Annotated in this window: 170 protein-coding genes, 4 tRNA genes and 6 pseudogenes (1 of these 180 only partly in view); 74 read left to right on the top strand and 106 right to left on the bottom strand. The window is 67.6% G+C overall.

Features of this window, described 5'->3' with window-relative positions:
* Positions 1-103 precede the first annotated feature (103 nt).
* Together ACFSXZ_RS09685 and ACFSXZ_RS09680 are read right to left on the bottom strand one after the other, a co-directional pair.
* A complete protein-coding gene (locus ACFSXZ_RS09685) occupies positions 104-415 on the bottom strand; it encodes a hypothetical protein (RefSeq protein WP_378263517.1) in 312 nt (103 codons plus the stop codon).
* A 448-nt stretch (positions 416-863) separates the two neighbouring features.
* Entirely contained in the window at positions 864-1,886 is a 1,023-nt protein-coding gene (locus tag ACFSXZ_RS09680) for an aldo/keto reductase (protein WP_378264758.1), read from the bottom strand.
* Between the two features lie 145 nt (positions 1,887-2,031).
* On the opposite strand from ACFSXZ_RS09680, the gene ACFSXZ_RS09675 reads away from it, so the two are divergent.
* Positions 2,032-2,670 (top strand): TetR/AcrR family transcriptional regulator, encoded by a 639-nt coding sequence (locus ACFSXZ_RS09675; protein WP_378263515.1) that lies wholly within the window; start codon positions 2,032-2,034, stop codon positions 2,668-2,670.
* 212 nt (positions 2,671-2,882) lie between these two features.
* Here the strand turns inward: ACFSXZ_RS09675 and ACFSXZ_RS09670 are convergent, their stop codons facing one another.
* On the bottom strand, positions 2,883-3,575 hold the full coding sequence (locus tag ACFSXZ_RS09670) for a TetR/AcrR family transcriptional regulator (RefSeq protein ID WP_378263513.1): 693 nt from the start codon (positions 3,573-3,575) through the stop codon (positions 2,883-2,885).
* Positions 3,576-3,674: 99 nt separating this feature from the next.
* On the opposite strand from ACFSXZ_RS09670, the gene ACFSXZ_RS09665 reads away from it, so the two are divergent.
* The gene (locus ACFSXZ_RS09665) at positions 3,675-5,165 is read left to right on the top strand and encodes a carboxylesterase/lipase family protein (RefSeq protein ID WP_378263511.1); all 1,491 of its coding nucleotides are present in this window, start codon (positions 3,675-3,677) and stop codon (positions 5,163-5,165) included.
* Positions 5,166-5,285: 120 nt separating this feature from the next.
* On the opposite strand, the gene ACFSXZ_RS09660 is transcribed toward ACFSXZ_RS09665, so the two are convergent.
* The gene (locus ACFSXZ_RS09660; protein WP_378263509.1) at positions 5,286-5,480 is read right to left on the bottom strand and encodes a hypothetical protein; all 195 of its coding nucleotides are present in this window, start codon (positions 5,478-5,480) and stop codon (positions 5,286-5,288) included.
* A 130-nt stretch (positions 5,481-5,610) separates the two neighbouring features.
* Here ACFSXZ_RS09660 and ACFSXZ_RS09655 point away from each other — a divergent pair, with 130 nt between their 5' ends.
* From ACFSXZ_RS09655 to ACFSXZ_RS09635, 5 genes are all read left to right on the top strand, one after another.
* Complete coding sequence (locus ACFSXZ_RS09655) at positions 5,611-6,546, top strand: MauE/DoxX family redox-associated membrane protein (RefSeq protein WP_378263507.1); 936 nt, start codon at positions 5,611-5,613, stop codon at positions 6,544-6,546.
* Positions 6,547-6,560: 14 nt separating this feature from the next.
* A complete protein-coding gene (locus ACFSXZ_RS09650) occupies positions 6,561-7,106 on the top strand; it encodes a TlpA family protein disulfide reductase (protein WP_378263505.1) in 546 nt (181 codons plus the stop codon).
* 83 nt (positions 7,107-7,189) lie between these two features.
* A complete protein-coding gene (locus ACFSXZ_RS09645) occupies positions 7,190-8,986 on the top strand; it encodes an ABC transporter ATP-binding protein (protein WP_378263503.1) in 1,797 nt (598 codons plus the stop codon).
* Complete coding sequence (locus tag ACFSXZ_RS09640) at positions 8,983-9,495, top strand: S26 family signal peptidase (protein ID WP_378263501.1); 513 nt, start codon at positions 8,983-8,985, stop codon at positions 9,493-9,495. Before ACFSXZ_RS09645 ends, ACFSXZ_RS09640 begins: the two co-directional genes overlap by 4 nt.
* Positions 9,496-9,806: 311 nt before the next feature.
* Positions 9,807-10,304: a helix-turn-helix domain-containing protein gene (locus ACFSXZ_RS09635; protein WP_378263499.1), complete on the top strand. Its 498-nt coding sequence runs from the start codon at positions 9,807-9,809 to the stop codon at positions 10,302-10,304.
* Here the strand turns inward: ACFSXZ_RS09635 and ACFSXZ_RS09630 are convergent.
* The 4 genes from ACFSXZ_RS09630 to ACFSXZ_RS09615 form a co-directional block, all read right to left on the bottom strand.
* Positions 10,275-10,349 (bottom strand) — tRNA-Val (locus ACFSXZ_RS09630). The genes ACFSXZ_RS09635 and ACFSXZ_RS09630 overlap by 30 nt on opposite strands.
* Position 10,350: 1 nt before the next feature.
* Positions 10,351-10,421, bottom strand: a tRNA-Cys gene (locus tag ACFSXZ_RS09625).
* A gap of 27 nt (positions 10,422-10,448) precedes the next feature.
* Positions 10,449-10,521, bottom strand: a tRNA-Gly gene (locus ACFSXZ_RS09620).
* Between the two features lie 108 nt (positions 10,522-10,629).
* A complete protein-coding gene (locus ACFSXZ_RS09615) occupies positions 10,630-11,055 on the bottom strand; it encodes an SsgA family sporulation/cell division regulator (protein ID WP_378263497.1) in 426 nt (141 codons plus the stop codon).
* A gap of 390 nt (positions 11,056-11,445) precedes the next feature.
* On the opposite strand from ACFSXZ_RS09615, the gene ACFSXZ_RS09610 reads away from it, so the two are divergent.
* Positions 11,446-11,517 (top strand) — tRNA-Val (locus ACFSXZ_RS09610).
* Between the two features lie 105 nt (positions 11,518-11,622).
* Here the strand turns inward: ACFSXZ_RS09610 and ACFSXZ_RS09605 are convergent.
* The 5 genes from ACFSXZ_RS09605 to ACFSXZ_RS09585 form a co-directional block, all read right to left on the bottom strand.
* Entirely contained in the window at positions 11,623-12,687 is a 1,065-nt protein-coding gene (locus ACFSXZ_RS09605) for a tyrosine-type recombinase/integrase (protein ID WP_378263495.1), read from the bottom strand.
* 95 nt (positions 12,688-12,782) lie between these two features.
* Positions 12,783-13,298: a helix-turn-helix transcriptional regulator gene (locus ACFSXZ_RS09600; protein ID WP_378263493.1), complete on the bottom strand. Its 516-nt coding sequence runs from the start codon at positions 13,296-13,298 to the stop codon at positions 12,783-12,785.
* Between the two features lie 75 nt (positions 13,299-13,373).
* Positions 13,374-60,482, bottom strand: a complete 47,109-nt coding sequence (locus ACFSXZ_RS09595) for a WXG100-like domain-containing protein (RefSeq protein WP_378263491.1) — start codon at positions 60,480-60,482, stop codon at positions 13,374-13,376.
* A 409-nt stretch (positions 60,483-60,891) separates the two neighbouring features.
* Entirely contained in the window at positions 60,892-61,287 is a 396-nt protein-coding gene (locus tag ACFSXZ_RS09590) for a YbaB/EbfC family nucleoid-associated protein (protein WP_378263489.1), read from the bottom strand.
* On the bottom strand, positions 61,260-61,898 hold the full coding sequence (locus ACFSXZ_RS09585) for an Ig-like domain repeat protein (RefSeq protein WP_378263487.1): 639 nt from the start codon (positions 61,896-61,898) through the stop codon (positions 61,260-61,262). The genes ACFSXZ_RS09590 and ACFSXZ_RS09585 overlap by 28 nt, the downstream gene beginning before the upstream one ends.
* 14 nt (positions 61,899-61,912) lie before the next feature.
* On the opposite strand from ACFSXZ_RS09585, the pseudogene ACFSXZ_RS09580 reads away from it, so the two are divergent.
* A pseudogene (locus ACFSXZ_RS09580) lies at positions 61,913-62,037 on the top strand (transposase); the annotation flags it as partial.
* Positions 62,038-62,183: 146 nt separating this feature from the next.
* Here ACFSXZ_RS09580 and ACFSXZ_RS09575 read toward each other — a convergent pair.
* Positions 62,184-62,912, bottom strand: a pseudogene (locus tag ACFSXZ_RS09575) (HAD-IC family P-type ATPase); the annotation flags it as partial.
* Between ACFSXZ_RS09575 and ACFSXZ_RS09570 the strand changes: the two are divergent.
* Both ACFSXZ_RS09570 and ACFSXZ_RS09565 read left to right on the top strand, forming a co-directional pair.
* Positions 62,823-63,134, top strand: a pseudogene (locus ACFSXZ_RS09570) (DUF2252 family protein); the annotation flags it as partial. The pseudogenes ACFSXZ_RS09575 and ACFSXZ_RS09570 sit on opposite strands and share 90 nt — an antisense overlap.
* A gap of 150 nt (positions 63,135-63,284) precedes the next feature.
* Positions 63,285-63,440 (top strand): annotated as a pseudogene (locus ACFSXZ_RS09565) (3-methyl-2-oxobutanoate hydroxymethyltransferase); the annotation flags it as partial.
* A gap of 17 nt (positions 63,441-63,457) precedes the next feature.
* On the opposite strand, the gene ACFSXZ_RS09560 reads toward ACFSXZ_RS09565, so the two are convergent.
* The 5 genes from ACFSXZ_RS09560 to ACFSXZ_RS09540 form a co-directional block, all read right to left on the bottom strand.
* The gene (locus tag ACFSXZ_RS09560; RefSeq protein ID WP_378263485.1) at positions 63,458-63,832 is read right to left on the bottom strand and encodes a cytochrome c oxidase assembly protein; all 375 of its coding nucleotides are present in this window, start codon (positions 63,830-63,832) and stop codon (positions 63,458-63,460) included.
* The gene (locus tag ACFSXZ_RS09555) at positions 63,829-64,116 is read right to left on the bottom strand and encodes an undecaprenyl-diphosphate phosphatase (RefSeq protein ID WP_449224271.1); all 288 of its coding nucleotides are present in this window, start codon (positions 64,114-64,116) and stop codon (positions 63,829-63,831) included. The genes ACFSXZ_RS09560 and ACFSXZ_RS09555 overlap by 4 nt, the downstream gene beginning before the upstream one ends.
* Before the next feature lie 19 nt (positions 64,117-64,135).
* Positions 64,136-64,216, bottom strand: coding sequence for a hypothetical protein (locus ACFSXZ_RS09550; RefSeq protein ID WP_378264756.1), 81 nt, complete (start codon positions 64,214-64,216; stop codon positions 64,136-64,138).
* A 439-nt stretch (positions 64,217-64,655) separates the two neighbouring features.
* Positions 64,656-66,944, bottom strand: coding sequence for a CaiB/BaiF CoA transferase family protein (locus tag ACFSXZ_RS09545; protein ID WP_378263483.1), 2,289 nt, complete (start codon positions 66,942-66,944; stop codon positions 64,656-64,658).
* A 1-nt stretch (position 66,945) separates the two neighbouring features.
* Entirely contained in the window at positions 66,946-68,274 is a 1,329-nt protein-coding gene (locus tag ACFSXZ_RS09540; RefSeq protein ID WP_378263481.1) for an MFS transporter, read from the bottom strand.
* A gap of 378 nt (positions 68,275-68,652) precedes the next feature.
* Here ACFSXZ_RS09540 and ACFSXZ_RS09535 point away from each other — a divergent pair, with 378 nt between their 5' ends.
* Positions 68,653-68,943, top strand: a complete 291-nt coding sequence (locus tag ACFSXZ_RS09535; RefSeq protein WP_378263479.1) for a hypothetical protein — start codon at positions 68,653-68,655, stop codon at positions 68,941-68,943.
* 628 nt (positions 68,944-69,571) lie between these two features.
* Here the strand turns inward: ACFSXZ_RS09535 and ACFSXZ_RS41265 are convergent.
* Both ACFSXZ_RS41265 and ACFSXZ_RS09525 read right to left on the bottom strand, forming a co-directional pair.
* A complete protein-coding gene (locus ACFSXZ_RS41265; protein ID WP_449224270.1) occupies positions 69,572-70,087 on the bottom strand; it encodes a hypothetical protein in 516 nt (171 codons plus the stop codon).
* A gap of 107 nt (positions 70,088-70,194) precedes the next feature.
* On the bottom strand, positions 70,195-70,905 hold the full coding sequence (locus tag ACFSXZ_RS09525; RefSeq protein WP_378263475.1) for a GntR family transcriptional regulator: 711 nt from the start codon (positions 70,903-70,905) through the stop codon (positions 70,195-70,197).
* Positions 70,906-71,594: 689 nt separating this feature from the next.
* Between ACFSXZ_RS09525 and ACFSXZ_RS09520 the strand changes: the two genes are divergently transcribed.
* The 8 genes and pseudogenes from ACFSXZ_RS09520 to ACFSXZ_RS09485 form a co-directional block, all read left to right on the top strand.
* On the top strand, positions 71,595-72,572 hold the full coding sequence (locus tag ACFSXZ_RS09520; RefSeq protein ID WP_378263473.1) for an ABC transporter substrate-binding protein: 978 nt from the start codon (positions 71,595-71,597) through the stop codon (positions 72,570-72,572).
* An 89-nt stretch (positions 72,573-72,661) separates the two neighbouring features.
* Entirely contained in the window at positions 72,662-74,323 is a 1,662-nt protein-coding gene (locus tag ACFSXZ_RS09515; protein WP_378263471.1) for an ABC transporter permease, read from the top strand.
* The gene (locus tag ACFSXZ_RS09510) at positions 74,316-75,377 is read left to right on the top strand and encodes an ABC transporter ATP-binding protein (RefSeq protein ID WP_378263469.1); all 1,062 of its coding nucleotides are present in this window, start codon (positions 74,316-74,318) and stop codon (positions 75,375-75,377) included. Before ACFSXZ_RS09515 ends, ACFSXZ_RS09510 begins: the two co-directional genes overlap by 8 nt.
* A gap of 26 nt (positions 75,378-75,403) precedes the next feature.
* Positions 75,404-76,819: an acyclic terpene utilization AtuA family protein gene (locus tag ACFSXZ_RS09505; RefSeq protein ID WP_378263467.1), complete on the top strand. Its 1,416-nt coding sequence runs from the start codon at positions 75,404-75,406 to the stop codon at positions 76,817-76,819.
* Positions 76,812-77,171, top strand: a complete 360-nt coding sequence (locus ACFSXZ_RS09500) for a DUF4387 domain-containing protein (protein WP_378263465.1) — start codon at positions 76,812-76,814, stop codon at positions 77,169-77,171. The genes ACFSXZ_RS09505 and ACFSXZ_RS09500 overlap by 8 nt, the downstream gene beginning before the upstream one ends.
* Positions 77,164-77,997 carry an SDR family oxidoreductase gene (locus tag ACFSXZ_RS09495; protein ID WP_378263463.1) on the top strand — a complete coding sequence of 278 codons (834 nt, stop codon included), beginning with the start codon at positions 77,164-77,166 and terminating at the stop codon, positions 77,995-77,997. The genes ACFSXZ_RS09500 and ACFSXZ_RS09495 overlap by 8 nt, the downstream gene beginning before the upstream one ends.
* A 37-nt stretch (positions 77,998-78,034) precedes the next feature.
* Positions 78,035-78,700 carry an AMP-binding protein gene (locus tag ACFSXZ_RS09490; RefSeq protein ID WP_378263461.1) on the top strand — a complete coding sequence of 222 codons (666 nt, stop codon included), beginning with the start codon at positions 78,035-78,037 and terminating at the stop codon, positions 78,698-78,700.
* Positions 78,699-78,926 (top strand): annotated as a pseudogene (locus ACFSXZ_RS09485) (transposase); the annotation flags it as partial. The gene ACFSXZ_RS09490 and the pseudogene ACFSXZ_RS09485, both read left to right, overlap by 2 nt.
* A gap of 43 nt (positions 78,927-78,969) precedes the next feature.
* Here ACFSXZ_RS09485 and ACFSXZ_RS09480 read toward each other — a convergent pair.
* From ACFSXZ_RS09480 to ACFSXZ_RS09420, 13 genes are all read right to left on the bottom strand, one after another.
* Positions 78,970-80,175: an epoxide hydrolase family protein gene (locus ACFSXZ_RS09480; protein ID WP_378263459.1), complete on the bottom strand. Its 1,206-nt coding sequence runs from the start codon at positions 80,173-80,175 to the stop codon at positions 78,970-78,972.
* 78 nt (positions 80,176-80,253) lie between these two features.
* Complete coding sequence (locus ACFSXZ_RS09475) at positions 80,254-80,916, bottom strand: MBL fold metallo-hydrolase (protein WP_378263457.1); 663 nt, start codon at positions 80,914-80,916, stop codon at positions 80,254-80,256.
* Between the two features lie 16 nt (positions 80,917-80,932).
* The gene (locus ACFSXZ_RS09470) at positions 80,933-81,676 is read right to left on the bottom strand and encodes a class II aldolase/adducin family protein (RefSeq protein ID WP_378263455.1); all 744 of its coding nucleotides are present in this window, start codon (positions 81,674-81,676) and stop codon (positions 80,933-80,935) included.
* Positions 81,677-81,695: 19 nt separating this feature from the next.
* Positions 81,696-82,652, bottom strand: coding sequence for a PDR/VanB family oxidoreductase (locus ACFSXZ_RS09465; protein ID WP_378263453.1), 957 nt, complete (start codon positions 82,650-82,652; stop codon positions 81,696-81,698).
* Between the two features lie 14 nt (positions 82,653-82,666).
* Positions 82,667-83,818: an ABC transporter substrate-binding protein gene (locus ACFSXZ_RS09460; protein ID WP_378263451.1), complete on the bottom strand. Its 1,152-nt coding sequence runs from the start codon at positions 83,816-83,818 to the stop codon at positions 82,667-82,669.
* Positions 83,819-83,865: 47 nt separating this feature from the next.
* A complete protein-coding gene (locus tag ACFSXZ_RS09455) occupies positions 83,866-84,759 on the bottom strand; it encodes a branched-chain amino acid ABC transporter permease (RefSeq protein ID WP_378263450.1) in 894 nt (297 codons plus the stop codon).
* Complete coding sequence (locus ACFSXZ_RS09450; RefSeq protein WP_378263448.1) at positions 84,756-85,463, bottom strand: ABC transporter ATP-binding protein; 708 nt, start codon at positions 85,461-85,463, stop codon at positions 84,756-84,758. The genes ACFSXZ_RS09455 and ACFSXZ_RS09450 overlap by 4 nt, the downstream gene beginning before the upstream one ends.
* Positions 85,450-86,217, bottom strand: a complete 768-nt coding sequence (locus tag ACFSXZ_RS09445) for an ABC transporter ATP-binding protein (RefSeq protein WP_378263446.1) — start codon at positions 86,215-86,217, stop codon at positions 85,450-85,452. The genes ACFSXZ_RS09450 and ACFSXZ_RS09445 overlap by 14 nt, the downstream gene beginning before the upstream one ends.
* The gene (locus tag ACFSXZ_RS09440; protein ID WP_378263444.1) at positions 86,210-87,133 is read right to left on the bottom strand and encodes a branched-chain amino acid ABC transporter permease; all 924 of its coding nucleotides are present in this window, start codon (positions 87,131-87,133) and stop codon (positions 86,210-86,212) included. Before ACFSXZ_RS09440 ends, ACFSXZ_RS09445 begins: the two co-directional genes overlap by 8 nt.
* Before the next feature lie 107 nt (positions 87,134-87,240).
* A complete protein-coding gene (locus ACFSXZ_RS09435; RefSeq protein WP_378263442.1) occupies positions 87,241-88,398 on the bottom strand; it encodes a Rieske 2Fe-2S domain-containing protein in 1,158 nt (385 codons plus the stop codon).
* A 29-nt stretch (positions 88,399-88,427) separates the two neighbouring features.
* Positions 88,428-89,648, bottom strand: coding sequence for a DUF3500 domain-containing protein (locus ACFSXZ_RS09430; RefSeq protein WP_378263440.1), 1,221 nt, complete (start codon positions 89,646-89,648; stop codon positions 88,428-88,430).
* Position 89,649: 1 nt separating this feature from the next.
* Positions 89,650-90,327 carry a hypothetical protein gene (locus ACFSXZ_RS09425; protein ID WP_378263438.1) on the bottom strand — a complete coding sequence of 226 codons (678 nt, stop codon included), beginning with the start codon at positions 90,325-90,327 and terminating at the stop codon, positions 89,650-89,652.
* Positions 90,328-90,549: 222 nt separating this feature from the next.
* Positions 90,550-91,008 carry a nuclear transport factor 2 family protein gene (locus tag ACFSXZ_RS09420; RefSeq protein WP_378263436.1) on the bottom strand — a complete coding sequence of 153 codons (459 nt, stop codon included), beginning with the start codon at positions 91,006-91,008 and terminating at the stop codon, positions 90,550-90,552.
* Positions 91,009-91,217: 209 nt separating this feature from the next.
* Between ACFSXZ_RS09420 and ACFSXZ_RS09415 the strand changes: the two genes are divergently transcribed.
* Together ACFSXZ_RS09415 and ACFSXZ_RS09410 are read left to right on the top strand one after the other, a co-directional pair.
* Positions 91,218-92,009: an IclR family transcriptional regulator gene (locus ACFSXZ_RS09415; RefSeq protein ID WP_378263434.1), complete on the top strand. Its 792-nt coding sequence runs from the start codon at positions 91,218-91,220 to the stop codon at positions 92,007-92,009.
* 308 nt (positions 92,010-92,317) lie between these two features.
* Positions 92,318-92,515, top strand: a pseudogene (locus ACFSXZ_RS09410) (transposase family protein); the annotation flags it as partial.
* Between the two features lie 222 nt (positions 92,516-92,737).
* Here ACFSXZ_RS09410 and ACFSXZ_RS09405 read toward each other — a convergent pair.
* The 10 genes from ACFSXZ_RS09405 to ACFSXZ_RS09360 form a co-directional block, all read right to left on the bottom strand.
* Positions 92,738-93,196: a PaaI family thioesterase gene (locus tag ACFSXZ_RS09405; protein WP_378263432.1), complete on the bottom strand. Its 459-nt coding sequence runs from the start codon at positions 93,194-93,196 to the stop codon at positions 92,738-92,740.
* Complete coding sequence (locus ACFSXZ_RS09400) at positions 93,193-93,660, bottom strand: MaoC/PaaZ C-terminal domain-containing protein (protein WP_378263430.1); 468 nt, start codon at positions 93,658-93,660, stop codon at positions 93,193-93,195. The genes ACFSXZ_RS09405 and ACFSXZ_RS09400 overlap by 4 nt, the downstream gene beginning before the upstream one ends.
* On the bottom strand, positions 93,660-95,360 hold the full coding sequence (locus ACFSXZ_RS09395; protein ID WP_378263428.1) for an AMP-binding protein: 1,701 nt from the start codon (positions 95,358-95,360) through the stop codon (positions 93,660-93,662). The genes ACFSXZ_RS09400 and ACFSXZ_RS09395 overlap by 1 nt, the downstream gene beginning before the upstream one ends.
* Positions 95,361-95,606: 246 nt before the next feature.
* A complete protein-coding gene (locus ACFSXZ_RS09390; RefSeq protein ID WP_378263426.1) occupies positions 95,607-96,449 on the bottom strand; it encodes an amidohydrolase family protein in 843 nt (280 codons plus the stop codon).
* On the bottom strand, positions 96,446-97,450 hold the full coding sequence (locus ACFSXZ_RS09385) for a 3-hydroxyacyl-CoA dehydrogenase NAD-binding domain-containing protein (RefSeq protein ID WP_378263424.1): 1,005 nt from the start codon (positions 97,448-97,450) through the stop codon (positions 96,446-96,448). Before ACFSXZ_RS09385 ends, ACFSXZ_RS09390 begins: the two co-directional genes overlap by 4 nt.
* A 106-nt stretch (positions 97,451-97,556) precedes the next feature.
* Complete coding sequence (locus ACFSXZ_RS09380; protein WP_378263423.1) at positions 97,557-98,723, bottom strand: ABC transporter substrate-binding protein; 1,167 nt, start codon at positions 98,721-98,723, stop codon at positions 97,557-97,559.
* Between the two features lie 54 nt (positions 98,724-98,777).
* On the bottom strand, positions 98,778-99,476 hold the full coding sequence (locus ACFSXZ_RS09375) for an ABC transporter ATP-binding protein (RefSeq protein ID WP_378263421.1): 699 nt from the start codon (positions 99,474-99,476) through the stop codon (positions 98,778-98,780).
* Complete coding sequence (locus ACFSXZ_RS09370; RefSeq protein WP_378263419.1) at positions 99,473-101,278, bottom strand: branched-chain amino acid ABC transporter ATP-binding protein/permease; 1,806 nt, start codon at positions 101,276-101,278, stop codon at positions 99,473-99,475. Before ACFSXZ_RS09370 ends, ACFSXZ_RS09375 begins: the two co-directional genes overlap by 4 nt.
* Positions 101,275-102,177 carry a branched-chain amino acid ABC transporter permease gene (locus ACFSXZ_RS09365; RefSeq protein ID WP_378263417.1) on the bottom strand — a complete coding sequence of 301 codons (903 nt, stop codon included), beginning with the start codon at positions 102,175-102,177 and terminating at the stop codon, positions 101,275-101,277. The genes ACFSXZ_RS09370 and ACFSXZ_RS09365 overlap by 4 nt, the downstream gene beginning before the upstream one ends.
* 60 nt (positions 102,178-102,237) lie before the next feature.
* A complete protein-coding gene (locus ACFSXZ_RS09360) occupies positions 102,238-103,692 on the bottom strand; it encodes an aldehyde dehydrogenase family protein (protein WP_378263415.1) in 1,455 nt (484 codons plus the stop codon).
* 192 nt (positions 103,693-103,884) lie between these two features.
* Between ACFSXZ_RS09360 and ACFSXZ_RS09355 the strand changes: the two genes are divergently transcribed.
* From ACFSXZ_RS09355 to ACFSXZ_RS09335, 5 genes are all read left to right on the top strand, one after another.
* Complete coding sequence (locus ACFSXZ_RS09355; RefSeq protein ID WP_378263413.1) at positions 103,885-105,615, top strand: FAD-dependent monooxygenase; 1,731 nt, start codon at positions 103,885-103,887, stop codon at positions 105,613-105,615.
* Positions 105,612-106,553, top strand: coding sequence for a 3-carboxyethylcatechol 2,3-dioxygenase (locus ACFSXZ_RS09350; protein WP_378263411.1), 942 nt, complete (start codon positions 105,612-105,614; stop codon positions 106,551-106,553). The genes ACFSXZ_RS09355 and ACFSXZ_RS09350 overlap by 4 nt, the downstream gene beginning before the upstream one ends.
* A gap of 65 nt (positions 106,554-106,618) precedes the next feature.
* Positions 106,619-107,485 carry an alpha/beta fold hydrolase gene (locus tag ACFSXZ_RS09345; RefSeq protein WP_378263409.1) on the top strand — a complete coding sequence of 289 codons (867 nt, stop codon included), beginning with the start codon at positions 106,619-106,621 and terminating at the stop codon, positions 107,483-107,485.
* A gap of 91 nt (positions 107,486-107,576) precedes the next feature.
* On the top strand, positions 107,577-108,557 hold the full coding sequence (locus tag ACFSXZ_RS09340; protein ID WP_378263407.1) for a LysR family transcriptional regulator: 981 nt from the start codon (positions 107,577-107,579) through the stop codon (positions 108,555-108,557).
* A 186-nt stretch (positions 108,558-108,743) separates the two neighbouring features.
* Entirely contained in the window at positions 108,744-109,655 is a 912-nt protein-coding gene (locus ACFSXZ_RS09335) for a hypothetical protein (RefSeq protein ID WP_378263405.1), read from the top strand.
* Between the two features lie 18 nt (positions 109,656-109,673).
* Here the strand turns inward: ACFSXZ_RS09335 and ACFSXZ_RS09330 are convergent, their stop codons facing one another.
* Positions 109,674-110,906: a PucR family transcriptional regulator gene (locus ACFSXZ_RS09330; RefSeq protein WP_378263403.1), complete on the bottom strand. Its 1,233-nt coding sequence runs from the start codon at positions 110,904-110,906 to the stop codon at positions 109,674-109,676.
* A 131-nt stretch (positions 110,907-111,037) separates the two neighbouring features.
* Here ACFSXZ_RS09330 and ACFSXZ_RS09325 point away from each other — a divergent pair, with 131 nt between their 5' ends.
* From ACFSXZ_RS09325 to ACFSXZ_RS09310, 4 genes are all read left to right on the top strand, one after another.
* Complete coding sequence (locus ACFSXZ_RS09325) at positions 111,038-112,561, top strand: flavin-containing monooxygenase (RefSeq protein ID WP_378263401.1); 1,524 nt, start codon at positions 111,038-111,040, stop codon at positions 112,559-112,561.
* Entirely contained in the window at positions 112,558-113,463 is a 906-nt protein-coding gene (locus ACFSXZ_RS09320) for an alpha/beta fold hydrolase (RefSeq protein ID WP_378263399.1), read from the top strand. Before ACFSXZ_RS09325 ends, ACFSXZ_RS09320 begins: the two co-directional genes overlap by 4 nt.
* Positions 113,460-115,001 (top strand): long-chain-fatty-acid--CoA ligase, encoded by a 1,542-nt coding sequence (locus tag ACFSXZ_RS09315; RefSeq protein ID WP_378263397.1) that lies wholly within the window; start codon positions 113,460-113,462, stop codon positions 114,999-115,001. Before ACFSXZ_RS09320 ends, ACFSXZ_RS09315 begins: the two co-directional genes overlap by 4 nt.
* Before the next feature lie 66 nt (positions 115,002-115,067).
* Positions 115,068-115,925: a 3-hydroxyacyl-CoA dehydrogenase gene (locus ACFSXZ_RS09310; RefSeq protein WP_378263395.1), complete on the top strand. Its 858-nt coding sequence runs from the start codon at positions 115,068-115,070 to the stop codon at positions 115,923-115,925.
* A 49-nt stretch (positions 115,926-115,974) separates the two neighbouring features.
* Here ACFSXZ_RS09310 and ACFSXZ_RS09305 read toward each other — a convergent pair whose 3' ends face one another.
* From ACFSXZ_RS09305 to ACFSXZ_RS09295, 3 genes are read right to left on the bottom strand one after another with little or no spacing between them, the layout of a single operon-like run.
* Positions 115,975-117,570 carry a thiamine pyrophosphate-binding protein gene (locus ACFSXZ_RS09305; protein WP_378263393.1) on the bottom strand — a complete coding sequence of 532 codons (1,596 nt, stop codon included), beginning with the start codon at positions 117,568-117,570 and terminating at the stop codon, positions 115,975-115,977.
* Positions 117,567-118,499, bottom strand: a complete 933-nt coding sequence (gene speB / locus ACFSXZ_RS09300) for an agmatinase (RefSeq protein ID WP_378263391.1) — start codon at positions 118,497-118,499, stop codon at positions 117,567-117,569. The genes ACFSXZ_RS09305 and speB overlap by 4 nt, the downstream gene beginning before the upstream one ends.
* Entirely contained in the window at positions 118,496-119,926 is a 1,431-nt protein-coding gene (locus tag ACFSXZ_RS09295; RefSeq protein ID WP_378263389.1) for a sodium:solute symporter, read from the bottom strand. Before ACFSXZ_RS09295 ends, speB begins: the two co-directional genes overlap by 4 nt.
* Before the next feature lie 101 nt (positions 119,927-120,027).
* On the opposite strand from ACFSXZ_RS09295, the gene ACFSXZ_RS09290 reads away from it, so the two are divergent.
* Positions 120,028-121,464, top strand: coding sequence for a PucR family transcriptional regulator (locus tag ACFSXZ_RS09290; RefSeq protein ID WP_378263387.1), 1,437 nt, complete (start codon positions 120,028-120,030; stop codon positions 121,462-121,464).
* Between the two features lie 108 nt (positions 121,465-121,572).
* Here ACFSXZ_RS09290 and ACFSXZ_RS09285 read toward each other — a convergent pair whose 3' ends face one another.
* Positions 121,573-122,025 carry an SRPBCC family protein gene (locus tag ACFSXZ_RS09285; protein ID WP_378263385.1) on the bottom strand — a complete coding sequence of 151 codons (453 nt, stop codon included), beginning with the start codon at positions 122,023-122,025 and terminating at the stop codon, positions 121,573-121,575.
* 115 nt (positions 122,026-122,140) lie between these two features.
* Positions 122,141-122,722 carry a TetR/AcrR family transcriptional regulator gene (locus ACFSXZ_RS09280; protein WP_378263383.1) on the bottom strand — a complete coding sequence of 194 codons (582 nt, stop codon included), beginning with the start codon at positions 122,720-122,722 and terminating at the stop codon, positions 122,141-122,143.
* Positions 122,723-122,861: 139 nt separating this feature from the next.
* Here ACFSXZ_RS09280 and ACFSXZ_RS09275 point away from each other — a divergent pair, with 139 nt between their 5' ends.
* From ACFSXZ_RS09275 to ACFSXZ_RS09260, 4 genes are all read left to right on the top strand, one after another.
* Positions 122,862-124,364 (top strand): aldehyde dehydrogenase family protein, encoded by a 1,503-nt coding sequence (locus tag ACFSXZ_RS09275; protein WP_378263381.1) that lies wholly within the window; start codon positions 122,862-122,864, stop codon positions 124,362-124,364.
* Between the two features lie 144 nt (positions 124,365-124,508).
* Complete coding sequence (locus ACFSXZ_RS09270) at positions 124,509-124,679, top strand: hypothetical protein (RefSeq protein WP_378263379.1); 171 nt, start codon at positions 124,509-124,511, stop codon at positions 124,677-124,679.
* Between the two features lie 524 nt (positions 124,680-125,203).
* On the top strand, positions 125,204-126,226 hold the full coding sequence (locus tag ACFSXZ_RS09265) for a fumarylacetoacetate hydrolase family protein (protein WP_378263377.1): 1,023 nt from the start codon (positions 125,204-125,206) through the stop codon (positions 126,224-126,226).
* 134 nt (positions 126,227-126,360) lie between these two features.
* Positions 126,361-129,351, top strand: coding sequence for a hypothetical protein (locus ACFSXZ_RS09260; RefSeq protein ID WP_378263375.1), 2,991 nt, complete (start codon positions 126,361-126,363; stop codon positions 129,349-129,351).
* 76 nt (positions 129,352-129,427) lie between these two features.
* On the opposite strand, the gene ACFSXZ_RS09255 is transcribed toward ACFSXZ_RS09260, so the two are convergent.
* Together ACFSXZ_RS09255 and ACFSXZ_RS09250 are read right to left on the bottom strand one after the other, a co-directional pair.
* Positions 129,428-129,844 carry a VOC family protein gene (locus tag ACFSXZ_RS09255; protein WP_378263373.1) on the bottom strand — a complete coding sequence of 139 codons (417 nt, stop codon included), beginning with the start codon at positions 129,842-129,844 and terminating at the stop codon, positions 129,428-129,430.
* Positions 129,841-130,707 (bottom strand): enoyl-CoA hydratase/isomerase family protein, encoded by an 867-nt coding sequence (locus ACFSXZ_RS09250; RefSeq protein WP_378263371.1) that lies wholly within the window; start codon positions 130,705-130,707, stop codon positions 129,841-129,843. Before ACFSXZ_RS09250 ends, ACFSXZ_RS09255 begins: the two co-directional genes overlap by 4 nt.
* A gap of 193 nt (positions 130,708-130,900) precedes the next feature.
* Between ACFSXZ_RS09250 and ACFSXZ_RS09245 the strand changes: the two genes are divergently transcribed.
* From ACFSXZ_RS09245 to ACFSXZ_RS09225, 5 genes are all read left to right on the top strand, one after another.
* Positions 130,901-132,289 carry an amidohydrolase family protein gene (locus ACFSXZ_RS09245; RefSeq protein ID WP_378263369.1) on the top strand — a complete coding sequence of 463 codons (1,389 nt, stop codon included), beginning with the start codon at positions 130,901-130,903 and terminating at the stop codon, positions 132,287-132,289.
* 82 nt (positions 132,290-132,371) lie between these two features.
* Positions 132,372-133,613: an FAD-dependent oxidoreductase gene (locus ACFSXZ_RS09240; protein ID WP_378263367.1), complete on the top strand. Its 1,242-nt coding sequence runs from the start codon at positions 132,372-132,374 to the stop codon at positions 133,611-133,613.
* A complete protein-coding gene (locus ACFSXZ_RS09235; RefSeq protein WP_378263365.1) occupies positions 133,613-134,797 on the top strand; it encodes a serine hydrolase domain-containing protein in 1,185 nt (394 codons plus the stop codon). The genes ACFSXZ_RS09240 and ACFSXZ_RS09235 overlap by 1 nt, the downstream gene beginning before the upstream one ends.
* Positions 134,798-134,829: 32 nt before the next feature.
* A complete protein-coding gene (locus ACFSXZ_RS09230) occupies positions 134,830-135,327 on the top strand; it encodes a nuclear transport factor 2 family protein (protein ID WP_378263363.1) in 498 nt (165 codons plus the stop codon).
* A gap of 241 nt (positions 135,328-135,568) precedes the next feature.
* Positions 135,569-136,552, top strand: a complete 984-nt coding sequence (locus ACFSXZ_RS09225) for an alpha/beta hydrolase (RefSeq protein ID WP_378263361.1) — start codon at positions 135,569-135,571, stop codon at positions 136,550-136,552.
* Positions 136,553-136,661: 109 nt separating this feature from the next.
* Here the strand turns inward: ACFSXZ_RS09225 and ACFSXZ_RS09220 are convergent, their stop codons facing one another.
* The 3 genes from ACFSXZ_RS09220 to hpaB are packed head-to-tail and all read right to left on the bottom strand — an operon-like array spanning position 136,662 to position 140,692.
* Positions 136,662-137,729 (bottom strand): HoxN/HupN/NixA family nickel/cobalt transporter, encoded by a 1,068-nt coding sequence (locus ACFSXZ_RS09220; RefSeq protein WP_378263359.1) that lies wholly within the window; start codon positions 137,727-137,729, stop codon positions 136,662-136,664.
* A 52-nt stretch (positions 137,730-137,781) separates the two neighbouring features.
* On the bottom strand, positions 137,782-139,179 hold the full coding sequence (locus ACFSXZ_RS09215) for an MBL fold metallo-hydrolase (RefSeq protein ID WP_378263356.1): 1,398 nt from the start codon (positions 139,177-139,179) through the stop codon (positions 137,782-137,784).
* Between the two features lie 37 nt (positions 139,180-139,216).
* Positions 139,217-140,692: a 4-hydroxyphenylacetate 3-monooxygenase, oxygenase component gene (gene hpaB, locus ACFSXZ_RS09210; RefSeq protein WP_378263354.1), complete on the bottom strand. Its 1,476-nt coding sequence runs from the start codon at positions 140,690-140,692 to the stop codon at positions 139,217-139,219.
* Between the two features lie 153 nt (positions 140,693-140,845).
* On the opposite strand from hpaB, the gene ACFSXZ_RS09205 reads away from it, so the two are divergent.
* Complete coding sequence (locus tag ACFSXZ_RS09205; protein WP_378263352.1) at positions 140,846-141,292, top strand: VOC family protein; 447 nt, start codon at positions 140,846-140,848, stop codon at positions 141,290-141,292.
* Positions 141,293-141,403: 111 nt separating this feature from the next.
* Here the strand turns inward: ACFSXZ_RS09205 and ACFSXZ_RS09200 are convergent, their stop codons facing one another.
* The 4 genes from ACFSXZ_RS09200 to ACFSXZ_RS09185 form a co-directional block, all read right to left on the bottom strand.
* A complete protein-coding gene (locus tag ACFSXZ_RS09200; protein ID WP_378263350.1) occupies positions 141,404-142,240 on the bottom strand; it encodes a sulfite exporter TauE/SafE family protein in 837 nt (278 codons plus the stop codon).
* 45 nt (positions 142,241-142,285) lie between these two features.
* Positions 142,286-142,663, bottom strand: a complete 378-nt coding sequence (locus tag ACFSXZ_RS09195) for a rhodanese-like domain-containing protein (RefSeq protein ID WP_378263348.1) — start codon at positions 142,661-142,663, stop codon at positions 142,286-142,288.
* A gap of 2 nt (positions 142,664-142,665) precedes the next feature.
* The gene (locus ACFSXZ_RS09190; RefSeq protein WP_378263346.1) at positions 142,666-143,172 is read right to left on the bottom strand and encodes a hypothetical protein; all 507 of its coding nucleotides are present in this window, start codon (positions 143,170-143,172) and stop codon (positions 142,666-142,668) included.
* A 196-nt stretch (positions 143,173-143,368) separates the two neighbouring features.
* Positions 143,369-144,376 carry an Ldh family oxidoreductase gene (locus ACFSXZ_RS09185; RefSeq protein WP_378263344.1) on the bottom strand — a complete coding sequence of 336 codons (1,008 nt, stop codon included), beginning with the start codon at positions 144,374-144,376 and terminating at the stop codon, positions 143,369-143,371.
* Between the two features lie 136 nt (positions 144,377-144,512).
* On the opposite strand from ACFSXZ_RS09185, the gene ACFSXZ_RS09180 reads away from it, so the two are divergent.
* Positions 144,513-145,295, top strand: a complete 783-nt coding sequence (locus tag ACFSXZ_RS09180) for an SDR family NAD(P)-dependent oxidoreductase (RefSeq protein WP_378263342.1) — start codon at positions 144,513-144,515, stop codon at positions 145,293-145,295.
* A 52-nt stretch (positions 145,296-145,347) separates the two neighbouring features.
* Here the strand turns inward: ACFSXZ_RS09180 and ACFSXZ_RS09175 are convergent, their stop codons facing one another.
* The 3 genes from ACFSXZ_RS09175 to ACFSXZ_RS09165 are packed head-to-tail and all read right to left on the bottom strand — an operon-like array spanning position 145,348 to position 148,083.
* Positions 145,348-146,169: a class II aldolase/adducin family protein gene (locus ACFSXZ_RS09175; RefSeq protein ID WP_378263340.1), complete on the bottom strand. Its 822-nt coding sequence runs from the start codon at positions 146,167-146,169 to the stop codon at positions 145,348-145,350.
* A 39-nt stretch (positions 146,170-146,208) separates the two neighbouring features.
* Complete coding sequence (locus tag ACFSXZ_RS09170; RefSeq protein WP_378263338.1) at positions 146,209-147,096, bottom strand: alpha/beta fold hydrolase; 888 nt, start codon at positions 147,094-147,096, stop codon at positions 146,209-146,211.
* A gap of 12 nt (positions 147,097-147,108) precedes the next feature.
* Positions 147,109-148,083 carry a 3-carboxyethylcatechol 2,3-dioxygenase gene (locus ACFSXZ_RS09165; RefSeq protein WP_378263336.1) on the bottom strand — a complete coding sequence of 325 codons (975 nt, stop codon included), beginning with the start codon at positions 148,081-148,083 and terminating at the stop codon, positions 147,109-147,111.
* A gap of 120 nt (positions 148,084-148,203) precedes the next feature.
* Between ACFSXZ_RS09165 and ACFSXZ_RS09160 the strand changes: the two genes are divergently transcribed.
* Positions 148,204-148,896 (top strand): GntR family transcriptional regulator, encoded by a 693-nt coding sequence (locus ACFSXZ_RS09160; protein ID WP_378263335.1) that lies wholly within the window; start codon positions 148,204-148,206, stop codon positions 148,894-148,896.
* A gap of 7 nt (positions 148,897-148,903) precedes the next feature.
* Here the strand turns inward: ACFSXZ_RS09160 and ACFSXZ_RS09155 are convergent, their stop codons facing one another.
* The 11 genes from ACFSXZ_RS09155 to ACFSXZ_RS09105 form a co-directional block, all read right to left on the bottom strand.
* Positions 148,904-149,593: an ABC transporter ATP-binding protein gene (locus ACFSXZ_RS09155; protein WP_378263333.1), complete on the bottom strand. Its 690-nt coding sequence runs from the start codon at positions 149,591-149,593 to the stop codon at positions 148,904-148,906.
* Entirely contained in the window at positions 149,590-152,331 is a 2,742-nt protein-coding gene (locus ACFSXZ_RS09150) for an ABC transporter permease subunit (RefSeq protein WP_378263331.1), read from the bottom strand. Before ACFSXZ_RS09150 ends, ACFSXZ_RS09155 begins: the two co-directional genes overlap by 4 nt.
* Positions 152,332-152,357: 26 nt before the next feature.
* Positions 152,358-153,647, bottom strand: a complete 1,290-nt coding sequence (locus tag ACFSXZ_RS09145) for an ABC transporter substrate-binding protein (protein ID WP_378263329.1) — start codon at positions 153,645-153,647, stop codon at positions 152,358-152,360.
* A gap of 163 nt (positions 153,648-153,810) precedes the next feature.
* Positions 153,811-154,626: a mycofactocin-coupled SDR family oxidoreductase gene (locus tag ACFSXZ_RS09140; protein WP_378263327.1), complete on the bottom strand. Its 816-nt coding sequence runs from the start codon at positions 154,624-154,626 to the stop codon at positions 153,811-153,813.
* A 33-nt stretch (positions 154,627-154,659) separates the two neighbouring features.
* The gene (locus ACFSXZ_RS09135) at positions 154,660-155,085 is read right to left on the bottom strand and encodes a nitrile hydratase accessory protein (RefSeq protein ID WP_378263325.1); all 426 of its coding nucleotides are present in this window, start codon (positions 155,083-155,085) and stop codon (positions 154,660-154,662) included.
* Positions 155,086-155,097: 12 nt separating this feature from the next.
* Positions 155,098-155,748 carry a nitrile hydratase subunit beta gene (gene nthB, locus ACFSXZ_RS09130; protein ID WP_378263323.1) on the bottom strand — a complete coding sequence of 217 codons (651 nt, stop codon included), beginning with the start codon at positions 155,746-155,748 and terminating at the stop codon, positions 155,098-155,100.
* On the bottom strand, positions 155,745-156,359 hold the full coding sequence (gene nthA, locus ACFSXZ_RS09125) for a nitrile hydratase subunit alpha (RefSeq protein ID WP_378263321.1): 615 nt from the start codon (positions 156,357-156,359) through the stop codon (positions 155,745-155,747). The genes nthB and nthA overlap by 4 nt, the downstream gene beginning before the upstream one ends.
* A gap of 30 nt (positions 156,360-156,389) precedes the next feature.
* The gene (locus ACFSXZ_RS09120) at positions 156,390-157,784 is read right to left on the bottom strand and encodes an amidase (RefSeq protein ID WP_378263319.1); all 1,395 of its coding nucleotides are present in this window, start codon (positions 157,782-157,784) and stop codon (positions 156,390-156,392) included.
* A 40-nt stretch (positions 157,785-157,824) separates the two neighbouring features.
* The gene (locus ACFSXZ_RS09115) at positions 157,825-158,238 is read right to left on the bottom strand and encodes a nuclear transport factor 2 family protein (protein WP_378263317.1); all 414 of its coding nucleotides are present in this window, start codon (positions 158,236-158,238) and stop codon (positions 157,825-157,827) included.
* A gap of 32 nt (positions 158,239-158,270) precedes the next feature.
* Positions 158,271-158,819: a flavin reductase family protein gene (locus ACFSXZ_RS09110; protein ID WP_378263315.1), complete on the bottom strand. Its 549-nt coding sequence runs from the start codon at positions 158,817-158,819 to the stop codon at positions 158,271-158,273.
* A 46-nt stretch (positions 158,820-158,865) separates the two neighbouring features.
* The gene (locus ACFSXZ_RS09105) at positions 158,866-159,240 is read right to left on the bottom strand and encodes a RidA family protein (RefSeq protein WP_378263313.1); all 375 of its coding nucleotides are present in this window, start codon (positions 159,238-159,240) and stop codon (positions 158,866-158,868) included.
* A 115-nt stretch (positions 159,241-159,355) separates the two neighbouring features.
* On the opposite strand from ACFSXZ_RS09105, the gene ACFSXZ_RS09100 reads away from it, so the two are divergent.
* Entirely contained in the window at positions 159,356-160,606 is a 1,251-nt protein-coding gene (locus tag ACFSXZ_RS09100) for a metal-dependent hydrolase family protein (RefSeq protein ID WP_378264754.1), read from the top strand.
* A 17-nt stretch (positions 160,607-160,623) separates the two neighbouring features.
* On the opposite strand, the gene ACFSXZ_RS09095 is transcribed toward ACFSXZ_RS09100, so the two are convergent.
* A complete protein-coding gene (locus ACFSXZ_RS09095; protein ID WP_378263311.1) occupies positions 160,624-161,397 on the bottom strand; it encodes a hypothetical protein in 774 nt (257 codons plus the stop codon).
* Between the two features lie 110 nt (positions 161,398-161,507).
* Between ACFSXZ_RS09095 and ACFSXZ_RS09090 the strand changes: the two genes are divergently transcribed.
* The 5 genes from ACFSXZ_RS09090 to ACFSXZ_RS09070 all read left to right on the top strand — a co-directional run bounded on the left by ACFSXZ_RS09090 (position 161,508) and on the right by ACFSXZ_RS09070 (position 166,955).
* Positions 161,508-162,428 carry a hypothetical protein gene (locus ACFSXZ_RS09090; RefSeq protein ID WP_378263309.1) on the top strand — a complete coding sequence of 307 codons (921 nt, stop codon included), beginning with the start codon at positions 161,508-161,510 and terminating at the stop codon, positions 162,426-162,428.
* 132 nt (positions 162,429-162,560) lie between these two features.
* Positions 162,561-163,487, top strand: a complete 927-nt coding sequence (locus ACFSXZ_RS09085; RefSeq protein WP_378263307.1) for an NAD-dependent epimerase/dehydratase family protein — start codon at positions 162,561-162,563, stop codon at positions 163,485-163,487.
* A 56-nt stretch (positions 163,488-163,543) separates the two neighbouring features.
* Entirely contained in the window at positions 163,544-164,782 is a 1,239-nt protein-coding gene (locus ACFSXZ_RS09080; RefSeq protein ID WP_378263305.1) for a metal-dependent hydrolase family protein, read from the top strand.
* Between the two features lie 90 nt (positions 164,783-164,872).
* Positions 164,873-166,249: an MFS transporter gene (locus ACFSXZ_RS09075; RefSeq protein WP_378263303.1), complete on the top strand. Its 1,377-nt coding sequence runs from the start codon at positions 164,873-164,875 to the stop codon at positions 166,247-166,249.
* Between the two features lie 82 nt (positions 166,250-166,331).
* Complete coding sequence (locus ACFSXZ_RS09070) at positions 166,332-166,955, top strand: helix-turn-helix domain-containing protein (RefSeq protein WP_378263301.1); 624 nt, start codon at positions 166,332-166,334, stop codon at positions 166,953-166,955.
* Here ACFSXZ_RS09070 and ACFSXZ_RS09065 read toward each other — a convergent pair.
* Positions 166,917-167,840, bottom strand: coding sequence for a LysR family transcriptional regulator (locus tag ACFSXZ_RS09065; RefSeq protein WP_378263299.1), 924 nt, complete (start codon positions 167,838-167,840; stop codon positions 166,917-166,919). The two genes, ACFSXZ_RS09070 and ACFSXZ_RS09065, sit on opposite strands and share 39 nt — an antisense overlap.
* Positions 167,841-167,936: 96 nt before the next feature.
* Here ACFSXZ_RS09065 and ACFSXZ_RS09060 point away from each other — a divergent pair, with 96 nt between their 5' ends.
* The 3 genes from ACFSXZ_RS09060 (at position 167,937) to ACFSXZ_RS09050 (ending at position 171,203) form a co-directional block, all read left to right on the top strand.
* The gene (locus tag ACFSXZ_RS09060; protein ID WP_378263297.1) at positions 167,937-169,115 is read left to right on the top strand and encodes an acyl-CoA dehydrogenase family protein; all 1,179 of its coding nucleotides are present in this window, start codon (positions 167,937-167,939) and stop codon (positions 169,113-169,115) included.
* A complete protein-coding gene (locus ACFSXZ_RS09055) occupies positions 169,112-170,290 on the top strand; it encodes a CaiB/BaiF CoA transferase family protein (protein WP_378263296.1) in 1,179 nt (392 codons plus the stop codon). The genes ACFSXZ_RS09060 and ACFSXZ_RS09055 overlap by 4 nt, the downstream gene beginning before the upstream one ends.
* 61 nt (positions 170,291-170,351) lie before the next feature.
* On the top strand, positions 170,352-171,203 hold the full coding sequence (locus ACFSXZ_RS09050) for a 3-hydroxyacyl-CoA dehydrogenase family protein (protein ID WP_378263294.1): 852 nt from the start codon (positions 170,352-170,354) through the stop codon (positions 171,201-171,203).
* Positions 171,204-171,257: 54 nt separating this feature from the next.
* Here the strand turns inward: ACFSXZ_RS09050 and ACFSXZ_RS09045 are convergent, their stop codons facing one another.
* Together ACFSXZ_RS09045 and ACFSXZ_RS09040 are read right to left on the bottom strand one after the other, a co-directional pair.
* Positions 171,258-172,013 (bottom strand): SDR family NAD(P)-dependent oxidoreductase, encoded by a 756-nt coding sequence (locus ACFSXZ_RS09045; RefSeq protein ID WP_378263292.1) that lies wholly within the window; start codon positions 172,011-172,013, stop codon positions 171,258-171,260.
* A gap of 22 nt (positions 172,014-172,035) precedes the next feature.
* Positions 172,036-172,527, bottom strand: a complete 492-nt coding sequence (locus ACFSXZ_RS09040; protein WP_378263290.1) for a DoxX family protein — start codon at positions 172,525-172,527, stop codon at positions 172,036-172,038.
* Positions 172,528-172,537: 10 nt separating this feature from the next.
* Here ACFSXZ_RS09040 and ACFSXZ_RS09035 point away from each other — a divergent pair, with 10 nt between their 5' ends.
* Positions 172,538-173,338: a nuclear transport factor 2 family protein gene (locus ACFSXZ_RS09035; RefSeq protein ID WP_378263288.1), complete on the top strand. Its 801-nt coding sequence runs from the start codon at positions 172,538-172,540 to the stop codon at positions 173,336-173,338.
* Between the two features lie 54 nt (positions 173,339-173,392).
* Positions 173,393-175,087 (top strand): CocE/NonD family hydrolase, encoded by a 1,695-nt coding sequence (locus ACFSXZ_RS09030; protein ID WP_378263287.1) that lies wholly within the window; start codon positions 173,393-173,395, stop codon positions 175,085-175,087.
* A gap of 104 nt (positions 175,088-175,191) precedes the next feature.
* Here ACFSXZ_RS09030 and ACFSXZ_RS09025 read toward each other — a convergent pair whose 3' ends face one another.
* From ACFSXZ_RS09025 to ACFSXZ_RS09015, 3 genes are all read right to left on the bottom strand, one after another.
* Entirely contained in the window at positions 175,192-175,605 is a 414-nt protein-coding gene (locus tag ACFSXZ_RS09025; protein WP_378263285.1) for a hypothetical protein, read from the bottom strand.
* A gap of 79 nt (positions 175,606-175,684) precedes the next feature.
* Entirely contained in the window at positions 175,685-177,001 is a 1,317-nt protein-coding gene (locus ACFSXZ_RS09020) for an MFS transporter (protein WP_378263283.1), read from the bottom strand.
* Positions 177,002-177,145: 144 nt separating this feature from the next.
* Positions 177,146-177,361 (bottom strand): hypothetical protein, encoded by a 216-nt coding sequence (locus ACFSXZ_RS09015; protein ID WP_378263281.1) that lies wholly within the window; start codon positions 177,359-177,361, stop codon positions 177,146-177,148.
* A 245-nt stretch (positions 177,362-177,606) separates the two neighbouring features.
* On the opposite strand from ACFSXZ_RS09015, the gene ACFSXZ_RS09010 reads away from it, so the two are divergent.
* Both ACFSXZ_RS09010 and ACFSXZ_RS09005 read left to right on the top strand, forming a co-directional pair.
* Positions 177,607-178,632: a hypothetical protein gene (locus tag ACFSXZ_RS09010; RefSeq protein WP_378263279.1), complete on the top strand. Its 1,026-nt coding sequence runs from the start codon at positions 177,607-177,609 to the stop codon at positions 178,630-178,632.
* Complete coding sequence (locus ACFSXZ_RS09005; protein WP_378263278.1) at positions 178,629-179,462, top strand: BKACE family enzyme; 834 nt, start codon at positions 178,629-178,631, stop codon at positions 179,460-179,462. Before ACFSXZ_RS09010 ends, ACFSXZ_RS09005 begins: the two co-directional genes overlap by 4 nt.
* An 88-nt stretch (positions 179,463-179,550) precedes the next feature.
* Here ACFSXZ_RS09005 and ACFSXZ_RS09000 read toward each other — a convergent pair whose 3' ends face one another.
* A complete protein-coding gene (locus ACFSXZ_RS09000) occupies positions 179,551-180,570 on the bottom strand; it encodes an amidohydrolase family protein (RefSeq protein ID WP_378263276.1) in 1,020 nt (339 codons plus the stop codon).
* Positions 180,571-180,660: 90 nt separating this feature from the next.
* Entirely contained in the window at positions 180,661-181,071 is a 411-nt protein-coding gene (locus ACFSXZ_RS08995) for a nuclear transport factor 2 family protein (RefSeq protein WP_378263274.1), read from the bottom strand.
* 299 nt (positions 181,072-181,370) lie between these two features.
* Between ACFSXZ_RS08995 and ACFSXZ_RS08990 the strand changes: the two genes are divergently transcribed.
* The 4 genes from ACFSXZ_RS08990 (at position 181,371) to ACFSXZ_RS08975 (ending at position 186,199) form a co-directional block, all read left to right on the top strand.
* Positions 181,371-181,868, top strand: a complete 498-nt coding sequence (locus ACFSXZ_RS08990) for a 2Fe-2S iron-sulfur cluster-binding protein (protein ID WP_378264752.1) — start codon at positions 181,371-181,373, stop codon at positions 181,866-181,868.
* On the top strand, positions 181,865-182,851 hold the full coding sequence (locus tag ACFSXZ_RS08985; RefSeq protein WP_378263272.1) for an FAD binding domain-containing protein: 987 nt from the start codon (positions 181,865-181,867) through the stop codon (positions 182,849-182,851). Before ACFSXZ_RS08990 ends, ACFSXZ_RS08985 begins: the two co-directional genes overlap by 4 nt.
* Positions 182,848-185,136 (top strand): xanthine dehydrogenase family protein molybdopterin-binding subunit, encoded by a 2,289-nt coding sequence (locus ACFSXZ_RS08980; protein ID WP_378263270.1) that lies wholly within the window; start codon positions 182,848-182,850, stop codon positions 185,134-185,136. The genes ACFSXZ_RS08985 and ACFSXZ_RS08980 overlap by 4 nt, the downstream gene beginning before the upstream one ends.
* Positions 185,137-185,254: 118 nt before the next feature.
* Positions 185,255-186,199: a LysR family transcriptional regulator gene (locus tag ACFSXZ_RS08975; protein WP_378263268.1), complete on the top strand. Its 945-nt coding sequence runs from the start codon at positions 185,255-185,257 to the stop codon at positions 186,197-186,199.
* A gap of 75 nt (positions 186,200-186,274) precedes the next feature.
* Here the strand turns inward: ACFSXZ_RS08975 and ACFSXZ_RS08970 are convergent, their stop codons facing one another.
* Genes ACFSXZ_RS08970 through ACFSXZ_RS08960 form a run of 3 tightly spaced genes read right to left on the bottom strand, consistent with a single transcriptional unit; the run spans position 186,275 to position 189,502 of the window.
* Positions 186,275-187,198, bottom strand: coding sequence for a fumarylacetoacetate hydrolase family protein (locus tag ACFSXZ_RS08970; RefSeq protein WP_378263266.1), 924 nt, complete (start codon positions 187,196-187,198; stop codon positions 186,275-186,277).
* 25 nt (positions 187,199-187,223) lie between these two features.
* Entirely contained in the window at positions 187,224-188,432 is a 1,209-nt protein-coding gene (locus ACFSXZ_RS08965; RefSeq protein ID WP_378263264.1) for an FAD-dependent monooxygenase, read from the bottom strand.
* On the bottom strand, positions 188,429-189,502 hold the full coding sequence (locus ACFSXZ_RS08960) for a cupin domain-containing protein (RefSeq protein ID WP_378263262.1): 1,074 nt from the start codon (positions 189,500-189,502) through the stop codon (positions 188,429-188,431). Before ACFSXZ_RS08960 ends, ACFSXZ_RS08965 begins: the two co-directional genes overlap by 4 nt.
* A 394-nt stretch (positions 189,503-189,896) precedes the next feature.
* On the opposite strand from ACFSXZ_RS08960, the gene ACFSXZ_RS08955 reads away from it, so the two are divergent.
* Positions 189,897-190,841, top strand: coding sequence for a MarR family winged helix-turn-helix transcriptional regulator (locus tag ACFSXZ_RS08955; protein ID WP_378263261.1), 945 nt, complete (start codon positions 189,897-189,899; stop codon positions 190,839-190,841).
* A gap of 265 nt (positions 190,842-191,106) precedes the next feature.
* Here the strand turns inward: ACFSXZ_RS08955 and ACFSXZ_RS08950 are convergent, their stop codons facing one another.
* The 5 genes from ACFSXZ_RS08950 to ACFSXZ_RS08930 form a co-directional block, all read right to left on the bottom strand.
* Positions 191,107-191,328 (bottom strand): hypothetical protein, encoded by a 222-nt coding sequence (locus tag ACFSXZ_RS08950; RefSeq protein WP_378263259.1) that lies wholly within the window; start codon positions 191,326-191,328, stop codon positions 191,107-191,109.
* 136 nt (positions 191,329-191,464) lie between these two features.
* Entirely contained in the window at positions 191,465-191,803 is a 339-nt protein-coding gene (locus tag ACFSXZ_RS08945; RefSeq protein WP_378263257.1) for a P-II family nitrogen regulator, read from the bottom strand.
* Positions 191,800-193,116 carry an ammonium transporter gene (locus ACFSXZ_RS08940; protein ID WP_378263255.1) on the bottom strand — a complete coding sequence of 439 codons (1,317 nt, stop codon included), beginning with the start codon at positions 193,114-193,116 and terminating at the stop codon, positions 191,800-191,802. The genes ACFSXZ_RS08945 and ACFSXZ_RS08940 overlap by 4 nt, the downstream gene beginning before the upstream one ends.
* A 137-nt stretch (positions 193,117-193,253) precedes the next feature.
* Positions 193,254-193,886, bottom strand: coding sequence for a hypothetical protein (locus tag ACFSXZ_RS08935; RefSeq protein WP_378263253.1), 633 nt, complete (start codon positions 193,884-193,886; stop codon positions 193,254-193,256).
* Between the two features lie 57 nt (positions 193,887-193,943).
* A complete protein-coding gene (locus ACFSXZ_RS08930) occupies positions 193,944-194,504 on the bottom strand; it encodes a cupin domain-containing protein (protein ID WP_378263251.1) in 561 nt (186 codons plus the stop codon).
* A gap of 106 nt (positions 194,505-194,610) precedes the next feature.
* Here ACFSXZ_RS08930 and ACFSXZ_RS08925 point away from each other — a divergent pair, with 106 nt between their 5' ends.
* A complete protein-coding gene (locus ACFSXZ_RS08925) occupies positions 194,611-195,174 on the top strand; it encodes a TetR/AcrR family transcriptional regulator (protein ID WP_378263249.1) in 564 nt (187 codons plus the stop codon).
* Positions 195,175-195,247: 73 nt separating this feature from the next.
* On the opposite strand, the gene ACFSXZ_RS08920 is transcribed toward ACFSXZ_RS08925, so the two are convergent.
* Positions 195,248-196,420 carry an NADH:flavin oxidoreductase/NADH oxidase gene (locus tag ACFSXZ_RS08920; RefSeq protein ID WP_378263247.1) on the bottom strand — a complete coding sequence of 391 codons (1,173 nt, stop codon included), beginning with the start codon at positions 196,418-196,420 and terminating at the stop codon, positions 195,248-195,250.
* 151 nt (positions 196,421-196,571) lie between these two features.
* On the opposite strand from ACFSXZ_RS08920, the gene ACFSXZ_RS08915 reads away from it, so the two are divergent.
* Positions 196,572-197,372 carry an alpha/beta fold hydrolase gene (locus ACFSXZ_RS08915; protein ID WP_378263245.1) on the top strand — a complete coding sequence of 267 codons (801 nt, stop codon included), beginning with the start codon at positions 196,572-196,574 and terminating at the stop codon, positions 197,370-197,372.
* Positions 197,373-197,414: 42 nt separating this feature from the next.
* On the opposite strand, the gene ACFSXZ_RS08910 is transcribed toward ACFSXZ_RS08915, so the two are convergent.
* On the bottom strand, positions 197,415-198,353 hold the full coding sequence (locus ACFSXZ_RS08910; protein ID WP_378263244.1) for a LysR family transcriptional regulator: 939 nt from the start codon (positions 198,351-198,353) through the stop codon (positions 197,415-197,417).
* Between the two features lie 126 nt (positions 198,354-198,479).
* Here ACFSXZ_RS08910 and ACFSXZ_RS08905 point away from each other — a divergent pair, with 126 nt between their 5' ends.
* The 7 genes from ACFSXZ_RS08905 (at position 198,480) to ACFSXZ_RS08875 (ending at position 204,350) form a co-directional block, all read left to right on the top strand.
* Positions 198,480-199,634 (top strand): acyl-CoA dehydrogenase family protein, encoded by a 1,155-nt coding sequence (locus ACFSXZ_RS08905; protein WP_378263242.1) that lies wholly within the window; start codon positions 198,480-198,482, stop codon positions 199,632-199,634.
* On the top strand, positions 199,634-200,437 hold the full coding sequence (locus ACFSXZ_RS08900) for an HpcH/HpaI aldolase/citrate lyase family protein (protein ID WP_378263240.1): 804 nt from the start codon (positions 199,634-199,636) through the stop codon (positions 200,435-200,437). Before ACFSXZ_RS08905 ends, ACFSXZ_RS08900 begins: the two co-directional genes overlap by 1 nt.
* Before the next feature lie 23 nt (positions 200,438-200,460).
* Positions 200,461-201,609 carry a CaiB/BaiF CoA transferase family protein gene (locus ACFSXZ_RS08895; protein WP_378263238.1) on the top strand — a complete coding sequence of 383 codons (1,149 nt, stop codon included), beginning with the start codon at positions 200,461-200,463 and terminating at the stop codon, positions 201,607-201,609.
* Positions 201,606-202,436, top strand: a complete 831-nt coding sequence (locus ACFSXZ_RS08890; protein ID WP_378263236.1) for an FAS1-like dehydratase domain-containing protein — start codon at positions 201,606-201,608, stop codon at positions 202,434-202,436. The genes ACFSXZ_RS08895 and ACFSXZ_RS08890 overlap by 4 nt, the downstream gene beginning before the upstream one ends.
* A gap of 48 nt (positions 202,437-202,484) precedes the next feature.
* Positions 202,485-203,510, top strand: a complete 1,026-nt coding sequence (locus tag ACFSXZ_RS08885) for an alcohol dehydrogenase catalytic domain-containing protein (protein ID WP_378263234.1) — start codon at positions 202,485-202,487, stop codon at positions 203,508-203,510.
* Positions 203,511-203,643: 133 nt separating this feature from the next.
* The gene (locus ACFSXZ_RS08880; protein WP_378263232.1) at positions 203,644-204,129 is read left to right on the top strand and encodes a DUF2975 domain-containing protein; all 486 of its coding nucleotides are present in this window, start codon (positions 203,644-203,646) and stop codon (positions 204,127-204,129) included.
* Positions 204,129-204,350 carry a helix-turn-helix domain-containing protein gene (locus ACFSXZ_RS08875; protein WP_378263230.1) on the top strand — a complete coding sequence of 74 codons (222 nt, stop codon included), beginning with the start codon at positions 204,129-204,131 and terminating at the stop codon, positions 204,348-204,350. The genes ACFSXZ_RS08880 and ACFSXZ_RS08875 overlap by 1 nt, the downstream gene beginning before the upstream one ends.
* A 53-nt stretch (positions 204,351-204,403) precedes the next feature.
* On the opposite strand, the gene ACFSXZ_RS08870 is transcribed toward ACFSXZ_RS08875, so the two are convergent.
* The 8 genes from ACFSXZ_RS08870 to ACFSXZ_RS08835 form a co-directional block, all read right to left on the bottom strand.
* Positions 204,404-206,725, bottom strand: coding sequence for a LuxR C-terminal-related transcriptional regulator (locus ACFSXZ_RS08870; RefSeq protein WP_378263228.1), 2,322 nt, complete (start codon positions 206,723-206,725; stop codon positions 204,404-204,406).
* Positions 206,726-206,868: 143 nt separating this feature from the next.
* The gene (locus ACFSXZ_RS08865; protein ID WP_378263226.1) at positions 206,869-207,879 is read right to left on the bottom strand and encodes an ABC transporter permease; all 1,011 of its coding nucleotides are present in this window, start codon (positions 207,877-207,879) and stop codon (positions 206,869-206,871) included.
* Positions 207,876-209,345, bottom strand: a complete 1,470-nt coding sequence (locus ACFSXZ_RS08860) for a sugar ABC transporter ATP-binding protein (protein ID WP_378263224.1) — start codon at positions 209,343-209,345, stop codon at positions 207,876-207,878. The genes ACFSXZ_RS08865 and ACFSXZ_RS08860 overlap by 4 nt, the downstream gene beginning before the upstream one ends.
* A gap of 38 nt (positions 209,346-209,383) precedes the next feature.
* Positions 209,384-210,265: a sugar ABC transporter substrate-binding protein gene (locus ACFSXZ_RS08855; RefSeq protein WP_378263222.1), complete on the bottom strand. Its 882-nt coding sequence runs from the start codon at positions 210,263-210,265 to the stop codon at positions 209,384-209,386.
* A 194-nt stretch (positions 210,266-210,459) separates the two neighbouring features.
* Positions 210,460-211,767 carry an MFS transporter gene (locus ACFSXZ_RS08850; RefSeq protein WP_378263220.1) on the bottom strand — a complete coding sequence of 436 codons (1,308 nt, stop codon included), beginning with the start codon at positions 211,765-211,767 and terminating at the stop codon, positions 210,460-210,462.
* A gap of 10 nt (positions 211,768-211,777) precedes the next feature.
* Positions 211,778-212,953 (bottom strand): M20 family metallopeptidase, encoded by a 1,176-nt coding sequence (locus ACFSXZ_RS08845; protein WP_378263218.1) that lies wholly within the window; start codon positions 212,951-212,953, stop codon positions 211,778-211,780.
* Positions 212,950-214,158 (bottom strand): dipeptidase, encoded by a 1,209-nt coding sequence (locus ACFSXZ_RS08840; protein WP_378263216.1) that lies wholly within the window; start codon positions 214,156-214,158, stop codon positions 212,950-212,952. The genes ACFSXZ_RS08845 and ACFSXZ_RS08840 overlap by 4 nt, the downstream gene beginning before the upstream one ends.
* Positions 214,155-215,303 carry a CapA family protein gene (locus ACFSXZ_RS08835; RefSeq protein ID WP_378263214.1) on the bottom strand — a complete coding sequence of 383 codons (1,149 nt, stop codon included), beginning with the start codon at positions 215,301-215,303 and terminating at the stop codon, positions 214,155-214,157. The genes ACFSXZ_RS08840 and ACFSXZ_RS08835 overlap by 4 nt, the downstream gene beginning before the upstream one ends.
* 123 nt (positions 215,304-215,426) lie before the next feature.
* On the opposite strand from ACFSXZ_RS08835, the gene ACFSXZ_RS08830 reads away from it, so the two are divergent.
* The 3 genes from ACFSXZ_RS08830 (at position 215,427) to ACFSXZ_RS08820 (ending at position 218,420) form a co-directional block, all read left to right on the top strand.
* Positions 215,427-216,242 (top strand): IclR family transcriptional regulator, encoded by an 816-nt coding sequence (locus tag ACFSXZ_RS08830; RefSeq protein WP_378263213.1) that lies wholly within the window; start codon positions 215,427-215,429, stop codon positions 216,240-216,242.
* A gap of 667 nt (positions 216,243-216,909) precedes the next feature.
* Positions 216,910-217,140: a hypothetical protein gene (locus ACFSXZ_RS08825; protein ID WP_378263211.1), complete on the top strand. Its 231-nt coding sequence runs from the start codon at positions 216,910-216,912 to the stop codon at positions 217,138-217,140.
* A complete protein-coding gene (locus ACFSXZ_RS08820; RefSeq protein WP_378263209.1) occupies positions 217,137-218,420 on the top strand; it encodes a hypothetical protein in 1,284 nt (427 codons plus the stop codon). The genes ACFSXZ_RS08825 and ACFSXZ_RS08820 overlap by 4 nt, the downstream gene beginning before the upstream one ends.
* 29 nt (positions 218,421-218,449) lie before the next feature.
* Here the strand turns inward: ACFSXZ_RS08820 and ACFSXZ_RS08815 are convergent, their stop codons facing one another.
* The 6 genes from ACFSXZ_RS08815 to ACFSXZ_RS08790 form a co-directional block, all read right to left on the bottom strand.
* Complete coding sequence (locus tag ACFSXZ_RS08815; RefSeq protein ID WP_378263207.1) at positions 218,450-219,187, bottom strand: class I SAM-dependent methyltransferase; 738 nt, start codon at positions 219,185-219,187, stop codon at positions 218,450-218,452.
* Positions 219,188-219,268: 81 nt separating this feature from the next.
* On the bottom strand, positions 219,269-219,514 hold the full coding sequence (locus ACFSXZ_RS08810; RefSeq protein WP_378263205.1) for a hypothetical protein: 246 nt from the start codon (positions 219,512-219,514) through the stop codon (positions 219,269-219,271).
* Between the two features lie 108 nt (positions 219,515-219,622).
* Complete coding sequence (locus tag ACFSXZ_RS08805) at positions 219,623-220,369, bottom strand: ESX secretion-associated protein EspG (protein WP_378263204.1); 747 nt, start codon at positions 220,367-220,369, stop codon at positions 219,623-219,625.
* A 25-nt stretch (positions 220,370-220,394) separates the two neighbouring features.
* Positions 220,395-221,744: a hypothetical protein gene (locus ACFSXZ_RS08800; RefSeq protein WP_378263202.1), complete on the bottom strand. Its 1,350-nt coding sequence runs from the start codon at positions 221,742-221,744 to the stop codon at positions 220,395-220,397.
* Positions 221,741-222,337: a DUF3558 domain-containing protein gene (locus tag ACFSXZ_RS08795; RefSeq protein WP_378263200.1), complete on the bottom strand. Its 597-nt coding sequence runs from the start codon at positions 222,335-222,337 to the stop codon at positions 221,741-221,743. The genes ACFSXZ_RS08800 and ACFSXZ_RS08795 overlap by 4 nt, the downstream gene beginning before the upstream one ends.
* Positions 222,334-222,535, bottom strand: partial view of a hypothetical protein gene (locus ACFSXZ_RS08790; protein ID WP_378263199.1) — the 3' end only. It continues 317 nt past the right edge of the window; 202 of the gene's 519 nt are visible here — the last part of the coding sequence; its start codon lies off the right edge, out of view — the gene reads right to left on this strand; it ends in the stop codon at positions 222,334-222,336. Before ACFSXZ_RS08790 ends, ACFSXZ_RS08795 begins: the two co-directional genes overlap by 4 nt.

Genomic DNA, 222,535 nt, shown 5'->3' with positions numbered 1-222,535 from the left:
CCCTGCCGTCAGGGCCGGGCCGGCCGCCGGTGCGCGGGCGATATGCCGCGCATTCCGCTGATGCCCAGTCCCACAATGAGCGCCCGAGGCGTACCTGGCGTGTTCACGACAACAGCTCCTCGATATCGCGCATTGACCGGTATTCGGAGATCTGGCGTGTCGCCGCGATGAATCGCAGCGTGGCCGCGAACTCGATCGCAAGGTGCAGACTGTGCCCATCGACCAGCTCGTTCGGCGTCGTGGCGGGGAACAGCGCGCAGAGCTTGACGACGAGACCGTCGGACTGCGGTTTGAACTGGTGATAGGCGTAAATAGGGACGTCACTGCCGTCGCTGGTCAGTTTCGTGCTCCCCGCGAGGAGCAACTGGTAGCCGTCCTCGATTTCCACGGGTACCCGGCGGTCAGGTCTTTCCACATACGGTCCGACCTCTTCAACTGCTCGCCGAACAGCTTCCTGAGCCCGTCCGCTCCGTAGGCCAACCGTGTCGCCACGTTCACCTGGTGCGCGTCGGCGGGACTCAGGTAGTCGATTTCGTCCTCGGACAGCGATGTGCTGCCGTGTCGGATCGTCGCGCCGAGCCGGCTCAACTGATGTAGCACGTGAAGATCGCGAGCGTAACGCAGTCGATCGAGTTGCCCGGGTGAATAGGTGTGGCCATCGATCACGCAACGCACGTCGATATCACTCATGATCAAGTCCTTTCGCGAGCAAGGAAAGAAATACCCGGCCACGCGGCCCGCGATCAGCGGCCGCATGCCGTGACGTCGGGAGGTGGCGAAATCCCGGTCTTAATGCGGCGGTCGACGGGGCACAGCCGAAAGCGCCATCACAGCGACGGCTCCGTCCTGGGTGAAACCGCTTGTCAGGCCGCGGCGCGGTCGCCGACCGGCCGGCGCCGCAGGCTCGCGTCGTCGAGAGCGGGCGGACGGTAGTCCTGATCGAGCAGTGTTACGTCGGTGCCGGGCGGCACGATCTCGTCGATCCGGTCGAGGATGTCGTCGGTGAGCGTGACCTCGGCGCCGGCGAGGAGGTCGTCGAGATGCTCCATGGTGCGGGGGCCGAGCAGTGCGCTGGTCACGCCGGGGTGGGCGACGACGAAGGCCATGGCCAGGTGGGTCATCGGCAACCCCGCCTCGGCGGCGAGCGGAATCAACCGCTCCACCACGTCGATACGACGCTCGTCGTTGAGGTGCCGCAGGAGAGGTGCTCGCCGCAGATCGCTCCGCTCGCCCTTGCGGACTCGACCGGTGAGCATGCCCTGGCCGAGTGGTCCCCAGATCAGGGTGCCCATGCCGAAGCGTTGCGCGGCCGGCAGCACCTCTCGTTCGATGCCGCGGTTGAGCAGGGAATAGGCGACCTGCTCGGTGCGGAACCGGGCCAGGCCCCGTCGCTCGGCGATCCATTGGGCCTCGACGATCTCGGAGACCAGGGTCTGGGAGGTGCCGATCGCGCGGACCTTGCCGCTGCTCAGCAGATCGGTCAGCGCGGACAGCGTTTCCTCGATATCGGTGCTGGGATCGGCGCGATGGACCTGGTAGAGGTCGATGTAGTCGGTCCGCAGGCGACGCAACGAATTCTCCACCGCCGCGAAGATGCGCCGCCGCGAGGTGCCCTGGTGGTTGGGGTCCCCTCCGGTCGGCCGGCCGAATTTGGTGGCGAGCACGACATCGTCCCGGCGGCCTTTCAGGGCCTTGCCGACGACCTCTTCGGAGTCCGCGTAAGCGTCGGCGGTGTCGATGAAGTTGATGCCCGCGTCGAGTGCCTTGTGGACGATGCGCGCCGAATCCTCGGGGTCGGGATTGCCGAAGTTCGTGGCGAACATCATCGCGCCCAAGGCGAACGGACTGACCTTGATCCCGGTTCGGCCGAGTGTCCGGTACCGCATGAGTTCTCCCGGTGTCCTGGTGGGCACGCCGTCGATGACGTACCGTGATCGCAAGCGGAAAAGCCTTCCGCTTGCACTACTATACGGAAAGCTTTTCCGGTTATGCAACCCTGGTGAGCCCTCCGGGTGAGACGAGGAGGTCCCAGTGCCCCACGACGCGGCGAAACCCGCGAGTGACACCACCGAGCAGGAAGGCGCCACCCCGCCACGGGCGCAGACCCGGCGGCGGGCCGACGCCCGACGCAACATCGACGCCTTGATCGAGGCCGCGCGGACGGTCTTCGACACCGCCGGGGTCGATGCCCCGGCGAAACAGATCACCGACCTGGCCGGTGTCGGTGTCGGCACCCTGTACCGGCACTTCCCGCAACGCTCGGACCTGGTCAAGGCCGTCGTACAGTCGGGAATCGACGCGGTCGCCGCCGCCGGAACCAGGCTCGGCGAAACTCGCGATTCGATGTCGGCGCTGTCGGAGTGGATCGACCAGTTCGTCGAACTACTGGGAACCAAACGCGGGCTGGCGTCGGCGTTGCACTCAGGCGATCCGGCCTTCGACGACCTACCGGGCTATTTCACGGAGCGCCTCGGCCCGACGTTGACGGCTCTTCTGGACGCCGCGGCCGCCGACGGCGCGATCCGGGATGACTTCCGCGCGGACGAGCTTCTGCTGGCGATCGCTCTGCTGTGCCAGCCGCTTCCCGGACGGGAGCCGGAGTTGGGCCGCCGCCTGACCGCCGCTCTGGTCGACGGTCTGCGTTTCGGCGCAGACCGCACGGGAAAATGATTGGCCAGTACCGCGCGACGCTGTGATCCGGCGCGTGGTGCGGACGACCTGTCTGCAGACGTTCGCCAACCGATCCGTCATACCGGCTACCGGCTGGGCCCGGTGGCCGAGGTGGGCCGCGGCCCACAAGGTCGCCGAACGCCACCTGGACCGGGTTCCCGTTCCTCCCCATCGGGAATGGCGCATCGAGAAGGCAGCGACCTGGTCGATCTTCACTCGCGTCGCGATCGGCGTCGTGGACCAGGCCTGGGAGCTGCCGGACTAGAGCTGATCTGGTCCCCACCTGCCCCCGTGTCCGGGGCAGGTCCCGTACTCCTGAACAGCCGGTCCAGATGCGCGTCGATCGCGGCGAGCGCGTCCTGGGGCTCGATCACGTCGAGTTCGATCAGGGGGGTGAAGCCGGTGAGGGCGAGGAGCAGGTTGGTCTCGGTCGCCGGGTCGCGGCCGGAGTCGATGTGCCCGTCGGCGATCGCCTGGCGGACCAACTGCTCGACGAGGGCCCGCCCTTGGACTAGACCGCGGCGCGCCTGTTCGTGGATGGCCTCGTCGTGCAGCGCCTCCAGGACGTAGGCGGTGCTCATCCGGCTGGTCGCGCGGGCGTCGGCATGCAGGGGGAGTATTTCCGCGAGCGTCAGTCGCAGCACGTCACGGGGGTGCGGACGGTCACCGAGCTTTTCGAGCCCCTGGTGTACGCGCACCGCGGTCTGCTCGGAGGCGAAATCCATGGCGAAGGAGAGCATGGCGGTCCGGGAGGCGAAGTAGTGCTGGAGCTGCCCGAGTGACATGCCCGCCTCCTGCGCCACCACGCGCATCGTCAGCTGTGTGACGCCGCGCTGCTCCACCACCCTCCACAGTGCGCGGGCGATCGCTTCGCGGCGTCCGCTGTGATCCACCTGTTTCGGCATCGCCGCCCCTCCCTCGTGCCCCGGGACCGTTCCAATACAGTTGACATAATACACCTGACCTATAACCCTGGGGTCCACTCCGAGGGAAGGGAAGGATTCATGTCCGAACAGCCAAAGGTACGGACCACGGAAGGCGTGGTGCAGGGGCGCCGGCGGCAGGGGCACGCGGTGTTCCGCGGCATCCCCTACGCCCAGCCCCCGGTCGGAGCGCTCCGCTTCGCCGCGCCCGCGCCGCCGCACCGCTGGGAGGGGACGAGGCAGGCGGTCGAGTTCGGCCCCGTGGTGCCGCTGTCCCTGCCGATCGACGTGCCCCCGCAGGGCACCGACTGGCTGACGCTCAACGTCGGCACTCCGGATCCCGGCGCGGCGGGACTGCCGGTGCTGGTGTGGATCCCCGTGGGCGGCTACCTCTCGGCGGCGTCGAGCGACCCGATGTTCGACCCGGCAGCGCTGGCCGAGGCGGGAGTCGTCGTGGTCACCATCAACTGCCGCGTGGGCGCGGAGGGATTCGCGTTCCTCGACGACGTGCCGCCCAACCGCGGATTCCTCGACCAGATCGCGGCGCTGGAGTGGGTGCAGCGCAACATCGCCGCCTTCGGAGGCGACCCCGGCCGGGTCACCGTGGGCGGGGTGTCCGCCGGGGCGGGCTCGGTCGCCGCCCTGCTGACGATGAAGTCCGCGCGCGGCCTGTTCCGGCGGGCCATCGCCCATTCGGTGCCGGGGCTGCTCAGCACCCCCGCGCTGGCACGGCAGGTCACCGCCGCGTTCGCGGACCGGCTCGGCGCCGCGGCCCCCACCGCCGAGGCCCTGCGCGACATCGACCCGTGGCACCTGGCCGCCGAGCTCACCGCCTTCAACGCCGGCCTCCACGCGCACCGGGAGAGCTGGGGACGCCTCACGGTGGCCGGCACCGCGCTGTGCCCCGTCGTCGACGGCGAGGTCCTCCCGGAAACGCCTTGGCTCGCGCTGACCGGCGCGCGCGCGAGCGGGACCGAACTGCTCGTCGGCCACGCCCGGGACGAATTCCGGTACTTCAGCGTCACGAGCGGACGGTACGGCACCTTCACCGAGGAGGACGCCCACGCAGCCCTGGAACGGCTCGCCCCAGGGCCGGACGGCGCGCGGGCCTACCGTGCCGCGTTCCCGCAGGCAGGCCCGGAGGAGCTGGTGGAGACGGTGTACTCCGACGCCCTCTTCCGCATGCCGTCACAGAAGCTGGCAGAGGCGAACGCCGCAGCCGGCGGCACCTCGTACCTGTTCGAACTGTGCTGGGTCGCCCCGGTCCTCGGCGGCATCCTGGGCGCCTGCCACAGCCTCGACATGCCCCTGGCGTTCGGCACGCTGGACAGCCCCGTCGGCACCCAGCTCATCGGCGAGCAGCCCACTCCCGAGGCCGTCGCCCTTTCCCGCGAACTCCAGGAGGCATGGGTCCGCTTCGTCACCACCGGCGACGCGGGCTGGTCCGCCCACCGGCCCGGCGGGTACCTCACCCGCGTCCTGGACACCGAGTCGAAGACTCTGCCCTACCCGGAACAGGCATCCCGCCGGATCTGGGAAGGCCACTCACCTGTCCCCTTCGATTTCTCGTAATCGCTCTGTCCCCGATGGGCAGGTGAGTGGCGGCGGCTGATCTCCGAAGCGGTGCCGGGGCCCACCCTGGCCGCCCGAGGCACATTTCAGCCACACCGCGGAGTAGACGTCGGCCTTCGGCTACATCCCGCCGCCACCGCCCCACGCGTTGGGGTTCGGGCACTCCCACTTCCCGCCGCCGGCCGCGATCGACAGAGTGGTCGAGGAGTAATGCGCACGCCGAGCCAACTCCCGATACCCGGGATTTCCCGCCCGCTCCCGCAAACACCGCAGGTCAGCCGCCAGTCGCTGCAACGCGCCATCCTCAGGATCCACCGCTCGTTCCGACGCGGCATGAAAGCTCCCTCCCCCGCAGCTGTTTACCGTTGATTGTTCACCGACCCGGCGCCGACACGAAACAACCTCACCGGGCTAGACAAGACACCGCAGCCGGCGGAAACAACACGTGGGGGCTGCCGGGTGCTCTCGCCTGCTTCGTCTCGCTTTCGCCGAGGCCGAACGCAGGCCCTGCCCCCGCTTGAAATTCCCAGAAGTCGATCAAGGGAGGTTACATGTACGAGAAATTGGCAAGGTTAGGCAGCAGGATTCTCCAGCGATTCGTACCGGCTATCGAAGCATCCGCGGCGTCGTGCCCCTCGGGCTACTACGCCAAGGATTACTACTCCTGCTGGCAGTGCAACGGTGGCGGCTGCCGCGCTTGCTGCAAGTCCGGGCAAGGGTGCTACGAGCTCTACTGTTTCTGATCGTGAAACGCCTGGTAGGGCCGGCCGGCCCTACCAGGCGCCCGTCGAGGGTGCACAGGGGAGATAGTGCGGTGCAGTACGTGGTGATCGGTGTTCGATGCCTCGTCGGCGCGGTTTTCCTGGCGTCGTTTTTCGGAAAGGTGACCGGCCGCGGAGCTTTCGCTGCCTTCGTGGCATCGGTTCATGACATGCGGTTACTGCCGTCGCAGCTGGCGCGACCGGCGGCCCTGGCGGTGATCTGCGCTGAACCGGTGGTGTGCGTGCTGCTGTCGGTACCGTGCCCGCCGGCAACGGGGACCGGACTCGTCGCCGCGAGTGTGCTGCTGATGTCCTTCGCGGTGGCGATCACGTTCGCCGTGCGCCGGGGGGTGCGTGAGCCGTGCCGGTGCTTCGGAACATCGACGGTTCCGCTCGGCTGGCCGCATGTCGCGCGAAACGTCGTCCTCGCGGCGTTGGCCTTGTCCGCGCTGGCGGTCGACTCCGTGACCGGGCCGGTCGACGCCTCCGGAGTGGCCGTAGCCGCACTCACCGGCTTGCTGCTCGCCTGCTTCGTCGTGGCGCTCGACGACCTGGTTGCCCTTTTCAAGCCACTCGACAGATCAGTGAAGGCTTCGGGCGTTACTCGCAGCCTTCACTGACCGAGGAGGAAGACATGAACCTCGTTCTGACCACAGCTGTGATTCTCGTCGGGCTGCTCTGCGCGTTCGACCTGCTCCTCACCCTGGGGGTGATCAAGCGTCTGCGGGAACACACGGAACTGCTGTCCGCGGCCGAGAGCGCGCCACCGGCGCCGATCGCGGTGGGCTCGGAAGTCGAAGATTTCCATGTGACCACTGTGGACGGTGAGTCGCTGCGTGCCGACATGTTCGACGGCGAGACACTCGTTGCCTTCTTCTCCCCGAGCTGTGGACCGTGTCAGGAGCGATTGCCGAAGTTCGTCGAGTACGCGGGGGCCCGGCCCGGCGGGCGCGACCGAGCACTCGCCATCGTGATCGGCGACGAGGCACAAACGGCGGCTCCCGTTGCGGCCCTGAGCCCGGTGGCCCGTGTGGTGGTCGAGGACCCCGATGGGGCACTCGCCAACGCCTTCGAGGTCAACGCCTACCCGACAGTGCTGATGATCACGCCGAACGAGGCGGGCCGGATCGTGGTCACCGACAACCAGGTGCGGTTCGACCAACCGCTGGCCGCCGTATGAACACACGGCCGGCCGGGCGTGCCAGGGCTGCTAACGGGACCTGGGGGCGACTGCGGCAGGTGGCTGCGGCCTGCACTCTGCCGGTGCGGGCCGCGCCTGGCGCGCTCGGCTGCTACCTCGTACTCACCCTCGCCGAGGGAGCGCTCCCGGTGGCAACCGCGTGGCTGACCAAGCTCGTCCTTGACAACGTGGTCAGCGGTGCCGCGCTGGGCACGCTGATCCGCCTCGCCGCGGTCCTTTCCGTGGCGGGCGTGGTCGCCGCGGTGGCGCCGCACACCGTGCGATATCTGCGGTCGGAACTGGACCGCGCGGTGGGGTTGGTCGCGCAGGACCGGCTGTTCACCGCGGTGGACCGCTTCGTCGGACTGGGACGTTTCGAGAACCCGGAATTCCTGGACCGTCTACGGCTCGCGCAGCAGGCCGGCGCGGCCACACCCAACCAGGCGGTGGAAGGGGTGCTCGGCATCGTCCGCGCGGCGATCGGCATTGCCGGTTTCCTCGGTTCGATTTACGTCCTCAGCCCCTTGATGTCGGTGTTGGTGTTGGCGTCCGCGGTTCCGACCTTCATGGCGGAGCTCCTGCTGTCGCGGCGGAGAGCGAGCACGCTCTGGACGATCGCACCAGCCGAGCGGCGAGAATTCTTCTACGGACAACTGCTTTCCAGCGTGACAGCGGCCAAGGAGGTGCGGCTCTTCCACATAGGCGGCTTCCTCCGTCACCGGATGTTGGCGGAACGGCGCTCAGCCAATTCCGCGAAGCGGGCCACGGACCGGCAGGAGGTCATCATCCAGGCCGGTCTCGGCCTGCTGGCCGCCGTGGTGGCCGGGGCGGGGCTGCTCTGGGCGGTCGGCGCCGCGCGATCCGGCCGGTTCTCGGTCGGCGACATCACGGTCTTCGTCGCCGCGCTGGCCGGTGTTCAAGGTGCGCTGGCCACACTGGCCGGCGAGGTCGCGCGCACCCACCAGGCTCTGGTGATGTTCGAGCATTACCTCGCGGTGACCGCGGCCGGGCCGGACCTGGCGGTGCCCGCAACGCCCCGCGCGCTGCCCGAACTGCGGCACGCGATCGAACTGCGCGACGTGTGGTTCCGCTATTCACCGGACCATCCATGGGTGTTACGAGGGGTCTCCCTGCGGATCCGGCAAGGCACGGCAGTCGCGCTGGTGGGCCTCAACGGCGCGGGAAAGTCCACGTTGGTGAAGCTGTTGGGCCGGTTCTACGACCCCGACAAGGGCCGGATCCTCTGGAACGGCGTGGACATCCGGGAGGTTGACGTGACCGACCTGAGACGGCGCATGGGCGCGGTCTTCCAGGACTACATGGCCTACGACATGACCGCTGCCGAGAACATCGGTCTCGGTGACCTGGCGGCGATCGGCGACCCCTGCCGTATCGAGGCGGCGGCACTGCGCGCCGGAATCCACGACAAACTGACCGGGCTGCCCCACGGATACGACACGTTGCTGTCGCGGAACTTCGTCTCGGCTTCCGAGACGGGTGATCCGGAGACCGGCGTGATGCTCTCCGGCGGGCAATGGCAGCGACTCGCGCTCGCCCGGGCGTTCCTCCGTGACCGGTCCGAGCTGATGATTCTCGACGAGCCGTCCTCCGGACTCGATGCCGAGGCCGAGGCCGAGATCCACAGGTCGCTCACGCAGCACCGGGAAGCTCGAACCAGCTTGTTGATCTCGCACCGGCTCAGCGCCGTGCGCGAGGCCGACCTCATCGTCGTCCTGTCTGAAGGTCGTGTGGTCGAACAAGGCGACCACACAACCCTGATGGCCGCCGGCGGGGAATACGCCCGGCTGTTCGCGCTGCAGGCCGCCGGGTACCAAGCCACCGGCGACGACGGATCACCACTCCTGAGCAGGCAGACATGACCACCGCGTCCGTCCCGCAAGGGGAAATCTCACGTGGTGGTCTTCCCACCATCGCCACCTGCTGCGTTCGGCTGGCCTCCGCGTTGTTCGGCCGCGTGGTGATCGTGACGGTCCGGGGAACCAGCATGGAACCCGCCTTCCGCGACGGCGACGAGGTGCTGGTCCATCGTCGGCGAGCGCTTACGGCGGGGGCGGTGGTCGTCGTGGAGCGCCCTACGCACCGCTCCGAGTGGCCCGGACGACCGGTGCACGCCCTATCCGGCGGCTCGGCCCTCCGCCGCCGAGAATGGATGATCAAGCGCGTGCTCGCGGCACCCGGCGATCCGGTGCCCAGCGAGCAAGTCCCGGCACTGGCCGGGATCGGCGACCAACGCGTGCCCCCGGGCAAACTCGTCCTGCTCGGCGACAACCGGAAAGCCAGCTTCGACTCCCGTCAACTCGGCTACATCTCCGCCGAGAGAGTCTTGGGAGTAGTTCTCGCTCCTTGCCGTCCGCGCCGGCGTGCGTGAGCCGCAACCGTAGACGACGCCCATCCTTAGCGGTGGACCGGTCGCCGGATCGATGTGCATCGCCGGGACATTTCCGCCGCCGGGCGGTGTGTGGGCATCGAGAAAGGCGAGGGCCGTCATTCGCGCTTCACTGTCCGAGCTTGCGGGCCCAGGTCGCGCGGAAACGGAAACCGTCCTGCTGGACTTCTTCGTAATCGAACTCCGCCGCTCGGCGGCGCGTACCCGGCCCGGTCGAGCGGGCCATCCAGGTACCGCTGTCTTCGGCTTCGCCGCTGTCGGGCGGCGACGGTGGTCGGGATGATCAGGGCGCGGTGGACGGGGTTCGGCCGTCTGTGGACCAGTCGGCGGGTGGTCCGGCGCGGATCCTGTTCACCCCGGCACAAGCGGCGGAGTTGTTGCAGGTACGGGAGTCGTGGCTGCGTCGGTGCGCGGCCCGCCGTTTGGTGCCGTGCACGTTCCTGGGCAAGCACTTGCGTTTCTCCCGCGCCAACCTGAATCAGATCGCCGCTGACGCCGCCCGCCCCACAGGTTCCACCCGGCGACCCGGAGCCAGTATCGGGGCGCGGCCACGATACCTACTCCCACGTCACCCCCACCATGACCGAGGCCATGCTGGCCGCGCTGCAGGCCCGGTGGGAGACGTATGGGACCTAGAGCTGGGCCGAACACTCAGGAAAACGAAATGTGTTCAGGACGCCCTGCTCCCCAAATGCTCCCCGAACACGACGAAGGCCCACCGGCGAAGATCACCGACAGGCCGTCTGAGCTGCGAAAACAGGTGGTGCGCGATACTGGGATTGAACCAGTGACCTCTACCGTGTCAAGGTAGCGCTCTCCCGCTGAGCTAATCGCGCGAGGTGGAGACGGGATTCGAACCCGTGTACACGGCTTTGCAGGCCGTTGCCTCGCCTCTCGGCCACTCCACCGTGTGTAGGCCCGAGTAAGGCCTCCCGAGCGGACGACGGGATTCGAACCCGCGACCCTCACCTTGGCAAGGTGATGCGCTACCAGCTGCGCTACGTCCGCCTACCCCCGACTTCGTGTCTTTCGACTCTCCGTCGCGGTGTGGCAAAACCATATCCGATAGGCCGGGCGCGGTCACAGGGGGGTGCCCTTTGTGATCGCTCGGCGTTGTCAGCCCAGGTCGTTCGGTATCAGATGGGTCAGCGCGTCGTCGACGTCGACCCACAGGTGCTCGTTGCCCGGCAGGACGACGTCGTAGGTGCGGTCGAGGAAGTCGGCGAGTTCCTGGGCCGACGCTTCGAACATGGCGTGGCCCGACGGCGAATTCAGCTCGATGACCACCGATTCGGGGTCCTCCACCGAGGGCCGGATCCGCACGTCGCCGTCACCCGCTTCGGCCAGCAGGCCGTCGGCGAGGAGATCGCGCGCGTACACCCACTCCACCCAGCCTGCCCGGCCGGTCCGGAAAGCGGCCACGACGGCGTAGGGGTCGCGCGTGTCGTAGCGCAGCTCCACCTTGACGGGAACCGCCGGCGTTCTCGGCGCCAGCAGGTCGAACACCGCCGTCGAGCGGAGCGTCACGTGATCGTTACGCATCGTGTTACCCTTCATCTCCCTTCACGGCCCGCTGAGCCGAGTTTGCCTAAGTGACGTTTCGACCCGCCGTTTCGGTCAGCGCACGTGCCCTACATCACTCGGATGGAGTCATCGGGCACGTTAGCCGCACCATCATGACCCGGACGCCTTCCGGCCTCCACGTCCGGTCCCCTGACAGTGCCCTTACATACTGCTCGGTTTGCCCCCCGCGCGACACCGCCAAGTTCCGCCACAGTGCGTGACATCACTCCCCCGATCGAAGGGCGCAGCCCCGGAGAGCACGCGGTTGTTCGCTCCGTACCTGGCCATGTGCGCAGTGTGTGGTCAAAAGACCACCCGTTTGCCAGCCACCGAAAGTCGTCCGCTATAGTTTCGTCCGTACCAAGCAAGGGGCGATTAGCTCAGCGGGAGAGCACTTCGTTCACACCGAAGGGGTCACTGGTTCGATCCCAGTATCGCCCACCCTGTGTTTTGCCTGGTAGACGGCCTGTCGATGATTTTCATCGGCGGGCCGTTGATCGTTTTGGGGAGCAGGGGGTCCTGACCACCTTCGCTCATCCGAAGGGTTCACGCCACTTTCGGGGCTATAGCGTGGGTTTCGTCCCCGGTCCAGCCGCCACCCTGCTCCCAGGTCCAGCCGCCATCCTGCTCCCAGCGTCTTTGCAGCGCTGCCAGCATGTTGGCGACCATGGTGTCGGTGACGTGGGAGTAGTGGTCGTCGATGTCCTTACGCTTATGACCCAGGCGCACCAGCCGCAGGATGCGGGGTACGCCGTCTTCGACCAGCCACGTCTCGTGCGTATGGCGGAGGTCGTGGAAGTGCATTTCCTGGTTCAACGGGGCCCAGCCCCGCTTCTCGTCGCCGGCCAGCGCGGGCAGCCAGACCCGACGGCGGAAGTTGGACCGGCGTTGCACGGTGCGGACGCTGGCGGGGGTCTTGGGCGGTCCCAGTTCGAGTCGTCCGTTGATCTCGTGGAGCGCCCCGAACTCCGGGTCGACCTCGATACGCGGGTTGGTGCCGAGATAGGTCCGGTGCCACTGCAACCCGGCGAGTTCGCCCCAGCGCAGTCCGGTGTAGGCGGCGGTGACGGTCAGCAATCCGGCGTCCGGTGCCATCCTCCCGGCCAGCGCGTCGACTTCGTCGGTCGTGGCATGGGGTCGTTCGGGCCGTTCGGCGAAGCTGATCCGCAGCTTCCGGCAGGGGTTGGCGCCGATCAAGCCTTCGTCCACGGCTTCCCCGAGAATCATCGACAACAGCACGAGGATGTCCTGGACGCTTTTGTCGGCCAGCTTCGTGCGCAGGGTCTTGTTCACCCAGCCCTTCACCGCGATGCGCTGGATGTCGCCCAGCGCGGTGCCCGACCAGCGGGGCAGGATGTGGTAGCGGATATGCGAGTCGTAGGTGGACCAGGTCAGGTCCGCGACATGGTGAGCGTCGGACCACGAGCGGATCCACTCGTCAATCGTCGTCTGCGCGAGTCGCGGGTCGGTGAACCGATGGCGGTGCGGGGCCGGGCGCCGGCGGGCGCAGGTCCTCGTCCGACACGCGGCGAAGATCCTGCGCGCCCCGGACGAGGCGGAGAGCGCGGTCGCCGCCACGCGCGACACCGCCTCGGGCACACTGACGCTCATCGGGTTCCGCACGGCCCTCGAGGCACTCGCGGGCCCGCTGCCGGAGCGGCTCCGCGACTCACATCCCGAGCTGAACCTGCGGGTGCTCACCGGGATCAAGGGACCCGCGCTCGACGCGCTGCGCTAGCCTTACCATCACACTCCAGACCGGCGTTGCGCCGACCGATGCAATCAAAAATCCGTGGTGCTCCTGCTCGGCGTGACGGTTGCCGTGGGGCCAGCAGGCGCTTCAACTCCTGACGTGAGGCAACGCCCAGCTTGGCGTAGACATTACTCAGGTGGTACTCGACGGTTTTCGTGGTGATGTACAGCTCGTTGGCAATCTCGCGGTTGGTGAGGCCGTGGGCTACCAGCCTGCTGACCTGTTCCTCGCGTTCGGCCAGCCCGGGTCCTCCGGTTACCGGCTTGGGCATGGCCCTCCCGCACAACCGTAGGGCCTGCTCGGCGCGCCGGGGGAACGGGCGAGCGCCCAGTACGGTGAAGCGACGGTGGGACTGGGCCAGCCAGACTCGTGCATCCGTGCGGTAGCCGGCGGACAGCAGCAGCCGGCCGTAGTCGTGTTCGAGCACGGCCCTGGGCAGCGGCAGGTGCGGGGTGCTCGGGTCGCGCACGCCCGCCGCGTAGATCTCCAGCCGTCGCCGGGCATGCCACGGCGGACCGCGAGGTCCAGCCGAAATCGTCCGTGATCATCCGCCCTGTTTGTCAGGAACGGGATGGCGCAACGGTTTCCCTGCCCGGACGGGGTCCTCGGTCGCGGAGTAGGTGCCGCCGAGTTCGGCGAAAGCCGCCTGTGCCTCGGGTGGCAGGTCCTCGATCCGCACCGGCAACGGACGGCCCGAGGGCCGGAACCGCCACAACCGTGGATCATCGTCCACACCCGGGCCGAAGGTCAGCGCGATGATGTCCCGCCCACTCACCGCCGCCAGTTCCGCCATCAACGCCGCCGACGCCAGCGCGCCCAGCCAGAACATCGCATGTACGGTCTGCCGCAGCCAGCCCGCCGCTCCCGGCACCCGAACCTCCTGATGCCGAGCCAATTCGTCCATCAGCACGCGGATACGATCCTCCTGCTCACGCAGAGCCTTGTCCTCAGGATCCTCGTCCTCACCCGCCGTGTCGTCAGGCTCATCGGCCTCACCCGCCTTGTCATGAAGATCCTCGTCCTCACCAAGGTAGGTGACCTCGGACGCCGCATCGGGCAGGATGTCGCCGGCCTCGGTGTCCCCCACCTCGGACACGGCGCCGGAGTTCGCGGAAGCCGTCAGCGGACGGACCGGGACCCACCGGCCCGCACCGTCGAACACTATCGCGTACACCTTCCCCAGCCCCGCTCCCGCCGCCTCGACCTCGGCCGGCCGCACCACCATCAGCGTTTCGCCCGTGGGCTCCACAATGGACGCTCCCTCGCCGTCACGAGTCGGCGTTCCGCGCATGAGCTCCACAATGGACACTTCGTCGCCGTCGCGGGTCAGGTTCAGCACTCGCACCTCCCCCGACTCCGAACGAGCGATCACCACCGCGTCGCCGCCGTCTTCGTCCAGCAAACCCGCCACGGTGGCCAGCCCGCGACCATCGGCACCGGCCTCCTCCGGCGCCCGGTTCAACACCTCCCCGGCCGGACCCGGCATATCGTCGGTCACCATCGAGGACAGCAACGGTACCCCACGGAACGTCGAATGCACTGCCAACGCTCCCGCCAGCAGCACTTCCATCCGGTTTGATCCGGCCGCCGTACCCAGCAACCCCACGAACCTCGCCGGAGGGACCCTGGCCACCCCCGGCGGCACCACATCCTCCAACGCCGCCAACTCCGCCGAATGCTCGCCGCCGTCACCGGAGACAGCGTGATACTCCACTGTGGACGTTGACGGTACGGTCCTGGCCGGTGCGGTTCTGGACGGCGCCGTCGTGGACGGCCCCGGCCTCGGGGAGCCTTCGTCATCCGACGACTCTTCGCCATCCGACCCGGACTCGCTTTCACTTTCCCGGCTAAACACTGTTGTGGACCTTGCCCGTTGGAGGATTTCGTCCGGATTCACCGGATCCCCGTCCGAGTCGATCGCCCACACGGCCAGCAGGGAGTCCTCCGCGACCAGCTCCCGGCGCACTCGCACCCGACGGTACCGGCCGCCCGACCGGTACACCGCATAGAGCGCACCGTCGTCGTTGACCAGGTTCCAGGCGCGGAGGCGCCCATCCGGCGATCGCTCCATCACCACCACGGCGGTACCGTGATCGCTACGGTCCAGGAAGGTGAGGGCGCGCCGCAGAGCGGCGGGGCCGGTGCCGAGCGAAACCCCGTGCGAGAGGATCTCCGCGACGCCCACACGGTGGAACCAGTGGCCCCTGCCCGAAGCGGAGCTCCCCAGCCAACGGGGCAGGAACTCGAGGGGTCCGGCAAGGAATTCCATGGCCCCGTAGGACATTCCCGGTTCTTCCTGACCGGGCTCCTGCTCCTCCACCACGGACGGTTCCCGCAGCCCCGCGGAGATCTCGGTCAGCAGATGGTCCAAATCCAGGTCCGCGACGTTTTTCGCGATGATCCGCACGACCCCCGTACCCGCTCCGGCGTCGGTGATCTCCTCGCCATCCGGGTGTGCCTGAAGCACCAAACGGGCAACTTGGACCGTCGACTCGTCGAAGCCGGCGAGACTTCCCGCCCGGTTCGCCGCGGCCTCGACCCGCTGAAGGTCCCGCGCGTCGGCGATCTCGGACACCAGGTTGTCCAGACCCAGCCCGGCGATCCGTTTCGCGATCATCCGCACCACCGCGGTACCAAGCCCCGCGGCCGCCAGCGGCGGGCCCTCCGGATGAGCCTTCAGCACCACGTAAGCAGCGGCGACGACCGGCTCGTCGAAGTCCGCGAGGCTCCCCGCATCGTTCGCCTCGGCCAGCACCGACTCGCGGTTCCACAACCGCCACCACCGCGGCGGAGCAGGCTCGTCCTCCCCCGAGGCGAGGGCGTCATCGGCACGAAGTCGGTCCCTGAACCCGTCACTCCGCCCGGCCGCGGCCTCCAGGGCGCGCAGTTGATCCCGGTACCGCTCACGCAACTGGGCCAGGTGTTCCCGCCCGGCCGGATCCGCGTTCATCGCGCGCCTGCGGGTGTCGGCCCACTGCGCCAACACCCGCCACACCGCTCGATCCGTTCCGGTTTCGGCGCCGTCGTCAGCGGTCTCGCCAGTGGTCTGGTCCTCCTCGCCCCCGAGCCGACGCTCCACTGCCTGCTGAAGCGCCTCGCCGAACTGCTCGCGGTAGTCATCGGCGGCGTCGCCGAGTTCTTCCTCGAACTTCGCGAACGCGTGCTGGTCCGGGAACAAGCCGTCTTCGGCGACTTCTCGCCGGATGACCTCCGGGTCGAAGGGGCCCATCAGATTGTCGTCGTCGTCAAGCCACCCCAACGCGCGATGGTACTGGCCGTAATTGCCGTCATAGACCAATGAGGGCGAAGCGAGCGCCATCGACCGCAGCACGTCACCGAACCTGCGCTGCCCGGTCGAGGTCCACACCGCCGCGATCCCCGCGCTCAGCAGAGGAAGATCCAGTTCGTCGTCCCGGAATTCGGGCCACTCCCGGTTCGCCTCATCGGCCAGCATGGCGGCGTCATACGCGGAACCGGTCGTGCCGTCGGTCAGCAGGTTCGCGGCGCCGTCGACCACGTCGGCACTGGCCGTCAGCGGAGACGGCTCGCTGCGCCCGCCCACGCGGTACCAGGCGAGCCTTTCCTGGCCGTCCGGGCCCCGGACCACGGCGATCGACCGCTCCCCGCCACTCAACGGCGGCTCGACATCGTCCGGCCGCAACGGAATACGCATCGCTTGCATGGCGTCGTCCGCCCGGCGCGATGCCTCTTCCTGTTGCTGGACCATTTCCGGGGTGGGATCATCCACGCCGAGAACCGCTTGGGTAGCGTGGCGCAGGTCGTCGAGCGCCTCGACGTGGGCCAGCCTGGCGACCGTGGGCCGGCGCCTGTCCCGGTCGGCTTGGACGACGGCGGGCAGTTGCGGCCGGTCGGCCCGCCGCTGGAAGTACGTCTGGACGGCAATGAGCAGGAGCGCCGTCTGCTCGCGGATATTGCCTCTCTCCGCGACCGCGTCGGCGCCGGCGTTGGCTCCAGGGACGACCGGGTTCGTTATCGCGAGTGCGGCCCACACCTCCGGGGTGAAACGGTTCTTCAGGGCGGAAAGGAAACGATGGACCTCTGCCGCCACTTCCGCCCGGCGCAACAGGAAACGTGTCGCGTTCGACTCGAACACCAGAGAGGCCCGGGTGAACTCGATCCTCGCCATCGCCAGAGCCCTCGCCACGGCCCCGAGGTGGTCACCGTTCGAAACATCACCGTCGCCGGATTCGCCTTGCGGCTCCTCGTCCTCACCCAATGACTGAGGTAGGGAGCCGAGAACCCGGCCATGGCGATCCAGACCGAACCTGAACAGGTCGCCAGTGTCCTCGAACTCCTCCAGATTCAGCGGCCGATGCGGCCCCCTGTTCGGACCGAGCATGACCTCACGGCCAGCGGGGCCGTCATGGGTGACCAGATGCCACCCCCTGCCCCGCACGGCGGGATCGGCGGGCAGTTCCGCGACCAGCGCCTGAACCTGTCCCTCCCGGAACAACATCTCCATCGCCAGCGCGACGATGCCGGCGGCGCCCTGGCCGACATGGTTCAACTCGGCCGGCAACACCGGCCCACGGTCGGGACCGTCGGTCCACAGATCGTCCAGCGCGGCCTCGGCCCCGTCGACGCGCCGCACGTATTCGTGGAAGAAGATCTTGTCCCGTAGCACGATCGGCGTCGCCGACGCCGCGTCACCGGCCGGCTCACCGGACGACTCTCCGGCCAGCACGGTGCCCTCAGCGTCGACCACCACCGCGCGGATCCTCCTGGCCAGACGGAAATCGTCCGGCTGCGAGGCACGCAATCGCACGCCACCACGAGTGTCGAGAATCCGCACCTGGCCGCGATAATTGACCATATTCCACGCCCGCCGGTCCCCGCCCCAGGTGTCGACCATCAACACCGCGGCCGCACCATGGCTTCCGTCCCGCACCAGTTCCCGGACCTGCTCCACACCCCGCCGGCCGGGGTCGAACTCCTGCGGCGTGTGCTGGACGAGCTCCCGGCGTGCCCGCTCCGCATCGACACCGCCGAACGCGGCCCGGAACGCCGCATGGAAATCGCGCGCCTCGCCGATCCCCTCGACCTCCCGCGGCGGTCCAGGCGAGCGCACACGGCCGACACCGGGGAGAGTCGCGGGTTCGGTACCGGCGTCACTTTCGTTGCCCGCCTGGCTTTCGCCGGAGGCGTCGCTTTCCCCGGTCTGGGAACCATCCGGCTGTGCGACCTCGACGGCCTGCGGTGCGAGCCCTTGGACGAGCGGGGACTGGTGGAGGGCCCGCTCCGTCGCGAGCCCCCGCACAATGCTCCAGGCCAGGGTGAGGCCGGAACGGCCGTTGGCGAGCGCGCGTCCCACCACCCTGGCGGCCGCCTCGTGCAGGTCACTGCCGAGGAACTCCGGCAGCACGGGGTGATCGGGCGGCACCTGGGTCAGCACTCCGGGCCCACTCTCGGGCGGGTTGGCGTGCGCGGCCTCCAACTCGGTGTGCGCCACCGTGACCAGTCCCCTCGCCAGGGAAACCTGCCACGGCGCGATGGCGTCGGCCGCCGCCAGCGTGGCCACTTCGAGCGTGGCGGCGGACCAATCTCCATGCTGGGGACTGGGCGCGCTCTCGTGCTCGTGGCGTGGGGAAATGCCCGTCACGAAGGTCCCATCGGGCAGCAGGCCCAGCGCGAAGATCGCGGAGTCGGCGGCCACCGCGCCCGGTTCCGCCGGAACCAGAACGGGGTTCTCGGCGTCCGGGTCCTCGGTCACCCAGACCCTTCCTTCGCCGTACCTGAGGTTCCGGGCCCGGAATTCCCCGGCCGGTGTCCTTTCGAACACCACGACTTCGGTGCCCTCGCCCGTCTCGTTCACCAGATCGATGAGCAGCCTCAACCCGTCCGGGCCGGTGCCGACCGGCAGCGGTTCCCGTCCCATCAGCCGGATGACGGGATCTCCCGGGTAGACGGTGCTTTCCGTGTTCGCGGCGGCTGCCGCGGTTTCGGAGACACCACGGAACTGTTCGAAGTTGTCGCGGAAAAGACGCAACGCGGGGACAAGGTTGGTGATGTTCCGGGTGGAACGCGACCCGAGGACATCGGAGGCGAGGTCGTCCAGCGTAGCGCCGGCGGCGTCGAGCACCGACCGCAACGTAGTGACGGCGGCGGCCGGGATGTCGGGGAGTTCTTCGTTCCCGGCCAACTGCCGCAAGGCGGCGGGCGCATCGTCGAGTTGCAGACCGGCGGCCTCGACCCCGGCCCGCAGGCGATCGGCGATGATCACGACGGCCGACGATCCGAGCATCCAGCCCGCGAGGCCGGGCCCGCCCGGATGGGCCTGGAACAGGGCATACGCGGCGCGGACATACGGGGTGAAGCCGGGCCGGTCCCGCCGGATTTCGGAGGTCTCCTCTTCCACCCACCGGACGGCACGGGCCTCGTTCCGGCCCGGGTTGGCAAACCACTCCTCCGGTCGCGTGATGATCCACGCCCATTCGATCAACGGCCGGACACCCTCGTTCCACGAGCCGGGCGGCGGCGGGCCGGGAAGTCGTGGAGCATCGGCGAAAGCGCGTTGTTCGGCCTCGGCGAAGGCGAGCCGGTCCGGGAAGACGTTGCCGGCCGCGACGTGGGTTCCCAAGTCTTCTTCACTGATCAGCGGGACGGTGCGGTACCGGCGGTAACCGTTGTCGTACGCCAGTTCCGTCGAGGCCTCGGCGCCCGCGGCCATCCCTTCATGGAAGGTGAACTGCTCGGTGTCCATGCCGACCACGAGCAAGGCCAGTTCGAGTGTGGGAAGATCGAAATCCGCCTCCCCGTGCAGGTTGGCCGACTCGGCGAACGTCACCGCGTTATACATCAACGGCGCGGCGCCGGACCGTAGCAGGGCGCCCGTGCTCTCCGCCTCCCGGAAAGCGTTCGATGTCATCGGCAGTGCGTAGCGAGCGTCGCCGGGCCGCCAAACGAGCACGTCTTCCCCGTCGGGCCCGCGGACCGTCGCGATCGGCCGCTCGCGCTCGCTCAACTCCGGGTCGAGACCGTCCGGCCGGAGCCCGGTCCGCAGCCGCCGATCGACCTCGGCCAGGTCTTCCTCCGTGACCTGCGGATCGGCCAGGACAAGGGAGGCCTGGGTCGGCTGGCGTTCCGCTGACATGGCGTACCGGTCCCGGGTGGACGGCACGTCGGGGAACAGGTCGGAAACGGGTGGAAGGGCATCCAACAGGGCCGATGCGAGCGCGACCCGTTCCCGGATATTGCCCTCCCGCACCACGGCCTCGCGGTCCGCGGTACTACCGGGGAACGCTGCGTCGACGCCCTGTGCGTCGTCAAGGTAGCCGGGGTAGTTCTGCCACAGGTATTCGACGAGCTTCTTGATCTCGCCTTCCACGGCGGCCCGGAGAGACGGGTCGTTCAGGACGTAGCGCGGCAACCTCTCCTCGAACGCCGCCGCGGCCTCCGCATAGGCGATCCGGCCGTCCTCGACCGATTCTTCCGCCACCACATCGCTCTCGGACACCGGATGGGAGCCTGCCACCGAGGCCACGGGTGAGACGTCGGAATCCGGGTTCGATTCGAGGTCCGCCTCCGAGCCGAGCGCGAACACCGGCGCTTGCTGTGGCGCATCGGGGAGAGGGTCCTCGGAACCGGTGGCCGGTACGGCGCCGGAGGCCGCGGCCGAGCCCGGTGTGGCCCGCACGCCGGACGCCTGCTCAGCGCCCGGTGCCGGCGCGGGATCGTCGGGGACGACCGCGTTGTTCCGATCGAGCACCAGCGCGAACAGCGATGCCGTGGAAGAGACAGAGACGTCGAGCTGCGCCGGCCGGCCGGTGCGGTTGTCCATGATGACGAGGCGGTCGCGCGATCGCTGGACCTCCAGGTGCCACGTCCGGACCGGCCGCGACCGATCGGTCGGGTAAGCGGCCACGAGCGCGCGCGTACCTTCGCCACTGAACACCATCCTCGCGGCGAGCATGAGCCGTCCACCGAGAGCCCACCCGGTATGGGACAACGGGGCCGACAAAACAGGATCGGACGGCATGGTGGCGGTCGACCAGAAGGTGTCGATCACTGCCCCGGCATCCGGCACCTGCTGCATCAGCTCCGCGATCCCGACCGGAGACAAGCCCAAGGGCCGCCTGGGCGGGCCCAGTGGCTGGGCGACGGGCGGCAGGTGTCCCGCGAGCACGGCGCTGTCGGGCCCGACGATGACCGCGTGCAGATGGGCCAGGTTGGCCGGAAGCCGCGGGAGGGCGGCGATACCGTTCCGGAGATCCAGAATCAGCGTGGTACCGCGATAGTTGAGCACGGTGAACGAGTCGTGTCCCGCCACTCTTCCGGCCGTGACCGGCACGGCCGTTCCGTAGTCGATCACCTGTGGGTGGTCTTCCCGGCGTGCCGTCGTGAGCACCACGCCCGCCGTGCCATGCCCGCCGGTAGCCACCAGGCGGAGAGGCTCGGCGCCCTCGGCATCGAGTTCCGCCGGCGTGTGGCGGGCCAACCATACAGCGGGGTCATCAGGGCTGGGGTACAGGACGCCGACAAAAGCCTGGAACTGGGCGACGGACCCGATGGCGTCCTCGACCCCGGTGACTTGCGCGAACGGCCAGATGAACCTCGGCGGGTGCGCGGCCCGGCCAGGACGCGGTGCCGGGACAGGGCGTGCCGGGACAGGGCGTGCGGGGACAGGGCGCGGCACCGGCGGGGTCGGAATCGACAGGGCGGCGTAGTAATGGGCTTGGCCGGCGCGCGCTGACCACCCCACCCTGCCACCCTCGATGTCCAGCGCGTGGAGCCGGCCGCGGCCGTCATACAGGAGGCCCCAGGCGCGGGTTTCGGTCACCGCGTCCTGGCCGCTCGACCCGTCCGGCACCGCGATCAGAATCCCGACGGCGCCCGCGGTCGGGATTCGGTTCCTGGCCAAGGCGTTGACGGCGGTGGTCAGGTCGATGCCGTAACCGATCAGGGCCGGCCAGACGGACGCGAGCCACTGACGTGGGTTTCGCCCGTAGGTCACCGGCAGCCGCTGGTGAACGAAGTCGACAAAGGTGTAGACGTCCTCGATATGCGAGATCACATCCGGTTGGGGATCCGCCGGATCGAGACTTCCCGGGGGAAGATGGAACGGGCCTCGGTAGATCGGCCCCGGTGGCCGCGACGACGCCGCGAACGCCTGGAAGTCCTCCGCCAAGGTGTCCGGCGACCCGGGCGAAACTCGCGCGTAGAACCACTGCGGTCCCGTCCACCGCTCGGGGAGTGAATCCGAGGGAGGTTCCTCACGCGGCGGCACGGACAGTCCTCGCGCCTGGATTTCCTGGCCGGTGACCAGATCGTCCAGAATGGACCTCACCAGATCGTGACCGTTGTTGCCGGCACCCAGATCCCGCGCCACCAGCACCACCGTGTGCTCCTCCAGGCTCGGGGGCCGGAACGCACGCAGGTCGACGAACCAGGTGCGCTCGCCGGCCCGCGGGCTGCCCGCCCCAAGGGACACCGGCGCCCGGAATCGGGTCACGTCCTTACCGCTGATGAGCAGGTCGGTGTAGGCCTGGTCCACGATCGCCTTGGCGCGGTCCAGCTCCTCCGGGCCGAAGGAACCGGCGGATCGCGCTTCATGCGCTTCACGACGGACCAAATCCGGGTACCACTGCCGAGCGCGACGCGTGCCGTCCAGCGCGAACTCGTCCACAATAGACTTCGCCTGCTCGACGCCGTCCTGTCCGGCGTGCAGAGCCAGCGCCACGGAATGAGCGGCGCCGGCGATCACGGCCTCCCGGTTGCTCCGCGGCACCGTGAGCAGGGACGGCTCGATCAACGCAGCACCGACCTGCGCCTGCGCCCCGGCAAGCCTCTCCTGACTGATCACGACATCGTCGGACGGCCGTTCCTGCCGCACCCTGTCGGGCGTCCACCAGTTCGACCGGGCTCCATACCGGATATCGCCCACAATAGACCGCGCCAGGGCGAAGCCGTCGTTGTCCCGCGCGATTTCCCGCTTCACCAGCACGGTCATCCCGCGGATCAGCGCTCCCCGGCGAGCCGGAGGGAAACGGCTCAAGGTCGGCGCCGTGAACACATCGCGGACCAGCCGCCGTGCCTCCGCGGTCCTGCTTCTGATGGCGTCATCGTCGGATGGCGCTTCCTGAAGCACCCGCTCGTAGTTCCACAGGGCCGGATGCTCAATGCTCAGGAAACCGTCTCTGATGGCATCGGCCAGGCCGGTTCCGTCGTTGCCGAGCACGAGATCCTCCGCCACCAACCGGACCACGCCGCGCATGACCGCGTCCCGCTGATTCTCCGGTACGTCGACCAGCGATGGCTCGATGAACGCCCGCTCGACGTGCTTACGCGCCTCGTCGTCGAGGTCGGTGCCGTCGTCGCTCTCGGACTCGTCGTCGCTTTCGGCCTCCGCGCGTTCCGCTTCCCGCATCACCCGGTCGACCGTCCACCCGGGCAGACCTCGGACTCCCAGCCGTAGATCCTCCACAATGGACTTGGCGAGTTCCGCACCGTCCTCGCCCTGAGTGAGAGCCAGCGCCACCACCCGGACCGCGGCGTCCAGCACCTCGGCCCGCTCTTCCCGCGGCACCTTGGCCAGCGACCGCATGACGAGCTCCCGCTCGACCAGTTGGCGTGCTCGCCGACGCTGTTCGGGCGTCGGCGTGACAACCTCTCCGGTAGTGCCCTCGAAGCCGTCCTCCGCCTCTGGCGGCGCGAGCACCTGACGCAGGTCGGTGGTGATCTCCGCCAGGAGATCGTCGGCGGCCACGTTCGGCGCGCGGCCCTCGGCAACGGCGACACGCCGCGCTTCGGCGACCAGTCGCACCACCGCCGAACCCATCCCCAGCCGCGACAACGCCGCGCCACCGGGATAGCCCCGCAAGTCCCCAAACGCGTGCCGCAACTCGTCCGGCTCGTAGTCGGCGAGACCTCGCCCGGTGGCGTTTGCCCGGCGCGGCAGATTCTCCAATGTCCAGGGCTCACGCTCCTCCTGCTCCGCCTGACGGACCGTGCGCTCGCCATCCTTCACCCAGCCCAGCAGCGACTCCCAGGCCTCCAGATGCTCCACGGGTGCCTGCTCCATCGCGGACTGCCCTCGGCGGGACGTGTTTTCCCGGGGGCCCAGTGCCGATGTCACCTGCGCCTGGATCTCCTCGACCCGGTCGGCGAGCCGCCGGTTCCGGGTGACCCGGCGCTGCCCGTCCACCACCTGGAACTCCGGTTCCGCCGCGGCCAGCGCCTGCTCGTCCGGGAACCCCTTTTGCGCGACCTTCGCCCGCAACACCTCCTCGAGGATCGGCCCGATACGGCGAAGACCACCACGGTCGCCCGTGTAGCCGAACTCGGGATACACCAGCGTCGCGGTGACCAGGATGTCGTGCAGGGTCGCCTGCCCGGTGTGCACCAGATTGCCGATCAGGCCCAGCAGCACCAGTTCCGGTTTCAGCCCCTCCCCATGCGCGTTCGCCAGCTTGGTCGACGTCAGCACGTCATAGGTGGCCTGGGAGAAACCGTGCCAGGTCCAGGTACCGGTGGCCGTGGCCCGCCGGCGCGTTTCGGAATCGTCCTTGAGCGGGTTACGCCGGTCACCACGCCACCACGTCAGCAAGGACCGGGTCCGGATCCGGTCTCGTTCGAATACCTCGCCTTGTTTCACCGCGATGGATCGCTCTCGCACGCTCAACGCCGGTACCACGTCTCGCGGCCGCATCGCGGTCTCCAAGGCGCGCAAAGCGTCAGCCTCTTGCTGCCGCAGGTTGGCCGCCTCCGTAAGCCTATTCACCGCGACGAGCTGGTTGTACAGCCTTTCTTGCTGGGTGGGCGCCTGTTCCCGACGAAGGGCTTCGAGTTCGGCGGGCGGTGATTTCCACTCGTTTCCGAACAGGCCCGTGCGTTTGTGGAGGCCCGACAGGAAGGCCAGCCGCTCCCGCGCATTGCCCTGCGTCACAACGGCCTCGACGTCCGCCGCGGCGCCCGGGATGGTGTTGTCGGTCTGCGGTGCCTTGTCGAGCTTGTCCGGGGCGACGCGGCGAAACGCGAAATCCGCGAGTTTGCCGAGTGTGTCGTTCACCAGGTCCCGGCCGGGATATTCGGTCAGCAGCCAGTGCGCGAGCCGGTTCGCGTAGTCCCGTGTGGACTGCAGGAACACGGCCGTGGAGTCGTCGAGCGGAGGGTTTCGGCGCGGTTCGCGTTTCTCCTCCGGCTCCGGGGGCTCCGATTGCCTGGCGAGGAAGACCTTGCCGACCTCCCGGAATTCCGTGACGGGGAACGGTTTTCCCTCGCCGTCGAAGACGAGGAACGTGCCGTCCTCCTGACGCTCGATCACCCAAACTCGGCCCAGCGACCCCTCCGCCCGGGGATACCCGGCCAGCAAGGCATAACGGCGACCGCCCGCATCGCCGAGTTCGCCGATGGCGCGGACCAACCCCAAAGCGCCCTGCCCGACGTGTTCGAACTTGCCGGGCAGCGTCGGCACCGGCCCAGGCTCACGCGCCCAGTGGATGTCCAGCGCGCGCTCGAAACCGTCGAAGCCACGGACCTCGGCGAAGCCGATCTCTTCCCGTTGCGGCGTGTCCCCCTGCACAGATCCGTTATCCGACTCCGACCCGTCCCGGGCATCCGATTCGTTGCCGGAATCGGGTCCGCTCTCGTCCGAGGCGGCGACCACGTCGCCATCCCGGTCGCGAAGGACCGCATGGACCTCGGTGGAGTCGGGCAGTTCCGGTGGATTCGCCCTCGCGATACGGTTGCCCGACACGCCGAGAACCATCGTCACCTGGTTCCCGTCGGGCCCCGGCACATTCACCACGTTCCAGGCTCGCCGCCCGTCGTCCGGACTGTGCGTGAACGCCACCCCCATGGTGCCGGGGCGGCCGTCAGACCGCGAACGTACCTGGAGCAACTGGTTGTCAGCGCCGAAGGACTCCAGCGGGTGCTCCGAGATCAGCGGGCCGGGCTCACTCTCGGGCGAGTCAGCGGACCGCAGCGCGGCGTCGAACGCGACCGCGTCGCCGGCCCGGTCGGCGACGGCGAACGGGAAGGGGAACGATGGCCCGTCCTCCGGCGGGTGGCCCAGAACAGCATCGCGGCCGGGGGTGATGAGGACCGCATAACCGTGTGGCCCCAGATCAGGATCGGGAATCTCGGTGATCTCGCTGTCGTCCCGCACAGAGACGAAGCGCGGTGTCCCAGACCCGTCGATCACTATCCCCATTACCCGGGGCACACCCGTGGGCTGCCCGTCGGGCCCGAGAGTCGGCAGGTTGAGGTGGACGCCGATCGAGCCCACCGGAGCTCTGCGGAGCGCGACCTGCAGATCGGCATTGGGTCCGCGCCTCGGCCCGGGCACATGCTGGGGCCGCAGCCGGGTCAGCACGTCACGCGGATCCTCGCTGTAGCTCACCGGGAATCTGCGGTGGAAGAACTGCGCCCACGCCAGGGTTTCACTGATGCCCGGTATCGCTTCCATGTCCGGGGCGGACCGGCTTCCCCCGGCCGGGCTCCACTCGGCCGGCGCGGGGAAGACCGTGCCCCGCGACCATCTCGCCGCGAAACCCTGGAATTCCATCCGCAGGAGGGGTGACCACCAGTCGCGCAGGGTCCAGCCCGCCGGGAACTCCTCCGGATGCGGCGAAGAACGCCCGGGAGTGGACCCTTCACCCGGCGCGAGTTCCTCGATCCCCAGGTCCTCATCCGCGTTACCCCGGGGATCAGCCCCGCCGTGCCCTTTCACGTCGGCGGCGACCAGACCCCGCACGATGGAGCGGACGACCTCGATGCCGCTGACCGGATGGCCCTCGGCCGCGTCCCGCAATGCCTTGGCCACCATCCCGGTCATCGCCTGCCTGGTACGGGGATCCGCCAGCAGGCCGGACCCCAGGCTGGTCGCCGCGGCCAGCCCGACCTTCACCAGGTTTTCCGCGTCCTCGACGTACTCGGCGATGCGTTGCGCCGAGGAGAGCGAGTTCTCCTGGAGCAGCAACTCCTTGGTCCACGGCCGCAGATAAGCCGCCCGGATGCCGGGTGCCGGACGCTCCGTCGCGGAGTCCCCGGCGAAACGGCTCGCCCAACTCCACGGGCCGTCCCGTCGCGTGCCCGCGAGCACACGGCCGTCAAGGCGGATTCCCGCCATCGACACCGGGGTGTCCTCGTCTTCGATCCACCCGGTCACGTATTCGGCGGTCAGTTCGACGGGTCCCTCGCTGCGGGCCGGGTCGATCAGGTAGGCCCGGCCGGATCTGTTGACCACGTGGTAGGTCCGGGGTGGACCGCCCGAGGTGCCGATCTTCAGCACGGCGGAGGCGCCCTCGTGGCCATCGGCGACGCGCTGGGCGGAGGCGAGCACTCCCGTGGCGCCGTTGGCGAAGTCCTCGGGATCGAGCGCGGTCATCCGCGCCCGCGGATCACCGTCGTAGATCCGTAACGAGACGGGCCAGGCGTCCTGGTAAGCCGTGTGGAAGTCGTGGTGACCCTCGAGTGCCCCGCCGGACTCGACATCGGGGAGCCAGTCGCCGAAAGGTCGTTGTCCGGCAAGCACCTTTCGTGTTCGCGGGTTGAAGGCGGCCACCCAGACGCGCGCCCCCGGCCCGTCGATCGTCTCGATCTGCGCGCGGCCGCCGAAGTTGCGCGCGAACGAGGCCGATACGCGTCCCTGGCCCGTATCGGCGAAGACCACCGCGACTGCCCCGTCCTCACCATTGACGAGCAGCTCGGTCAACGCGGCGCGCCAGTCCCCGCCGGGCAACGGTTCCGGCTGGAGACCGGTGAGGGCCCGCACCGTATCCACCGGACGATTCCCTGCCGACGCCCGGACGAAGGCGAGCGTCTCCCGGACGCCGTCGGCATCACCGAACGGCCCGACGAAGGTCATCTCCCCCTCGTGCGGCCGGTGCGCGCCGACGACCAGCTCGCCGTCGAGGTCGTGGACGAGCCCGTGGATCTCGAAACCGGCGAACTGCCGGAAGTCCGGTTTCCCATCCGGCCGGTTCGGCACCGCGACCGTCTCGACGGCGTGGTCGGTGACCGAGCGGATTTCCACCGCACCGTCGGGATTCCTGGCCACCGTCCACACCCGCTGCCCCGCTTCCGGGTCGAGAGGGAGGCCGATCAGGAACCCGGACGAGCCTCGCGGCGCTTGGTCGGCCATCTTGCCGGCAAAGGCCGCCGCGCCTGCCTCGCCGGTGCCGACGACCACCGGGGTGAACGAGGAAATCCGTTCGGCCGGCGTATTCCGGTACCTCTTGCCGAAGGCGTTGTGCAGGTCGACGTGGCGTGCGACGGCGGCATCGAGCGCGGTCCGTGCGTCGTAGGGCCGGCCGAACATCGACGACGCTTCCGCGCCCGGACCGGCGGGACCGGTCCAACGGGGACCGATACGCATGCCGTTGCTGTCGACGGCGACGAGGTGGTAGGTGCCCCCGGCCGGGAGCTGGTGCAAGCCCACCGGATGTCCTTGGACACCGTGACGGACAATCCACTGGCCGTCGAGACCGCTGCCGGGGTGGTTCGCGTTGATCAGCCAGACACTTCCTATCCCGTCCGTCCAGTCCTCCGGATAGTGGATCAACGCCGCCCTCGGCGCGGGCCCACCACGCCGCAACCGGTTCGAGGTCTCGTTCAGTGCGTCGCTCACGCTCGTCGGCCCGGAGGCGACCTCTTCCGGTGCGTAACTCCAATAGGTGCCCTGCTTCCAGTGCGCGACGCTCGCCAGTGCCTTCACACCCAAGACGTCGTTGAGCGCGCCGGTCAGGGTGGTCAGGGGGATCTCCTGGCCGTGGACCGACTGTTGCCGCAACCGGGTGACCCCGTTCGACGAGGCCGGGAACGGGTAGGCACGGTTGACGAACTTGCCGACGGCCGCGACCGGCATGGCGTAGTACGTCGAATACCCCTGCAACGGACTCAAATCGCTTGACTTCTCACCGGATTCGGTCAAACGTAAGATCCGGTCGCCGGTGAAGACCACGGCCCACGCCGCGGGTGGCCGGCCGTTCCCGTAACCGAGAACCGCCATCACGGTGCCGGCCTGGCCTGCCTTCATCCGAAGCCCGAGCTCCGCCCGGCCGCCCAGGCGCACCGGGGTGTAGAACGGCATGCGTACCGGCGCGTCTTCAGGCCGCTCGGTCTTCGCGTACTGCGCTTCCAGCAGGTCGAGTACGGGCCCGATCGGCGCATCGGGCAACGACCGCACAAGCTCCTCACGGCCGATCCGCCGGCCCGCACCGAGACGGGCGATCGTTTCGGCCGCGTGATCCGGGAACGGGAACGTGCGGGTGATGTAGTCCTCGTTCGAGGACCTCGGAATGGCATACACATCAGCGAGATCCGCGAACGTGTCCGGATCGATCGACTGCACGCCGGTATCCGGATCGACCTCTCCGATCGGTTCGCCCGTCCTCGGGTTTCGCACCACCACCCGCAACGCGCCGTCCTCACCAGGGACGACCTCGAAACGCCACGCCACCCCACCACCACGACGCAGATAACCCGCCACATCGGCGACCGCGCCGGCCTCACCGCGCAGCAACCGGGCGACCAGCGAGTCCAATCCCGAAACCCCATAGCCGAACCGCTCCGGCACGAGCGTGCGCCCCATGCCCACGACCAAATCGGCCCAGCCGTTCACATCGGACACGTCGGCCAGCACGTCCGGATCGACCTCGTCCCCCGGCGATCGCCCTTCGGCGATGGCCGCCAAATCGTGCCGCCGCTTGCCCGGGCGCTCGAGGATCACCCCGTCCCGGTTGTGAACCACGATCCCGAGGTCGGTGCCGCGCGGGAAGTCCCAGGGGTAGGCATCCTCGCCGGTGTGGTCATAGACCCGGATGCCGTCCTCGTCGTAGTCCACCCGGAACGTCTCGCCGCCGGCCGCCACGACGGCTTTCGACCCTTCCTTCGCGTGTTCGAGAACCTCGACCACGGCCTGCGGCAACCCGTCACCACCATCCAGCCGGGGAAGGTCGGAATACACCTCCAAGTGCTCCCGCGCCAACCGTTCGGCCAGTTCCGGGGGGAAACCGAAAAGCCCGGCCCGCACGGGGCCAAGTTTCGCTTCGTCCTCCGCGGTCCGCACCGCCACCCAATCGACACCAGGCATCGTCGACGCCAGGTGGTCCGGCTCTGCCGCCGTCTCGTCCGAGGCGCTGTCCTCCTCTTCCGAAGGTGCCGAGAGAATCACGTTCCCTTGCGAGTTCCGCATCGACGCGAAGACCGTTTCGACGTCCATGTCGGGATTCGCCGCGATCAGGGTGCCGCCAGGACTGGTCTGCACCAGCTCGTCCTCGCCGGTCTCGGTGTTCGTCCGGTTGAGGACGGCCCAGACCACGCTCTCCTGCCTGCCGCCAGAGGTCCGATAGCCCACGAACAGGCCTCCCGAGCCCGGACCGGCGGCACGCAGCGACCGATGGGCATCGGCGAGGCTCAATCCTTCCTCGGACAAACCGCGTGGAATACGGACCCGGAGCCGCTCCAGGTCGTCGCCGTGGAACGCGGCGAACTTCCTCAACACGGTCATCACGCTGTCCGTCGGCTCGATCCCCATCAGCCGGGGCAAGACCGCGAGGTTGAGGTCCATCCTTTCCGGCCCCAGATTCCGCAAGGCTTCCGCCCGGGCCCGATGCCGGGCCCCGACCGGCACGTTCGCGCCATCGCGGTCCGTCATCGTCGCGTACAGGTTGCCGAGCCCGGGAATGGTGCCCTCGTGGACCGCCTGGACGCCGTCCCGGTTGCTCATCAACCACACTTCGATCCCCTTGTTGCCGTACTGGGCGCGCATACGCCATGCCCGGCCCCGTCCACCGCCCGCGGGATACCCGATCACCTCGGCGGTCAACGTCATCTGCTCGATGAGCTTTTTGACCCGGGCTTCGGCAGTACCGAGCGCGACGCGGTCGCGTGCGAGTCCCGCTCGACGAGCGTTGAGGTTCTGTTCGACGTTTTGGACGGCCCGGTATGCGGCGGTGCCCCGCAGCTGCACGCGGAGCGCTTCGACACGGGCTTGGGCATCGGTGACAACGGAGGGAGTCGTGCCGGGTGCCGCAACGTGGCTCCTGGCGATCGATTGGGCTTGCTGGACAGCCTGATACTCGGTACTGCCCTGTAAGCGCTTTCGGAGCGAAACGAGTTGGGATTCGGTTTCGGAGAAAAAACGGAGTGCATGCTGGATGGCGCTTCGGAGCCTGGTTACCTCGGATTCGGCGGCGCCGAGTTCGCGGTTTCCGGCCCGCGTCTCACCCAGTTTCTCGCGGAGGGTGCCGGCGAGGGTCACCAGCGCCTTGGGGCCGGATCCGACGAGGTCCGGAACGTGGAACGCGGAATTCTGCGATGAGCTGGCGATCGGCTCCGCCAGGCCGTCGACATCATCGACCGCACCCGCGAAGTGAGGACGCGGCATGGGAAAGCCCGGTCCCCATTGCATCATCGCCAGCCCGGCCAGTTCCATCGGGTACCCGCGGCCCATGCGCCGCACCGACTCGTCGAGGGAAGCGGCGTAGACCTCGTCCGCATTTTCCAGGAACGACGACGCCGTTTCCTGGGATACCGGTTCGGCGCCGTCCTCGATCCGGTACGAAACGGATTCGCCGTCCCGGAGAATGGTCATCGGCGTGCCGACGCCTTTACTGTAGGCGACCACGACGGAGGACGCGATCCGCGAGGACTTGCCGACCTCGTTCATGATTCGCGTCAAGCGCGATTCGCCGGCGGCCTTTTCCACCCGCTCGGGATGGAAAGGCAACGCGACGAGGTCCGCCGCGTTCTCGGAGGCCGAAGCGTGGAATTGGTCGCGACGCGCCAGCGCCTGCGTCAGGTTGGGCACGTCGGTGATCACGTCCGGCACCGCGGACCGTTCCACCAGAGGGATTTCGCCCCAGTGCCGCAGGGCCGCCATCAGCGCCGTATCGGTGGTGTAGTCGAAGATCGCCTTCAGCTTGTCGCGGTGCGTCGCGCCCGTCGCGGTCGACAGCTTGCTGAAGTTCGCCGCATCGTCCGTGCGCGGCAGCACGAACACCTTGTCCTCTTCGCCGATGTGCTCCGCCAGATCGGTCACCTCGGAGCGGGTGGCCTGATTCACCATCATCACCTTGGTGTTCTGGCGGTACACGTTGAACGCCGTGAGCGGACCCCCGTCGGCGGGACGAACGACCACCATCACGTCCGCGGGAACGCGGGCGAGCGCGATGTGCGCCATGACCCGCCGCATCCCGCCGGGACCGAGCCCGATCTCCTGGGGATGGAACCGGTCGATCCGTGCGCTCTCCGGGTCCCGGAGCCGGTGGATCTCCAGCGCCTTGGGCAATCCGACGACGTCGGGCAACCGCTCGACCAGCGTGTCCGCGTTCACCCCTGGCAACCCGGGGACCTGCGGTTGCCCGCCGGTAGCCAACTCCGCAATCAGCGTGTCCAGCGCGCTCTCGCCCGGATAGTGGAGGGAGGTGTGCGACCCGTCGGCGGCAACCGGGATCGCGAACAGATCGCCCTCTTCGCTCAGTGTGGCAACGAGATCGTCGAGGGAGATGCTCTCCAGCACCTCACCGGTGGCCAAGTGGGTCAGTGACAGGACGTCGTTCTGGCGCTTCAAGAACCAACTGAGGCCGTGCCACGGCTGTGCCGGACGGAACCCGATCACCACCACCGAAACGTCTTCGTCGACCTCTTCCAGCCAGGAGCGAATGCGCGTGGCGCCCTTCTCCCCCTGGCCGGCGTGCTGCACGCCGGGGAAATCCGGACCGAGGACGTAGCTCAGCTCGCCATCGTGGAAGGCCGACTGCAGCTCCAGCCCTTGGGGAAGCCCTTCGACCTTGTCCAGAGCATCCACAATGGACACGTTCAGCCCCCGGTGCAGGCCCTGTGCCTGCGCCGCCAGGAGGGCCGCCGCGGCGTTCCGCTCGGGATAGACGGAGGAAATGTAGTCGCCATTGCCATCGACCGCTACCGCGAACAGCTTGCCGGAAATCGGCTTGCCCCAGAGCGCGCCTGCGGGGTCTTCGTAGTCGGGACGGCCGTCCACGAGGGTCATGACGAAAACGCGGCCCTCGTAGTCGTCGTCCGGATGCTCGATCACGAGCGCGGCGGCCTTCCTGCCACCCTTCCTGAGCCGGTCGGCGATGTCCTCGAGCCCCTTGGACCCGGGATCGAACGGTTCCGCGGCGAACCCCCGCAGCTCCGTGTTCCCCTCTTTGAGCCGCGAAGTGAAACCGGTCTTTTGTTCCAGCAGATCGACGGCCTCGGCGTAATGGGACAACGGTCGCCACTGGGCGTCCCCGGTCAGGGCGACGGGTCCGTCACGGGTGGTTCGAATCGTGCTGATCTTCGCCGCGTCGCCGATCCGCGCCACCGCGTAGACCATGTCCTGCCGTCCGATCGAAGTCCGCGGGGAATAGATCTCCCTTCCGGTTGCCTGGTTCGTGACGACCACATCGTCGTCTTCCTGGCGCATGCTCCACACGACACCAGGACCGCCCCCCTCCGGATAGACCAGCAGCGTGGCTTCACCGTCATGATCGCGGTCCCCGTCGTCGGTGTCCGTATCGGTGCCGGTGTCGTTCGAGGCCAGGTAATGCCGGGCCATGCTCACCGCGAGCGGGCCCGCGCCCAGCGGGACGATCTTGAACCGGTCGTGCTCACCGGATTCGCCGTCCCCGGTCCGGACAATGGCGGGAGCACTGTCCAGGCCGACGACATCGACGAGCAGGTCGTTCAACTCGGTCCGGGTGACCGTCGGATCGGTGCGGGTGGCGAACATTTCGTCCGCCCGGTTCCGGAACGGGAGCAGGCTGGTGTGGTTCCCGTCGGCACCGACCGGCATCACGAAGATCCGCTGGCCTTTGCTCGCGCGGGGAAAGGTGCCGAGACCCGCGCCGGTGACACCGTCGTGGATGTTAAACCAGCCGTCCTCGCGCTCGATGAGATAGGGGTGACCCCGCGCCGGGCGCCGTGTGGAATACAGGACCACCACGACCGACTTGTCGTCGTTGTCCGCGCGGAACCACCGCCTGATGTCGCTGATACCCCGTTGACCACGGCGAACCTCTTGAAGGCCGTGGAAGGCCGAATCCGGGCCGACGTCATAACCGGGGTTTTGACCGTGGAACCGAATCTGCGCTTCGATCACTCCGTCCAGATCGACGTCGCGCACGATGTCCACAATGGACTCTGGCTCGACGAGATCGCCGCGGGCTATCCGGCTCCGCAGGGCCAGCGCGTCGTTTTCCGCCGGGTAGCCGGAGCCGAGGTAGTCGCCGTGCGGGTCGATCGGGATCGCGTGCAGCTCACCGACCTTGCCGTCACTTCCGGCCAGGACGCGAGCGGGGTCCTCGGTGACGACCTCGTCGGCGTCGTTGACGGTCATCAGGTAGGACCGCGCCTCGCCGCCGTCCGCCGGGTAGTCGATCACGCGCGCGACCGACCCCGCACCGCCTGCCATGAGCCGTCTCCGGAGGATTCGCCGCGCTTTGCGGCCGCTCCCGAACGATTCCCACCGCGACCGCAGGACGTCGGGGGACCTGCCGTCGCCAGGTTGGCCACCGGACGCCGCCTGACCCGCGCGCTGGTCGAGAATTTCCTGCTGGCGCGCGAGGGTTTCGGCGAGGCCGCGCACGGGCACGGACGCACGAGGTGGTGGTGCCGGTTCGGCCTCAGGCTCTTCTTCCAGCTCCGAGACCGACTCCGAATCGGGGGAATCCCACGACTTCGAGGATTCCGAAGACTCGGAAGACTCCGAAGACTCCGGTTCGTCGTCAGGCCTTCCCGCGTCCGGCATCTCCTCGTCCGCGGATTCGGACGAGGATGCCTCGGAGGATCGTTCGGGCGACGACTCCTGCCGGTCGACGTCCATCGCGTCGTCCGCGTGATCGCCCCGGCCGCCCGCGTCGCTGTCTGGCTCGCTCGAGGATTTCCGGCTGGACGCGCTGTCGGCCAGGCCATCCAGCATGTTGTACGCCACGCCCTCGGCGTGCCTTTCGGCGTCGGCTTCGCTACCCTTCCGCAACTCGCCGGCCAAGGTGTACGTGACGATCCGGTGGACAGCCTGGCCCATGTTCTCGCCCACGACGAGGTCGACGTCCCGGTCGTTCGCGATCCGGTGGGTGGCGCGCTCGATGACGCGATCCGCCGAACGGCTCACTTCCGGGGACGGCTTGAAATCGGGCCCTATCTCGAGCGCGAGGCGCGGGATGAGGGATCGCATCGAATCGCCGGGTGCCCGGACACTTTCCCGGCGCTCGGCCATCCCGGCGACCTCGTCCACCAGCTTGTTGATCGACGACGGTATTTCCGCCAGGTAGACAACCGGGTTACGCGGCGGATCGGCCGGACCCGGTCTGTGCGGCAGACCGGCCGGGCCCGGGTCGCGCGAGGGACCGGCCGCGCCGGATTCCTCGGAGGCGGGGCTGGAACTCTCCGTTGTCGAGTCCTCGGCCGTGTCCGCCAGCCACCGCCGCCCGTTCGCCGACACTGCGATGACATAGAACGTGCCGTCCTCCGGCAGGTCCACGCGACGGGCCGATTCACCGGTTTCCTCGTCCACAATGGACTCTTTGGTGATGGACCAGACACGCCCCGGACGGTCCCCGCCCGGATAGTGGAACAACGCCGCCCGTGGGTGGTCCTCTCCCTCGAACCTGTTGCCGATACTGCGGAAAGCCTCGTCCCGGCTCCCCGGTCCGGTCGCCGCCCGCTCGGGCACGTAGGTCATCCGCTGCCCGGTCGCCGTCGGATAGGAAACCTTGGCGAGCGCGGCCGGCGCGGGATCGATATCAACGATCCACTCTTCGGCGACGGAAACCCGGACCGCTCGTCCGGCAACGTCATCCGGCGCCGCTTCCGCACCAGGGCGCTGGTTACGCATCGCGTGGTGCAGCGTCTCGATACCGTTCTCATGCGGGTACGCGCGATTGATGTACCGGCCGTCATCGGCGACCGCACTCGCGTAGTACCGCTCGTACTGACTGAACTCGGGCGGCAGATCGACCAGGTCACCGTCGTCGTCGATCAGCAACATCGTGTTGTCGACATCCCAGAGCAGCGCCCACGCCCGGCCTTCCCCGCGACGGTAGGTGAGCATGGTGATGACAACGCCCGCTTCGCCGTCCAACCGGGCGTTCAACTCGTTCGCCGCTTCGGACGCCGTGCCGAGGCCGACCGGCACGTAGGTGGGCAACCGCGATGGAGCGCCCTCAGGATGGTTGAGCCTCGAGTACAACGTCGCAAGCCGTTGCTGGACCTCAGGGAAGTTCGGCACATCGGGCAGGAGCGCCGCGAGGTCCACCTCGTCGGGCAGCCGCGTGCCCGGCACGTACCGGCCGAGCACGACCTCGATGTCGGGCTTGGGCGGTAGCCATTGGCCATCCCCGGTCACCGCGACCAGATAGTAGGTGCCGCCCTCGGGCAGGTCCGCGGGTTCGACCTCCTCGCCGGTTTGATCGTCCACAATAGACTCCGGTGTGACGTGCCACGTGCTGCCCGTCCGGTCACCGCCCGGATAGTGGATCAGCGTGATCCGTGCGCCGGATCCGGCCCCCTCGAACCGCTCCCGGATTTCGCGCCCGACCCTCGCACGACTGCCCAGTCCCGAAGCGACCCGCTCCGGCGCGTAGGTGAGCACCTCCCCGGATGGTCCGGGGTGGGAGACCCTGCCGAGCGCCTGCCCCCCATTCTCGATATCGAGAATCCAGTCGGCGGCCTCGGACACCGGCACCGTTCTTCCGGCCACGTCGGTGCCCTGCCGGCGCATTTCGTTCAGCAGGTTTTCGACGCCGTTTTCGTACGGGAATGTGCTGTTGACAAACCGGCCGTCGACGGCGTACGGGATCGCGTAGTAACGGTCGAAGGTGCTGAACTCGGGCGGCAGGTCGGTGAGGGTGCCGTGCTCGTCCACCATCAGCAGGGTGTCGCGGTCCCAGGTCAGCGTCCACGCCTGCCCCGGCTCGCCGCGCCGGTAGGTGAGCATGGTGACGATCGCGGTGGTCTGGTTCTGCAGACGCTCCCGCAGCTCGGCGGAAGCCTCGTGCGCGTTGCCGAGGGCCACCGGAGCATAGTCGGCGAAGGGCGCGGGGGCGTCCCGCGTCACGAAGGCGAACACCTGTGCGGATCGTGCCCGGATCTCCCCCAGGTTCGGCACATCGCGAATCAGCGTCGTGAGGTCGGCGTTCTCCGGCAACCGCGTCCCCGGCCCGTACCGGTCGATCACCGCGTCGGTGTCGTCGACGATCGGGAACCGGCTGTTGATGAACCGACCATCCGGCGTCATCGGAATCCCGTAGACTTCGCCCAGTTCGGCCAGCACCGCCGGGTCGGCCGCCTGCCGGCCGGTCTGCAGGCCGGTGATCCGGACCCGCTTTCCGCCGTCCTGAACGGCGTAGACCTCCAGCTTCATCACCACGCCAGTGCCGTCGCGCAGATACCCCATCATCACGCTGGACGACCCGGCGTCGCCCTTCGCCAGCCGGGTCACCAGCGCGGCCAGGCCGCGGAGCCCGCGGCCGAACGATTCCGGTTGGTACACCTCGGTAAGCGGTGCCAGCACGTCGGCCAAGCCCGGTATGTCGTCCACCGTGGCCAGAAGCCCCGTTTTCGCCAGTGGTGCGCCAGGCAGCCCCGTCAGCAAGGCCGCGACACGATCCGCGCCCCCGCGCCGGCGTCCCACGAAGCCTTCGTTCGCGAGGTAGGTCACCGCATGGACCGCGCCCGCCGGAACGCTATCGACGACGTCCCCATCCGAATCCCGCAGCCGGACCCCGTCCTCGTCGCTGTGTGCCCGGAACACCTCGCCGTCGGCGATCAGCACAGCCCAGGAATCGGGGTGTTCGGTGAGCACCTTGGCAACCGGCTTCGGCAGGCCGTCCTCATCCGACCGGGTCCCGGCGGAGTACACCTCCGGAATTTCGGCTCTCAGCCTGGCCTGGATCGTGGACGGCGCGTCCGCGATCAACTCTTCCAGGTCGCGGACCCCGGTCATCGCCCCCAGTTCGAGGCTCCGCTCGGCGTCCGCGATCGCCACCCAGTCCACATCGGACAGCAGGGAACCCAGTACCGCCACCGCGTCGGAACGCTCCCGGTCCCGGGCGCCGGACCGCGGGCTGCGGCCCGTCGTGACCGGCAGCGGTGAAAGACCGGCAGCGGGCAACGGTGAATGACCGGTGGCGGGCAACGGCGAGGGACGGCCGACCGGCAGCGGAGACGGGCCGCCCACCGGCAACGGCGAAGCGTCCTCCGCCGACGGCACCAAGGGCAGGCCGCTCGGCCCGGCGAACACCCCATAGACAGTGGACAAGCCCTGGTCGATTTCCGGGCGATAATGCAGGCCGGTCTGGTCGACCTCGTAGAAGTCGATGATCTGCGGTGCTTCGGGCCGAGGCCAGGCAAACCAAACGGAGTACACCGGCCCTGTCGCGTCGGGCCGGTGGCCGAACAGGACCGCCGCCGACCCCCGACCGCCGGTACGCAGCATCGAGCGGGTCAGCATGGCAGCGAATGCCGGATCGCCCAGCCTTCTTGGGGGACGAACCATCGTGTTTTCCATCGGATCGACCGCGTTGTCCGGTGACCACAGGTTTTCCCTCATCCATTCGTTGTCCCGCCACGGCTCCATGAACGCGGGCACTTCGTTGACCATCGTACGAAACGCCATCTCGATGGACGCGCGATCGAAGCCGGTGATCCACCTCGTGAGCGATCGCATCGAGACCGGCGGCGAACCTGGCATCACGTCCAGGAGCGCGTCGATCGAGTTCACCGACCCGGACGCGAAAGGTACCTCTTTGCCGGAGATGTCCCGCACCGTCGCGTACACCCGGCCGAGGTCTCTGATCGCGTCGGCACGTGCCCAGGTCGCAGTGTTCTTGCCGTCGAACATTTCGACCCGGCCGCGACCGCGGTTGACCAGCCGGTAGGCACGGCCCCGCGCTCCCCATACCGGGTAGGTGATCACCTCCGCGGTCACGGGCAGCGGTCGCGCGGCCAGGCCGATGGTGTTCCGCAGTTCGTTGGCGGTGTCCTCCGGTAGCAACGGCACCAGGGTGATGACGTGCTGCAACGCCTGCGCGGTCGCGGGAGGTTGCCCGGCCACCAAGTCCAAAACGTGCCGCAGCGCCCCTGCGGTGGCCGACCTCGAAGCCAGCCCGATGATATTGCCCATCGCCGGCGTGAACCCGGGTTGCGCGGCCATGATGGCGACGGCCCCCTGCGCGTCCGTGAAATGCGGCGGCTGCCCGCTCAGCATTTCCATGACCGGTTGCCACGCCTGCGCGGCCCCACCGGGTTGCGCCGCCACCGATTCGATGGCGGTCCCCAACGCTTCCACGAACGCCGGCGGCGCCGCGGCAACCAGGTTCACGACCTGCCGCAGCGTCTCGACGGTCACCAGCGGCAGCGCACCCACCACGCCCGCGACCTGGTGCAGCGCCTGTACGATCTCCAGCTCTTCCGGATCCAGGGTGTCGACGACCTGCTGCAGTGCCTCCGCGATGGCGGCCCCTCGCGCGGCGGCCAGCTCGACGACATACCGCACCGCCGCCGTGATCTCCTGCGGTTGCTCGCCCACCAGGCCGATGGCCCGCTGCACCGCCGATTCGATCGGATCCGCTTGCGCGGCCACCAGCTCGATGACATTTTCCAGCGCCTCCTGGCCGAACCCGGCGAACCGCGGCACGTGGAAGGGTTCGGTATTGTTCCTGCCGCCCAGGGCGATCTCGATACCGCCGACATCGGTGATCTCGTCGAGGTATTCGCCGCGAGCGAATTCGACGCCCGGTGGGTGTGCCATGCTCTGCTTCGCGGCCGCGTCCGCGAACGGGAACCCGTCGTCGATCAGCCTGCCGTCCGTGGCATTCGCCGATATCCACACGGTGCCGGTGACATCGGCGAATTCGCCCGCCCAGTTGTCCTCCGGAACGAGGCGGCCGGTCTCGGTGCCGTCCTCGAAATAGAGTTCGGTCGACCGGGCATCCCGCAGCATCGTCCACACGCGATACTCGCCGTCGCGACGGCCCATGACCACGACGGAAGCCGGAACGCCTCCGGCCTCCAGTCTTCCCTCGAGCGCGCCCGGCACGTCGGTGTGGTGGACGAGTACCTCCGGGAAGAACGGCAATGGCCCGAAGGCGCGAGGGCCGTGGAAATTCTCCACCCGGTCCAGCGCCCTCGGCAGGTGCCGGACATCGGTGATCTCTTCCCGCGCGGTCGCCGTGGTGTGAGCCGACGCGGTCCACGTGCTCCCCTCGAGCATCGCCGTGATGTCGTTGTCGAGACCGAAGATCGCGGTGGTCTGCGCGGCCAGGCTCTGACTCGGGTCGGCTTGCGGCAGCTGGGAAAGCCGCGTCGGGTCACCCGGTGCGGGAAGTGCGAACACCTCGTCGTTTTCGCCGATCCGGAGATGCCAGTCCGGTATCGGTTCGCCGGTGACCGGGTGCTGCACGACCGCTTCACCGTTGACCTGGGCCACGTTGAAGGCACGGCCGAGGCCGGTCTGCCGGGAATAGACCGCCACGACGGCATCCCCGCCGCCCTCGGCGAGCGCGACGTGCCGCAGGACCCGGCCCATCCCAGCGTGACCGGTGCCGACCGGGACCGCGACGAACGCGTTCGTCCGGGCGGCGTGTCCGTTGCGCCGGAGATGCCGGTCGAAGGCACGGTCGAGATGCAGCACATCCGGCAGCCGGTGGAGCAGGGCAGGGTGCGGAACCGGATTTCCCCCCGATTCCGCGCGCAACTGCCGCATCCGGTTCGGGAACGGCTCGCTGAGCACACCGTGCCTATTCACGCCCCGGACCGGAATCGCCAGAATCCTTTGGTACCCGTTGAAATCCGACCACGGGTCGTCGACCGCCTTGAGGACACCGTCGATCTCGATCATGCCGTCCGGGTTACGCGTCATCAGCCACGTACGGCCACGGGCCCGCACATCGCCGGTGTAGCCGATCAACAGCACGGACGCCTTCTCACGCGGGTCGACCGTCGAGATCCAGCGTTCGGCGTCGGCCGGGCCGCCCTCTCCGGGTGCGGTGGCCTGCGGCCCTCGGAAGGCCGAATCCGGGCCCAGCGCGTGAAGATCGGTACGCGCGTCATGCGCGATGCGCGCGGCGGACTCGTCGGACTCGTCCTGAGGCTCGTCTGCCCGGTGGTACCTGGCCTGCTGGGCGAGTTTCGTCTCGAAGTCGTCCGCATCGCGAACCGAGTCCGCAATGGACACTCGTTCGGCCGGAGCGATCCCCAGTGTGGCGTTTTCGACCAACGCCATCGCGTCGTTCTCGTGCGGGAAAGAGCGGCCGATGTACGAACCGGACAGCGTCATCGGGATCGCCCACAAATGCCCCGTGACGGTGAAGTCCTTCTGCGTCATGCCGGGGCTGTGCCCGCCTGGGGTGGGGGCGGCGTTCATGATCCCCGCGGGATCGTCGAAAAACTCGGCGTCGTCTTCGCCGAGGGTCAGCAGCCAGGTACGTCCGACCTGCCCGTTGCTCGAGACGTCGAACACGACCGCGGTCGATCCCGCGCCTCCGCGCTGGAGCCGGGAGAGCAGCCGCGCCACCGCGTTACCCTGGCCGAACCACTCCGGAGGATCGGCGGGGAACTGTCCCCGCTGGGTATCGAGACGTTGCGCCCAATAGTCGGCGATTTTGTTCCGGTACGCCAGGACTTCGTGGATCCCGCGCATGTTCCCGAGCACGGGTGCGAACCCGTGAACCGGAACGTCGTCGTCGGGCGACATCATCCTGCCCAGGAATGCTTCTCCGGCCGGCGATTCCCCGGCCATCGGCGCATCCGCGTCGTCACTCGATCGCTCGTCCCAGTCCGGATTTCCACCCTGGAGGCCGGTCTCTTCCTCCTCTTCCTCATCCCGCGGCGCACGCTCGACCGCGGCCATCTTTGCCGCGAGGCTTTCCGTGAGGGTCCTGTTCCCGCTGTTCGCGGTGGCAGCGGCGATGATCGTGAGATTGTCGACGACAGAGGAAGGCAGGTCGGCGATCGCGGTCTTCGCCTCGACGGCCGCCAAACCGGCGCCGATGAGGCGCCGGTCGCGGATCACACCGGCCGTCGCCGGGTCAGCGCGCAAGGCATCGGCGTAGTCGTCGATGTCCTCCGGTGTCTCCAGGTTCCGGCCTGGGGCGACTCCGGTGCGCAGGCCGCGCGCGAGCGCGTAGGCGACGCTGTCCTCGACCGAGGCGCCACCGGCCCTGCGCACGGCGAGCGTGACGACCTCGGCGACCGCCGCCCCGCTGTAATCACGGCCGGTGAACTTGTCCCGGTCGTGGCGATTGCGCACCGCGGCCCGCGCCCGGTTCACGATTTCTTCGGGTGCTTCACCGGCAGCCAGTGCTTCGTCCACGGCCCGGTCGAAGTTCTCCTCCGTCCACCCCAGTTGCAGCTCCCGGGAGATCTCGGCGACCAGGGTGCGTGCCTCGGCGGTCCTCCTCCCGAGCGGTCCCGGAGCGGCCAGTGCCTCGACGGCCAGTGCGATCAGCCCATCTCGCAAGCCTTCCGTTCGATCCAGTTCTGGCCCGGCGGCGTGGCGCAGGACGATTTGCAGTGCCGGTTCACGGAATTGCTCGAACAGCTCCGGGTCCAGGCTTTCCGACGCCCGGGCGCCGTAGGTGACCACGCGGTCGTCCGTCCACAGTGAAATCCGGGTGAGCGCGTGCACGGTGTCTTCGACGGTGCCCCAGCCCGGCCTCAGCTCGGCCCCCGCCGCGACCCGGACCACGTCCTCCTCGGCGAGGCCCAGCCGGTCCAGCATGGCCCGGTTGGCCGCCACCGCGGTGCGTGCGCGTCCGACGAGGTCGTCGCTGATCTCGGTGAGAAGCGGTGCATACGCCAGAGCGCCACGGAACCGGCCGCGGGTCCACCCCGTTCCGAGTTTCCGCATGAGGATGAACGACATCGCCTCCGCGGCCTCGATCCTCTCCGCGTCAGTGCCCGGAGTGACGAGCGCGGTGAAGGCGACCATATCGGTGACGTACTCGGTCAGATTGTCGTTCACGAGCGTGCCCCGATGATGGAACCGGTCGATCGCCGGTGTCCACGGCGCCACCGTCGCGGCGTTGTCCTCCGCCAGTTCCGGCAGGCCGCCCCGGGCGAACTCGGACTCGACCACCAGACGGTCCCGGGTCAACTCTGCGTTCAACAAGGCCGGAACCAGGAGGTCGGGCCGGTGCTCATTGGCGGTTCGGAGCAGGATGGGTAACCAGGGACTCTTCGTCGTCGTGCCGAGGTTCGACGCCGCGACCTGGGACAGCGTGAACACCGACCAGACCAGGTCCGGGGTTGCCCGGTTCGCATGACGTATCAGGACGTATTCGAGCCTCTGCCTCAGATCCTCCCCGAGTTTTTCCGTATCGTGCGTGACCGCGATCACGGCCTTCACGAAGGTCGACAGCCGCAGGAAGGTCGGGTAGTCGGTCTCCTCCAGTTCGTCCACCCGCTCTTTGGCGACCAAGTACCGTTTCTGGAGGCGCGAACTCCGCCATGCCTTCATGACCGGATCCGCGGACGTGCTCTCGCTCGCGTCCACCACCGATGGCGCGGGCGTCCCCGGCCGGCTCGGCCCCGGTGTGGAGAGCGGGGTGTCCAGGAGGAGATCGTCGAGCTCGTCCATAAGGGACGGTTCGGGCGTGGATCTTGGCGTGGAGGCGGGTGTGGTCGCCGTCGGGGTCGTCGCGGGTGCGGTGACCGCGGGCGTGGCCGTTTCCGGTGCGGCGCCGGGCATGCCGCGGACGGATACGAGGTCGATGTCGCCGAGACTGAGCGGCGTGCGAGACGCCGGTTCGGCACTCAACCCCCGGAAGATCGCACGGGCCGCGGCGTGCGGCAGTAACCGGCCTGCCGGGAACAGGGCGATGACCTTGGCGACCTGCGCGGGCGTGATGTCCTTGTTCCGCAGCTCGGCGAAATCGACGTTGGCGGCCACGGCCTGGTCGATCCGGGCCCGCAGTTCCGGGTCGTGGATGTCCTCCGCCTCGCTCAGGGCCTCGTCGAACAGGGCTTCGTTCCAGCCGCCGTCGAGGAACCGGGAAACCTCCGCCGCCCGATCCCAGACCGGCGTGAGGTTCTGGATGAAATCCCCGTCCGCCAACTCGCCCGCGAGCATGACCGGAAGCGCGAGGTTCAGCTTGTCCTTCTCCAGCTTCAGCGGGCTGAAGTGATACAGCAGGATTTCGGCCGCGACGGCTTCCATCCGTAGCCGGTCGACGCCGGGACGCTTGAGCACCTCTCCGGCGGTCTGAGACCTGAGCACGACCCGGCCCCACGTCCACAAAGGAGCGCGTGCCATCCCCTGGACGACGCGCGCGGCATCGAAAGCGGCGCCGAACCGCAGTGCGAGGTAGGCCGCGACCGGGGCCACCTCATCAGGGGAGAAGTCTCGCTGGCTGAGGTCCGCACGCGAACTCTCGACCACCTTCCGCGCGTCGTCCAGCGGACGCGAGGGCAGTGGCCTCGGATCCGCGCGCATCAGGTCCCGGACATGTTCGAACCCGGCGTGCGACCATCCCATGCCCAGATCGGCGACGATGGCCTCGACATGCTCCCGGATCCGGAGCCGCTGCCGGCGCTGCGAATCGGCCCGCCGCGCGTCCTCGCGCTTCCGCGACTGTTCGGGCGTGTCCTGGGTTTCCCCCTCCGGCGCGGTGGCCTGTGCCTGCCGCCCGGCCTCGATCAGTGCCTCGTCCTGCCCTGTCTGGTGCGCGATGTGCAAGGCGACATCGACCAACGGCTCCAACAGCCCGGCGTCGTGCAGCGCGAGTGGGTTCGCGGCGTAGGAGATCATTTCCATCGCCAACGCCATCATGGGCTCCGCGGGCGCCGCCGCTTGGGTGATCGGCGGCCGGTTCGCCAGTCCCGGCACGACCGCCCGCGCGAACGCCGCGTCCAGAACGAGCCGCTCCGGTGTGAACGTGCTCGACTTCAGCGCGGCGTAAAGGGTTGGCGCGGCGCGTTCCTCGACCTGGACGACGGTCGGCCGCCAGGCGCCCGGCTGCCGGTCGGTGCGCAGAATCAGCGCGAGTTCCGCGGCGGACCGGTAAACCGCGCGCACATCGCCGTCCGATCTCGCGAGGTCTCTCGCGACGAGAACCCGCAGCCCGTCCCGTTGCGCGGGCGTGAGACCCCGGTCCTCCGGCCTGACGACTCGTGCGGGCTTGAGGACGGGTTCCGGGCGCTCGTTCCGTTGCGGCCCTGGGCTTTCGTCCGGCCGGTGAACCGTCGCCACGATCGCGTCCGCAAGCGCGGCGAAGCGCCGCTGGGCTCCGGGAAACGCGTCGTCCAGTTCGGCACGGGCCAGCTTGACCCGGTCGTCGATTTTCAGACCCGCCCAGCTTTCGGCGACCGACCTCGTCAGGGCCGTGCCCTTCGGCGTCTCCATGATGTTGCCGACGACGGCGCGCCCGCCGGTGGAAACCGCGATCGCGTAGAGGTAGCCCAAGTCGTCCCACTCCGACGCGGGCACTTTCCCCAGGGGTCCGCCGGAGTGACCCCGGAGTTCGAACGTGAAATCGTCGCCTTGCCTACCGGGTTCGGACGTGCCATCGTCGCGTCGCCGAACGGGTTCGAGGGTGAACACCCGCCCTCGGGTGTAGGGCGCCTGCGTGCCGTCCGGACGCAGGCCGCCCCCGCGCAGTTCGTACAGCACCGCGGTCGCCCCGGCACGCTCTTCCCGGGTCTGGCCATCGAATGCCCGGAAGACGGCGTCGATCCCGTCCCGGCCGATACCGGTGTAAGCCGGGAAGACCCAGTCGCGATGGGGCAGCGGCTTGATCTCCGGGATTCGCCGGGCGAGCCGGTCACGGACCGCCTTCAGGCGGTCCCACGCGCCGCGGTCGGATACCTCCCCGACTTCCGGCAAGTTGACCTTGGTGGTCTTCGCTTCTTGGACGAGCACGGGCGGCGGCAGGTCCGGTGGCCGCGTGGAGCCCAGAGCGCGGCCCATTTCCTCCGATATCCGTTCGAGAAGCCGGTTACTCGCCACATGCCACGTGTAGGCGACCACCTGGGCGATTTCCCCGACGGATTTGCCCTTGCCGATGATTTCGTCCTTCCGCGCCGTGACCACCGCGCGCGCAAGGGACAGGTCGCCTGGACTGAGGATCGTGCTGCGCGCACGGTGCGAGGTCTGGTCGAAACCGGCCTCCGCCCATCCGGTGTCCAGACCCCGCAGGACAGTGGCGGCCACTTGAGAAATACCGGTCTCGCCTGTGCGCGCGACCGTTCGGACGACGTCGACAACCGTCAGGTCCATCTCGGCCAGCGGACGTTCGTCGTGCCCGTGGGGAACCACCTGGTGCGCCGCGTCCACCCAGGCGTCGTCGACATCGGCGTCCCAGGCGGCCAGCTCGGCCCGCTCGAAGTCGTCGGCCCATCCGGTCCGCAGTCCCTTCGCGATCCGCGCGGAGATCCGGTCGAAGTCGCCGCGACCTCCGGCGTGGTCCCGGACAAGGCCGATCACCTCGGCCACGTCGCCGGGCGAAAAACGCCCGGTGGCAAGCAAATCCGGCGAATGCCGCGGGAGCACCGCCGCGTAGGCGGCGGCGAGGTGCTCGAGGTCGACCGGTGCCAGCCGCGCGCGACGCCGGACCTCGGCGAACTCGTTCGGCGTCCACCCGTTCTCGAGCGCGTCGGCCATCCCCCGGACCACTCCCGAGGCCGGCACCACGTCGCTGACCCTTCCGCTCTTCGTCGGCGCGGCGGACGTCTCCCCGGTCGACGGCCCGGCCGCCTGACCGGTCGTCACCTCGGCCGGGGGCTGGTGGATCCGGCGGCCCCGGACGTAGGCGACGAGCCTGGCCGCGTCTTCGAGCGAAAGACCGGACTCGACGAACACGTCCGGCCGCGCCGCCACCGCCTTGCGGGCGTTCTCCATCGCCCGGTCGGTGATTTTGGCGGCCCGCGCGTGCGCCAGCATGTCCCAGAGGTCCGCTATCCGCCATCCGGTGTCGAACGCCTTGGCGAGGCCGTCGGACACCTGCTCCGCGTCGAGCCAGCTCCACGCGTCGGACAGCGCCGCGACGACGGTGACCATCTGCTCGACCGGGCGCTGCAGGACCCTCGTTATCCGGCCGAGGTTGTGGCGCCGGTACACCGACCGGCGCGCGCTTTCCGTCACCTCGGCGGAGAAGGCCTCGGTTCCCGCCAGGTCGAGCGCGGCCGGGAAGTCGGCGGGTTCCCAGCCGGTGCCGAAAACGCGCGCGAAGTTGTCGGAGATCGCCAGTGCGTTGTCGACCGACTGCTGGTGGCGTCCATCCGGGTGGTACAGCGCGTCGGACAGCAGCCAGAGCGCCGAGGGGCGCAGTGCGTGATTCTGCATCTTCGGATAGCCGTTGCGCGCCAGCAGTACCCAGCTTGCCTGCGCCCCGAGGTGCTCCGCCAACTCGTCCACAGGATCCGATGTGGACGGTGGAGCGACAGCCTCATCGGCCGACGACGCGCGGTCCTGGGGCGCTTCCTCAGCGGGCGCCGCCTGTTTCTGCTGCTCCTTGTGGGCCTTCCGGAGATCTTCCAACCGCTTTTTGTGCCTGATCTCCGCGGCCCTGGCCAAGGCCAGGAACTCGCCCTCGGTCCGGAACGTTCCGCGGGGCCTGACCTCCGGCTCGACACGCGGAGCCGACCAGGCCGGGCTGACCGGCACGACCACCGGAGCCTTGGCGACCGACGGGGCAACCGGCTCCTGCCGTGGCGTTGCGGCGGGCGACTCGGCCCGCCGTGGGGTGGGCGGTAGGGGCCGCTGTGGAGCCTGCTCGACCTGCGGGGTGGGCGGACGCTGTGGGCCCTGCTCGACTTGCGGGGTGGGCGGCAGCGGACGCCGTGGGGCTTCCTCGATCGGGGGAATCGGCGGGGCGACCGGTCGCCTCCGGCGGGGCGTCCGGTTCCTGATCGTCCGCAACAGATCCGACAACTGACTTTGCCGGGGCTTGGAGATGCCGAGGTACTGGCCAAGTCCGTCGGCGATCTGGTCCTCGGTGAGCAGCGATCGGCTCTCCGCCGTGCGGCGGGCGACCCATCCGGCCAGTCCGTCGACCGAATATCGCTTGTCGGTGAGTGCTTTCGGGTCGAGGTTCTTCGTGACGGCGTTGCGTGCCTGGTCGAGCGCTTCCGCCTCGATGTCCGAGACCGGGCCGGACAGATCCTCCCGTGACGGCCCAGTGTCCAGGTCACGCGCCAGCGCCGCGCTGACCCGCACCGCCGCGGTGATCTTCGTGGCCCGATCGCCCGGCGTGGTCACCAAGGTGTAGCCGACGATCGGTACGGGCGTCCCGTCCAGCTCTTGCTCGGCGAGTTCGTCGTCGTTGTGGAAGACGGACACCATGGTCGCCGAGTGCGCCCGCACGGACGCCCGGTCGTCCTTGTCGACGACGAGCGCGGGAAGCCTCACCGACGCCACGCGTGCTTCGTCCTTGGCACGCGATTCGTCCCACCGGAGCCGGCCCAGGCCGGTCGCGAGCGTGATCAGGTGCGCACGCGCGGGCCCGGCGTCGCCCGGAATCAGCTTTTCCGCCGCGAGCAGCGCAAGATTGTGCGCCAGGTCCGCCGGATCGCCCGTTTCCGCGTGGAATTCGTCGTCCACCACGTCCTTGGCCGCCGCCATCCGCCTCGCGTCGGCGCGAACGTCTTCCGGCACCAGCGCCGCGCGTCGCCGGATCGATTCGATCGGGTTCACCGCGACGCCCAGGCCCGTCGTGAGGCCTTCCGCGATGGCTTCTTCGTCGGCACCCGGAGTCCGCTCGGCCACGTGGACCACCACGGTGACCAGGTCGTCGCGGGTGACCCGCACCATCTCGAGCTTGTTCGCGTCGGCGAAGAGGCCGATTGCTTTACTCGCCCGCTTACGCCGCTGGGCTTTCTCCTCGATCGCCTGCTGAGCCCGCTGCTTTTCCAGCTCCTCCTGTTCCTGTCGCGCGGCCGTCTCCTCGGGAGACTCCAGTGGCCTCCGCTGGACCGGCTTTTCCCGCGCCTTGCGTGCCTGCTGGTTCAACGCCTCTTGGGCCGTTTCGAGCGCCCTGGTCAGCTCGGCGCGGAACCCCGCGAGGTTCCACTTGGCGTGCAGATCCTCGGTCATCTCCGCCACCACCCGGCGCTTGTGCCAGGCCCGCGCCTTTTCGTCGTGGTACTCGAGGTCTTCGCGGGCGACTAGACGGCGGGCCGCGCGGTCGACGCCGAGTCCGATCAGTTTGGTGGGATCGGCCGCCCGCATCACGGTTTCCGCCGCGGGAACACCGAGATGCTGCACCGACTCGGTCGTCCCACCCGGCAGACCTTCGACAAACCGGTCCGCCTCCGAGTTCATCGCCTCGACTGTCCACGGTGGAAGCGCCGGGAGTTCGCCGTTCGCCCGCGCGAGAGGCATCGCCACCCGTGCCGCCCGGTGCGGAGCCGGGACGGAACCGGATTCCGTAGCGAGTTCGGCTTGAGCGCTCACCGGTGCCGCTGTTTCGTTCTGTGTCCTGAGGAGACTTTCCAGCCATCGGGAGTACGCGATGGCGGTCTCTTCGCTTTCGTTGTGCTTGGTGGCGACGAGTGTGATGACGTCGTCGGCGAGGACCTCGTCCGGTGGAATTCGCCCGAGGGTGTCGACGATGATCTCGCTCGCGCGCAGTCGCGTGGACGGGTTGCCGTTGTCCGGATTCTCCCGGCGGGCGTCGTCGGCGAGTTGGTGGACGTGGGCGCGGGCGTACCCGGGGTTGACGATTCCGAGATCGCTCGCGACGGCGAAGGTGAGCTCGGTCGCTTCGGCCGATCCCTCGTTGCGAATTTCGTCGACGACGGAGCGGAGTAAAGCGGGCCCGAGACGCAGTTCCCCGACAGTGGCGTTGTCGAAGATTTCCTCGATGTCTTTTCGTGCGGCCGCGACGTTCTCGTCGTCGACCGGCACCTCTTCGACAGTCAAGGCATGACGGGCGATTCTGGGGATGGTCCACCGGGCCTCGTTTTCCTTGTCCGGCCAAGCCATTTCCACTCGCTCCGCGATCACTCCGGCGAACCGGCGAGCCTTGGCGATGTCGACATCGTGGCCCAGCTCGCCGGCGAGGATCGAGATGAAGTGGCCACGGCTCCGGGGCGTCAGTCCTCGCGCGTCGGCCTCGGCCCACATGATGGTCGCCGCCAGGTCGATGCGCCGGTTCCGCTCGGGCTCGGGGAGTCCCTCCAACTCGGCTTCGGTCAGTTCGGCTCGGCCGTCGAGGTTGCTATCGCTGTTCAGTACGGTGTTCCACCGGGCCTCGGCGCTGTCGGCGATGATGATCCGGCCCGCCCCGTCGCGGCCGATGGCATGGACGTCCCCGGCGCCGGGGAGTCCCCATCCTGGAGGCGGCTCTATGTCCTCTCCGTCGTAGTCCTTCAGGCGGATTGTTTGGCCGCGCGGTCGTCCATTGCCTTCGCTGTCGAAGGGTTCGTTGACGACGTGGTAAATGTTGCCCGGTGAGCGGTCGCCGTTGAGCGCGAGTACGGTAGCCCTCGCACCGGCACCGGCTTTGTCGATCTGGTCGCGCACCATGCGCAGGGCCTGCCGACCATAGGCGATTTTCTGCGGTGGCTGGGACCAGGTCGCCTCGCCGGCGATCGGCTGTCCGGTCTCGTATTCCACGGCGGCGAACACTTCGACGGCGTCGATTTCCGTGACGACGTTCTGGAACTCCGGGTGCCACGAGCCGAATCCGAAATGGGCTCTGGCGGTGTCTCTCTGCGCCTCGTTCCACGCGGACTTGGCCCACATCGACGCCTCGTCCCGTGGCCCCGCACCGGGCAACGCCGGACCCCGGAGCGTGCCCCACTGGGCCCCGAACGTCCGGGAAATCTGCACGGCACTCTCCCGCGATCCGCTCGTGTGGAAGCCCACCACGACCTTCAGGAGGGGTTCGTACTTGCCGGTGTCCCGCAGGTCGTCGACCCGATGCGTCTCGGCGATGACGTCCGCCGCGGCGTCCCTGTTGTTCTGGTTTCGCCACAAATGCTCCGGTACCTGCGAGGCCATCTCGTCGACATTGAGTCCCCTCCCTCCTTGCGCCTGTGCCGCCCCTGCCGGTTCCGCCGTAGACGGACCCGCGCTGCCCAGCCGGGTGCGTTTGACGTCCTTTCTCGAACGCCCGGCCGGAGGCGTGGCCCCCGATGCCGGGGACGTGGGCGTGGGGCTCCCCGAGGAGGACGACCGGACCGACATCTTCCGTTTGCCCCAGGTCGATCTCTCCAGATCCAGTAGGGACCCGAGCGCCTGCGCGTAGGCGAGGACGGCGTCCTCGTTGTTCTCATAGGTCCGCCGTGCGGCGACCAGAACGGCCAGAGCATCCGCCTTGTCACGGTCCACACTGGACAACTTGATCGCCTGGGCGAGGATTTCCCAGGCCCGCTTCATCGCTTCGTCTTCTTGGATCAGCGGCAGGACCTGGCGCGTCAACACCGCCCGTTGCTCGACATCCTCCATGGAGCGCAGCCCGGCGAGGATCGGGTCGTCCGGTCGCGGGCCATCCAATGCGGTTCCGAACGCGGTCGCCAGACCATGGGCGATGGCGTTCAGATGGCCCGGCAACTCGGCGTCGACCCGGGCGATCACGGTGGTCATGTGTCTGGGCAGGACGTGCTCGTTCGGGTCACGGCTCAGACGCCCGTTCATGTCGTGCCCGAGAAGTTTGTTCAGATCATGGTTCAGGCCGAGCGCGTCCAGCGCACGGGCCCGGGCCACCGGGCTGAGCTGCGGGCCGAGCCCCCACACCAGCTGCCTGAAGCTCCCCTCGTTCCAGCCGGTTTTCAGGTCCTCCGCGATTTCCATCGACAGCCGCAGGGCGTGTTCACCGTTAGGCGTAGGATCGTGGTACAGGGCATACATGATCACCTGACGGAGGGCGGCGGCCAGTCCAGCGTGATTGCTCAGCGCCGGCCACGCGTGGGTTCGCGCGATGATGTCGTCGGCCCGCCACGCAAGTTCGCTCAGGCGTCGCAAGACGTCCGCGCGTGCCTGGTGGGCTTGCGGATCCTCCGAGTCGGGGTGGACGACCGGCACCCAGGAATCCATGACGCGGCCGACTTCCTCGGCCCGCGCGTACACCGAACCAATCTCCCAGGGCGCTCTCCGCGCCAGCCTCGTCAGCACCGCATCGACATTCAGGGTGTCGTCGTCGCGCTGCATGCCTTCGACCAACCGGACGACATGGTCGATGTCGTATCCCCTGGCTTCAAGGCCCGCCCGGTAGACTCCGACCGTTTGGCGCAACCGCTGGATCGCCCGGCGCGCTCGCTGTGCCATCCGTCCCGTGGCCACCGGAACCCTTTCGGCGGCCGCTTCGAGATCAACGGGGCTCCATTCGGTGAGCGTCAGACGGGCGATCCCGACCGAGGCCCGCCAAACCGCGTCGGCCTTTTCGGCTCTGGTACCCGGCGTCATGACCCAGACGTAAGCCGCGACGTTGTGCGCCTTTTCGCGGATACTGGCGACGCCGCGCGACGGGTTGTGCGCCGACAGGAAAATGCCCTTCATCTCGCGCCGGGCTTCGTCGAGTTCCACGGCCGGCAGTTCCTCGGCCAGGACCGCCACGACGTCGAACTGGGCCTGGCTCCAGGCATCCAGCACCGACGCCGGGTTGTCCACCGCGATACCCGCTTTCTCCGCGACATTGCGAGCGAAATCGAGACCGGCCTCGATACCACCCCTGCTCCACCCGATCTTGTGCGCCACGACCTGCGTCAACTGTTGCCACCGCACGAAGGGGGTGAGCGAGCCTCTCTTGACCGACAGGGCGACCACTGCGCTCGCCTGGTTCATCAGCGTCCGGCTCGGGACGCCGAGCCGATCCAGGTAGGCGACGGCGGCTTTCCGCTGCCCCACGATCTGGAAATCCGCCCAGGCGCCGTCGATGGAGTTCACCGCCACGCCGGACGTCTGCGCCGGCGCGTCAGGAATGGCGCTCGGGGGCGACAGCGACCGTAGCGACGGCAAGGCCACCTCCGCGGACTCCACCGCCCGGCCGGCGTCCGACAACGGAGTGGCCGACCGCCCTCGCGGCGACCCGGAACGCGACCGCCGACGCGACCCCGGCCGCGAACCCTCCGGTGAGGCGGACCGCGACCGCCGCGGCGACGGGGAGCGCGAAGGAAACTCCTCGTCCTCGTCCCTAGTGCGGTGCGCCGGCGAGCCGGCGGGGTCGTGCGCAAAAGCCGGGTCGACATTGCCGACCAGCACCGTGCCGTCGGTGGCGACGCCGACCGCGCTCAGATTGAGCCCGAGTTTGTCTTCCAGGAGCACCAAAAGACCAGAGGCGATCAGGACCAGCCCCTCCTGTTCATCGATAGGGGCGGCGTCCGGCCTGCCGAGGTTCCGCAGCTTGACTTTGAGGTTCCCGAACTTGTCGAGGCGCTCCAAGTTGCCCAGTTCCAACGTCGGGGCGAAGCGTTTCAGCGCCTCATCTTCCTCGTGCGTGAGGCCGAAGCCGTCCAGCAACGTTCGCTCATCAGGGGTGAGCTTGAATCGCTCCAGCGATGCTTCGTCGGCCGGGGTGAGCTCTTCGGCTCTCTGCATTTTTTCTTTGACAGACGTGAGGCCGTGGCTTTCCAGCAACGCATCCTCATCCGGCGTAAGCTCCTCACTGCCCACCGCCTTGCGCAGGACGGCCGCGATCGCCTGCTCGACCAGCACCTTTTCTTTAATGGACGTGAGGCCCTGACTGTCCAGCGCCGCATGCTCATCCGGCGTAAGCCCGACACCGTCGAGCAGCTTTGCCTTGATGGGCCTGAGGTCGCGGCCGTTCAGCAGCTTGACCCTGATGGGCGCGAAGTCGTGGACCTCTGCGTAGTGCGTTTCCAGGAGCGGCAGAAGACCAAAGCCGCGCAGGAGACCCACCTCATGGTTGGTGAGAGGGCCAATGTCCGGCCTGCCGAGGTTCCGCAGCTTGGCCTTGAGGTTCCCCCAATTGTCGAGCATCTTCAAGTTGCCCGGGGCGAACATCGGGGCGAAGCGTTTCAGCGCCGCCTCTTCCTCGTGCGTGAGGCCGAAGCCGTCCAACAGCGTTAGCTCATCAGGGGTGGGCTTGTGCCGGTTCAGCGATGCTTCGTCGGCTGGGGTGAGCTCTTCGGCTCTCTGCATTTTTTCTTTGACAGACGTGAGGCCGTGGCTTTCCAGCAACGCATCCTCATCCGGCGTAAGCTCCTCACTGCCCACCGCCTTGCGCAGGACGGCCGCGATCGCCTGCTCGACCAGCACCTTTTCCTTGATGGACGTGAGGCCCTGGCCGTCCAGCGCCGCATGCTCATCCGGCGTAAGCCCGACACCGTTGAGCAGCTTCTCCTTGATGGGCCTGAGGTCGCGGCCGTTCAGCAGCTTGACCCTGATGGGCGCGAAGTCGTAGACCGCCAGCATGTCTTCCTCGTGACGCGTCAGGCTGGTCCCATCGCCCTTCGTGACCTGCGCCTTCCCGTCGCGCAGGCGCACCTGGAGTGCGAGTTCGTAAGATTCCCTTCCGATGGCCTGGCCCACCACGGTCGCGGTCGGAAAGACGCCGAGGGGGTCGCCGCGGAGCGTGGCCACGACAGAGTCCAGGCCATCGCGGCCTTTCCCGACAGGTTGGAAATCCGGCTCGTAACCTCGCTGAAGCTGCTTGGCCTCTTTCTTCTTGGCCGCGAGCCTCTCGTCGTGCGCCGACTCCACTACGAACGGTGGCAGCGGGCCCACCACGATCTTGGAGTTCTTCGCCGCCGCCCGCCGGCGGCTTCTCCCCTGCCACTCGAGGGCCCCCTTGGCATCGCTGTGCTCGACCTTGGTCCGTCCGCGCTTGGTCGCACCCGAGATGTCCGCCTGAGAACTCGCCGCGGACGCCCCAGCGGATTCCCCGGTGGATTCCCCGGTGGACGCCTCTGCGGGTTTCCACACCTGCCTCGGGGAAGGAGCGTCGCTTTTCAGAGAGTCCAGATAACGCCCGATTCCATCGGCGAGATGCTCGACGCCGAGTACGCCATAAGTTTCCTTCGTGTGGTATTCGACCCATCCGGCGATATCGCTGGTGGTCAGGCTGTGACTGGACAACGCGTCCGCGTCGAGGAAAGCGGTGGCTGCGGCGGAGGACTCGTCCGAAGATGCGTAGTCGTGCATGTCGTCCGGGTCCCACCCGATCTCCAGATCACGGCCGATGTCCACGGCGACCCGGATTCCGGCGGCCACCTTGACGTCCTTGTCGCCGCGAGTGTTCAGCATGGTGTACTGGATGACCGGCTTGATCCATTTGCTCAGCGACACCTCTTCGACCGAGCCGGTTGTCTCGTCCTGGACCTCGATCTCCAGGTCCTCGTCGTAGAACGTGTCCACGATGCTGTCCGTGATCGATTCGAGCAGTTCCCGCTCCGGGCCATCCTCGATATCCTCGACCTCCGACCGGGCCAGGTCTCCCTCATCCTCCAGCCGCGCCTGGTTCCACTTGAGGCGGCCCAGCCGGATCGCGTGCGTGATCACGGCTTCCCATGCCTCGTCCTGCCTCGTGTCGGACTCGTCGTCGGTCACGTGTTCCGCCACCACCAGGCGAAGGTTTTCACGCAGTTCCGCGTCGTCGCGGGACGGCCGGTACCACTCCGTCAGCAGCATTTCGGCCTTGGCCTGCCGGTTCACGTCGCCGCGGACCGCGGCCGGCACCCGCGCGGCCAGTCGCGCGACGTGTTCGGCCGGTGTCACGCCACTGCCCAGCCCGTACGCCATCCCTTCCGCGATGGCCACTTCGTATTCGCCGCCGATCATGCTCGAGACAAACGCGACCGCGGTGATCATGTCGTCGCGGCCGACGGGCGGAGTCCGTGCCGGATCGTCGAAATCGAAGAAAAGGTCGATGGCATCACCCGCCCGTCGCCGGCGGATAGCCGCTGCGGCGGCTCGCGCGCCCGCGGTCGCCGCCCACTGGGCATCGCTCAGGTTGCCCGGCTTTTCCTCCGGCCGCCGGGACAACTCGAGCGTCCCGTTGATCAACCGCGAATTCCACTCGGTTCGCAGATCCTTTTGCATCTGCTCGGAGATCCCCCACGCATGCACCAGTTTCGCCGTGCGGTGGTCCCGCCGGTGGATTTCCCGGCCGATCAGGCCGCGGGTATGACCAGCCACGCCAAATGTGTTCACCCGGCCCGGATTGTGCCGGCGGAGGAACATCCGCCACACCGTTCCCGTGAGTTCTTCGATGCGCGAAAGCGCGTTCCCCAAATCCCTGACGAATTCGTCCGCCTCGGATTTGATGCGGTTGGGGCGCCATCGCCGAGCGGACGGCAATTGCGGCACGTCCGCTTCCGCCCTTTCCGGTGTCGCCCCCTCCGATGCCGGTCCGCCCGGTGCGTGCCTTTCCGGCGCCGGGGTGTCTTCCCGCAAGGACTGGGCGGTCGCCCGCGGCGGCACGGATCTTGGCAGCGAAGCTGCGGCAGGCCGGGGCGACGCCGGGGCTTCCCGCGGCCTAGCCGCGGCAGGCCGGGGCGACGGCGGGGCCTCCTGCGGCCTGGCATCGCGCCCGGCGCCCAGTGCGTTCGCGATGCCCAGGGCTACGGCGCCCGCCATCTGGGAGTCGTTGTTTCCGAGTTTCGCCAGGATGTACGCGAGCACGGCGACCGCGTCGCCGACGGTGTAGCCCTGGCCGGCGAGCTTGTCCGTGTCGAGATTCTCCGTCACGGCGCGTTCGGCCAGTGCGATCCACGGCGCGCCGGGCGAGCCGGCCTCCCGCGCCAGCCGGCGCAGTTCGGCGAACCTCTGCCGTGTCCATCCCGTGCCCAAGTCCACGGCAAGGTCGCGGGCAGTGGCGCGGGCAGCCTGCAGCTTCTTCGCCGCATCGGGCTCGTCGCTCGACAGATTGTCCCGGACCACGGCGACCACGCGGGCGTCGACCCCGGGGCCGGCTTCCCGGAGTGCCAACGGCTCGTGAAACGTCAAGGTCTCGAAGACGGCGTCGCCATGGGCGACCCCGGTACCGTCGGGATCGGACTTCTGCTTCGAAACGAACACTCGATTCGCGGCTTCGGACTTCTCCGCCAGGCCGATCGGCGTCCATAATGGACTGTCAGGCGGGTGCTCCGGGCGACGGCGGGCTCCCAGCAGCGCTCCGAGCCGACGCACATATCCGGTCGTCCGGTCCGGGTCGCCGGGCCGCCATTGGGAGGCGACAAGCTTGACCACCTCCTGGGACACCACGAGGTTCCGCAACCGGCCGACCCAGAGTTCGCGGTCCACGATCGGCGCCACCGCCCGCAGAGCCCGGTCGGTCGCCTGTACCTTTGCCGCCTCATCGCGGACGTACTGCGCGGCCCATCGCGGCTGCGCGGCGTGAAGGTCGATCGCGATCTGTGACGCGAGTGCGCGCATGGCCTTCAGCCGGGCCTGCCAGTCGCTCTCCTTGGCTTGATCCTTCAGCTCGTCGACCAGCAGCCGCCGCACTCCTTCGTCCAGGAAGAGCGAGGCCAGCGCGCGTTCGTCGAAGATCTCTGTCATGCTGTGGCCGACCGCGGCCACATCCAGGTCGTCCGCGCCGTATTCGTCGAGTGGCGGGAGGCGTAACGCGCGGTAGCCGATCCGCCTGCCGTTCCACGGCGCGTTCTCGTCCCGGTCCTCGTCCGGCCACTCCAGTTTGAGCGTCTTCGCGACGTCATCCGCGCGCCGGCCGGCGCGGGCGATGGCTTCGCCGGACGGGCCGGCGCCGGCGGTCTCCCCGGCGACCGGACGCAGGTCGTGCGAGATCATCCGGATGTGAAACTCCCGCGCGCCCGGGGCCAGCGATCGCACGTCGATGGCGGCCCACATGATGGCCGCGGCCGTTCGCGTATACAAGGCCCTCTGCGCCGGAGAAAGCGCGTTCACAAAGTCGGTCGCGGCGGTCACCCGCTCGTCGTATCCCGCCGAGTTCCATCGGGCGGTGAGGGAATCCGCGATGATGGAACGGCCATCCGCGGTGTACCCGAGGGCGTGGATCTCCGCGTCGTCGTCGATGTCATCGACGTCGACGATTTCGTTGCCATCGAAGCTCTTCAGCACGGGCTTGCCCGCATCGTCCGGCACGATGTGCAGCAGCATGCCCGGCCGCCCGTTGTCCAGCACGAACAGGATCGCGGTCGCGTCCATCCCGCCGGTCTTCAGCAGCCGGTTGCCCAGCGCGCGCACCGCGCCGGGCCCGACGCCGATCTCTTCCGGCACATGGCTTCCGAAAAACGCGCGGGGGTTCAGGCCCGCGGGCACCGCGGCCTGGTGTCGTCGAGCAAGAATGCCCAACCCGGTGAAGACGTGCTGGGCGAAGATTCTCGTCGCCAGTTGCCGGAACCGCGGCGACCACGCGGTGCCGCCATACCGGTCGTTCGCCATCGCTGTCTGCTGCTGGGTCCAGTACGTGACATCGTCGCCGGGCGCACCGCCGCGCCCGCCCCCCGACCGGCGAGTGCCCAGCTCATCCGCGAACCGCCGCGACAACACCTCGGCACTGTCCGGGTTGCCTTCCCGCGTGACCGCCACAATGGCGAGGACCTTGTCGTACTTTCCCGTCTCCCGCAGTTCGGGCTTCTCGCGCAGCTTGCGCACATTGTGCGTCTTGGCGAGGATGTCTTCCGCGGCCTTCCGACGGCTCGGATCACGCAACAGCCGCTCGGCCAGTTCGGCCACCTCGCCCGCCATCGCGTCGATATTCAGCCGCGACTCCGTCTTGCCACGTTCGTTCGCCGGCCCGGTGGACTCGGTTTTCGCGGTGGAGGGCCCAGACTCGCCGGATTGATCCGACGCCGCGACCTCTTGCGGTGCGTTCTTCACGCGCCGGGAAGTCTCGGGCATCTCCGGCGGGGTCACCTTCGGCCGCACCGAATCGGCGGCCGACTCCGGTGTCAGTGCTCGTCCGCGCCGCCGTGGCCGGGGCGACGCGGGCCCCGCCCCGGATCCGGTTCGCGAGTTCAGGGCGCCGGGCGACCCGGTACGCGGTAGCGTGCCGCCGCCTGCCAGGTTCGCCGGTTCGTTCCCACCCGGCTCGAACGGGTCCGGAGGCGGGACCCCGTCGTGCCAGACGACCGTCAACCGTGGACGCGGGCCGTGGCCGTCGAGCAGGTTCGCGGCGTCACTCTCGGACCGATCGGTGTCGCCGTGGACGCTTTGCCCATCACCGTTCGACGAACCCGAGTCCCGATCACCCTCCCCGAGCACGCTCGCGGAATCACTCTCAGACCGGTTGCCATCCCCCAGGACACTGTCCCGATCGACCTCCGACCAATTCGAACCCGGATCACCCTCCCCCTGCACACTCCCCTGACCGTCATCCGACCACGGCGACTCCCAGTCAAAACCGCCGTGAGCGGACATCTCCGGGAGCGGAGTACGTGCTCCGGTCTCCGGCACGGCCGTGATGGCCCCGGAATCCCCTGCGGTATCCGGGAGACCGGGCGGCGGCGCATTCCAGTCGCGGGACGGTGGAGCGACGCCACCGATGTAGGGGTCCGGGATGGAAACACTCTTGTACTTCGGGCCGCCGTCCTGGGCGGGGCCGTCCACCCTGGCCCGGTAGGAACTCCCGCCGTTCCGGTCCGGGACGCCAGAACTCGCGGCGTGCCCGTTTCCGTTGCCGTTTCCGTTGGAGGACGGTGGTAGCCCCCGCTCGTCGTAGGGGGCCGGGATGGCGACCTCGCCGTAGTCACCACCGCCGTCGTCGGCCGGACCATTGCCCCCGGAGGGGCCACGGGTGTGTTCGGGGGGCGGCATCGTCGGGTCGCCGAGCACGGTGTGCCCGGGCCCCATTTTCCGCGACTCACGCTGCCCCGCATGCAACACCGCGGCAAGCACGGCGGCCTTCGCCGCTTTGCGCAGGGTGTAGCCCATCATCTTGCCCGAAACCCGCGCCACACCCGACGAAGCACCGGCGGTGAAGTCGGCCCAGGTCGAGAATTCGTGCGCGATGATCAAATTCGCGAACCCCGCCGTGAATCCCTCGTGGACCGATTGCTCCAGGATATGCATCAGTCCATGGGAGAACGCCACATGCCAGTCGTGCCCACGCGCCGCCAGCATGAAAGCCTGGTCCAGCTTCACGGCCAGCGCGTGCCCGGCCCAATGACCGGCCATGGACGAGAACGGCGCTATGAAACCACCCACCGCGCCGGTGATCGCGGCGTTGTCGATGTACTCCTTGTTCCACCCGTGCCGGTTTCCCTGCAGGATCTGAATCTCCTGCGCGACGGCCACCACCCCGATCTGGTTGCCCATACTCATCGTCATCGCGATCAGGAACCCGCGGCCCTTCTGGACCGCCTGCCCCAGCAACCAGAACCGGGTGTTCATCCAGAACATCAAACTGTCGATGACATTCCGCACCATCTCGATCCGCGGCCCCAGCCACGCCATCACCGTCGGGCCCAGGAAGGCCTCCATCGCGGCGGCCCACGCCATTTCGGCCTCCAGCATAGCCAGCTGCAGGACGATGACGTACTTCATGTACTCGACATCGAGCGCCAACTGGCGCAGGATCTCCGCGATCTCACGGAAGAACGCGGCCGCCGAATCGATATAGTTGTCGCTGCCCTCCACGAACGGAGCCATCACCGCGGCAAACGCCGCCTCGGCCTCGCCGGAGAACGTCGACCGGGTCGTCGCCACCGCGCTCCGCAACTGTGGACCCATTTCGTGCTGCAGCCGGTTCGCGGCCGCGTCCCACGCATCCGCCAAAGCGCGCAGGAAATCCTCGTTCGCGTCCGGAAACTCATCACCCGTCAGGAAGCGAAACAAGAAACGAATGTCGTCGTCGACCGTGATGGCCATACGAAATACCGGCTAACTCGAACCCGCCGCCACGCGGGCATCCGCTTCCACGAACGACTCGCCGGCAGGCTTCATGCGAGCCTCCGGCCGTGGAACAGCGTCATCGACCGGACACAGGAAATCCTTCACAATCTTTTCCCTCACCCATCCCACCCCTTTCCGCGACCGGAATCACGCCTTCGAGACCGTGCCGGTCGTTGACACAGGAGTCTCACTATCGACACGGCTACCGTCTCGAGAAAAGTTCGCGCGGGACAACACCGGGGTTTGCCTCGGGTCAAGGTCGTGATCACGTGCCGATGCCCTGGTGGATCACACGCCTCCGACGGCGACCGGCGCCGGTACTGGTGGGCGGGACGCGCCGTCCCTGACGGGTGGCGGGGCGGGGCGAAAATCTCCGCTCGGCGGCTCAGCCGGATCGCTCCTCGCCACGGTCGTCGCCGGGGGACTTGAAGTCGGCCAGGATTTCGTCGAAGTCCGGCCCTTCCTTCATGAACTTCTTGAGGTCGACCCCACCCGGAGTTACCGGGCCCGCCAGTTCGATGACGGCCTTCTCCGCCTTGTCCTGCGCCCGCGTGATCACCTCGAGCACCTTCGTGCCCAGTTCCCTGGGCGCCAGATCACGCCACCGGTTTCCCGAGAACGTCAGCTCGGTGAGCCGACCGCGTGTGTCCACGGTGGCCTTGACCATCCGGTCCTTCGTCGTCGCGTTCGCCGTGACCTCGCGCATCGCCTTGGTCGCCTCGGCAAGACGCTCCCGCTGCTCTTGAAGGTTGCTCAGCATTCCGGCAATGTCGTTGTGCATTGAGGAAAACACCGCGTGCCCCCTTCTCTCGGTCGTCCATGGCTCGCCCGCACGACTCGGCCGTCTCTTCGGTCGCGGTGGCCCCGGATACGGCACGGCGTGGCCTTCGTGGCCTCCATACCTGGTACACGACGGCCGGGTCGCGGAAAGTTCACAGGCGTGGTGACCTGGGAGTTCAGCCTTGCCGGGACGGGCGGTTCCGGCCGACGGACCCCGTCGTTGCCGTGGTAATGCGCGGTAATGGTGTGCTCGCCCGGTTCAAGTGTGGTGGTGGTCAGCTGGGCTGTGCCGTTGACGACCTGGCCCGTGCCCAGCTCGGTCGTGTCCGCAAAGAATGTGACCGTTCCAGTCGGCGTGGTACCTGGGCAGGTGACCGTGGCGGTGAGATGGACGGGTTCGCCGGCTGTCGCTTCCTGCGGCGACGCCGACAACTGCGTCTGGGTCTTCTCGGGTCCCGTGGACACCTGGGCCACCGCCAGGCTGTGGTAGCCGCCCGATCCGATGGACGGGACCGTGGTGCCCTCGGGTATGAGGACTTGCACCGGCACGTTGCTGTTCGTGGTGCTTCCGTTGCCCAGCTGGCCGTAGGCGTTGTAGCCCCAGGCCCACACCTGCCCGGTCGATGTCCCGGGTGGACGACCGGGCCGTGTTCACGGCGATTGTGTTCATGCTGACCAGTGGGTGCGCTTGGCGGCATCTGCCGCCGAGTTTCGGGTCACGGTACCCACCGCGCATCGCCGGTTCTCCGAGCATCGAATCCGGCGACAAACTGCGCGGCCCCGTACGCGATGGCACCCCACGACATCGGCGAAAGTGCACCTTCCGGATAGTGTTTGGCGGAGTAAAAGGTTCGCCGACTGAAGCGAGTTAATGAGGCAGACCTCTGGCGGCGTAGCTCACGCGGTGGGTTGGCTGCGGGCGGCGCGGGTCCACGCGGCGCGGTGGAGCAGGCGCAGTCCGTTGAGGCCGGCGATGACGGTGGAGCCTTCGTGGCCGGCGACGCCGAGCGGTAACGGCAGGGTGCCGATCAGGTCCCAGAGCACGAGGCCGGTGATGAACAGGGCGGCGATGATCAGGTTGGCGGTAACGACGCGGCGGGCGTGCCGCGACAGGGCGATGACGGCGGGCACGGTGGTCAGTTCGGCGCGGACGACGACGGCGTCGGCGGTCTGCAAGGTGAGGTCCGAGCCGGCCCCGCCCATGGCGATCCCGGTGTGGGCGGCGGCGAGGGCGGGCGCGTCGTTGATGCCGTCGCCGACCATCGCGACCCGTTGGCCCGCAGTGTCGAGTTCGCGCACGGCGGTGACCTTGTCGTCCGGCAACAATCCGGCGCGCACGTCGGTGAGGCCGATCTGCTCGGCAAGCCGACGAGCGGTCGCCGCGTTGTCGCCGGTGAGTAGTACCGGGCTGCGGCCGGTCAAGGCGGTCACGGCGGCGATCGCGTCTGGGGTGTCTGCGCGGACCTGGTCGGTCAGGCCCAGCACTTCGACATCAACGACTTCGACGAGACGCACCACGGCCCCTGGGAATGGGATATCAAGCGGCTGGCGGCGAGTCTGGAGATCGCCGGGCGGGGGAACGGCTTTACGGCGAAACAGCCCCGGACGGTCGTGACCTGTGTGATCGCGGAATGCCGGCGCGCGATGCGGGAGTTCGCGGGGCAACCTGTGCTCGACATCTGGTACGCCCACGCCGATGTGGAGACGGTACGGGCCACCTTCGAAGACCAGCTCAGCACATCGCGGCGGCGCAGGCTTGTCGGAACGCTGGACAAGGCCCGCACCAAGAACAATCTCGGCGCGCTGCGCCGGTTCACCAAGTTGATCGACGGCAGGTTGCGCATCGACTCCGCGCTGCCCCTGATCGTCCAGGCCGACGAATTCATCGAGGACGGGCAGGACCCCGCAGCGTTGAAGGCATCGCTACGCGGGCTGTTGCGGGAACACCGGCACGCTGGAACCCGAGCGGCGCGTGCTGCTGGACCAGTACCACTTCGTCGACTCGGTGCGGGTCGGGACTGTGACGCGCAGGTTCTCGTCTGGCAGGACATGGCGGGCCTGCGCCGTGGGAAGATACCGCGGTTCGTCAAGCGCTACGCGGATCTCGCCGGAGTTGTCTCCAGCGCGGCAAGCGCGTTCGCCGGCCGAACACGCCTTCCACTGACAGCGGTTCACGTCCCGCGTTCACGCTTGAACCGTTCGGCAAGGACAGGATCGGACTCCCACCACAGCCCCGGCACGCTCGCCAGCAAGAGGGTCAGCGGCGCGCCGAGCGCGAGCAACAGCGGCGCGATCATCAACAGGACCACGGTCTGCACCGCCCGGGGCCAGAACAACGTGTCGTCATAGACACCCAGGAACGAACACGTGACCAGCAACACCGTGGCGAGCCCGGCCAGGAAGGCAAAGCTGCGTCCTCGCGGCCGGTCCGGAAGGCGGCGGGAGAAAATGACGTAACCGCCACCGAACACCAGTACGAACGCCAGCGCCGCGAAACTGGGCGTCCAGGAAGTGAACACCCGCTCCCAGGAATGCGGAGGGATCATATGCTGAAGTACACCAATCTCGCGGCCCCCGCGACCGCGCAGTAGATCGCGAACGGGGTAAGCGCGCGCGTTTCGAAATACGATACCAGGAAACGGACCGACAAGTACGCCGCAGCGAAGGCGACGAAGCTGCCGACTATCGCGGGCCCGAGCGAGGAACAGGCCTCAGGCTTCAGCAGGGACGGCATCTTGAGCACGCCCGCCGCGAGGATCACCGGTGTGGCGAGGAGAAACGCGAACCGCGCGGCGTCTTCGTGAGACAGCCCCCGGCGTAGCCCGGCCACGAGGCAGCGTCACGGGAAGCTAGGGGTTGAGGGCGGCGGTGAGTTCGTGTCGGCTGTGTGTGCCGGTTTTGTTGAAGATGGATTTTAGGTGGTCGTTCACGGTGTGGACGGATAGGTCGAGCAGCCGGGCGATCTGCTTGGGGGCCAGACCGGTGTCAGGTGCCGGATCACGGCGCGCTCGCGCGGGGTAATGCCGTGCCAGGTAGAGAATTATGTAAGGACCGCCAACGAGTTTGCGCGCCGACGACTTGATCGACGTCTACACGGAACTGGAGGAACGAGCCCAACGAACTGCTCGCGCTGTTCCAGCAGGCCTTGGCCGGTGGCGAGGATCTGTGGCTGCTCGATCCCACCGAGACGGGGAGACCAAGGAATACCCGAGTTCCGGGGAGCTGTTTCACCCGAGTAAGAAACTCATGATCAGGCTCGCCGAATGGGGAAGCCAGTGACCTTAGGTCGGCGTGTCGTGTGGCCCGCCCCCTGGCGTACCGGAAACTGTCCCAGAGCCCTGCACGAGCCCCGCGTCCGCAGCGGATTGGTCATTGGTTCCAGCCGTGTGGCAGGGCCGCGGTCTGTACCGCCCAGCGGCGTTCCAGGTGCTCGATCGACGCTCCCAGACCGATCTGCTCCAGGACTTGGACGGCATCGGCGCCGGGCCGCCGCACCGGGTCACCGGCCTGTGATGGCGTCGCCGACAGGCCGATGGCGACTCCGGGCATCGTCACCTCGCCGACCTCCTCTGAGGTTTGGGCGATGCTCAGCTGCCTGGCGCGGACCAACGGGTCGGTCATCAACGCGTCGAGCCGCATCACCTGATGCGCGCCGATGCCCGCTGCCTGCAAGGCGCCGACCCAGAAGGTGGCAGGCCGCAGGGCAAAACGGTTTTCCAGACCGATCGCGATCTCGTGGTCGGTTGCCTCGTCGCCGAACGCACCGTCGAGGCCGTCGATCGTCCTCAACTGCTGTGCGTCGGTGGCGCCGAGGAAGAACCAGCCATCGTCGGCGCGATAGAAACGCTGGAGTGCGTTTTCTCCGAGGGCAGCGGGACCGGATGGTTCGCCGCCCTCGGCACCGGCGTAGCCGAGCAGATAGGCGGCTTGGTGGTAGGTGCCCGTCTGGGCGAGTGAGGTCCGGAGCCGCAGCCCCTCGCCGGTCACCGTGTGGTGATAGATCCCCAACGATGCCGCGAACGCGGCCATCACACCGGTGCCGTAGTCGAGCAGGTTGTACGGACCGAGCACCGCGGGCTTCCCGCCGGGGCCGCCGGCGCGCGCCATGATGCCCGTGACCGCTTGGCCCTGAGTCTCGTACCCCCGCCCTTGCGCCCACGGCCCGACGCCGCCATAACAACTGACCGACACGTGCACGATGCCTGGTTTGCGTGCGCGGACGCTCTCGTAACCGATGCCGTACCGTTCCGCCGTTCCCGGTGGGAAGTTCTGCACGATGACGTCGGCATCGTCGACCAGGCGCCAGAAAACCTCCTGCCCGGCGGGGTTTTCGACGTCGAGCAGGATGGTGTGCTTGCCGCGGTTGACGATGCCGTGCGCGGCGATCTGCCGCTGCGGCGCGTTGACCTTGACGACATCGGCGCCCAGCTCCGCGAGGATGCGACCACAACTGGGACCGGCGAGGATCTGCGTCAGGTCGAGGACACGCAGCCCCGCCATCGGGCGTTCCCGCTGCCCGCCGCTCGCTTCCGCCGGTGGCGCCACCGGCTCGTCGAGTTCCCCCAGGATGCCGGCGCGGTCCGCGTCCGGCAGATGCCGCGGTTCCAGCGGATGGTCGAGGCCGTTGTCGTCCTGCTCGTCCCCGACGTGCACGGGCACGCCCGCCATCCACGTCGGGCCGAGGCGGGGGTCGTCGAGGCACGTGATCGCGCCGGACGCACGGGCGTGCGGGGTCGCGAGCCATTCGCCGGAAGTCCGGATGCGGGCGAGCGGAACTCCCGCGGAATGCCCGAGGTCCTCCCATTCCTGCGCGGTCCGGGTGGCGAACAACTCGGTGAGCCGCCGGCGCAGCACCGTCTCGTCGCCATCCGTCGTCCACTCCGGGTGCCCCGCGGCCTGCAAGAACCATGTGACGAAACGCGGCGTCGCGCCGATCGGATTGAACTGCACATAGTTGCCGTCGGCGCAGGCGTACGTCCCGCTGCCGAGTTGCGCGAGCGGACGCTGAGGCGGAAGGCCACGCGAGGTCACATAGGTCCCTGCGTCGCCGATGGCCTCGAAGACCGCGTCGAACAGCGGCACCGACACCCGTTGACCACGCCCCGAGCGGCATCGCTCGACCAGCGCACTGACCACGCCGACAGCGCCGAGGAACGCCGCGAAGTCGGAGGCGATCGGTACGCTCGAATAGGTCGGCCGCGTGGTGTCCCAGCCTTCGGGAGCTTCACCTGCCCTGATCCGGCAGTTGCCGGTCGCGGCGTCGATCACGCCCTCCCATGCGGGCACGGCCGCGCGCGGGTCCTCCGGTGCGAATCCGGGAAGCGAGCAGTAGATCAGACGCGGCGCCTGATCTTTCAGGGCGTCCCAGCCGAGCCCGAAACGATCCATGACGCCCGGACGGAAGTTCTCGACGAGCACGTCGGCCCGGGTGACGAGCCTACGAGCGATGTCGCGGTCACGGTCGTCGCGGAGATCCAAGGTGATCCTGCGCTTACCGCGGTTGTAGAAGGCGTCCGGCGGTACGTCGGCCCCCGGCGCTCCTGGGGCGTCCACATGCACGACATCAGCACCTTGATCGGCCAGCATAACGGCGACCAGCGGGCCGGCGATGTGCCGCCCGAAGTCGACGACCCGGACGCCCGTAAGCGGTTTCGACATGTCATGCCTCCTGGGGGTGAGATTCGGCGACGGTGGGTGGCTCACCGTCGCGGAGGTCGTCCAATGTCCGGCCGGTGGTCAGGCGGGTGGTGGAGATCGCCAGTGCGTACACGACGAAGATCATCCCGAACGTGATCCACACCGCGGCGAAATCCCACGCCGCATACACGGCCACGGCCAGAAGAGGCGCGATCGCGCCGCCGATGTGCCCGGCGCCGTTGCTCAACGCCACGCCCGTGCTGCGGATGTGCGTGGGAAAATGCTCGGCGGTGAGGAGATACACCACAGCGCTGGCCAGCCCGGTCTGGAATGACACCAGACCGAATCCGATGAGAATCATCCAGTTCGACGGGTACAGGCCCAGCGCGAGCAGACCAGTCGCGGGCAGCAGGGCGATGATCGCGGCGACCCACTTACGCGGCCACCGGTCGCCTACGCGCAACGCCGCGAGACCGCCGAGCAGCAAACCGGCGCTCTGCCCGAACGTCAACTGGATGCTGTGGGTCAGGCTCAGTCCGTGCTGGGTCAGCAGGGTGATGCCGAGACCTCCGATGCCGTAGGCCGGCATCGTCTGGCAGGCCCACACCAGAAGGAAGGTGAGCGTCCAGCGGAGGTTCGGGCGCCGCACCAGAAGCAGAATCTGGCTGCGCCAGTCGCCCATCGGTGTGTCGGGCTTGGTGGGTACGATTTCGGGCAGCGCACCGACCTCCCGGCTGGCTCGTTTCTCGGCTTTTTCCACCGCGCGGTCGGCCGCGTCGTAGCGGCCAGTGGCGACCAACCAGCGCGGGGATTCAGGCAGGAGACGATATCCGAACAGGAAAATCAGCGTCGCCACCACGGGAATCGCGAGAAGTACCCGCCATCCCCAACTGTAGCTGGGGACCAGCCACACCGCGATGAACGGGGTCACCGCCGAGCCGAACTGCGCGGGCAGCGACGCCATCGCCATCGACCGCCCGCGCCGCGCCGCCGGCGACAGTTCGCTGATGTAGGTGCTGATCACGGCGATCGACGCACCGACACCCATGCCGCCGACGACCCGGAAGATCGTGAACATCAGCATCGACGTGCTGGCCGCCGTGCCGAGTGCGCCGAGCCCGTACAGCACGATCGCCGTCAACAGTCCGGCGCGCCTGCCCAGCCTGTCTGCCACGATGCTGTTGAGTGGCGATCCGATGATGTAGCCCCAAAGCCCGAGACTGACCGCGGTCGCTGCCGCGGTCGTCGTCGAATGGTGCTCGGCGATCACCTTCGGCAGGGAGGGGCCCACGCTGGAAATCTCGAAGAAGGAGAAAAAGAACACCATTCCGACGAGCGCCAACACGCTCACGCCATAGGGCCACACCGGTATTCGGTCCAGCCGGGCGGACACCAAGGTGCCGGGCCCGTCCCCCAGACGCCTGTCCCTTCCGGTTACTGCGCCATCCGCCATGCTCACCACAACCTTCGTCCACGTTGACTGGTTGAAAAGCGTTGTCTGGGGTGCCGACTTCGAAATTCTGCGACAGCTGGGGTAACGAATTATTCGCGCTCCTGCGATCGGGACTGCGGACCCCTGTGAGATTAACCCTGCCGACCCGCGCCGGAAAGCGACGATAACTGCACAAGTTGTTGACATTTGGTCAACGCGTCGACGGCAATGGCGTACCCTGAAATGCGGGATCTGAGGTTCCCCGCGGGGAGTGGACACCGAGTCGGCAGGGTTGTAGTGGAGCGGCGCTTCGACAAGGGCCGGCTGGATGCCATCGGGCTGACCGACTTCACCGACCTCACCTGCGGCGAGGGCGATATGTATCTGTACGCGATCCGGGATAGGCGTTCCCGCCGCGTGCTCGGGCACGTCGTGGCCGAGCACATCGGCGCCGACATGGTTTGCCAGGCCGGTGACACCGGCATGACCTGCCGTGGCGGCGGGGTCTCCGGCACGGTGCCGCACTCCGAGCGTGGCGGCGAGTTCACGGCAGGGTTGACCTTACCAGCCGGACTGAAACACTCGTAAACTGCTGCGACGCCCCGCGGAATCGTTCTGGTCGACATTTGAATACCGATACTACCACCGCCATATCCTGGCCACCAAGGTGGAACTTGTTGCTTCGGTCGAAAATTGGATCAACCAGTACGGCAATAGGCGACGTAACTCCACTATTGGGATGCTCGGTCCTTTTTGCTACGAGGGATCCCTGACAGGTGCAGCGGAAGTTGCTTGAACACCTGTCCACCGCCGGGTAGACGGCGGGAATTTCACCCGCCGTCCCCCATAGATCCGGAGGTGAACCTCTCGGTTCATCCGGCTCGTACCGTTCAGTTGTCAGGTCGTGTACCGCAGCGACCAGTGCGCGAACAGGGTGGGTGACCGTTGCCGGAAGCCTTTCAGTCACGTCCTCCCCTTCGCTCCCCAGCCCACTGCGATACGCAGGCGGACCACAGCTACTACAGGCGAGTCCGCCAGCGTCCCCGCCTCGGTACCCCTGCTCCTCGCGGTTTCCACCGCTTGGAGTCCCTTAGGTTCAACGTGTCAGCGCAACACCCGTCGTGACGAGGGGTTTGTGTTGGGACGTCCAGCCATATCGGTCGAGGTGCAGCGCTCGTTCTGGAAGTGGATCCGCAAAGGTGAATTGCCGGCAGGCCTACGAAGACCATCCCGAGCGCCCATGTGCAGCCGGCGCCCCAGAAGAACTGGAGACCCAGCAGTTGGGCGAGCTCCACTGCGCGCCTGAGCGCGTTACCCGGCGTCCATCGACGGCCGACAGCGGCGCGCCGCTGTCGAAGTGCAACGCCAAGCTTGAACCGAACACCAGGCCAAGCAGTCCTGCGGCGACTCGTGTCCCGTCCAGTGCTGCCGCTATTTGCCAAAACGCTGCGCCGAACAACACCGTGGGCAGCAGGTATACGCCGACCGACCAAGATGGCAGGTCGGTGCCGAGCTGCCACCACGCCAGACCAACAAAGAGATTGCGAACCAGCTCGTTATCTCGCGGCCCACCGCGGAAGCGCACGTCGAACACAACCTCACCAAGCTGGGATTCACCACCCGTACCAGATCGCCGCATCGCCGTCGAAAAGATTGACGAACAGCCGTAACGCCGGTTGGTCACCGTCGGCCGAGTCCAAGCGGACAGATCCAAAATGCCTTTTCGCACCATTTAGGATGGCAAAGCGTGATGAACTCCAGCGTATATATCGCGGCGGACGATCTGGAGCGCCTCACTGTGGCATACCTGGGCTTTCTTGCGGAAGAAGCAGGGCAGTTTCATCCCTTATCGCCCCGTGGATACGCCTTCGATGCCGGCTCATGCCGTGGTTTGATCAGATTGTCGGCTGTGGTGAGCAAATGCCCTCGCACAGCCGCTTCGGCGGCGGCCGGATCCCGGCGGCGGAAAGCATCGAGAATCACGTCGTGATCCTGGATCGCCAGACCCGTTCTAGTGTCGTCAAGGGCCCGGGCTTTGGCGACGCTGCCGAAGATGGAGACGCTGTCAATCATATTCTGCAACGCTTGGTTGTCCGCCACCCGGATGATGACGAGGTCAAACCGGCGACCGATTTCGACGATATTGGCACGATCGGTACCGTCGGCCGCGTTCTTCAACTCGTCGACAATTCCTTCGAGTTCGGCCACATCGTCATCGGTCATGTTCGCCGCGGCGAACCGGGCTTGGGCCGCGCGAAGGACCACTTCGATGTACATCAGCTGCCGGATCGTTTCCGGCGAATGATCGACGACGCTGCTCTTACTGCGGTCGCGCCGTTTCGTCAACCCTTCGAACTCCAGCCGGTGCAGTGCTTCGCGCACCGGCGTCGGACTGACCCCTAGTCGCACGGCAAGCGAGCGTTCGGTAATCGCCTCGCCCGGCGCGAGTTCGCCGGACGCGATGTACTCGCGGATCGCGCGGTAGGCCTGCACCGCGAGAGAGTCGGGTCGCTGCAGTTCGGGAAACTGCTTGCTCGACGGAGATTCCACCTGGTCCTTCAGTCATCGGAAATGAACGGTTCCGAGAAGGCCGAATGCGCCCCCCTCGGTGTTCTCCGGCGCCACACCGCCCGGCAGTGCCGGCGCCAGAAGCAGTAGTGCCGTGTCTAACACAACGGCCCACCATCTGCAATAGCAGATGGTGGAGCCTTCACAGGGAAGGGACGACCGTCACACACTTGGTGACCGACCGGCGGCGACGACCAGCCGAAAAGGTCGAGTAAGACAAGTCGGTCACCCGGACGGACGCTCTTGTGTCACGTGACACCTGAGGTTATGGTACGTCTGCTATAGCAGATGGCAGTTGTCAGGTTCGGGCTCCGCAAGGGATGGCTTCATGGACTCCAGGTAGCTTCAGGGACTCGCACGCCGCTCATCTCCGGCTGAGCCGTCGCGGCGCCGAACGACGGGCATGATCTCCGCCCGCACCGTGCCGCTGCCCTTCGTATGCCCGAAAACCGGCTACCCGGAATCCAGCGCCACGTTTCCAGGATTTACGGCAAGAATCTTCTACGGAGGTTGGGACAATGAAGTTCTATCGGCTCCGAGCGCAACGCTGGCTGGTCACCGGCGCGGCGCTTGCGATCGCGGTTTCGGCCGGGGCGTGCGCGTCCCCGGGAGGCTCGGACACGAACACGGCGCCGGCGGCGCAGGCCGCTCCGCAATCCATCGATTCTCTCGTGGCGGCGGCGAAGTCGGAGAGCGGACTGACGATCTACGGCAACGCTCCGAACTCTTTCTTCAAGCCGGTTATCGACGCCTTCGAGAAGGCATACCCCGGGCTCAAGGCGACCGAGACCAACCTGAGCGACAACCAGGTGTTCGCCAAATACGAAGCCGAGGCGGCACAGGGCGCGCGGACTGCGGACATGCTGATGGCGAGCGCGCCGGCTTCCTGGATGCAGGCGGAGCAGAACGGTGTCACGGCGAACGTGACGCCCCAGGGCTTGGCGGATTTCCCGCCCGAAACCAATCAGGGGCACGGTGTCTATGTCATGTCGCCGGAGCCGATTCTGACGGTGTACAACGCGAAACTGCTCACCGGGTCACAGGTGCCTGCCAGTTACGCGGATCTGGCGGCCCAGGCGCGGGGCAACCCGGGGCTCTACCGGCTGGTGTCGTATCCGATCGACAACGAGTTGGACTACGCGGGGATCTACGGGTTGGTGCACATTCTCGGCGAGAGCAAGGCGTGGAGTTACCTCGATGCGCTCGCGGCCAATACCAAGACCTATGACGAGGGTTTGGACGCGCTGCAGCAGTTGGTTCAGGGCGGCGCTTCGATGGATTACATCGCATCGGGGCTCGTTCAGGGCTGGGCCAAGCAGTACGTGGGCTTGGCCGGCTACGAATTCATGAAGGACGCGACACCTCTTATCCCGCGTGCGGTGGCGGTGACGGCGAAGGCGAGCAGCCCGGCGACGGCCCAGCTGTTCCTGGACTTCCTGTTGAGCAAAGCCGGTCAGGACGCGTTGTGCGCGGGCGGGTTCGAGGCGTCGATGAACAACTACACGCCGGCCAACGGCTGCACGGCTTCGCTGGCCAACCTCAAGCAGCAAGTTCCGGACGGCACCGTCTACACCGTGCCGATCAACCAGGCGACGCTCGACGCACAGCCGGGGATCACCGCCCGCTGGAAGCAGGCGTTCCACCGATGAGCCCTCTCGCCGTCGCTCCGGCGACTGACCGTTCTGACGTCCCGTCGGCGCCCTCTGGGCCCCGACGACGGGCGGCGCCACTCGCGAGCTTGCCGCAGTGGGTGGTGTGGGGCGTTCTGGTGGTGCTCGTGGTGGGACCGCTGCTCCCGCTGCTGCTGGCATCGTTGCGGAGCAAACCCTATTACCTGCCCGGCGGCACCTTCACCTTGCATGCGTATCAACAACTTTTCACCGATCCGGACTTCTGGATCGCGGTGGAGAACACTGTGCTGTTCGCCGTCTTGACCACCGCCTTGGCCGTCACGGCGGGAACGGTGTTCGCGATTTTGTGTGGCCGCACCAATATGCCTGGGCGAAAGGTCTACGGCGTGCTGCTCGTGGCGCCCGTGGTGATTCCGCCGCTCGGCCTGATCGTCGGCTGGGTTTCCGTCTACGGGCAGAGTGGCTATCTGACGGGGCTGGTGGCGAGTCTGCACCTGCCGGTGTGGAACCTGTCGTCGATCCCCGGCATGGCCGTGCTGGGCGCGGCGGTGACCACTCCGATCGCGTTCCTGACGTGCCAGTCGGCACTCGCCGGCTCGGACACCGCGCTGGAGGACGCGGCCCGCAGCGCGGGAGCGGGTGCGTTACAGGCGATCACGCGGATCACCGTGCCCCTGCTCCGTCCGGCGATCCTCAACTGCGGTGTACTGATCTTCACGTTGTCCCTGGAAGTCCTGGGCATTCCGTTGTTCCTTGGCCAGCCATCGCATATCAACCTCTATGCCACCTACCTGTATCGCGCGTGGAACAACAGCGGTGTCCCCGACCCGCCGTTCGTTAGCGCCGGCGCGGTGTTGCTGCTGGTCGTCGTGACCGCGCTCCTGCTCTTGCGCACCCGGCTGGCCGGCGCGGAGCAGAGGTTCATCGCGACTTCACCCCGCGGAGGGATCGGCTACCAGCCGCTCGACCTGCGAGGGTGGCGACGGCCGCTCGCGGTGCTGGTGGGCTTGTTCATCACGGTGACCAGCGCCGTCCCGCTGGTCGGGCTGGTGGTGATGTCGAGCGTCAAAGCCCTGACCACCCTGGTGGCTCCGTGGGACCTGCTCACCGGTGGCAACTGGCGGCAGCTCGTCACGGACAGCACCGTCCGCCGGGCGATCATGGACAGCCTGTTGATCGGCACGCTGGGTGGCGCGGTGACGGTCGCACTGGTCGCGGTGGCGACGCTGATCGCGCACCGGTCGGGCTTCCCCTTGCGTCGCACGATCGCGCCGTTGCTGGCCTATCCGCGGGCGGTACCCGGAATCATCCTCGGTATCGGTTTCTTCTGGTCCTACCTGATGGTCGAGCCTGGCCCCTATGTGCGCAACAACATCTGGGGCGAAATGATCGTGCTGTCGGTCCGGAACATCACCCTTGCCTATGTGGTGATCTATCCCAGCCTGGCCAGGATCAACGAGGAGCTGGACCGGGCCGCCCGGGCCACCGGCGCCGGCTGGTGGACCACGGCAGGCCGGGTGCTGCTGCCGATCCTGCGGCCATCGCTGGTCGCGGCGTTCCTGCTGGTATTCGTTTCCATCCTCAACGACTACGACCCCGTCGTGTTCCTGCAGAAACCCGGCACCGAGGTCATCGGAGTCACGATGTTGCAGTTCTGGCAGAAGGGCGCGCTCGGCCCGGTGGCCGCGCTCGCGGTGGTCCAGATCATTGTCGTCGGTGTCGTGCTCGCGATCGGAGCCCGCGTTATCCGAAAGGGGCGTCATGCCTGAGATCCGTGTTCGGAACCTGACCAAATCCTTTGGCGCTCATCGGGTTCTGGACGATGTCACGTTCACCGTGCGCGACAAGGAATGCGTGACTTTGCTGGGCCCGTCCGGCTGCGGCAAGACCACCACTTTGATGTCCATCGCCGGATTCCAAACCCCGGACGACGGCACGATCGTCTGCGGCGACCACGTGTTCCTGAACGCGGAAAAACGGATCGATGTGCCGGCCGAACGCCGCAACCTTGGTATCGTATTTCAGTCCTACGCGGTCTGGCCACATCTGACCGTGGCCGGGAACGTCGGTTTCCCGTTGCGGATCCGGCGGCAGCCCAAACGCGTGATCGCCGAGCGGGTGGCCGAAGTGCTCGCCCTGGTCGAATTGGACGCCTACGCCGACCGTTACCCCTACCAGCTTTCCGGCGGCCAGCAGCAACGGGTCGCCCTCGCGCGGGCCCTTGCCTACTCTCCCGACGTCCTCCTACTGGACGAGCCGTTTTCCAATCTTGATGCCAAACTACGGGAACGGGCGCGCGAGTGGCTCAAGCAGCTTCAGCACAGCCTGGGGCTCACCACCGTTTTCGTCACGCACGACCAAGACGAGGCGATGGCCCTCAGCGACCGCATCATCGTGATGTCCGGCGGACGGATCCTGCGCGAGGGCACCCCCGAAGAGATCTACCGCGCACCCGCCGACCGCCGGGTCGCCGAGTTCGTCGGACAGTGCAACTTCCTCACCGGAACGGTGCAGGCCGACGGCGACGGCACCCGCCGGCTGCTCGTTCCCGAGTTCACCGACGGTATCGCGGTGTGCGGCAAGCCCGATCCGGGCGCGGGGCCGGAAGCGACCATCGCGGTGCGGCCGGAGGACATCGTGCTCACCACCGACCCCGGCGACGGCCCGGAAGCGCGGGTCCTCGACACGTCCTATCTGGGCGACCACTACGAGTCCCAACTGGCGTTGGGCGCACTGCGGCTGATCGTGCGCACGACCGCCCGGCCCGCCGCCGACGCGCTCCACGTCCGCATCCCGGCAGGGGTCGCCACGTTCGTTCACTGACCGATCCGGCCGAGGAGAAACACCAGATGACCGACCCAGACCACGACACCACCCCGATCGCCCAGCCCACCACGGGACAACCCATCCGAATCATTTTCCCGGTAGGCATGCTCGGCGCCGGTTTTCCCCCGGACACGGTGTCCCGCGGAATCGCGCTGGGCGCCGACGCGATCGCCGTCGACGCCGGATCGACCGACTCCGGCCCGTACTATCTCGGCACCGGAACGGCCAAGACCACGGCCACCGCGGTCAGCCACGACCTGCGCATCCTGCTCACCCAGGCCCGCGCGGCGGGCATACCCCTGATCGTGACCTCGTGCGGCACCTCCGGGACCGACGACGGCGTCGACTGGCTGGCCGAAATGGCCCTGGACATCGCGAAATGCGATGGGCTGACATTCCGGATGGCCAGGATCTACAGCGAGCAGCACGTCGACACCCTCCTGGCCGCGCTGGCCGACGGGCGGATACACCCGCTGCCGCCATCGGAGCCGGCACGGGAGGAGACTCTGCGGTCCTGCTCGCACATAGTCGGCGTAATGGGTCACGAGCCGATCGCGGCTGCTCTGGACGCCGGTGCCGATGTGGTCCTCACCGGCCGAGCGACCGACACCGCCTCGGTCGCCGCCCTGGCACTGCGTCGCGGGCTGCCGCCCGGACCGGCCTGGCACGCGGCGAAGACCGTCGAGTGCGGTGCCCTGTGTACGACGGACCCCAGCACTGGCGCGGTTCTCGTGACCGTCGACATGGACGGCTTCACGGTCGAGCCGCTGGCCGACACCGCTGCGTGCACGCCCACCACGGTCGCCGCCCACATGCTCTACGAAAACGCGGACCCCTTCCGGATGCGGGAGCCCGCAGGCACACTGAACACCGTCCATGCCACCTACACGGCGCTCGACGACCGGCGGGTCCGCGTCGCGGGCTCGCGATTCGAACCGGCCGAGCAGCACACCATCAAGATGGAGGGCAGCGCGCCTGCCGGCCACGAAACCGTTTCACTAGTAGGAATCCGCTCTCCACGGGTCCTTGACGACCTCAAGACGTGGGTGAGCGACCTGGAATCGCACGTTACCGAACGCACGAGGGTGCTGTTGGGGATCGAACCGGAGGACTACCAGCTCAGCCTCCGCTGTTACGGCTCCGACGCCGTGCTCGGGGAGCTCGAACCCGAAGTGTCACCACCTCGCGAGGTCGCTGTGCTGTTCCGGGTCCGCGCGGCCACCCAGGCGCTGGCGACGGCGATCGCCAAAATCGCCAATCCGTCGCTGTTGCACCACCCGTTACCCCAGATGACCGACCAGCCCAGCTTCGCGTTCGCCATGTCTCCGGCGGAAATCGAGCGGGGTGTCGTCTACGAGTTCGTCCTCAACCATGTCGTGGACGTCCGCGCACCGGCAGAACTGTTCCGCGCCGAATACAGCGAGGTAGCGCATGCCTGAACGGGTCCGAACCCTCGGCGAGATAGCCGAACTGGTCCGCTCGAAGAACGCCGGACCATTCTGGATAACCATCGACGCGTTCTTCACCAGCGACGCGGACTACGAATTGGTCACGAAATCGGTAGTGGTGAACCGGACCACCATCGCCGGGCTGTACCAGGCCGATCCGGCCCTGCTCATGATCTACCGGCTACCGAGCATTCGCGTGATCAAGGTGTCATTTCCCCGCCCCGTCGTGCAGGGTTCGTTCACCGACCGCGACATCCACTCCGGCCAGCAGCACATCCCCCTGGCTGGCCTGCGCATCCCGGCCGCCGGCCACCCACTCCGTGCGGAGTCTCGCGATGCCTAACCGACCTGACAGTTTGCGAGGCCGCACGATCGTGATGTCCGGTGGCAGCCGGGGGATCGGACTCGCCATTCTGGTCGCCGTCGCCCAGCGCGGCGCGAACGCGGTGCTGCTGGCCAAAACCGACCGGCCGGACCCTCGCCTGCCCGGCACGGTGCACACCGCCGTGGCAGAGATCGAACGGGCAGGCGGCAGGGCCGTCGCGGTGGTGGGCGACGTGCGATCGGAGACCGACGTCGAACGGGCCGCCGATGTCGCGGCAAGCACTTTCGGCGGCGTCGACATTGTGATCAACAACGCCAGCGCGCTCCACACTCGAGGCACCGCCGAGGTGACATCGAAACGGTTCGACCTCATGCAGTCGGTGAATTCGCGTGGCACGTTCCTGCTCACCCGGGCGTGCCTGCCACATCTGCGGCGCGCCCACGACGGCCAGATCCTCACGCTGTCGCCACCGATCAACCTCGACCCTGGGTGGCTGGGCGCGTTCCCGCCCTACATGCTGTCCAAATATGGCATGTCGCTGTTGACTCTGGGCTGGGCGGCGGAGTTGGCCGACCACGGTATCCGGGCCAACTGCCTGTGGCCACAGACCACGATCGCCACCGCGGCGGTCGTCAACCTGCTCGGCGGGCAGGAAGCCACCTCCCGCGCCCGCAGCCCTCAGATCATGGCCGACGCCGCGATCGCCGTACTGACCGACCCATCCCGGCCCACCGGCAAAACCCTGCTCGACGAAGAAGCCCTGGCCTCCGCGGGCATCAGCGACCTCACGCCCTACGGCGGCGGCGAGAGACCAGAGATCGACCTCTTCGTCGGCACACGGTGACAGCGGTCGCCGAGGCTCCAGTCAATCAGGAAGCGAAATGACGAACCTCGCCTCGTACCTCGTCGCGTCCGCTCGCGACTACCCCGGCCGTCCCGCCATCAAACTCGACGATCACGTGCTCAGCTATGCCGACCTGCACGCCGCCGCGGTGGCCGCGGCCGATGACATGCGACGTCGCGGGGTCGCGCCCGGCGACCGGGTGGCCATTGCCCTGCCGAACGTGCCGGCTTTCCCGATCCTCTTCTACGGGGCGCTCCTGGCCGGTGCCGTGGTCGTCCCCATGAACCCGCTACTCAAAGCCCGCGAAATGGAGTACTCCCTCACCGACTCGGAAACGTCCCTTGTCTACGGCTGGTCCGAAGGCGGCGACGCGGTCGAAACCGCTGCCCTCGCGGCGGGCGTCGACGCCATCACAGTCCCCTCCCACGGACCCACACCCGGGGAAACGTCCAGCGTCGACGCGGTCGACCGACCCGGCGACGACACCGCGGTCATCCTCTACACCTCCGGAACCACGGGCCACCCCAAGGGCGCCGAACTCACCCACCACAACCTCGCCTCGAACGCGCACCTCACCGTGGACACCCTGATCGAAATCGGCGTCCGTGATGTCGTGATGGGCTGTCTGCCGCTGTTCCATGTCTTCGGCCTGACCTGTGGGCTCAATGCTTCGGTCCGCGCCGGAGCGTGCCTCACCCCATGAACGCCTCACCGATTGGATCAACCAAGCCCGCACCGAGGACCTGCCCCACCCGCACGCGTTCACTCGCGGAGTCCAATTCGACCGCCACGCCGTCAATGCCGCCCTCACCCAGCCGTTCCATAATGGACACACCGAAGGTGTGAACACCAAAACCAAAATGATCAAACGGCAGATGTACGGCCGCGCAGGCTTCAGCCTCCTACGCCACCGCATCCTGCTCAGATAAAGACACAGAGCGCCACACCGAATCTGGGCCAGAGCCGAACTTGCTACAGACCCCGTTGGTGTGCGCGGAGTGGGCGAAAGAATTCCCGTATTTCTTTGGCGAGGAGTTCCGGGGTCTCCATGGCACCGAAGTGTCCTCCTCGGGGCATTTGTGTCCATCGTGTCACGTTGAAGACACGTTCCACCCAGGTACGGGGCGGTATCAGGTCTTGCGGGAAGGCGGCCACGCCCAATGGCGGCACGATGCGTTCGCCGGCGCGGAAGTGGTTCGGGCGCAGGCGGTTTTCGCGATAGAATCGCATGGAGGAGCCGATGGTGCCGGTGAACCAGTAGATCGAGATGTTGGTGAGGATCGCGTCCAATGTGAACGCACGTTCCACGGAGCCGCCGCAGTCGCTCCAGCCGCGCATCTTCTCGACGATCCATGCCGCCAGGCCTGCCGGCGAGTCAGTCAGCGCATAGGCAGGTGTCTGCGGCTTCGTCGCCTGGAGGCGGTGGTACCCGCCCTCCGCATCGAACCATGCCGCGGCGGCGTCAAGGAACGCCTGTTCATCGGCTGACAGGGGCGGCTGGTCCTCTCCCAGAGACGGCCGGAAGCTGCCGGGAATGAAGTTCAGGTGCAGCCCGGTCACCAGATCGGGGAACAGCGATGCGAGCCAGGTAGAGACGGCTGCGCCCCAATCGGCGGCCTGTGCCCCGAAGCGCTCGTAGCCGAGGCCCGTCATCAGCCTCGTCCATAGCTGCGCCACATGGTGCGGGCCGAAGCCCGGTCGGGTCGGCCGTTGCGAGAACCCGTAGCCCGGCAGGGAGGGGACGACGACGTCGAAGGCGTCGGCTGGGTCCGCGCCATGGTCGCCGGGGTTGGCGAGTAGCGGGATGATGTGCTGCATATCGAAACCGGTGCCCGGCCAGCCGTGCGTGATCACCAGCGGGAACGGATTGGGTCCGGTTCCGTGCTGGTGGATGAAATGGATCTCGACCCCGTCGAGTTCCGCGGTGAACTGGGGCAAGGCATTCAGTGTCGCCTCTTGCGCTCGCCAGTCGAAGTCGGTCCGCCAGTACTTCGTCAGATGCCGTAGGAAGGGGAGGTCGGTTCCGTCGTCCCAGCCCATGCCTGCGATGGCATCGGGCCAGCGGGTGTGCCGCAGCCGACGGTCGAGGTCTTCGAGCTGGTCGTCACCGATGGCAATGGTGAACGGCTTCACCCGCAGGGGCGACTGGTGCGAATCGAAACGTTCGTCCTGGCTCATGGAATACGTGTGCTTTCTTCTCTCATGGGATCAGATGGGATCAGCCGGTGGGGTTGAGGTGCAGCTGCGGCAGGTACTTCAGATCGCGAGCGACTCGAAGGGGTCCAGCGTGCGCAGCTTGGTTCCTTCGGGGGCGAATTCGGTGAAGAGCGCACGGTGGAGGCCACGGTGTGCGGGGGCCAAGCCGGCGTCGTGGATCGGCACGACCGTCGTCGGCGCGACTGCCCGGACGAAGTCGATGCCCTGGGACAGCTTCATCCAAGGACCCGCCAGCGGGGCGAGCAGGATCTCGACCTGCGGTGTGGGAACCACGAGTGAGTCACCCGGGGTGAAGACACGACCCGCGATCTCGTATCCGAAATTCTCCGGGAGCGGAAAGCCCGGGTACAGGGTTTCGTGGCCACTGCGGCGCGCTACCACGGTTACGCCCGAGACTTCGAAGGAGCCTGGCTCCACTGCCGCGAAAGGAACATCGAGATCGTTCAGTTGGTCCTCGATGTCCGCGGGACCGAACACGGAGAACGCGCCCTTCGCCCGGAGCCGCCGAAGCTGCCCGGAGTCGAGGTGGTCTGGGTGGCCGTGGGTGATGAGGACGGCGTCGACCGGGTCCACATCATCGAGCGATGGTGTCAGGTTGCCTGGGTCGAGGAGGAGCCGCGCCACCCTGTCACCATCCTCCACCTCTACCAGCAGGCACGAGTGTCCGAAATAGGTGATGGCGACGGGAGTGTCGTTCGGCATGTGATGTCTCTTTTCGTCAGGCAGTGGCGGGGTCGTTGGACGAAGTGGTGCTCGCGCGCCGTAGGAGGTAGTCGTAACCCGCCTGGTACTGGTTCATCGACCAGACGAGAGCGCGTTTTTCCGCGATTTCGACGTTGTCGGACCACCGCACCGGGCCACCGGCCGCCAACGCGGTAAGCTGGTTACGGCATGCCCTTTCCAAAAGGAGGGCGCGCATCACGGTGATCGCCAGATTCTCACCGACGACGACGAAGCCGTGGGCGGGCATGAGAGCACCGGCGGAGTCACCCAGGGTCTCGGCCAGGCGTGCCCCCGTGTCGTCGTCCCGAACGAGATTCCCGGTATGGGTGTACCGCGGGATGTCCGGGTCCAGGAACGGAACGGCGTCGTGGGATATCGCCCGCAGTGGAAGGTCGAGCGAGGCGAACACGCACGCGGCGGGGGCGTGGCTGTGTATCACCGCTCCCACGTCCGGGCGTGCCTCCATGATGTTGGTGTGGATCGGATACTCGATGTGTCTACGGCCTTCGCCGGCGAGCACCTCCCCCTCCGGGGAGATGAGAACGAGCCGCTCGCTGGTGACCTCCTCGAATCCCCACCGGGCGGCCTTCATCCACACGCCTCGCCCCTCGGGGTCACGTGCGCTCACGTGGCCCCAGACCATGTCTGTCTGTCCCGCGAATGCCATGGCCCGGTACGCCTGAACGACCTGCTCGGTGATCGGCTCGTCCGTCAACGCGGTCCCCTTCCTGATGTGCACCCTGGATCCTCGCCCCTGCTCAGATGTCCAGCACAAGACGCTCGGACAAGGCCCGGCTGACACAGGGGAACATGGTCCGTCCGCCTTCCCGTTCCTCGGCCGTGAGAATCTCGTCCCGATGGTCGGGAACTCCCTCGATCACCCTGACCTCGCAACTACCGCAGTAGCCCTCCGTGCATGAGTACGGAGCCTCGGGCACTATTTCGCGGATCGCGTCCAAAATGGAGCGTTCGGGTCCGGCCTGCACGGTGACCCCGCTCCTGCGCAGTTCGACCGCGACCGTCGTGTTCTCACCGTTCGCGGCGGGTACCTTCGACCCCGCTGGGGAGGCCGTAAACCGCTCGATGTGCAGCGAGGCACCGCGCGCTAGCCGGGCACACGCCTCCCGCACGGCCTCCAGCAGCGGAGCCGGACCACAGCAGTAGATCGCCGTCGACTCGTCGGCACCACCAACGATGGCGTCCACATCGAGTAGCCCGTCCTCGTCCTGCGGCGACAGCGCAACCCGGGCGCCGCCGATCCGGCACAGTTCATCGGTGAAGGCCATGCTGGAACGCGTTCGCCCGCCGTAGTGCAGCGACCATGGAACTGACGAACCGAGGGACCGCACCATGGCGAGGATGGGAGTGATACCGATCCCGCCGGCGATGAACAAGTAGCGACTGCTCGGCACAAGCTCGAAGTGGTTTCGCGGGCCGTTGACTTTCAGCGTTTTGCCCACCAGGCCGGTGTCGTGGAGTTCACGGGAGCCACCGCGGCCGTTCGCCTCGCGCAGGACCGCGATCCGGTATTCGGTTCGATTCTCGGGTGAGCCGCAGAGCGAGTACTGGCGCAGGAGGCCGCTGGGGAGCGCCAACTCGAGATGCGCGCCCGGCCGCCAGTCGGGCAGGACCCGGCCTGCCGGGTCGGCGAGCACGATCGAGATGACGTCGTCGGCCTCCAACCGGGCAGACGTCACGGCCAGCGCTGTTGTCATCGAGCAAATCCCCTTTATGAGCCAGAAAATGCGAGTTTGAAACCCTGGGTTCCCTGATAAGTCATCATGACCGGCGGGAGGGCCGCTCCCTGGTGGACAGTGGGCGAGAACGTGTAGTCACCGAGCACGCCGGTGAAGTGATTTTCCTGAAGGTACGCGGCAATTTGCGTGCCAGTCGTCGCCTTCGACTTCAGTGCGTCGATGATCTGCGTTGCCGCGTCGTAGGAACCGGCGGCCTCGGCAACGGGTTGCTGCTTGTATTTCGCGGAGTACGCCTGCGCGAAGCTCGTCACTTTGCCAGCGTAGGGGACGCTACCGGGAACCTGGCCTGGGATGTCGGCCCAGTAGGCATTGGCGAACAGTCCCCCGGACGGAAGGTCGTTAGCCAATGGGCTCAACGAGTTGATCGTAGCCGAGCCGGTACCCACCCAGACCGGCTGAGTCATCCCGAGCGAGTTGATCGCACGCACGACCGGCACGACGTTGTCACCAGAGGTCCCGGAGACGATCACGTCGGGCCTGGCGTCCCGGATCTTCGTCATCTGCGTCTCCAAGTTGGTGGCGCCGGAATCGAAGCGCTCGGTGTCCACGATCTGGTAGTTCACCGGGTCGGACTTGGCGATGGCGCTGAAGACCGAAAGGTAGCCGTCTCCGGTGGAGTCGTTCTGGCCGATGACGGCGATGCGGTGATAACCCTTTGCCTTCAGCCAGGGCATGGTCGCCGGGACATAGCCGGAGACCGGCGCGAGTGCCCAGAAGAACAGCGGCGTGAGCGTGAACTGTTGCGGCGACAAGCAGTATTGGAGGACCTTGGCCGCGTCGAGAATGGGCTGCACCGCCCGGCAACCCGAGCCTGCGGCCGTGCCGAACGCGACTTGGACCTTGCTGCTCAGAGTACGAGCTGCTGCCGCTGCTACCGCCGGGTCGGACGTGCCGTCCTGGACGAGAAGATCGATCTTCCGGCCGTTGATGCCGCCCGCGTCGTTGATCTCGTCAATAGCCAGCCGCACCCCGTTCAGCGCCGGGACTCCCAGAGAAGCGAAGACCCCAGTCTTGTCTATGATCACACCGAGCGGAATCGTGTCCTCCGACGTGCTGCCACTCGGTGATCCGCAGGCCGCCGTGAGGGCGATCGTGGCGGCTGCCACAGCCGTGGTGATTCTCATTGTTTGCTTCATTGCAAACCTCATTCTTTTTCGTTGTACCGATGTGCTTAATCCGAGACCCGGAAGAGCGTGCTGAACCGACGACGGGAACCCGCTCGCTTGTCTTCGCGCAGCAGAAGGAGAACGACGACAAAGGCGCCGTAGACGTAAATGTTCTGCCAGGACGTCGAGATATAGCCGCCCGTATAGCTGGCGAACAGGCCGATCGTGAGGGAAACCAGTGCCACCGGCACGTACTCCCAGCGCCCGCCGATGGCGCCGATGGCACCCATGACCGCGAGCGTGAACACCCAGGTCCACCCGAGAGGCATGATTGACGCCAGCAGGATGCCGGCCATCGCACCGAAAAGGCCCGCGACCTGGAAGCTGACGAACCGCATCAGCCGCGTGTTGATGCCCACGAGCCTCGCCCCCTCGACGTCGTCGGCCGCGGCGCGCAGAGCCTTGCCCAGCATCGTCCGCTCGAAGAGCACGAAGCCCACGCCGACAAGGACGGCGGTACCCACCCACATGAGCAGCGAATGCGGAAGCACCGTCGCTCCGAGAATGCGCAGCGGGTCGCTGGAGAGCCATGGTTTGGCGCCTCGGTCGTTGAGACCCCAGAACTGACGAGCCAGCTCCTGGAAGAGCAGGGCGCCACCGAGCATCATGATGACCGGGCCGATGCTCCCCCTGGCCGCGAAACGGTTGAGGGCGAGTACGTACAACACCACGGCGATCGCGGCGCAGGCGAGCAAACTCGCGACCACCGCGACGACGAGAGGCAGACCAAGGCTGTCGTGCATGGTGCCGAACACCAACGAGCCGTAGACCACGAAGACGCCTTGCGCCAGGCTTTCGACGCGAGACACCTGGTAGGTAACCACCATTCCGAGCGCGATCAGCATGTAGAGGGCGCCGACGTTCAGGCCCGCGAAGGTCAGCTGGAGAAACGTACTCATACGACACCGCCCAGGTAGGAATCGACGACCGACGGATTCGAGGCGAGTTCGCGTGCCGTGCCGGTCAAAACGATCCGGCCGGTCTCGACCACCGCGGCTCGGTGGCCGATGGAGAGCGACTTGCGGACGTTTTGCTCGATCAGGAGGACGCCGACTCCCTGCCGGGCGAGCTCAGCCGCCTGGCCAAGTATGGCGTCGACGTAGATGGGGGCGAGTCCGAGAGTCGGCTCGTCGAGGATGAGGTAGCGCGGCTCGGCCATGAGGGCCCGTGCGATCGCCACCATCTGCTGCTCGCCGCCGGAAAGATCGCGAGCCCGTTTCTTCAGCAGGCGCCCTAGATGGGGGAATGTATCCATGACCCGCTCGAAGGACGCCGACCGCGCCGACCGCGACTTGGTCCAGCCACCGAGAATGATGTTGTCGCGGACGCTCGACCGACCGAAGAGGTGCCTCGCCTCGGGGACGAGAGACAGACCCCTGCCGACTCGCTCGTCGGGACCGGCTTCGGTCACGTCGACGTCGTCGATGATCACTTGACCACCGCGTAGGCCGAGAGCGCCGGCCAGGCATTTCGCGATCGTGCTCTTACCCGCGCCATTCGCGCCGAGAAGGCAGAACACCTCACCCCGCTCGACCTCGATGCTGACCTTGAGGAGCACCGGTGCTCCGAGGTAGCCGGCGACGAGTCCCTCACCGCGCAGCATGCTCGGCTCCCAGGTACGCGTCGATGACGGCAGGGTTCGAGCGAATCTCCGTCGGGGTTCCCTCAGCGAGAACGGAGCCGCGGTCGAACACCACGATCCTCGACACCAGCGACATGAGGAAATTCAGGTTATGCTCGACCAACAGCACGGTCATATCGCGCGTCGCGAAGAATCGGGTGAGGTCCTCGGCGAGCAGTTCCCGCTCGGCGTCGGTCAGCCCAGCGGCCGGCTCGTCGAGCAAGAGCAACGACGGCCCACCGGCCAGTGCGCGAGCGACGGCCACAAGCCGCTGCTGCCCGGCGGTGAGGTCTTCGGCGAGACGCTGCGCCAGGTGCAGCGCATGGACCGACTCCATCGCCTCGACCGCGAGGCTTTCAAGGTACGCGTCGTCCTTGCGCCACCGCGGGGAACGCAGCATCGCGCTGAACACCCCCGACCTGCCGGAAAGGTGGCTTCCGATCATGACGTTCTCCAGGGCTGTCAACCCGGGGAACAGCCGCGCGTGCTGGAAGGTACGGGCAACGCCGAGCCGGGCCATCTGGTCGGGTCGCCTGCCGGTGAGCTTGATCCCGCGCCAGCTGACGTTCCCCGAGATGGGCCGCACCAGACCACTGGCCGCACCGATGAAAGTAGACTTGCCGGCGCCGTTGGGGCCGATCAAGCCGAGGACGGATCGCCCGGACACTGTGAAGGTCACATCGGAAAGCGCGGCCACGCCACCGAACTCGACGGACAGGGAGCGGCTCTCAAGCATGACGCCTCCGCACGTCGCGAATTCGGTTCAGGAGAACGCTGCCGATGCCCGCGAGACCCTGCGGGGAGAGCAGGTAGACCACGACCATGACGATCGCCTCGATGAGGTCCGTGGTGAACGTCTGCGTCGCGTAGGCGGAAATCGCGACCAGCACGGTCACCATGACGAGCCCGCCGAAGATGCTTCGCTCCCCACCGATGATGACGGCCGCGAAAAACAACAGTGAGGTCGAGAACGCGAAGTTTCCAGGCGCGATGAAGGCGCTGTAGTGGGCGAAGACGGAGCCTGCGATCGCGGCCGGTACCGAAGCGACCATCCACAGCACCGCTTTGACTCGCGCCGGGTTGATGCCGAGAGTGGCCGCCGAGTCGGCGTCCTTGTGGATGGCCGTGAGCGCGCGCCCGAACCTGGAGCGGGCGATGTTGCGGCCAAGCAGGTAGAGCGCCAGCACCAAGGTCCAGGCGAGGACGAAGTAGGTGGGCTCGTCCTTCAGCTCCAGCCCTCCCACGGACAGGGAAGGGATGCCGAAGATGCCGTTGTTCCCGCCGGTGAAGGATTTCAGGTTGGCGAGGACCTGCTGCAACATGGCGGAAATCGCGATCGTCGCGATAGCGAGGTACCAGCCGCGGAGGCGGAGAATCGGGCTGGTCACCAGCGCCAGTGCCAGGGCCGCCACCACCCCGAGCACGACGCCGGTCAAGGGGGAAAGGCTCCACTTCGTCGTCGCCAACGCGGAGGCGTAGGCCCCCACGGCCATGAAGACCGCGTGGCCCAGGGTGATCTGCCCGCCCAGTCCAGTAAGGACGGACACGCCGACCACCACTATCCCGTAAATGCCGGCGAGCACCAGCAGCGGATAAACATTCGAGTCGCCGAAGAGCGGGGTGCCCAGCAGGATCCAGGCGAGGATGACCATGGGCTGCCACCACCGTGCGACTGCCCGCTTGAGGCGCGGGGACGTTCCACCCGTGGTGGTCTCCTCTCCAACCCCCACAGCAGGCACGGCCAAGCGAGCCATTCCCGTCACCAGCCGCTCTCTGCGGGCGCCCCGGACACGAAGTCCGCCAGCCGGCTCATGAACATGCGCCGCAACTGAACGACAGCCTTGTCCGACTGGGCGAGGTTTTCCCTGCCCCGATCGGTGATGAACTGCATCCCCATCTGAGCGACGTGGTCTTCCATGTTGACCAGGTCGGGGTGGTCGGCGAAGTCGAGAAGGGTCTTCTCACCGCGCAAAACCTGCTCGGCACACAGCTCGGTCGAGGGATACTTCGCGACGAGCTCGCTCTTACGAGCCTGGTACTCCTGGTAGCGAATCTTCCCTTCCTCGTCGGTGTGCATCGCGGCAATCTGGAAGCTCAGATGCGACTCGTCGTCGATCGGCACCCGCCAGGCGACCTGCTCGAGGTAGCCGTCCCTCTGGCCCACGATGAGGTGCATCGCGTTCGGCAGCATGACCGTCGACACTGTCGGCGGCGCCGACTCGATCACCTCGATCGCTCGCACCCCGAAGTCGAACCGCTCCACGGTGATGTCGCGGACGAACGCGACCTCCGGCGAGAAGCCGACCTCGGTGATGGTGGGGTCGGAGGAAATCCGGTGGGTATAGGGGACGTGTGCCAGGTCGAGAGCGTTCTCGACGTTGACGTAGTAGTTGCAGTTGCGTCGGTAGGTGCCGCAGTCCAGTACCAAGGCCGACATCATGTCCTTGCCGTGCTTCTTGGAGAACGCCTCGATATCGGGAAATCTCGGTGGCTCCCCTTCCCCGAAATAGACAAAGATCAGTCCGTAAGCCTCACAAGCCGGATAGGTGCGGATCCTCGTGCGCTCGACGAGCCTCGGGCTCTGACCCGGCGCCTCCTGACACTGGCCGTCGGAGCCGAACTTCCACCCGTGGAACATGCACCGGATCGAGTCGCCCTCGACGTGACCAACCGACAGCAGAGTCTGCCGGTGCGCACAGCCGGACTGGGTCACGACAGGCTTACCACCAGCACCACGGTAAAGGGTGAACTTCTCCCCCATGACGGCGATGGGCTGGGCCTGCCCCTCGCGCAAGTCCTGGGAGAGCTTCACCGGTTGCCAGAAGCTGCGCAAGTACCTCCCGGCCGGAGTGCCTGGCCCGGTCTCGAACGGGCTGAGTGCTTCGGTGGCCGGTGCCGGAGGAACGACTGCTGCCATGGCCGACTTCCTTGTCTGTGAGTGGTGTCTTACGAGTGGTGCAGCGCGTAGTGCTGCGCCAAAAGGTTCTTTCCGTAGTCGTTGCCGTTCGGCTCACGCACGATGGTGTGAACGTGGAAGCGCTCGGGCTCCTCATTGTCGAGGAAGATTCCCGGGTGGTTGTCGTACTCGACCAGCAGTACGGGCGAGTGGATGCGGTAGTAGAAGGCGCTGACGTCGTCGTGCTTGCCACGCCAAACGAACCGGGTCTCGTCGAGATATTCCTTGATCTGGAGCCGCTTCAGTGCCGCGTGGCCGGCGGGAAGCCTGCTCACGTAGACCTCGATGAGGCTGAGCAGCAATCTCCGCTGTTCCTCGGTGAGGTCGTCGCCGCGAATTCCCTCGTAGGGGAGAACCAGGTTGTCCTTTCCCGCACCGGCCAAGTGACGGCCGTTGAAGGGGCCACCCAACTCGGGCGGAAGATCCCGTGCCAGCAGTGATCGGCCTTGGAGGAACGCGGACTCCTGGTCGCTGGTCAGGGCCCGGCGCAAGGCGAGTCCACGATCGGTCTCGAGGTCGAGGGCCCTCGTGCCCGCGTACGGGCCGTTGAGCGCGAAGTTCGGCTCGGCCCCCAGGAAAACCGGGGCGAGCACCAACTGCGTCCCGACGAACACGCAATTGAGGTCGACATGATGACCCATGAGCTGCCAGCCCCATGGGTCGATGCCGTTCGGGTCGCCGAAGATGGTGAAGTTGTAGGCGTACTCGGTGAGGGTGTCCTGGTAGGCACCGACCAAGCCGCCCAGTGCTCCGTTGAGTTTCATGCAGTTTCGAACAGAGTCCCAGCCCTCGGCGCTCAGGCTCTCCTTGACCACGGCCATCGCCAGGTCGCGCTTCTCGCCGGAGATGCGATCGAGCCGAAGTCCCTTGGCCGTCCACATCGGAAAGGCATTGGTCCACAAGCGCCAGTCGTCGGATTCCATGGCGAGCTGACTGACCATGCGCTCGTTCTCCGGAAGCAGCGCCAGGAACGTGCGCGCAGCCTCCACTGCGGCCTTGGCACTGAGGCCGGTGTCGGCCAGGTGATACAACCCCTTCCGCACGGTGCCGTCGGTGGTCACGCCGACGTATGGCTGGCCGACGTTCCGGAGCGGCGCCGACAACTCGTGGGCGGCCACGCTGTCGAGAAGCGGCTCCCCGAAAAGGATTCCGTCGACGATGGGGAGCTCAGGCTTGCGGCCGCCAACGCCGCCAAGAGCGCGAAACGTCATCTCAGGTCCCCTTCGACTCGGGCTCGTAGGCCGATTGGTTGAGCACCCAGCCCTGATCGATGAAATCGGAGCGCGGCGGGGCAAAGACGTCGATCAATTGGTGGAGGCCCTCTCCAACGGCACGCGTGGTATGGACATTTCCCGGCGGGATGAGCGTGACCGACGGACTGCTGACCTGGACGTGCTCATCTCCTCGCCAGTCGCGCAAGCGCTTGGTCCACGGTCGGCGCACGTGATGGACGTAAGCGCCCGCCACCGTGACGGAGGCCTGCTCGAAATCGGCATGGACGTGAGGAGAAAGGTCATCGGTGTCACGAGGACCGTCCTGGGGAGCGAACCAGTTGACCATCAACGAGCCGCTGCGATAGATCCGGCCCAACCGACCCGGTACTTCCGGCACCTTCGCCAATGACAGAACGCGCACCGTTCCAGGCCCTTCGGGCTCGGGCAGGGTAGGCAGCGGAGTGATGCCGTAGTTTTCCGCCGAGTAGGTTTGTTTGTTGACGGCCTTCGCTACGACAGAACTTCGCGCTGTGAAGATCCGGACCATGTACCCGGCACGGCGCACAGTCATTCGCGCGGTTCCGGGAGGGACTACCACCAGCGAAGGCCCGGTCGCCGTGCCCCTCTCGTTCGCCCCAGCGACAACCTCGATCTCGCTACCCTCGAACACCAGCACCAGATGCTCGTCCGGAGCGGGATCTTCCTCCAGTACCTCTCCGACCGCCGCCCAGGTGACAACCGTGACGAAGTTCTGGCCCCGGACATACCACGAATGCTGCCCCTGGTGCCGTGTCGCGTCGATGTACTCACCGTTCAACTCGAAGAAGGACGGCGGCCAAGGAACGGCCGTCTCGGACCGAGTCACTGTCGCGTCCTTTCAGTCAGCGATGCCATCGGTTCACTCCTGGGGGACGGCCAACTCGGTGGCCGGCTCGATGAAGACGTTCCGAATCCAGCGGGACTTGATCAGCCAGCGCCCGTTGACACAGCCGAACACATCGAGCACGTCGCCGACCATGGCCGGTGAGGTCGAGGGCCTGGGAGGCAGACCGTCCTCACCGAAGAGAAGCAGCACCGAGATCGCACGAACGCTCTCATCCGCGACCTCGAGCAGACGCAGGTTCGTCACCACGTGCCGGGACGTGCGCGGGCCTCGCGCGGACCGGTTGCGGTACACCTCTTCGATCTGCTCAGGTCCCCTGAACACCGCATTCGAAAATCGAAGCTCGGCATCCCGGGCGAAATACGTCGCCGCAGCCGTCCCGCCGTTGTGGTCGATCTCGTACCACAGAGACGTCACCAACTCCTCCAACTCACCGCGGAGAGCCAGGACATCCACGTTCGAGCCTGCACTCATACAGCCCTACCTGCCCGGTGCAGCGCGCTGACCAGGCGGCGAACGCCTTCCGGATAACGCCCAGCACGCTCCTGGCTTTCGACTTGCGGCAAGAGGAACCTCGCTCGTATCGTCTCGTATTACGAGATGTTGTTTCGTATCACGAAAAACGTAACACCGCCCACTGGTGATCACAAGTACGATCTGGCCAAGCTCAGGAGGAGGACCTGATGACCGACCAGACAGAAGGGCGCGGCAGCCAGCGGTCCGCCGGCTCGCGCATCGCCGTCATCGACAAGGCGGTGAAGACGCTCGACGTCCTGTTGCCGGCTACGGACGGCCTGACTCCCACCGAAGTCGCGGAGCTGATCGGCACCAACCGGAGTACGGCGTTCCGGCTTCTCACGTCACTCGAACAGACGGGACTACTGGCACGAGATGCCGCCAGCGGCAAGTACCGTCTCGGCATCAAGCTGCTGCAGTACGGAGCCGCGGTCCGCATGGGAATGGCCGTCATCAAAATCGCCGAGCCGATCCTGATGGCTCTACGCGAAGACACCCGCCAGACCGCTCTTCTCGCCATGAGGGAAGGCTGGGGTGCCCGCTGTATTCTCCGGCTCCCTGGCCCCGAAGTGGACGTGCTCTCCTGGTCCTCCGGGGAGTGGCTACCCATGCACGTCGGTGCGGCGCCTCAAGCACTGATGAGTGCCATGAGCGACGCGGAGATCGAGCGCTACCTCACCCACAACAAGGACTGGCACACTTTGCAGGGCGACCGGACAGCCGAGGAGATCCGGGAGAGTCTCGCTGTTGTCCGCGAGCGAGGCTGGGTCTTGAACATGGCGGCCATCACAGCAGGAGTGGCCTCTTTGGGAACTGTCGTCCGCAATCGTGGAGGCGCACCCGTCTACGCCATATCAGTCGCCGGACTCGAACGCCACTACACCGGATCGGAACTCGCCCGCACGGAGGCCAAAGTCATGGCCGCCGCTGACGAGATAGCAAAACGACTCCATGGATGAGGCCGAGCGGCCCGCAGCAGCCCGCTGGCGCGAACTCGCCGGACCGTCGGTGCCGTTCAAATCCTTCCGAGGACAGGAAACCTACTCCTCGATGACCGGTCGGCGGTTCAACTAGCGCGGACAGTTGCGTCTGGTCCATGCCGCCGATGCGAAAGGCGAGCCTATTCGGGACCCCATCCGGTCCACGGCCTATCTGTAGGGTCTGTCCCGTGATCGGCTCTGGTACGGATTCGGTGGTGACGATGTGTGTCGGATTCGGTGTTGTGTCAGGGTGAGCGCGGCGCGCTGGTGATCAACTTCTAGGGTTGGTGTTCTCAGGGCTGTCGTCCCTGGTCCTCGATGGTGTCGACGATGAGGTTGGGACGCTGGTGGTGCGGGCGTCGACGCGGCCGGGGCCGGTGGACTGCCCGGACTGCGGGGTGGCGACGGGGCGGGTGCACGGCTCTGTCGTCCGGCAGGTGGCCGATGTGCCGGTTGACGGGCGGCGGGTGCTGATACGGCTGCGGACTCGACGGTGCGCTGCGGGCATCTCGGGTGCGTGCGCCAGACGTTCCGTGAGCGGCCCGGCGACATCGTGCAGCGATATCAGCGTGGTTCACGCCACTTTCCGCGCTATACCGTGGGTCTCGTCCCGGGTCCAGCCTCCGTCCTGCTCCCCGGTGATTGCCTCGGCGGGTCAGGTGGTCGTGAGCGGGACGGAGTGCCAGGCCGGCTCCCGGCCCCTCATCTCACGCGAGGGCAGGATTCCTGAAGACCGCGGACGCGGACGCCACTGGCCGGCCCCCACTGCTGACCTGACCTTCGACGAAGGACAGGGTCCGGGTCCGCCGCAGCACCTGTGCCGTGCCGAAGAGCAGGTCACGCCGGTCTGCCGCGGCCAGAAAGTGGGTGGTCAGCGAGATAGTCGCCGGATGGCGGCCGGTCCCTTGGCCAAGGGCGGCTTCCGCCGTCGCCCCGAGGGTGTAGTCGAGCAGGCTCAGCAGGACGCCGCCGTGCACGGTGCCGTTGGGGTTGAGGTGGTCCGCGGCGATCAGGAGGCACGTATCGACGCACCCGTCGGCCTGACGCACCCAGATTCCCCCCAGGTACCCGAGGAAACCCTCCTGTGCCAGGGGCCGGTACTCCGAGGGTATCCGTCGTTCGAGGTCGGGAAGGTCTTCCCCGGGGTGCTGGTTCGTCGTCGTCATACGGTCTCCTTCTCTCGCTCCACGACATGGACCAGCCACGTCGCCACCATGACGGGCGTGCCGTTCGCGGTCACGATCCGGCAGCCCAGATGGAGCCGTCCTCCGTCGGGTTTGGGCTCGACACTGTCCAGCCGCAGTTCGAGGCGCACGGGAGTCCTGGGGAGGAGAGGGCTCACGAAGCGAACCCGATCAAGACCGTAGTTGACCCAGCGGCGAGCTGAGGTGATCGTGTAGCACTGGTTGGCGAGCGCGGTGACCAGGGAAAGGGTCAGGAAACCGTGGACGATGACGGAGCCGAACGGTCCCTCCGCCGCGGCACGCGCCGGGTCGACGTGAATCCAGTGGGTGTCGCCGGTGATGCGGCCGAAAACCTGGAGTTCCTCCTCACCGAGCTCGACCCAGTCGCTGACGCCGAGATCGGCCCCGACGTGCCGGGCCGCGTCCTCCACCGACGCGAATTCCATCACCGTGTCGCTCCTTCCGCCAGCAAGGTGAGAAACTCCGCCTTCCGGGCCTCACGGACGTGCCTTGCCCGGAGCTGCCCTTTGGGGCTCACCTCCGGCCCCTGGGGCGAAGTCCGGAACAGGCCCAGTGCCCGCAACCTGTCACTCGGCCGGGGCGTCTCCCGGTTGTACCGCGCCCGGGCCCGTTCGAGCAGGTCGTCGTCGAGTCCGGTACCTTCACGCGGCCACACCAAGGCGACGAGCGCGGAGGCGTCGGGCATGCCCACCACGACGTCGATCGCGTGGCCGTCGAGCGCCGACAACAGCCCCTGCCGGACGCGGGCGTAGTTGACCCACGTGCCGTTCGCCAACTTGAAGTCGTCCCCGACACGGCCGTCGAAGACCAGTCCGAGCTGGGGATTCGCCGGATCGACGAGCTTGCCCGCATCGCCGGTGGCGTAGAAGCCGTCGGAGTCGAACGCGGCCGCGGTCGCCTCGGGGTCGTCCCAGTAACCGGTAAAGACGTTGGGCCCGCGCACGGAAAGGTGGAACTTTTCCGCACACGGAGTCAGCTTGAGCTCCACACCGGGAAGAGGTGGGCCGATCCAGCCGGACTGGGCGTCGGGCGAGCAAACCAGCGTGGTCCCGGGCCCGGTCTCGGTGCTACCCCAGCCTGACAGCAGAACCACCTCCGAACCGGCTTCCCGTGACAGCACGCGGAGGCCATCGAAGGTCTCGGGACTCAACGCCGCACCGGCGGAGAAGATCGCCCGTACGGCGCCGAAGAAGCTGCGCGCCGCCGCGGGGTCGCTTGCCAGCCGGTCGCGCAGAACGTCGAGCGTCGCCGGAACGGCGAAGAACATGTTCGGCCGCAGGAAGTCGATCTGTGCCAGCGTCCGCGCCACGCCCGACGGCGTGGGGCCCCCGTCATCGATGTGCATCGTGCCCCCTGCGGCCAGCACCAGGTACAGGTTGGCCGTACCGCCGAAGGCGTGGTTCCAAGGAAGCCAGTCGAGCAGAACCGGGGGTCGTTCCCTGACGAAGCTCCACACCTGCGTCGTCATGGTCACTGCCGCGGTCATCTGGCCGTGCGTGTAGGGCACCGCCTTCGGCTCGCCCGTGGAGCCCGAGGTGAAGAGGATTTTGGCGACCGCGGCGGCGGCAGGCGGCGGCGGTACCCGCGACGCACGTGCGGTACCCGCCGCCGTCAGGAACAGGGCGTCGACGGTGGTCGACCGATGGCCGGGAGGTAGCCGGGACAATTGCGCCGGATCCGCACACAGCACCAGACACGGCCGCAGGCGGCGCAGCAGGCCGTCGAGCTTCCCCGCGTCGTGCCCGGGCCCGGCGTATTGCGGTGCCATGGGCACGTAAATGGCGCCGCACCGCATGGTGGCCAAGGCCCACAGGAGGTGCTTGACGGAGTTCGGGGCGACGATGACAACACGGTCGCGCGGGGCGACCCCTTCGGCGGTGAGGAAGGCCGCCAGCCGGTCCACCGCGGTCGCCGCCTCACCGTAGGTGAGCGCCGCGCGTTCCCCTCCCGCGCGCGGTTCGGTCAGCAAAGCGCGGTCCGGCCGCTCGCGGGCCCAGCGTTCCAGCCAGGAGAACAGCGTCGGTGGAGGCTCCGTCAGGGGCTCTGCCGAACGGATGAGCACCGATCCGTCCGGTTGTTCACCGAGGACGGCGGCGGACGCCGCGAAGCTGAGCGGCGTGCTCATGCCGGCGCCGCGCCAGGGGCTCGGCCCCGCATGGTCGGCGCACCGCTCCGGCACTCGTGAAAACCGGTGCCCGCGATCGAATTTGCCCTCACATCGCGACGACAGAGTTCTACCGCGATAACGACTGAGTTCAATTTCCGCACCCTTCCCGTTCTATTCCTGCCGTGATTCGGCGGGTATTCGCGAGCCGCGCCACGACGGTTGCTTCGACCGAGCTTTTCGCACTCGATTTCCGGGGAAATATGGTCAGCCCGCGTCGAGGGAGAAAAGGCGGGCGGCGTTGCCGTAGAGGATCGCCTCGCGCTGCGCGTCGTTCAATTCGTCGGAGGTACAGACCTCCAACAGCCCGGCGGGGTAGTTCCACATCTTCGGTCGCGCGTACATGTCACTTCCGAAGACCAGGCGTTCGTGGCCGATCGCGGCGACGACCTGATCGATGGCACGGCCCAGCGGGAACACCCCCGCGGTGTCCAGGACGATGTTCGGGTGGCGCTCCAAGATCGACAGCAGGGCCTTGATCTGGGCGAAGGCGGTGAAGGCGTCGAGCGTGAGGAGCGTGAGGCCGGGATGCGCGCTCGCAAGTCGCTCCAGCGCGTCCGGTGCTTCCATGGCCGAGTCGGCGAACAGGTGGACCGCCACCACGAGACCACGCTCGCCGGCCCGGTCGAGCAGCGGATGCATACGCCGGTCGTCGAGGAACATGCCCTGGTAGCGATGGTGCCACATGACCCCCGCCATGCCGAGTTCGCCGGCCAGCCGATCGATCTCGGCCAGGCAGTTCGCCGTCCCGGAGAGCAGATCGGTCGTGCCGAAGGTGACCGGAAAATCCGCTGGGGCGTCGCGGGCGTAGGAGGCGACCGCGTCGTTGAGCCTGACAGTGTCACGCCACCCCTCAGGGCGCTCGTACTGGAGGCTCGGGGCGAGCGCGGCCTGCGTCATCCCGAAGGAGTGCATGATCTCGCGGCGGCGGTCGGCGTCGCTGGAGACGGCGTCTGCGGGCCCGGAGTCCTCGGCGTTGATGACGACCGTCCCGACATGCTGGTGTACGTCGAACACCCGGTTCGGGACCTGAATGGTAATCGTGCTCATTTGCTTGTGTCCTGACGTGCCAAGTGGTTCGCGGTGCCCGCATCGGCGGCCCGGGGAGCGGCGAGGTCGCCATGCAGCCGCGGCATGGTCTTCACGACGGCCTCGTCCCGGCGTGCGAGCACCTGCCCCAAAGGCCGGCCGGCGAGGACCTGCTCGGCCGCCTCGATCAGGATCGACTTGACCTCCTCGGTCAGGTGGGGATGGCCGAGATCTGCCCACCATTGCTCGATCGCGGGGGCGAAGGAACGCATGGCGGCAGGCATCCCCTCCGGGCCACCGGCCAGCGCCAGGGAGATGATCGGACCTTCCCGCAGATACCGCGGGGTGATGCCGTATACGACCGCGTCCTCTATGCCCTGGGCATCCGCGACCCCCTCGGCCAGGCAGTGCACCGCCTCACGCAGGAGCGCGAAGGTCAGCCGGTTGGTGAGATAGCCAGGAACCTCGCGCCGCAGGACGACGGGTCGCTTCGCCAGCGTCCGGAGATGGTCCACCACCCGGTGCACGACGTGCGCGGAGGTCGCATCGCCACCGAGCACCTCGACGAGCGGCAGGGCGTAGACCGGGCTCAGCGGATGCGCCACGACCAGCCGCTCCGGATGAGCCATCTGCGCCTGCAAAGCCGACGGGGACAGGCCCCCGCTACTGGAGAGCACAGGAACCCCGGGGCCGATCTCGCTCTCGACGGCGTCGTAGATTTCACGCTTGGCCCCGAGGTCCTCGGGCCCGCTCTCGTGCACCAGTGCGACATCGCGCAGGGCCCCCTCGCCTGGCGCGGCGAACTCGATCAACTGCAGCGGCACGTCCGGCGAGACTCCTTGCGCCGACTCCCGGACGGAGGGCCAGCTGGCCTCGAGAAACCCGAGAAGCCGTTCCCGTGCGCCGGGTGCGGGGTCGGCAACGACGACGGGCCGGCCTCGCGCGAGGTAGGTGGCCGCCCAGCCGCCGCCGATCGTGCCCGCTCCCAGCAGCGCAACGGGCCGGGCATCGGTGCGTGTCATGCTCATCGATCCTTTCCTGCTTTCGCACGGACTGCTCGCCGGGCGTTCCCGCGGAGGGTGGCCGTATCCGCCGCCGGACACGGCCACGCTCGCCCCGCATGTCGCTTCAGCATCCGGTCCGGGGAGCGACGTCGTTCTGGGTGTACTCGACGGAGGGGGCCAACTCGTCACCCACGACGGCCACGTAGCTGGTCATGACGGGGTTGTGCCCACCGCCGAAGGCCACGTTGCCGCCAGGGCCGGTGATCGATACCCGCGGGAGGTTCTTCAGGATGTCCGCGCTGCCGCTGCCCTGCTTCGCCGCGGCGACGGCGGCCAGCGTCGCGTTGTAGAGGTTGACGCTGGCCAGAGACGGGAACACCGACTTGTTCGCCGCCGCGAGGGCAGCCTTGAACGACTCGTTGGCCGGGCCGGTCTGGGTCGAGAGGTACTGGGTGACGTACTCGAGGCCCTTGACGGAAGCGCCGATCACGTGCAGTTGCCCCTCGTCGGTGGTGAAGCTCAGCCGGCGCAGCGCCTCCATACGCGGATCGGTGGACGCCTGTTTCTGGTAGGCGATCGTGTCGACCATGCCGTCGATGACCACATCCGGGTGCGCGGCGACGACCTGGTCGAATATCGGCGCCCAGGCGGTGGTCCCGACCGGTGGCATGGAGTTGCCCACCACCTGCATCCCGGCGGCGGTCGCGGCGGACTGCAGGTTCTTGAGAATTTCCTGATCGAAGGCGTAGTTGTTGCCTACGTAGTAGATGGTCTTCGCGTTCTTGGTGGCGAGGTACTTCAGCGTCGGCTCGATCACCTGATTCGGGACCCACCCTGTCTGGAAGTAGGTCGGACCGCAGTTCACCGCGGACTGCTGCCCGGCTACGAACGCGACGTTCGCCTGCTGCGCGATCACGTTGCAAGCGTTCTTGTTCGGCGTCAGCATCACCGCCACGATGACGTCCACGTGGCTCTGCTGCACGAGCTGCTGGCAGACTTGCGTGGCTTGCTGCGGGTTACCCTGGTCGTCCTGCTCGTAGGTCTGGATCGTGAGCCCGCTGCTCTTGGAGTTGGCGATCCCGGCCTCGAAGGCGGCTTTGGCCTGCTCGCCGACATCGCTGAAGCTGCTCTTGCTCAACGTGGTCACGAAGCCGATCTTCAGTGTGCCGCCGGAGGTCGCGCCGCTGCCGGAGGTACTGCCGCAGGCTGCCAGCGCGACCATGAGGAGGGCCGCCGCGGCCACGCTCGCTGGTCTTGCGTACGCCCGCAACGCTGAGGGACGAATCTTCATTTCGGTGCTCCTAGGTAGGAAACAAAACGACAACCATCACCCGCCCTGACGCGGTTATGGGGCGAGGTGCCCCAACAAGGTGGTGCGGACATCCGGGGTGTCCCGGAATGCCTCGGCGATGAAGCGACCCGCCTTCATCACCACGATCCGGCGGGCCAGGGACAAGCACAGGTCAATGTTCTGCTCGACCATGAGCACGGTCAGCCGGCGCTCCGCCCGGATGGCGAGCAGCACGTCGGTGACGGCATTCACCATGGACGGCTGCAGACCGGCGCTGATCTCGTCGAGGACCAGGAGCCGCGGATCACGCAGAAGGCAGCGGGTCAGCAGCAAGACCTTCTGCTCGCCGCCGCTGAGGGTCCCGGCCTTCTGATCCAGCCGCGCGGCCAGGACGGGGAAGGCATCGAACAGGCGCTCTGTGGTCCTGGCGTCGGGCTTGTGGCGCCGCAGCCCGCCGTAGAGGTTGTCGCGGACCGTGAGGCCCGCGAAGACCGCCGCCTCCTGGGGCGCGTACGCCACACCGCGGCGGGTGATCGTGTGGGTACGCAACCCGCACTGCTGTGCCCCGTCCAGTTCGACCGAACCCTGGACGTCGGGCAGGTAGCCGAGAATGGTCTTGACCAGGCTGCTCTTGCCCATGCCGTTGCGGCCGACGACCGCGACGACCTCCTGGTCGGCGACCGTCAGATCGACCCCGTTCACGACGGTGCCCGCCCCGTAGCCCGAGCGCAGGCCGGTGATATCGAGCCTCATTCGCGCGCCCCTATGTACGCCGTGCGGACCGCATCCGACTCACGCACCGTGCGCGGGTGGCCGTCGTGGACAACCCGGCCGTCGTGAAGGACGGCCACGCGGTCAGCGATGGCGTCCACGAAGTCGAGGTCGTGCTCGATCAGCACCACGGCGGTTCCGGCCAGCGCGAGCCGTTTGAGCACCTCGCCGATGGCGGCACGCTCGTCGTGGGTGAGACCGGCTGTGGGTTCGTCCATCAGCAGGACCGCGGGGCGCGAGGCGATCGCCAGGGCGATCTCGAGGCCTTGCTTGAGCCCATGCGGGAGGTCGGCCACAGGCCGGTTGAGCTGGTCGGCGACCCCGGCGATGCGCAGGACACGCATGACCTCGGGCGCGACCCCGATGTCCTTGGTGCGCCGCCATGGCGAGAGGCGACGCCCGCGGTGGACGGCCAGCACCAAGGTCTCCGCCCCGGTCACGGAGTCGAAGAGTTCGGGGATCTGGAACTTGCGCGTCAGACCCGCCCGTGCCAGCCGGAAGGGCGGCCGGCCCCGATGCCCGAGCCGGGTGGCGATGCGCAGCGTCACCTCTCCGCCCACGCGCGCCCGCCCGTCCGCCATCACGCTCAGCAACGTGGACTTGCCGGCGCCGTTGGGACCGATGATCGCGAGCAGTTCCGTCCGCCGTACCGTCAGGTCGACCCCGCGGAGGATCTTCAGGCCGCCGAGGGAGACGGTCAGCCGACTGATGTCGACGGCGACCTCACCGGCCGGTTCGCCTCCGGACCGCGCGCCGGCGGAGGCCAGGCGCAGAGTGCGGATGTCGGTGCCGGACGCGGGGCGTCCCAGCAGGCGGCGGCTCAGGCCCGCGAGCGCGGGCAGCACACCGCGCGGGACGAAGAGCACCACGAGGACGAACATCGTCCCCTGGACGAGCAGCCACTGGGCGGCGTATTCGGTGTTCAGGTACGACGTCAGCAGGGACATACCGAAAGCACCGATCGCCGGGCCCACGATCGTCCCGCGTCCGCCGACCGCGACCCAGATCACGACCTCGGTCGCGAAGGAGAACTGGACGAGCGGCTCGGACGCGACACCACTTACCGTGCCGTAGAGCGCACCGGCGATGGCCGCGACCACGGCGCCGATCACGAACACGATGGTCTTGACCGCGAAGGCGTTGACCCCGAGATAGCCCGCGCGCCCCTCGTTGTCGCGCACGGCCCTCATCGCGATCCCGTAATCGCTGCGGGCGAAGACGAGCGCTCCGGCTACGACGACGAGAAGCACGGCGAGGCTGAGCCAGTATCCCCCGCGGGGCCCCAGCTCGGTGTAGGAGAAACCGAAGAGTCCGTTGTCGCCGCCGGTGAACGAGCCGGTCTTGAGATAGATGATGCCCGCGACCACGCTCGCGGCGAGCGTGACGACGACGACGTAGAGCGACCCGCCGTTGCGGAAGGAGAACACCCAGGCGGCGATCACCACCGCCACGACCGCGGCGGCGACGGCGCCACCGACCGTGCCGAGCAGATAACGGCTCAGCTCGGAATGCACGGTGGTGACGAGGGCGGTCACCGGGTCGACGTGGGTGGTGGCGATCCCCACGCCGAGGCAGCCCAGGGCGAACCAGATCGTGTGGCCGAGGTCGATGACGCCGGTGAGCCCCCAGACCAGGTCCAGGCTGACGGCGAGGATGGCGTAGATGAGCGCGGTGGTGAACAGGCCGGTGGTGTATCCGTTGAGCAGCGCCGGTAAGCCGCCGAGCGCGGCTACGCAGACCAGCGTCACCACGGCCACGACAAGGTGGCGCGAACGGGCGTTCATCGGCTCAGCCCCAGGCCTCGCGGCGCGAAGCGCAGGATCACCACGGCGCTGAGCACCAGCACGACCGTCGAGTAGGTCGGGTCGGCGTACGTCGCGAAAACCGTCTCGATCGTCGCCAGGACGACGGAGCCGATGATCATTCCGGAGACGCTCGGCCCGGCGACCAGTACGGCGAGGAACGCCGGGATGAGGAGAGTGGTCGCGTACTGCGGTGAGACCGACTCGATCGGCCCGATCAGCCCCCCGCCGAGGCCGGCCAGCCCGGCGCCGACGACGAAGGTGGCCTGCCGCACCCGGGTTGTGTCGATGCCGAGCCCGCGCGCCATCACCTCGTTGGACATGACCAGTCTGACGGTCCGGCCGACCTCGGTGAACCGGACCAACAGGCCCATGGCCGCCACCAGGCCCGCCGCGATCGCCACCAGCAGAAGCTGGTAGCCGGCGTAGCGGGTGCCCAGGATGGTCAGTGTGCCGCTGATCGGAACGGTGATCGACTTGTCCTGTGACCCCGCGACGAGGGTGATGATCTGCACTATGACCAGAGCGATTCCCCAGGTCGCGAGAATCGTGTCGATCGGCCTCCGGTAGAGGCGTCGCACCACGAGGAACTCCACGACCAGGCCGAGCACCGCGGTCCCCGCACCGGCGAGGGCGCAGGCGAGGAAGAACCCGGTTCCGTGCCGGAGCAGCGCGTAGGTCAGGTAGACCCCGACGGCCATGAACCCCGCGTGGGCGAGGTTGATGACCTCGAGCACGCCCAGCACCAGGGTGAGGCCCATGATGACGATGAGCAGGACCGCGGAAGCGGTCAGCGAGTCCAGGACGACGGTCATCAGCTGTCGTCCTTGCTCGGCCATCGGCGTGCGGCGGCGGTACGGCAGGTGGACATGGCTCTCCATACATGCGTCGTTGCAGTTGGTGAAGGGATGAGCACGGCGGGCGGGGCGCCGAGGCGGGAGCTAGGCCGGGGCGGCGTCCTCGCGCAGGGCATCCATGTCGACGACGGCGCCGGCCCGGGTGATGAGCGCTTTGCGGCGCAGGAAGCGCAGCAGGCCGTTGGGTCCCATACGGGATCCCCCGAGCCCTGAGGAGCCGAACGAGGTCTTCTCGACGTCGCGCATGATGTTGATGGTCAACGAGGTGTCCTGCAGGCTGATGGCACCCGCGTTGAGGCCGCGGGCGATCGAGCCGGCTTCCTCGGCCGAGCCCGCTATGACCGCGCCGGACAGCCCGTAGACGCTGTCGTTGGCCAACCGCAGCGCCTCGTCGAGGTCGGCGTAGGGCATGACCGGCAGCACCGGCCCGAAGGTCTCCTCCCGCATGATCTTCATGCCGTGATCGACCCCGGTGAGGACCGTGGCCCTCATGTAGCGTCCGCCGCCGAGTGTTTCGCTGCGCCCCCCGCATCGGATGGTGGCTCCGCGGCTGACCGCGTCGTCGAGGTGGTCGTCGACGATGTCGGCCTGACGAGCCATGATGAACGGACCGATGTGGCCGTGTTCGATGTCGGGATAGGTGAGGTCGAGCCGTTCGGCCTGCGTCACGAGTTCGTCGACGAATGCGTCGTGGATGGCGGCATCGACGTAGACCCGCTCGGTCGAGAAGCAGAGCTGGCCGGTGTTGTGCACCCCGCCCTTGAGCACGGCCGCCGCCGCCTGGGACAGGTCGGCCCCTTTCGCGACGATGACGGCATCCTTTCCCCCGAGTTCGAGGAACGCCGGGATGAACCGTTGCGCACAGGCCACCGCCAAGGCCCGCCCTGTCGCCACGCTTCCGGTGAAGCAAAGCGCGTCCACCTCGGCAAGGATCGCCTGCCCGGTCTCCGCGCCGCCCGTGACGTAGTGGAACACCGCGGCCAACTCCGGAACGGCGGCGATGGTGTCCGAGACCGGCGCGACGAAGCGCGGGGTGATCTCGCTGGGCTTGACGATGACGGCGCACCCGGCGAGAAGGGCGGGGATGGCGTCGAGGGTGGACAGCAGGAACGGGTGATTCCACGGGCTGATCACCCCGACCAGGGCGTACGGGTCGAACTGCGTGTCATAACTGACGCTCTCCGAGGTGCTGGAGATTCCTCGCAGGCGCGCCCGCTCCAGGATCGCGGGCGCCTGGTCGCACCATCCCCGGACAGCGGCGGCCACCATGAAGGGCACCTCGTGCGCCACGCGGCTCCTGCCGGTGTCGGTCATCTCGGCGTCGCCGATCGCCTGTGCGTCCTTCTCGATCGCGTCCGCCCAGCGGCGGAGCACCTCGACCCGGTACGCCACGCCGGCCGCCGCCCAGGTGCCCTGCGCCCCGCGGAGATCATCCGCGATCGCGGTGATCTCCGCGGCCGTCGCCGGCACGAACTCGAAGTCGACGGTGCCGGTCCGCGGATTGCCTACCAGCAGGGCGTTCGTTGCCGAAGTCGTCATGGCGTGGAGAATAAAGCTGGCCGAAGAGCATGGTCTAAGTCATAGATCTGTGCCAAACCATAGGCAGTCGGCTATGTTTCGCCGGGTCGTCGCGCCGGCCTGGCTACTCCGCCTGGCATAGGCGGAAGACTATGAATACCTGCCGAATTTCGACTTGGACCTATTTGTTCCGGGTTCTTTACGTTGTCGGCCATGCCCACCTCTGTTCATCAGAAGACCGCACCCGCCGATGCTGCCGCGCCCGTCGTCACCGGCCACGGCGCGCCGGTCAAGGACGCCGCGGTCGTCGTCGCCGGCGGGGGGCCGGTCGGCATGACACTGGCTCTCGACCTGGCCGGGCGCGGCATCGAGGTGGTGGTGCTCGAGCAGTCGGCGACCACCACGGACAACCCTCGGTGCAACACCACCAACGCCCGGTCGATGGAGTACTACCGGCGCCTCGGCATCGCCGACGACATCCGGCGCGCCGGCCTCCCTCTCGACCATCCCACCGACGTGGTCTACACGACCAATCTCCTGGGCTGGGAGCTCGCTCGATTCCCGTTCTCTTCCAGCGGCGAGATCCTGAAGGGCACCGCGCCGGAGTTCGACGAGTGGGCGACTCCCGAGCCGCAGCACCGGGTTTCGCAGATCTACCTCGAGCCGGTCATCGCCCGCGGTGTCGCGCGCCACAAGCACGCCCGCGTCCTGCGTGGCTACCGGGTCCAGGGGGTGGAGCAGCACGACGACCATGTCGCCGTCACCACGCACCGCGTGGCACCTGACGGCGGCGACGGCGACGAGGTCGTCTTCCGGGCCGACTACCTGGCGGGATGCGACGGCGGCGCGAGCGTCGTCCGCAAGGCGATCGGAGCCACCCTCCAGGGAGATCCCCGCGTCGCCGAGCAGCGGGTCTCGGTCTACTTCCGCTCGCCTGAATTGCACCAGCTGCTCAGAGAACGCCGCCCAGGGTGGATGTACTGGTGGTACGGCCCCACCTGGCGCGGTTCGTTCGTGCAACTGGACGGCCGCGAACTCTTCCTGTGTCACTCCCGGGTGCCGGTCGGCATGGATCCCCAGGACGTCGACCCGGACGAGGTGATGGAGGCCGCCATCGGCAAACCCGTGGCGCACGAGAAGATCCAGGTCGTCCGGTGGGATCCGCGGCGCCTTGTCGCCGACCGCTTCCACGACCGCCGGGTCATGCTTGCCGGCGACGCCGCTCACCTGTGGTTGCCGCTCGGCGGGTTCGGGATGAACACCGGCATCGCCGACGCGATGAGCCTGTCCTGGCGCCTCGCGGCGAACCTCCAGGGTTGGGGCGGGCCCAGGCTTTTCGAGGACTACGAGCGCGAGCGGCAGTCGGTGGGCGAGGCAACCTCGCGGGCAGCTCTCAAGATCGACGCCGACATGACGACGATCGGGCGTGACCCCGAGCTGCACGAGGACAGCGAACGCGGACGCGAACTGCGAAGCAGCGCGGGTGAGCTGATCGAACTGACCGACAAGAAACAGTGGTACAGCCAAGGGGTCCAGTTCGGTGCCCGCTACGTCGGCTCCCCCGGAATCGCCGTCGACGAGGCCACGGACGACAGCTCGGCCATCGGCGAGATCGACGTCTACGTACCGTCCGCTTCGCCGGGCTCACGGCTACCGCACTACTGGCGCCCGGACGGATCCTCGGTGTTCGACGCCCTCGGTCCCGGCTGGACGCTCCTGCGTGCGGGATCCAGACCACCCGTCTGCCAAGGCCTCGTCGACGCCGCCGCGGCGCACGGCGTGCCGCTTTTCGTCCTCGACCTGCCCGAAGACGAAGCGGTGGCCACCTATCGGCGAGGCGCGATCCTGACCAGGCCGGACATGTTCGTGGCGTGGAGCGGCGACAGCGAACCCGACGATCCGGCGCGGCTGCTCGAAGGCCTGCTCGGACTGGAGACGGCATGACACTCGCCGCGGTGACCTTGTCCCACTCACCCCTGATGGACTTCTCCGAGCCGGGGCCGGGCGTACGCGACCGCGTGGAGGCCGCTTTCGCCGATGCGCGGGCGTTCATCGAGGCGTTCGCCCCCGATGTCGTCGTGCTGTTCGGCCCCGACCACTACAACGGGTTCCTCTACGACCTCATGCCACCGTTCTGCGTCGGGCGGGCTGCCCAGGCGATCGGTGATTACCGGACAGCCAAGGGAACCGTCCTCGTCGATCACGACGCCGCCGCGGTGATCGCCGAGAAGGTCCTGGACGCGGGCATCGACATCGCCATCTCGGAGTCGATGTACGTCGACCACGGCTTCGTGCAGCCGCTCCAGGTCCTCTTCGGCGGGATCGACCGCATTCCCGTGGTCCCGGTGTTCATCAACTGCGTCGCGGTTCCCCTGGGCCCGGTGCGGCGGGTGCGGCTGCTCGGGGAGGCGATCGGCCGGGCAGCGGGTGCCCTGAACCGCCGCGTCCTGGTCGTCGGGTCGGGCGGCCTGTCACACGACCCGCCACTGCCCATGCTGGCCGGCGCGAGCCCGGAGGTGGCGGCCCGCCTGATCTCGACCGGCCGCCACCTGACCCCCCAGCAGCGCGCCGACCGTGAGCGGCGCGTGATCGAGGCCGGCCGTGCGTACGCCGCCGGGAGGCTGACCGTCGCACCGCTCAATCCCGAATGGGACAGGCGGCTGCTCGACATCCTCGCCGGCGGCGACCTCACCGAGTTGGACGCGTGGACTCCGGATTCCTTCGCCGCCCAGGCCGGTCACTCCTCCCATGAGGCACGCACGTCGATCGCCGCATACGCCGCCCTCTCCACCCAAGGCCCGTACGACACCGTGTCCTCCTTCTACGAGGAGATCCCCGACTGGATCGCCGGGTTCGCGGTCACCACGGCGCAGACCCGCTGACCCGGCCGCTTTCACCCCACCTCCGCCCGGGCGCGCACCGGCGCGGCACACCAGAGAGGACCAGCATGACCCTGACCGACACTCCCGCCTGGGTGGCCCTCGGCAACGTCGAGCACACCGTCCGACACATCCAGGTCGGTCAGTGGCGCACGCGCGTGCTCGAAGCCGGCACCGGCCATCCCGATGTCCTGGTACTGATGTCGGGCGTCGGTGGTCATCTCGAGGCCTACACGCACAACATCGGCGCTTTCGCCGAGCACTACCACGTGGTGGCCTACGACTTCCCCGGCCACGGCTACACGAGCCTGGCGACCGCCGACCTGGAACTTCCCGACTATGTCGGGCACCTGCGCCGGTTGCTGGACGTGCTCGGCATCGAGCGCGCCCATCTGAACGGCGAGTCCCTGGGCGGCTGGGTCGCCGTCAAGTTCGCCGCCGCCCACCCCGAGCGCACCCGCAAGCTGGTGCTGAACACGCCCGGTGGGACGATGGCCACGCCCGAAGTGATGGACCGGATCCGCACGCTCACCCAGGGTGCCGCCGACGACCCCTCACCGGAGCGGATCCGGGCCCGGCTCGAATGGCTCATGGCCGACCCCGGGACCGTCACCGACGAACTCGTGGAGATCAGGCGCACGATCTACGCACGGCCTGGCTTCGCCCGGTCCATGCGCCACATCATGTGCCTGCAGGACCCCGAAACCCGGCGGCGCAACATGATCACCGATGCCGATCTCGCCGCGGTCCCGGGCCCGGCCATGGTGGTGTGGACATCGAACGACCCGTCAGGCCCGGCCGCGGCCGGGATGACCATCGCCGAACGGATCCCCGACGGCCGCTTCCAGTACGTCGAGGGAGCCGGGCACTGGCCCCAGTGGGAACAACGCGCCCAGTTCAATCGGCTCGTCCTCGACTTCCTCGCCGAGAGTTGAACGGGCGGGTCTGGTGACGTCATCGCCGGACGCTCCCGGCGCTCGCCCCTCTGGGCTACCATCGGCGCAGGTCAACCCCGAGGTAGCCACCGTGAAGCTGGACAACCGGATCTCGCTGCAGAAGCTGGAAGTCTTCTGCCTCGTGGTGGAGCTCGGCAGCGTCTCGCGCGCGGCCGAGAAGTTGTTCGTCACCCAGCCGGTCGTCAGTGCACACCTCCATTCACTGGAGCAGCGGATCGGCGTGGCGTTGTTCCGGCGCGTAGGGCGGGGAATCGAACTCACCGAGTCCGGGCAGACCGTGTGCAGTTGGGCCCAGGAACTGCTCAGCCGGCGCGACGACCTCGCCCAGGAGCTGGACGACCTCGTCAAGGGCACCGTGGGAGCCGTCTCCCTCGGCTCCAGCATGAGCGTGGGCAACTACTTGCTTCCGCCGATCCTGATCGACTTCCGCAAGGAGTGGCCAGGAGCCAGCCTCACCCTGACGATCTACACCCCCGAACTCGCGCTCGAGGCGGTGCGGACGGGCCACCAGGACTTCTGCGTCATTGCCGCCAACGCCGCGCTGGAGTCGGACGCGCTCGTCGCGGAGCTCATCGGCAAGTTGCGGTTCGTGCTGGTCGCGTCGCCTACCGACGAATCCGTGGGCGACTGCGTGACGGTCGACGGCCTGCGGAACCTGTCCTGGGTCGCCCCACCGCGCGGTCTCACGGTCCGGCGCAGTCAGGACAACGCGCTGGCCTCCCTGGGCGTCACCAGTCGCGACGTCAGCATCGAAATGGGCAGCGCGGAGGCGATGAAACAGGCCATCCGCGCCAACATCGGTGTCGCGCTCCTGTGGGAGGCGTCCGTCCGCGAGGACCTCGACTCCGGAGTGCTGCGCGAGGTCGCGATCGAAGGACCCGACCTGTTCGACAATCTCTACATCGTCAAACATCGCAGCAAACGCCTGACCCCGCTGCAGAGCAAGCTGTACGCGCGGCTGCGGGGAATGCTCGACACCGAGCCGAACGCATTCTCCACCACCGGCCCGGAAAGCCCGGATCCGCCGGCCGGCGGAAACGATCGGCGCTGACCCGATGTCCCGCACCGCGGCCACCGTGCCGTGCCGGCGATCACGCTTCGGCCGGCATGCCGCATAGCTGAACGGCTATCGTCGGCCCCGTTTTTTCGAAAGAGACATATGGGGATCGCTACCGTAGGGTTTCAGTGTGCCCCAGCGCGATTTCCGCATCTCGCTCATTCCCCAGGGAGAAGCACAATGAGTCAACCGATGCCCGCGTCGTTGCCAAAGCCCTTCAGCTTCCGGGCCATGATGTCAGAGCTGTTCGGCCGCGAACCATCGCCCTCCGTCGACTTCGAACCGCCGGTCATCGCGTCCCTGACCAAACCGCTGACCGAGGCGAAGGTCGGCATGTTCGTTTCCTGCGGGGTATTCCACCGCGCGGATCAGACGCCGCTACAACCGACGAACGACCTCTCGTATCGTCTCGTCTCGCGGGAAACGCCATTGGCGGATCTCGAACTCGCGCACCGCGCGGCAATCCGGGCCTTCGCCGTGCGGGATCTCAACGTCGCATATCCCCGGGACCGCATGCTCGAACTCGAGCAGGAGGGCATCTTCCGCGAACTCGCCGCCAACGCGGTTTCGCTGGTCGGCGCCATCAGCCGGCAAGAGGAATTCCTGCGTGAAGTCGTGCCGCATATTCACGATGAATTCGTCAGCCAGGAAGTGGACCTGGTGTTGCTCCTCCCCTTCTGCCCCGCCTGCCACCTCACGGTACCGCTGGTGGCTCGCGCACTCGAAAAACGCGGTCTGCCGACAGTGATGACGAGCTGCCTGTGGGAACGGGTTCACGAGTACAAGGCGCCACGGACCGCTTTCCTGGATTTTCCGATGGGGTGCCCGGCCGGTAAGCCCGGCGAGCCCGCGCTCCAGCGAGACATCCTGCGAGCCGCGCTCACCATCGGTGCGAGGCCGCAGACCGCCTGGAGCGTGGACGAGTTGCCGTTCTCGTGGTCCGCTGATGGCAGTCGCGCCTGGGAGGACGAGGTTCGTCAGCTCTACATCGACGATGCGAAGGGCTTTGACGAGCGGGCCGGTTCCCTTGCCGAAAACCGCCAATCACCGGCGGGCGAGGAGCGAGACTTCGCGATTCGCTGCGCCTGCTGACTGTTGTCGCCGCACACCTCATGGGACGAATGAGCTGCCGAGCCAGCGATCGGCCTGCAGGGCCAGCCCGATGTTCACCGGGTCCGAATCAATGGCGCGACCGAGCGATTGCTCGATGACACGAATCCGGTACAACACCGTGTTCTTGTGGCAGTTGAGCTCCCGGGAGGTCGTGGTGGCGCTCTGGTGGGAACGAAGGTACGTGCGCAGCGTGTCGCGCAGCACGTCGTCTCGGTGGTTGCCGTCGGCCAGTGGTCCCAGTGTCTCCCTGATCCACAGCTTGGCTCGTTCGGGTTGGGCAACCAGGAACGACAGCGCGGACACGTCCTGGTAGGGAAAGACTGTCTCGACGCTGGAGATGCGGCCGACCTCGTGGGCAGCCGCGGCCTGTCGGTGTGACTGGACGAAGCCGGCGACACCGGCGGCCGGGTTGCCCAGGGCGAGCCGGACTCCGTCATCCGCCTCGGCGAGGGCCTGCCGCAGGTCGGCCACCCGCAACCGCTCCACCGGTTGCGGCACCCACGCCCACACAGTCCTCGAGTCCCACGCGACGGCGAAGAGACGGCCGTGACTACGCGCCAGACTCGCGGCACTCATCGCCGCTCGCTGTGCTCTCACCAACTCATCGCCACGTCGGTCGCCGGCATCAACCCAGGCGATCACGGCGAGGTGGTGCTGGCGGAGACGATAGCCCAACCCGCGCTCGGCGTCCTCGTGGTTCTCGGAGGTCTCACCGGCGAGGACAGCCTTGACCCGTTCCAGGCGGACGGATTCCTCTTGCTGGAGCCACCGTTTCCGTTCGTCCTCGTACTCCTCGGACACGCGTTCGCACATGCGGTCCAGGTAGTCGCTGGTGAGGGCGGACAGGGCAGCCGTCTCGGACACGACAACACCGAGGTCGCTCGTCAGCGTAGCGAGTGTCTCGACGCAGATCCGGTACCAGCGGGCGCTGCTCAGCTGGTAGGACCGGATGATCTCGTGCAGAGAGAGTCCCCGTCTCGCCACCTCTCTCACCGTCGAGATCGCGCCGACGGGAGGCTCGGCGGAGTCGAGGTCCTCGGGGTGCAGGAGCAGGTGCAACAGCACCTCGTTGTGGGCCAGGGTCGACTGGCGAATTCGCTCGAACTCGATGTGCTCGGCACGAACGGTCTCGATCTTGTCCACCGTGAGCCGGGCGATCTCCACGGCGATCTCGACCACGCGCGCCGACAGCGCGTCGACGAGCGCGCGTCGCACCTCAGGTACCACCACAGGCCCAACGTAGCCTTTCTTGTACCAATAGCACAAGAAAGGACGGCGATTTCAGTACATCGCCCGTTGTCTATTGCACGATCGCACGGAAGTCTGGGTCACACAGCCAGCGTCGGACAGAAGGAGAGACCGTGGCCAAGACCGCACCCCGGGGCCGCTCGTTGCCCGCACATGTCGACGTACTCATCGTCGGGGCCGGGCTCTCAGGTCTCGGCGTCGCCAGCCACCTCACGACGAAGCAGCCCGGACGAACGTTCGCCATCGTCGACGGACGCGACGCGATCGGCGGCACGTGGGACCTCTTCCGCTACCCGGGCCTGCGATCGGACTCCGACATGCACACCTTCGGTTACGCGTTCAAGCCATGGCGGAACAAGAACGCGATCGCCGACGGACACGAGATCCTCGCGTACCTGCACGAGACCATCGAGGAGTACCGCCTCGCCTCGAAGATCCACCTTGGACACAAGGTCACGGCGGCCGCCTTCTCGACGGCCACGGGGCTGTGGAGCGTGACCATGGAGCGCGTCGCCGACCGCGCTTCGGTCGAGATCACGTGCAACTGGTTGTTCTCGGCTGCGGGGTACTACGACTACTCAGGTGGGCACACGCCGGAACTTCCGGGCCGAGGCGAGTTCACCGGCGAGATCGTCCATCCTCAGTCCTGGCCCGAGGACCTGGACTACACGGACAAGAAGGTCGTCGTCATCGGAAGCGGTGCCACCGCGGTGACGCTGATCCCGGCCATGGCGCGGCAGGCCGGGCACATCACGATGCTGCAGCGCTCTCCCACCTACGTCATCGCCGTTCCGAAGCAGGACCCGATCGCCAACGCGCTGAGCAGGCTGCTGCCGGCGCGCACGGCCTACCGAGCCACCCGAGCGTTCAACATCAACCGCGTCCGTGCGATCTATGGCGCGAGTCAGCGCTACCCGAACGCGGTGCGCAGACTGATCCGCAGCGCGAACAGGCGAGCCCTACCCGATGGTTTCGACGTCGACACCCACTTCAACCCGACCTACAACCCGTGGGACCAGCGGATGTGCACCGTGCCGGACGGGGATCTCTTCGCCTCCCTCTCCAGCGGCAAGGCGTCGATCGTGACCGACGAGATCGTTCGCCTGACGCCGAACGGCATTCGCCTGGCGTCCGGCGACGAATTGGCGGCGGACATCATCGTCACGGCGACGGGACTGCGGATGCTTCCCTATGGCGGCATCGAACTCAGTGTCGACGACGTTCCGGTCGACCTCCACAACTCCTTGGCCTACAAGGCGATGATGGTCAGCGGAGTCCCGAACTTCGCGTTCGCGCTCGGATACACGAACTCCTCGTGGACGCTCAAGGTCGACCTCGTGGCGGAGCACCTGTGCCGTCTCCTGGCGCACATGGACCGGCTCGGCCAGGCGGTTGCCGTCCCGGTCGCGGACGACGACCCGTCGAAAGAACGGCGTCCGCTATTCGACATGAAGGCGGGCTACCTCCAGCGCAGCTCACACCTCTTTCCGCAACAGGGCTCGGACGGGCCGTGGACGATGCCTCAGGTGTACGCCGTCGACCGGGACAGGTTGCGCGACGGGCCTGTCGAGGATCCCGCGTTGCGTCTGTCCACCCCCACCGCCGCGCCCGTGCGCACCGAGGCGGTGCCGGTATGACCTCGCCAACGATCATCGAGGTCGCCGGCCGGGCGACACGCGTGCGCGTGGACGGCGATCCCACTGCCCCGCCACTGGTACTCCTGCACGGCCTCAACCGCAGCCTCGAGGACTGGTCGGCCGTGGTGGTCGACCTGGCGTCCGACCACCGCGTGATCAGCCTCGACGTGCCCGGTTTCGGCTTCTCCGACCGCCGGCCGGAGCCCGCCTCCCTGACCTCATTCGCGCTCGGAGTCCTGGAGACACTGGACCAGCTCGGCGAGACGCGACCAGTTCACCTGCTGGGAAACTCGCTGGGCGGGGCTGTGGCCTTGCAGATCCAGGCGACCGCCAGTGAGCGGGTCGCAAGCCTGGCACTGGCCGATTCCGCCGGCTTCGGTGCCCAGGCCGCGCTGATGCTGCGCCTTATCAGCGTTCCTGGCCTCGGCCATCTCATGACCGCGCGCACCACTCCCTTCTCCGCCAAGATGTCCGAACGGGCCATCCACGCGGATCCCGCGGTGGCGACACCGGAGCGCATCGAGCACGCGCTCGCGATCGCGAAGCGACCCGGCCCCGGCGCCGTCACGCGCGAGATCATGTCGTCACTCGCGACGATCAGAGGCGTCCGTGCCGAGTGGCGGCGTGAACTCTTCGCGGCCATCGCGCAACACCCTCGTCCCACCCTCGTGATGTGGGGCGCCAAGGACCGCGTCCTGCCCCCGGCGCACCTCGACGCCGTCCCCCGGCTCATTCCGCACGCCCGGACCCACACCTTCCCGGAGGTCGGGCACATGCCCCAGATCGAGCGCCCGACTGCCTTCGTCGAGGTCGTGCGCGGCTTTCTCGCCGACGAGGTCCCCACCTCCACGACACCGAAGCGCACCACGCGGAGGTCGACTTCCGAACGAGCCGGCTCATGAAGACCTACAACCTGTCCTCGTTGCTCGAGGCTACTTCCCAGGAGCACCCGGACCGCATCGCGATCGTTTCGGGTGCGACACGGCTGTCCTTCGGGCAGCTCGACGCGACAGCCAACCAGGTCGCGAACCTGCTCCGGTCGCTCGGGGTCGAACCGGGCGACAAGGTCGCACTGATGTGCCCCAACGTGCCGCAGTTCACGGTGATCTACTACGGGATCCTGAAGGCCGGCGCGACCGTGGTGCCGCTCAACGTCCTGTTGAAGGCCCGGGAGATCGCCTACCACCTGTCGGACTCCGATGCGAAGGCGATCTTCGCCTTCCACGGAACGGCACAGCTTCCCATCGGAGCCGAAGCACGAGGGGGCGTTGCGACAGCCGGCACCAGCACCCACCTGGTCCTCATCGGGAGTGGCACCGCAGACAGCTGCGAGCACATGATCTCCGAACAGTCCACGAGCTTCGAGCCGGTCGCCACGAACGAGGACGACACGGCTGTCGTCCTCTACACCTCGGGCACGACCGGGCAACCGAAGGGCGCCGAACTCCGTCACCGCAACATGCGGGACAACGTGTGGTTCGGCGGCGAGGTGTTCCGCTCGGACCCCGACCGGCCCGACACCTACCTGTGCGCGCTCCCGCTGTTCCATTCCTTCGGCCAGTCGGTCGTCCAGAACTCCGCGATCGCCTACGGCGGGACGCTGGTGATGCTTCCCCGCTTCGAACCGCCTGCCGCACTCGAGTTGATGCTCACGGAGTCCGTCACCCACCTGGCCGGCGTTCCCACCATGTTCTGGGGGCTCCTCGGGGCGTTGGACGAGGACACTGACGTGGACCGGCTCGCCCAGAACCTACGGGTGGCGATCTCAGGCGGCTCTGCCCTGCCCCTCGAGATCCACAAAGAGTTCGAGCAGCGCTTCGGCGTCACGATCCTGGAAGGCTACGGGCTGTCGGAGACCTCTCCCGTCGCCAGCTTCTCGACGTTCGGCGCGCCACCACGTCCCGGCTCGGTCGGCGTCCCCATCCCCGGCGTCGAGATGGCGCTGACGCACCCGACGTCCTGGGATCCCATCGACTGGGCTCCTGACGCGATCGGGGAGATCGCCATCCGAGGTCACAACGTCTTCAAGGGCTATCTGAACCGACCCGGCGCGACCGACGAGGTCCTCAGCCCCGATGGCTGGTTCCGCACCGGCGACCTCGGGCGTCGAGACGCCGACGGGTGGTACTACATCGTCGACCGCGCGAAGGACATGATCATCCGAGGCGGCTTCAACGTGTACCCCCGGGAGATCGAAGAGGTGCTGCTCACTCACCCGGACGTCTCGCTGGCCGCGGTCATCGGCGTGCCGCACCACAGTCACGGCGAAGAGATCAAGGCGATCGTCGTCCTCACACCGGGGTCGACGGCGTCGGCCGACGACATCATCAGGTGGTCGCAGGGGCAAATGGCTTCCTACAAGTACCCGCGGGAGGTCGACATCGTCGAGTCCCTGCCCATGACCGCGACCGGAAAGATTCTCAAGCGTGAGCTGACCTGAAATCCCGCAGCAACACCGAGCGCCTCGCGTAGCCACATCCCGTTCGCCACAGCAGCAGGAGTCGATATGCCCGAAATCCGCCACGTCACCGTTCTCGGCGCCGGAGTCCTCGGCACCCAGATCGCCTACCACACGGCCTATATGGGCCTTGCCGTCACCGTCTACGACATCTCACCGAAGGCGCTCACCGCCTCCGAGTCACGCATGCACACGCTCGAGGAGTTCTACAAGGCGGACGGCGTCGAGGGCGCCGACCGCGGTCTGGCCGAGCAGGCGTTCACCCGACTGACGTTCACCACCGACCTGGCCTCCGCGGCCGCGGAGGCCGATCTCGTCATCGAGGCCGTGCCGGAAGACCTGGACGTGAAGCGCCAGGTCTTCGGCGAGCTCATGCGCGTCGCACCGGAACACACCATCTTCGCCACCAACAGCTCCACTCTGCTCCCCAGCGACATCAAGGATTTCACCGGTCGACCGGACCGCTTCCTGGCCATCCACTACGCCAACCTGATCTGGAAAATGAACGTGGCCGAGATCATGGGCACGCCGGACACCGATCCGGACGTCTTCGCCGCGGCGGTCGCGTTCGCGACCGCGACCGGCATGGTCCCCATCGAACTACACAAGGAACAGGCGGGCTACATTCTGAACTCTCTCCTGGTCCCGCTCCTCTTCGCGGCGGGCAGGCTCTGGGTGAACGGCGTCGCCACCCCCGAGACCATCGACGTCGCCTGGCGCATCGCCTCACGCGGTCCGTTCGGCCCCTTCCAGACCCTCGACGTCATCGGCCTGACGACCGCGTACCACGTCGCCGCCGGTGCGCCGGACCCGGACGTCCAGGCATTCGCCGCCGCACTCAAGGAGCAGTACATCGACAAGGGCAAGCTCGGCACCACGACCGGCGAGGGGTTCTACACCTACTGATATGGCCGGCGCCACCAACGCCGACGACACGACGCGGTGACAGGCGCTATCAATGCTCCAGGTGGGTGGGGGCGAACATGCGGAGGGTGACGGGCAGGACGACGACGGTGGGGCCGGGCGTGGAAAGCGCTTTCGCGAGGTCCTCGCGGATGGTGTCCACTGTGGATGTGACGGCCGGGACGCCGAAGGACTGGGCGAGCATGGCGAAGTCCGGGCGCGCCAGTTCGGTCGCGGTGGTCCCGCCGAACGTGTCCGTCATGTACTCCCGCAGGATGCCGTAGCCGCCGTCGTCGATGATCAGCCAGGTGACGTCGAGCTGATGTTGCACCGCGGTGGCCAGTTCCGCGATGCCGTACATCGCGCCGCCGTCGCCCGAGACCGCGAGCGCCGGGCCGTGCACCGCCGCGCCCAGTGCCGCCGGGAAGGCGAAGCCCAGGCCGCCCGCGCCCTGCGCGCTGTGCAGCCGTCCCGGCCATGCCGACCAGGCCCAGTACCCGAGAATGGTCATATCCCAGAAGGTCGGCACGCTCTCGGGCACCACCGCATGAAGGTCGGCAAGCAACTGCTGCTCGCGTCGAAGGTCTTGGGCGGCAAGGCGTTCTCGCACCCGGCGCAGGAGCCCGGCCACGGCGGCTTCCGCGCGGCCGTCCGGCTCCCGTCGCGGTACCGACAGCGCGGCGAGCGCGAGCTTGACGTCGGCGTGAATGCCGAGCGCCGCGTGGTTGCTCTCCAGCTTGCCCGCGTCGGCCTCGATCTGGATCACCCGCCCGCGCGGGGCGAACCGGTGGTAGTTGCTGGACAGTTCGCCGAGTCCGGAGCCGAGGACGAGCAGCACGTCCGCGGCGGCGAGGAACTCCGTGGCATGCCAATCCTCCAGCCACGACCCGCCGGAAAGCGGATGCTCCCACGGGAAAGCACCCTTCCCTCCGAACGTCGAGAGCACCGGCGCCCGCAGCGCCTCGGCCAGCGCCAGCAGTTCCTTCTGCGCCCCGGCCCGGACTACCCCGCCGCCCGCGAGGATCACCGGGTTCTCTGCCGTGGCAAGGAGATCGCTTGCCGCACGGATGAGATCGGGCAGCGGCGCCAAGGCACGTACGGTGTGCGGCACCGACGTGACGGGCGGCAGAGAGGCCGGGGCGAGCAGCACGTCCTGCGGGATCTCGACCCAGACCGGTCCACAAGAGACACTCGACGCCGAGGCCCACGCGTCGCGGATCGCGCCGGGGATCTGGCTCACCGTGCGGACCAGGTGCACCGACTTGACCACGTCCCGGAAGCTCGCCTGCTGATCTGGCAACTCGTGCAGGTACCCGCGGCGCCCGCCGCCGAGGCCGGCGACCGGGATCTGGCTGGAGATTCCCAGTACCGGCACCGAGGATTCGCGTGCCTCGTGCAGCGAAGCCAGCGTCAGCAACGCGCCGGGCCCGGTCGAGACGATCATCGGGGTCACCTCGCCGGTCACCCTGGCATGCCCGTCCGCCGCGAAGGCGAGGTTGTTCTCCACCCGTGCGCTCATCACCCGAAGGTCCGACCGGCGCAGCGCGTCGAACAGGCCGAGCGCGTGCTGCCCCGGCAGACCGAACACGGTGTGTGCGCCGAGAGCCCGCAGCGTCTCGATCACCAGGTCGCCGCCGATACGGTTCACTTCAGGCACAGCAGGCTGACCAGGTCGTAGGCGACGTGGGACGCGGCGATCGCGGTGATCTCGGCGTGGTCGTAAGCCGGGGCCAACTCGACGACATCCGCGCCCACCAGGTTGCTGCCGCGCAGGCCGCGCAGGATCTCCAGCAGCTCCCGGCTGGTCATGCCGCCGGCTTCCGGGGTGCCGGTGCCGGGCGCGTGCGCGGGGTCGAGCACGTCGATGTCGACCGAAACGTACAGTGGCCGGTTGCCGATGCGCTGGCGCAGCGCGTCGATCGTCTCGTCGACCCCGCGCCGTAACACGTCGGCGGAGGTGACGATGCCGAAGCCGAGCTTCCGGTCGTCGTCAAGATCCGCCTTGCCGTACAAGGGACCGCGGGTACCGACGTGGCACAGCGCGCTCGTGTCGAGGATGCCCTCCTCGACCGCGCGGCGGAACGGGGTGCCGTGCGTGTACGGCTCACCGAAATAGGTGTCCCAGGTGTCGAGGTGCGCGTCGAAGTGCAGCAGCGCCACCGGCCCGTGCCGCTTCGCCGCGGCCCGCAGCAGTGGCAGCGCGATCGTGTGGTCACCGCCGATGGTGACCAGCTTCGTGCCGCTCGCGGAAAGCGCTTCCGCCTCACCCTGCAGGGTCTCGATCGCGGCCCCGATGTCGAACGGGTTCACCGCGACGTCCCCGGCGTCGACGACCTGCGCGGCCTCGAACGGGGACAGGTCAAGACCAGGGTGGTACGGGCGCAGCAGCCGGCTGGCCTCCCGCAGCGCGGCCGGCCCGAAGCGGGCGCCCGGGCGGTAGGAGACGCCCGCGTCGAACGGGACCCCGACCACCGCGACATCCGCGTGCCCGACCTGGTCCAGCCGGGGCAGCCGGGCGAACGCGGCGAACCCGGCGAACCGGGGAATCCGTGAGGAGTCGACGGGACCGAGAGTCATACAGCAACTCCTTCTCTTTCGGCGACGGCCTTTCCGCTCAGCCGCTCTGTCCACTGCGCCAGAACGGCGGCAGGGGTGCGGGGTGTGAGCAGGCTGAGGGCGACGTAGACGACGAGGCTCGCGCCCAGCCCGTAGTAGATCGGCTCGTTGGCTTCGAGCCCGTCGATGATCATGAAGGCGATCACCACGGCGGCGCCGGTGACCATCGAGGCGAGCGCGCCCGCGCGGGTGCCGCGCTTGAAGAACAGCGCGCCGAGGGTCGCCACCAGCAGCCCGCCGACGAGCAGGTTGTAGGCCACGGTCAGCGCGGCCACCACGTCGGTCACGATCATCGCGATGCCGATCGCGACCAGCCCGAGCACGAACGTCACGACGCGGTTCGTGCCCACGCCGGGCGAACGGCGCCGGAAGCGGGCGATCAGGTCGTTGGTCGTCACGGTCGAGCACGCGATCAGCGCGCCACTCGCGGTCGACATCAGCGCCGAGAGCGCGGCGGCCAGCACGAGACCGCGCACCCCGGCGGGCAGCAGGCGCTCGACGATCGTCGCGAACGCGTCCTGCGCGCTCGCCAGATCCGGGTAGAGGGCCTTCGCGGCGGTTCCGATCAACGCGCCCGCCAGGCCGTACAGCAGGCAGTAGACCCCGGAGATGATGCCGCCGGTCGTCGCGATCGCCGGCGTGCGCGCGGTGAACACGCGCTGCCAGATGTCCTGGCCGATCAGCAGCCCGAACCCGTAGATCAGCACGTAGGTGAAGATGGTCGCGCCGCCGATGCTGGTCATCGAGAAGTAGCCGGCATCGAGCCTCGCGGCCAGGCCGCCGAACCCGCCGGCCGAGGAGATCGCGATCGGCAGCAGCAGCGCGAAGATGCCGATCGTCTTGATCACGAACTGGGCGATGTCGGTGAGCGTGATCGACCACATCCCGCCGAGCGCCGAGTACAGCACCACGATCGCGCCACCGATGGCGATCCCGGCGATGTCCGGGATGTCCAGCAGCACCTTGAAGATCGTCGCGAAGGCGAGCGTCGAGGTGACGGTCAGCATCAGCGTGTACGCCCACATCACGGCGCCCGAGATCGCGCTCGTACTGCCGCCGTAACGCAGGTCGAGCATTTCGCCGACGGTGTACACGCGAAGTTTCACCAGCCGCCGCGCGAACACCGCGTGCAGCACGAGGATACCCAGCCCGATCGTCATGACCAGCCAGGCGCCCGAGATCCCGTAGGTGTAGCCGAGCTTGACCCCGCCGATCGTCGACGCGCCGCCCAGCACGACGGCCGACATCGTGCCGGAGTACATGAACCAGCCCAGCCGTCGTCCCGCGACGAGGTAGTCGCTCTTGGTCCTGGCCAGGCGCAGCCCGTACGAACCGATCCCGATCATCGCCGCGATGTAGAGCGCGATCACCGCGTAGTCGCCGCCCATGCCGCGTCCCTTCCGTCGCTGCCGTTCCGGTCACCGTAGGTCCGCGGGCGGGACTCCAGGACGGGATGATCCAGCCCAAACTGAGGTAGTCTCTGGTCGAAATGTCCAATCAGCAGTCCTTCGCGGGTGCCGATGTCACCGTCCCGCTAAGAGCCGTGGTCGACCGTCCGGGTCTGGCGCTCGAGGCGGTGCGCGAGACCCTGCGCCCGGGAGCGCTCGACCTGCCGGTCCGATGGGCGCATGTGAGTGAGCTGCGCGATCCGGCGCCGTACCTGCTGGGCGACGAGTTGCTGCTGACCGCGGGCGTGAACCTCCCGGGCGAGCAGCGTGAGGTCGACCGGTATGTGCGCGGGCTGCGCGCGGCCGGGATCACCGCGCTCGGGTTCGGGGTGACCCCGCCGATACACGAAGAGCTGCCGCGTGCGCTGCGCCGCTCGTGCGCGCGGCACGGGCTCCCGCTGCTGGTGGTCCCGGTCGAGACGCCGTTCCTGGCGATCAGTCGCGCGGTCTCGGTCGCGCTCGGCGAGGCGAGCAGGCGGGACGAGCGCCGGATCGCCGAAGCGCGGGAAGCGCTTACCCGGGCCGCCTCCAGCGGTCTCGGCGAGGTCGTGCGCGGGCTCGCGCAGCGGCTGTCCGGATGGGTCGCCATGGTCGGCGGCGCCGACGGTGTGCCCGTCGCGGAGGTCCGGGCGCCGCTGCCGTTCCCGACCGAGCTGAGCGCGCTGCTCGGCCGGCTGTGGTCGGGCACCGGGATTCGCAGCGCCACCACCGAACTGGCCGATGGCACGTTCGTCGTGGCGCAGCCCGCAGGGCCTGCGCACCTGCTCGTGGCGGGGCGCCGCACCCGGTTCGAGAACGCCGAACGCATGATCGCCGGGGTCGGCGCCGGAGTGCTGGGCCTGGTCGCCCGGTCCGGCGTCGCGACGCTGGGCAGTGCGCTGACTTCCTTGCTGCTGGGCGAAACCCGCCCGGCAGACGTGCTGCGGACGCTGCTGCCGCCGGGTGAGTACCGGGTGGTCGCGGGCGTGTCCGAAGGACGCGAGCCCGACCACGACTGGTTGCGCGACAAGCTCGGCACGCCCCTGGTCGCGGACGGCGAGCGGTTCACCGCGATCGTCTCGGTAATGCCGGACCTCGACGAGCTTCGCGCGCACGGCCGGCTCGCCGTCGCGAGCGCACCTGTCGCGCCGGAGGAGATCGCCGACGCCGCCAGGGAAACCACCGTGCTGCTGGAGCGGGCCCGCGCGGCGGGAAAACCGATCGTCTCCGGGGCCGGGCTCGACGCGGTGGTCCCGACGGACGCGGCGAAAGCCTTCGCGGCACGCACGCTCGCGCCGCTCGCCGGGCGCCCGGAACTGGTGGAGACACTGCGGTGCTGGCTTGCCCACCACGGCGGGTGGGACCGCACGGCCGCGGCGCTCGGCGTGCACCGCAACAGTGTCAGACACCGGATCGCACAGGCCGGGCGCCTCCTCGGCACCGACCTGTCCGATCCGGAACAACGTATGCAGTTGTGGTTCGCCCTGCGCTGGGCCTGAGCCGACGTGTTGGCCCTTGACATGGCCGTGTTCGCCGGCCACGACGCTCACCGTGCGCATGACATTCTGTCATTTCGAACAAATCACCGGGCCGAGTCCACGCAGGACTCAGTGCCGCACAGCGCGGGCCAGGTTGTCCAACGTCTGTGTCATCGTCCGCCGGTTGCGGACCGACCGCGGTATCCCCCCGGTGCCGAGGAACGTGAACATCCGGAAGAACAGGTTGCGCTGATCGAAGGTTCGCTCGGTGACCTCACACCCGTCGGGCGTCGGAGTGATCTCGAACTCCCACGTCGACACTGGCTGATCACGCACGCTGACGGCGAAGGCGAAGCGCTTGCCGGAATCGGCCGCGGTGACGGTGCAGACCGTGCTCCACTTGTACCACGGCCGCCGGTTGTCTCCGCGAAAGGTCGATCCGACGGTGCCCGGCTCACCGGTCAGCCATTCGGCCCCAGCTGACTCAGGACTCCACTCGGCCATCCGGGTTACGTCGGAGATCAGCTCGTACACCTGTTGAGCATCGCCGGACATCATCCGCCGGACTTCAACCATGGCCATGAAAAAATCTCCTTGTTAGCCAAAAGGGAGTTAAAGACTAACATTCAATGGCCGCGGAGTTTTTCGCGGATGCTGCCGCGATCGGTTTCATTACCCCAGGCCCTGGAGGAATCGCTCATGGCTTGGCGGGTCGAGGTGCAGGCGGGCGTAAGCCGTCCAGCATGATGCGGATCAGAGCGCCGGCGAAGTCCGGGTGGTTGTCAACGCCGCCGAGGGCCACCAGGCCGTCGAGGATCTGTCCGAGTGAGACGTCGTCGCGCACTTCGCCGCTGCGCTGCGCGGCGAGGAACAGGGGCTCGCCGGCCGCGATCGTGCGGGATCGGTTTTCCCGGAGAACGACCGGAGTGTCGCTGGCCGATTCGGCAAGGAGCAGCGATGCGAGCGGCTTTTTGCGGGCGCCGGTGGTGTGGAAGAACCTGAGCCAGGCGAAGAACGCGTCTCCGGGTGTTTCCCCCGTGACGTGCTCGGCGGCTTCACAGATGTCGTCGACCGTGTGGCGGTAGAGCTCTTCCACCAGTTCGAGACGGCCCGGGAAATTGCGGTAGAGCGTGGCCATGCCGACACCGGCACGTCTGGCGATTTCGGCCATCGACGGCGCGGCGCCCGGCGCGGCGAAGGCCTCGCGGGCCGCCGCGATGATCTTCGATCGGTTGCGCTCGGCGTCGGCGCGCCGGACGGCAGTAGCCTCACCGCCCACGACGGATCCCTCCCTCCATGGTCGTCCCAGCATACCGGATAGCCTTCTCAGTTCACCGTTGCGAAACGGACTGCCTATCCACTACGCTAACTGGATAGGCAGTCCGCTTGTGGATCTGCTATTCAGGAGAGGAATGACCATGACTGTGTCCGCGAACACCGCGCCCGTCGCCGAGGCCACTCGGCGCGACTTCCCCGCGTTCGTGCGTGCCGGCGACCGGATGATGTGGATCGACGGCCGGCGCACGGCCGCGGTCTCCGGGCGGACCCTGCCGAACACCGATCCGGTCACCGAGCAGGCGCTGGCGAGCGTGCCGCGCGGTGAGGCGGCCGACGTGGACGCCGCGGTCAAGGCCGCCAGCAAGGCCTTCACCGATCCCGCCTGGGCGGACATGAGCCCTGACCGGCGCGGCCGGATCCTCAACCAGATCGCCGACGTCATCGAGGAGCACGCCGACGAGCTGGCCACCATCGACTCCGTCAACATGGGCGCCCCGCGCATGCTGACCGGGCGCATGCTGGCCGAGGCGAGTGAGATCTTCCGCTACTACGCCGGCTGGCCCACCAAGCTGTCCGGCGTGAGCGTTCCCGCAGGCAAGGACCGCATGGCCTACACCCGCAAGGAGCCGCTCGGCGTCGTCGGCATCATCTGGGGCTGGAACGGGCCGATGGGCCAACTGCCCGGCAAGCTCGCTCCGGCACTCGCCGCCGGGAACACGATCGTCCTCAAGCCCGCCGAGACCGCGTCGCTGAGCACGCTGCGCCTGGCGGAACTGCTGGCCGCCACTGATCTGCCGGCCGGCGTCGTCAACGTCGTCACCGGTCTGGGCTCCGAAGCGGGCCAGGCGCTGGTTGCGCACCCCGGTGTCGCGAAGATCGCCTTCACGGGGTCGACCGCGACCGGCAAGGCGGTGCAGCGCCTGGCCACCGACACGCTCAAGCGCGTCACCCTCGAACTCGGCGGCAAGTCGCCGTCGGTCGTCTTCGCCGACGCCGACCTGGGCACCGCGGCCCGCGGTGTGGCGGCAGGCTTCCTGGGCAACGCGGGGCAGGTTTGCGTCGCCGGATCTCGCGTGTTCGTCGAGGAGAGCATCCGCGACGAGTTCGTCGAGAAGCTGCTCAAGACCATGGAGGCGTTCACCCCGGGCGACCCTCTGGCGCAGGGCACGCTGGCGGGTCCACTGTCCACCAAGGCGCAGTTCGACCGCGTCGGCTCCTACCTCGACATCGCCCGGCAGGAGGGCGCGAACGTCGTGACCGGCGGTGAACGCTTGGGCGATCACGGCTACTTCTTCGCCCCGACCCTGCTCGACAACGTCCGTCCCGACATGCGCGTGGTACGCGAGGAGGTCTTCGGCCCGGTGGGCGTGCTGACGACCTTCACCGACATCGACGACGTGATCGCCCAAGCCAATGACACCGACTACGGGCTGGCCGCCTCGGTCTGGACGACGAACCTCACGACCGCACACCGCATGGCCGCGGCCATCGAGGCCGGCACGGTCTGGGTGAACACCTGGGCCGAGATGAGCACCGGCAACCTGCCCTTCGGTGGGTACAAGCAGTCCGGTCTCGGCCGCGAAGGCGGCCTGGAAGGCCTGGACACCTACACCCAGGTCAAGGCCGTCCGCATCGCGCTGTGAAGGCACGACCACGCCGCGATTCCGCGGCGAGCGAAGCTCTGTGCGGGTCCCGCCACGGCAGGGGAAGCCACTCGGCAACGGCACGTCGCGGCTGACCGCTGTTGCCTGGACAGCAAGGGAACCGGGCCGTCAATCTGTTCCACAGTGGACAGATGGACGGCCGACATCACGAACAAGAGAATGACCGCCGGCGAGGACGTACCCGGGGTGCGCGGCGCTCTCGCGGACGTGACGGCGTATCTCGCGGGTCGCCCCTACCGGGGTGTGACCGTGGCCGACGGCGCCCCGGCGCCCGAACTCGGCCCCTGGCTCTGAGCGGCTCAACCAGGTCGCGGTCTTCGAGTCGCCGAAAGCACTCGTCGGCGAAGAAGACTGGGGCACGCCCGACGAACTCGACCGGGCGTTCGGCGGCCTCGACCCGTTCATCACCGAAGGCCTGCCCCACCTGTGGCGTGACAAATGGTGGCGCATGTTCGACCGCGACCCGATCGACAACTGGGTCTACGGCCGCGTTGCTCTCCTCGCTGATGCCGCGCACCCGCCGCTGCAGTACATCGCGCAGGGCGCCATCATGGCCATCGAGGACGGCTGGGTACTCGCCCAGCACGTCTCCCGCCGTCTCGTGCGGACCTCCAACGGCATGAAGCCCGACTGGGACCGAGTGCTCGCGGCCTACAACGCTGTTCGGCCTCCCCACTGCCGCCGCGTGGTCCTCACGTCCCGCTCCTGGGGCGTGCTTGAACGCACGATTTCGCCCGCCTTTGCACGGATGCGCGCACGCTGGCCCCTGAGAGCACCACGGACGTGCCGTGCGTGCGGTCGCGGGACAGGAGCCGGTCGTGAAGTTTGCGCGCGCAGTGGTGGACAGCTTCGGCAGCACCGAGCATCGCGTTCTCGTGTCGGCGGGCGACGGGCCGTGGATGGACCTTCGTAGCTGGGTCCGAGACGATCTCGTCCGCAACGGTGCGGAGAAGGATCGCGCGGCCGAACTGGCCCTCGCCTGGGTGCCCGGAAGCCTTTCGTCGGCGTTGCGGGGCGGCACCGGTTTTCTCGAATTCGCGTCCCGTGCCGTCGTGGATCTGAGCCTGGGTACCGTTTGGGATGGTCCACTCGAACTCGCGAACGCACTGGACCCGACGAGTTACCGCGACTTCATGGTCTTCGAGGAGCACTTCCGGTTCGGCTACGAGTGGCAGGGCAAGCCAGTGCCGGAAATCATGTACGAGTTGCCGGTCTGTTACGCGGGCGATCCCCGGTCGTTCATCGGACCGTTCGACGAGATTCCGTGGCCCTCCTACTCGCGGCGTCTCGACTACGAGATGGAGTTGGGCATCGTGCTCGGCAAGACCACTCAGGACGTCACGTCTGACGCGGCGCTGGACCATGTCCTGGGCCTGACGATCCTGAACGACGTCAGTGCTCGTGACATCCAGGCACGGGAGATGTCGGGAGGCCTGGGCCCGTCGAAAGGCAAGCACTTCGCGTGCGTGTCCGGTCCCGTGGTCGTGTCGCTCGACGAACTGTCCGGCGAGCGTCTCGCCATGAGCGTGCGGGTAAATGGGGACACGTGGTGCGAGACGACGAGCGATCGCATGATCTGGTCGGTGGCCGAGATCGTGTCGTGGGCTTCGCAGGGTGAACGCCTTCCCGCCGGCACGCTGCTCGGCAGCGGAACCTGCAACGGCGGCTCCTCCATCGAGCTGGGACGCGAGTTGTCGCCCGGTGACGAGATCGTCCTGGCCATCGAGGGGCTCGGGGAGACCCGCAACCGGCTCGGCCGGCCACAGTCGAACGCCTCGCCCGCGCGACCGCGCATGCGGACGGCGGACGGGCGCTCGGCCGAGCACCACTTCCTCGCCTGAGCGGTCCGTCCGGCCGACCCCGAAGATTTCGCCCTTATTTGCGCGGACCATGGCTGACTGGTGCAATCGAGCCGAAGTGCGGACCGGGTTCTCGATGAGGACGTCGAGAGGCGACACCATTGATCGATCAGGGCATGAGTCTTGTCGCGGCGCGGCTTCGACCTCCGCACCTGGGTGATGAGGTACGGCCGCGGCGGCGGGTCGTCGACCTGATCCACCATCGGCTCTCGTCGCACACCATCCTGATGGTCACCGCGACGGCGGGATCCGGTAAGACCACGGCCGTGGCCCAAGCTCTCCCGGGTCTTGACTGGCGGAGCTGTTGGTTGCGTCTCGATGTGTCCGAACGCGCCGCCGGGCGGCTGCTGATCTACCTCGAGGCGGTCTTGCGCGCCACCGACGGGTCGATCCCGCCCGTCGTGGAGGCCGCGTTCGGGGAGGAGATCGGGCACGTCGAGACGGCTGCGCTGCTCGCCGAGGCCGTCGGTGCCCGGAGGTTGGTCATCGTCCTCGACGAGGCTGAGAAGGTCGTGGTCTCGGCCGGAGCGCGAGCTGTCCTCAGCTCGTTCATCCGTCATCTCCCGGGCAGCGCACGGGTCGTCGTCATCTCCCGCGTGGAGACGCAGCTTTCGCTGTCGCGCGAAGAACTGGGCGGACTGGTGGGAACGGTGGTGGAGCAGGACTTGGCCTTCACCGTGGACGAAGCTCGTGAGGCCCTCGATGCGGTCTCGCGGCCCGAGGTCGATCCACAGGTGGCGGTGACCGCCACGGGAGGATGGGCAGCGGGCATCCTGTTCGGCTCGTGGACGTCGGACCAGCACGTCCACGGCACAGGCGGTGAGGTCGACCCGCTTCACGGTTACCTGTCCACCGAGATCATGTCCGGTCTGCCGGGTCGCCTGCGGTCGTTCCTGATTTCGACGTCGGTGCTGACCGAGGTGACCCCGGCCCGGGCGGCCGCGCTGGGGTTCGACGACGGCGGAGCCCTGCTGGCGGAGCTCGCCGAGATGCACCTGCCGGTGGAGCTGGATCATCAATCGCTGTCGATGCGAGCTCACCCGCGCTTCCGCGAGTACCTCCTCAACCGGTTCCTCGAACTCGGTCACGTCGACCAGCAGACCATCCGGCAGGCCCACGGAGAGCTGCTGGCGAGCGAGGGCCAGATCGAGGACGCCGTCGACGAACTCCTCGCCGCCGGCGACGTCGCGAAGGCCGAGGACCTGGCGAAGCCGGTGATCCTCGACGTCACCCGCCGGCTCGATCTCGATGTCGCCGCCCGGTGGCTCGCCGCCTTCCGGCGGTGGCGCGTCGAGGAGTCGCCGGAGCTGACCGCGGCACAGATGCTCGTCGCCTTGGAGCGAGAGGAGTACGGCGCGGGTGCCGAGGCGGCCGACCGGATGCTCCGCCTCGCCAAGCCGTTGACCGCCGGTTCCGCGATCGACTCCCGGATGCTCGGTGTGATGGCTTGGTGCTACTTCCTCGTGGGCCGCCTCGGCGACGCCGGCCGGCTGCTCGACTCGGCACCGTCCGACGCCCGCATCGACGTCATCCGCTTCTGCATCGGCGTCGAACTCATCGACGACCCGACCCATTACCGGGATCGTCCCGCGGACTCGGGCACGGAGATCGACGGGCTGCTCGCGCGGGTGGACCTGGCGCACGGTCGATTCGAGCAACTCCTGCACCGCACGCCTTCCGCGATGACCGCGGTCCGCCTGAGCCGGCTCGGTGCGTTGACAGGCCTGGGACGCCTCGAGGAGGCGCTGGCCGTCGCGGGAGAGTCGTCGCACGGGTGGACGGGAACCCGGCTCACCGCGGAGCTCCTCGCCGAGTGCGGCCGTCCGGCCGACGCTTGGGCGGCGCTGATCGACGGCCGTGATCGCCTCGCGCGCACCGACGCGCCGTTGTTCCGCATTTTCGCCCTGCTCACGGAGGCCATGCTCGCCCTCAGATTCCAGAAGGACCCCGCCCAAGCCGCCGCGGCGCTGCGCGCCGTAGAACGTGAGCCGACAGCCCTCGACAGGGTGCGGGTGGTGGAGCAACTGGAACTGTGGCGCGGGTTGATCGCGCTCCTCGAAGAACGTGAGCACGACGCCGTGACCCACCTCAGGGAAGCCGTTGGGCTCATGAGCCGGTGGGATCGCCGGCTGTTCCTCCCGACCGCGGCGGTGTACCTCTCGGAGGCGGAGTGGCGGGTCAACAATGAATCCGGCGCCGATGAGGCCGCCGACATGGCGCTGTCGGTGTCGCAGCAGATCGGTTCGATGCACCTCATCGGCCGTGCCCTGGCGGAATTCCCCGCTGTGCTGTCGCGCCGGCTCGACGCCGAGGTGGATTCGGACGGGCCGTGGCGCGATCTCGGACGCACGCTTCTGTTGCAGGCGGAGACGCGATCGGACGTGCCGGACGCGGCGCTCGTCAGGGTTCGGGAGACCCCACCGCTCGGTCTGGAGATCGGGGGCCGGTTCCACGAACTCAAGCTGTTGAAAGCGGTCGAGCTGTTGTCCTACCTCGCGATGAACGGTGGCACCGCCCTTCGGGCCGAGCTGATCGGCGCGCTGTTCGAGAGCAAGAACGACAAGGCCGCACAGGCCTACCTGCGGATGGCCGTCAGCGCCGTGCGCGAGGTTTTTCCCGGTGGACAGTGCATCGAGGTCGACGCGGAGCGCGTGACGTGGACGTTCGGCGAGCTGACGAGCGACTTCGTGGAAGCCCAAAGCGCCTATCGCCGGCTGCGGGACGTCAACGGCAGGCAGCGGCTGAAGCTCGCGCAGAGACTGCTGGCGGAGGTGGTGGGCGGAGAGTTTCTCGCGTCCGCGAGATCGATGTGGACGATCGGGCAGCGGGCGGTGTGGCAGGACCTCGTGGTCGACATCCGTTTCGCGGCCGCTGAGGCGGCGTTCGCGGCGAACCAGCTGGGAGTGGCTCATGTCCTGGTGAGGGAGGTCCTCGCGGCCGATCGGTACCGAGAGCGTGCGTGGCGCCTGGCGATGCGGATCGCTGCCGCGGTCGGCGACGACGATCGCGTGATCTCCCTGTTCCGGCAGTGTGAGACGGCACTGGCCGAGGTACCGGCCGTGCCGAGCGGCTCGACCCGCCGGCTGCTCGACGACCTGCGCGTCTGACCGTGAACGGCGGCACCCGCCGGAGCGTGAGGAACGGCTTCGGCGGGTGCCGTCGCGCCACGAGAGGAGGGCGCGTTCAGACCAGTTCGTCCGGCAACGCGTCCTTCGGCGGCGGGAATTCGCCGTGCACGATCTCGACTCGATTGGCGTCCGGGTCGCGGTAGAAGGCGACCCGCACCTCCTGCCGTCCGCCCGGGTGATACGCCGGCCCCTCGGGCTCGATGCCTTGCGCCGCAAGCCTTTTGATCGTGGCGTCGAGGTCGTCGACCGCCAGTGCCAGGTGGCCCGTTCCAGGATCGGTCGACCAGCCGGGGTCACCGGTCTCGTTGACCGAGAACTCGAGAACCGCGTCGCCTTCGGGCGCGCCGAGGTAGACGGTGTAGAGCCCCGGCATCCGCATGCAGCCGACCACGTCGAGGCCGAGTGCGCGGTAGAAGTCCAGGCTGGCCCGCGGATCGGAGACCCGGATGTTGGCGTGGTGGATGCGGGTCACGAGTCGGCCTGCTTGACGTTCGAGATGTCGAAACCGGCTTCCTTGGCCATCGGCCAGTAGTCGTGGCAGGCCCACGACTCCAGGCCCTGGCCGAAGCTCAGCTCCTTGGTGAACAACTCGCGCCAGGGCTGAACGAGAAGCGATCGGGTGACGCGACGCTGGATGCGGTTGCGCGCCATGAAGATCGTTTCGGCGATTTCCCAGGCCCGCTCGAGGAGCTTGTCCTTGGGTACGACTTCGCTGACCAGACCGAGGTCGAGGCATTGCCGGGCATCCAGGGTCTCGCCGGTCAGCAGGAAGTACTTGCCGCGGTTGTGGCCCAGTAGCTCACGGAACAGCGTGTGCACACCGTCGCCGGGGACGATGCCCATCCCCGTGTAGTGCGTGTCACGGATCGTGGTGGTGTCCGACGCGATGACGATGTCGTTGAGCAGTGCCAGTTCGGCGTGGATCAGCAGGGGGCCGTTGATCGCGGCGATGACCGGGATCTCCAGGTTCAGCAGGGAGAACGGTTCCTTCGTCTGGTCGAAGTAGAAGACGTCGTAGCCGTGACGGTGCTCGAACGGCTCGCGGAATCCGTTGCGATCCCACGAAGCCTCGTCGAACGTCGAGAGGAATCCGTCCCCGGTGCCGGTGAGGATGATGACCTCGTTCTCGGGATCGTGGTGGATGTCCGCGAAAGCCGGGATGAACGCGCGGTGGAGTTCGAGGTCCCACTTCGCTTCGCCACCACCGGTGTGCATGGCGACCTCGAGGATGCCGTTCGCGCGCTTGAAGGTGAAGTACTCCGACCACGTCTGGGAGTAGTCGTCGAGGTAGGTGCGGTACATCGAGTGGCGGCTGAGCGCGGGCTTGTCGGTCATGAAGTACGTGTCCTCTCGGTGTGGTGGCTCCAGCCTGCGGCGTGGGCAAAAACCGAGGCGAAATCCGGTTTCCGCGATCAGCGGCGGCTCTTCGTTACGCCAGGGGCGGTTTGGCGCGCATTTGCGGCGACGGGACTAGCGTCGTCGCCATCAGCGGGCATAAGGGCCGCGCTTGGACATGACGGAGTGCCCGATGACGAAAACCCTGCTGCGCGGCGGCACGGTCGTGCCGGTCGACCCGGCGCAGGCGGAGTCCCGAGTGTGCGACGTCCTGGTCGACAACGGCGTGATCGCGGCCATGGGGCCGGACATCGTCGTGGATCCTGCCGCCTGCGAGGTCCTCGACATGAACGGTCGCGTGCTGACTCCCGGATTCGTCGACACACACCGGCACCTGTGGCAGTCGTTGTTCCGGTACGCCGGTGCGGACTGGACGATCGAGAACTACGTCCGCGACATGTGGGGGAAACTCGGTCCGGCATACACCGCCGAGGACATGTACGTCGCGCTGCGGATCGGACTGGCCGAGGCGCTCGACGGAGGATGCACCCAGATCTTCGACTGGAACCACAACCACCTCACGCCCGAGCACAGTGACGCGGCTGTCGCCGCGCACCGCGACTCCGGTGCGCGGTCGATTCTCGGGTACGGGCAGTCGATGACCGTGCTCAGCGAGTTCCTCGAGACGGGGCCCGGTGCCGGACGGACGCCTCCGTCGGAGGACCTCCGCCGGTTGCGCGAGCGGTACTACCCCTCCGACGATCAGCTCACCCGGCTCGCCATGGCCGCGCGAGGGGGTGAGGTCGCCACCGAAGAGGTCATCGCCGCCGAGGCCCGTCAAGCCCGGGATCTGGGACTGCGAACGAGTGTTCACGTCGGCAACGCCAACTGGGCGAAGGTCGGACCCGTCGAAAAGCAACGATCCGCGGCCGGCCTGACGTCGGACACCACGTGGGTGCACTGCAACTCGCTGAGTGATCGTGAACTGGCTTTGATAGCCGAGAGCGGGGGCACCGTGTCGGTCGCGCCCGAACTCGAACTCCACATGGCCATCGGTCCCATAGCGATCCGGCGGCTCCTCGCGCTCGGGATCAGTCCGAGCCTGTCGGTGGACACCTGTTTCAACATCAGCGGCGAGATGTTCAGCGTCATGAGGGCGGCGCTGTCGAGCGTTCGCGGCGAGGTCAACGCGGCCGCGATCGCCTCGGGATCGAACCCGCTCAGCTTGCCGCTCAGCACCCGTGACGTGCTGCGGTTCGCGACCATGGAAGGCGCCCGGGCGAATGGCCTGCTCGACCGCACCGGGACGCTGGAGGTGGGCAAGGAGGCGGACATCGTGGCGCTCAATGCGAAGAGCGCGAATCTGGCGCCCGTCAGTTACCCGACCGGGAGCGTCGTCATGGGTGCGAACCCGGGCAACGTCGAGCTGGTCATGGTCCGGGGACGGATCGTGAAGAGGGACTTCGCGCTGGTCGACACCGACCTCGATGCGCTCGCCGACCGCGCCCGGCATTGCCACGACCGACTTCTCAGCCGCATCGGGTCTCGCTTCGCCGAGGGCCTCCTCGTCGCCCGCGACTGATGCGGGCATTTCGCCAGTCTTTTCGTGCGGCTCCTAGCGTCTACGCCGTCGCGACAGAGCCGTCCGCACGAGGAGAGGCCACATGGCAAGAGCTGCAGGTAAGAGGGTCGCCATCATCGGTGCGGGCCCCGGAGGTCTCACCGCGGCACTGGGTTTGTCCCGGGTCGGGCACGACGTAACGGTGTTCGAGCGCTGGCCGGAGGTCAAGTCGGTCGGGGCGGGCATCGCACTGTGGCCGCCGCCGCTGAAAGCACTGGAGATCCTCGGCATCGACATCGAGTCGCTCGGCTCCCCCGCGGTCCCGGTCTTCACCCGTCCCGACGGCCGCGTGATCGGGGCATACCCGACCAAGGTCGACAAGACGATCGACACTCCCTTGTGGTTGGGGGCCATGCGGTCGGCCCTCTACGACGAACTCCACAGGGCGCTGCCTCCCGGGTTGATCCGGTCCGGTAAGCGATGCGTCAGCGTGTCACAGGACGATTCGAGTGCCACGGCCCATTTCGAGGACGGCACCGCCTTCGAGGCGGACCTGATCATCGGCGCGGACGGACTGCGTTCGGTGGTCCGGAAATACCTCGAGGGCGACAGGCCGATCCGTGACAACCACCTGACGGTGTGGCTGGGGCACACCTTCGAGTCCTTCCCGGACCGCGCGATGGCGCGGATGTCGTTGGACCCGCGGGGTTACCAGTGCGGCTACACGCCGATGGAGTATTACGGCCAGAAGGGCTGGCATTGGTGGGTCATGGAGCGCCGTGACTCGACATCGCCCATGCCGGAACCGCAGGCCATCAAGGAGCGGGTCATGACGATCGCCGAGGGCGTCGCCGATCCGGTGCCCGAGATGATCAAAAGTACGCCGTTGGAGCATTTCGTGCCCTGGGTCATCCGCGACCGGGATGCCCTGCCCTCGTGGGTGAACGGCCGTATCGCCGTCATGGGAGACGCCGCCCACGCGACCAACCCGTATGCGGGATACGGCGCCGGAATGGCGATCGTGGACGGCTTCTACCTGGCCTGCACGCTCGCCGGCGTCGACTTGTCAGACCGCGCGGCTCTGTCCCCGGTGCTCGCGAGGTACGAGGCGGACCGGAAACCGGAGACCGACGCCGTGGTCGCGTTCGCCTACATGATGGGCCAGCTGATGCACACGACGAACCCGGTCAAGCGATTTGTCCGGGACCTGCTGCTCGATCACACACCCTTCCTTCGCAAACAGCTCGCCAAGCAGTACGGGGACGCGCTTACGAGTGCGTTCGCGATGGTCGTGGAGCTGGGCAAGCGGATGCCGCCCGCCCAGGGAAAGAAACGGAGCCGGTAGTGGCCGAGAAACCGAACATCGAAGAGCCGGGCGAACTGGGGCTCGACGCGGGCGCGCTGGCCCGCTTGGGCGACGCGGTCCGCCGGGACGTCGCCTCCGGTCGCCACCACGGAGCGGTGCTGCTCGTCGCGCGCGAGGGCCGTGTCGGCTACCTGGAAACGATCGGGCACACCGACCTCGCACGTGGTCGTGAGGCCGCGACCGATGACATCTTCATGCTGATGTCGACGGGAAAGGCCTACACGGCGGCTCTCGTCCTCAGGGCCATCGACCGGGGGCACCTGGAGTTCACGACGAGGATCGCGGATGTCATCCCCGAGTTCGCCGTGCGCGGCAAGCAAGACGTCACGGTGGCGCAGCTTCTGACCCATACCGGAGGGACCTGGGCCGGTTTCGTCCCACCGCCGCCGTACGAGTGGGGTCCTGATTGGGGGAATCTCGAGAAGATGACGGCGGCGGTGTGCGCCCAGCAGCTCGCCAACCGGCCGGGCGAGCGAGTCTTCTACAACCCGTTCGCCAGCTACGGCATCCTCGGTGAAGTAGTGCGCCGGATCGATGCCGGTGGACGGCGATTCCTCGACATAGCCCGGGAAGACCTCTTCGAGCCGCTGGGCATGGCAGACAGCTCGTTCGGACTCGCGCTCGACCACCCACGCCGCGTGCCGCTCCGCATGGCCGAACTGACGCCGGGGGCCGCGGAGGTGAGCGTCATGGAGTCGCTCAACGACATCGTCGACGAGAACTTCGAACTGCCCGCCGGCATGGCCTTCAGCACGGTAGGCGACGTGCTGACGTTCACGGAGGCGCTGCGACGTCGCGGCAGCCTCGATCAGACCAGGCTGCTCTCCCCCGCGATCGTCGACTACGCGTACCGGAACCACACCGGCGACAAGCCGAACGACTTCTGGGACTTCAACAAGGAGGCGCGTCGCATCGCGGAGTTCCCGGCCAACTTCACCTATGGTGGCGGATACGTGCGCGGGGTCGGTGACTACCTGTCGCCATTCGGTTTCACGGCCTCTCCGAGCACCTTCGGCTCCGTCGGCTCGGGGTCGACAATGTGGATGATCGACCCAGAGCGGGACCTGACGTTCATCTTCCTCTCGGCGGGCCTGCTCGAGGGGCTCGCGCATTTCACCCGGCTGCAGCGCCTGTCCGACCTCGCCCTCGCTGCCGTCGACTGACCACCCCCGCGCGAGACACCAGGAGCACCTTCATGGGACTCAGCTCAGAAGAAAAGATCGCCTACCTCTATGACCGCAGCCTCATCTCCGACACGATCCACCGCTACTTCATGGCGTTGGACGTCAAGGATTGGGCGGCCGTGCGCGAGGTCCTCGACGATCGGTTCCTGATCGATGCGGCGACGGTCATGGAGAACGTCGCCGAACCCCAGCCTGTCGACGAGTTCATCGAGGGGCTGATCGCTCGCAACGGTGGCTTTCTGGGCACCACACACCTCAACCCGGGCCACATCATCGAGGTCGACGGCGACGCCGCTCACGTGAAGGCGCACATGTACTGCCCACATTGGGTCGATGAGACCGACGACGGGATGTACCTGGCGTATGGCCGATACGAGATCGATCTCGTCCGGCGAGGAGACGGGTGGCGCATGACGAAGCTGCTCATCCACATCGACGGTGCGCGGGGCGACGCATCGAGCGTCTATGCGGCCGCGGCCGCCAACTTCGAGGCGAAGCCGCACCGCTGAGGCGATTCACGCCTCGCTGAGGTTCTCTCGCCTTGGGCATCGGGTTTCCATCGGCTCATACTCCGATCCTCCACGCCGATGCAGAAACTGACATCCGAGTGATGACAGCGCCTGACATTAGTGCTACGTTGATGTCATGTACTGACATCAGTGCATCCGGACGGCCCGGCGAAACCGGTCCAAACGACCCACCATTCCCCTGCACGACCGGCTGCTGTGTAGCCGCGAGGAGACGAACGACTTGAACACCAAGAACGCATACGAGCGGATCGACCCCGAACTGGCCGAGGCCTTGAAGGCGGTGCCGATGACGGAGGCGGGGGTGTTCGACCTCAGCGATCTGGAGGGCACGCGCGCCGGCGTCCGCGCCTTCGCCGAGGCGATCGCGGCCCAGATACCGGATGAGCCGTCCGTGTTGGTCGAAGGGGTCGACGTGGTCCGCCCGGACGGATCCACCCTCCCCATCCGGCTCCTGCGGCCCACCGATGCGGCCGGGCCGCTTCCGGTGCTGCTCTGGTTCCACGGCGGGGGGCAGGTCCTCGGGTACGCGGCCCAGGACGATCCCACCCTCAAGCACCTGGTCGTGGAGGTCGGCTGCGTCGTCGCCTCCGTCGACTACCGGCTCGCGCCGGAGGCTCCCGCCCCGGCCGCCGCCGAGGACGGACTGCTCGCCTATCGCTGGCTTCGCGGTCAGGCGGCTGCGCTCGGTATCGACGAGGGCCGCGTCGCCCTGGCGGGACAAAGCGGCGGCGGGGGCATCGCCGCGGCCACCGCGCTCATGATCCGCGACCATGGCGAGCCGGCGCCGCTGTTCCAGGCGCTGAGTTACCCGATGCTCGATGACCGCAACACCACGGCTTCGAGTCACGAGATCACCGACATCGGCATCTGGGACCGCGCGACCAACATCTCGGCCTGGAACCTGATCCTCGGGGACCGCGCCGGCGTCGACGAGGTGCCGCCGTACTGCGCACCCGCGCGCGCGACGGACCTCACCGGCCTGCCGCCCACCTTCATCGCGGCGGCCGAACTCGACGTCTTCCGCGACGAAGACCTGAGCTACGCGACGCGGCTCCAGGCCGGCGGCGTGCCCGTCGAACTGCACCTGTACCCCGGCGCCTACCACGCCTGGGACCTCTTCGCCCCCGAAGCCGCGGTGAGTACCGCGTACGTCCACGCCTGGTACGGATACCTGCGCCGCCAGTTCTCTGCCCGTCAGCCCTGAGAGGAAGGCTCGCGGTCCAGCCGCGCGGTGACGAGTCCCATCTCCGACATCGTGGTCCTTCTGCCGAGGCACGGTGCCCCGGCCTCCGGATCACCACCCCGCCCAAAGATCACTGACAGTCCCGGTCGTACTTCTGGGACAGTCCGCAGTAGCGCCATGTGCCGGCCGCGACGAGCCAGGAGACAACGAAGAGGGCGACAACGATATAGCCGACCAGTTCGAAGTGCTCCGCGAGAGAGGCATAAGTGGCCAGGAAGCCGCCGGTTCCGGTGGCGTCGGCGAGGAGCCTGCCCACGTAGACGCTGGCGATGAAGACCGCGACCACGACGGTCATCCCGGTAGTGGCGATGTTGTAGTAGAGCCTGCGCGCCGGGCTGCGGTAGGCCCAGGAGTACAGGCGCGTCATGACGATGCTGTCGGCCGTGTCGAACGCGCTCATTCCCGCGGCGAAGAGCAACGGCAGCGACAGGACGGCCGGCGTGGGCAGCCCTGGGCCATCGGAGGCGGTGCTCGCGGACAGGGCCAGCAGGGTGACCTCGCTGGCCGTCTCCAGGCCGAGTCCGAAAAGGATGCCGACCGGGTACATGTGCCATGACGAGCGCACGAACCGGCGGGCGCGGCGGCCGAGGACACGGTTGAGCAGGCCATGGTTGAGCAGTCGCAGTTCGAGCTCCTGCCGGTCCAGCCTGCCTCCGGCCATCTGCCGCCACAGGCCGATGACACCGGCCAGCACGATCACGTTGAGCACGGCCACGAGCAGCAGGAACAGCATCGCGACGAGCTGGGACACCAGCCCGCCGACCTGGCGGAAAGCGCTCACTCCCCCGCCTGCGGCGCCCGCCGCGAGCGCCACGACGAGGGCGAGCACGAGAACCACGGTGGAGTGCCCCATCGCGAAGAAGAATCCGACGCCGACGGGCCTGCGGCCGCGCTGCACCATGAGCCGCGTCGTGTCGTCGATGGCGGCGATGTGGTCGGCGTCGAAGGCGTGCCGCATGCCGAGCGTGTAGGCGAGGGTGCCGGCGCCGGCGAAGGCTCCGGCACCGGCGGGACCGTTGGCGTAGCCGAGATACAGGCTCCAGCCGATGATGTGCAGTGCGGCGACGACGCCGGCGATTCCGGCGATCCGCACCCGTTCGGTGCGGGTCCAGCGGCCGGCGGTGACGGTGGTGAGCACAGGCGGCATCCTTTGGCAGTGGGCCGCGCCCGTGCGGGCGCGGCCCGGTGGCTCACGGAAGTCGGCCCGCGACCGGAAGCCGGGCCTCCAGCCAGGCGCTGAAGCCGCCGTCGAGATCGGCGACATCGGGGAAACCGTGGGCACGGAGGGTGGACGCGGCGATGGACGAGCGGTAGCCCCCGGCGCAGTACAGCCGGACCGGACGGGTGGCGGAAAGCTCGCCGATCCGGGCGGCCAGTTCAGGGAGCGGGATCGAGATCGCACCTGCCACCATGCCGGTGACCGTGGTCTCGCCGGGACCGCGCAGGTCGACAACCTGGCTCGTCGGCGCTTCGTCGGCGAATTCGGTGGCGGTGAGCCGGCGAGCCCGGTCCAGACCCGTATCGCCGGCCGCGTCGATGCCCCCGGCGAAGTAGCCGAGGACGCGGTCGAAGCCGATGCGCGCGAGCCTGTTCCGGGCTTCGACCTCCCGGGCTGCCGGGGCGACGAGCACGATCGGGGTGCCGGCGTCGATGACCTCACCGGCCCTCTCCGCGAACCGGCCGTCAAGGCCGACGTTGATCGCGCCCCGCACATGCCCGGCGGCGAACTCGGCGGGGTCGCGGACGTCCAGGACGACGGCATCGGGTCCGGCCGTGGTGACCTGCCCGAGGTCCAGCGCCTCGACCGGTGCGTGTTCGTCGAGAACGTCCCGCTTCCGGCGATTGAGGGCGGAGGCGTAGGCGAAATACCGGGGCACGCTCGGTTGCCCTTCGCCCACCATCGCCACGAACTCGCTTTCGCTCATGGGCGCGAGCGCATAGTTCGTCCGGCGCTGTTCACCGATGGTGCTGCTGGTTTCCGAGGACAGGTTCTTTCCGCACGCGGACCCGGCGCCATGTGCGGGAAAGACCCGTGTCCGGTCAGGCAGGTTCAGCAGTTTCTCCCGGGTGGAGCGGAACAAGGCGGCGGCGAGTTCCTCCGAGGACCAGCCGTTCGCGGCGAGGAGGTCCGGTCGGCCGACGTCACCGACGAACAGGGTGTCGCCGGTCAGTACCCCGAACGGCACCTCGTCCGTCCCCGATGCGCGGATCACCACACACATCGACTCCGGGGTATGCCCAGGGGTGTGCAGGATTTCCAGTTCGACCTCGCCCAGCGAAATCCGCTGCCCGTCGGCGAGAAGGTCCACATCGAACTCGACCCGCGCGGACGACGCGTACGCGATCCGGGCGCCGGTCCGCTTCGCCAGTTCGAGGTGACCGGATAGGAAGTCCGCGTGCACATGCGTTTCCAGGACACGTTCGATCACCAGCCCGGCGGCCTCGGCGTCCGCGAGATATTCGCCGATGTCACGGCGGGGATCGACGAGCACCGCACGCCCGGTATCCCGGTCACCGATGAGATATGACGCCTGAGACAAGCAGTCGAGGTAATACTGCTTGAACAGCAAGCGATTAATCTGTTCCATTCCTGCCTCTCTACGAATTTCAACGCACGCCAGGGTGCTACGCGCTCTCCGGCGACGCCTTCACCGGATCCCCGGACAGCGCCAGCGCGCGGTCGACCAGCCGCTGGGCGCCGGACTTGTCGTAGCTGAGGTAGTTCCCGGCGAACAACCGGACCGGGTCGCCCGCGTAATAGCGCTCGTACTGCAGAGCACGTTGGCCGAACGCTTCGCCGCACAGGTCCCAGGCGAGCTTGTACAGCCGGACCCGGTCCACCGCCGGCAGGCCACCGGCGCCCTGGAAATACTTGGCGACATCGTCGGCGATCGGGCTGTCGAAGTCCTCGGCGGAGGGCATCATGAGCAGTCCGCCGGCACCGAGGGTCTGCAGCATTTCCACCACCTTCGGGTACGTGGTCGCCAGGTGCATGCGCAGAGTTTGCAGGGCTTCGAACCGTGGCCTGGCGTTCCCCATGGACGAGCGCTCGAAGTCGGCCTCGGAAGCCACCAGCAGGGCGTCGCAGATCTCGACCGCCGCGATGGCCTCGCCGAGTTTCTGCTGGACGTGCAGGAACCCGTCGATCTTCACGCTTTGTGCCAGAGCCATCGCCACGCCCAGCGCGAACCGCATCTTGACCAGCCCGCGCGAGCCGGTCTGATGCCCGGTGTGCTGCCTGATGCCGGTCTCGGCATACATCGCGTTGGCCAACTTGACGTCACCGTGCAGGAAGACACGGTCCCATGGCACGAGCACGTCATCGAAGACAACGAGGGAGTCCGCTTCCTCGAAGTTCGACGAAAGCGGGTGGTCGAAGGAATTACGGGAGCCGTCGTCGTAGGGTTCACGGCTGATCAGGCGGAGGCCAGGCGTTTCGATCGGGATGGCGAACACCGCCGCGTGTTTCTCGTCGCCCTCTCGCAGACCGGGGAGCGAGTAGATCAGCATTTCATCGGCCATCGGCGCCAGCGTGGCGAGCATCCGCGCGCCGCGGACGACCAAGCCTTCCCCGGTTTCCCGCACGACACCCATGTGCAGGAACTCGTCGCGTTGTTCGGAGGCCGACTTCGACCGGTCGGTCTGCGGGGTGATGAGCGCGTGCGTGAGGAACAGGTCGTTGTCCCGCACGTACTCGAGATACCGCTGCACGTTGTCGGCATACCGCTGGCCCAGACGAGCGAACACGGCGGGCTCGTCGGCGAGGGCCATCAACGTCGTGTTCAGGAAGTCGGGACTACGGCCCATCAGCCCGAAAGTCGCCTCGGCCCACAGGGTGTAGGCCTTACGCCGGTCAAGCAGATCCTCGCCCGTGCGGGGCGGCACGAACGAAATGCCGACCGGGCCATCCGGGCCGGGCCGGGTCAGCACGTGGGCATGCTCGGGATCGTGCTGCATGTCGTACAACCGGGCGATCTGCTCGACCGGTTTGCGAAAGAACGGGTGTTCGGCCACGTTCTCGACTCGCTCGCCGCGAACCCACACCTCGCGGGGGGTCTTCTTCAGCCGCTCGATGTACTCGGCGCCGGTTCGGACAGCCATCGGACTCCTCCTTCGCCCGGCCCGGGACAGGGCCGATCAGGCGTGACGTTGACATTCTAGCAGATTGACATGCTAGCATTTTAGTTACCGGCACACGGCCCCGGTACTCGTCGAACACCGTCACGGTGGGCCGGAAAAGAGGAAGGCGAGAAGATGAGACTGCATCACGTCAACATGGTCAGTTCCGATGTCGAAGGGCTGAATGACTTCTACCAGACCGCGCTCGGCCTTGACGCGATCCCGCAACTGCCGGCCATCCACGTGGAGGGCTATACCGACAACAGCGCGGGCGAGGTGAAAATCCCGGCTCGCTTCCTGTCGGCCGGTGATCCCGAACTCCTCCAGTTGCACCTGTGCGCGCCGGACGAGGGTCTGTCCGAACGCCTCCGGCAACCGGTCAACCCACTGACCCGGGGTCACTTCGCGTTCCGTTGCGATGACATCGAGGTCGCCAAGAAGCGTCTGGAAGACGCCGGGATCGAGTACGCGGACTACGGCGTTTGGGCCGTCAAGAACTGGTACCAGATCTTTTTCGTCGATCCCATCGGGAACGTGGTCGAGATCCACCAGGTCCTGCCGGACGACCCCGGACAGGACTGAAGGGCTCGCGAGCCACGGCCCGTCTCCGCACATCCGATCGCGGGCCTTGGAAAACACAGCCGAATCCGCCCAGCCGCGCGTGCGCGGCTGGGCGGATTCTCGTCTGCGGCGTCACCACGCCACGATGCTTTCGAGGCCGACGAGCACGCCCACCAGCATCAGCAGGGCCGCGAAGGCCCGGCGGGTGACCGTAGCGCTGAGTTTCCCCGCCAGCCTCCGGCCCACGACGGCGCCGACGGCCGCCGCGGCGGCAAGCGGCAGGATCCAGGCCCAGTCCAGATGTCCGGCGCCGGCCCGGGAGACGACCGCGGACACCGAGTTCACCACGATGATCAGCAGCGAGGTGGCGATCGCCCGGTGGACCGGCAGCTTCAGCACGACGGTCAGCACCGGGACGATCAGGAAACCGCCGCCTACGCCGAGGAATCCGGCCAAGAAACCCACCGCGATCCCTCCGCACACGATTTCGGCCGCGCTGTGGAGCGACGAACGCCGGCCGGTGGCCGGTCTGGGCATGACCGAGACGGCGGTGCCTTCAGGCCGTGGCGGTCGCCACGGGCATCGCGCGTCCGTCCCAATGACCGGCTTGGGCCGGATCGCACGGACGTTCCGGAGCATCAGCAGCGCCGTCACGACGGCGAGCACGGCGAACGCGAGGAGCAAGACCGGTGCCGGGACCGCGCGGTTGAGCAGCGTGCCGAGGTAGGCCGCCGGTATTCCGGCCAGCCCGAACGCGATTCCCAGCCGCCAGTCGACACCGCGAACCCGCGTCACCACGGCGGTCAGGGCGGCCGCCCCGACGATGATCGCGCTGGCGCCGGTCGCCTCCTGAGGGCTCTCGCCGAGCAGGTAGACCAGCGCGGGAACGGTGAGGACGCCGCCACCACCGCCGAGCCCGCCGAGCACGACACCTATCGCGAGGCCGATCACGACCGCGGCAATGGTCATCGAGCCTTACCTTTCCGGCCCGCGCGCCAAGCGGGAGACCGCGCATCAGGCGACGGGGCCACCCGCGGCCTTCCACGCCTCGAAGCCACCCTCGATCTGCGCCACCCGCGCCAAACCCATGTCCTGCGCGGTCTTGGTGGCCAGCGCCGAACGGCCTCCACCGGCGCAGAAGAAGATGAACTGCTTGTCCTCACCGAAGACCGGCAGCCCACGAGGACTTTCCTGATCGATCAAAAACTCCAGAGTCCCGCGCGGTACCTCGATCGCGCCGGGAATCCTGCCGTCCTGCTGGAGTTCACCGGCTTCACGCAGGTCGACGAAGACCACACCGTCTCCTCCGTGCCGGGCGATCGCGGTGTCGACCGGCAGGGTGGTCACCTCCGCCTCCGCCTCGGCGCGAAGGTGCGCCGACGTCTTCCGCACGGTCATTCCGTTCCGCCGTTGGCGGCCGCCACGCCTTCCTCCCGCCACTGCCCGGTGTCACATTCGGGCCGTCCACATGCGACACAGGTGACAAGGCCGTAGGTCTCCCGCAGCGCGACGCCGATAGGGTAACGCTGGGCGTGGTCACCCCAGGAGTCGATCTTGGTGATCTTTCCGTCCTCCACGGTGGCCACGAGGGCGCGGGGGATATCGATCTTCGTGCCGTCGGGAAGGGTGCCGGTCGCCCGCGCGGCGAGGATGAACGCGGACTCGGCGACATGCAGGTAGAGCAATTCGTCCTTGTGGTCGGGCATGAGCTCGTCGGTCAGGCTGAGCGTGCGCACCATCGCGGCGGCCATGAACTCGCCGGGGAACGTATCGGCCCGGACATCGTAGTTGTGCCAGTGCGTGAACACCGGCGCGAACAGCTCGGCGAAATCCGGGTCAGGATCGGTTTGCATGTAGGTCCCGGCGAAGCGCTCCGCGACTTCACTCACGCTCATCGTCATGGTGTTTTCTCCCTTTCAGGTGAGGGGGTTCGATCTGGTCGTTCGCAGACGCGCAGGACCTCATGGACGCCGCGTGTGGTTGTCATGGCGTAGCCGGCCGGACACCATGCGGTTGCTCGTCAGCCTAGGATTCGACGCCGCCCGTCCGTAGCTTTTTTGCCACGGTGGCAAAAAAGCCACGGGATGTCCCGGTGTATCAGGCGTTTGTCAGTTCACGCAGCATTTCCAGGACGTCGTAGTCGAGTTCCACGACGCCCTCGTCGTAACAGCGATCGCGCCGGACCCGCGCCACCTCGCCCGGGAGCCGGACGCCTTCCCCGGTCAGCTCGGACAGCAGTCGCTCGGTCGCCACCGCGCCTGCCGCAGGATCGCCGACCAGATCGGGGTGGTAGGCAAGATAGAACCCGCTGAAGTCGGCGGGTTCCTGCACGAAGGGACCGCGCTTGTCCTCACCGGTCCGCCCCGTGACGCCCGCCGAGACCATGAGTTCGAGCATCAACGCGAGGCCGAATCCGCGATGTCCGCCGAAGGGCAGGATGCGGCCCCGCCCCGACACCGGGTCGATCGCCGCGGCCGGATCGCGCGTGGCGTTGCCCGATCCATCGGTCGCGACGCCGGCCGGGAGTTCCTGCCCGAGATCACGCGCGCGCAGAATCTGGTTGAACGCGATCGACGAGGTGGCCATGTCCAGCACCAGCGGCGGCCGCGATCGGCGAGGCACGGCGATGGCCAGCGGATTCGTGCCGAGAGAGGGCACGGAGGTTCCGGGCGCGACCACGGTCACCGGGGAACTGTTGATCGCGATACCGACCAGCCCGGCGCCGGCCATGCGCTCGGCGAGGTAGCTCAGCGCGCCGCTCACTCCCGCACCGGCCGCCGACACGATCGCGATGCCGGACCGCTCAGCCTTGGCGATGGCGATGTCGACGGCGCTCCGGTGCGCGAACCAGGACAGGTGGAAGCCTCCGTCAAACCGGGCGGAAACCGGTGTCTCGTGCACGACCTTCGGCTCGCTCCGGCGTTCGGCGGTGTGCCGGTACTGCGCGACCACGTTGCGGAGGAGGCGAACACCGTGCGAGCCGTGGCCACGCAACTCCGCGTCCAGGCACATCTCGGCGCCCACCTCGGCTTCCTCATCAGGAACCCCGTGGTGCGCCAGGACAGCCCGCACGTCCCGGCGGAGCTGCTCGATATCGACCTTCACGCTGGCCTCCGGCGACAGGTAGGAAGAGAATCTACAGTGGATCCGTCGTGGCCGCCAGGAAAGGCAACGCACTCGAGTCAGTGGCATGCTAGCATGCTTGAAACGCGAACCCCGGAACGGCTCGGAACGGAGTTTCATGGAACTGGCAGGCAAATGCGCCGTGGTCACCGGAGCGTCCCGGGGCATCGGCAAGGCCATCGCACTGCGGCTGGCCGCGGCGGGCATGGACGTTCTGGTCTGTGCCCGCAGCGAGCACCAGAGCGATCCGAATCTGCATGGCACGATCGTCGAAACGGCCGAGCAGATCCGGCGACTGGGCGGGCGCGGGGTCGCGCACCGGGCAGACCTGGCGGACACCGCCGACGTGCGGTCCGTGATCGACCGGGCCAGGCTGGAGTTCGGCCGGGTGGACGTGCTCGTCAACAACGCCGTCCACATAGGATTCGGATCGATTCTGGAAGCCCCGGCGGACGAACTGGACACCGCGCTGGCGGTCAACCTCCGTGCGCCCTATCTCGCGGCCAAGCTGGTACTGCCGTTGATGATCAGCCAAGGCGGCGGCGCGATCATCAACATCACCGCGCCCGGAGCACGCCCGGCTCCGGTCGAACCGGCACCGGAAAACGCGCCCCCGTCCCCGTTCCGGTTTCCGATCCACCCCGGTTACGGAATCTCCAAGATCGCGCTGGAAGCCTTCACCAACCGGCTGGCCCACGAAACCGCACCGCACGCCATCGGTGTCATCGCCGTCGAGCCCCAGTTCGTCGACACCGAGATGGCCAGGTGGCTGCTCAGGCCGGACTTCGACGCCTCGGGCATGCACAGCCCGGACCTGATCGCGCGGGTCGTCGCGGAGATCGCGCGGAACCCGATGGCGCACAGCGGCGAAGTCGTGTCCGCCCAGGACTTCGCCGCCTGAACCGACGCGCCGCCGGCGGGACCGGTTTTCCACCGGCCCCGCCGGCAGGTGGTCAGTCCCGGAAGCCGGGGCTGTCGCGATCGAGCAGCCGGATCATCGCTTCCCACTCCATCACGCCGTAGGGCCGGCGCACTTCCTCGTCGTAAAGATCCAACGACAGCTTCTTGCCCGGATCCTTCGGTTGCAACAGATCCGCGGTGAGCACCCGCGCCTCCTCGGCCGGGATGACCAGTTCGGCGCCCGTCGCCATCGCGTCCAGCTGGGCTTTGCAGGCCATCTCGATCCAATAGACCATGTTGAACGCCTCCGGGATCGAGGGCGCGACGACCAGCAACCCGTGGTTGCGCAGGAACATCACCTGGTTGTCGCCCAGATTCGCGATCAGTTTCGCCCGCTCGGCCAGGTCGGCGGCCGGTCCCCCGTAGTCGTGATACGAGACATTGCCGTAGAAACGCATCGCATGCTGGCTCAGGGGCAGGAAGCCGCATTCCAGCATCGACACCGCCATGCTGGCCCGCGCGTGGGTGTGAATCACGCAGCCGGCGTCCGGCCGGGCCGAATGCACCGCGCTGTGAATGATGTAACCGGCCGGAGTGATGCCGTACCGGGTGTCGGGTTTGGCCAGGACGTTGCCCTCGATATCGATCTTGTACAGATTGGACGCGGTGATCTCGTCGTAGCGGTAGCCGTAGGCGTTGATCAGGTATTCGTTTTCCCGGCCAGGAATACGCGCGGTGATGTGGTTGTACACCATGTCGCTCATGCCGTACCGGTCGATCAGCCGGTAACAGGCGGCCAAATCCACCCGTGTCGCCCATTCCTGGGCGTCCCTCGCCGGAAGTTTCGCCGCCGGTACGGTCGTCGTGCTGGTCACATCGTCTCCTCGCGGTGTCAGAAGGGAATGTTCACGCGCTCAGTGCGTTTTACCGGACTCGGGGGCGAGGGCCTCTTTCGCGAGATATTCGAGGACCAGCCGATTGAACTGCTCGTGCTGCTCCCACTGTGGCCAGTGCCCGGCGTCGGCGATGTACTCGAACCGCCCGTCCGGGATCTTGGCCGCCATTTCCATTCCCGCGGCGGCAGGCCCGGACGGGTCGTCGGAGGTCCAGATCACCATCGCCCCCCGCGGCACGGCCGACAGTTCGGCGTCGGTGACCAGATTGCGCTGACGGATCACCGGATCCTGAAGGCAAAGGATGTGGCGCATCGACTCCGCGAACCCCGGCCTGGCGTAGACGGCCCGGCGCAGACCGACCAGTTCCTCGGTCACGGTCGCCTTGTCGGCCATCAGCCATTCCAAGCGCGCCCGGATCCGGTCCGCACTGGGATCGTCGGCCGCGGCCTGCGACAGACCCCGGATTCGTTCCATCACTTCGGGACGCGCCATCGTCCCTCCCGGAGTGTTCAGCACGAGACGTCCGGACCGGTCCGGATGAGCCGCCGCGAACTTCATGGCGACCCAGCCACCCAACGACTCCCCGTTGAGGTGCGCCCAGGGGATTTCCAGCGCGTCCAGCAGGTCCAGCAGTTGCCGGACGTAGGTTCCGATCTCCAGGTCGGCGACGGCATGCGTGGTGTACCCATGCCCCGCGAAGTCGAACGCGATCACCCGGTAGTGCTCGGCGAACGGACCGATGTTGCGGAGGTAGGCTTCCAGATGGCCACCCGTGCCGTGCATCAGCACCAGTGGCTCCCCCTCCCCCGCTTCCAGCACCCGGGTGGACCACGGACCCGCCTGGACGTAGCGAACGCTGTACGGGACTCCGCCCAACGCTCCCCAAGCCGAGATATCAGAACTCATCTCCGTCTCCTTTCAGCACGTCGGCCGGCCTCGGTCGGCCGAACCCGATGGACGGGCCTGTGTCACGGCGAAGCCGGCGATCCATTCGGGAATCGGCGCGTAGAAGGAGGAGGTGACCTCGTAGGGTCCGGCCGCGGCCAGCGCGGCATAGGCCGCGATCCAGGTCCGCACCTCATGGGAAGAGTGACCGGCCTCGGCGACGAACCATTCCGTGCGCCACGAATCGATCGTGTCGAAGTCACCCGCCGCCAATGTTTCCAGGACCAGTTTGTCCCACGCCGGATTGAGCGGCTGAATCGTCGCCGTGCCCGCCGCCAGATCGCGTCCGGCCTGGATCGCCCGCATCTCGCGCTCGGCGCGCTGCGCCGGGGTGAGCCGCCGTCCTTCCGAGATGATCCGGGCCTTGACCTCCGGTGGCGCGGTCTCGAGCCTCGGGGCCGGCGGGTCGTGGGAAAGCCCGCCGGAGCCAAGGAAAAGTACTCGCCGGTCCAGGGACAGAGCCGCCCGTCCGATCGCCTCTCCCAGCCGGCGGACCCGCCGAACGTGCCCCAAGGGCTCGGCGAGCCCGTTGATGAACACCGGAACCACGGGCACCCGGCCCAGACCACCGAAGAGCAGGTCGAGCGGTTGCGCGAAACCGTGGTCGACATACATTTGCTCGGACATCGCGATGTCCACGTCGGCATCGAGAACGATTTGGAGTAGCCGTCCCGCGGCCTCGCGGTCCACCGACAGCTCCCCCGCCGACGAGTTGTAGTCCCCGATCGAGGTGGCGGCCATCCCCACGCAGAACGAAGGCATCATGTCGTAGAAGAAGCCGTTGTAGTGATCGGGTCCGAAGAGCACGACCAGTTCGGGATCGAACCCCGCGATGAAGGCACGCGCTCCGGCGAAAGCGGCCTCGACGGCTTCTCGCTGCCCTGCCGCCGGTTCGGTGAATTCCATCAGCGGCGAGTGCGAGGCGCACACGAGCGCGACACCGGTCATTGAGCTCTCCTCGGACTGACGGCTCGAAAAGTCACTACGCCTGACATACTAGCATTTCAGTAATCGCGGTCAAGGACACCAGAGGCACCGGGAACCGCCGACTGAAGTAAGCTCATGGCCGTGAGAGCGAACAGTCGTCAGGGCCCATTGGAGGGGCAGCGGCTGAGTGAGCGCGCCTACCAGAGCATCAAGGCACGGCTGCTGGAAGGGGAATGGTCCGCACACGACAGCATCGCCGTCGAGGCGCTGCGGACCGAGCTGGGGGTCAGCAAGCAGCCCGTGATGGACGCGCTCCGCAGGCTGTCCGTCGAGGGCCTGGTCGAGATCATCCCGCAGGTCGGCAGCCGGGTCCCGGCGTACACGCAAGACGAGGCGTCCGATTTCTTCACCATGTTCGCCAGCCTCGAAGCCGAAGCGACCGCGGTGGCCACGCGCCGCTACGCCGAGGATCAGCTCGCCGAGCTGATCCGCATCAATGACGAGTTGGGGCAGGTGGCCGTCATCGACGATCCGGGCGGACGGGTGCACGGTTACCGCACGCTCAACCGCGCGTTCCACGGTCTCCTGCTGGAGATGACCCACTCCTCGGTCATCCTCCGGGTCAGCGAGCAGATGTGGGACATGAGTGATCTCATCATCAACACCTCGGGCCGGCGGCGGCCGCTGGCGCACGAGGTCGGCGAGCGTCATGCCGACCACGAGCGGATCATCGACGCCCTCAAGAGCCGCGACGTTCGCCAGGCGCGCAAGGAGATGCGCCAGCACATCCTTCGCAATATCCCCATGCTCGAACACGCGCGTTCGGAGGACTAGGGGCGGATCAGACGGCCTCGCCGAGGTAGGCGCGTTCGAGCAGCGCCGGATCGGCCGCGAGGTCGCAGGCCCGTCCCGACAGCGAGACGCGGCCGTGGACAAGGACCATCGCCCGGTCCGCGACGCTCAGCGCGAAGCGCACGTGCTGTTCGACGAGCACGACCGCGGCGCCGGTACGGTCCGCGACCTGCCGGACGACGGGAAGCAGTGCCTGCACCACGACCGGGGCCAGGCCCATGCTCATTTCGTCGATCAACAGCACCCGGGGCCGCTGGATGAGAGCGCGCCCGATGGCGAGCATCTGTTGTTCGCCACCGGAGAGCTTGCCCGCCGCGACGTCCAGCCGTTTACCCAGTTCCGGGAAGTAGCCGAGGATGTCGTTCACGCTCGGGCCACCGGACCGCCTGCCGAGCAGCAGGTTCTCGCCGACGGTCAGCGTGGTGAACAGGGCACGGTGATCCGGCACGAGCACCACGCCCCGGGAGCCGCCCCGGCCCGGCCGGCCGGTCACCACGCTCTGGCCGCCGATCCGGGGCAACAGCCCGGCCAGGGTCCGCAGCACGGTGGTCTTGCCGGCTCCGTTCGGCCCCAGCAGCGCGAGCACCTCGCCCTCGCCGAGTTCCAGGGCGAAGTCCCGCACCACCGGGTTCCCGGCGTACCCAGCGGTCAGCGAGGAGCAGCTCAGCACCGTGTTCATCCGACCTCCTGTATCCCGACGGAGCCGAGATAGGCCTCGGTCACCCGTGGATTCGCGCGGATCTCGGCCGGGGTTCCGCTCGCGATCAGGCGGCCGAGGTCGAGCACATACACCAGATCGCAGGCGGACATGACCAGATCCATGTCGTGGTCGACCATCACGATGCTCACCCCGCCGTCCCGGATCCGCTTGAGCTGTTCGCCGAGCCACGCGCTCTCGGTGCTGTCCAGGCCGGCCGCGGGCTCGTCGAGGAGCAGCAGCCCGGGTGCGCCCGCGAGCGCACGAGCCACCGACGTGAGCTGGCGATGGCCTTGCGACAGCTCGCGAACCGGCCGGTCCCGCAGTTCGCCGAGGCCCAGCAAGGACAACACCCGCGCGACCGGCATGCCCACCGCCGGGTCGCCGGGCCGAGCCGGACCGACGCCCACGGTGACGTTCTCGGCGACGCTGAGGTCCTCGTAGAGTCCGATGCCCTGGAAGGTGCGCCCGAGGCCACGCCGGACACGCCGGAAGGCCGGGACCCCGTCGAGCGGCACGCCGTCGAACCGCACTTCTCCGGTGTAGTCGACGAAGCCGCTGATGGCGTCGATCAGCGTGGTCTTGCCGGCGCCGTTCGGCCCGATCAGGCCGACCAGCTTCCCGGACGGTACGGACAGCGACACCTCGTCGACGGCGACCACTCCCCCGTACCGCACCCCGACGTTGGCCAGGAACAGGATCTCACCGCCGCCGGCCGGCGCCGCCGGCGCGGGCGGCTCCGGTTCGGCCGGCGGGCCATCCATCGGCACGGCGGGCCCGGCACGGCGCAACCGCTTGCGCAACCGGTCGCCCAGGGCGTGGTAGTACCCCACCAGGCCCTCCGGGTAGAGCACGACCGTCACGATCAAACCAACCGCGGCGAGCGAGTTGTACCAGCTCGCTTCGCCGAACAGGTTCAAGAACAGCACCGAAATGATGCCGCCCGCGGCCATCGCGCCGGACAACAGGCCACCACTGATGGAGGTGACCCCGGCCAGGTAAACCGTGCCGAACAGAGCCAGACCCGTGAGCGGGGCGTACTGACTGGCCACCGCCAGGGTTTGCTGATAGGCCAGCAGCGCCCCGCCGATGCCGGCCAGGAAGCCGCCGATCGCGAACGCGGCCACCTTCGTCCGGACGACGTCGATGCCCGACGCCGCCGCCGACCGCTCGTCGGCCCGTACCGCCAGCATCCGCCCGCCGAGCCCGCTGCGCCGCAACCACGCCACCGCAAGCGCCATCGCCACCAGGACAACCAGGCACAGCGCTCCGAAGGCGAACCGGTTCTGATCCAGTCCGATGCCCGGGGCGAGGTTCAGTCCGAACAGGACAGGCCCGGGAACGCCGGTCCTGCCGCCGTCGGTGAGCCCCGGGTTGCCGAACCACACGGCGTCCACGGCGACGGCGAGCGCCAGCGTGATCATCGCGACGGACAACCCTCTGACCCGCAGAGCCGGCAGCCCGAACACGACTCCGACCGCGGTCGACACCGCGGCGGCGAGCAGCGGGGCGATGGGGAACGGCAAATGGAGCCGGACCGTCAGGAAATGCAACGAAAACGCGGAAATGCCCGCGAGCGAAAGCTGGGCGAGGGATACCTGCCCCGCGTAGCCGGTGACGACGACCATGGACAGCCCGATGACCGCCATGATCATCGCGGTGGTGATCGCGCCCCGGTACCCGCCGGAGGTCGACAGGAGCACCGCCAGGCCGAGGACCGTGCCCACGACGGCCGGGATCATCACTCCGCGAGGCTGCGGGGCCCTGCCGAGCGTACGGAGCACCAGCGCTCCCCGAACGGGCAGCGGCCTGCCCCGGACGACCAGGTAGCCGAAGATGAGGACCAGCGGCACGAGCGCGGTCACGGCGTTCGCGTTCAGCCAGGTGATTCCGCTGCCGGCCTGAAGGTGCCCGAACTCGGAGTTCAGCGCGCCGATCGCCAGACCCACCAGAACCGCCACCGGGATCGAGCTGAATCCGGCTACCAGGGCCGCGGCCAGGGCCGGGACCACGTAGAGGGTGTACGACGCCGGCGCCAGCGGGGCGATGGGCGCGATCAGGATGCCCGCCGCCCCGGCCACGACCGCGCTCACCGCCCAGCTGGCCATCGCGATCCGTTGCGGGGACAGGCCGGTGACCAGCGCCCCCTCCTCGGACTCGGCCACCGCCCGGGTGGCGAGGCCGAATCGCGTGTAACGCCCGATCGCCCATACCGCGGCCCCGAGCGCGACGACCACCGCGGCCAGACACAGCACTCCGACGGCGATCTGATAATCCCCGATCTCGACCAGCCCATCCGGGAAGATCGGATCGGTCACGATCGAGACGGTGCCCACCTTGAGGATCATCAGTCCCTGCAACAGCAGCATCAGGCCCAGCGAGGCGACGGCCTTGGCGACGGCGGGGGCGGCGCGTAGCGGCCGGAAGATCAGCCACTGCACCACCACGCCCAGCACCCCGGCCATCAGCAACGCGATGGCCATCGCACCCCCGGTCCCCGGCTCGAACGGTAGGTCGATCCCGTCCGGCATTCCGGGCACGGGATTGAACAACCGGCCCTCGCGCAGGTAAGCGAAGTTGTACGCGGTGTAGAGCGCCATAGCGCCCGTGGCGAAGTTGACGACCCCCGAACTGCGATGGGTCATCACGAGGGCGAGCGCGAGGGCGGCGATGACCGCACCACTGCCCAGGCCGAGAATCAGGAACGCAATGTGCGTCATCGCCGGTCCCTCCGGTGGTGGCTGGCCTACGCGCCGAAGGCTGTCTGGACGAACTGGGCGGAGTCGATGCTCTGCACCGGGCCCCGGACGCCCTTGGTGATCTCCGAGACGTAGTACCGCGAATCGCAGATGACCGATTTCACCTGGGGGATCGTGTACACGCTGTGGCCACAGGACATCGTTTCCGTGTCAAGGCCGCCCGGCCGCTGGACCGGCGGCGCGGTGGCAATGGCCTGGCCGACCTTCCGCGCGTCGATCTCCCCGGTCAGGCCCGAGGCGTTGACCAACCGCGCCAGCCCCATGATGCCGATGTAGCCGTTGCTGGCCAGGCCGCCGGTATCCGTCTTGGACGAGTAGTGGCTCATGATCGCGTGGTACAGCTTCGCCTCGGCGGAATCGGAGGTGGCGGCCGCGCCCTGAATATCGGTCAGGTTCATCCGGCTCCGCATGGCGTCGACGACCGAGGTCGCGCCACAGTTCGGGAAACCTATCACCGGCAGCCTGCTGCCCACGGTGTCCAGGGCCCGCAGCACCGTGAGGCAGCTGGTCGGATCCGTCTGGACGAGGATGGCGTCCGGATGGGTCGCCAGCGCCGCCTGGATCTGAGGCGCGACGTCGGGGCTGCCGATGGGAACCGGGGAAAAGCTCAGATCGATCCCGGCCTGGCGGTAGATCGGACGGGCCATGCTGTCGAGCAGCTGCGTCACCACGGGGGTTTCGAACGACACGAGGGTCAGTTTCTTCCACCCTTTACGCTGGGCGTACAGCGCGACCGCGGCATACCCGGGCGCGGGACCGCCCTGGAAAAAGTACAGCCCCGGCGTGCTCGTTTCCGGCACATTCACCGGTCCGGCCGCCCCGATATAAGGAATCCCCGCCTGCGCGAGAATGGTGGTGAACTGATCGAAATTGAAACCGAGCAGGGAGACCACCGCGGTCACGTGCTCGTCGACGAACCGATTGGCGCAGGCGGTCGCGCTCGGGCCGTCCGCGAGGTCGTTGCACACGTCGACCTTGACCGGATGGCCGGCGATCCCGCCCAGGTGCTCGTTGACGTAGCTCGCGGTCGCGGTGGCCTGTTCCCCCAGCGAGGGGATGGAGTACGGACCGCCGGCGACGCCGAGCACCCCGATCGTGACGGGGGTGCCGGTCGCCGCCTTCGCCGGACCGAGCACTGTCTCGCCGGAGTTCGCCGCGGCGCCACCCGAATCGGGCTTGGCCGCGCAGGCGGCGAGCGCCAGGACACAGACCACCAGCGCGACGAGTGGCCACCGGCCCGACCCGCGCGATCTCCTGAATGACCGAATGATCGACATTTTTGACGCCTCCTAGGGTGTGGCGAAAGAGCGAAAACTCCCGGCTTCGCCCCCCAGGAAGCGCCGGAACCGGCAGCACGGGTCGGGTGTTTTGAGAATTCTACAATTCTAGCATTCTAGTAGCAAGCAAAAAATTCGGTTCTCCGGTTGAAAACCGGGAACGTTACTTCTTGTTGATGAAGCCCGCGTCGACGGGCAGGGCCACGCCCGTGACATAACGTGCCTCGTCGGACACCAGCCAGGCGATCGCGTTGGACAGGTCTTCCGGCTCGATCATGGTCACCGGAAGCACGTTCGGCTCCGCCTGGCTCATGGCCGGATCGGCCTCGAAGAACGCGCGCAGCGCGTCGTTGACGACCATCGGGGTGTTGGTTCCGGTGGGCAGGATGCTGTTGACCCGGATCCGGTGCGGCCCGAGGTAGTTGGCGTAGGCCCGCATCAGCCCGACCACCCCGTGCTTCGAGGCGGTGTAGCCAAGGCCCCCGGGCGTGTTGCCTCCGGTGCCGGTGGCTCCGCAGGTGGAACTGGTGAGCACCATCGCTCCCCCGGCTCCGCGCTCGACCATGCCCGGCGCGGCGGCCCGCACGGTGTTGTAGGTGCCCGTGAGATTGACGTCGATGACGTCCTGCCACTCCGTGGCCGACGGCGTCAGGTTCATCGGGGCGATGCCGGCGTTCGCCAGCACGATATCCACGGGTCCGAGCGTCTTGATACCGGCTTCCAACGCCTGCTCGAGAGCGGAGAAGTCCCGGACGTCCGCTTCGGAGGCGACGATCCGCCTGCCCAGCGCCCGCACTTCCTTCACGGTCAGCGCCAGGTCCTCGGCCTTGCCCAGCGGGTAGGGGACGGAGTCGATCTGGCCACAGATGTCCACCGCGATGATGTCCGCGCCCTCCCGCGCGAGCCGGACCGCGTGACTGCGCCCCTGCCCCCGCGCCGCCCCGGTGATGAACGCGACCTTGTTCTCGAGTTTGCCCACGACGCCTCAATCCTTCCTCTGGTGGAACCTCGGTCACCGTTGACCGTCAACGGGTCCCCGCACTCGTGCCGGAATTACGGCAACCGGCTGCCGGTTTCCGTGGTGATCGTGTCGCGGCGCACAAACGCCCTCCGCGTTGTCCAACTCGACGGGTTCGCCGTGCGGAGTGTTGAGGTAGGCGCGGTGCCAGCGCTCGGCGGTCGCGGTGAGGTCGGCTTCCGCGCAGACCTCACCGCGCACCAGAATCGTTTCCAGCGCTCCCAGCCACTGCCGGTAATAGGCCTGTTCCACGGTTTCACCGGCCATCTGCGGATGGTCCGCGATCTGTGCGCCGAAAACCTCCGTCCATTCGTGCCACGTGAACAGGCCACGGTCGCTCAACTGGTGGACGCAGGCGAACGCCTGTGCCTGCCACGGCTCCGCGAATCCCGGCCTCTCGCCCGAACCGGACTCGTTCATCGCCATCCTCCGTCATTCCAGGTAGGAATCCCACATATCGAGGTGCACCGCGTCGCGCGCTTGTTCACCCCACAGTTCGTGGGCGGTGAACCGGACGTTGTACAGGTGCTGTGGCTGCTCCCCCATACCGTGCGCGTTGGTGTCCGGATAGACGAAACAACCGTGCATTCGCGTCACGACGCCGCTTTTCCCACGCGCGTAGCGCGGGAGCCGGGTATGCCCTTGCGGATTCCTGTTGCGGACCAGAACGACGTCGCCGACCGCGAAGCGCGGCGGCAGCGTGGTCTCACGACGCGGTGAGCCGGCGCTTCGGTACGCAGGCCACACCTCGGCGGGTGCCAGCACCGGCCCGTCCCACGGCGGATTGTCCGGCGACCGGTGACCGGCCGCCAGTTCCTCGAATCCGGCCACACCATTCTCCATGAGCATGGTCTCGACCATGTGGAGCCAGCGGCCGAAATACGGCGTGGTCAGGTACGCCTCTGGTGTCATCGCCTCGGCGGCCCGGCGAAACTGGTCGCTGCCGCACACTCCGGCGAACGCCACCAGGTTGAGAATGCCCGCGATCCGCCGTTCCCAGCGCTCTCGGAAGACCTCTTCCCCGTCCGGAGTGACCACGGGTCCGAAGCCGTGCATTCCGCCGAGATCGTGCAGGCCGTTCACGGGATGACCTTCGGCAATCCGGTCCCGATCATCGAATCACGGGTCACCAGGCCGGCCAGTTCCGCTTCGGTGCGGTTCTCGGCGCCCGGCGGACGTTCCGGCAGCACGAAGTAGCGCACCTCGGAGTTGCTGTCCCAGACCCGGATCTCGGTCTCGTCCGGAATCCTCAGCCCGAATTCGGCCAGCACCGTCCTCGGCTCGATGACCACGCGCGACCGGTAGGCGAAGGACTTGTACCAGGCGGGTGGCAGGCCGAGCGTCGGCCAGGGATAGCACGAGCACAGGGTGCACACGACCACGTTGTGCACACCGGGCGTGTTCTCCACCACCACCATTTCCGCGCCCTCACCGCCGGAAAAGCCCAACTCGGCGATGGCCGAGGTGCCATCGGCCAGCAACCGCCGCTTGTAGGCCTCGTCGGACCATGCGCGGGCGACCACCCGCGCGCCGTTGCGCGGGCCGACCTTGTTCTCCAGCACGTCGATGAACGCGTCCACGGAGACCGGGTCGATCAAGCCCTTCTCGGTCAGCACCGTTTCGATCGCGCGCACGCGCAGGGCGTAGCTCGACGGCGGCTCGGTTTGGGAATGGTCGTGCGTCGCTTCGCTCATCGGTCAGGCTCTCCGGTCGGTGGGCAGGGATCACGGCAGCGGACGGCGGCGGTGCCAGTCGGTGACCGACTGGAACGCGTGCCCGGCTCGCAGAACCAGCCGCTCGTCGAAATGCCGGCCGACGAACTGGAACGCGACCGGCGTGTTCGCCTCCGTCAGCCCGCACGGCAGGGTCAGCGCCGGATTGCCGGACATGGTGAACGGGCAGGTGAACTTGTGGACCGCCGTGATCAGGTCATCGTCGAGGTGCGCCATCCGGCTCGACGTGGTGTCGGAGATTCCGAGTACCGGCAACACGATCAGGTCGACCTCGTCGAAGAGCGCCTCGACCCGGCCCCGGAAGTCGAGCCGGCGCAGGATCAGGCGCTGATAGTCCATTCCGGACAGTGCACGGCCCCGGTCGATCAGGTCCGCCAGGTCCGCGCCGTACTCGGCGCGCCGAGCGGGGAAGGTCGCCTCATGCGCGACCGCGGCCTGTACCGCCGTCACCGGGAACCAGTCGGCCACCATGTCCGTCACGTCGGGAAACCGGATATCGACGATCTCGGCCCCGAGCGTGCCGAGCACTTCGATCGCTGCGGTCACCGCGGCAACCGTGACCTCGTCGGTGCCGGCGAAGGCGTAGTCCTGATCGAGGCCGATCCGGATGTCGAGCGGGCCGGGCTCCAGACCGGCGCGGTAGTCCGGAACCGCGACCCGGGCAGCCGTCGCATCCTGGGGATCCGGCCCCGCGATGACGCCGAGCAGCACGGCCGCGTCCTCGGCCGACCTCGCCATGGGCCCGACCGTGTCCAGCGTCGCGGCCAGTTCGAAGACGCCGAACCGGCTGACCCGTCCCCAGGTGGGCTTGAGCCCGGTGACACCGTTGACGGCGGACGGCAGGTGGATCGACCCGCCGGTCTCGGTGCCCAGGCTGCCGGGCACCAGCCCGGCGGCCACCGCCACACCGCTGCCGCTCGACGACGCGCCAGGCCAGTGATCCGCGCGCCAGGGATTCACCGGCGGCTCGACGGGCGGCAGGTGGTTGGCGAACGCGCCCTCGGTCATCTGGGCGCTGCCGATGAGATTGGCGCCGGCTTCCCTGAGCCGTCCGACCACGGTGGCGTCCAGGGGCGGCTGGAAGTCACGATGGATCACCGTGCCGGCGGCGGTGCGCTTTCCCTTGTGCCAGAAGAGATCCTTGAGGGCAAGCGGGATACCGTGCAGCGGCCCCCGGATATGCCCGGCGGCCAGTTCCTGCTCCAGCACCACGGCATGGGCCAGCGCGTCCTCCGGGGAGAACCGGGCGAACGCCTTCAACCGGGGGTCCAGCCGCTCGATCCGGGCGATGTGCGCCTCGATCAGTTCGACCGGCGACAACCGCCGGGCCGCGATGAGCTCGCTCAGCTCGGTGATCCCGAGGTAGTCCAGGCTCGAACCGGCCATTCTTCGTCTCCAATCGCCGGGTGTGGAGGGTGAGAGTGGGCTATCCGGCCGCGCGCATCGCGTTTTCCAGGTCGGCTGCCTGGCTTTCGTCCCGGACGGAGTTGATCGCGACGATCCGGCCGTCCGCGACGTCGAAAACGACAACGCCGGGGATGCGCACGGCGGTTCCGTCGGGCAGCGTCCCCACCGAGGTCTGGACGATGATGAAGGCGTCTTCGGCGATATGCACGGTGAAGTCGATGACGTCGAAATCAGGCATCACCTGGCGAATGGCCTCCCGGCGCGTCAGCATCTGCTCGGCCAGTTCACGCCCCGCATATTCCTGGGACGTCACGTCGAAGTTGTGCTTGGCGCGCACCACATCGGCGAACAGGTCGAGAAAATCCGGGTCGGGGTCGTGGCCGAGATAGGAACCGGTGAATCGCTTCGCGAGGTCCGCGACGCTGATAGTCATGACTGTCCTCATTTCTGGTGGAAGTTGGCTGCTCACCACGGGGCCGACAGCAGCCATTCAGGCGGGGATTCGGCCACCGCCGGCTCGGAAACGAAGCCCGGCGCGGACGGCCCCAGGAAACCGCCGAACGCGCCGCGGGAATAGATCAGCGGCTCACCTTCGGCCAGGTGGACCTCGGTGACCTCGCCCAGCACGATGGAATGGTCACCACCGTCGAGCACGCGCACGGTGTCGCATTCGACGGAGGCGATGCAACCGGTGAACAACGGGATTCCGTGTTCTCCCGGCCGCCACGAATTGCGCTGGAAACGTTCCGGATCGAAACGCGCGAAACTCAGTGCGAGGTCCGCCTGACTCTCGGCCAGCACATTGACCGCGAAACGCGCCGAGCCGGTCAGGTCATCGTGCGAATAGCGGTCACGCCCGACGCAGAACAGCACCAGCGGCGGGGTCAGCGACAGCGAGGAGAACGCGCTGATCGTGCAGCCGATCGGCAAGCCGGCGCCATCGAGCGTGGTGACGACCGTGACCCCTGAGGCGAACCGGCCCATCGCTTCCCGGAACCCGGCGCTGCCGGTCATGTCGCCACCACTTTCCGCACTCCTCGAACCACTGGTCAAGAAATTCCTACAGTGCCGCGACACCTTGTACCTCGAATGAGATCCCGGCGCGGGCGAACCGCGCGATCAGGGTGGTGCGGGCCGGGCCAGGCACCGGCCAGCGCTTCAGGAACTCCTCGTTCCAGGCGTCCATCATGTCCTCGGCGGCGACGAAGGCCTCGATCTTCACCATCCGCGCGAGCGTGGTGCCCGCTTCGGTCAGTGTCGACTCGAGTTCGCGGAGCGCTTCCACGATCTGTTGCTTCGCCGGTACCGGATCCCCGTCCGGGCGTTCGAACGCGCTGGGCGACACCATGCCCGAGGTGAAGACCAGCCCGGCGGCCGTGACCGAACCGGGCAACCACGAAACAGGTCCTGGAGTGCGAACCAATTGCATGCTCATGGGAACTCGCTTTCGCCGGAAGGAACCGCCGACGCTGGGGTTCACAACTGGAGAGATGCTAGCATGCCAGTTGCCGGTAACCCAATGGTCAAAATCGATGGAGAGGTAAGTGCAGATGATCCTGCTGGACAATTGCCTGGTGTTCGACGGCGTCTCCGCCGAGCTCGCCGACGGCCGCGCCATCCTGATCGAGGACGGCATCATCCGCGAGATCGGGAAGGCCGGCCGGCTGCCGGGTAAGGCGACGGTGCTGGACCTCGGCGGCCGCTTCGTCATGCCCGGCCTGATCGACGCCCATTTCCACAGCTACTGGTACGAATGGGACGGACGCCGTATCGACGCCACGTCGCCGCAGTTGCGGATCCTGCACGCGAAGCGACAGCTGGAAGGCACGCTGCGGCGTGGCTTCACCACGGTACGCGATGCCGGTGGTGGCGATGTCCACCTCGCCGAGGCGTTGCGGCTCGGACTGATCGACGGACCGCGATTCTGTTACCCAGGACAGGCTTTGACCCAAAGCGGCGGGCATGCCGACCTCCGGGAACCGGCCGAATTTCCCGCTTCCGGCACGACCCGGCAGAGTCTGCACGCCTGCCCCTACAGCGGCGCGATGTCTCGGGTCGTGGACGGGCCCGAGGAGATGCGGCGGGTGGTACGCGAACATCTGCGCCAAGGCGCCACCCACATCAAACTGCACACCTCCGGCGGTCCGACGGCCTCGGAACACGACCCGGTTTGGTACACCCAGTTCAGCGAGGAAGAGATCCGCGTCGCCGTTTCCGAAACGAGCCGCCGCCGCGCCTATGTCATGGCCCATGCGCACTCGAACGACGCGGCCAAGATGTGCGCCCGTAACGGCGTGCGCTCCATCGAGCACGTTTCGTTGCTGGAGGCCGACGGCGCCCGGGAGCTTGTCGAGAACGGCGCGTTCGCCGTACCCACGCTCGCGATACTCGGCGCGATCGTCCACATTGGTCCCAGCAAGGGACTCGGCCCGGCGTGGACGAACGCGGCCGCCTCGGCGCTGCGGTCCGCCCTCGGCTCGCTGGAACTGCTGCACGCGGCGGGCGCGAAGATCGGGTTCGGCACGGACCTGTGCGGCGTGTACGGCGACCAGCAACTCACCGAGTTCCGACTGCGGAGCGATGTCCTGCCGGCCCTCGACATCCTCCGCTCCGCGACCTCGGTCAACGCCGAGTTGATCCAGCGGGCGGGCGATCTCGGCACCATCGCCGTGGGTGCCCGTGCCGACATTCTGGCGATCGACGGCAACCCGCTCGACGATATCGCGGTACTGGAGAACCCGGCACGGATGGCCATGATCATGCGGGGCGGCGAGTTGATCACCGCCCCGCAGACCGCCTGACCGGAACCCCCGGCGCCTCAGGCAGGCACCGGGATGTGGTTGTACTGACCGATGCCCTGGACGAGCAGGGCACGACTGGGTCCGCCCGCGATGCCCGACACGAAATGCGGCATTCCTTTCGGGACGGTCAACGTCTCACCGGGAAGCAGGACATACGACCGTCTGGGGTCACGCGTCTCCACCCGCATGGGTTGGTCCAGGCAGAAGAAGTTGTCCGCGATGACGTCGTGCCGATGCCACGGGACGCACTGCCACGGGCCCAGCGACTGCACAATGATCCGCAGGCCCGGCGCCTTCGCGACCGTGTCCAGCCGCACCAGTCCGGGCGTGTAGGCGCCCCAGTCCTCGTCCAGCGCCGCGGCCAGCGCGGCCCGGTCGAAACCGGCCGAGTCGGTGATCGTGGCGATCGCGGAACGGTGATCGGCCGGTCCCTCGGTCTCCACGGGGGCATACGGTCCACCGGTCGCGAACGCAAGGTATCGCGCGGGGCCGTCCGTGTCGTTCCCGATGCGATAGGTCAACCCCGGGGGCACGGTGTAGATCTCGCCAGGGCCGAGGTGAAACGTGTAGTCGGGATCCACTGTGTCCACCGCGACCGTCCCCGCCATTCCGACAAGGGTCAGCGACGCCCGGCCGGCAAGCCACGGAGAGGGACCGCCCACCGGAACTTCCTCGATCCGCACCTCGAGTTCGCCCGACGCGGCAATCGTGCCAGGTTTGGACAGGTCTGCCATCATGGTGACTTCTCCCTTTCCTCGCGCGGAACCACCGACACCGCGTCGAATAGTCATTCTAGCATTGCAACTCGCCATTTGCATGCTAGAATTTCAGCCGATCGTCATGGATCGGTGGTGGCCGACGGCCGGCTACGCCGGCCATGTTCTCCCGCAGGAGGCTTGCCATGTCAGCGAAGCACGTACCCCTCCCCGAAACGCTCCCGCCCCCGTTCAGCTTCAGCGGGATGCTCGCCGAGCTTTTCGGCGAGTCCCCTTCGGACGAAGAAGCCGAGGACTTCGCCCCTCCCGCACTCACCCCGCTGCGCCGGCCGGTCGAGGAATCCACCTTGGGGCTGTTCGTCAGTTGCGGCGTTTACCATCGTTCGCAGGAGCCTCTGGGAACGGTCAACGACCTGTCGTACCGGCTCATCGATCGCGATATGCCCTACGACGAGCTCATCCTCGGACACGGAGCGCTGGTCCGTAAGTTCGCGGTGGGAGACCTCAACGTCGCCTATCCCCGGGAGCGCCTCGTCGAACTCGAGCGGGAAGGGGTGTTCCGCGCACTCGCCCCGCAGGCGGTGTCGATGGTCGGCGCCATCGGCAGCTACACCGACCTGATGCGGCGGACGGTGCCGGCGATCGCGGCCGAGTTCGAGCGCCAGGGCGTGGATCTGGTGCTCCTGCTGCCCTTCTGTCCCAAATGCCATACGACCGTTTCCCTGATCGCGCGCGGCCTGGAAACACGCGGCCTGCCGACCGTGATGACCAGCTGCAACTGGGAGGTCAGCCAGGCGATCAAGGCGCCGAGGACGGCGTTCCTGGACTTTCCGATGGGATGCCCGGCCGGAAAACCGGGTGAGCCCGCACTGCAACGCGAGGTCCTGCGCACGACGCTGCGGGCCGCCCCCGATTTCGCCGGACCCTGGCGTCCGCTGGAGCTTCCCTTCTCCTGGTCGCCGGACGGCAGCCGGGCGTGGGAGAAGGAGATCCGCGACCTCTACGCGAACGATGCCGGCTTCGCCGCCCGCCGGGCCGCCGTCGAGTCCACCGTCGAAAAACTGGCCGGCCAGGAAGACGAGTTCGTCATCCGCTGCGACTGCTGACGCGGACCCACCGGCGAGTCCTTGCTGCTTCGGCAAAAAAATTCGCCACCCGCCGGACTTTCGGCGAACCTACGCGTCCGAGGGCATCTCGTGCGGTCAGGGCACTTGCCCCAGGAAGAGAAGGGAATCTCCATGCACGTTTTCGTCACCGGGGCCAGCGGCTACATCGGCTGTGCCGTAGCCCTCCGCCTCCTCGAGGCCGGGCACACGGTCACCGGTCTGGTCCGTGACGAGGCCAAAAAGGACAGCCTCGCGCAGTTGGGTATCCAGCCGGTGGCAGGCACCCTCGACGACTCGGCGGTGCTGACCGAACAGGCCCGCCAGGCCGACGCGGTCGTCAACGCCGCCAACAGCGACCACCGCGAGGCGGTGGAAACGCTCGTGCTCGCGCTGGCCGGCTCCGGCAAACCACTGATCCACACCAGTGGCTCCAGCATCGTGGGCATCGGCAGCGACGGTACCGTCTCGGAGGCCATATTCGGCGAGGACATCCTCGACCCCGGGTCCGGCTGGGAACCCGAGCACCCGGTCCGCGCGGCTCGCGTCGCCATCGATCGGTTCGTCCTGGCCGCCGCCGGTAAGGGAATACGCACCGCGGTCCTGTGCCACAGCCTGATCTACGGAAACGCGCAAGGACCAGCCCGCGACAGCGTGCTCGTCGCCGCGCTGATCCAGCAGGCCCGGGCGCGCGGAGTGGTCGAGCAGGTCGGCCCCGGCGACAACATCTGGTCCACAGTGCACCTTGAAGACGTCGCCGACCTGTACCTGCTCGCCCTGGAGAAAGCACCTGCCGGCACCTTCTGTTTCAGTGAGAACGGTGAGGCTTCCTTCGGCGAGATCGCCGGGGCCATCGCGCGTTCTCTCGGGTTGCCCGGCCCCCGGCCATGGGATCCCGGCTCCGCCGACAACACCTGGCACCCCGACTTCGGCAGGCACGCCCTTGGCACCAACAGCCGGGTACGCGGCGATCACGCTCGCGAGTTGCTCGGCTGGCGTCCTCGGCACCGGTCCATCACCGACTGGATCGCCGGCACCGACCTCACCGCGAACATGCCGTAGCCGCCGGTCTCCCGGCGGACCAAGTCCGGCCAACCATCGGGAAGAGGAGCCTTCAGATGATCGTCCTGGACAACTGCCTCATGTTCGACGGCGACTCCGCCGAGCTCACCGAAGGTTCCCGGATCGTCGTCGAGGAGGGCATGATCCGCGAGATTGCAAAGGCGGGCGGGCCGTCCGGGCGGGGCAAGGTCATCGACATGGGCGGACGTTTCGTCATGCCCGGTCTGATCGACGCGCACTTCCACAGCTACTGGTACGAGTGGGACGCGACGGCCATCGACGCCACGCCACCGCAGTTGCGGATCCTCTACGCCAAGCGCCTGCTCGAGGCCACGCTACGGCGTGGCTTCACCACGGTTCGCGACGCGGGCGGTGGTGACGTCACCATCGCCCGCGCACTGGAACTCGACCTCATCGACGGGCCACGGTTCTTCTACCCCGGCCAGGCTCTCACCCAGTCCGGCGGACACGCCGACCTCCGCGGGCGGAACCACTACGGACCCGATCTCCGGGAAATCACCGGCTGTGCCTACGCCGGCACGATGTCGCGCACCGTCGACGGGCCAGACGAGATGCGCCGGGTCGTGCGCGAGCACCTACGGCAGGGCGCGACGCATATCAAGCTGCACACCTCCGGCTGCCCGTTCCCCATCGAAGAAGATCCGGTCTGGTACACGCAGTTCACCCCCGAGGAGATCCGGGTCGCCGTCGACGAAACCACGCGCAGGCGGCGCTACGTCATGGCACACGCGCACTCGAACGAAGCGGCGATCATGTGCGCCGAGAACGGCGTTCGCTCGATCGAACATGTCTCCTCGATCGAGGCCGATGGCGCGCGGGCAATCGCCGCACACGACGCGTTCGCCGTTCCCACGCTCGCCGCGCTCAGCGCGCTCGTGGAGGCCGGTCCGGGCATGGGGTTGGCCCAGCCCCTTCTCGAAGGCGCGAAAGAAAAGGCACAGCGGGCCCTTACCTCGATTGAACTGCTGCGCGCGGCCGGCGCGCGAATCGGCTTCGGGACCGATCTTTGTGGCGTCTTCGGAGACCGCCAACTGACCGAGTTCCGGCTCCGCAGTGAGGTCTGCACCCCGCTGGAAACCCTCAGATCCGCGACCTCGGTCAACGCCCGGATCATGCGGCGGGAAGGTGAGCTGGGCACGATCGCGGTGGGCGCGCACGCCGATCTGCTGGCGATCGACGGCAATCCACTGGAGAACATCCATGTCCTGACCGAACAGAATCGGATCGCGATGGTGATGCGGGGCGGGAAGATCATTACCGGCCTTCCCGGATAACCGGACCACGGATCACGAGCGGTGCGCCGGGGGGAAAGAAGTCGACCGGACACAGAGGACACCTTCCCATTCGTCCACTTTGGAGGACAGATGGCTCACCCCGGCAAGGATACCCGACGTTCTCGAACCACCCCGGGAGCGGCGGCGCTCGCGGCGTGGATCGGCACCGCGCTCGAATTCTACGATCTCTCGATCTACGCCTTTGCCGCGTCCCTGGTATTCCCCAAAGTGTTCTTCCCCACGGCCAGTACCACGCTGGGCGTCATCGCGGGGTTCGCCACCTACGGTGCGGGTTATCTGGCCCGCCCCTTCGGTTCGGTGATCTGGGGTCATGTCGGCGACCGGCTGGGACGCAAGCCGGTCCTGCTGGCAACGGTGCTGACGATGGGAACCGCGACTTTTCTCGTCGGATGCCTGCCGGGTTACGCCGCCATCGGCGTCGCGGCGCCCGCGATGCTCGTGATACTCCGCCTGGTACAGGGCATCTGCGCGGCCGGTGAGCAGTCCGGCGCGGGCTCGATGGCGCTGGAGCACGCGCCCGCCCATCGCCGGGCCTTCTTCTCCAGTTTCGCGACCAGCGGGAACGCCGCGGGCGCGTTGCTCGCCAACGCGGCCTTCCTCCCACTGACGGCCTATTTGGACACAACGGACCTGCGGACGTGGGGTTGGCGGATACCCTTCTGGGCAAGCGCGATCCTGATCGTGGTCGGACTGGTGCTCCGTCGCAGGCTGGACGAAACGCCGGCTTTCCTCGAAGAAACGGCCTCCGGACAGGTGGCCGGTCAACCACTCGCGGTCCTTTTCAAGCACCACTGGCGAGCCCTGTTGCGAACGGTGCTCCTCCTGGCGTTCTCGGCGGTGCAGCCAATAGTGTCGCTCTGGGCGCTGGCCTATGGGAAGTCCGTTGGCGTGCCGGCGACCGTCATACTGTGGGCAGGCCTGGCATCAACGCTGGCAGGCCAGTTGTTCATTCCGCTCGCCGGCCGGCTCGCCGACCGGATCGGGCGCCGCCCGGTGTTCATCACCGGCCTCGCCGGGATGGTCATTTTCGTTTTCCCCTTGCTGTGGTCGGTCGGCCACGGTCAGGTCGCGCTCATTATCGTTCTCCAAATCCTGGTGATCGGCGTCTTCGGCGCCTTGCCACTCGCTACCATCGCGGCGCTGACCGGTGAAATGTTCCCGACGCGGGTAAGGATCTCCGGTACCGGTATCGGATTCCAGTTCGGCGCCGCGATCGCCGGGGGCACTTCGCCCGTCGCGGCGGCCGCGCTCGCCAGCACGGGCCCGAACGGATGGGTACCGGCGGCCCTGTGGGGCGCGGGTGCCTGCGTCATCGCGGCCGTCGCCGCGGTGACGGCCCGCGAGACCTCCCGTATCGCCATGGAGGACCTGGGAAAGGCGTCGCCTTCCCGGAGCGGCCAGGTGAAACATCGCGAAACCTCGGCCAGGAAGGAAACCGCGAATTAACCCCCTTGCGAGCACCTGCGCACAGTATGCGAACCACACCGCAAGAGCACAAAACTCTTTGCCGCTATGGCAAAATGGACGCATGGACGACGACTTCGGGCCGGTGATGATGGCCATCGGCCCTCGGCTGCGGAGCCTGCGCAGCCACCACAACATCACCTTGACCGAGCTGGCCGCGGTGACCGGTATCTCCATCAGTACGCTCTCGCGCCTCGAGTCCGGACAGCGCCGGCCGACCCTGGAACTGTTGCTGCCCCTCGCGCGAGAACTGCGGGTGTCCATCGACGAACTGATCGATGCGCCGCACACCGGTGATCCGCGGCTGCACCTCAAGCCGATCGTCCGCAACGGCATGACCCTGGTCCCGCTCACACGCCGGGCCGGAACTCTGCACGCCTACAAACTGATCATCTCGCCCAAAATGCGCTCCCGGGAGCCGGAGCAGGCCAGTCACGAGGGCTATGAGTGGCTCTACGTGCTCGATGGGCGACTTCGGCTGGTCCTCGGCGACAACGATCTCACTCTGGGCCCCGGAGAAGCCGCGGAGTTCGACACCCACGTGCCCCACTGGTTCGGCAACGCCGACGACCGGCCGGTGGAGGTGCTCACGCTGTTCGGGCAGCAAGGCGAACGTGCCCACCTGCGGGTCCGTCCGGCCGGGAAACCTTCAAACCGAAGAGAGGGCCGAGCCGATTCGCGGCTCTGAGCCGCCATCGAGCCTGAAGAGCTCTGCCAGGACGTTCAGGAGCGCAGGGCCTGCGTCGCGCCGCCACGCCGCGCGCAAGTCGACGTCCCGGGGAGCATCGGCGAGCGAGAGGAACACCACGTGCGGGTCGGTCACGTTGCGGGCCACCGACGCCACCGTCAGATGACACCCCACCTCGGCGCTGACCAGCGCCAGCGCGGTCTGGGTGTCGGGCGCGATCTGCGCGATGTCGGCCACGAATCCGGCGGCGTGGGCGAGCCGTCGTAACCGATCGGGCAGTACGGCTCCATCGTGTGGCGGCAGCGAAACAATGGGCTCCCCGGCAAGCTGTCCGGCAGCCAGCTCCCCGGCGCCGGCCAGCCGATGGGTGGCGGGGACCGCGACGACCAGCGAGTCGGGCATCACCACGTGTGCGGTGACCTCGGCGGGAATCACATCCCATCGACCGAACGCGAGGTCGGTCTCACCCTGGACGAGCCGGCGCATCGCCGGCTGCGCGAAGTTCTGGCTCGACAACTCCAGTTCGATACCTGGCCGCCGTGAATGCACCGCCCGCGCCAGCCTCGCCACCAGCGGGTGCGTCGACACGCCGGCGAACGCGATCCGGACCAGCCCGGCCTCGCCGCCGTCGGCGGCGCGCACCGCGTCTTCCGCGCGCCCCAGACTGGCCAAGACCTCTCTGGCCGGGCCCAGAAACGCCTGTCCGCCGGCGGTGAGGCTGACCGAACGGGTGTTGCGATCGAACAGCCGGGTGCCCAGCTCCCGCTCCAGTTGCTTGATCGTGCGGCTCAACGGTGGCTGGGCCACGCGCAGTCGTTCGGCCGCACGCCCGAAATGCAGTTCCTCGGCGACGGCCAGAAAACACCGCAGTTGCTGCAGTTCCACCGCCGGCTCCTTCGGCCTTGATTATTGCGGTGAAGGTATCACAGAGGGACCAATTAAGTATTGGACTGATCTGAATTGGTCCTGGACGGTAGTCACGTGTACACCGGCAACGCCGACGTCCCCGACGACGTCTTCGCGGAGGTTCTCAGCCAGATCAACGATTTCGTGCGCACCCGGGTCATGCCGCGCGAACTGGAGATCATGAACACGGACGCCATTCCCGCCGATCTCCGCGCGCAGGCCGCGGAGATGGGATTGTTCGGGTACGCGATCCCCCAGGACTGGGGCGGGCTCGGCCTCGACCTCGTCCAGGACGTCGAGGTCGCCATGGCGCTGGGTTACACGTCGCTGTCGCTGCGCTCGATGTTCGGCACGAACAACGGCATCGCAGGGCAGGTCCTGGTCGGGTTCGGCACACCGGAACAGCAGGACCGGTGGCTGCCCGGTATCGCCTCCGGCGAGATCGTCGCCTCCTTCGCCCTCACCGAGCCCGGCGCCGGCTCCAACCCGGCCGGCTTGCGGACGACCGCGACACCGGACGGCGAAGGCTGGATCATCGACGGCGGCAAGCGATTCATCACCAACGCCACCGAGGCCGGCTTGTTCGTGGTCTTCGCCCGCCTTCAGCCGGCGCAGAAGTCCGGTACCGGTATCGCGGTGTTCCTCGTGCCCGCCGACACGCCCGGTGTCCAGGTGGGCGCCAAGGACGCCAAGATGGGCCAGGAGGGCTCCCGCACCGCGGATGTCGTGTTCACGCAGGTCCGTGTCGGCCCCGAGGCGTTGGTCGGCGGAGACGGGGAGGTCGGATACCGGGCGGCGATGACGTCGCTGGCCCGCGGCCGGATCCACATAGCGGGGCTGGCCGTCGGCGCCGCGCAGCGAGCACTGGACGAGTCGGTCGCCTACGCCGCCACCGCGACCCAGGGCGGCACGCCGATCGGAGATTTCCAGCTCGTCCAGGCGATGATCGCCGACCAGCAGACCGGCGTGCTCGCCGGCCGCGCTCTGGTCCGCGATACCGCACGGCGGTACGTGACCGGTGAGGATCGCCGGATCGCTCCGTCGGCCGCGAAACTGTTCTGCACCGAGATGGCCGGTGCCGCCGCCGACCTGGCGGTCCAGGTCCACGGCGGAAGTGGTTACATCCGTGAGGTCACGGTCGAGCGCATCTACCGCGACGTCCGGCTGTTGCGGCTGTACGAGGGCACCAGTGAGATCCAGCGCCTCATCATCGGTGGCGGGCTCGTGCGGGCCGAGAAGGAGAAGCGGTCATGACCCGCCCACTCGACGGCGTGACCGTCGTGGCCATCGAGCAGGCTGTCGCCGCCCCGCTGGCCACGCGCAACCTCGCCGACCTCGGCGCACGTGTGATCAAGGTCGAGCGCGTCGACGGTGGCGACTTCGCCCGCGACTACGACCACGTCGTGCACGGAACCGGCGCGCACTTCGTCTGGCTCAACCGCGGCAAGGAATCGATCGCCGTCGACCTCAAGACGCCGGAGGGACGCGATGTCGTCCGGCGGCTCGTCGCGAAGGCGGACGTGTTTCTGCAGAACCTCGCCCCGGGTGCCGCGGCGCGCCTCGGTCTCGGCGCCGACGACCTGCGTGCCACGCGGTCCGGGCTGATCGTGGTGAACCTGTCCGGGTTCGGCGCGGGCGGCCCGATGACCCGGCGCAAGACCTACGACATGCTGATCCAGGCCGAGGCCGGGCTCATCGCGATCACCGGCACCCCGGAAACCCCGGTGAAGACCGGCATCCCGACCGCCGACATAGCCACCGGGATGTACTGCGCGCAGGCGATTCTCGCGGCCTTGCTGCGCCGCTGGCGCACCGGCGAAGGCGCGACGGTCGAGATCTCGATGCTCGAGGCCACCGTCGAGTGGATGGGCTACGCCCTCTACACCCGGATGTACGCCGGAACCCAACCGGAGCGGATGGGGCTGGGTCATAGTTCGATCGCGCCCTACGGCGCGTTTCCCACCCGCGACGGCCGGATACTGATCGGCGTCCAGAACGATACCGGCTGGCGCACCCTCGTCACCGACGTCCTCGACGCCTCCGCACTGGCCCGCGACCCTCGCTTCGCCACCAACATCCAACGGGTGCGCAACCGCGCCGAATGCGACGCCGCGGTCGCGGCACGCACGTCCCACTGGTCCACCGCCGACCTCGACGAGAGGCTCGCCGAAGCCGGTATCCCCGCCGCCCACCTCAAAGATGTCGGCCAGGTCGTCAACCACCCTCAGCTGCGTGCCCGCGACCGCTGGCGCGAAATCGGCACCGAGCACGCCCGCGTCGACGCTCTCCTGCCCCCGGTGACCTTCGCCGATTTCGAAGCACACATGGGCGACGTCCCCGCGCTCGGCCAGCACACCCGCACGGTGCTCGAAGAGTCCGGTGTGGACGCCGACGACCTCATCGCCCGCGGCATCGCCGCCCAGGCATGAACACCCTCGTCCAAGCGGTCCCGTTCGAGACCGAGGACGGTTCCGGGAACGGAGAAAAGACATGACCCGACTGCCCACGACGGTCAGTGTGATCGGAGGCGGTCGAATGGGTGCCGGGATCGCCCAGGTCTTCGCCGCCGCGGGCGCCGGCGTGTCGGTGCTGGAAACCGGTGACACCGCGGCGGCCCGTCAGCGCATCGCCGACGGCCTGGCCAAAGCGGCCGACCGGGGCAAGCTCGCCGAAAGCCCGGACGGCGTGCTCGGCCGTGTGACGGTCATCGACGACATCGCGGCGTTGCCACCGGCCACCGAACTGGTCGTCGAAGCCGTGCCGGAACAGCCGGACCTCAAGATCGACGTTCTTACCCAGGCGGAGCAGGTAGTCGGCGACCACGCCGTGCTGGCCAGCAACACCAGCTCGCTGTCCATCACCGAACTCGGCGCCGTCCTCCGGCACCCGGCCCGGTTCCTCGGGATGCACTTCTTCAATCCCGTCCCCGCGTCCAAGCTGGTCGAGGTGGTCACCGCGGCCGGCACGACCGCGGACGTCGTCGACCAGGTCCGCACCTGGGTCCGCACTCTGGGCAAGACCGATGTGGTCGTGCGCGACTCCCCCGGCTTCGCCACGAGCCGTCTCGGCGTGCTGCTGGGCATCGAGGCGATCCGCATGCTGGAGGAAGGCGTCGCCGATGCCGATGCGATCGACAAGGCCATGGAACTCGGCTACGGCCACCCGATGGGGCCGCTTCGCTCGACGGACCTCGTCGGACTCGACGTCCGCCTCGCGATCGCCGAATACCTGTACACGACGCTCGGCGACCGGTTCGCGCCACCGCGCCTCCTGCGCGACAAGGTCGCCAGTGGACACCTGGGGCGCAAGACCGGCCAAGGCTTCCACACCTGGAATCAGTAGGACAGCCGCCGGAGCGGGGGGCCGGTTCGTTCCGGACTTCCGGAGAATGACCGGTCAGCGGACGCCGGCGGTGAGCCCGCCGTCGATCACGAAGTTCTGACCCGTGACCCACACGGACTCGTCGGAGGCCAGGTACAGGGCGAGGTGTGCCACTTCGTCACACGTTCCCGGACGGCGGATCAGGTGGTGGGACAGGTTGTAGGCGCGTTGCTCGGCCGAAACGTACTTGTCGGTGGCGGGCGATTTGATGAAGCCAGGCGACAACGAGTTCGCGCGCACCCCATGTTCAGCGCCCTCGGCGGCCAGGCTCCTCGTCAGCCCGATCACGCCGGCCTTCGCCGCACCGTGCGCGGCCTGCCCACTCGCGCCGATCCCGCGCATGCCCGAGACGGATCCGGTATTGATGAGGGAGCCGCCGCCGTCGAGGAGATGGCGCCACGCCGGCCTGCAGGTGTGGAACACGATGTCCAGCTCGACGCTCATGACATGGCGCCAGAGATCCAGGGTCATCTCGGAGAACGGTGCGAACCCGGCTCCGGAAGCGTTGTTGTACAACACATCGAGGCCACCCAGCTCTCGGACGCTCGATTCGATCCAGTCCTCGGCCGCTTCGGGGTCGGTGAGGTCCACTGTGTACCCGGTCGCGTCATGGCCCTGGTCCCGAAGCACCGCTGCCGATCGTTCGGCGCCACCCTTCTGTACGTCGCACCCGATGACCCGGGCGCCCTCCCTGACGAACAGCTCCTGCGCGGCCGCCCCCTGGCCGCCCGCGGTCCCCGTGATCAGCACACGCTTGCCCTCGAGCCGCATGTCTTGCACCGCCTCACTTGGTTCAATGGGTTTGATTCGACTGGACGGGGTCGGCGGCCCTGTCCGTTCCCCACGGAGACGGCGACATCGCCGAGGGGAAGATCGTGCCGGTGCGTGGTGTGGTCGCGATGGCGGCCAGGCCACCGATGATGGCCGAGTTGAGCATGAATTGCTGCTTGTGCTTCTCGCGCTCCAGCGGGTCGTCAGACTCCCAGAACGCGTGGGCGCCGACCGTTGTCGGGATCAGGTTGGCAGCCAGGATCGCCGATATCACCCGGGGCCGCACCCCGGCAGCGAGCAGAACGCTGCCGACCAGCTTCACCGCCGCATCCGCTCGCGTCGCGAGTTCCGGTGCGGGGATGCCGAGCTTCCTGGCGACGTCCTCGCGGATCTTCGCCGTCCGCTTGTAGGAGAGCCCACCGGCGAAAAACGGGATAGCGAGCAGTGTCCGCGCCACCAGTGCGCCGATGCTCCGGGCAAATCGGATCCGGGCGTCGGGCGTGAAGTAGTGCATCGAGCCCTCCATGTCGTTGCTGGGCCTTGTCGCCGTTCAATGGCCGCTCTGCTGTGATGAAAGCCGCGTATTCCCACCCGGACAAGTACGAATCGGCCGCGAGGCCATCGGCGTTCAGCGATATCCCGGATCGGGCCGCGTCGGCGAGCTCCGCTTCGGCGTCGCCAGTGGCGATCGCGCCCCCGCCATCGCCGAACGCCGATGGCCCGGCATGCGATTCGTATTTCCCGGGGCGGCCGGCGCGGCTTATGTTTCACCAGAGTTGCACCATCGACGGAGATGGAGACACCGAACAATGTCGGACACCGCGGAGATCGCGCTCGGGGACCTTTCGAGGCCGGATTCCTTCTTCGAGACGCTGAAGGCCGAGCGCGAGTGCTGGGACACCTATCTATACTATTTCGACATCATCGACAAGAAGAAGCCCGCCGAGTTGGCCGGCCGGTGCTTCACTAAGGACGCCGACATCGCCTACGACATGAAGGGGATGCCTCTGGTCTTCCATGGTCGCTCCGAATATGCGGCCTTCTTGGAACAGGCGATGGCGGCCCAGGAGATGACGGCCCATGTCGTCGGCCAGCATCGCTTCGTGTGGACCGACGGGAAACCGCGGCTTCTCACCTCGGTGACGTCCTGGCAATGGTTCGTCGTAAACGAGCACCTCGGCGACACCCGGCCTGCCGAATTCGTGACCATCGGCTACTCCGAGGACGATTTCGACTATGTCGACGGCACGTGGTTGATCGGCCGCCGGATCGTCAGGCCGGCCGCCGGCCTGGTGGCAATCGGCGCGCCCCCGCCGGTTGGCTGATGCGTGGTTCGAAATGAAGCCTCAATCCGCTTCCGCATCTGGAGTGGCCCCAGCATGAGTACCCCCCAAACCCCGCGCCTGGCAGACCGGATCCTGCCGGAGATGATCTGGATGGAAGCGCTTGATCCCGCCGAGGGCGGGCATCCGGGCCTTCGAACGGGCGAGTTGGTCGAGGAGGACGGCGTTCTCATCGAGCGGGACGTTCCCGTGTCGCTACGCGACGGCGTGACCGTCTACGTCGACATATTCCGGCCACCCACCGGCACCGATATTCCGGTGATCCTGACGCTGAATCCCTACGGCAAGCACGCACCGAAGGGCTTTCACCTGTTCCCGGGTGCCGACGTGCCCGACGGGGCGATTTCCCGGCACACGGTGTGGGAGGGGCCGGACCCGATGTGGTGGGCGAAGCGCGGATACGCCGTCATCAACGCCGACTCCCGCGGCTCCTGGATGTCCGAGGGAGACCTGGTCGTCCTCAGCGAGCAGGAGGGTGACGACGGTTACGACCTCGTCGAGTGGGCGGCGGCCCTGCCGTGGTGCAACGGCAGGGTCGGGATGACCGGCGTCTCCTACCTCGCGGTCATCCAGTGGCGCGTCGCCGCGACGCGGCCGCCCCATCTCGCGGCCATCAACCCGTGGGAAGGGTGGAGTGACTGCTATCGCGAGTACTTCTTTCACGGCGGTATACCGGAGACCCGGTTCGTCAGGTTCACGCAGTGGTCCTGCCGGTGCGGGACTGGGCGCGTCGAGGATTTGCCCGCGATGCACGACGCGCACCTGATGCTCGACGACTACAACCGGAGCAAGTCGGTCCCGGATCTCTCGGTGATCGACGTGCCCGCTTACTGCGTCACCGATTGGGGGGACCACGGACTGCACACGCGTGGGACGATCGAAGCCTGGCGCGAACTGAGCTCCGCGCACAAATGGCTCGAGGTCCATGGGCGCAAGAAGTGGCAGTATTACTACCGGCCCGAGAGCCTGCGTCGCCAGAAGGCGTTCTTCGACCGGTTTCTGAAGGACGCCGACGATGAGGTGGACAGCTGGCCGCCGGTGCGTGTCGAGGTCCGAGAGCGTTACTACGAGGGCGTCGAGCGCGCGGAGCGCGAGTGGCCGCTCGCCCGCACCGACTATCGTCCCTACGCGCTGGACGCCCGTGACGGTCGCCTGCTGGCCCAGCCGCCTGCCGTCGAGTCGTCGGTCGCCTACGACTCGGGTGCCGAGGACGGGCGCGCTGTTTTCGATCTCCGGTTCGACGCCCGCACTGAGGTCACCGGCTACGCGAAACTGCGGCTGTTTGTCGAGACCGACGACAGTGACGACATGGACCTGTTCGTGGCACTGCAGAAGCTTGATCGCGACGGTGCGCAGGTGCATTTCCCGTACTGGTCGATGATGAACGACGGCCAAGTCGCGCTGGGGTGGCTGCGCGCGAGCCACCGCGAACTCGACGAGGAGCGTTCGACACCGTGGCAGCCCCGGCTGCGCCACGAACGGCAACTGCCGCTTCGCCGGGGCCGGCCCGAGGCAGTCGAGATCGAAATCTGGCCGTCGTCGACGCTGTTCGAGGCGGGCGAGACACTCCGGCTCATCGTCCAGGGGCGGGACATCCACCGCTACGACATCGGACCGGCGCAGGCGCACGAACACTCCGTCAACCGCGGACAGCACCGGATCCACACTGGTGGCCGCTATGACAGCCATCTGCTTCTTCCCATCATCCCCGACGGAGCGCATAAGTCCTGATTTCGACCGGCTACCACGGAAAACAAGTCCCGGGTATGCCGACCACAAGGAATTCCGTCGTGGTCGGCATACCCGGGACGCTGTCGTGGAAACCGGTGCTCCGCTCAGGCGCCGAATGTCTGGGGGCGCGCAGCGACGTCCCGTCGGGCGGGTGCGAAGACCGGGGACATATCGACGTGCGCACGCAGTTCGGGAAAGCGCCCGTCACCGTCTCGGCCGAGCGAGGCCACGCGACCGTCCACTGTGCACACATCATGGGAGCCGGGCACCGCGTCCTGCTCGAACATGACGACGCCCCAGGGGGCCAGCACTGTGTGTGTCTGCCGGGGCTGGTGACCCGCCGTCTCGCCGAACTCCGTGCACATCGCTTCGCTGCCGTTGACAGGGTCCTCATTCGAGACCCACAACTGCCCCTCGGGCTCCCCGTCCTCCTCGGCGCCGTCGGTGTAGTCAGCGGCGCAGAGCAGGTACATGCGCTCGATCCATGCGTCCCGGGCTGAACCCGATCCGACCACCATGGTGTCCTCCTTGTCGTCACAGACCGGAAAATGACGGGCCGGGCCGCGGACAGGATCCGCGGGCCGGGCCCTTCGTCGCTCAGATACGGGCGGCGACCTCGCTGACCTTCGCCGGTTCGCCGAGGTCGGACTTGGAGGTCTCGCGCAGGGCGAAGACGCAGCCCATCGTCAGGACGCACCCAGCGCCGATGATGATCGAGATGGGGAGGGTGCCCCCGCCTCCGGCGATCATCGAGGCGAACACGACCGGTGCGACACCGCCGCCGATACCGGCGATCTGATAGGCGAGGGAGGCGCCGGTGTAGCGGACCCGGGTGGGGAACAGTTCGGGGAAGAGCGCGGCGAGCGGGCCCGACATGCAGGCGCACACGATGCCCAACCCGACGACGACGGCGACGGTGAGCTGGAACGCCGACCGGCTGTCGATCAACGGGAAGAGCACGAACGCCCAGATCGCCATGCCGGCCGCGCCGGCGATGATCAGCGGACGGCGTCCGAATCGGTCCGACAGCGCGGAGAACCCGATGATGCCGGCCACCGCGACGACCGAGGCGGCCGTGAGCGCGTTGAGCACGGTCTGGCGGGGGAATCCGGCATGGATCGCGTACGAGATGACGTAGGTCGTCAGCGTGGTTTGGCCGACGTAGGTGCCCAGTGCGATGCCGATCGCGAGGAGCAAGCGCCGGGGATGGTGGCGCAGCACTTCGAGCAGCGGTGCCGGTGCGGGCTTGGCATCGGCGGCTTCGGCGAACACCGGTGTCTCGGCGACGCGCGATCGGACGATGAGGCCGATCGCGAGCAACAGGACGCTGGCCAGGAACGGGATCCGCCATCCCCAGCTCAGGAATGCCCGCTCCCCGGTGGCGCCGGCCGAGACGGCCATCAGCACGGTGGACACGACAATTCCGCTTGGCGCGCCCGCGTTCGTGAAGCTCGCCCACAGGCCACGTCGCGATCTGGCATGTTCGACGGACATGAGCACCGCACCGCCCCACTCGCCGCCCACGGCCACGCCTTGGATCACCCGCATCAGGACGAGCAGAACCGGTGCCCAGGCCCCGATCCGCGCCGATGTCGGCAGGACACCGATCAGCGTGCTGCTCAGGCCCATCATCGTCATGCTCAGGACCAGCATGCGCTTGCGGCCGAGCCGGTCACCGAAATGTCCGAACAGGATGCCGCCCAGCGGTCGCGCGAAGTACCCGGTGGCGAACGTGCCCAGACTGGCGACGGTGCCGGCCAAGGGATCGAGGCTGGTGAAGAACACCTTGTTGAACACGACCGCCGAGGCGGCGGCGTAGAGCGTGAAGTCGTAGTACTCGATCATGCTGCCGAGATAGCTCGACAGCACGGCGCGGCCCAGTTGGCCGCGCGAAGCCGAGTTGGGGTGCGTCATTGCGAAACCCTATCTCCTGATTAACCCCCCACGGTACGCACCGGACCTGCTGTCACGGTTCGTCATTAATCGCAGCCTACGGGGAGAAATGTCAATACGCAACAAAAAAGGACTTCCCTCCCGGGCCGCCGGTCGAGTGTTCCCTCAAAGCAATCGCTTTTCACCCGTGAGGCCATCGCCGGCGGCGAATAGTTCTCCGGTGGAATCGCGATTCACCACACGAAAACGAAATTCGTGAGTCGGGTCCATCGCGCCGGGATGCGGCCCGGCCAGTCCGGCACGGATGTCGCCGCGGAGCCGGGTATCCGGCCGCGGACGGTGGGTAAGCGGCGACAGCGGTTCGCGGGCATCGCTGGTCACCGATCGCTCGGCGGCCGATTCGTATTTGTCCGGGCCGAGTGGTGCGGCTTATAACTCGTACCAGGACGGACGGTGCTGTTCGGAGCACCGCGGACAGGTATCACGGCCGGGGCGCTCCGCCGTACGCTGGCCACTACGAATGCGGTGCGCGGTCCCGGCACGTGAATGCGCGGGTGCCGGCCACTGACGGCCGGCCGCGAGCACAACGACCGATACAACGAAGTTCGGCAAGAAGTGAGGACAGAATGGACGGCAATACCTACCCGCACAACTGGAGCAGGGAGGGTTTCCTCGGTGACTTCGTCGTCACCCTCCGACCGCACCCCATCAACGAGTACACCGAGGTAACGGGCCCACACGCCCCCCACCGTATCGACCTCACCGCGATCAAGGCGGCCGATGCGACGGATCCCGCCGAGCTTCCCACGGTGTTCGCCCGCTCACGCAACGATCTGACCCTCTCGGTGTCGGCCCGGTCCGAGCCGACACCGTTCGTGTGGCGCAACGCCGAGTACGACGAAGTCCATTTCGTCCAGGAGGGCGAACTCGACTATGTGACCGACTGGGGCACCCTTTCGGTGGTGCCGGGCGACTTCGTGTTCCTGCCGCGTGCGGCGTCCTACCGGGTGGTCCCGACGACGGAGTCCACGCTTCGCGCGATCATCGAGACGCCCGAGATGGTGTCGATGAACCCGCTGGCGCAGCCGGGAATGATCAACGCGGCCCGTTCCGTTCGCCGCCCCGATCCGACGCGCACGTCCCGGGCAAGCGGGGAGACGACGCTGCTCATCAGGACCGCCGACGGCTTCACGCGGTTCACGATGCCGCGCGACCCGCTGGCCATGACGGAGGTCGTCTACGGTCAGCCACCGGTCTGGAAGGTCAACCTGGCCGAGATCCAGCCGGTGGCCTATCTGCCCGCCGGCGGCCCACCGTTGCATTTCGCGGAAACGCCGACCAAGGATCTGCTCCTTTACACCCTGAGTTCCCGGCCGGGCGGCCGTCCGCCGCAACATCACAATGCCGACTACGACGAGATTGTCTTCTACTTCCGCGGACCCGCTCCGTACGGCGGACTGTCCAAGCCCGGCAGCGGGATCTGGATCCCGAAGGCCGTTGCCCACTGGGGTCCCCGTGAGGATCCCGAGGGCGGCTATCTGGCTTGGCTCATCGAGAGTGGCGGCACCCTCAGGCTGACTTCCGAGGGACTCGCGGCCGCGGAGTTGATGGAGACCAGCCTCTTTCACCCTCTCAAGCAGGACGACGCGTGAGCGCGGTCATCACGGTCGCCCCGACGGGACCGCTCGCCACCAAGAGCGACAACCCGAGTTTGCCGACTCAACCACACGAGATCGCGGACGCGGTGGCAAAGGCCTACCAGGCCGGCGCTTCCGTCGCGCATCTTCATCTGCGTGACGAGCATGATCGGCCGACCGCCGATCTGGACATCGCGCGGCGAACGATCGACCTCATCGCCGAGCGATGCCCGATCCTTGTGCAACTCTCCACGGGCGTCGGTCTCGAGGTGCCTTTCCAAGAGAGGGAACGGCTTGTCGAGTTGCGGCCGCGTATGGCGACTCTCAATCCATGCAGCATGAGCTTCGGCGCGGGTGAGTTCAGGAACCCGCCCAAGGACGTGCGTCGCCTCGCGGCGCGCATGCGCGAACTCGGTGTCAAGCCCGAACTCGAGATCTACGACACCGGCCACCTGGACGCGTGCCTGCGGCTGCGTGACGAGGGGCTGCTCGACGAGCCTCTGCAGTTCAGCATCGTGCTGGGAGTGCGTGGTGGTATGGCGGCCACGGCCGACAATCTGTTGACCATGGTGCGCCGGCTCCCGGCCGGGAGCGTTTGGCAGGTCATCGCGATCGGCCGCGCGAACCTCCAGCTGACGGCGATCGGACTCGCACTGGGCGGTAACGCCCGCGCGGGGCTGGAAGACACCCTGCACATCGCCAAGGGTGAGCAGGCAGCCGGGAACCAGCCGCTCGTCCAACGCGCGGTCGACCTGGTACGAAGCGTAGGAAGAACACTGGCCACTGTGGAGCAGGCGGAACACAGCCTGCGGTTGCCCCGGCAGTCCGTAGGCCAGGGAGTCTGAGACCCCGGACATGATTCCGCCGCGCGAGGTTGTCCGATCTCGCGCGGCGGAATCATGCCGGAGCCGGCCCGCGGCTACTTCCTGGTCTTCACCGCACGCCGTCGGAGCCGTGATCGACCGCTTGTCGAGAGGAGTGCACCCGGCCGGTGAGCCTCTCCCAGTTCCCGTAGGCGATCTTGTGCCGCTGCGCCTCGGTCAGCAGGGCCGACTTCTCCAGGAAGGCTCGTGAAGCGCCTCCGCCGATGGTCGGGAGATAGGGATAATCGGTGGAGAACATGATCCGGTCGACACCGACGAGGTCGATCGTCCACGCCAGGTACCGCGGCGAGTACATTCCACTCGGCGTGTAATAAACGTTCTCGCGCAGGTATTCCGTGAGTGATCGGTCGAGCGGGGGACGCATCACCTGGTCGAGCAGTTGTACGCGTTCGGCATAGAAAAGGACGAGTTCGCCCCAGTGCCCCACGATGATCTGCAGGTCCGGGTAGCGATCGAAGACCCGTCCGTAGATCATGCGCAACAGCTGGATGCCGGTTTCGTAGTGCCAGCCGATGGCGCCCGCGGAGAAGAGGAAATCCGCGTCCTCGTTCCCGAGTCCGGAGTAGTAGGCGTCCTTGACGGCGCCAGGGGGCGAGGACGGATGAAGGTAGAGGGGGACGCGCAACTCCGCGGCCGTGGCCCACAGTTCGTCGAAGTCGGGATGGTCCACATTGCGCTCGCCGACCCGGCCGAACATGAAGCCGGCACGGAAATTCAGGTCTTCGACACCGCGACGCAACTCCGCGGCGGCACCGGCCGGGTCCGGAGTGGGCAGGCTGACGAAGCCATCCAGCCGGTCGGGATGGGCCGCGACCGCTTCGGCGATCCGGTCGTTGGCATCGCGTGCGAGCGCCACGGCCTCAGCGGGGGGCAGCGCTTCGAGTCCGGGCGCCGACAAGGAGAGCACCTGCACATCGACGCCCGCATCGTCCATAGCGGCCAGGCGTGTGCCGGACAGATCAGCGAGCTTGCCGGCGATCGGTCCCCCGCCGAACGGCAGGGAGCGCGCCGTCCATGCGTCGGCCAAGGGCGGCGTGGAGACATGCTCTTCGAGGCAGATGATCTTCATGGATGAGTCCCTCTGACAGAAGTACGAATCGGCACCCGGCCCGTGTGCGGCCTGGTCGGGGCGCACACGGGCCGGCGCGCTCCAAGAGCGTCAGGAAACGACGCCTGCCGTCGCGTCGGACGGCGCGAACACCGGTGACATGTCGACGTAGATGCGCTGTTCGAGAAAACGCTCGCCCTCGACCTGACAGACCGCGGCGCCGGGAACGACCACATGGGACCCGTCGTGACGGTCGAACGCCACGTCCATCTCGAACACGACGAGACCGCCCGGTAGTTCCCAGAGGTTGAGCAACGTATGGGTCTCCTTGACCCAGTTGTCCACGATCCCGCCCAATACGGAGTGAATCGCTTCCCGTCCGACGACCGGTTCGAAATTCGCGAACCGCAGCACTCCTTCCGGTGCCCAGAATTCCATGGCGCGATCGATGTCCTTCGCGCCACAGAGCTCGTAGTAGCGCCTGATCCAGGGCGCCGACGCGGTTCCTTTTCCGACACTCATGTTGCCTCCATCTCCGTCGATGCCAGTGCAACTCTGGTGAAAAGTAGGCCGCGCCGGCCGCCCCGGGAAGTATGAATCCCCCGCCGGGTCATCCGCGTTCGGCGATAACCCGGCGCGCGATCGCCAACGCCCGATGACCGACGGCCCCAAAACGTATTGGAGTCCGCTCGGCACTCGAACTACGGTGCCTCGTAGGGGAGGCGAAGGCCACGGTCGCCGCGAACGCTCCTCCGCAGCGCAGGCTCGCGCGGCCTCGCCGTCATCGGCTTCTCGTGGAAAGAGGACGGATCGTGCCGATCATGCTCAATGGCGTCGAGGCACCGGTGCCCGCCGACGCCCGCGTCTCGCTGCTCGACTTCGTGCGCGAGCATCTCGGGCTGTACGGCTCGAAAAAAGGATGCGCGCAAGGGGCGTGCGGCGCTTGCACGATGCTTGTCGACGGCGAGCGCATCCTCGCCTGCCTGGCCTTGGCCGTGCAGTGCGAAGGGCGCGAGGTGACCACGATCGAAGGCCTCGCGAACGACGGTGTGCCGCATCCGCTCCAGCAAGCGTTCATCGACGACGACGGGTTCCAGTGCGGCTACTGCACCCCCGGTCAGATCTGCTCGGCGGTCGGCATGGCGGCGGAGGTGGCCCGCGGGGTCCCCAGCCACGTCACCGAGGATCTCGCGGCGACCGACATCGAGCTCAGCCACGACGAACTGCGTGAGCGGATGAGCGGCAACCTCTGCCGTTGCGGCGCCCACAACGGGATCGTCGACGCCATCGCCGAGGTTTATGCGAGGCGGCTCCGGTGATCGAGTTCGGGTATTCGCGCGCCGTCGATGCCGCCGACGCGATCCGCCGGGCCGAGGGCGGCGCGCGCTACCTCGGTGGCGGGACCAATCTCGTCGACCTGATGCGCCAGGACGTCGAGGGACCCACGGCGCTCGTCGACGTGTCCGGCCTGTCGCGGAGTATCACGGAGACCGCCGACGGTGGCCTGCTGATCGGGGCGGCGACGCGCAACACCGCGGTGGCCGAGCACTCCGCGGTCCGCACTCGCTACCCGATGCTCACCCGCGCGATCGTCGCGGGCGCCTCGGGGCAGATTCGCAACATGGCGACGGTCGGTGGCAACTTGCTGCAGCGCACGCGCTGTCCGTACTTCTACGACACCGACGGCGCGCGATGCAACAAGCGCTCCCCCGGCGAGGGCTGCGATGCGGTCGAGGGCATCAACCGCGACCACGCGATCCTCGGTGCCTCGCCCTCGTGCGTGGCCACCCACCCCTCGGACATGTGCGTCGCACTGGCCGCTTTGGACGCCGTAGTGCACCTGCGCAGTTCAGCCGGCGAGCGCACGGTCGCTCTGTGCGACCTGCACCGGCTGCCTGGTGATCGTCCCGACGTCGAAACGGTTCTCGAGCGCGGCGAGCTGATCACCGCCGTGGAACTGCCCGCGCCCGGGTTCGCCGCGCGTTCGACCTACCGCAAGGTACGCGACCGTGCCAGTTACGCGTTCGCGCTTGTCTCTGTCGCCGCGGCACTCGATCTCGACGGTGATGCGATCACCGGTGTGCGCCTGGCGCTCGGCGGGGTCGCCCCGAAGCCCTGGCGGGCGTGGCGCGCCGAGGAGATGCTGCGAGGCGGCGGGGCAACCGTGGAGAACTTCGCTCGGGCGGCCGACGCCGAACTGGCCGAAGCCCGTCCCCTCGCGGGCAACGCCTTCAAGGTCGGCCTCGCCCGCCGCACGATCGTCGCCGTCCTGCGGCAACTGACCGAGGGAGCCCGCACGTGAGCACCAGCCCCTTCCAACCCGTAGTGCCGGTCGCCCCGGAGGGCTGGACTCCGGGCGTCGGTCCCGACCCGGTGCTCGGCGCCCCGCGCCGGCTCATCGGTTCGCCAGTATCGCGCCTGGACGGACGGGCCAAGGTCCTCGGTGAGGCGCGTTTCGCCGCCGAATACGTGTTCGACGGAATGGTCTATGCCGCGCTGCGGTACGCCACGATCGCTCGCGGGCGCATCACGGCGCTGGACACGCGCACCGCCGAGGCCGCGGCCGGTGTCGTGCTCGTCATGACCTATCGCAACGCTCCGCGGATCAACCCCGCGCCCTCGTTCCTGACCGGACCGAAGTCCTTCGGCTGGAGCAGCCTGCCCATCATGCAGGACGACAGCATCCACTGGAACGGCGAACCGGTCGCCGTCGTCCTCGCCGCGACACAGGAGCAGGCCGACCATGCGGCGTCGCTGATCGAGGTCACCTACGCCTCCTCGGCGCCACGACGATTCGTTGACGCCAAGGCCCATCCCCGCAAACCGGACCACGTCCTGTTCCGGCCGACCAGCGTCACCGTCGGTGACGCCGAAGCGGCGCTCGCCGAGGCGGCCCACTCCGTCGACCTCGTCTACCGCACGCCGCGCCAGAGCCACAACGCGATCGAGCCCCACGCCGTGACGATGGCCTGGATCGACGGCGACCTCGTCGTCCACGACTCCAGCCAGGCCGTCAAACCGCACGCCTGGACGTTGGCCCAGGTCTTCGGGATCGATGAGGACCAGGTGCACGTCAGCTCGCCCTACGTCGGCGGCGGGTTCGGGGGCAAGACGGTGTGGTCCCACCACGTGCTCGCCGCCGCCGCGGCGAAGCTCGCCGGGCGCCCCGTGCGGCTGGCCCTTTCCCGCGAGGGCGTCTACCGGCTGGTCGGCGGTCGTACCAACACCGAACAGCGAGTCGCGATCGGCGCCGACCGCGACGGGCGCTTCACCGCGCTGATCCATACCGGCATCTCCGCGATAACGCCGTACAACGTCCTCGCCGAGCCGTTCACGCTGCCCGCTCGGATCATGTACTCGACCGAGACCTTGAAGGCGGACCAACGAGTGTCCGATGTGGACATGGTCGCCAACTCCTTCATGCGCGCGCCCGGGGAGGCGGTCGGCACCTTCGCGCTCGAATCGGCGATCGACGAGCTCGCCGCGGAACTCGGCATGGACCCGATAGAACTGCGAATCCGCAACGAACCCGAGCGAGATCCCGGCACCGGGCTGCCGTACTCGTCCCGCCAGCTCGTCGCGGCGTGGCGCGCCGGTGCCGAACGTTTCGGCTGGGAGCGGCGGAAACCGCCGGGCGAGCACCCGGACGGTGAATGGCTGATCGGGCTCGGCTGCGCGAGCGCGACGTATCCACACCAACGCTTTCCCGGCGCCGGCGCGCGCATCACGCTGGACGACTCGGGCCATGCGACGGTGCAGGTGGCGGCCAACGACATGGGGATGGGCACCGCGACGACACAGACGATCATCGCCGCGGAGCGCCTCGGTCTGCCGCTGGACCAGGTGACCGTCGCCTACGGTGACTCGTCGTTCCCCGGCACCTTTCAGGCCGGGGCTTCCGCGCAGACGGTGACCATCGCCGCGGCGGTGGTCACCGCCCAGCGCGAACTCGTGGCACAGCTGCTCAAACTCGCCGGTGACGACTCGCCACTGTCCGGGTTGACCGCGGACGAAGTGGGTTGCCGCGACTCGGGACTCTGCGAGCTCGCCGACCCGAGCCGCTGGGAGAGCTACACGCGGATCCTGGAACGCGCCGGATGCGACGAGGTGTCCGCACTCGCCTCCGCCGCCGAACCGGACGAAATGAAAGCCCACTCGATGCATTCCTTCGGTGCGGTCTTCTGTGAGGTCCGGGTCAACGAGGTCACCGGTGAGACCCGCGTCGATCGCGTCGTCGGTTCCTACGACTGCGGCCGGATCCTCAACCCCAAGACCGCCGCAAGCCAGCTCCGCGGCGGGATCATCATGGGGATCGGCCTCGCGCTCATGGAGGAAACCGTGTTCGACGAGCGGACCGCCCGGATCATGAACGCCAGTCTGGCGGACTACCACGTACCGGTCCACCTGGACGTGCCGAGGATCGAGGTCATGTGGACCGACATCCCGGATCCCCTCGCGCCCGCCGGCGCGCGTGGAGTCGGCGAGATCGGGATCACCGGAGTGGGCGCGGCGATCGCCAACGCGGTTTGCCACGCGACCGGCCGCCGGGTCCGCGACCTACCCATCACTGTGGACAAACTGCTCTGAGGGCTCCGGTTCCGCCCACTCGACGAAATGCCGGGTCGGATTGGTCATCATTGGTGAGCCTCTCATCAGTTAGGGTGGCAAAATGAGTGCTGCAACACACGAGCGGACCGGTACCGATGTGGATCCCGTGTCGCCTGCCCGGGTCTCATCTCGCTATGACAACCGCATCACCCTGCAGAAGCTCGAGGTGTTCTGCACTGTCATCGAACTGGGCGGCGTCTCTCGTGCGGCGGATCATCTCTGGGTCGCCCAGTCGGTGGTCTCCGGTCACCTTCGCTCGCTGCAGGAACGACTCGGTGTCCAGCTGCTCTACCGCGATGGCCAGCGGATGAAACTGACCAAGGCGGGGGAACAGGTGCACCAGTGGGCGAGCGAGATGCTGTCGGGGACGCGTGACCTGATGCGCAGGCTCGACGACCTCGACGATGCGAACAGCGGCACTCTCTCGCTTGCGGCGAGCCTCACCGTCGGTAGCTACCTGATGCCGCCGATCCTGGCCGAGTTCCGCCGCGAGCGGCCGCGCGCGATCATCACCATGAGCGTGTCCGATCCCGAGATGGCGTTCGCCGCGGTGGAATCGGGCAAGTGCGATCTCGGGATCGTCATCGCCGGCACGGGCCACGAGCACCCACACGTGCGTTCCGAGGAGATCGGCCGCGAGGAGATCGTGTTGGTCACGGCGCCGGACAAGCTCGGCGGGGTTGACGAGCTGAAGCTGGCCGACCTGTCGGAGCTGTCCCTCGTGGCGCCATTCGCCGGAAGTGTCGCGCGCGACGTAGTCGACCGTCAGCTCGTCGAATGCGGCGCTCCCCCGCAGCGCGCCGTGATGGAGCTCGGGCACCCGGAGGCAATGAAACGCGTGATCCGCAACGGCGTCGACGCATGCCTGCTCTTCCGCAGTTGCGTCGAAGACGAGCTCCACCAAGGAACCTTGCGTGCGATCCCGTTGGCGGATGGGGATCTGTCGATGCCCGTGTTCAGCCTCACGCACGCCGAGCGGCCGCCGCTCCCGATCCACACCGAACTCGTCGAGGAGACGCGCGCGTACCTGGCGGCGCGCTAGGGCGTCGAGCCCGGCAAAGCCTGCCCTCGACGCCGCCAGGTCCATTGTGGATCTTCTCGCGACGGTCGGCCGAAATCACTTCGCGCGTTCGCTGACCGGCGTGAGGCCGGCCGGGGGCTTGGGTCCCTGCCCCGCGCCGCGGGTCGGGCACAAGCCCGCTCCTTGTGAGGACACGGAGACGGTGAGCCGGTCGAGCCCGGTGACTTCGACCTCGATGCGGTCGCCGTGGTGGACGGCGCCGACTCCTTCCGGAGTACCGGTGGTGACGATGTCGCCCGGGTGGAGCGTCATCACGGACGAGACGTAGGAGATCAGTTTTCCCACGTTCCAGATCAGATCCTTCAGATCGGCTCGCTGGCGTAGCGCACCGTTCACCCACAGCCGCAGTTCGAGTTCGTCGATCGGCGGGACATCGTGCCGGTCCACAATGGTCGGTCCGAGGGGGGTGAAGGTGTCGAAAGACTTGCGCACCGAACGGTCTTCGCCGCCACGCATGGTCATGTCCAGCAAGCAGGTGTAACCGAAGACGTAGTCGAGCGCCTTGTCCTCGGGCACATCGCGTGCGGGGCGGCCGATCACCGCGGCGAACTCGCCTTCCTGGTCGAACCGCCGGTCGGTATAGGGCAGCCGCACCACGCCGCCGTCCCCGAGAACCGACGACGGCGCCTTGAGGAACACGCCGAGCGAGTCGATGTGGCTCGCCTCGTTCATCTCGGCTTGGTGGTTGCGGTAGTTCACCGGCGCCGCGACGACCTTGGACGGGTCAGGCACCACCGGGAGCACCGTCACGGACGCGGCGTCCACCAGCGGAGCGCCCACGGCCAGGGCGTCCAGGTCGGTTCCCGATCCGGCGACCGCGATCAGCCGGCGCATCGGGCTACCGTCGCCGGCCGGCAGCAGGTCGGTCAGGTCACGGATCTGCCGGCCGTGAACTCCGGAAGCGCCGGATACGCCGACGCGCGTGCGGCCGGCGGAATCCCGAAAACTCAGATAACGCACAGGGTTTCTCCTTGGTGGGACGGAATCAGGGAACAGTGACCGGAGTTTCGGCCGGCGCGGCGGCATAGAGCCAGTCGAGTTCGCTGTAGTCGTCGGGTTTCCGGAGCGCGAGGAGCCTGTTCCGCAGTCCGACGGTGAGTGGGTCATCGGTGTGCCAGAGTTCGCCCCAGGGCCGGGCCCTGGTCTGGCATTGCGCCGTGCGGGGCAGGCGGATCCGCTCGAACTCGCGGTACGCGGCGTCGATGTCGTTGCCGTGGAGTTCCAGCCGGTAACCGAGTTCAACGGCGTCTTCCAGTGCCTGGCACGCGCCTTGGCCGAGGTACTGAAGCATCGGGTGGGCCGCGTCGCCGGTCAGCAGAAGCCGTCGGTGGATCCAGGTGCCGACCGGGGTGCGGTCGTACATCGGCCAGTATTGATCGCGCCCGATCCGTGCCACGGCCGCGCGCACCGGGTCACAGGCACCGGCGAACGCCGCGTCGAGCTCGTCGGGAGTGCCCCACTGTCCCGGCTCTGTATGTCCACTGTGGAATCTTTCGCTGCGGAACACCGCGACCTGGTTGCACAGCTCACCACCCCGCACCGGGTACTGGATGGTGTGCACGCCGGGCCCCACCCACAACACGACTTCCTCGGGTGCGACCGCGCCGTCCACCTCGGTCATCGGCACTGTGCCACGGTAGGCGGCATAACCGCCGCACACCGCGGCGTCACGCACGACCTTGCCCCGCAAGGTGGAGTGCAGGCCGTCGGCCGCGATCAACGCTTCGGTGTCGTAGGCCGCTCCGTCCGCACAGAAGACGGTGGCTCCGTCGGCGCGTATTTCGGCATCGACCACCGTCCGCTTGGTCTCCAGCGTGACCAGGTCGTGGGCACGGCATGCGGCCAGCAGCGCGTCGAGCAGGTCGCTGCGATGCAGGACCAGGTACGGGTAGCCGTAGCGGCGTTCGAAGCTCGTTCCGAAGTCGAGCGAGGTCAAGAGGTTCCCGTTGACCGCGTCCCTCATGACGGCCCGACGGGGCGCGACCGCGAGCGGGCGGATGTCGTCGAACACGCCGAGAGCGGCCAGCGCCCGGCTCGCGTTCGGTCCGAACTGAAGGCCGGCACCGATTTCGGTGAACTCCCCGGCCCGCTCCAGCACGTGGACCCGCCGACCGTGCCGCGCGACCGACAAGGCGGTGGCCAACCCGCCGATACCGCCACCGACGACGAGGACCGGCACAGTGGTAGTGGTCATGCTTTCGCTCCTGTGACCGTCTCGACGCGAAAGAGGCCCAGCGCCTCGAGCACCGGCGCGTCGCTCGTCGTGAACAGGTCGAGCTCGGTGTCGGCAATGACCGATCGTGGCGCCCAGGAAGGAATCGCCACGATGTCACCCGGCTCGACGGAAAAGACCTGGGCCTGCTCGCCACTCCCCACCGTGATCCGTCCCGTACCGTGCAGTACGCACGTCACCTGCCCGCCGGTCTGGCGGACGGACGCGGTCATCGTGCCCGGACGGAGACGCTCCATCTCACAGCGCATTGTCGGCATGACATCACCACCGCGGACGGGGTCGCTGTAACGCATCCGGGCGTGGCCGTCGGCGCGCACGGCCAGTTGTGCTTCGAGCGCGCGTTCGGTATCCGCCCACCGGTAGGCCAGCAGTGGCGAACGATGGGCCGGCAAGTCCGGCCCGCCGACCGGGACCAGTCCGGGGCCGCCGCCGAACCAGGCCTCCGAAGAGGACTGGCGCATGGTTGCCCGGTCGGCGTCTTCCGAGGGGCCTTCCTCGAAGAAGACGGCGTCGAGCGCGGCCACGACCGGCAGGTCGAGCACGTCCATCCAGATCATCGGGGCGGCCGTGGGGTTGTGGTGTTCGTGGAAGGTCCAGCTGGGAGTCAGGACGAGGTCGCCGGTGCTCATGTGCAGCGGGTCCGAATCGACGAGGGTCCACACGCCTTCCCCTTCGACGATGAATCGCAGCGCGGCCGGGGTATGCCGATGCGCCGGGGCGACCTCGAATCCCCGCAGGTACTGCACTGCCGCCCACAGCGTCGAGACGGCGTACGGAGCGCCGTCCAGCCCGGGGTTGCAGCACGCCAGAACCCGCCGGTCACCGCCACGATCGACGGGCACCAGTTCGCCTGCCCTGGCACCGAGTTCACGCAGCTCTTTCCCAGCCCATCGGTACGGGACACCACGCACGACCGGCTGCGCGGTAAGAAGTCCACTGAGTTCCCACAACGGTTGCAGTGAGGTTTCGGCGAGTTTCTCGTAGAGGACCGCCAAGTCCGGATCCGTGGTCTTGAACTGTCGTGTCGCCATATCGCTCCGATCAGGATCGGCCTTCTGGATGCCGGCAAACAATTTCTCGTCCCGGGCCACGAAATGTTCCCGTCGCCGACGAGTACGTGGTTTCCGGGCAACCCACGATTCCGGCGTCGTCGAGCCGGGGATGGGAACTTGTGCCGAACCGCCGTGCGTCCTGCACACCGAGCCCGACGCCTCGACCAAGTAAGACCGTACACGCACTATCTACGAGTAGGCAAGATGTCTCTCAGTTCTGGCCTTTCCAAGGATCTGTCGGCATCATGTGTCCGTATACGTACTATTGCGGGATCGCGATGGGCAGGCTCCGCACGGAGGCTGCGAGCGCGCCCTCGCCGGCAGGGCCCAAGCCCTGGGTACGCTTGCGCATATTGTTGGAGAGGAGTGCCCAGTGACGGCCCGCGGCCATGATCGACCATCCGTTGCCACGGCGTCGTCCGCGTCGACACCCCTGGTGTCGGTCCCCGGCTATCTCATCCGCCGGAGCCAGGCGGTGCACAACGTGTTGTGGGGAAAATTGGTGCCCGGAGACATCACCCCACCCCAGTACGCCGTACTGTCCGTGCTCGCCACCTTTCCCCGGTCCGATCGGCAGCAGATCGCGAGGCTGGCGTCGCTGGACAAGTCGTCGGCCGCGGACGTCGTGGCCCGGTTGGCACGGAAGGCGTGGATCAGGCGTGAACGCGACCCCGAAGACGCCCGCCGTTATCTGCTGTCGCTGACCGAGGCCGCCTCAATAGCATTGTCGTCCATCACCCCGCAGATCAGCGCTGTGCAAGACGCCCTGCTGGCGGTCCTCCCGGAATCGCGGAGAACGGCGTTCATGAACGAACTGACCGCGGTCGCGCGGCTGATGCCCGGCGAACTGGGCGACCTCCCCCAGGACACCTACCCGGTCCTCGGGCTGACTGTGCCCGGCCACCTGATCCGCCGTGCGCAGCAAGTCCATACCTCCTACTGGGCCGAGATCATGGACGGCCGGCTGACCGGACCGCAGTACGCGGTGCTCCGCGTCATCGGCCGGCAGCCGGAAATCAATCAACGGCGACTCGGCGAATTCGCGGCGCTCGACAATTCGACTACCACTGACATTGTCAACAGGCTCGCGGGGCGAGGCTGGATCACCCGCGAAACGGATCCCACCGACGGCCGGGGAAGGATCCTCACGCTCACCCGCGAAGCGACCACGTGGCTGCAAAGCATCCATCCCAAAGTCGAGGTCGTCCAGCAACGCCTGCTCGAACCACTCCGCCCACGCCAACGTACGGGGTTCCTCCGCGATTTGGCGCGTGTGGCATTCGAGGGCGACCCTCCTGAAGCGGTTTCTTCTGTCTGAAGAATCTCATCCGCGTAGTGTTCGAGTTGCCGGGTCTGAGGCCGCGCGCACTCGAACGCCTAATCCTGGTGGGGGCGGACGACGATCGGCGGGTTCGGGCCTTGGGTTCGCTCCAGGGTCGGCTGCCGCAGGTCGAAGCGACGTACAGGCAAACAGGGCATGCCCGGTTAGCACTCCCCCACGCGACACACCCGCTCAATCGCCGACAAATCGCAAGAAACGATGCGGCCCCGCAAGACACATGTCACACAACGCGAAAAGCGTCTCAGCGAACCAACCGGGTGTCCTCCATCCGGACTCTGGCGATCTCGGCCTTCAGAGGTTTGGCCTGCATTCGGTTCAGAAAGGTGTCACCGTAAGGGTCCAGGTGCCCCAGGATTGGATAGGCGTCACGATCGACAACGAGCTGTACAGGATCGAAATCCGGATCAGCGGAAGTCGATTCGAGTACGTCGCCCCGCGCGGTGCGTACCTCGACACGGATCATTTGCGAAACCTCCGCGACTTACCGTCGATCCTGGCGACATAGGTCCAAGGCTTGGCCCTACCCGCCGTCCACGGGACAATCTTGGTGCTGCGCGCACCGCTAATTCCGAACACGCGGGGCAACGGCCGCGCCCGGCTCAGATCGCGTCGGGGCCGCGCTCGCCGGTGCGCACCCGTACGACGGTGTCGACCGGGGTGACCCACACCTTGCCGTCCCCGATCCGGCCGGTGTGGCAGGCGGCCACCACGGCCTCCAGTGCCCGGTCCACCAACTCGTCGTCGAGCAGGATCTCGACGCGCACCTTCGCCACGAAGTCCACCGAGTACTCCGCACCGCGATAGACCTCGACGTGCCCCTTCTGACGGCCGTACCCGCGCGCCTCGGTCACCGTCATGCCCAGCACGGCGAGCCGGTCCATCGCCTCCCGGAGATCGTCGACCACGAACGGACGCACGACCGCGGTCACCAGTTTCATGCTTGTCCCCCTTCCACGGCACGGGCTACCGCAGTCCGCCGACCGGGTTGCACCGCAAGATCGTAAGCGCCTTCCGCGTGTTCGGCTTCGTCGATCCCGTCGAACTCCGCCTCGCGCCCGGCGCGGAGGCCGATCGTGCGGTGGATCGCCCAGGTGATCCCGAACGTGACCACCAGCGAGTAGCCGAACGCGGCGAAGGCGGCGACCGCCTGGCGCCACAACTGATCGAGCCCGCCGCCGTAGAACAGGCCGTCCGCGCCCGCGCCGTTGACCGCCCTGGTCGCGAACAGTCCGATGAGGATCAGCCCGGCCAGCCCGCCGACGCCGTGCACGGCGAGCACGTCCAGCGAGTCGTCGAGGCGCAGCCGGTACTTCAGCCCGATCGCCACCGAACAGACCACACCGGCGACGAGACCGATCGCCGCGGCGCCCACGGGCTCGACGTAGCCACAACCCGGGGTGATGCCGACCAGGCCCGCCACCGCGCCGGAGGCGGCACCCAAGGTCGTCGGCTTACCGTCGCGGAACTGCTCGACCAGCAGCCAGCCGAGCACCGCGGTCGCCGCCGCGAGCGTGCTGTTGACGAACGAGGTCGCGGCGACACCGGAAGCGCCCAGGGCCGATCCGGCGTTGAACCCGAACCAGCCGAACCACAGCAGCCCGGCCCCGAACATCACGAACGGGAGATTGTGCGGCCGCACGGCCTGGCTCGGCCAGCCGTGGCGCCTGCCGATCACGACGGCCAGCGCCACCGCCGCGGCCCCGGAGTCGACCTCGACGGCGGTGCCACCGGCGAAGTCCAGCGCGTGCAACCGGTTGACCAGCCAGCCGCCGGCCGTGCCCGGCCCGGCGAAGCCGTCGAAGGCGAACGCCCAGTGCGCGAGCGGGATGTACACCAGCGTCACCCAGAGCGCCACGAACAGCAGCCACGGCCAGAAGCGCGCGCGTTCGGCGACGGCGCCGACGAGCAGCGCGACCGTGATCACCGCGAACATCAGCTGGAAGGCGGCGAAGGCGAGCAGCGGCACCTTGTGTCCGTCGGGTCCGACGGTCGCTTCGCTCAGCCCGTGCAGTCCGGCCAACCGGAAGTTCCCGATCAACCCGGCGAAGGCGTCGTTTCCGAAGGCGAGTGAATAGCCGTAGAGGAGCCACACGATGCCCACGACGGCCAGGCAGACGAAGGTCAGCATCATCACGTTCAGCACGCTGCCGGCGCGCACCATGCCGCCGTAGAACAGCGCGAGGCCCGGTGTCATGAGCATGACCAGTGCCGCCGAGCCGAGCAACCAGGCCGTGTCCCCGGTGTTGAGCACCGCCGCCTCCTCGCGTCTCCGGTATGTTGCCTGGAGATTTCGCGGGCCAGACCGGGTTGTGGTCGTTGTCACGCCGATCACGCGGGCGCGAGGCTTCGTCGATTCACAAGGGCTCGCCTTCCCAACGGTTCGACCGATCACCACTTGTGCTTGTGGTTCGCACGGTGTGCCAGCCGCAACAGCGTCCGGCACTGGAACCGAGCCAGCGTCGCTCCGGTAAACGCCTGCCAAGGCAGATCGTCATGGTTTCCGATGACCGACCGTGCCTGGGACACCACCTCGTCGAGCAAGACGTTCGCTCGCTCGTTGTCGCCATTGTGACCCCGGAGCTTGAGGGCCATCGCGAATTCGAACTGAGTCCGCAAGGTTTCCGGGTGGGCGATCCCGAGCGCGCCGAGTTGTCCACGGTGAGCGTGTCCCAGCGCCTCCACCGCCTCATCGAACTTGGCCAGCTGGTAGTAGGCCAAGCCGTGCACGTAGTACTCCCGAAGGACGATCGGATGGTGCTTGCCCAGCCTCTCGTCCAGCACCGGGAGCAGGGCGGTGGTGGACGCCAGCGCCTCCTTGGCCTTGCCTTGCGAGATAAGCGCGAAATCGACACTGACCTTGGTTGCCAATACTTCGACGTTGCGTATGCCGAGTTCTTCCTCCCGCTCCCGCGCGATGCGGCGCAGCGTCGTCTCGGCGGCGGCCCAGTTCGGTTTCAGGGTTCCGCGCAGGCGCCGCCCCCGGATCCGCCGCACCTCCTTGGCCACTGTCGACAAGACCACGTGCCGAGGGGGTAACGCCGTCTGGGGGTACCCCTATGTACTGTCGAGTGGTCCGGATCATTGAGCCGGGTTGTGCGGACCGGTGCGGTCCGCGCCGATGGCGACGCCGACGATCGTGCAGGACTCGGTGCCGTGGTTGCGCCAGGCGTGCCGGGTGCCGTTCTGGATGACCACGTCGCCTGCCCGCAACACCGTCCGCTCGCCGTCGTCGAGCTCCAGGGTGATCTCGCCCGACACGATCAGCACGTAGTCGATGCTGTCGGTGGTGTGCATCCCCGGCGCGCCGGGTTCCATGGCAGCCCATGCGCCCGGCATCAGCCGCTCCAGTTCGGCCAGGGCCGCGGCCTGGTCGAGATCGGGAGCCGGGACCAGCTCACCCGGCGCGATGGTGTTGACCATGAAGCGCGACCCGTCTCGCGGCGGGTAGTACGCCTCGGCGCGGCGCGGCGAGCCGTCATCAGGGAACGTGGGCCGCTCGTCCCGCCCCCACAGCCGGTAGGCCGCACAGCCGGGCATCAACTCGGACGTGATGGGCTCGACCGCACGGTCCTCGACCACGCGGGCCTTGCCGGCGGAGTCGTGCCCGGTGACCACCCGGCGAATCCCCCTGTGCTCCATCCGGTCCCCCTTTGATACTACAGCGTATGGATACGGTGGCGTATGGATACGCCACCGTATCCTGAGCCTGCGAACGTCGTCAATACGCTGGCGTATCCTCTTGCTCGTGGTGAGCGAGTCGACCCGGCTATCCGCCCAGGACTGGACGCGGGCCGCGCTGAAGGCGATCGCGGACGGCGGGCTGGCCGCGGTCGCGGTCGAACCGCTGGCGCGGACGCTCGGCGTCACCAAGGGCAGTTTCTACGCCCACTACCGAAACCGGGACGAGCTGATCGCGGCGGCACTCGCGGAATGGGAACGAAGCCACGGCGACGAGGGGCTCGCCGAATTCGCCGCGATCACCGATCCGGAACAACGGCTGCGCGAACTACTCACCACTGTCGTGCACGCCGTCGCACCACTGACGCCGTCGGTGCACCTGAGCCTGCTCGGCGACCGCAACGACCCCCGGGTCAAAGACGTGGTCCGCCGGGTGAACCGCGCCCGGCTGGACATGCTGACTCGCACCTACCGGGAGCTCGGCTTACCCCCGGACCGGGCGCGGTCCCGCGCACGGGTCGCCTACGCGGCCATCCTGGGACTGGTGCACCTGGCTCAAACCGATCCGGACGCCCCGCACTCCGCCGTACTCGCCGACGAGGCAGTCGCGGTCTTCCTGCCATCGCGATGAGAGCGTTGCGTCTTCGGCCGTCCTCGACGACGCGTTCGGCGATCGGACCGTTCTCCTTGGCCCGAGTGTGATCTCAGGCGCCTCGGCCGGCGTTCACTGCCCCGAATGCGGGAGACGCGCCGGTCGAGTCCGTGGAGGGGCTGAAGCCGGAGAAGCTCTCTTCGCGTTTCCTGAGCCAGTAGGAGATGCGGGTCGGGGCTTGGGCGTAGGGGTCGGACAGGCCCAGTTTGCGCGCGGCATCGATGGGCCAGTTCGGGTTGTAAAGCAGTTCGCGGCCGAGGGCCACGAGATCCGCTTGCCCGCCTTCGATGATGGCTTGGGCTTGCGTGGCGTGGACGATGTATCCAACCGCCATCGTCTTCACGGCGGTGCGCGCCCGCACTTGTTCCGCATAGGGCACCTGATAGCCGTAGCCGGTGCTCGCGGCGCCCGAGAACGGCAAGCCGGTAAGGCCTCCTGAGCTGCAGTCGATGACGTCCACTCCGTGAGTTCGAAGCTCCCGCACCAGCTCGACAGTTTGTTCGATATCCCATCCGTAATCCACGCACGAGAGGCGGACGAACAGTGCCTTGGCGGGCGGCCAAACGGTCCGTATCCGGTCGATGATCTCGACGAGGAACCGGTAACGGTTCTCCGGGGACCCGCCGTAGCGATCGGTGCGCTGGTTCGACAACGGCGACAGGAAGGTATGGATCAGATAACCGTGTGCTGCCTGCAGTTCGAGGACTTCGTAGCCGGCCTCGTCCGCCCGTCGAGCGGCGTCCACGAACGACCGCGTCGCGTCTTCGATGTCGCGCGACGACATTTCGACGGGCACGGTGAATCCTTCGAGCGCGATGGGCACCGCACTCGGGCCCAGAACCTGCCAATCGTCCCCGGCGGGCGGATTCGGATCGTGCGGCGCCCAGGGCGCGTTCCGGCGCCCTTTGCGTCCGGCATGGATCAGTTGTATCCCCGGCACGGCTCCGCTGGACTTCACGAGATCGGCGAGTCGCGCGTGGTGGGGAACCAGGCTGTCGTCCCAGATACCGAGGTCTCCGGCGGTCCCGCGGCCTTTCCGGTCCACCGTCGTGCCTTCCTGCAGGATCAGTCCGGCGCCGCCCTCGGCGAGCCGCCCGTAGTGCACCGTGTGCGCATGGGTCGGCCGTCCGTCGACTCCCGAGTACTGCCACATCGGCGACGCGACGATCCGGTTCTTGAGCCGTACTCCCCGGATTTCGATCGGGCTGAAGAGGTCTGGTGCCATTCGGTTGCTCCTTGGGCCGGCAGGTCGGGTCGGGCGGCGTCGAATCCGGGCAGGTCGCGACGTCGGGTTCCATTGACAGCGGGGTGGTGCCTGGTTAGCGTCATGCTACTCCACGACACAGTGGTCCACATTGCGGCACAGAGGAGTGTTGATGACGGTGGCAAGCAGGACCCTGGAGAGCCGCGAGGTCCGGCGAGCGGACGACACGGCCATTCGCTATACGGTCAGCGGTCCGGCGACAGGGCCGACCGTGGTCCTGGTGCACGGTTGGGCGTGCAACCGCAAGGACTACGACGTAGTGACCACGTTCCTGCCCGGCGAGATCCGCGTGATCGCGGTCGACCTCGCCGAGCACGGCGAGTCGCGCTCGGCACGCGACGTCTGGACGATCGAGGAATTCGCCCGTGATGTGGTGGCGGTCCTCGATGCCGAATCGGTGCGACAGTGCGTCGTCGCCGGGCACTCCCTCGGCGGCGCGGTGGTCGTCGAAGTCGGCCGGCTGCGTCCGGACACGGTCACGCACATCATCGCTTTGGACGCCTTGCACTACCTGTTCCTGTTCGGCGCCCCGGACGAAGAGCAGGCTGAGGGGTTGCTGCGAACGCTCCGTGAAGACTTCGGCGGGCTGGTGCGGAGCATGGTCGAAGCGGGTTCACCGGCGGGGACCGACCCCGCGCTGAAGGACGCGCACTTCACCAAGATGGTGTCGGTGCGCCAGCCGGCGGGCACTCGCGCGTTCGAGGGCCTGGTCGCATGGAACATGGAAGAGGCGCTGAGCGAGGTGACGCAGCCCATCACCGTTTTCGGGGTGCGGGATCTGGTCACCGAGGAGGCCATCGGCAGTCTCGCGGACCGCGTCGAGATCGTGCTCGTCGACCTGGGCACGCACCACTTCCCCGTGGAGTCGCCTGAGGCGACGGCCGAACTCATCGCCGGCATCGTGAACTCCTAGGAACGACCTGCGCCCGCCGTAGCCTGAGCGCGGCGGGCACGGTCAACCCAGCGAGTCGACGAGCCGTGCCGTCGGCCATCCTCCGTCCTCGACCAGCCTGCGCGTTACGCGAACGATTTCACCGGAGACAGCCCCTACGGCTGGAGGCATACGGCTGGTTCGCGGCAACGCGAGGATGATGGTCCGGGAGACCTCGGGATCGGTGAGCGGGCCGCCGCACAGCCGCCCGGCCGCTACGTCCTCGGCCACCCCCGCGGCAGGCAGGACGCTCCACGCGTTCGCGGTGGCCACCAGTTTTTTCTGCACAACCATCGAGTTGGTCTCGCACGTGATCGTGGGCTCGACGCCGGCGGTGTGGAGGGCCTGGTCGATGAGGGTCCGCAAACCGTGCCCGGCGACGGGAAGGACGAGTGGCCGTTTTGCCACGTGGGCCCAGGTAAACGCGTCGGTGCCGGTGAGATCGACGTCCGGCGGCGCGACTGCCCATAACGACTCGCACAGCAGAGGCGTGAGGGAAATCGACGGCGCCGAAGCCAGGTTGTACAGCAGGGCCATGTCCACCGCGCCGTCGTCGAGCCATTGCTGCAGGTGGCCGGAATACGCGCTCAGCAGCCGTAGATCGATACCCGGATGCCGGTGTCCCACCGCTTCGAGCAACGGCGCGGCGAGGAGTTCGACGGTGCTTTCGAGCAGACCGATCGTCACGATCCCCTGAACGTGCCCCGGATCCGGCCGGATTTCGGCCCGCGCTCGTTCCAGTTCGAGCAGCGCACGCCGTGCGCGCTCGGCCAGGATCTCGCCGGCCGGGGTGAGGGTCATGCCCTGGCGGGTGCGCTCGAACAGCGGGACGCCGACCTCGTCCTCCAGCGCGCGGATGTACCGGCTGACCGCGGGCTGCACCACGTGCAGCAGGCGGGCTGCCTTGGTGACGCTCCCGGTGTCGCTGACCGTCACCAGCGCGGTCAGGTGTTTCAGGTCCATCGGACGTCCGGCCTGGCCATGCCCGAACCGTCTAGGGTCATCACGAATCAGCATTTTACACCTCGTCCTATCACGAAATACGATGGATCTCGCGGTCCCCCTTTCCCCGCTTCCGAGAGGCCGAATGTGTACGAACTCAGCGCTGATGAGACGGAAATCGTCGCGGTCGTCCGGGACTGGGTCGACCGGGAGGTCAAGCCCGTGGCGCGTGAACTGGACCATGCCAACACCTATCCCGAGGCGTTGATCGGGCAGATGAAGCGGATGGGCATCTTCGGGCTCGCCATCCCCGAGCCGTGGAACGATGCCGGCGTTTCCGCCCCTTGCTATGCCGCCGTGACCGAGGAACTCGCCCGCGGGTGGATGAGCCTCGCCGGCGCCGTGGGCGGGCACAGCGTCGTCGCGAAACTCCTGGTCGGTTTCGGGACGCGGGAACAGAAAGACCACTACCTGCCGTTGATGGCCACCGGAGAAATCCGGGCGGCCATGGCGCTCACCGAACCCGGCGGCGGGTCCGACCTTCAGGCCATGCGCACGGTGGCCCGCAAGGACGGCGAGGACTACGTGATCAACGGATCCAAGACCTGGATCACCAACGCCCGCCGGTCGCAGTTGGTCGCACTGCTGTGTCTCACCGATCCGCGCGCGGAGCCCCGGCACCGTGGCATCAGCATCGTGCTGGCCGAAAAGGGCCCTGGCTTCGAGGTGTCGCGCGATCTCCCGAAACTCGGTTACAAGGGCGTGGAAAGCTGCGAACTGTCCTTCAGCGACTTCCGGGTGCCGCGGACCGCCTTGCTGGGCACAGTGGAGGGTCAGGGCTTTCCGCAAATGATGCGGGGACTCGAAATCGGGCGCATTCAGGTGGCATCGCGCGCCCTGGGCGTCGGTGCCGCCGCGTTGGAGGACGCGGTGCGCTACAGCCAGGAGCGCGAAAGCTTCGGCCAACCGATCTGGAAGCACCAGTCGGTGGGCAACTACCTCGCCGACATGGCCACCCAGTTGACGGCCGCGCGGCAACTGGTCCAGTACGCCGCACGCCGCTACGACTCCGGCGAGCGGGCCGATATGGAGGCGGGAATGGCCAAGCTGTTCGCGTCGGAGACGGCCATGAAGATCGCTCTCGACGCGGTGCGGATCCATGGTGGATACGGCTATTCGACCGAATTCGACGTCGAGCGCTACTTCCGCGACGCGCCACTGATGATCGTCGGCGAGGGCACCAACGAAATCCAGAAGAACGTCATCACCCGCGAACTCATCAAGCGGAACCCGGTGCGGTGATGGCCGGCATCGATGCGACCACCTGGCTCTTCGTGCCCGGCAACGCCCCGCATCGCTTCGGCAAGGCGGCGGCCGCGGGCGCCGGAGCCGTGATCATCGACCTCGAAGACGCGGTGCGCCACGAAGACAAGGACATGGCTCGCGCCGAGGCGCTGCGCTGGCTGACCAGTGGCGGCAAGGCATGGGTCCGGGTCAACGCGGTCGACACCGCCTGGTTCGCGGCCGACATCGAAGCGATCGCCGCCGCCGAAGGGCTGCTCGGCGTGGTTTTGCCCAAGGCCGAGAATCCGTCTTCGTTGACAGCGCTGGCTTCGCGGCTGCGGCCCGGGGCGGGAATCGTCGCGCTGATCGAGACCGCGGTGGGTCTGCATCGCGTGCACGACATCGCGGCCACGCCCGGGTTGGGACGTCTCGCGTTCGGTTCCCTCGACTTCGCCGCCGACCTGCGAGCCGACGACACCCACGACGCGATGTTGCTCGCGCGCACCACGATCGTCCTCGCGTCCCGCGTGGCCGGACTCCCGGCTCCGATCGACGGTGTCTCGACGGTCATCGACGACGCCGAAGCCGTGGAGAAGTCGGCCCGCCGTTCACGGAGCCTCGGCTTCCGAGGCAAGCTCTGCATCCACCCGGCCCAACTCGCCCCGGCGCGGCGCGGTCTTGCCCACAGCGAGGAAGAAATCGCGTGGGCGCGCGCCGTGCTCGACGCGGCCGAAGGCTCGGCGGGAGCGGTCACCGGCCCGGACGGCCAAATGATCGACAAACCCGTGCTCGACCGCGCTCGCGCGATCCTCGGATTTTGAACGCCCGGCACGAAAGGCCTTCCATGCTCCCGCTCGAAGGAACGACCGTCGTCGCGCTCGAACAGGCGGTCGCCGCACCGTTCGCCACCCGGCAACTGGCCGACCTCGGCGCGCGCGTCATCAAGGTCGAGCGTCCCGGCGAGGGAGATTTCGCCCGCTCCTACGACCGCACCGTGCACGGAGATTCCAGCTACTTCGTGTGGCTGAACCGCGGCAAGGAGTCGATCGAACTCGACATCAAGGACGACGCCGACCGGCAGGTGCTCGACCTTCTCATCGGCGCGGCCGACGTGGTGGTCCACAACCTGGCGCCGGGCGCGGTGGAACGGCTCGGTCTTGACGCCGGGACGCTGCGGACGGCACGCCCCGAACTCGTCCATTGCTCGATCTCGGGTTACGGACCGGGCGGCCCCTACCACGCGAAGAAGGCCTACGACCTGCTCATCCAGTGCGAAACCGGGCTTGTCGAGGCGACCGGCACCCCGGACGTGCCGTGCAAGGCCGGCATGTCGGTCGCGGATATCGCGACGGGGATGTACGCCTATACCGGCATTCTGACCGCCCTTCTCCAGCGAGCCCGGGACGGCGTCGGAGCGACGGTCCAGGTCGCGATGATCGACGCACTCGCGGAGTGGATGACCCAGCCGGCCTATTACGCGGTCTACGGCGGCTCGGAGACTCGCCGGACCGGTGCCAAGCATGCCTCGATCGCGCCCTACGGTCCCTACCGGGCCGGCGACGGGAATCGCGTCTTCCTGGGCGTCCAGAGCGACCGGGAGTGGGCTCGCCTGTGCCGTGAAGTCCTGAAGCGGCCTGACCTGGCCGACGATCCTCGCTTCGCCCGTAACCCCGAACGCGTGGCCAATGACGACTTGATCGGTCCGCTTGTCGAATCGGCCTTCGCGACGCTCGACGCCGACCGTGTCGTCGAGTTGCTCGACGCGGCCGGTATCGCCTGCGCCCGCCTGCGGCGACCGGCCGAGCTGGTGACCCATCCGCAGCTTGCCGCCCGGGACCGCTGGCGGCGGGTTCGCACTCCGGGAGGGGTCGTCGCGACGATGGTGCCGCCCGCCACGATCGCCGGCCAGGAACCGCGGATGGGGGCCGTGCCACGCCTGGGCGAGCACAATTCCCGACTCCGCGCCGAGTTCGGACCGCGAGGCGATTCATGACCCCCGAGGTCATCGACCGCACCGAGATGCTGCGGCCGGAACCGGCCATCGCCCTCGGCCGGCTCCTCGGCGTCGAGGAGCCGGACCTGAAAACCGAGGGCCTACCCCTGCTCTGGCACTGGGTCTACCTGCTGGAACGACCGCATCAGGCGGATCTCGGCGCCGACGGACACCCCGTTCGCGGCGCGCTCCCGGCACCACCCGAGCCCGGGTGTCGGCGCATGGCGGCCGGTGGCAGGGTCACCCGGTTCGGCCCGCTGATGGTCGGCCGGGAAGCGATGCGGCGCACCGAAATCGTGTCGACGACCGACAAGCACGGGCGTACCGGCCGGCTGACTTTCGTCGTCGTCCGCCACACCATCAGCCAGGACGGGAACGTCAAGGTCGTCGAGGAACAGGATGTCGTCTACCGCGACTCGCCAACCGCGCCTGCCGCACGGGCCGAAGCGGTCGAGGTCACGCCGGTGTCACTCGACGAGAGCGACTGGCCGGTGCCCGTGGACCCCACGCTGCTGTTCCGGTTCTCGGCTTTGACCTACAACGCCCACCGCATCCACTACGACCGCGACTATGCCCGTGACGTCGAAGGTTACCCAGGTCTGGTGACCCATGGCCCGTTGCAGGCACTGGCCATGGCGGAATCCGTGCGCAGGACGGGAACGACGGCCACGGCGATCGACTATCGCGTCGTCGCACCGCTGTTCGACCACCAAGGCCTGGTGGCCAGGAGTGCCGGGTCCGGCTCGCTTCGTGAGGCCACCATTCGTGACCTCGGTGGCCGTGTCACGGCCTACGGGCGGATCCACCTTGAGGACACCCGGCAGTAATGCCAAGGGGATCGGCGGCCTGAGGGCCGCGAAGGAGATGGAGTCAAGATGAAAGCTGGCGTAGTGCGCCGTCTCGGTGCCGTCGAGATCGACGACGTGCCGCGACCCACGGTCGGCGACGGCGAAGTCCTGGTTCGCCTGCGGGCCGCCGGGCTGAACCGTGCCGACGTGATCGTTCGTGATGGGCTTTTCCCCGAGCAGCAACCGCTTCCGATCATTCTCGGGGTGGAAGGCGCGGGAGAGGTGGCCGAGGTCGGCAGCGCGGTCACGACCGTCAAGGAGGGGCAGCGCGTCGTGCTGCTCCCGATGGTGGTGTGTGAATCCTGTGCCGCCTGTCTGTCCGGAGTGGACAGTGGATGTCGTGATCTGAGATTCTTCGGTGAGCACACCGACGGCACGTATGCCGAATATCTCGCCGTCCCCGCGCGCAACGCGATTCCCGCCCCGGAAGGCATGAGCTACACCGAACTGGCGGCGAGCATGCTGGCCTACCTGACCGCCTGGCACATGCTCGTGACCCGGGGCGGGTTGCGGCGGGGGGAGACGGTCGTGGTCGTCGGAGCCGGAAGTGGTGTGGGCAGCGCCGCCGTGCAACTGGCCGGCGTGCTGGGCGCACGCGTCATCGCCACCACCGGAACCGAGGACAAGCGAGACAAGCTCCTTCGTATCGGGGCGCGGGATATCGTGAACTACCGGCAGATTCCCGATTTCAGCGAGGCCGTGCGAGCGCTGACCGGCGGGGCCGGTGCCGACCTCGTCCACAACTCGGCGGGTGGCGCGACGATCCAGCAGTCGATCCACGCGCTGCGCCGCGGCGGCCGTCTGATCGGAATGGGGTCACATTCCGGCAGGCTCGCCGAAATCGACCTCTTCAGCCTGTATCGCAATGAGATCGACTTCCGCGGCGCGCACGCCGCTGATTCTCGCGAACTTCCCGGTCTCCTGCCCATGCTCGCCGAGGGAACGCTACACCCCATCATCGACTCGACGTTCACCTTGGACGACGTGGCCGCGGCCCAGGAACGACTGGTCAGCCCGGACCGGTTCGGCAAGGTGGTCCTGACGATCGACTGACCCGCACCCCTTTCCAGGCGGTGGGCAGGCGGCCTGCCACGGTACGAAACCGCCGCCCCACTGTCTGTTTCGGCCTTGCGTTATCTATCGAACGTCGATAGATTTCCATCGTGAATCGATGGAAGGGCGAGGCATGGGAAAGCTGACAGTGAGTGCGCTGCGCGCCGTGCTCGTGGTGGTGCTCGCCGGCACGGTGTCCGTACAGGCCGGGATGGTGTGGGCGCTGGCAACCGATCCGGAGGCCGGGCCGCTGCCGCTGGTCCCGCTGCGCGTGATCACGATCGTGGGGATGGTGTCGGTCCAGGTCGCCCTGGTCTGTGTGTGGCGGCTGGTGGGCATGGTGCGTCGCGGAACCGTGTTCTCCCTCGCGGCCTTCCGGTACGTGGACGGCGTGATCGGTGCGATCGTGGCGGCCGCGCTCCTGTGGTTCGCGGTCACCGCGCTCAATGCGCCGGGCCAGCGGGACGACCCGGGCGTCACCGTGATCATGGGCGGAATTGGCGTGGCCATCCTGGGGGTCGCGCTCATCGTGCTCGTGCTGCGGATGTTGCTCGCCCAGGCCGTCGCGCGCGATGCCGAAGCGGCGCGGATGCGGGCCGAGTTGGACGAGGTGATCTGATGCCGATCGCCGTCGACATCGACGTGATGCTGGCCAAGCGGAAGATGTCCGTGGGTGAGCTGGCGGATCGCGTGGGGATCACGCCCGCCAACCTGGCGGTACTCAAAAACGGCCGCGCCAAGGCGGTGCGCTTCGCGACGCTCGCCGCGCTCTGCGAGGTGCTCGAGTGCCAGCCGGGCGACCTGCTGCGCTGGGAGGCCGCGAGCGGAGGATCCGCCTGAGGCCGAAGCCCGGTACACAGTCGCGCCACGACTCAGCGTTTTCGGGTCGAAGTTCACCTGCCGGTGGATTGCGTCTCGGCCATCCAGCCGGCGATTTGGGTGCGGGACGTGAAGCCCATTTTCGTGAGGATGTTTTCGACGTGACTTTCCGCGGTGCGTTGCGCGACGAAGAGTTTTTTCGCGATTTCCTTGTTCGTCATACCTTGGGCGACCAGCGCGGCGACCTCGCCTTCCCGGCGGGTGAGCGGCGTCGGCTTCGACGTCTGTTCGGCCGGGGACTCTTCGTAACGGGCGTAGCGGACGGCGGCGGATGCGGTCAGGGACATTCCATGGCCGAATGCGGCCTGGAACCCTTCGTTACCCAGCGCGTGGCGGGTACGCGTTTCACAGTCATCGTGGAAGGCCGACAGGAAGGGTGTGATCGCGGCGATGAAGATCACCTCTGATCGGCGCGCGGCTACACCGAACAACGTGGCGGCGCGGCGTGGATCGTCGTCCACGGCGATCCACGCCAGTGTTTCGAGGCACATGGTGATACCGAACTGGTCGTCCAACTCGGATCTGAGCCGCAGGCTCTCCCCTTCCAACCGATTCGCGTCACGGCTGGCTCCTTGGCGCCACCGTGCCATACCGGCGATCCACAGGCCACGGGACCGGGACCATGATTCCTGCGCGGGTTGTGTGATGGCGAAGCCGTCGGCGCAGTACGCCAGCGCCCGCTCGGCGTCGCCGGCGAGGAAGTGGCTGAGCGCGAGCAGATCGAGGGTTTCGGCCTGGAACCTGAGGTCACCGGCCGCCCGGAACGCGGCCAATGCGTTGGCATAGGCGTCGATCGCGCGGGCGAAATCACCGGCGAACATCGCGTCATAGCCGGACATCTGCCTGATCAGCGCGGCGGCCGGCTCTTCGAAGTCTCGCGCGAGGTCGCGGCCTTGATCGAGCAGCACCGCGGCCCGGTCACGATCGCCTTGCATGATGGCCAGCCAGATTCCGGAGTGCAGCGCGCGTAAGCGCGCCCGACTCCGCTTCGGCGACACGGCGAGGAGCCGGTCCAGCCATTGGCGTCCCTCACTGACCAGCCCCCAGATCGACCATTTTTCGTGCACGTCGGCGACGATGCGCAGGCCGATATCGACCTCGCTCGGGCGGCTGAGGCAGAATTCCAGCGCGGCCCGGAGGTTGGCGTATTCATCACGCAGGCGACTGATCCACTCGGCCTGCCTGGAGCCGAACCAGTCGGCTTCGGCGCGGGCGAGGAGGTCAGCGTAGAAGTCACGGTGCCGGCGGCGCACCGCCGTCCAGTCCTCGGTTTGCTGGATCCGCTCCTGACCATGCTGGCGAATCGTCTCCAGCATGCGGTACCGCACCCGCGTGCCGCGCTCGTCGCGGATCAGGATCGATTTGTCCACCAACGACGCTACGATGTCGATCACGGGCGGGTGCGGCGAATCCCGGTCGTGCTCGGGTCCGGCGAGGTAGACGGCGTCGATGGCATCCGGTTCGAAACCTTCACGGAACACGGCGGCCTGAGCCCAGAGTTTCTGTTCCGCACTGGTACACAGGCCGTGGGTCCACTCGATACACGCACGCAAGGTGCGGTGCCGTTCGGGTGAGCCTCGGCGAAGGGTGTTCAGTATGCGATAGCGGTCGGTCAGTTGCTCCAAAATCTGTGTCGGCGACAAAACCCGTACCCACGTGGCAGCCAGTTCGACCGCCAGCGGGATGCCCTCCACTCGCCGGCAGAGTGCGGCGACGGTCGCGCGATTGTCCGTGGTCAGGGCGAAGTCGGGCAGGACCGCCGAAGCCCGGTCGCAGAACAGGCGGACCGCCTCGTTCTGTGACACCCCTGCCGCGGCCACGTCCTCGTCAGGCACCGGCAAAGGCGGCACCGGGAGGACCTTTTCCCCACGGATGCCCAGGGCTTCGCGGCTGGTCGCCAGGATGGACAGGCCGGGACAGGCCCGCAGCAACTCCTCGGCCAGCGCCGCGCACGCGGCGAGGAGATGTTCACAGTTGTCCAGCACCAGCAGCAGATTCCGCGACCTGAGATGGTCGACCAGCGCGTCCATGCCGGTTGTGGTGACCTGTCCTCGCAAGCCCAGCGAAGAGCTGACGATATGAGCGAGCACCTGCGGATCGCCGAGCGCCGCCAGATCGACGAACCACACGCCGTCGGCGAACGTCCGCCGCAGCGCGGCTCCGGATTGCACGGCCAGCCGCGTCTTACCGACCCCGCCCAACCCCGTCAGTGTCACGAGTCTCGAAACCGACAGCAGGCGCCTGACCTCGGAGAGTTCGCGACGACGGCCGATGAAGCTGGTCAGCTCCGCCGGCAATGAACCGACGGCGCCTCGCAGCCTCACCGACCGAGTCATGACCACGCCAGGCTACCTCGCGCTACGTTCCCTCGCCCAGACGAAGTGCCGGGTCGTCGGATCCCGGCGTCGGTGATTCCGGCATTGATTTCCTTTCGATCAGGAACACGGGCGACCTTCCCGTCCCACCTTCCGGCACCTGCCTATCGACCGCTTCGCCGCGCCAACTGGTCGAGGCCGACCGCGGCGATGACGATCGCGCCTTGCGTGATGGACTGCCAATTCGCATCGAAGGCCAGGCTGAAGAACAGATTGTCCAGGCTGGCGATGATCAGCAGGCCTACCGCGGTACGGACGACACTGCCTTCGCCGCCGAGCAGCGACGTGCCACCGATGACGACGATCGCGATCGCCTGCAGGGCCAGGGTCGCGCCGGAGGTCCCTTGCCCCACTCCGAGCTGTGATGCGCTGATCACACCGGCGAACGCGGCGAGCGTCCCGCTGATGACGTAGGCACCGCCGATGACACCGGCGGTCCTGATGCCGGCCAGCCGGCTCGCTTCCCGGTTGCCACCCACCGAAAGCAGCTTGCGGCCGAGAATGCTGCGGTTGAGCACGATCCATCCGGATACGAAGATGAGCACGACGATCACCAAGGGTAACGGAATGCCGGCGAGGCTGGACTGCCCGAGGTAGGCGAACTCGGCCTTGTTCACGGTGAAAGGCTGGTTGCGGGAGGCCATAAGCACCACGCCGGAAAAGATCGTCGATGTCCCCAGCGTGGCGATGAAGGGGTTGACGTTCAGCCTGGCCACCACGAAACCGTTGACCGCGCCCGCGACCACGCCGGCCGCGATGCCCGCGATCGCGCCCACCGCGACCGACCCGTTCGTCGAGACGACGGCGGCGATCGTGCCCGCGGAGGCATACACGGAACCGACCGACAGATCGAAGCCACCGGTGATGATCACGAGCGTCATCCCGACCGCGACGATGCCGAGCGGAGCGTTCTGGGTCAGCAGCAGCTCGATATTGTCCCAGGTGAGAAAGGCGGGATAAGCGATCGTCGCACCGGCCACCACACCGATGAGAACCGCGTAGATGCCGAACTTCCGGAAAAAGCGCCGTGCGAGAGCCGTCTTCGCCTCGCTTGCCTCCGGCGCGGATCCTGGCGCCGGAGGCGCGATCGCAGGGACGTCAGTGGGTGTGTTCACGGGGTTACTCCAAAGGCGACGGCGAGAATTTCGCCAACTGTGGGCCTTTTCTGATGCAGGTCGAAATGCCCGACAGTCCGGCCGGCCGACATGACGATGATGCGGTCGCAGATTTCGAGCAGTTCTTCGATCTCGGCGCTGGTGACGATGACGCCGCGCCCTCGATCGGCGAAGTCCCGGATGGCACGCAACAAGTCCACCTTCGCCCCGACGTCGACGCCACGGGTGGGTTCGTCGATGACCATCACGCGGGGATCGTTGATCATCGCCCGGGCGAACGCGACCTTCTGCTGGCCACCGCCCGACAGGTGGCCGACCGGGTAACGACCGATCGGACGATTGAGGTTGAAGGACTTCATGAGCGTGCCGGCCACGACCCATTGGGCCCGCCGCTTGACCATGCCGTAGGGCGAGAATCGTTTCAGGCCGGGCAGGGTGACATTGTCGGGAATATCCATTCCGAGGATCAGGCCTTGAGTCTTGCGATCCTCGGGCAGCAGCGAGATGCCGGAGGAATGTGCCCGGCGCGGTGTCCTGGGCCAGGCGATGCGTCGTCGTGCGACGGACATCCGTCCGGTCGCGGTGGCCTCGGCACCGGCGATCGCCCGGAGCAGGCTCGACCGGCCTGCTCCCACGAGACCCGCGATACCTACCACCTCGTTGGCGTGTACTTCCAGCGAGACATCGGTGACGGCACCGGGTACCGAACAATCCTCGATCCTCAGCAGAACCTCGCCGTCGGGTCGTTTCTTGTCCTGTTCGACGAAGGACGGCATCTCTCCGACCATCAGCTTGACCAGGTCGGCCTTCGTATGGGCGTCCGCGGTGGCGGTTTCCACGAGGGTGGCGTTGCGCATGACCGTCACCATGTCGCTGACCGCCAGCACCTCGTCGAGGTTGTGCGTGACCAGGACGATCGAGGTACCCGAATCCCGGAGGCGACCGACCAGGGCCAAGAACTGGTCGCGCTCGCGTTGGGAAAGCGCCGCGGTCGGCTCGTCGAGAAGCAGCACCCGGCTTCCACGGTGGATAGCCCGCATGATCTCCACGAGCTGTCCCGCGGCGACACTGAGTTCGCTCGCTCGCGCCTTTGCCGGGATGTCGACCCGTAGCGTCTCGCACAGTTCGGCATACCGTCGCGTCATGGCTCGTTCGCTGAGCATTCCGCGTTTCGCGGGCTCGACACCGAGGAACACGTTGGCGCACGCGTCCAGGTGCGGAACGAGGCTCAGCTCCTGATACACGCAGGCGATGCCGGCCGCGTGAGCGTCACGCGGCCGGCCGCCGGTCAGTTCCGTGCCGAAGACCTCGATACGGCCCGAGGTCGGCCGAATCCGGCCGCTCATCATCCCGAGCAGCGTCGACTTGCCCGCGCCGTTCGCGCCGACCAGGGCATGTACGGTCCCGTGACGGATCGCGAGGTCCAGCGGACGAACCGCCGGCGTTCCGTCGTAGGTCTTCGACACTCCTTCGCACCGAAGTGCGATCTCCGCCGGCGTTCGCATCACGACGGAATCTGCGCCGTGTAGCCGACGGCGTTCTGCTTGGTGATGTAAGGGCCGCCCGGAATCGGTGCGTCGTCGGCCGGGTTGTAGACCTTGTAGGCCTGCTTACCGGTCCAGCGGTTCACCAGGTTCTCGGCCGCCGATTTGCCTTCGGACGCGGGCAGGCCGGGCAGGGTCAGGGTGACGACGCCGGACTTGATCGCCTCGACGATGAACTGGTCGCCCATCATGTCGTAGATCTTGATCTTGCCTGCCAGCCCCGCCTGCTGGACCGCTTGCACGACCCCGCGCGTGGCCAGCGAGTAGCTGGACGCGATGACCTGGACATCGGGATGTGCCTTCAGCAGATCCTGGGTCTTTTTGAAGCCGTCCTGCGCGGTCCAGTCGGTGTTCTGATAGGACAGCAGGCTCGCCCGCGGGTGCGCGCCGAAGGCGTCGTCCATGGCCTTCTTCATGGACTGGACCAAGTCGACGAGGGGCGGGCCCGCCAAAAAGGCCGTCTTCGCATCGGGGTTCTGGCCGAGAATCGTCTTCCACCACGCGGCGTAGGCCTGCGGTGTCTGCACGCCGACGAAGCCGGCCTGACCGACCTCGTCGTCGTTGCACAGATGCCCTACGGATACCATGACCGGAATACCGGCGTTGATCGCGGCCTTCACCTGGTTGCACTCTTCGACGCCGTCATCGAGGGTCACGGTCCAAGCGTTGTACGTCTTGCGGGCCAGCGCCTGCTGCATCTGGTTGACCTGCGTCTGCACATCGAAGTTCGAGTCGAGTTCGGTGATTTTCGCGCCAAGTTCCTTGGCTCGCGACACCGTGGAGGCATTGAGAGCCTCCGCATAGGGGTTCGCACTCCCGGTTGTGAAGAAGCCGATGGTCAAATCGGACACGGGCCGGGGTGCCGAAGCGGTGGCACTCGAATCGCCACCATGGTTCGACGGTGTGCTACACGCGGGGACGACGCCCATCACGGCGATCGCTCCCGCGCTTACCGCTACCGCTCTGAGAATGTGTAACTTCATTGTTACTGCTCCTCATCATTGATCGTGCCACCGTTGGCACAATTCCCTCGACTTCAGTCGAGTCTCTTGCCCTTGGTCTCGGGCATGGTCAGGTAAACGACGACGCCGATGGCGGCGGCGATCGCGCAGTAGAGCCAAACCCGGTTTCCGTGGCCGCTCGTGGTCATCCACGTCGTGAGGTATGGCGCGGTGCCGCCGAAGATGGCGACGGCGAGAGCGTACGGGAGACCGATTCCGGTCGCGCGTACTTCAGGCGGGAACTGCTCGGCCATGACGGCCGCCACGTTGGCCGAGTAGCCCAGAAGCAGGACCAGGCCGACGATCTGGATAACCAGAAGCGTCCAGAAGCCTCCGCCGAGAAACCGGAACGCGGGCCAGGCGAAGATCAGGAACCCGCCGGAGAATGCCATCAGTGTGGGCTTACGCCCGACCTTGTCCGACAGCATTCCGGCGAAAGGCAACAGGACAATGAAGGTGATGAGCCCGATGACGTTGGCGAGCAGGGCCCGGTTCAGCGGAATACCGGTGGAAACCTTCGCGTACGTGGGCATGTAGGTGATCCACACGTTGTAGAGGACCACCCCGCCGATGTTGATGGCGAACACGCGCAACGCGGCCTTCGGATGGTCACGCAACATCCGGACGAACGCGTTGCCCGGACGAGGAGAATCGCTCACGCGGGATTCACCACGATGGAACGAATCGGTTTCGTCCACCGAGCGGCGCAGCCAGAGACCGACCAGTCCGAGCATCGCGGCCACCACGAACGCCAGTCGCCAGCCCCAGTTGTCGACGGCGCTCTTGGGAAGCACCGTGGTGACGATCGTGCCCATCCCGGACGCGATCAGAATGCCGGCGCCGACGGAGACCTGCTGCCACGAACCCGCGAACGCTCGACGTCCAGCCGTGGCCGATTCCACCAGGAAGGCCGACGCCGTTCCGAACTCGCCGCCCGCGGCGAAACCCTGCACGATCCGCGCCACCACCAGGATGATCGGCGCCGCGAGGCCTACCTGGGAATAGGACGGTGACAGACCGATGACGAGCGTTGCTCCCGCCATCAGGCCGATCGTGAGCACGAGGCCCTTTTTGCGACCACGCCGGTCCGCGTAGGCCCCCATGACCGCTGCGCCGATGGGACGAATGGCGAAGCCGACGGCGAAGATCGCCAGCGTGGACAGCAGCGCCGCGGTGTCGTTTCCCGGCGGGAAGAAGTGGTGGGCGAAGACCGAGGAAAAGGTGGTGTAGACCGCCCAGTCGACGAATTCGACGGCGTTGCCCAAGCTGCCGGCAATGATCGCCTTCGCGCGCTTCCGGTCGAGCTTCGTGGCGTCGATGTTGCCGAGTTCCGTTGTGGACATTGGCTGTTCCTCAGCTTTCGTTCGCCGCGAGCCGGGTCCGGATCTCCGGTGATCGCGCGACATCGGCGATCGTGAGGGCCATCGCCAGACCGCCGTCGGCCACGACCCGGTCACCGTTTTCGCCGCCGGCGGCGACCGCGAAGGCCGCGGTGTGGTTGCCCTCCTCGACCGGCAGGTCGAACGAAAGCATGGGATGCAGTGCCGGGACCACCTGGGAGACGTTGCCCATGTCGGTCGACCCGAACAGCTTGTCGGGGTAGTCCGGGAACGTCCGGCCGAGTGACTCGGCGTGGGCCTGAAAGAGCGAAGCCAGGTCCTGGTCGTGGCGGAACTCGCGGTAGAGCGAGGGCAGGGTGGCGATTTCCACGCTGGTTCCGGTGGCGAGGGCTCCAGCGTCGAAACACGGCCGGACCCGTTCCCAGACTTCGTCGACTTCGGCGATGGTGTCGGCGCGGATCATGCACTCCATCACCGCGTGGTCGGCGATGACGTTGACGGCCGCCCCGGCTTCCCGCACGACGTGGTGCACCAAAATGCCGTCGCGGAGTTGCTGGCGGAGCAGCGCGATGGCGGTCTGGGCGAGGACGGTCGCATCCGCGGCATTGAGCGCGCTCCAAGGGCGTGACGCGTGCCCGCCGCGTCCGGTATAGGTGACCTGCCAGGACCGTGAGGCACGAAAGTGCGGGGTGACCACGTCTTTCAACGAGGGATGGATCATCATGGCCGCGTGTGTCCCGTCGAAGACACCCCGCTGGACCATGATTTCCTTGCCGGTTCCCTTTTCCTCGGCCGGAGTGCCGAAGACCCGCACCGTCAGGCCCAGTTCGTCGGCGAAGGGGGCCAGGGCGAGTGCGGCACCCATGGCGGCCGCGGCAATGGTGTTATGGCCGCAGCCGTGGCCGATGCCGGGAAGCGCGTCCATCTCGGCGCAGAGGCCGAACACGAGGTCGCCGGAGCCGACCGATGCGACGAAAGCCGTGGGCAGGCCGGCTGTTTCCTTCTCCACGGTGAACCCGTGCTGTTCGAGGATGCCGATGAGGGCGGACGAGGTCTGGTACTCCTCGAAGGCCAGTTCGGGGTTGGCGTTGATCTCGTGAGAAAGGCCCAGGATCGCCTCGAGGTTCTTTCCGAACTCGCTCGCGATCCGGTCGTTGATGTCGGTCACCGCTGTTTCCCTGGGGTTCATCGCCAAACCTCGTTCAGGATTCGGAGGATGTTGCCGCCGAGCACGGCTTGGATTTCGCTGTCCCGGTATCCGTGTTCGACGAGCCAGCCCGTGATGTTGCGGAAGTTCTCGGTCGGGTTCTCCAGCCCGTCGACGTGCGTGACCCGCTCCCATTCGAGGTCTCCGGCGTCGAAGACCGTGGAGGCGCCGATGACGTCGCTGATGGCCCGCTGGAAGTTCGCGTGATCGCCGTAGAGCGTGTCCGGGCCGAAGGCGACGTGTTCGATGCCCATCAGATCGACCGCGTAGGTGAAGTGGTCCATCACTGAGTCGATCGACTGAGCGCGGTGGTCATAGGACACGGTCGTGTGGGGCGCCGCCTCGATACCCAGGACGCCGCCACGCTCCGCGCATGCCTTCAGGACCTCGTCCGGTTTCATCCGCGGGATCGGCCACACCGCACGAGCGCCGGCGTGCGTGATCGCGACCGGCTTGGCCGACGACTCGATGGCATCCAGGCACGTCCGGTCGCTGGCGTGGGAGACGTCGATGAGGACGCCCAAGGCATTCATGCGTTCCACCGCCCGGCGGCCGAAGGCCGTCAAACCGCCGTCGCGTTGCTCTTTCTGCCCGCTTCCGAGCGTGTTCGCTTCGGCGTAGACCAGGCCCATCTGCCTGATGCCCAGCCCATACAGCACGTCGATGCGGTCCAACTCGTTCTCGATCATCGACGCTGATTCGGTGCCCATGACGAAGGCGAGATGACCGTCGCGCTTGGCGTCGAGGATGTCCTGGACGGTGCGGGCCACCACCACCCCGTCCTGGTGAGCCAGATCCGCCAGGCGCAGGCCGAGTGTCGTGATCAGGTCGTCCCACTTCCAGCCGGACCGGCGCGTGCTCCCGATGACGCCGAACCAGTTGTCGAAGACGGCGGTGAGACCGGACCGCCGCAATTCGGTGAAGGCGGTGAACTCCTGCCGGGTCCGCAGATACGTGGAGATATCCGCCATGTCCGCGGGAAGCAACTGCGGATGATCGTGGAAACTGATGACCACGTTGTCCGTCAGCAGTCGTTCGGCCCGCGCCCGCTGTGTCTCGTCCAGCTTCGCTTCGAACCCACTCCGCCGCTGACTGGGGTCGGACAGCTCGACGGCGGGGAAGTCCACCCCGCGCTCCACGTAGGAGAACGACTCATAGTGCGACGGCTTGGCCGCATGACTCGTCACTGAAGGCGACCTTTCTCGGTAGGTTGTGCCTCGACGCTCCGGCGCACGGTCCCGTCGGCGACGACCACAATGGACGGATCAAGCTCTCGTGATGCCTCCGCGAAACGGGCGAGAATCGACTTCGCCGCTTCAGGCGTCGGCATGATCGGCTGGCTGTCCGAGTCGAGTTGAATGGGATCGAGGCGAAGCTCCGGACCACCGTCTCCCAGTTTCACCCGGAAAACGGCGCTCTCGAACCACGGGCCCCGCATCAAGGCCGGCTGGTAGGGAGCGGACAGATGGCCGGCTTCCCTGGCGACCATCGAATCCGGGCTCCACCCGTCGCACCAGTCGAAGACGAAGTTTCCGGTCGAATACAGGATGAGCCCGTGTTCGTGGAACTCGGCCGGGTGCAGGCAATGCGGATGATGCCCGATGACGAGGTCTGCTCCGGCCTCGACCAGTCGATGCGCCAAGGGGCGCTGGTATTGCGCCAGGGGCCCTTGCACGGACGGCAGATAGCAGAAGGGCACCCCCCAGTGCAGGGCGATGACGACGAAGTCGTGATGCTGCTTGGCTTCGCTGATCAGTTTCTCGGCCAGCCGGACATCCGGTTCATGCGCGACGGAGTGTACGAAGGGCGGTGTCCCCGGCGTCTCATCCAGGAAACCGCTGTCGTATTCGAAACTCTGACGGACCCGGATCGCTCCGATGCCCGCCCGCCCGGTGGTGGCGTTGTAGCCCAAGGGGAGTGCGGAGCAGAAGCTGAAGAAGGCCAGGCTCTTCGCGCCGACCGACACCACCCGGGGACGCGTCGCCTCGTCGAGGTCTTCTCCGAATCCCGCGTGCAGGACTCCCGTGGAATCCAGTGCCCGCACCGTGTCGCGCATACCTTCGGCGCCGTAGTCCAGCGCGTGATTCGTGGCCAGGGACACCAGATCGAAGCCGAGCGCCGACAGTTCCGCGGCACTCGAGACCGGTGCGCGCATCGCGACCAGTTTCTCGGCGGGCTGCCCAGACCCGGTCAGCGGGACTTCGAGATTGCCGATGGTCAGGTCACCGCCCCGCAGCAGCCCGAAGGCCGGGTCGCCCGGTCCGGCGGGCGACGCGCGGGGGCGGCGCGGCCACCCGGCGACAACCACATCTCCCACGACGGTGAGGTCCATGAGGCTCCGTTCCACATTGCGATACGATGTGCCGTACTGTAGTCCGAGGATGTCCGGCCGGTAAAGACCCAGGTGTGCCGGGATGAGGAATGGCAGTGCGCCATGTGGTACGCTCGCTACTCAATGCGCACAGGAAACGGCGAGCCCGAGACCTCCGGGCGCGATGCGCCGAGCAGCAGCGTCCGGTCGATGAACAGCGTGCTGAGCACGCTTCGCGTCTTCGAAGAAGTCGCCATGCGGCAACCCATCGGCGTCTCGGAACTGTCCCGCGCGACGCGCATTCCGAAGAGTTCCGTCCAGCGCTGCCTGGTGACGCTTCAGCAGGCCGGCTGGCTGAGAGTCGTGGATCCCGAGCATGCGCGGTGGGGGGTGACGATGAAAGCGCTCACCCTCGGACTGCGAGGCGCCGGAGAACAAGATCTGCGAGACGTGGCGGCGCCAGTCGTCAAACGCCTCGCGTCCGAGACGGACGAAACCGTTCACCTCGGCCTGCGCGACGGTGAGGATTACGTCATCGTCGCACGGGAGGACAGCACGCAGGTCGTCCGCGTGTTTCTCGATGTCGGCACGCGCCTGCCGCTTCGCGCCACGTCAGCAGGCATCGCGATCATGGCGCTCCTCGATCCCGGCGAGGTCGACGACCTGCTGCGGAAGGAACTCACGGAATTCGCGGAATCACCCGTGCCGACTTCCGGTGAACTCCGAGAGGAAATCGCCCGCACCGCCGAGCGCGGTTATGCCCTCAACATCTCGTCGACGTGGTACCGCCCCCACGTCGCCTCCATCGGAGCGGCCGTCACGGACCCGGCCGGACGGCCCATCGCGGGACTCACTCTGGCCATGCCGGAGATGCGCTACGACAGTTCCCGGGAGAAGGCGCTGGCAAAGCTCGTCGTCACGGCGGCGGACGAGATAAGCCGGCTGATCTCGGCCACCTGACCGCGACGCACGTTCGCCGGTCTTGGTGATCGGCACGTTCGGTCGTTACCACCCACGACGGACTGTCCCGTTCCGCGGCCATCCGCCAAGCCGTTCTCGAAGGCGCCCAACGCAGGGAGCGTGCCGCCGCGATGCGGCGAGCAGTCCTCAGCATGCCCCTCGGAGAACCAGACGGCCTCGACATCGCCGCCGAGATCGCCAAAGACCGCGGCGAAGAGTACTGATGATCTATGTGGACTCGGCAGCCGTCGTCAAACTCGCCCACGCCGAAGCCGAATCCGCATCCTGGCCCAGACCGTACAACCCGTCACCATCCGCAACCTCGACGCGATCCACCTGGGCACCGCACTGAAGATCAGTGCGCGCCTCACCTCGTTCGTCACCTACGACAAACGGCTCGCCGGCGCCGTGTCCACCGCCGGACTCCCCGTCGAGATACCACACTGAGGACTCGACACCCTGCACATCCCGTGAGCGGCTTGACGTGGCCGGGGAGCAGGGGAGCAATTCCGGGCACCGAACGGGCCTGAAATGCATTCAACGACTTCGAACGGATTCGCACGGGTCCGCGCATTTGTGGCCGAGGCGGCGCCACGCTATCGGCTGTCAGGGCTACCCCGATCACGGTTGCGGACGTCATCGATCGTGCTCCAGGGGGTCGTGCATCATGGTGTTTCGCAACGTGCGTGACTTCACCGGCGACCGTGACGTGGATCACCAACGCAACGCGGACCGGGCCGCCGGGAACACACCGGGCATGACGACAAACAAGGTGGCCCTCTCCCTGGCCACGGCAGCCGCGACCGGCACGCTCGCCGCCGGCGGTGGTGCGGTCAGCGCCGGTCAGGTGATCGAGGTCCCGTTCCGCGTCTCCTCGCCGAGAGGTTTCGCGAAATGATCTCCTTCCTGTCGGGGCGTTACGACTCGGTCCAGGAAATCGCGCCCGATCAGCGGCTTCGCCCTACCCGTGGCTTTGGCCGGCAGTGGGATGAGCCGACTCAGCCTCAGCTGCGTGGCCCTCACCCGGAACAAGGAGAGACCGGGAAGCACCTCCCGACGGCACGCCTGACCCGCCTCCGCGTGCTCGCCTTACCGGCCGGGATCGTGCTGACCGTCCGAGCCTTGGGTCTGTTCATCGCCTGGGCCATGTGCGCGGCCAACAACCGGCCCTTCAATTTCCAGTCCTGGGACGGCTACTTTTACTTCGGCCTCGCTGTTCACGGGTACGGCGGGTTCGACCCGGCCGTCACCTACGACAAGGACGGCCACTACTTCCCGTACGCACCGATGTCGTTCTTCCCTGGCTACTCCCTCACGGTGCGCCTGCTCGGTCTGCTGTTCGGTGGGCACTTTCTTGCTGCCGCGGTGATCCTGTCCCTGACGGCCTCGGTCGTCGCCGGGTATGGGGTGGCGCGCCTCGCCCGTCACGCCGGGGCAGGACAGCGCGGCCAACTGGCCGCGGTCGCCCTCACCGCCGGCGCACCCATGTCCGTCGTGTATTCCATGCCCTACCCGGAGGCGATGCTCGTCGCGCTGGCCGCATGGACCCTAGTCGCCGTCCTCGAACGTCGCTGGCTGCTGGCCGGGTTCGGCGCCGCGGCGGCCGGTCTCACCTCACCGATGGCCGGTCCCCTCATCCCGGTGGTCATGGCAGCCGGAATGGTCCACCTGTATCGCGTCCGAACGCACAGGATCGGTGCCGCGGTCGCGGTGCTGGTCGCGCCCCTGGGAATGCTCGGCTACCTGTTGTGGGCGCGCCTGGTCTCCGGTGTGCCCGGTGGGTTTTTCGCCATTACCGACCGAGGATGGGGTAATCACGTCGACTTCGGCGTAGCCACCGCCCGTTGGATATTCGAGTCGCTGACCGAGTCGCGGGACACGTTCGCCGTGCTGACCGCGACCGCGATCATCGCCGCCGTCATCGCCACCGTGCGGACCCCGATGCCATGGCCGGTGTGGGTCTACACCGCCGGCACCGTCGCGCTGGTCGTCTCGCACACCGGGATCATCCACGACCGGGTGCGGCTGCTGCTGTCCGCGTTCCCGCTGCTGATCGTCGCCGCGGTTCGGCTTGCCCGCCTGCGCGGGCGCACGACCGCGCTCGTCGTCGGCGGTGTGGTGCTGGCCGGGCTGTGGTTCAGCGCCTATTCGCTCGCCGTCTGGCCCTCCAGCATCTGACGCGGAAGTATCAGCCGAGGGACTTCACCCTAAATGGCTTCCAGGACGAAGAACAGCGAGCACAGAGGGGTCCCGGAGGCAAATTTCCCAAGCTGGTCGGGAAAGAGTTCACGGGCTTCCGGTGCCGGGGGCGGTTCGCTGATGACGGCCGTGCGGAAGCCGGCCGCGGTGAAGGCGTCGGCCATCGCGTGCAGCGGCCGGTGCCAGTAGGTGAGTACGGCCTTCTGGCCGTTGAAGGTGTATTCCTCGGACCACTTCGTAATGGCGAAGTAGTCGGCTTCGGGATACATGAGTTTGTACACGAAGGGGTGGTTGACGGCCACGATCAGCCGGCCGCCGGGCTTGAGCACCCGCCGCAGCTCTGCCAGCGGCGTGGTCCAGTCCTTCAGGTAATGCAGCACCAGGGCCACGACGACATCGTCAAACGCTCCGTCGGGATACGGCAGCGGGCCGGCTATGTCGCCGACCCGCAGATCCGTATCGGTGCCGAGGCGCTGCCGGGCCAGTTCCACCATCTTCGCGCTGCGGTCGAAACCGGCCACGATGGCACCCCGGTCCCGCAGCGCCACGGAAATCGGTCCCGCGCCACAACCGGCGTCGAGAATTCGCCGGCCGGCCACATTTCCGGCCAGGTTCACGATCGCGGGCAGGGTGTAGTAGGCGTTGATGAGGTTTGTGTCGTTTTCGACCGTGTACGCCTCGGCGAAGGTGTCGTAGTCGTTTTCCACGGCCTCGGGACTTTCGGGATCGACAGTCACGGCGCCCATAGTGCCGGACGATCAGCCAGGATGCCAGGAGATCGTCTCGACGGTCCACGACTTCCGTTCGGCACTCCCCCGGACAAGATTCTATTTGGGTTCGATTCCGGGCAGCGTTGCCGCGAGCGCTTGTCGGGGGAAGGTGATGCCCGTGAGTTTTTCGGAGACCTCCCACAGTCGACGCGCCGTCTCGGCGTCTTGCGCCTTCGCCGAACGGCCGACCAATGTCGGAGCGCCGCGTCCTTCCATGAAGCCGCTCGGACCCACATAGCTGTCGCCGGGAATATCCGCCACGGCCGCGTACAGCGTGGGCAGCGCACCATCGTCGATGCTCATCAACGGCAACATCGTCAAACCGGAACTACTCGACGGACTCGTCGAAACCGCGGCCGAACAGTTCCTGCGAGGAGCCCGCCCGCTCGAACAGCGCTGAACTCCTCGACGCTATGCGGTCGCGAGCAGGCTTGTCAGCGCGCGGCGGGTGCCTGCGGCACAGTGCAGCATGGGTTCGCTGTTCGGTGATTGCGTGACGTAGGTGAGGACGCGGCCGGTCTCGAGGAGGTCGATCACGGTGATCGGTCGTCCGCGCCGTCGCTGCCCGGTCCGGTCGCGGCCGGCCGAGTACAACTGATGCGTCCCCGAGCGTGGCGCGCTCAACAATTCGTGCACCCGGACGGCCGGATCGGGCCGCCGGCTCCGGGTCTCCATTTCGAACTCGTATTCGTCCGCGACCGGTGACCGTCGGCCGGAGTACTGCGCCGCGGGAATGGTGACTTCGCCGACAGCCGCGCCGATCACGTCGGGCAGCACGTCGACAAGCGCGTCCGGTGGGTCACCGATGGGGACATGGTCGACGATCACGACCTTGGCGTCGCGCACCACGCGGACGGTCTCTTCCCCGACCGCGGCGACCATCGCCGCTCCGGTTTCCCCGTGCCGGGAGATCCAGCCGTAGCATTCACGTTCCGCGCGGGCCAGCACCGCGAGCGTGCGCCGGAATTCCGGCATCAGCACCCCATTGGCCGCGACCCCCGCCTTTTCCAGCAGGCCGTCGACTTCGCGCCGCAGCACGGTTTTCACCGTGTCGTCGAGCCACAGATCGTCGGCCCCGATCACGGGATGGGGCTTGCCGTACCCGCCCCATTCCCACGCCTTGACGAAGGCATAACGCGGCAACACGACCGGATTCACTCGTGGTCCCCCCTCAGGCACCTGGCTACAGGCCGATCACCGGTGGCGCTGTCTTCTGATCGGTGCCGAAGGTCTCGTCACCGTCCTCGCTGACGAGGTACTTGGTCTCGTGCTCCTCGTCCTCCTCGCCCTTGCCCTTACCGGCGGCGCCGCCCATGCCGGACATGCCCGACATCCCCGCACGCCCGGCCGCACCCGCCGTCCCAGCCCCACTGACCGCACCGGGCCTCGCCGCGTAGCCACCCTCACCAGCACCGACCCGGTTGCCTCCCGCCAACGGACCACGCGCGCCACTCCCGGCGCCGGGGCCGCGTCCTTCGGATTCGCCACCCCCAGCACCACCGAAGCCGCCGCCACCGAACCCACCACCGCCTACCGGCCCGAACCCGGCGAAACCTGCCGAGGGGTCAGGGCCACCCGCACCGAACGACCCCGGCGCCGAACTGCCCTGCGGGTAGTTCGAGGTGTTGCCGGGCGGCTTGTAGCCGGAGGTCGTGGTCACCGGGTTGTATCCGCCGCCCGACGGGTTGTACCCACCCACCGACGGCCTCGGACTGCCCGGCACGCCGCCCGGACCTCCGGTGGAGTGCGCCACCGGTAGCGCGTAGCTACCCGCTGCACCTGGCGCTTGGTACCCGCCCGACCCGCCACCGCCCACGCCGGTGGGTGTCTGATGACCGGATGCCGCATCCTTGCCCTGCTGCGAGGGATCGAGTTGAAAGGCGCTGATCTGGGTTTCCTGGTCGCCGGGAAGGTGCCCGTAGTCGATCTTGATCGACTGGCCGACCGTGGTGCTGCTCTGGTGATACCGGTCGTACAACTGCCGGTTCTGCCACAACTGCAGGTTGTACTGCTCGACCGCTTTCTCGGCGTCCGAGGCACCGGGAACCAGATTGTCGTACCAGTTCGCCTCCGGCGCCGGGTCCGGCATCGGGAGCACGGAATTCCGGATCCGGTCGAACGTATCGGCCTGGGTCTGAACATGCTGGGCATTCGCGGCGAGAGTTCGCGACGCGTCGTCGGCCGACACCGCGAGCGGCCGGATATTCTCCCGCGCCGCGTCCGCGCCATTCCCCGACCACGCCGATTCCAGCCGCTGCACCAGATCATGTGACCCGTCGGAAATCGCCAGCTGGGCCCTGGTCTGATCATTGGCCACGTGTGCGCCTTGGTGCAGATCGGTCGAACCGTATCCGTTCTGGATTTCCTTCACGATCTCCGGGATCGGCATGGCCTGCGCGCCCGGATGCCCGTGGAACACAGTGTCCAGCCAGTTCCCGGCATCATCGATCCGCTGCTCGACCCACCGCCCAGCGTCTTCGACCGCGCCCACCGCGTCCTTGTAGACGCCGCCGAGCGCGGACCACAGACTCATTGCGCGGCCTTCAGATTGGTGAGCACGTCCTCCGCGATGGCCTTCGCGGCATCACAGGGGTTCAGTTTTCCGTAGCGGTCACTGCCCACGATGAAATGGACGTCAAAAGCGAGATTGTCGGCGATCCCGACACCTACGCTGCAGTCACCAACCGGATGGACCTCGGTGGAGTTGTACGCCACGGCTGGGTAACCACCAATCGTGATGGGCTGCTGATAGGCGTCGCGCTGCTTCTGCGCATAGTAATCGCTCAGGCCGTTCCTGAGCCCTGTCATCCACGCGACATCGATCCCAGCCGCTGTCGACGGCTTCGTCCAGCCGCAACCAGGGCCAGCCGCATTATCCGTATGTTGAGCCTGCGGAACCTCACCAATCAAATCCGCCAATTGACCATCCGTCAACGCGCTGAGGCATGGATGCTTGCTGATTACAGACGCAGGAAGAGGATTCTGCACCTTTGGCGCCGAAACCGAGCTTGAGCTATTCGTCGACGACACGGTGCCCGACGGCGTGCCGGCCCCTGGGGTCGACGAACACCCCTGCAACAGCACGAAGCCGATCAGCCCAACGGAAACCAGCAGTTTCCCCCTCACCCGAAGGCCCCCTTTCCAGCCTGGCCGACAGCACCTGCCGTCCCCTCGTCGGTCTGCACCGTGATATTGAGTGCCGCCGCGATCTTACTGACGACCTTGTTCAAGTAGGCCTGCTGCCGACGCAGGTGCCCGACGTAATAGGTTCCAGCGTTGTTCGCGCTGCCAGTAGCGGCCAGACTCGCCGGGTCTTTCGCGGGC

This window comes from Amycolatopsis pigmentata (genome assembly GCF_042684065.1).
GTDB classification, from domain to species: domain Bacteria; phylum Actinomycetota; class Actinomycetes; order Mycobacteriales; family Pseudonocardiaceae; genus Amycolatopsis_E; species Amycolatopsis_E pigmentata.
Note: the sequence above shows the minus strand (reverse complement) of the source record. Positions and strands in the feature narration are given on the sequence as shown.

Coding starts and splice junctions, on each gene's coding strand:
- ACFSXZ_RS09150 (WP_378263331.1), bottom strand. CDS start 152,331: ATGACGCACATTGCGTTCCTGATTCTCGGCCTGGGCAGTGGTGCGGTC.
- ACFSXZ_RS09105 (WP_378263313.1), bottom strand. CDS start 159,240: ATGAGCATGCAATTGGTTCGCACTCCAGGACCTGTTTCGTGGTTGCCC.
- ACFSXZ_RS08900 (WP_378263240.1), top strand. CDS start 199,634: ATGGCCGGCATCGATGCGACCACCTGGCTCTTCGTGCCCGGCAACGCC.
- ACFSXZ_RS09040 (WP_378263290.1), bottom strand. CDS start 172,527: ATGCACTACTTCACGCCCGACGCCCGGATCCGATTTGCCCGGAGCATC.
- ACFSXZ_RS09080 (WP_378263305.1), top strand. CDS start 163,544: ATGATCGTCCTGGACAACTGCCTCATGTTCGACGGCGACTCCGCCGAG.
- ACFSXZ_RS08875 (WP_378263230.1), top strand. CDS start 204,129: ATGCCGATCGCCGTCGACATCGACGTGATGCTGGCCAAGCGGAAGATG.
- ACFSXZ_RS09500 (WP_378263465.1), top strand. CDS start 76,812: ATGCCTGAACGGGTCCGAACCCTCGGCGAGATAGCCGAACTGGTCCGC.
- ACFSXZ_RS09375 (WP_378263421.1), bottom strand. CDS start 99,476: ATGAGGCTCGATATCACCGGCCTGCGCTCGGGCTACGGGGCGGGCACC.
- ACFSXZ_RS08890 (WP_378263236.1), top strand. CDS start 201,606: ATGACCCCCGAGGTCATCGACCGCACCGAGATGCTGCGGCCGGAACCG.
- ACFSXZ_RS08815 (WP_378263207.1), bottom strand. CDS start 219,187: ATGGGCGCCGTGACTGTCGATCCCGAAAGTCCCGAGGCCGTGGAAAAC.
- ACFSXZ_RS09110 (WP_378263315.1), bottom strand. CDS start 158,819: ATGACCGGCAGCGCCGGGTTCCGGGAAGCGATGGGCCGGTTCGCCTCA.
- ACFSXZ_RS09385 (WP_378263424.1), bottom strand. CDS start 97,450: ATGACACGCACCGATGCCCGGCCCGTTGCGCTGCTGGGAGCGGGCACG.
- ACFSXZ_RS09615 (WP_378263497.1), bottom strand. CDS start 11,055: ATGCGTAACGATCACGTGACGCTCCGCTCGACGGCGGTGTTCGACCTG.
- ACFSXZ_RS09480 (WP_378263459.1), bottom strand. CDS start 80,175: ATGAGCCAGGACGAACGTTTCGATTCGCACCAGTCGCCCCTGCGGGTG.
- ACFSXZ_RS08960 (WP_378263262.1), bottom strand. CDS start 189,502: ATGGCGACACGACAGTTCAAGACCACGGATCCGGACTTGGCGGTCCTC.
- ACFSXZ_RS09020 (WP_378263283.1), bottom strand. CDS start 177,001: ATGACGCACCCCAACTCGGCTTCGCGCGGCCAACTGGGCCGCGCCGTG.
- ACFSXZ_RS09310 (WP_378263395.1), top strand. CDS start 115,068: ATGCCCGAAATCCGCCACGTCACCGTTCTCGGCGCCGGAGTCCTCGGC.
- ACFSXZ_RS09135 (WP_378263325.1), bottom strand. CDS start 155,085: ATGAACGAGTCCGGTTCGGGCGAGAGGCCGGGATTCGCGGAGCCGTGG.
- ACFSXZ_RS08930 (WP_378263251.1), bottom strand. CDS start 194,504: ATGGAGCACAGGGGGATTCGCCGGGTGGTCACCGGGCACGACTCCGCC.
- ACFSXZ_RS09415 (WP_378263434.1), top strand. CDS start 91,218: ATGACCGACCAGACAGAAGGGCGCGGCAGCCAGCGGTCCGCCGGCTCG.
- ACFSXZ_RS09260 (WP_378263375.1), top strand. CDS start 126,361: ATGAGTCTTGTCGCGGCGCGGCTTCGACCTCCGCACCTGGGTGATGAG.
- ACFSXZ_RS09405 (WP_378263432.1), bottom strand. CDS start 93,196: ATGACGACGACGAACCAGCACCCCGGGGAAGACCTTCCCGACCTCGAA.
- ACFSXZ_RS09545 (WP_378263483.1), bottom strand. CDS start 66,944: ATGTCGAAACCGCTTACGGGCGTCCGGGTCGTCGACTTCGGGCGGCAC.
- ACFSXZ_RS09460 (WP_378263451.1), bottom strand. CDS start 83,818: ATGAGAATCACCACGGCTGTGGCAGCCGCCACGATCGCCCTCACGGCG.
- ACFSXZ_RS09145 (WP_378263329.1), bottom strand. CDS start 153,647: ATGTCGATCATTCGGTCATTCAGGAGATCGCGCGGGTCGGGCCGGTGG.
- ACFSXZ_RS09120 (WP_378263319.1), bottom strand. CDS start 157,784: ATGGCCGGTTCGAGCCTGGACTACCTCGGGATCACCGAGCTGAGCGAG.
- ACFSXZ_RS08915 (WP_378263245.1), top strand. CDS start 196,572: ATGACGGTGGCAAGCAGGACCCTGGAGAGCCGCGAGGTCCGGCGAGCG.
- ACFSXZ_RS09395 (WP_378263428.1), bottom strand. CDS start 95,360: ATGAGCACGCCGCTCAGCTTCGCGGCGTCCGCCGCCGTCCTCGGTGAA.
- ACFSXZ_RS09165 (WP_378263336.1), bottom strand. CDS start 148,083: ATGACCGGTGTCGCGCTCGTGTGCGCCTCGCACTCGCCGCTGATGGAA.
- ACFSXZ_RS08910 (WP_378263244.1), bottom strand. CDS start 198,353: ATGGACCTGAAACACCTGACCGCGCTGGTGACGGTCAGCGACACCGGG.
- ACFSXZ_RS09605 (WP_378263495.1), bottom strand. CDS start 12,687: ATGAGCGTCAGTGTGCCCGAGGCGGTGTCGCGCGTGGCGGCGACCGCG.
- ACFSXZ_RS09360 (WP_378263415.1), bottom strand. CDS start 103,692: ATGACGACTTCGGCAACGAACGCCCTGCTGGTAGGCAATCCGCGGACC.
- ACFSXZ_RS09650 (WP_378263505.1), top strand. CDS start 6,561: ATGAACCTCGTTCTGACCACAGCTGTGATTCTCGTCGGGCTGCTCTGC.
- ACFSXZ_RS09315 (WP_378263397.1), top strand. CDS start 113,460: ATGAAGACCTACAACCTGTCCTCGTTGCTCGAGGCTACTTCCCAGGAG.
- ACFSXZ_RS09510 (WP_378263469.1), top strand. CDS start 74,316: ATGCCTGAGATCCGTGTTCGGAACCTGACCAAATCCTTTGGCGCTCAT.
- ACFSXZ_RS09680 (WP_378264758.1), bottom strand. CDS start 1,886: ATGCGGTACCGGACACTCGGCCGAACCGGGATCAAGGTCAGTCCGTTC.
- ACFSXZ_RS09055 (WP_378263296.1), top strand. CDS start 169,112: ATGACCCGCCCACTCGACGGCGTGACCGTCGTGGCCATCGAGCAGGCT.
- ACFSXZ_RS08920 (WP_378263247.1), bottom strand. CDS start 196,420: ATGGCACCAGACCTCTTCAGCCCGATCGAAATCCGGGGAGTACGGCTC.
- ACFSXZ_RS08870 (WP_378263228.1), bottom strand. CDS start 206,725: ATGACTCGGTCGGTGAGGCTGCGAGGCGCCGTCGGTTCATTGCCGGCG.
- ACFSXZ_RS08965 (WP_378263264.1), bottom strand. CDS start 188,432: ATGACCACTACCACTGTGCCGGTCCTCGTCGTCGGTGGCGGTATCGGC.
- ACFSXZ_RS09095 (WP_378263311.1), bottom strand. CDS start 161,397: ATGACTATTCGACGCGGTGTCGGTGGTTCCGCGCGAGGAAAGGGAGAA.
- ACFSXZ_RS09010 (WP_378263279.1), top strand. CDS start 177,607: ATGGACGGCAATACCTACCCGCACAACTGGAGCAGGGAGGGTTTCCTC.
- ACFSXZ_RS09180 (WP_378263342.1), top strand. CDS start 144,513: ATGGAACTGGCAGGCAAATGCGCCGTGGTCACCGGAGCGTCCCGGGGC.
- ACFSXZ_RS09475 (WP_378263457.1), bottom strand. CDS start 80,916: ATGCCGAACGACACTCCCGTCGCCATCACCTATTTCGGACACTCGTGC.
- ACFSXZ_RS09350 (WP_378263411.1), top strand. CDS start 105,612: ATGACACTCGCCGCGGTGACCTTGTCCCACTCACCCCTGATGGACTTC.
- ACFSXZ_RS09355 (WP_378263413.1), top strand. CDS start 103,885: ATGCCCACCTCTGTTCATCAGAAGACCGCACCCGCCGATGCTGCCGCG.
- ACFSXZ_RS09190 (WP_378263346.1), bottom strand. CDS start 143,172: ATGACGATGAGCGTGAGTGAAGTCGCGGAGCGCTTCGCCGGGACCTAC.
- ACFSXZ_RS09640 (WP_378263501.1), top strand. CDS start 8,983: ATGACCACCGCGTCCGTCCCGCAAGGGGAAATCTCACGTGGTGGTCTT.
- ACFSXZ_RS09075 (WP_378263303.1), top strand. CDS start 164,873: ATGGCTCACCCCGGCAAGGATACCCGACGTTCTCGAACCACCCCGGGA.
- ACFSXZ_RS09665 (WP_378263511.1), top strand. CDS start 3,675: ATGTCCGAACAGCCAAAGGTACGGACCACGGAAGGCGTGGTGCAGGGG.
- ACFSXZ_RS09365 (WP_378263417.1), bottom strand. CDS start 102,177: ATGGAGAGCCATGTCCACCTGCCGTACCGCCGCCGCACGCCGATGGCC.
- ACFSXZ_RS08830 (WP_378263213.1), top strand. CDS start 215,427: ATGCGCACAGGAAACGGCGAGCCCGAGACCTCCGGGCGCGATGCGCCG.
- ACFSXZ_RS09025 (WP_378263285.1), bottom strand. CDS start 175,605: ATGGTGGTCGGATCGGGTTCAGCCCGGGACGCATGGATCGAGCGCATG.
- ACFSXZ_RS08950 (WP_378263259.1), bottom strand. CDS start 191,328: ATGATCCGTGTCGAGGTACGCACCGCGCGGGGCGACGTACTCGAATCG.
- ACFSXZ_RS09435 (WP_378263442.1), bottom strand. CDS start 88,398: ATGGCAGCAGTCGTTCCTCCGGCACCGGCCACCGAAGCACTCAGCCCG.
- hpaB (WP_378263354.1), bottom strand. CDS start 140,692: ATGGCTGTCCGAACCGGCGCCGAGTACATCGAGCGGCTGAAGAAGACC.
- ACFSXZ_RS09445 (WP_378263446.1), bottom strand. CDS start 86,217: ATGCTTGAGAGCCGCTCCCTGTCCGTCGAGTTCGGTGGCGTGGCCGCG.
- ACFSXZ_RS08885 (WP_378263234.1), top strand. CDS start 202,485: ATGAAAGCTGGCGTAGTGCGCCGTCTCGGTGCCGTCGAGATCGACGAC.
- ACFSXZ_RS09115 (WP_378263317.1), bottom strand. CDS start 158,238: ATGACTATCAGCGTCGCGGACCTCGCGAAGCGATTCACCGGTTCCTAT.
- ACFSXZ_RS08880 (WP_378263232.1), top strand. CDS start 203,644: ATGGGAAAGCTGACAGTGAGTGCGCTGCGCGCCGTGCTCGTGGTGGTG.
- ACFSXZ_RS08990 (WP_378264752.1), top strand. CDS start 181,371: ATGCTCAATGGCGTCGAGGCACCGGTGCCCGCCGACGCCCGCGTCTCG.
- ACFSXZ_RS09250 (WP_378263371.1), bottom strand. CDS start 130,707: ATGACCGACAAGCCCGCGCTCAGCCGCCACTCGATGTACCGCACCTAC.
- ACFSXZ_RS09230 (WP_378263363.1), top strand. CDS start 134,830: ATGGGACTCAGCTCAGAAGAAAAGATCGCCTACCTCTATGACCGCAGC.
- ACFSXZ_RS09205 (WP_378263352.1), top strand. CDS start 140,846: ATGAGACTGCATCACGTCAACATGGTCAGTTCCGATGTCGAAGGGCTG.
- ACFSXZ_RS09345 (WP_378263409.1), top strand. CDS start 106,619: ATGACCCTGACCGACACTCCCGCCTGGGTGGCCCTCGGCAACGTCGAG.
- ACFSXZ_RS09285 (WP_378263385.1), bottom strand. CDS start 122,025: ATGGCCATGGTTGAAGTCCGGCGGATGATGTCCGGCGATGCTCAACAG.
- ACFSXZ_RS09490 (WP_378263461.1), top strand. CDS start 78,035: ATGACGAACCTCGCCTCGTACCTCGTCGCGTCCGCTCGCGACTACCCC.
- ACFSXZ_RS09420 (WP_378263436.1), bottom strand. CDS start 91,008: ATGAGTGCAGGCTCGAACGTGGATGTCCTGGCTCTCCGCGGTGAGTTG.
- ACFSXZ_RS09050 (WP_378263294.1), top strand. CDS start 170,352: ATGACCCGACTGCCCACGACGGTCAGTGTGATCGGAGGCGGTCGAATG.
- ACFSXZ_RS09505 (WP_378263467.1), top strand. CDS start 75,404: ATGACCGACCCAGACCACGACACCACCCCGATCGCCCAGCCCACCACG.
- ACFSXZ_RS09370 (WP_378263419.1), bottom strand. CDS start 101,278: ATGAACGCCCGTTCGCGCCACCTTGTCGTGGCCGTGGTGACGCTGGTC.
- ACFSXZ_RS09290 (WP_378263387.1), top strand. CDS start 120,028: ATGTCCAATCAGCAGTCCTTCGCGGGTGCCGATGTCACCGTCCCGCTA.
- ACFSXZ_RS08820 (WP_378263209.1), top strand. CDS start 217,137: ATGATCTCCTTCCTGTCGGGGCGTTACGACTCGGTCCAGGAAATCGCG.
- ACFSXZ_RS08850 (WP_378263220.1), bottom strand. CDS start 211,767: ATGTCCACAACGGAACTCGGCAACATCGACGCCACGAAGCTCGACCGG.
- ACFSXZ_RS09450 (WP_378263448.1), bottom strand. CDS start 85,463: ATGCTGCGCGGTGAGGGACTCGTCGCCGGCTACCTCGGAGCACCGGTG.
- ACFSXZ_RS09245 (WP_378263369.1), top strand. CDS start 130,901: ATGACGAAAACCCTGCTGCGCGGCGGCACGGTCGTGCCGGTCGACCCG.
- ACFSXZ_RS09455 (WP_378263450.1), bottom strand. CDS start 84,759: ATGAGTACGTTTCTCCAGCTGACCTTCGCGGGCCTGAACGTCGGCGCC.
- ACFSXZ_RS08835 (WP_378263214.1), bottom strand. CDS start 215,303: ATGGACCTCACCGTCGTGGGAGATGTGGTTGTCGCCGGGTGGCCGCGC.
- ACFSXZ_RS09000 (WP_378263276.1), bottom strand. CDS start 180,570: ATGAAGATCATCTGCCTCGAAGAGCATGTCTCCACGCCGCCCTTGGCC.
- speB (WP_378263391.1), bottom strand. CDS start 118,499: ATGACTCTCGGTCCCGTCGACTCCTCACGGATTCCCCGGTTCGCCGGG.
- ACFSXZ_RS09200 (WP_378263350.1), bottom strand. CDS start 142,240: ATGACCATTGCCGCGGTCGTGATCGGCCTCGCGATAGGTGTCGTGCTC.
- ACFSXZ_RS08825 (WP_378263211.1), top strand. CDS start 216,910: ATGGTGTTTCGCAACGTGCGTGACTTCACCGGCGACCGTGACGTGGAT.
- ACFSXZ_RS09465 (WP_378263453.1), bottom strand. CDS start 82,652: ATGACAACAGCGCTGGCCGTGACGTCTGCCCGGTTGGAGGCCGACGAC.
- ACFSXZ_RS09045 (WP_378263292.1), bottom strand. CDS start 172,013: ATGCGGCTCGAGGGCAAGCGTGTGCTGATCACGGGGACCGCGGGCGGC.
- ACFSXZ_RS09430 (WP_378263440.1), bottom strand. CDS start 89,648: ATGACGTTTCGCGCTCTTGGCGGCGTTGGCGGCCGCAAGCCTGAGCTC.
- ACFSXZ_RS09240 (WP_378263367.1), top strand. CDS start 132,372: ATGGCAAGAGCTGCAGGTAAGAGGGTCGCCATCATCGGTGCGGGCCCC.
- ACFSXZ_RS09030 (WP_378263287.1), top strand. CDS start 173,393: ATGAGTACCCCCCAAACCCCGCGCCTGGCAGACCGGATCCTGCCGGAG.
- ACFSXZ_RS09035 (WP_378263288.1), top strand. CDS start 172,538: ATGTCGTTGCTGGGCCTTGTCGCCGTTCAATGGCCGCTCTGCTGTGAT.
- ACFSXZ_RS09100 (WP_378264754.1), top strand. CDS start 159,356: ATGATCCTGCTGGACAATTGCCTGGTGTTCGACGGCGTCTCCGCCGAG.
- ACFSXZ_RS09380 (WP_378263423.1), bottom strand. CDS start 98,723: ATGAAGATTCGTCCCTCAGCGTTGCGGGCGTACGCAAGACCAGCGAGC.
- ACFSXZ_RS09400 (WP_378263430.1), bottom strand. CDS start 93,660: ATGGAATTCGCGTCGGTGGAGGACGCGGCCCGGCACGTCGGGGCCGAT.
- ACFSXZ_RS08810 (WP_378263205.1), bottom strand. CDS start 219,514: ATGAGCATCGACGATGGTGCGCTGCCCACGCTGTACGCGGCCGTGGCG.
- ACFSXZ_RS09070 (WP_378263301.1), top strand. CDS start 166,332: ATGGACGACGACTTCGGGCCGGTGATGATGGCCATCGGCCCTCGGCTG.
- ACFSXZ_RS08800 (WP_378263202.1), bottom strand. CDS start 221,744: ATGAGTCTGTGGTCCGCGCTCGGCGGCGTCTACAAGGACGCGGTGGGC.
- ACFSXZ_RS08995 (WP_378263274.1), bottom strand. CDS start 181,071: ATGAGTGTCGGAAAAGGAACCGCGTCGGCGCCCTGGATCAGGCGCTAC.
- ACFSXZ_RS08945 (WP_378263257.1), bottom strand. CDS start 191,803: ATGAAACTGGTGACCGCGGTCGTGCGTCCGTTCGTGGTCGACGATCTC.
- ACFSXZ_RS09590 (WP_378263489.1), bottom strand. CDS start 61,287: ATGCACAACGACATTGCCGGAATGCTGAGCAACCTTCAAGAGCAGCGG.
- ACFSXZ_RS08845 (WP_378263218.1), bottom strand. CDS start 212,953: ATGAACCCCAGGGAAACAGCGGTGACCGACATCAACGACCGGATCGCG.
- ACFSXZ_RS41265 (WP_449224270.1), bottom strand. CDS start 70,087: ATGGTGCGAAAAGGCATTTTGGATCTGTCCGCTTGGACTCGGCCGACG.
- ACFSXZ_RS09670 (WP_378263513.1), bottom strand. CDS start 3,575: ATGCCGAAACAGGTGGATCACAGCGGACGCCGCGAAGCGATCGCCCGC.
- ACFSXZ_RS09170 (WP_378263338.1), bottom strand. CDS start 147,096: ATGAGTTCTGATATCTCGGCTTGGGGAGCGTTGGGCGGAGTCCCGTAC.
- ACFSXZ_RS09090 (WP_378263309.1), top strand. CDS start 161,508: ATGTCAGCGAAGCACGTACCCCTCCCCGAAACGCTCCCGCCCCCGTTC.
- nthA (WP_378263321.1), bottom strand. CDS start 156,359: ATGAGCGAAGCGACGCACGACCATTCCCAAACCGAGCCGCCGTCGAGC.
- ACFSXZ_RS09085 (WP_378263307.1), top strand. CDS start 162,561: ATGCACGTTTTCGTCACCGGGGCCAGCGGCTACATCGGCTGTGCCGTA.
- ACFSXZ_RS09295 (WP_378263389.1), bottom strand. CDS start 119,926: ATGGGCGGCGACTACGCGGTGATCGCGCTCTACATCGCGGCGATGATC.
- ACFSXZ_RS08895 (WP_378263238.1), top strand. CDS start 200,461: ATGCTCCCGCTCGAAGGAACGACCGTCGTCGCGCTCGAACAGGCGGTC.
- ACFSXZ_RS09440 (WP_378263444.1), bottom strand. CDS start 87,133: ATGGTCATCCTCGCCTGGATCCTGCTGGGCACCCCGCTCTTCGGCGAC.
- ACFSXZ_RS09495 (WP_378263463.1), top strand. CDS start 77,164: ATGCCTAACCGACCTGACAGTTTGCGAGGCCGCACGATCGTGATGTCC.
- ACFSXZ_RS09155 (WP_378263333.1), bottom strand. CDS start 149,593: ATGAACACGGTGCTGAGCTGCTCCTCGCTGACCGCTGGGTACGCCGGG.
- ACFSXZ_RS09335 (WP_378263405.1), top strand. CDS start 108,744: ATGAGTCAACCGATGCCCGCGTCGTTGCCAAAGCCCTTCAGCTTCCGG.
- ACFSXZ_RS09560 (WP_378263485.1), bottom strand. CDS start 63,832: ATGATCCCTCCGCATTCCTGGGAGCGGGTGTTCACTTCCTGGACGCCC.
- ACFSXZ_RS09215 (WP_378263356.1), bottom strand. CDS start 139,179: ATGGAACAGATTAATCGCTTGCTGTTCAAGCAGTATTACCTCGACTGC.
- ACFSXZ_RS09595 (WP_378263491.1), bottom strand. CDS start 60,482: ATGGCCATCACGGTCGACGACGACATTCGTTTCTTGTTTCGCTTCCTG.
- ACFSXZ_RS09275 (WP_378263381.1), top strand. CDS start 122,862: ATGACTGTGTCCGCGAACACCGCGCCCGTCGCCGAGGCCACTCGGCGC.
- ACFSXZ_RS09320 (WP_378263399.1), top strand. CDS start 112,558: ATGACCTCGCCAACGATCATCGAGGTCGCCGGCCGGGCGACACGCGTG.
- ACFSXZ_RS09390 (WP_378263426.1), bottom strand. CDS start 96,449: ATGAGCACGATTACCATTCAGGTCCCGAACCGGGTGTTCGACGTACAC.